Here is a 227016-nt window from a genome sequence, read left to right as displayed (position 1 = left end):
CCGGGGATCTCCCGGGCGAGCCGGTCGGAGACGTTGTAGTAGGAGCGCGGGTCCTCCGGCGCCACGGCGGTCGGGCAGACCACCACCTCGGCGCCGTACGCCCGCAGCACGTCCTGCTTGTCCTGGCTGACCTTGTCGGGGCAGACGAAGACGCACTTGTAGCCCTTGAGCTGGGCGACGAGGGCCAGCCCGACGCCGGTGTTGCCGCTGGTCGGCTCGACGATCGTGCCGCCGGGCTGGAGCAGGCCCGCCTTCTCGGCGTCCTCGACCATCCGCAGCGCGATCCGGTCCTTGACCGAACCGCCCGGGTTGACGTACTCCACCTTCGCCAGCACCGTCGCCTGGATGCCCTCGGTGACGTTGCGCAGGCGTACCAGCGGGGTGTTGCCGATCAGCTCGACCACGTTGTCGTAGTAGTGCACCTCGTTGTGCCCTTCGTCGCGCCGCCGTCGTGGGGCGGCCGGTAAGTCGTCGGTTCGTCGCCCAGGGTACGTGCCGTCAGGGCACCACATGCCCCGGGATGACGGACCTGCGACGTGCCTCCCACTCCAGGAAGCGGTCGGTCTCGGCGAGCACGCTGCCGGCCAGCCAGGCGACCATCACCGCGTCGTCGGCCAGGCCGAAGATCGCCAGCGGGATCTCCGGCAGCAGGTCGATCGGCGAGACGATGTACGCCGTGGCGCCGGCCATCAGGGCCAGCCGCAGGCCGCCGTCGTACTCGCCCCGGGCGGTGGCCCGGATCATCCGGGGCAGCGCCGCCAGCCGGACGCCCAGCGACGGGCCACCCCGCGTCCCGGCCGCCAGCGCCCGGGCCAGCGCGGTGAAGGCCGCGCTCCGCTTCAATGTCTTCCCCATCTCCTCGCCCCTTTCCGCTCGGCCAGGGTGCCGTCCCGGCGCAAGTCCGCCCCCTTGCCCGTACCGGTACCCGGAACCGTCCCGTCCCAGCCATGACGATCACGCGGAGAGCGGGTGTCGTGGCGGCGCGATAATGTCGGTGCATGGGGGACGCTGGTTCCGTCGCGCCGGGCGGCTGGCAGCGCGCCCGGCGGATCGCCCGCCTGACGGCGATCGGCACGGGCGCCACGGTGGCGGCCACCGTCGCCACGGGCGGAGTGCTGCTCGGTCAGGCCCGCCAGGCCCGGCGCACCATCCCGATGGCCGAGGCGCCCCCGCCACGCTGCGACGGCGTCTACGGCGCGAAGCTCCCCGGCCCGCCGGTCACCATGGTGATCCTCGGTGACTCCTCGGCCGCCGGCTACGGCGTGCACCGCCGCCGCGAGACCCCGGGCGCGCTACTGGCCACCGGGCTGTCCCGCCGGCTGCACCGACCGGTCCGGCTGCACCGGTTCGCCGTGGTGGGCGCCCTGTCGGCCGGGCTGAAGCCGCAGGTCGAGTCGGCCCTGGAGGTCGAACCGGACATCGCGGTCGTCCTGGTCGGCGGCAACGACGTCACCAACCGCACCCCGCTCTCGCTGGCCGTGCGCTACCTGGTCGACGCGGTCCGCACGCTGCGGGCCGCCGGCTGCGAGGTGGTCGTCGGCACCTGCCCCGACCTGGGCGCGATCCGGCCGATCCAGCCGCCGCTGCGCTGGCTGGCCCGCCGCTGGAGCCGCCAGCTCGCCGCCGCCCAGACGGTGGCGGTGGTCGAGGCGGGCGGCTGGACGGTTTCCCTCGGCGACCTGCTCGGGCCGCGGTTCGCCGCCGAGCCGACGCGGATGTTCGCCTGGGACCGGTTCCACCCCTCCGCGGAGGGGTACGCGGTCGCCGCGGCCGCGCTGCTGCCCACCGCGCTCTCGGCGTTGGGCGCCGGCCAGGAACGCCGGCCTCCGCTCGTCGGCGCGGAAGGCGTACGGTCGCTCCCGGATGCGGCCCAGGAGGCGGCCCGGCACGCGGGCACCGAGGTCAGCGGCACCCAGGTCCGGGGTCGCGAGCGCGGACCCGCTGGGCGCTGGGCGCAACTTCGGCGGCGGGCCTTCTTCGGCGTCGGCGCGGTGCCGCAGCCGAGTGCCTCCGCCGACTCCGCGCAGGTGGAGGGGCTGGCATGAGCCGGGCAGCGGAGGCATCATCAGCAGGCACAACGTGTGCCATGCTCATGTCGACGCCGTTCGCCACGAGCAGACCGACCCGCGGGTCGTGGGAGCTGGGGAGGTGTCGTCATGACCGAGCGTAACGAGCTCGCGGTCCGACTCGGTCGGGCCGCCGCGCTCTCCCTGCTCGCCGGCACGATGGGCGGGGCGGCGGTCCTCGCCGGCCAGGCCATCGCCGCCCGCAGCCGGAAGTACGCCCAGCCCGAGCTGGGCCTCGCGCTGCGCGCGACGGTCGGCCGGGCTGGCGCCCCGCCGCTGCGGCTGGTGCTGCTCGGCGACTCGTCGGCCCTCGGGGTGGGCGTCGAACGCTTCGAGGAGACCATCGGCGGCCAGCTCGCCCAACTGCTGGCCGAGGGGCCCACCGGCCGGCGGGTGCACCTGTCCAGCGTCGGGGTCTCCGGGTCCCGCTCCACCGACCTGGCCACCCAGGTGGCCCGGGCGCTACTCGGCGAGCGGCCCGACGTGGCGGTGATCCTGATCGGGGCGAACGACGCCACCGCGCTGGCCCGCCCGGCCGACGCGGCGGCCTATCTCGGCTCGGCGGTGCGCCGGCTGCGCGAGGCGCACGTCGAGGTGGTCGTGGGCACCTGCCCCGACCTCGGCGCCGTCCGCGCCGTCGCCTCCCCGCTGCGGCAGGTGCTCGGCTGGTCGGGGCGGCGGATGGCGCGCGCCCAGACGGCCTCGGTGCTCGACGCCGGGGGCAGCGTCGTCGACCTGGGCACCGAGACCGGCCCGGTCTTCCGGGCGGACGCGGGCACCCTCTGCCACGACGGCTACCACCCCTCCGCCGACGGTTACCGGGTCTGGGCGCACGCCCTGCTCCCGGCGGTCGAGGCGGCCGCCGCGGTCGCCTACCGGCACCACCACTGAGCGCCGGCGGGGTGACATTTCCCGCCCGCTGCGCAGCTTCCGCGACAAGTTACTCGCGGGTTAACGTTGGTTCATGCCGATTGAGTCGCCCCGCGACGCCGTCATCGTCGCCACCGCCCGGTCCCCCATCGGCCGCGCGTTCAAGGGTTCCCTGCGGGAGGTCCGCCCGGACGACCTCGCCGCCACGATCGTCCAGGCCGCCCTCGACAAGGTCCCGGCGCTCGATCCCACCACCATCGACGACCTCTACCTGGGCTGCGGCCTGCCCGGCGGCGAACAGGGCTTCAACATGGCCCGGGTGGTCGCCACCCTGCTGGGCCTGGACGGCCTGCCCGGCGCCACGCTCACCCGCTACTGCGCCTCCTCGCTCCAGACCACCCGGATGGCGATGCACGCGATCCGGGCGGGCGAGGGCGACGTCTTCATCTCCGCCGGCGTCGAGACCGTCTCCCGGTACGCGCGCGGCAACTCGGACGCCCTCCCGCCGGAGGCGCAGGCGCTGGTCGGCGGCGGATGGGAGAACCCCCGCTTCGCGGCGGCGCGCGAGCGCTCCGCGGCCCGGGCCCGGGGCGGCGCCGAGGTGTGGACCGACCCGCGCGAGGCCGGCCAGCTCCCCGACATCTACCTGACCATGGGGCAGACCGCGGAGAACCTGGCCGAGGTCCACGACGTCACCCGCGAGGACATGGACGCGTTCGGCGTCCGCAGCCAGAACCTCGCCGAAACGGCGATCGCGGACGGCTTCTGGGCCCGCGAGATCACCCCGGTCACCACGCCGGACGGCACCGTGGTGAGCACCGACGACGGCCCGCGCCCCGGGGTGACCCTGGAGGCCGTGGCCGGCCTGAAGCCGGTCTTCCGCCCGGACGGCCGGATCACCGCCGGCAACTGCTGCCCGCTCAACGACGGCGCGGCCGCCGTGGTGATCATGAGCGCCCAGCGGGCGCAGGAGCTCGGGCTCTCCCCGCTGGCCCGGATCGTCTCCACCGGCGTCACCGCGCTCTCGCCGGAGATCATGGGCCTGGGCCCGGTCGAGGCGTCCAAGCAGGCGCTGAAGCGTGCCGGCATGACCATCGACGACGTCGACCTCGTCGAGATCAACGAGGCGTTCGCCGCCCAGGTGATCCCGTCGTACCGGCAGCTCGGCATCCCGGAGGAGAAGCTGAACGTGATGGGCGGGGCGATCGCCGTCGGCCACCCGTTCGGCATGACCGGCGCCCGGATCACCGGCACCCTGCTCAACGCGCTGGAGTGGCACGACAAGACCATCGGTCTGGAGACCATGTGCGTGGGCGGCGGCCAGGGCATGGCCATGGTGCTCGAACGCCTGAACTGAGGTCGATTCACCGGAGCAGCAGCCGGGTACGGGAGGCGCCATGGCGACCGTCGTGGAACGCGAACGCAAGTACTCCGGCGACGCGGGATTTCGGCTGCCCGATCTGACGGGGTGCGGTGGCGTCGCGACGACGTCCGACGCCACCGCCCTCGACCTGGACGCGGTCTACTGGGACACCGCCGACCTCCGGCTGGCCCGCAGCGGCTACGCGCTGCGGCGGCGGACCGGCGGGCACGACGCGGGCTGGCACCTCAAGGTGGGCGCGGTCGGCGGCGCGCGCACCGAGCATCAGTTCCCGGCCGGGCCGGAGGACGCCGAACCGCCGGCCGAGCTGGTCGCGCTCTTCCGGGGCGCGTCCCGGGGGCGGCCGGTCGCCCCGGCCGCGCGGATCCGCACCCGCCGCCGGGAACGCCGTCTGCTCGACGCGGCGGGCCGCCCGCTGGCCGAGGTGGCCGAGGACGACGTGCACGCCGAGGACCTGGTCAGCGGGGAGCGGCAGGCGTGGCACGAGCTCGAGGTCGAGCTGGTCGACGGTGATGAGGCGCTGCTCGACGCGGTGGACGAGCGGCTGCGCGCGGCCGGCGCCCGGACCGTCCCGGTGTCGAAGTCGCACCGTGCCCTGGGCGGCCGCCTGGCCGCCACCCGTCCGGCGCCCGCCGATCCGGCGGCCGCGCCCGTGGTCGACTACCTCACCGCCCAGCGCGACACGCTGATCGGCCACCACGCCGGTGCCCTCGGCGGCGACGAGGACGCGGTGCACGACATGCGGGTGGCCGTCCGCCGGCTCCGCTCCACGCTGCGGACCTTCCGGGGACTGTGGGACCGCGCCGAGAGCGAGGCGGTGCGGGCGGAACTGCGCTGGCTGGGCGGCCGGCTCGGGCCGGTCCGGGACGTCCAGGTGTTGGGCGCCCGGCTGGCCGACGCGGTCCACGCGGAGCCGGACGAGCTGGTGCTCGGCCCGGTCCCGGCCCGGTTCGCGGAGCGGTTCGCCGCCGACCTGGCCACCGCCCTCGACGGGCTGCGCGCCGCGCTCGGCTCCGACCGCTACACCGACCTGCTGCGCCGGCTGGACGCGCTGGTGGAGGGTCCGACGACACGCGTACGGCCCCGTTGGGTGAACCGGCGGGTGCGGCGCGCGGTGACCCGCTTCGACGACCGGCTGGACCGGGCGCTGGCCGGCGGGGACGACACCGCGCTGCACGAGGCACGCAAGGCGGGCAAGCGGGCCCGGTACGCCGTCGAGGTACGTCGGCCCGCCGCGAAGCTGGTGGACCGGTTCAAGGACCTTCAGGACGCGCTCGGCGCGCACCAGGACTCGGTGGTGACCCGGGAGGTGCTGCGCGAGCAGGCGCTGCGGGCGTACGCCGCCGGCGAGAACACCTTCACCTACGGCCTGCTGCACGCCCGGCAGGCCGCGGTGGCCGACCGGGCCGGGCCGGCGCTGGTCAGGGCGCGGGACCGGGCCCGCCGCCGGAAGGTGCGGCGCTGGCTGACGGGCTGACGGCTACAGCGCGGAACGGGTCCGGGCGACCGCGGCGGCCGCCCCGGCCAGCACGGGCTCCGGCGCGCCGGCCGCCAGCAGGTCGGCGGTGACCACCCGGAGCTGGTCGGGCAGGGCCAGGTCGCTGGGGAGCCGGGGCACGTCGCGGCGCGGCTCCCCCTCGGCGTCGGCCGCCAGGTTGGCGATCTCCTGGACCAGCTTGTGCACCAGGTCGGCGCGGGACACGTTGCCGCTCTCGGCCGCCGCCGACCAGCGCGGCTGCTCCCAGTGCCCGACCTGTCTGACCAGCAGGGCCACCGCCCGGTCCAGTTCCGCTGCGCTCATCGCGGCCGAGTCTACGGTCAGCGGCGGACGTAGCTGAGCAGGCGGAGGATCTGCCAGTACAGGAAGATCAGCCCGACCAGCAGGCCGAAGGCGCAGAACCAGGCGTACCGGCGGGGCAGGCCGTTGCGGGCGGAACGCTCGACCAGGTCGAAGTCGAGCACGAAGCTGAGCGCGCCGGCGATGATCGCCACCACCGAGAAGAGGTACGGCAGCCAGCCGACCCGACCGCTGAGGCTGTAGACCGCCACGCCCTGCCGCCCGGTGAACAGGTAGGCGACCAGGTTGACCAGGCCGATGGCCACGATGCCGATGAGCGTGCCGAGGACCAGCCGGGCCAGCCGCGGGGTGGCCCGGATCAGCCGCGCCCGGTAGAGCAGCCCCATGCCGAGAAAGACCCCGAAGGTCCCGACCACGGCCTGCGCCACGATGCCCGGGTAGACCAGTTCGAAGGCGCGGCTCGCCACCCCGAGCAGCAGGCCCTGGAGCACCGCGTACCCGGCGATGAGCGGCGGGTTGGTGAGCTGCTTCAGGGAGATGACCAGCACCAGCGCGAGGCTGGCCAGGGCGCTGCCGGCCAGCGCCGCGGAGATCCACGCCGCCTGCGGCACGACCACCCAGGCCACCGCCGCGGTGACGCCGGTGAGCAGCAGCAGCCCGACCGTCCGGCTGACCACGTCGGCCACCGTCATCGCGTCCGCGGCCCCCACGCCGAGCACCTGACGCTCGGTCCGGCCGACGTCGTCCAGCCGGTCCAGCACCGGGTTGGCACTGCGCACCGCGACCTCCTCGCGCCGACGTACCCCGGCTCCCACTCTGCCCCGGGCCGGCCGGCGGCGACGGAGAAACGACGACGCCCGCCGCCGCGGGCGCGGCAGGCGGGCGTCGCAGATGGGACGGGCTGCGGTCAGTCGTCGCCCTGGAAGTAGCTGAGCAGCCGGAGGATCTCCAGGTAGAGCCAGACCAGGCCGACCACGATGCCGAACGCGGCCGTCCAGGAGTAGCGCTGCGGGAGCCCCATCCGGACGCCCTCCTCGATCTCCGCGAAGTTGAGCACGAAGCTCAGCGCGGCGACCACGATGCAGACCAGGCTGAACCCGATGGCCAGCGGGCTGCCGTCGCGGAGGTGGGTGTTGACGCCGAAGAGCGCGAGCACCAGGTTGATCAGCATGACGCCGAAGAGACCCGCGATGATCGCCACCATGATCCGGGCGAACTTCGGGGTGGCCCGGATGATCCGCGCCTTGTAGATCACCGCCATCAGGAAGAAGACGCCGAAGGTCGCCACCACGGCCTGGAGCACGATGCCGTCGTAGAACGTGTCGAACGTCTTGCTGACCATGCCGACGAAGACGCCCTCGACGATCGAGTACGCCACCACGAGCGCCGGGTTGGCCATCCGGGAGAACGAGATGATCAGGCCGAGGACGAGACCCACCACCGCGGCGCCGATCCAGGCGACGCCGGTCAGGGCGTCCGGCACGAGCACCCAGGCCGCGGCGGCCGAGGCGCCGAGGATGCCGAGCATCAGCACCGTCTTGACGACCACGTCGTCGAGGGTCATCGCGGTCACGGTGGGCGGGGCCGCCGGGAAGCCGTGGCCGGTCGGGTACGGCTGCTGCTGCGGGTGCGGCTGGTACTGCTGGGGATATCCGGGCTGACCGTACGGCCCGGGCTGGGCGTACCCGGCCGCCCGCTCCCGCTCAGCCGCCTGGCCGAGCCGGGCGAGCACCGGGTTCGAGGTCTTCACTTCTCAGGCCTCCCTCAGGGGGTCGATGCACGTGAACGTGCCTCTCCAGGGTAAACGGGGGGGCAACGCCGTGCGCCGCGCGAAGCTGTGGGAAAGCTGAGAGTGTGGTGCCCGGGGCGGGGGTCGAACCCGCACGCCTTGCGGCAGCCGCTTTTAAGGCGGCCGTGTCTGCCGTTCCACCACCCGGGCGGGTGACACCGGCGCGCCGACACGCGGCGGTGCAGGTTTCACCGTAGCGGCTGCGCCGCGGCCCGGCGTACCCCGCGGGGGCCGGCCGATATGGTCGAGGCCGTGACCAGCGCCGCCCGCACGGCCCCCGGGCCCGACCCTGACCAGGCAGTCCGCCTCGACCCGGCGCTTTGCCCGGGCCGCACGGCCCGGCTGCTGGCCGCCGGCCACCGGCACCGCTTGGACCTGCTGGCCGGGCTGCTCTTCGCCGTGCTCGCCGGCTGGCTCACCCACGGGCTGTGGCCGGCGCCCGGGCAGCGGGTGCTCGCGCTCAACCCGGCCGACCAGGCCCTCTACGAATGGTTCCTGGCCGTCGACTCGCGCGCCCTGCTCGGCGACTTCGGCCTGCTCACCGACCGGCTGAACGCGCCGGACGGGGTCAACCTGATGGCGAACACCACGGTCATCGCGGTCGGCGTGCTGCTCGCGCCGGTCACGCTCGCCCTCGGGGCGCCGGTCACCTTCGCCCTGCTGGCCGCCGCCAACCTGGCCGGCACGGCGCTGGCCTGGTACCTGCTGTTCACCCGGACGCTGCGGGCCCGCCGGCTCGCCGGCGGGCTCGGCGCGGCGCTCTGCGGCTTCGGCCCGGGCATGATCTCGCAGAGCAACGGCCACCTGCACATGACCGCCCAGTGGCTGGTCCCGGTGATCGTCTGGCTGGTGGTCCGGCTCCTCCGGGCCGCCGACCCGGCCGGCCGCCGGGACGGCCCGGACCGGCGCCGGCTGGCCACCTCGGCCCTCGGGCTGGCCTCGGCCGTCATCCTCCAGGTCTTCGTCGGCGAGGAGGTGCTCTTCCTCACCGCGCTCACCCTGCTGGTCATGGCCGTCGCCTACGGGATGGCCGACCCGGCGCTGCTGCGCCGGGCGCTGCCCGGCTTCGCCGGGGGGCTGATGTGCGCCGCCGGGCTGGCGCTGTTCGTGCTGGCGTACCCGCTGTGGCACCAGTTCGCCGGGCCGCAGGGCGTCTCGGACGGGATGTTCAGCCCGCACTACTTCTCCGCCGACCTGACCGGCTGGACCCGGCTCTCCGCGCACTCCGTGCTGGGCGGCACCGACGCGGCCCGGCTGACCACCGGCCCGGCCGAGTTCAACACCTTCCTGGGCTGGCCGTTGCTGCTGGTCGCCGTCGGCTGCGCGTTCTGGCTCGGCCGGCGCGCCCTGGTGATCGCCTGCCTGGCGGGGGCGCTGGTCATGGCGGCGCTCTCGCTCGGCCCCGAGGTGGTGATCGGCGGGGAGCGGACCGGGGTTCCCGGCCCGTACGCCCTGCTGGCCGGGTTGCCGGTGGTGGACGGCGCGCTGCCCACCCGGTTCGGCCTGGCGGTGCTGCCGCTGGTCGGGACGGTGCTCACCCTGGCCGTGCACCGGGCGCTGGGCGAGCGGGGGCGGGCCCGCCGGCTGGTCCCCCTCGCGGTCGGCGCGGCCCTGCTCAGCGTCTTTCCCGCGCCACTGCCCACCACCGACCGGCCGCCGCTGCCCGAGTTCGTCACGGGCGGGCACTGGCGGGAGTGCGTACGCCCCGGCGGGGTGCTGGTGCCGGTGCCCACGGCCACCCCGAAGGACCCCTGGCCGATGCGCTGGGGCAGCGCCGCCGACGCCGCCTTCGGCATGCCGGAGGGCTTCTTCATCGGCCCGTACGGCCGCAACGGCTCGGCCACCATGGGCACCTACCAGCGGCCGACCTCCGCCCTGCTGGCCGAGGTCGCCAGGCGGGGCGTGGCGCCGGCGGTCGGCGACCGGCAGCGCCGGCAGGCCGCCCGGGACGTCGAGTTCTGGGGCGCCTCCTGCGTGGCGCTGACCGACGACGCGCCGCACGCGGAGACCCTGCGCCGGACCCTGGAACAGCTCTTCGGGCCGGGCACCCGGATCGCCGACGCCTGGACCTGGCGGTTCTGACCCCGGACACGGCGAAGGGCCCTTCCCGTACGGGAAGGGCCCTTTCCGGTTTGTCTCAGACGCGCGCGCCGACCGGCGGCGCGGACGCCTCGGCGAACTCCTCGCGCGGGTCGTGCAGCTGACCCAGGGCGACCACCTCGCGCTTGAGGAAGAACGCCAGCGTCCAGTCGACCACGACCCGGATCTTGCGGTTGAACGACGGGATCCGCGACATGTGGTAGGTCCGGTGCATGAACCAGGCCGGCCAGCCGGTCATCTTCACGCCGTAGACCTGCGCCACACCCTTGTGCAGACCGAGGCTGGCCACGCTGCCCGCGTGCTTGTGCTTGTAGTTGACCGGCTCGCGCCCGCGGATCACGTTCGCGATGTTGTCGGCCATCCGGGCGGCCTGCCGGACCGCGTGCTGCGCGCTGGGCGAGCAGAAGTTGCCCGGCTCCTTGGTCAGGTCCGGCACCGCGGCGCAGTCGCCGGCGCTCCACGCGCCCTCGACGACCCGGTCGCCGTCCACGATCTGGAGGGTGGGCAGGCAGGTGACCCGGCGGCGATCGTCGCGCGGGAAGTCGGTCGCGTCCAGCATCGGGGACGGCTTGACGCCGGCCGTCCAGACGATGGTGTCGGACGGGAAGCTCGACCCGTCGGAGAGCTTCGCGACCCCGTCGACGCAGGACTCCAGCCGGGTGTCCAGGCGGATGTCCATGTTCCGCTTGAGCAGCTCCTGCACCGTGTAGGCGCCCATGTCCCGATCGACCTCGGGCAGCACCCGCTGGGTGGCCTCGACCAGCACCCAGCGCATGTCCTCCGGCTTCAGCTCGGGGTAGTAGCGCAGCGCGTCCCGGGCCATGTCCTCCATCTCGGCGAGCGCCTCGATGCCGGCGTAACCGCCGCCGACGAACACGAAGGTCAGCGCGCGGCTGCGGACCTCGGGGTCGGTGGTGGCCGCCGCCACGTCGAGCCGGTCCAGCACGTGGTTGCGCAGGAAGATGGCCTCACCGATGGTCTTGAACCCGATGCCGTGTTCGTGCAGGCCCGGGATCGGCAGGGTGCGGGAGACCGAGCCGGGGGCGACCACCACGTGGTCGTACTGGATCTCCCGGGTCGGGCCGCTGATCGGCTGTACCACGGCGGTCTTACGGTCGTGGTCGATCCGGGTGACCGTGCCGGCCACGACCTTGCACTTGCGCAACTCCCGCCGCAGCGGCACCACAGCGTGCCGCGGGGAGATGTTGCCCGCCGAAGCCTCCGGGAGGAACGGCTGGTAGGTCATGTGCGGCTGCGGGTCGACGACGATGACCTCGGCCTCACGGGAGCTCAGCTTCTTGGACAGGCGCAGAGCGGCGTACAGGCCCACGTGCCCGGCACCCACGACAAGGATCCGCTTCGGATTCACGTCATCTATCTTTCCCCGGGCGGCTCGGGTAATCCCGATCGAGACCCTGTTCTGTGACGGAGCACAACCCCTGTGACCTGCGCAACTGTGTGCGGCGTCCCGTTATCTGCGACGTAGGAGCCAGGCCAGGAGCCCGCTGATCCCCACCGCGACCAGCAGGCCGGCGACGGTCGCGGCCTGCGAGCCGGCGTCCCCGCCGACCCCACCGAGCCAGGCCAGCACGATGCCGAGCACGGCGCCGGCCAGCACCACCCCGCCGGCCCGGGCCAGCCAGCGCAGCACCAGGTCGGGGTCGACCACCGCGTCGTAGGGCAGCAGCGCGGCCAGCGCGCAGAGGGTGTGCGCCAGGTAGAGCAGCGTGGCGACGGCGAGCAACCGCCACAGCGCCGGCGGCCGGTCGAAGCCGAGCGTGGCGAGCAGCCAGCCGCCGACGGTCACCAGCGCGGCGAAGGTTGGCCAGACCCGGCGCGGGCCGACCGCCGGCAGCACCGCCGCCACGGTGAGGGCCAGCAGCGACCGCCGGGTGAAGGCCTGCCCGGGGTACGCGACCAGGAAGCCGACCAGCACGGTGAAGAAGATCCCGGCCCGCACCAGCAGCGGCGTCGGGCTGATCCGCCCCGCCGCGTACCGGACCGCCCGGACCCGCTCGGTCATCCCTTCGACGAGGTCAGTCATCGCATTCCCGCCTTGGGTGCGGTGGCCAGGCGGGACACGTCGCGCAGCACCTGGTCGAGGCTGCCGGCGCCGGCCCAGCGCACCACCGGCACGCCGTGCTCGCGGAGCTGGCCGATCATCGTGTCCCGGTCCAGGCGCCACAGCCGGTACGCCACCTCGGCCCAGCCCCGGTCCTTCGGCACCAGCAGCTCGGCGGGCAGGGTGTCCACGGCGACCACGAACCGCCCGCCCCGGGCCATCCGGGCCAGCATCTGCGCCGAACGCTCGTCGAGCAGCGGGGTGAGCACCACCACCAGCGCGTCCGAGGAGAGCAGCTGCGGGCCGAACACCTGGTCGTACGGCTCGTGCGGCGAGGACTCGGCCTTGACGTCGAGCAGCCACTCCAGCACGGTCAGGTACTGCCGGCGGCCGGTGGCCGGGCGCAGCCGGCGGGCGGCCGGACCGTACTCCAGCAGCGCCACCCGGTCACCGCGGTGCAGGTAGTGCTCGGCGATCGCGGCGGCCGCGCGGACGGTGGTGTCCAGTACGGACGCGGCGCCGCCTACGCCGCCGGAGCGGCCCGCCTCGGCCAGCACGTCGAGCAGCACCACCACCTCGGCGTCCCGGTCCGAGAGGGTGGCCGCCACGTGCAGTTGGCGGGCCCGCAGCGAGACCCGCCAGTCGATCCGGCGCAGCCGGTCCCCGGGGGCGAAGACGCGGACCCCGGCCAGCTCGCCGCCCTCCCCGGGCCGGCGGGAGTGGTGCGCGCCGACCAGCCCCGCGGCCCGGGGCATCGCCTCGACCGCCTCGAACGGCTCGGTCATCGGGTAGACCCGCGTCCGGACCGGGTCGGTGACCACGGCCCGTGACACCAGCAGCCCGTCCGCGGCGGCGACCCGGGCGCCGGCCGGGCCGATCGGGTGCCGCCCCCAGCGCAGGGCCGTTCCGGTCAGCTCCAGGTCGACGGCGGAGCCGGACGGCACCGAGGTGACGAAGGGCCGGTTGGCGCCGCCGGAGCGGCTCACGTCCACCCCGGTCCCGCCGAAGCCGACCTTCTCCACCCGCAGCCAGGGCGACATCCGGGTCCGCACCACCGCCACGTCGTAGGAGACGGCGTCCGGGTTGGCCACGGCGATCGTGGCGGCCATCGGCGCGCCCTCGACCAGGTGCGCGTCCTCGGCGCCGATCTCCAGCTCAGGCAGCGCGGTGGGCCGGCGGCGCAGCGCGTACGCGGTGCCCAGCGCGAACGGGGTGGCCAGCACCACCAGGTCGATCCGGCCGAGCAGCACCGCCGCGACCAGCAGCAGGCCGGTGAGCAGCACGGCTCGGCCGAGCGCCCAGGTGGGCGCCCAGCCGCTCGCCGGTTCCTGACGGTCCGTCATCAGCGCCCGGCGGGTCCGGCCGCGTAGCTGGGCAGCGCGCCGCTGGCCGGGGCGGGCGTGGACTCCAGCACCTCACCGACCACGAAGGACGGATCGACCCGGCGCAGCCACATCTCCGGCCGCAGGGTGATCCGGTGCGCCAGCGCGGGCACCGCCACCGCCTTGACGTCCTCCGGCACCACGTAGTCGCGGTTGGCCAGCACCGCGCGGACCCGGGACAGCAGCAGCAGCGCCAGCGACCCGCGGGGCGAGGCGCCGACCAGCGCGGACGGGTGCTCCCGGGTGGCCGCGGTCAGCGCCACGATGTAGCGGCCGATCGAGTCCTCGACGACCACCTCCTCCAGCGCGGCCTGCATGGCGCGCAGGGTGCCGGCGTCCACCACCGGCTTGATCTCGGCCTCCTCGCGGCGGCGGGCGATCCGCCGTTGCAGCACCTCCCACTCCTCGTCGTGGTTCGGGTAGCCGAACGAGACCCGGAGCAGGAACCGGTCGAGCTGCGCCTCGGGCAGTGGGTAGGTGCCCTCGTACTCGATCGGGTTGGCGGTGGCGAGCACGTGGAACGGCTCGTCCAGCCGGTAGGTGACGCCTTCGACCGAGACCTGCTTCTCCTGCATCGCCTCCAGCAGCGCGGACTGCGTCTTCGGCGGGGTCCGGTTGATCTCGTCGGCGAGCAGCAGGTTGGTGAAGACCGGTCCGGCCCGGAACGAGAAGTCGCCGCTGCGCTGGTCGTAGAGGAAGGAGCCGGTGACGTCGGCGGGGAGCAGGTCCGGCGTGAACTGGAGGCGGCGGAAGTCCAGCCCGAGGGCCTGCGCGAACGAGCGCGCGGTGAGCGTCTTGCCCAGGCCGGGCAGGTCCTCCAGCAGCACGTGGCCGCCGGCCAGGATGCCGGCCAGCACCAGCTCAAGCGCCTCCCGCTTGCCGACCACGACGGTGCCGACCGCGTCCAGCACCGCCCGGGCCAGCCGGCCGACCTCGGCGGGGGGCATGCTCCGGTCCACGTCGTTCATCACAACTTCTCCAGTTCGGCGACGATCGCCGCGAGGTCGCGCGGCGTCGGGGGGCGGCGGGCAGGGGTGCCGAGGAACGTCCACAGCGGCTCGCCCAGCAGGGCGCGGGCGCGGGCCGGATCGGACTCACGGGTGACGCCGTGCTTCTGGCGCAGCCGCTCGTCGGCCAGCTCGCCGAGGCGGGGCAGCACCCGCTCGGTGAACCGCTCCCGGTTGCCGGAGCACCAGTCCAGCGGGCGTTCCCACCCGTTGATCGCGGCGCGCAGCGCGTCCCGGGCGGACCAGTTCCAGGTGCCGGGCTCCTCACCGGCCGGGGCGCGCCCGCCGGCCCGGGGCGGCGGCGGGGGCGACAGTTCGGCGGTGACCCGGCGGACGGCGAGCACGGCGAGCACGCCCGCCACGATGATCCAGAGCGACACCTGGAGGCCGACCGCGCGCAGCCCGACGACGACCACCACCACGATCGCGGCGGTGACCGCGAGGGTCCGGAGCACCCAGCGCGCCCGCCCGCCGGTCCGCCGCGCCTCGCCGGCGGGCTCCTCGGCGAATGAGAGCAGGTCGTCGATGCTCGTGCTCATGCCGTCGCCTCGGGAACCTGGGTCATGGCGGTCAGCTCGGCGCGCAGCCGGCGCAGGGCGGCCCGGGCCTGATCGCGCATCCGCTCGTCGACGGTGTGGGTGGCGTACCGGGCCTCGCGGTAGACGTGCGCGAAGCCGTCCAGCACGTCGGCGCTGGCGATCGCCGGGACGCCGGCCGCCGGGTCGCCGCGCAGCAGCCGGCTGACCAGGTCGGTGGGGGTGTCCCCGGCGCGTCGGGGCACGCCGGCCTCCTCGGCGGCCTCCTCCAGCCGGACCCAGCAGGCGATCACCGCGGTGCGCGGGTCGGTCGACCGGTCGTCCAACTCCTCCAGGCCGGCGTCCAGCGCGGCCACCACCTCGCGGGCGGTGCCCTCGGCGGTAGGCCGGGCCCGCTGGGCGGGCACCGCGCGGGTGGTCCGGCGCAGCGCCCCGCCGACCACGGTCCAGAGCACGTACCCGACGGCGGCCAGCACGGCAGCGCCGAGCAGCACGATGGCGACGGTGACCAGCCAGCCCGGGATGCCGCCCGACGTGGGCGGGCCGAACTCCCGCGGCTCGACCGTGATCGAGGGTGCGGCCTCGGCGGAGGGATAGTCCGGCACGTACGGGATGTTGTCGGCGGCGGGCGGGATGCGGCTCGCCCCGATCGCGGAGTGCCCGGCGGCGAGCGCGCCGACGGCGAGCAGCACGATCACCGCCGCGACCGGCCACCATCTGCGCAGCACGCCGAGCTCCATCCCACCGCCCCACGCATTCGTCAGTCCACCCCGGCCAGGTCCTTCGCCCGGGCGAACACGTCGTCCAACATCGCTGGTGTCAGCCGCCCGGTGAAGGTGTTCTGCTGGCTGACGTGGTAGCAGCCGAGCAGCGCCGGTGCGGACGTGCCGGACCAGTGTGCCCCATGGCCGAAGGCCGGGCGCGGCGTGGGCGGGCGCTGTCCGTACACGTGGCGGAGCACCGGCCACCACGCGGCCCAGGCGAACGCCCCCAGGGCGACCACGACGCGCAGGGTGGGCCGGATCAGCGCGACCTCGCGGTGCAGCCACGGCGCGCAGGTGTCCCGCTCGGCCGGGGTGGGCTTGTTGTCCGGCGGCGCGCAGCGCACGGCGGCGAAGATGCGGGTGTGCCGCAGGGCGAGGCCGTCGTCGGCGGACACGCTGGTCGGCTGGTTGGCCAGCCCGGCCCGGTGCAGCGCGGCGAAGAGCACGTCACCGGAGCGGTCCCCGGTGAAGATCCGGCCGGTGCGGTTGCCGCCGTGCGCGGCGGGTGCCAGGCCGAGGATGCCGATCCGCGCGTCGGGCGGGCCGAAGCCGGGGACCGGCCGTCCCCAGTAGTCCTGGTCGCGGAAGGCCGCCCGCTTGACCCGGGCCACCTCCTCACGCCAGACGACCAGCCGCGGGCAGGCGAAGCAGTTGCTCACGGCGCCGTCGAGGTCGGCCAGGTCGGTCGCCCGCGCGGCGCGGGCGACCACCTCGGCGGGCGTACGCGGCTCAGCCAAGCTTGGCCCGGAACAGTTCCAGCGTGCGGGCCCAGGCGGTGGCGGCGGCGCGCTGGTCGAAGTGCTCCGGCCGGTCCTCGTTGAAGAACGCGTGCGCGGTGCCCGGGTAGTCGTAGGTCTGGCAGGTGCCGCCGGCCGTCTCGATGGCCCGGCGTACGCCCTGCACCCCGTCGGCGGCGGAGAGGCCGTCCGCCTCGGAGCAGTGGATGAGCGCCGCCTTGCCCGCGTAGTCGGCCCAGTCGGTGCGCATGCCATCCCAGGGCAGCCGCGGGTAGAAGCCGGCGGTGGCGACGATCCGCTCGGAGAACGTGCCGGACCAGAGCGCCAGGCTGGCACCGGCGCAGAACCCGGCGCAGCCCACCTTGCCGGCGACCTCGGGCCGGCTGGCGAGGTATTCGGCGGCGGCCGCGATGTCGCTCGCCGCCTCGTCCATCTGGGTGCTGTTCAACATCTGCCGGGGCTCACTCGGCTTGCTCGCCGGGCCGCCGTGCCGGAAGTCGGGCGCCAGGGCGACGAAGCCGGCCTCCGCGAAGCGGTCCACCACCGCCCGGACGTGGGGCACCAGGCCCCACCAGTCCTGGATGACGATGACCGCCGGGCTGGCCGCACCGCCGGAGGGTATCGCGAGATACCCCTCGCTCGTCCCCCCGTTGCCGGTGAAGCTCACCATCTCGCCCATGGTCCCGTCCTCCTAGCGGTCAGTCATCGTTGGCTGGTCGCACAGTGGGTGTTACGTGCGGGTAGCGTGCCACGCGCTCACCGGCCCGGGGAAGACGAAAGAACAGTGGCCTTCACCTCCCGTTCGCCCCCCGGACCGGACGGCGCAGGTAGCCGGCGGACGCGGTGCCCTCCGGGCCTGGTCCTCCACTCTGGACATGGCGAGGGGCGCCCACCGGTCGGCGGGCGCCCCTCGGGGGTCGGCTTCAGCGGGTCGGGGTCGGCGCCGGCGTGCCCGTGCCGGGCTCGGCCGACGGAGTCAGGGTCGGTGCGGGGCCGGCGCTCCCGGTCGGCTCGGGGGTGGCGCTCGCGCCGGGCACGGGCGGGGCAGTCAGCGTCGGCGCGGCCGGGGCCGGCGGCCCGAAGGGCGCCCGGTCGGGGCAGTACGGGTAGGCGTTGCGCGGCGCGGGCATGTTGCCGCTCGCGTCCAGGCAGGTCGGCCAGCCCAGCCGGATCGGCACGCCGTTCTGGTCGAAGAGCTGGGCGTTGCGGACCAGCCGCCCCTCCTGGTCGTAGACGAAGACGTCCTCGATCCGGTCGTACCGGTCGCCGACCGAGACCTCCTGGTAGCTGCCGAACTGGTCGGAGCTGGCGTGCTGGTCGACGTTGACCAGCAGCGCGAAGGAGAAGATCAGGAACGCCGCGGTGCCCAGGCGCAGCATCCGCCGCGGCCAGCCCCGGAGGCCGGGTGCGCGCCGGCCCAGCCAGACCGAGGCGAGGACCGTGCCGGCCAGCAGGAACAGGCCGGCCAGCACGCTGCCGTCGAGCCGCGGGAGCAACCCGGACGGTTCCTGGAGCACGACGGAGATCACCAGCGCCGCGAGCCAGCCGCGCAGCAGCCACCAAGCCGGGCGCAGCGGGCGGAGGAACTCGCTCACCGAGGACTGCCCGAGCAGCGGGCCCAGCTGGGTGTCGAGGGCGCGCAACTGGGCGCCGGCGCGCGCCTGGGCGGCGGCCAGTCGCCGAACCCGGCGCCCCGAGCCGGTTCCCGCCCCGGCGCCGGCGGCGGCCCGCAGCTCGGCCGCGTACGCCTCGGGCGCGCCGAGCCGGTCGACCAGCGCGCCGTCGGCCTCGGCGGCCACCTCGGCGAGGTGTTCCGGCAGGTCCTCGGTCAACTCGTCGCGGACGGTGGGCGGCAGGTCGGCCAGGGCCGCCCGCACCCGCTCGACGTAGTCCGCGATCTCCTGCCCAGTGACGGTCATGCCGCCATCCCCCGATCGTCGAGCAGTGCGTCCATGGTGGTGGCGAAGGAGCGCCAGGTCTTGCCGGAGCGGGTGAGCTGGTCCCGGCCGGCGACGTTGAGTGAGTAGTACTTGCGGTGCGGGCCGGACTCGCTCGGCACCACGTAGGTGGTCAGCAGGCCGGCGGCGAAGAGCCGGCGCAGCGTGCCGTAGACCGAGGCGTCGCCGACCTCCTCCAGGCCGGCCTCGCGCAGCCGGCGGAGAATGTCGTAACCGTAGCCGTCCTCGTCCTTGAGCACGGCGAGAACGGCGAGGTCGAGCACGCCCTTGAGGAGCTGCGTCGTATCCACGCTCCGCACACTAGTGCGGATTGCGTAGTACCGTCAAGCGCATGGTAGCTGCGTAGGCTCGGGGCATGTCGTGGAGCAGCTACGCGTCGTTCCTGGTCTTCGCCACCGTGCTGATCCTCATCCCGGGGCCCGACTTCGCCGTGGTCACCCGCAACACGCTGGCCGCCGGCCGGCGCCGGCAGGTGGAGCGCGATCGGCGTGACCGCCTCGAACGCGGTGCAGGGGGTGACCGCCGCCGCCGGGCTCGGCGCGCTCATCGTCCGCTCCCAGCCGCTGTTCGAGGCGATCCGCTGGGCCGGTGTGGCGTACCTGGCGTACCTCGGGGTGCAGGCCTGGCGGTCGGCCTGGCGTGGGGACTACCCGCCGCTGGCCGGCGACGCCGCCGCCGCCGCGCCCGGGCAGGCCGTGGCCGGGTTCCGGCAGGGCTTCCTGTCCAACGTCACCAACCCGAAGGTGCTGGCGTTCTACCTGGCCGTGCTGCCGCAGTTCGTCGGCGGTGCGGCGCCGATCGGGGTGCTGCTCGCCTTCGCGCTGAGCCACGCCGTGCTCGGCCTCGCGTACCTGCTGGTGCTGGTCGCGGGGCTGGACCGGGCCCGGGACCTGCTGTCCCGGCGGCGGGTGCGGCGCTGGCTGGACGGGCTGACCGGGGTGGCGCTGCTCGGCTTCGGCGCCCGCCTCGCCACCGAACGCACCTGACCCGCCCGTTACTCGTGGTGCTGCGTCACGTTGACGACCGTGCCGCTCGGGTCGCGGACGAAGAACCGGCGCAGCCCCCACGGCTCGTCGGTCAGCGGGTAGACGATCTCAGCACCGGCGGCGACGCACCGGGCGTGCACGTCGTCGACGTCGTCCACCTCGATCGACACGTCGGGGTGCACGCCCGCCTTGACGTCCAGCTTCATCACGGAGAGCTGGACCTCACGGACGTCGCCGCCGAAGAACAGGATCCAGTCGAGCCCGTGACCGCCGTCGAGCCCGATCAGGTCCCGGTAGAAACGGCTGCTGGCCTCGAAGTCGTCGGAGAGGATGTTCGGCTTGATCCGCCTGACCGCCACCCACCGACCCTAAGCGCCCGACTACGCCGAGACGAGACCCGGGCCGGCGCGCCGCACCTAGGTCGTCGAGGCGGACAAGCAGGAGTTCCTCGCCGAGGTCATCGGCCATCGGCTCGCTGAGGTACGCCGCGCCCGTGGGCTGACCCAGCAGCAGGTGGCGGACCGGATGGGCGTCACGAAGGGGCGGGTCTCCCAGATCGAACAGGGCAAGATCTCTGGCCAGGAGGTGGTGGCCCGCTTCGCCGCCGCTCTGGGCGGCCGGCTCCACCAGGCCATCTACTTCGACGACGGGGACATGGCGGCCATCGCCTGAGCTGCCAGTGAGGTTCGGTCTCCGACAGTCAGGAGCGCGGAAGGCCCCGATACGCGTCCAGCCAGGCCCAGTCACCTGGGCAGCTGACCAACTCGGCGAGGCAGCGGTCGAGGGCGTCCGGCAAGGTTCTCGTGTCGACGCGGATCACGTGCCGACCACCGAGTCCCGGTCCGGAGAGCAGCATCGTCCACGGTCGGCCGTTGAACTGCGCCATCCGTTCCCGGTCGACGCGAATCATGACGTCGATCTGCCGCCGCCCCAACTCGTCCATGAGCAGCTCGACATCGATCACGCCACGCCGCCTCAGGCCAGCGACCAGGCGATGCCGTCCAGAATGTCGTGTTCGGAGGCGACCACCGAGGGCATCCCGGCGCGCTCCATGATGACCCGGAGCACCAGCGCGCCCGCGCCGATCACGTCGGCCCGGCCGGGGTGCATCACCGGAATGGCCAGCCGCTGCTCGCGCGTCTTGCCCAGCAGGTCGGCGGTGACCTCGGCGACCTGGTCGTACGACACCCGGGCGTGGTGGATGCGTGCCGGGTCGTACTCCTGGAGCCCCTGGGCGATGGCGACCACGGTGGTGACCGACCCGGCGAGCCCGACCAGGGTGGCGGCCTCGCGGCCGGGCACCGCCGTGAGCGCCCGGTCCACGGCGACCGCGATGTCGGCCTGCGCGGCGGCGATCTCGTCCAGGCCGGGCGGGTCGCCGTGCAGGTGGCGCTCCGTCATCCGGACGCAGCCGATGTCCATCGAGATGGCCGCCTGGACGCCGCCCTCGCGGGTGCCGACCACGAACTCGGTCGAACCGCCGCCGATGTCGACCACGAGGTACGGCGGTTCGGCGTCGGCGGGCAGGCCGCGGACCGCGCCGGTGAAGGAGAGCCGGGCCTCCTCGTCGCCGGTGACCACCTCCGGCGCCACGCCGAGGGTCTGCTCGACCATGGCCCGGAAATCGGCGGCGTTCGAGGCGTCGCGGGAGGCGGAGGTGGCGCACATCCGGACCCGCTCGGCGCCCAGCTTCTCGATCTCCGCGGCGTAGTCGGCGAGCGCGACGCGGGTGCGCTCGATCGCCTCGGGCGCCAGCCGGCCGGTCTTGTCGACGCCCTGGCCCAGCCGGACGATCTCCATCCGGCGGCTCCGGTCGACCAGCGGCGCCTGCGGCCCGGCGGACGGGTCGGGCAGGTCGGCGACCAGCAGTCGGATCGAGTTGGTCCCGCAGTCGATGGCGGCCACGCGAGTCGTCACGGCTGCCACCCTACGGCAGCCCGGCTGGCCATTCGGCGATGTGGCGGTGTCCCGCCGGTTGATCCACTCCACCTCGCGGGAGGTGGGGGCATCAAGGGCGGCCGGATACCGCCAGATCGGCGACCTCGAGTCGATCAACGGAGCCGGCTCAGTCGTCGGCCGCAGGGCGGCCGACGAGGTGGGCGCCGAGCGGGTTCAGGCGGTGGCGGACGGCGCCGCCGTCGCGCTCGGTGGTGACCAGGCCGGCGGCGCGCAGCGCGGTGGCGTGCTCGGAGGCCGAGGAGAGGCTGATCGCGACGCCCCGGGCGAGCGCCATGGTGGTGTGCGGGCCCGGCCCGGACCGGTGTGGAGCCTCCCCGAGATGGGTCACTCCTGGCTGGGCGCCCCGAACGCCGGCCTCATGGCCACCGACCTGATCCTGGAGTTCTTCCCGGCCCACCCGCGACGCACGTGAGGCGGATCAGAGGCGCAGCAGCATCCGGCTGTTGCCGAGGGTGTTGGGCTTGACCCGCTCCAGGTCGAGGAACTCCGCGACGCCCTCGTCGTAGGAGCGGAGCAGCTGCTCGTAGACCGGCTGCGGCACCGGCGCGCCGTCGATCTCGCGGAACCCGAACGAGCCGAAGAACCCGGTCTCGAAGGTGAGCACGAAGATCCGGGCGACGCCCAGCTCGCGGGCCGCGTCGATCAGCTCGCCGACGATCCGGTGCCCGATCTTGTGCCCCCGGCAGGAGGGGTCGACCGCCACCGTGCGGATCTCGGCGAGGTCCTCCCACATCACGTGCAGCGCGCCGCAGCCGACCACCGTGCCGTCGGGCGTCACCGCCACCCGGAACTCCTGCACGTCCTCGTAGAGGGTGACGGTGGCCTTGCTGAGCAGCCGCCGGTCGTCGGTGTAGGTGTCCACCAGCCGTCGGATGCCGCGCACGTCACCGGTGCGGGCGCGGCGGACCACGATCTCGTCGGCGGCACTCATCTCATTCCGCCGCGGGCACGTCCACGCAGGGGCCGGTGGCCCACCACTTCTCCACCAGGGCGAGGGTCTCGTCGCCGAACGGGTTGACCCCCGGCCCGGCGCCCAGCGCGTGCCCCAGGTGCACGTGCAGGCACTTGACCCGCCCGGGCATGCCGCCGGCCGAGATGCCGGCGATCTCCGGCACCTGGCCGATCGCCTCCCGGCGGGCCAGGTAGTCCTCGTGGGCGGCCCGGTAGCGGTCGGCCAGCTCCGGGTCCTCGGCGAGCCGTTCGGCCATCTCCTTCATCAGCCCGGCGGACTCCAGCCGGCTGCACGCCGCGGTGGCCCGCGGGCAGGTCAGGTAGAACAGCGTCGGGAAGGGCGTGCCGTCGGCCAGCCGGGGCGTCGTCTCCACCACGTCGGGCAGGCCGCACGGGCACCGGTGGGCCACCGCCCGGGTGCCGCGGGGCGGGCGTCCGAGCTGCGCGGCCACCGCGGCCAGGTCGGCCTCGGTGGCCGGCTGGCGCTCCGGCGGGGGTACGGATTCCGCCGCCGGATGCTGCGGTGGTACGACGCTCACGGTGCCTCTCTCGCTCTGGTGCTCACTTGTCGGGGCGCTCGGCGTTGGCCGCCTGCACGCTCGACCACAGGGTGTCGTACCAGGGGTCGGGTGGTTTCGGCGCCCCCGGCTTGGCGCCCTTGCCGGCGTCCTCGGCGGCCCCTTCCGGGTCGTAGAGCACCACCAGCGGGGTCTCGCCCGGCCGGCCCATGAAGAACCGCTCCCGGGCCTGCGTCTCGATGTACGCCGGGTCGTGCCACTTCTCCGCCTCGGCGGTCAGGTCTTCGATCAGCTTGCGCTGGTCGGCCTGGGACGCCTCCATCCGCTCGATGTCGGCCTGCTGGTCGAGGTAGACCCGGACCGGATAGGTGTAGGCCAGGGCGAGCGCGATCAGCACCGCGAAGAGCACGGTGGCGCGCCCGGTGAAGCGCCGGGGTTGGGGTGCGGTGAGCCGCTTGACCGTGCCACCGGCCGCGGTACGCCGGGCCGCCGCGGGACGGCTCGCGGAGCGTACCCCCTCGCTGGCGCGGGTGGCGCCGGGCGACCGGCCGGCGGCGCGCGGCTCGGCGCGGACGCCGGCGTCGCGGACCGACGATCGAACCCGGCCCGCGCCCGGCCGGCCGGCCTGACCCGGCCGACGGGCGGGCCGCTGGCCACCCGGTGTGCGGCGCTGCTGCATCGTCACACCCCTCCCCCGGAGCTCACGGCTCAGGCCGAACGGTAGCGCGGGAAGGCGCCGGCACCGGCGTACCGCGCCGCGTCGGCCAGCTCCTCCTCGATCCGCAGGAGCTGGTTGTACTTCGCGACCCGGTCGGAGCGGGCCGGGGCGCCGGTCTTGATCTGGCCGCAGCCGGTGGCGACCGCCAGGTCGGCGATGGTGGTGTCCTCGGTCTCGCCGGAGCGGTGGCTCATCATGCACTTGAAGCCGGCCCGGTGGGCCAGGTCCACCGCGTCCAGGGTCTCGGTGAGCGAGCCGATCTGGTTGACCTTCACCAGCACCGCGTTGGCGGCCTTCTCGGTGATGCCCCGGGCGATGCGCTGCGGGTTGGTGACGAACAGGTCGTCGCCGACGATCTGGATCCGGTCGCCGAGCGCCGCGGTGAGGGTGGCCCAGCCGCTCCAGTCGTCCTCGGAGAGCGGGTCCTCGATGGAGACGATCGGGTAGTCGCCGACGAGCTTGGTGTAGTAGTTGCTCATCTCCTCGGCGCTCTTCGCGCTGCCCTCGAAGGTGTAGCTGCCGTTGTCGAAGAACTCGGTGGCGGCCACGTCGAGGGCGAAGACGATGTCGGTGCCGAGCCGGTAGCCGGCCTTCTCCACGGCCTCGGCGATCAGGTCGAGCGCCGCGGCGTTGGTCGGCAGGTTCGGGGCGAAGCCGCCCTCGTCGCCGAGCCCGGTCGACAGGTCCTTCTTCTTCAGCACCGACTTGAGCGCGTGGTAGACCTCGGCGCCGGAGCGGACCGCGTCCCGGAAGGTGGGCGCGCCGATCGGCGCGATCATGAACTCCTGGATGTCGACGTTCGAGTCGGCGTGCGCGCCGCCGTTGAGGATGTTCATCATCGGCACCGGGAGCAGGTGCGCGTTCGGCCCGCCCAGGTAGCGGAAGAGGCTCAGCTCGGCGCTGCCCGCGGCGGCCTTGGCCACGGCCAGCGAGACGCCGAGGATGGCGTTGGCGCCCAGCTCGGCCTTGTTGTCCGTGCCGTCGATGTCAATCATCTTCTGGTCGATCAGCCGCTGCTCGCTCGCCTCGTACCCGATGAGCTGGTCGACGATCTTGTCCTCGATGTTGGCGACGGCCTTCTCGACACCCTTGCCCAGGTAGCGGTCCTTGTCACCGTCGCGCAGCTCGATCGCCTCGAAGGCGCCGGTGGAGGCGCCGGACGGCACCGCGGCGCGGGCGATCGTGCCGTCGTCGAGCCCGACCTCGACCTCGACCGTCGGGTTGCCCCGCGAATCCAGGATCTCCCGGGCGACGATTCCCTCGATGGTTGCCACTGAGTCGCTCCTCGTTTGTGTGTTCCGGTCCGATATGGGCCGCGACGGTGCGGCTGAGGCAGGTGTTGCACGCAGCGTATCGGTCCCCGCTTGCTCGCACGCGGGGTGGCTGCGTGCGAGGAGCCGCGCCCCCACGCGGACCGCGACCCGAATCCCGCACACGACGACGGGTGACACGGACATTCCCGGATTTCCCGGCCTCAACCGACAACGGGTTTGCGAGAGCTTGCGTCGATCGACAAGGCTGGGCACCATGCCCGCCGCCTCGACGACTCTCCGCGTGCTCGCCGCCTCGGCCATCGCGTCGCTCACGGTCACCGGCTGCCAGGCCTTCGACGACACCGGGGTCGCCCTCGCGCGGGCCGACCTGGTCAACGACCTCGCCGCCCGCATGGACCGGGCGCTGGAGCAGACCTGGGCCGCCGAATACCAGCTCGCCGGGGGGCGGACCGCCTCGATCGCGCAGACCGAGGATCCGTTGCGCTCCTCGTACACCTGGCCGGACGGCAAGATCACGGTGACCCAGGAGGCGGTGACCCGGTGCGCGAACGCGGCCGGGCGCACCTCCTGCACGGTGTCGCCGCCGGTGCTGACCGCCGGCAAGCCCTCGGTGATCGTCTACGACGAGGCGCGCAAGCACGGCCTGGTCACCCCGCCGGCGGTGATCCGGCTGCTCACCGAAGCCGCGCTGGACCCCCAGGCGAGCATCGAGCAGAGCGACACCACGCTGGCCGGGCACCACGCCACCTGCATCGACGTCATCCGGGCCGGCGACCGTTTCGACGCCTGCGTGACCACCGAGGGAGTGCTGGGCAGCTTCACCGGCGCCCTCGACGGCAAGCCGGCGGAGGTCACCCTGAACCGCTACACCGACACGGTCGAGTCGGCCGCCTTCGACGTGCCGGCCGGGGCGGGCGTGGTCGACCGCCGCTCCGCGACCTCGTGACCGGCGCGACTGACGGCTTCCTTCCCGCCGCCGACCACGGCCGGCCGCCGAACCCGGACGACCTCGCCCTGGCGGTGGCCGGGCGCAAGCTGCTGACCGGCGCCGACGGACGGCTCCCCCGGGTAGGCGACCTGCCCGCCGGGCTCGACTGGGTGCCGGTCGGCACGCTGGACGGGGTGCCGGCCTGGGCGGCCGAGACCGCCGACCCGGAGGCGCTGCCGGGCCGCTGGCGCGGCTGGCGGGGCCTCGCCGCCGCACTGCCCGCACCGCAGGCCACCCTGGCCGGGCGGGCGCTCGCGGTGGTCACCTGGCGGCGTACCCACCGGTGGTGCGGGGCGTGCCGGACGGAACTGGTCGACGTGCCGGGCGAGACCGCGCGGCGCTGCCCGGCCTGCGGGTTGACCGGGTTCCTGCCGCTCTCCGTCGCGGTGCTGGTGGCGATCACCCGCCCCGGCCGGGCCGGTGGGCCCGACGAGCTGCTGCTGGTGCGGCACGCGTACGGGCCGACCGAGCTGTGGGCGCTGGTCGCCGGGTTCGTCGAGGCGGGCGAGTCGCTGGAGGCGGCCGCCCACCGGGAGATCGCCGAGGAGGTCGGGCTGGCCATCGGGCGACCCACCTACGTGGACAGCCAGCCCTGGGCCATGTCCGGCCCGGGCACCCTGCTCGCCGGCTTCACCGCCACGGTGACCGACCCGGCGGCCGAGCCGGTGGTCGACCCGAAGGAGCTGACCGAGGCGCGCTGGTTCCCGGTGGACGCGCTGCCGGCGGAGCTGCCGCCGGCGTACTCCATCTCACGCTGGTTGATCGACGCGGCGGCCGCCGGGCCGCGCTGAGGTCAGACGCCCAGCAGGGTCCGCAGGTGGCGGGGCGGCGGGCAGTCGTGGGCCAGCATGGCGTCGTGCCAGTCGCGCGGCGACACCCCGTCCGGCCGGGCGCGGGCGATGTCGGCCATCTCGCTGTAGCCGACGAAGTAGGTGGAGAGCTGGGTGGAGGTGAGCAACGCCCGCCGCCACTTGCCGGCCGCCTCGCCCTCCTCCTGGAAGCCGCGCCCGGTCATCAGCGCCATGGCCTCGGACTCGGGCAGGTCCTCGCAGTGCACGAGCTGGTCGAGCAGCGCGTTGATGGTCATCCGGAGCTGCATCTTGAGCTGCTGGAGCCGGACCGGCAGCCCGCCGAAGCCGAGCCCGGCCATCAGCTCCTCGGTGTAGACCGCCCAGCCCTCGATGAACACCCCGGACTCGGTGAGCGCGCGGACCCGGGTCGGGCCGGCGTAGCGGCGGGCGTGCGCGAGCTGGAGGAAGTGGCCGGGCATCGCCTCGTGCACGGTCAGGTTGCGGATCATGTGGTCGTTGTATTCGCGGTAGAACGACTCGACCCGCTGCGCCGGCCAGTCCGCCGGGGTGGGCGCGATGCAGTAGAAGGTCGGCACGTCGGCCGTCTCCAGCGGGCCGGGCGAGTCGCAGTAGGCCACCGCCACGCCCCGGGCGAACTCCGGCATCTCCTGGATCACGCACGGGTCGTCGACCAGGCTGACGAGGTCGTGGGCCCGGACGAAGTCGCTCGCCTCGTCGAGCGTGACCGAGGCGAGGTCGACGATGGTGGCGTCGTCCGGGTGCTCGGCGGCGAGCAGGTCCAGCGCCCGGCGGACCGTCCCGTCGTCGGCCGGGCCGCCGACCAGCTCGACGGCCGCCGCGCGGATCTCCGCGGTGAGCCGGTCGAGGTTCGCCCAGGCGCGGCGCTGGACCTCGGCGGCGCTCAGCTCGGTGTCGAGGGTGTGCCAGAGCCGCGCCTCCCAGCGGCGCTTGCCCAGCCGGGGGTCGCGCCCCGGGCCGGCGTCGGCGGCCAGGCCGATGCGCAGCCAGGCCACGAACTCCTCCAGCGCGGCGATCGCCGCGGTGGCCGCCGGCTCGACCCGGTCGTGCATCGCGGGCGCCTCGGCGAGCAGCCCGGGCACCTCGTCGCGGATCAGCGCCGCCGTGCCGGTGAACTGCCCGACCGCCGTCTCGGCGTGGATCCGCGGCATGTCGCGCAGCGTCGCGCGCGCGGTCGCCAGGGCGTCGGGTACGGCCGCCAGCCGCCCGGCGAGGTGGGTCAGCCGCTCCTCGACCGGCGCGTACGGCCGGGCCATGAGGGCGTGCAGCAACGGACCGGGGTTGTGCCGCAGCGGGTCCCACTCGTGGCTGCGGATCTCGGTCGCCTCGAACAGCCCGCGGTCGACCAGGCTGCTGAGCAGCGCGTGGTCGACCCGTTCCTCGACGTCGAGCGAGTCGGGGTCGATCTCGGAGAGCGCGTCGGCCGCGTCCTTCAGCATCGCCTGGTCGGCGGCGAGGGCGTCGGCCGAGAGGTCGGTCAGCCGGTCGTCGTACCGGTGGTCCCCGGCCGAGGTGGCCAGCCCGGGCCGGCTCTCCAGCAACGCCTCCACGATCCGCTCGGCGAGCGGTACGAACGACTCCATGCCGTCGACCTTACCGATCTCCGCCGACGTTCCCGGTGCCGCCGACCCGGGCACCGGCCGTCCGGTCAGCCGGCGGCGCGTTCGGCGGCGCGGACGGCGTCGGCGTAGGCGAGGGTGGCGCGGCGGAGGGCGGCCTCCGGGTCGATGCCGGCCTGCCGGGCCGCGGCGACCGTGGCGAGCAGGCCCGCGCCGAGCCGCGCCTCGGGATCGACCTGGGATTCCGCCAGGGGCGGGGGGACCGCCAGGCCGATGCGGCCGGCCCGGTCCAGGATCTTCGCCGCCAGGGCGAGCGCCGGCTGGCTCAACGCGATGCCGTCCAGCACCGACTCGCGGGTCTTCTCGGCCCGCTTGATCCGCTCCCAGTTCGCCTCGATCTCCTCGATCGACCCGGCCTGCTCACCGGAGAAGACGTGCGGGTTGCGGCGGACCATCTTGTCGACCAGGCCGCCGGCCACGTCGTCGACCGTCCAGCGCTTCCCCTCCGGCAGGTCCTCGGCCAGCCGGGCGTGCAGCAGCACCTGGAGCAGAACGTCGCCCAGCTCCTCGCGGAGCGCGTCGGTGTCGTCGGCGCTGATCGCGTCGTACGCCTCGTAGCACTCCTCGAGCAGGAAGCCGGCCAGGCTGCGGTGGGTCTGCGCCCGCTTCCACGGATCGCCGCCCGGCGAGGCCAGCCGGTCCATCACCTCGACCGCGTCGAGCAGCCGGGCCCCCGGCGGGTCCCAGGAGCCGTACATCAGCTCCAGCTCGGCGAGGCCGGGCTGGCGGGCCAGCCGCAGCCCCAGCTCGCGGGCGAGCGCCTCGTCGCCGGCCGGGCCGGCCAGCCAGACCGCGCTGCCGTGCGCGGCCGCCGCGTCGAGCAACGCCTGCGTGGCGCCATCGGTCACCACCGTGACCTCGGCGCCCGTCGACCGGACCGCGGTGGCCAGCTCGCACTCCGCGCCGGCCAGCACCGGCGCGGTGCGTACGACGTCCCAGGCGGGCGCGGTCAGCAGGCCGGCCGGCAGCCGGGGCGAGGTGACCAGCAGGACAATGCGCGCGGTCATGCTCAGGGCGCCACCGACGCGCTGGGCTCGGCCGGCCCCGGCTCGGTCGACTCCGGCTCCGGGGTGGAGATCTCGGTGACCGCGGAGCCCGACTCGCCCAGCGGCACGGAGACCGCCGGCACGTCACCCTTGAAGCTGAGCAGCGGGAAGAGCAGCGGGCGGTAGCGCGGGTTCACCGTGACGTCGTATCCGCCGATCGCGTCGGCGAGCACCTTGCGGGTGGCCAGCGCGGACCGGAGCTGGTCGCCGTCGAGCTGGCCGGCGGCGTCCTTGTCGCTGACGTCCGGCGGAATGGCGCCGGCGGACCGGCCCGCCGCGATCACGGTCGCCAGCTCCTCCTGGGTCGGCGCGGCCTGCTCGCCGGCCGGCACCCCGGACATGCAGGTGTAGAACTCGGCCACCCGCTGCGGGTAGACGGCGTCGGCCGGCAGGCCCGTCTGCTGGGCCACCTGCGCCGGGCTGACCTGGCCCTGCGGCTGGTAGCCCTTCTCGGTGGAGAGTTCCTTGCACACGTCCAGCAGCACCAGGGTGGCCACCACCTGGTCCCGGCCCGGCAGCAGCGCGGGGGCCTGCTCCGCGGTGGCCGGCGAGGCGGAGAGACCGCCCCGCATCTCGTCGAGGATCGAGGTGACCTGGTCCTCGGTGACCCGGTGGTCACCGACGTAGGCGGCGACCCCGGGCTCGGTACGGCAACCGGTGAGGGCGACGAGGCCGACCGCCACGCTGGCGACGGCGACAAGACGGCGAGCACGCATGCCGGTCACTCTCTCACGGCCGGTACGCGGCTGTGACGCCGCCCACCTCACCGCGCCCCCGCCCCGGCCGGCTGCGCCGCGACCGGCTCGCTGTGTCACCTTCCGCTCGCCACTGCGGGGCTGGCAGAACCGGCCAGCTCCGCGGGCTCGCCGAGCACGTCCTTGAGGAGCTGCGCGCACCACTCCAGCAGCGCCTGGTCGCGCAGCGGCTCGCCGCCGACCCGGCGGGTGCTCGGCCGGGGCACGCTGACCTGGTCGAGCGCCTGCTTGTAGACCGAGTCCGGGTGGTAGCGCTTGAGGCGGAGCTGCTTCGAGTCGGGCAGCGGCAGCGGGCCGAACCGGATGTGCTTGCCCTGCATCGACACATCGGTGAGGCCGTACCGCCGGGCCAGCAGCCGGAACCGGGCCACCGCGACCAGGTTCTGCACCGGCGCGGGCGGCTCCCCGTAGCGGTCGGTCATCTCGGCGACCACCTCGCGCAGCCGCTCCTCGTCGCGGGCCTCGGCCAGCTTGCGGTACATCTCCAGGCGCAGCCGCTCCACGCCGACGTAGTCGTGCGGCAGGTGCGCGTCGATCGGGAGATCCACCTTGACCTCGGTCTCCTCCTCCGCGTGCTCACCCTTGAACGCGGAGACCGCCTCGCCGACCATCCGGACGTAGAGGTCGAAGCCGACGCCCTCGATGTGCCCGGACTGCTCGCCGCCGAGCAGGTTGCCGGCACCCCGGATCTCCAGGTCCTTCATGGCCACGTACATGCCGGCGCCCAGCTCGGTGTGCTGGGCGATGGTGGCCAGCCGCTCGTGCGCGTTCTCGGTGAGCGGCTTGTCGGTCGGGTAGAGGAAGTAGGCGTACGCCCGCTCCCGGCCCCGGCCCACCCGGCCGCGGATCTGGTGCAGCTGGGCCAGGCCCAGCAGGTCGGCCCGCTCCACGATGAGGGTGTTGGCGTTCGGGATGTCGATGCCGGACTCCACGATCGTGGTGCAGACCAGGACGTCGAACTCCTTCTCCCAGAAGCCGACCATCACCTTCTCGAGCGCTTCCTCACCCATCTGGCCGTGCGCCACCGCGACCCGGGCCTCGGGCACCAGCTCGCGGATCCGGCGGGCCGCCTTGTCGATCGACTCGACCCGGTTGTGCAGGTAGAAGACCTGCCCGTCGCGGAGCAGCTCGCGGTGGATCGAGGCGGCCACCTGCCGGTCGTCGTACGCCCCGACGAAGGTGAGCACCGGGTGCCGCTCCTCCGGCGGGGTGGCGATGGTGGACATCTCCCGGATGCCGGTGATCGCCATCTCCAGGGTGCGCGGGATCGGGGTGGCCGACATGGCCAGCACGTCGACCGAGGCGCGCAGCGTCTTCAGGTGCTCCTTGTGCTCGACGCCGAAGCGCTGCTCCTCGTCGATGATGACCAGCCCGAGCTGCTTGAACCGGGTGGCCGACTGGAGCAGCCGGTGGGTGCCGATGACGACGTCCACGGTGCCGTCCGCGACCATCTCCAGGGTCCGCTCGGTCTCCTTCGGCGTCTGGAACCGGGAAAGCTGCCGAATGGTGATCGGGAACTGGCTCATCCGCTCGGCGAAGGTGTTGTAGTGCTGCTGCACCAGCAGCGTGGTGGGCACCAGCACGGCCACCTGCTTGCCGTCCTGCACCGCCTTGAACGCCGCCCGGACCGCGATCTCGGTCTTGCCGTAGCCGACGTCGCCGCAGATCAGCCGGTCCATCGGGACGGTCTGCTCCATGTCCCGCTTGACCTCTTCGATGGCGGCGAGCTGGTCCGGTGTCTCCTGCCAGGGGAAGGCGTCCTCCAGCTCCCGCTGCCACGGGGTGTCCGGGCCGAACGAGTGCCCCTTGGACGCCTTGCGGGCGGCGTAGAGCTGGATCAGCTGTGCGGCGATCTCGCGGACCGCCTTGCGGGCCCGGGCCTTGGACTTCTGCCAGTCCGAGCCGCCCATCTTGTGCAGGGTGGGCTGCTCGCCGCCGACGTAGCGGGAGAGCTGGTCGAGCTGGTCGGTAGGGACGAAGAGGCGGTCGCCGGGCTGGCCGCGCTTGCTCGGCGCGTACTCGATGACCAGGTACTCCCGGCTGGCGCCGTTGACCGTGCGCTGCACCAGCTCGACGTACCGGCCGATGCCGTGCTGCTCGTGCACCACGTGGTCGCCGGCCTTCAGCTCCAGCGGGTCGATGGTGTTGCGCCGCCGGCTGGGCATCTTGCGCATGTCGCGGGTGGAGGTGCCCCGGCCGCCGGTGACGTCGTTGCCGGTGAGCAGCACGAACCGGGACGCCTCGTCGACGAAGCCGGCGGTCAGGCAGCCGCAGGAGACCAGCAGGTCGCCGGGGGTGGGCGCGGCCGGCACCTCCTCGGTGAGCCGGGCGCCGAGGCCGGCGTCGCGGAGCACCTCGACGGCGCGCTGGGCGGGGCCGTGCCCCTCGAAGACCAGCGCGATCGTCCAGCCCTCGCCGGCCCAGCGCTTGAGGTCGTCGACCACCCGGGCGGTCTCGCCGTGGTAGAGCGGGGCGGGCTGGGCGGCCAGGGTCACCGCGATGGCGTCATCCGGGGTGACGTCCACCTCGGTGGGCTCGTCCTCCCAGGGCTGGCGCTCCGGCGCGGCCTCCGCCTCGGTCAGGCCGAACGGCGACAGCGTCCACCAGGGCTGGCGGAGGGTACGGGCGGCCGCGCGTACGTCGGCCAGGGTCTTGAAGGCGGCGGCGCCGAGGTCGACCGGGGCCTGGCCTCCGACGGCGGCCGCGGCCCAGCTGGCCTGGAGGAACTCGTCGGAGGTACGCACCAGGTCGTGCGCCCGGGTGCGGATCCGCTCCGGGTCGCACAGCAGCACGTGGGTGCCGGCAGGCATGCAGTCGATCAGCAGCTCCATCGAGTCGGCGCCGATCAGCGCCGGGGCGAGGGACTCCATCCCCTCGACCGGGATGCCCTCGGCCAGCTTGTCGAGGATCTCGGCCAGCTCGGGGTGCTCCTGCGCGAGCGCGGCGGCCCGCTTGCGCACCCCGGGGGTGAGCAGCAGCTCGCGGCACGGCGGCGCCCAGAGCTGCGGGACGCCCTCGATGGTGCGCTGGTCGGCGACGGCGAAGGTGCGGATCTCCTCCACCTCGTCGCCCCAGAACTCGACCCGGGACGGGTGCTCGTCGGTGGGCGGGAAGACGTCCAGGATGCCGCCGCGCACGGCGAACTCGCCGCGCTTGGTGACCAGGTCGACCCGGGCGTACGCCATGTCGGTGAGCCGGCGGGCGACCTCCTCCAGGTCCGCCTCGTCGCCGGCGGCGAGCTGCACCGGCTCCAGGTCGCCGAGGCCCTTGAGCTGCGGCTGGAGCAGCGAGCGGACGGGCGCCACGACGACCCGCAGCGGGCCGGTGCGCCCGTGCGCGTCGGCCGAGCCGGGGTGGGCCAGCCGGCGCAGCACGGCCAGCCGCCGCCCGACGGTGTCGGAGCGGGGCGAGAGCCGCTCGTGCGGCAGCGTCTCCCAGGACGGGAAGACCGCCACCTGCTCCGGGGGCAGCAGGCTGCCCAGGGCGGTGGCGAGGTCGTCGGCCTCGCGGGAGGTGGCCGTCACGGCGAGCACGGGACGGCCCGCGCCGCCGGCCGGCTCGTCGGCGGCCACCGCGGCGACGGCGAACGGGCGCAGCGCGGCGGGGGCGGTGAGGTCGAGGCCGTCGACCTGGGCGGCACCGGAGCGCGCCAGGTCACGCGCCCGGGCCAGCCCGGGGTCGGCCAGGGCGGCGGAGAAGAGGCCGGTGAGCATCTGTGATCACTTCCAGGAGGTCGGCGCACGGCGACGACCCCGCGTCCGGAGCGGACGGGGGGTGGCACCGTTCGAGACTATCCCGCTGCGCGGACATTCCGGGCCGCAGCCGGGGTGCGGGGCGGGGACCCTGGGATGGATCTTGACGGGCCCGGGTGGGCGTGGTGCGGTGGGGCGCATGACGGCTGAGTATCGGGCGGTGTTCGACGCCGAGGTGATCTTCGCGAACGGCGGCGGGCTGCGGACCGACGGCTTCCGGCTGGACGTCCCGGGGCCGGAGATCACCGACGACGAGCTGGCCGCGCTCCTAGTCCGGCACCTCGGGCTGCTGATGGTGGGCGAGGTGCGGATCACCAACCGGACGGTCGTCGAGGAGCCGCACAAGGGCGGTCGCGGGGTGGCCGCCCCGGCGGCCGGCGGGCGGCGGCTGGTCGAGCTCAGCCACGTGATCACCGAAGGCATGGTCACCCTGCCCGGCTGGCAGCCGCCCCGGATCACCGACTGGCTGACCCGCGAGGCGTCCCGGGAGCGGTACGCCCCGGGCGTCGAGTTCCACGTCGCCCAGATCGACATGATCGCCAACACCGGCACCTACGTGGACGCGCCGGCGCACCGCTGGGCGGACGGCGCCGACCTGACCGGCGTCCCGCTGGACCGCCTCGCCGACCTGCCCGGGGTGGTGGTCCGGGTGCCGGCCGGCACCCGGGCGGTGGACCGGCTGCTGCTCGCCCCGTACGAGGTGGCCGGCCGGGCGGTGCTGCTGCACACCGGCTGGGACGCGCACTTCGGCACCGACCGCTACGCCGGGCCCGAGGCGCCCCACCTGACCGCCGACGGCGCGGACTGGCTGGTCGAGGCGGGGGCGACGCTCGTCGGCATCGACTCGATCAACATCGACGACATGACCCCGGCGGCGGCCGGACAGCGCCCCGCGCACAGCACCCTGCTCGCCGCCGGGGTGCCGATCGTCGAGCACCTGACCAACCTGGGCGCCCTGCCCCCGGAGGGGTTCCGGTTCACCGCCGCCCCGCCCCGGGTGGCCGGCATGGGCACCTTCCCGGTCCGCGCCTTCGCCGTCGTCGCCGGCTGACCTCAGCCGGTCACGGTCCCCGGCGCGGGACCGCTCCCGGCGGTCAGGCCGGCTCGGCGGGCGGGGGTGGGGGCGCCGACCAGGTGAGTCGGCCGCTACGCAGGTCCTCGACGACCGAGCGCAACCACAGTTCCTCGGCGGCGGCGACGGCGTCCAGGTGCTCATCCTCCAGGTTGAAGACCCGGGGCAGGTCGGCGTGCGCGGCGAGCGCGGCGGCCCGCTCCTGCCGGGCTCGCCCGATGCGGTCGGCACGCCGTTCCAGCAGCTCCGCCGCCTCCGCCGGGCTGATCATCGCGAGGTGTGACAGGGCCGCTGGGAACTGTGGGAACTCCTGCTTCGGCTCGACCAGCATCGCCCTCAGCCACGTGCGGGCGACCCGCCGGCCGGCGTCGGTCAACTCGTAGACGGTGCGTTCCGGGTAGGCCTGATCCCGGCCGGTCTCCCGCACCGCGATCAGGCCGTCGGCGTGCAGCCGCTCGATGGTCCGGTAGAGGCTCGCCCGCTGCCCCACGTTGACCACCTGGTCCTTGCCCCACTGCTTGATGAGCCGCTGCACCCCGTACGGGTGCAGGGGCTCGTGGTGCAGCAGGGCCAGCACGGTGAGGGCGAGCGGGGAGCTCCGGGCAGCGGTGTCCATGCCAGTAATCCTAACCATCGAAACTAGTTGACACGGACTAGTCTCAGTGAAACTATTCTCGTTGTTACGCGACCGAAGGGAGTTGGCAGATGGGCACGGTACGGACGGCAACGGTGATCGGCGGCGGCATCGGCGGCACGGTCGCCGCGATGGCGCTGGCCCGAGCGGGCATCGAGGCGACGGTGCACGAGGCGTACCCGGGCGGGGCGGACGGCGTCGGAGCGTCGCTGAGCCTCGCCCCGAACGGCCTGACGGCGCTGCGGATCGTCGGGGCCGAGGAGGCGGTCCGGGCGGCCGGCCACGCGGTCCCCGGCGTGGTCATGGCCGACGGCGCGGGAAACCGGCTGACCGAGTTTTACGGCTTCCCCGGACTGCCCGCCACCCACGCGATGGCCCGCGCCGACCTGCACCAGGCGCTGACCGCACAGGCGCTCGCCCAGGGCGTGAAGATCGAACACGGCAGGCGCCTCGTCGGGGCCGAGGAGGACCGTGACGGGGTCACCGCCGTCTTCGCCGACGGCAGCACCGCCCGCGCGGACGTGCTGATCGGCGCCGACGGCATCCGCTCCACCGTCCGGACCTTGATCGACCCGAACGCGCCCGGGCCCGAGTACGCCGGCGTGCTCGGCTTCGGCGGGCTGGTCGCGGAGGACGTGGCACCCGCCGAGCCCGGCACCATGTACTTCGCCTTCGGCAGTTCGTTCATCGGCTGGTGGCGACTGCCCGACGGGCAGCTCTGCTGGTTCGCCAGCCTCCCCCGTACCGAGCCGCTCACCTGGGCGGAGGTCCAGCGGATCCCGGCGGAGCAGTGGCTGACGCGGCTGCGCGAGCGCTACACGGGCCACGTTCCAGGGGAACGGCTGCTGGCCCACACCGCGCCGGACACGCTGATGGCCACCGGGCCGATGGAGCGGATGCCATCCGTACCGCACTGGCACCGGGGTCGCCTGGTCCTCGTCGGCGACGCGGTCCACGCACCTTCGTCCAGCTCCGGCCAGGGCGCCTCGCTCGCTATCGAGAGCGCCATCGAGCTGGCCCGCTGCCTGCGCGACCTACCCGACCACACCGCCGCGTTCGAGGCGTACGAGCGGCTGCGCCGGAGCCGGGTGGAGCTGATCGGTGGCAACGCGGCCGCCACCAACCGGGCCAAGGCCGGCCAGGCTGGCGGGCGGCCCGCCATGCCCACCCCGGAGCAGATGTTCGGCCCCGTCCACCGCCACCACATCGACTGGCATGCCACCGTGCCGCGGGAGGTTCAGTAGCGCACCGAGATCCGGCGCTCGACCGCGTCGACCCGGATCTCCCCGCCATACGGGATGACCAACTGCGGGTCGGTGTGGCCCAGGTCGACGTCGAAGACCACCACCGGGTCGTCCGTGTAGTCCGCCAGCGCCCGGAGGATCGCCTCGCGTTGCGCCTCGCCCCAGGCCCGCCGCTCGTTCAGGGTGTGCGGCTTGTCGAAGTCCCACGCCTTGGGCCGGCCGACCACGATCGCCGGGAAAGCGGCGAGCAGCCCCCGCTCACCCAGGTTGCGCACGATCCGGAAGACCTCCCGCGCGCCGGGCAGCTCGTTGGAGGTCTCGAAGATCAGCACCGACCCGGCCAGCTCGGCCGCCGACGGCACCCGGTCGGCGGCCGTCAGCCATCCGATGATCTCCAGGCAGCCGCCCCAGGTCCGCCCCTGCACCACCCGGGCCGGCCCGTGCCAGCGCCAGCCCTCGCCGGGGAACATCACCGGCTCGTCGGCGAGGGTCGCCGGGTCCCGCCAGTCGCGCGGCTCGTCGCCCCACTCCGGCGCCGGGGCCAGCTCGTACCAGCCGGAGGTGAAGAGGGCGGCGCGCAGCGAGTCGAAGGTGAGCGGGTGCGGTGCGCCGGACCGACCGAGGTGCACCAGCACCGATCCGCCGTGGTAGGCGACGATCCCCAGCCGGTAGAGGTGGTTGAGGACGTTGGTGTTGTCGGAGTAGCCGTAGTAGGGCTTCGGGTTGGCGCGCAGCACCGCGTCGTCGAGGAACGGGGTGACCGTGATCAGGTCGTCGCCGCCGACCGTGGCGAGCACCGCGGTGACGCTCGGGTCGGCGAAGGCGGCGGTCAGGTCCCGCGCCCGGTCCCGCGGGTCGGCCCCCATCTGCCGGGTGGTCGGATACTCCACCGGCTCCAGCCCGAACTCCTCCCGGAGCCGGCGCAGGCCCAGCTCGTGGACGTGCGGGAAGAGGCCCGGCAGGCCGGCGGAGGGCGAGACGACCGCGACCCGGTCGCCCGGCTTCGGCTTCGGGGGGTAGCTGGGCAGCGTCATGATCCGAAGCTATCGGGCCGCGCCAGCGAATTCCCCCGGGGGAAAACCGCCCGGATCCGGCATATCCGGGCAATATTCTGAGCGGGTGGATGAGGCGCAGCGGGACCTCACGGTACGCGACTGGCTGCCCCGCACCGCGGCGCTGCTGCTCGGCACGCTCGCCCTGGCCACCGCGTTCATCGCCGCGTACGTCGGCGCGCTGCACCAACCTCGGCCCCACGACGTGCCCGTCGGGGTGGTCCTCGGCGACCAGCGCGCCCAGGCGGTGCTGGCCGCCGTCCGCCAGCGCACCGACAAGATCGAACCCATCGAGTACGACGACCCGGCCGCCGCCGAGGACGGCCTGATCGGCCGCGAGGTGTACGCGGTGCTCACCTCCGGCCCGGACAACGGCCTGCGCCTGGCCACCGCGAGCGCCTCCGCCCCGGCCGCCACCGACCTGGTGATCCAGGTGCTCGGCCAGGCCGCCCGACAGGCCAACCTGCCAATCCAGGTCACCGACGAGGTGCCGGTGCAGTCGACCGACCCGCGCGGCCTGGTGCCCTTCTACCTGGCGATCGGCTACGTGCTCGGCGGCTACCTGGCCTCCACCGCCCTGGGCCTGCGGGTCGGCACCGCTCCGGTCACCCTGCCCCGGGCCGGGCTGCGGATCGGCGCCCTGGCGGTCTACTCGGCCGTGCTGGGGATCGTCGGCGCCACCGTCGTCGGCCCGGTGCTCGACGTCTGGCACCACGACATCCCGGCGGTCGCGGCGGTCGGCGCGCTGGCCGTCTTCGCCGCCGCCATGGTGGCCGCCGCCGTGCAGGCCTGGCTCGGGCTGCTCGGCACCGGCCTCGTGATCCTGCTGCTGGTGGTGCTCGGCAACCCCGGCTCGGGCGGCATCTACGCCCCGGAGTTCCTGCCGGCCTGGCTGCGCGGCATGCACCTGTGGAACGTGCCCGGCCTGACCACCGACCTGATCAAGTCGGCGGTCTACTTCGACCGCAGTTCGATGGGCTGGACGCTGACCGGGCTCACCCTCTGGGCGCTGCTCGGGCTCCTCGGGCTGGTCACCGCGACGATCTTCCGGGCGCACCGGCGCGCGGCCCGCGCCCGCCCGGTCGCGCCGACCGCCGATGACTGAGCCGCCCGGTACGTCCCAGAGTGCAGATCATCACGCGGTCCCCCTCCTGCCGCCGGGGCCCGCGCGGATACCATCCAGGGAGTCGGACAGCGCTGTCCTTCGTACTCGCGTAAGGAGCGCACCGTGACCGACCAGCACGACCACGACGGCCCCGACGCCGCTCTCCGGGCCGACATCCGCCGCCTCGGCACGCTGCTCGGGCAGACCCTCGCCCGGCAGGAGGGCCGGCCGCTGCTCGACCTGGTCGAGGAGATCCGCGCCCAGGTCCGCTCCGACCCGCCGGCCGCCGCCCAGCGCCTCGGCGGGCTCGACGTCACCACCGGCACCAAGCTGGCCCGGGCCTTCTCCACCTACTTCCACCTGGCCAACATCACCGAGCAGGTGCACCGGGCCCGCGACCTGCGCCGGCGGCGGGCCATGCACGGCGGCTGGCTGGACCAGGCGGCCAAGATGATCGCCGAGCGCGGGGTGCCGGCCGAGGAGATCGCCGCCGCGGCCCGTCGGCTCGCGGTACGCCCGGTCTTCACCGCCCACCCCACCGAGGCGGCCCGCCGGTCCATCCTGTCGAAGCTGCGCGCCGTCGCCGACGAGCTGGACGCCGAGACCGCCAACGCGATCCTCTACGGCGCCAGCGACGAGGGGCCGGCCAACCGGCGCCTGGCCGAGCTGCTCGACCTGATGTGGCAGACCGACGAGCTGCGGCTGGACCGGCCGGACCCGACCGACGAGGCCCGCAACGCCATCTACTACCTGCGCGACCTGCACGCCGAGGCCGCCCCGCAGGTCCTCGACGACCTCGCCGACACGCTGCGCACCCTCGGCGTGGAGACCTCGCCGACCGCCCGCCCGCTGACCTTCGGCACCTGGATCGGCGGCGACCGGGACGGCAACCCGTTCGTCACCCCGGCGGTCACCCGCGAGGTGCTGCGCATCCAGCACGAGCACGGCATCGAGGCCACCGAGAAGGCCATGGACCAGCTAATCAACGAGGTCAGCGTGTCCCGCCGGCTGCGCGCGGTGTCCCTCGACCTCTCCGCCAGCCTCGCCACCGACCTGGACGCGCTGCCCGAGGTGGCGCCCCGGTTCCGGCGGGTCAACGCCGAGGAGCCCTACCGGCTCAAGGCCCGGTGCGTGAAGGCCAAGCTGGCCAACACCCGGGAGCGGCTGCGCGCCGGCACCCCGCACGTGCCGGGGCGGGACTACCGCGGCTCGGCCGAGCTGATCGCCGACCTGGAGCTGCTGCGCGCCTCGCTGGCCCGCAACTCGGGGCAGCTCACCGCCGTGGGTCGGCTCGCCTCGACCATCCGTACGGTCTCCGCGTTCGGGCTGCACCTGGCGACCATGGACGTCCGCGAGCACGCCGAGGCGCACCACGCGGTGCTCGCCCAGCTCTACACGGCGGTCGGCGAGGTGTCCGACTACCCGTCACTGACCCGGCTGGAGCGCACCAAGCTGCTCGCCGACGAGCTGGCCGGCCGCCGGCCGCTCTCCACCCTGGACAGCCCGCTCACCGAGGCGGCGCAGAAAACGTTCGACGTGTTCGGGGCGATCCGCGAGGCGCAGGACCGGTTCGGCGCCGAGGTGATCGAGTCGTACATCATCTCGATGACCCTCGGCGTGGACGACGTGCTCGCCGCGGTCGTGCTGGCCCGCGAGGCCGGCCTGGTCGACGCGCACAGCGGCCGGGCCCGGATCGGCTTCGTGCCGCTGCTGGAGACCCCGGCCGAGCTGAACGCCGGCGGCGAACTGCTCGACGAGCTGCTGTCCCTGCCGGCCTACCGGGCGCTGGTGGCGGCCCGCGGCGACGTGCAGGAGGTGATGCTGGGTTACTCCGACTCCAACAAGGAGGCCGGCATCACCACCAGCCAGTGGTCCATCCACCGGGCCCAGCGCGCGCTGCGGGACGTGGCCGCCCGGCACGGCGTACACCTGCGGCTCTTCCACGGCCGGGGCGGCACGGTCGGCCGGGGCGGCGGCCCCACCCACGACGCCATCCTGGCCCAGCCGTACGGCACGCTCGACGGCGCGATCAAGGTGACCGAGCAGGGCGAGGTCATCTCCGACAAGTACACGCTGCCCGCGCTGGCCCGGGAGAACCTGGAGCTGACCGTGGCGGCGGTGCTCCAGGCGACGCTGCTGCACACCGGGCCCCGGCAGCCGGCCGAGATGCTGGAGCGCTGGGACGCGACCATGGACGTCGTCTCCGAGTCGGCGTTCCGGTCCTACCGGTCGCTGGTCGAGGACCCGGACCTGCCGGCCTACTTCTGGGCCTCCACCCCCACCGAACTGCTCGGGGCGCTGAACATCGGCTCCCGGCCGGCGAAGCGGCCGAACACCGGCGCCGGGCTGTCCGGCCTGCGGGCCATCCCCTGGGTGTTCGGCTGGACGCAGACCCGGCAGATCGTGCCCGGCTGGTTCGGCGTGGGCTCCGGGCTGGCCGCCGCGCGGGCGGCCGGGCTCGAGGACGTGCTCGCCGAGATGAACCGGAACTGGCACTTCTTCCGCACGTTCCTGTCGAACGTCGAAATGATGCTGACCAAGACCGACCTGTCCATCGCCCGGCGCTATGTCGAGACGCTGGTTCCGAGGAAGCTGCACCCGATCTTCGAGAAGATCGAGCAGGAGTACGAGCTGACCAAGCAGGAGGTGCTGGCGATCACCGCCTCACCCGCCCTGCTGGACAACTCGCCCGTGCTCCAGCGCACCCTCGCCGTGCGGGACACCTACCTGGAGCCGCTGCACCACCTCCAGGTGGCGCTGCTGCGCCAGTACCGGGAGTCCGGCGCCGCGGGCCGCGCGGTGGCCACCGCGCCGGGCGGCCGCCGCGCCCCCAACGACGGTACGGCGCTGGAGCGGGCGCTGTTGACCACGGTCAACGGCATCGCCGCCGGCATGCGCAACACCGGCTGACCCCGGTCGACGAGGAAGGCCCCGGTCGCACCGACCGGGGCCTTCGTCATCCGTGCGCTGGGCTACCAGTCGCCGCCGCCACCGAAGTCGCCGCCACCGAAGTCCCCACCGCCGAAGTCGCCGCCACCGAAGTCGCCGCCGAAGTCCCCGCCACCGTAGTCACCCTGGCTGGCGGCGTAGTCGCCCTGGCCGGCGAGATCCTGACCCTGGTCGCCGTAGTCCTGACCCTGGTCGCCCTGGTCCTGGCCTTGGTCGCCGTAGTCCCCGCCCTGGTCCTGGCCGTCGTTGGAGCCCTCCTGGTAGCCGGCCTCGGAGCCGTAGCCCGGGTCGGCGAACGCGGGCGAGAAGAGCGCGTCGGCGATCAGGATGCCGCCGAGCACGCCGGCCCCGGTGCCGAGCGCGGTCTTCCACCACGGCGTCGAGTACCAGCCGGCCGGCACCGGGCGGCCCTGCCAGTTTCCGCCCGGATAGTAGTAGGGAGTCTGGTTCCCCGGCTGAGGGCCGGCCCGGTAGGTCTGCCCCTGCACGTTGACCTCGCGCTCCTTGGTGAGCATGCCCGCGCCGCGGGCCGCGGCCAGCGGGGGCAGGTCCGGGCCCGGGTCGATGCCCAGCGCGGTCCGCGCCGCCCGGATGTACGCCAGCCCCTCCAGCGCCGTCTCCCGGGCCAGCGCGAACTGGTGCGGCGTGCTCGCCTGCTCCAGCTGGGAACCGGCGGCGTTGTAGCGCTCGCCCGCGTCGGCGAGCGCCTGGCGGACCGCCGGGGCGTCCCCGTGCAGGTTCATCAGCTGCCCGCCGAGCCGCTCGTACCAGCGCTGCGCCTCAGCGCGGGCGTCGGCCAGCTCGGTGGCCCGCCGGGACCTGCTCCCCCACCGCCAGAACACCAGTGCACCTCCGAGCATCAGGATCAGGACCACCCACAGGGCAACCTCCATGACCTCGAACGTACCCAGCGGGCGCACGTCGTACCCGTTTGGCAAGCTCTTCGGCATGAGCTTCTCGACGCTGGCCGTGGTGGTGCTCTGCCTCGCCGCGGGCGGCGCGGTGGGCTGGCTGGCCGCCCGGTCCCGCTCGGCGACCGAGATCGCCCGGCTGGAGGCGACCCTGGCCGCCACCCGGGAGGGTGAGGGGCGGCTGGAGCAGTCGATGCGGGCGCTCAGCTACGAGGCGACCGCGCAGTCCCAGGAGGCGGTGGCCCGGGCGGTGGCGCCGCTGCACGACACCCTCCGCCGCTACGAGCAGCGGGTCGCCGAGCTGGAGCGGGACCGGGTCGACGCCTACGCCGAGCTGCGGGAACAGGTGCGGTCGATGAGCGCGGTCTCCGGCGAGCTGCGCACCGAGACCAAGCAGCTCGTCGCGGCGCTGCGCGCCCCGCAGGTGCGCGGCCGCTGGGGTGAGCACCAGCTCCGCCGGATCGTCGAGGCGGCCGGCATGCTGGAGCACTGCGACTTCAGCGAACAGGTCACCGCGGCCACCGAGCACCAGGGGGTCCGCCCCGACCTGGTGGTCCGGTTGCACGGCGGCCGGACGGTGGTGGTCGACGCCAAGGCGCCGTTCGAGGCCTACCTGACCGCCATGGAGGCGCGCGACGAGCGGGGGCGGGACACCCACCTCGACGCGCACGCGCGGCACCTGCGGGCGCACGTCGACGGGCTGGCCGCCAAGACCTACTGGGCGGCGTTCGACCAGACCCCGGACTTCGTGGTGCTGTTCGTGCCGGCCGACCCGTTCCTCGACGTGGCGTTGCAGCGCGATCCGTCCCTGCTGGAGCACGCCTTCGCCCGCAACGTGGTGCTGGCCACGCCCGCCACCCTGGTGGCGCTGTTGCGCACGGTGGCCTACTCCTGGCGGCAGGAGGCGCTGGCCCGCAACGCGGCCACCGTCCACTCGCTGGCCCGCGAGCTCTACGGGCGGCTGTCCACCCTGGGCGACCACGTCGGCAAGCTCGGCGGCGCGCTGAGCGGGGCGGTCACCGCCTACAACCGGGCGGTCGGCTCGCTGGAGGCGCGGGTGCTGGTCAGCGCCCGCAAGCTGGCCGAGCTGGGCGTGTCGGACCAGGAGCTGGTCGCCCCGGCGCAGGTCGAGCTGGCCCCCCGCCAGCCGCAGGCCCCGGAGCTGGTCGAGGGCATGTCCACATCGGCCGAACGGCCGGCGGGCATCGACGGTTGACACACGGCACGTGACGATGACGACCGATCCTAGTCACGGACTGGTCACAACCTACTTCGGAGTAGTGACACCGACAGGGCCAGGCCGAAGGATCACGGTCACGTGTGCCCTGTTTCTGTAGGGCCCTGTTCTCTGGAGGAAGAGAACGTGAGTCAACCCCGCAACCGGAGCAGGCGTACCTCCGCCGCGCTCTTCGCATCGGTCCTGGCGGCCGGCGCCATGACCGTCGGGGGTGGCGCCGCGACCGCGAGCGCAGCCCCCGCCGCCGCCCCCGACGCCTCGCAGCCGACCGCGGCCGAGACGCTGGGCGCCCACGACGCCAAGCTGCTGGACGAGGCGGAGGCGAAGCACGCTCCGACCGTCACCCTGATCATCGCCGCCAAGAAGGGCTCGGCCAAGAAGGTCGCCGACGGGCTGGCCGGCCTGGGCGCCTCGGTGAGCCAGCGCTACGACCAGGTCGGCTACGTGCTGGCCAAGGTCCCGACCGCGAAGGTCCTCAAGGCCGCGACGCTCCCCGGCGTCTCCGCCGTCGACCTCGACGAGACCATCAAGCTCCCCGACCCGGCCCCCGAGGCCGCACCGGCCGGCGCGAAGACCGCCGAGCAGGGCGAGACCCTGGCCGGCCCCGGCGCCGACACCGGCGCGGTCAACCCGTACATGCCGACCAACGAGACCGGCGCGGAGGCCTTCAAGGCCGCGCACCCGGAGTGGGACGGCCGCGGCGTCACCATCGGCATCATGGACTCCGGGGTGGACCTGGACCAGCCGGCGCTGCAGAAGACCACCACCGGCGAGCGCAAGATCGTCGACTGGGTCACGGCGACGGACCCGCTGGAGGACGCCTCCTGGCGCGCGATGGCCAGCGACGTGGCGGGCCCCTCGTTCACCAACACGCTGGGCACCTGGACCGCGCCGGCCGGCGCCTACAAGTTCAACGTCTTCCGCGAGAACATCACCGCGCTGGACGACGCGCGGGGCGACGTCAACCGCGACGGTGACACCACCGACTTCTGGGGCATCCTCTACAACCCGGTGAACGGCGACATCCGGGTCGACGCCAACCAGAACAACGACTTCACCGACGACGAGTCGATGCGGCCGTACAAGGAGAAGTTCCAGGTCGGCCACTTCGGCACGGACAACCCGGCCACCGCGGTGCGCGAGCAGATCCCGTTCGTGGTCGAGTACCGCCGGAACGTGGACATCGCGCCGGCTGACGGCCAGGCCGGCCCGTACTACGACTACGTCAACATCGGCATCATCGAGGCGACCCACGGCACCCACGTCGCCGGCATCACCGCCGCCAACGACATGCTGGGCAACAGCGCCCTCGACGGCGCCGCCCCGGGCGCCAAGCTGGTCTCCGCCCGGGCCTGCTCGTGGGGCGGCGGCTGCACCGCCGCGGCGCTCACCACCGGCATGGTCGACCTGGTGGTCAACCGCAAGGTCGACGTGGTCAACATGTCGATCGGCGGCCTGCCGGCGCTGAACGACGGCGCCAACGCCCGCGCCAACCTCTACGACGAGCTGATCACCACCTACGGCGTGCAGATGTTCATCTCGGCCGGCAACTCCGGCCCGGGCCTGAACACCGTCGGCGACCCGTCGGTCGCCAGCAACGTGGTGAGCGTGGCCGCGAACGTCAGCAAGGACACCTGGCTGGCCAACTACGGCTCGGTGGTCCGCAAGCAGAACGCGCTGTTCAACTTCTCCTCGCGCGGCCCGCGTGAGGACGGCGGCTTCAAGCCCAACGTCACCGCCCCCGGCTCGGCCATCTCCACCGCGCCGACCTGGCAGCCCGGCAACCCGGTCCCCGAGGCCGGCTACCCGCTGCCCCCGGGCTACCAGATGCTGAACGGCACCTCGATGGCCTCGCCGCAGGCCACCGGCGCCGCCGCGCTGCTGCTGTCGGCGGCCAAGGCGACCGACAAGGGGGTCACCCCGGCCGCGCTGCGCCGCGCCATCTACACCTCCGCCAAGCCGATCGCGGGCGTTCCGACGTACGCACAGGGCTACGGCATGTTCAACGTGCCGGGCGCGTGGAACCTGCTGGCCGCGGGCGTGCAGACCCGGACCTACACCTCCGCGGCCCCGGTCTGCACCGAGCTGTCGGGGAACCTGACGAAGTACAACAAGGACTCCGGCGTGTTCGAGCCGAACCCGAACGTGGGCACCGGCATCTACAACCGCTGCGCGGCCGGTGAGGGCGGGCAGAAGGTCAAGGAGAGCCGCTACTACGAGGTCAAGCTGACCCGCACCAGCGGCCCGAACAAGGGTCTCAAGCACACCGTCGCCTTCCGCGGCAACGACGGCACCTTCTCGGCCCCGGCGGTCGTGTGGCTGCCGCTCAACAAGACCGTCACCGTCAAGGTGAAGGCCAAGCCGCTGACCGCCGGCGCGCACGGCGCAATCATGACCGTCGACGACCCGGCCACCTCGGTGGTCGACTTCGAGGTCGCCACCGTCGTCGTCGCCCCGACGGCGGTCTCCGCCCCGGCCTACTCGTTCTCCGCGGAGGGCTCGGTCGAGCGCAACGGCTTCACGTCGTACTTCGTGACGGTTCCGGAGGGCGCGGGCGCGCTCCAGGTCAACCTCTCCGGCATCGCCACCGGCTCGCAGACCCGGTTCCTCGCCTTCAACCCGTACGGCGTGCCGGTCGAGAGCACCGCGAGCACCGCCTGCTACACCAACTTCTCCGACGCCGCCGCCTGCAAGCCGCAGGAGCGGGACTACCAGAACCCGATCCCGGGCGTCTGGGAGATCGAGGTCGAGGCCCGGCGTACCTCGCCGGCGCTGGACAACCCGTTCCAGCTCCAGGCGCGGGTGCAGGGCATCACGGTCGAGCCGGCCGTGGTCGAGCTGCCGTCGGTGACCGCCGGCACCCCGACCGAGGTGAGCTGGGGCCTGACCAACACCTTCGGCCCGGTCCAGGTGACCGGCGTCGGCGGCCCGCTGGCCAGCGTGCACGCCGAGCGGCCGAGCATCGCCCAGGGCGGTCGCCAGGAATACACGGTCGACGTCCCGGCGGGGGCCGCCTCGTTCACCGCCCGGATCGGCAACCCGTCCGACCTGAGCGCCGACCTGGACCTGTCGGTCTTCCTCGGCGCGACCCGGGTGGGCCAGTCGGCCGACGGTGACTCGGAGGAGGCGGTCACCCTGTCCAACCCGGCCGCCGGCACCTACCGGGTGGTCGTGGACGGCTACGCGATGAGCGACCCGACCACCGCGTACGACTACCGCGACTCGTTCGCCGCCCCGGCGCTGGGTTCGCTCTCCGCCCCCAGCACCCCGCTGGCCCTGGCCAACGGCGCCACCGCCACCCTGACCGGTACGGTGACCGCCAAGTCCAGCCCGGCCGCCGGCCGGGAGCTCTACGGTGACCTGGCCGTCACCACCATCGAGGGCGCGGTCGTCGGCCGCGGCTCGGTGGAGATCGGTGCGGTCAACTGACCCGCTGACGCCAGGAGCCCCGCCCCCACCCGGGAGCGGGGCTCCTCCGTTTCCGGCCCGGGTTCCCCGGTGCGGGTCAGGCGCGGCGGGCGGATTCGACGACGAAGGGGGTGCCCTGCTGGCAGGTGGTCATCATGCCCGGCTCCGCGCGGCCGGTGACCTCGACCCGGGTGCCGGGCTTGAGCAGGTCGCGCGGGCCGCCGATCAGCAGGTTGTCGTCGATCAGCAGGCAGTTCGGCTCGACGCCGGCGCGGATCGTCCCGGTGAGGGTGGTGGCGCCGGGGCCGGGCGGCTTCGACGGGCCGCCCTTCCAGGTGGGATTCGGGCGGCTCGGGCCGATGCTGGGGCCGGGGTCGGGCTGGCTGGTCACCGGGGCGGCTCCTGTCGGGCTGAGGCCTGGATCGGGCTGGCTGGTCACCGGGGTGGGCCCCGTCGGGCTGGGGTCGCCGGGCTCGCTGCCGGGGCCGGCGCAGGCGGTCAGCGCCGCGCCGGCGAGCAGGGCGACGAGCACCGTCCGAGGAGTCTTCATGACCGGTTGGACGTGGTCGGCGGCGGTTTCGTTCCGGCCGGTCAGCCGCGGGCCGCCGCGGCCTTCAGGTCGCGCTTGAGCTCCTGCGGCAGCGAGAAGGTCAGCCGCTCGTTGGCGGTGGTGATCTCCTCGACGTCGGCGAAGCCGCGCTCGGCCAGGTGCGCGAGCACCTGCTGGACCAGCTCGTCCGGCACGCTGGCGCCCGAGGTCAGCCCCACGGTGCGGGCCCCCGCCAGCCAGGCGTCGTCGATCTCGTGGGCGAAGTCGACCAGGTAGCCGGCCCGGGCGCCGGCGTCCAGCGCCACCTCGACCAGGCGGACCGAGTTGGACGAGTTCCGCGAGCCCACCACGATCACCACGTCGCAGTCCGGGGCGATCTCCTTCACCACGTGCTGCCGGTTGGAGGTGGCGTAGCAGATGTCGTCACTGGGCGGCGACTGGAGCAGCGGCAGCCGCTGCTTGAGCCGAGCCACCGTCTCCAGGGTCTCGTCGACCGAGAGGGTGGTCTGGGAGAGCCAGACGACCTTCTCCGGGTCGCGCACGGTGATCTTGTCGGCGCCGTCCGGGCCGTCCACCAGCTGGATGTGCGCGGGCGCCTCACCGGCGGTGCCGACGACCTCTTCGTGCCCCTCGTGGCCGATGAGCAGGATGTCGTAGTCCTCGGCGGCGAACCGCCGGGCCTCGTGGTGCACCTTGGTGACCAGCGGGCAGGTCGCGTCGATCGCCTTGAGGGAGCGCGCCCTGGCCTGCTCGTAGACCTCGGGGGCCACGCCGTGCGCGGAGAAGATGACGGTGGCGCCCTCCGGCACCTCCTCGTTCTCCTCCACGAAGATCGCGCCCTTGGCCTCCAGCGTCTGCACCACGTGCTTGTTGTGCACGATCTGCTTGCGGACGTAGATCGGCGCGCCGTAGAGCTTCAGCGCCTCCTCGACGGTCTGCACCGCCCGGTCCACGCCCGCGCAGTAGCCGCGGGGCTTGGCCAGGAGCACGCGCTTGCCGGTCCGGGGAGTCGTCTCAGCATCAGTCACCCGACCATCGTACGTGCCCGTTCTGCACCGGCAGCGCGCTCGTCGCCGCCGCCCGAGCTGTCGATCATGAGGTTTGCGGCGGCTCCGGAGATCGACATCGCCGTCAACCTCATGATCGACGCGGGCCTCGTCGGGGGTGGGCCTTAGGGTGGGCGGGTGAGCGAAGCGGATCGGAGCACGTCCGAGGAGCCGTGGCCGGTCCGGGTGGTCAGCCAGAAGATCGGGGCCTGGATCGCCCGGCTGGGGTGGGTGTGGGTCGACGGTCAGATCGCGCAGATCAGCCGGCGGCCGGGGGCGAGCACCGTGTTCCTCACCCTGCGTGACCCGTCGGCTGATCTCAGCCTGACCGTCACCACCAACCGCGACGTGCTCGACGCGGGCGCGCCGGAGCTGAGCGAGGGCGCCCGGGTGGTGCTGCACGCCAAACCCGAGTTCTACGCCGCCCGGGGCACGCTCAGCCTGCGCGCCGACGAGATCCGCCAGGTCGGGCTGGGCGAGCTGCTGGCCCGGCTGGAGAAGCTCAAGAAGCTGCTGGCCGCCGAGGGCCTCTTCGACCGGTCCCGCAAGCGCCGGCCGCCGTTCCTGCCGGGCCGGATCGGGTTGATCACCGGCCGCGCCTCGGCCGCCGAGCGGGACGTGCTGACCAACGCGCGCCGCCGCTGGCCGGCCGTGGAGTTCCGGACAATCAACGTGGCGGTGCAGGGGCCGAGCGCGGTGCCCGACATCGTCGGCGCGCTCAAGGTGCTCGACGCCGACCCGACGATCGACGTGATCATCATCGCCCGGGGCGGCGGCGGCATCGAGGACCTGCTGCCCTTCTCCGACGAGGCGCTCTGCCGGGCGGTCTTCGCCTGCCGCACGCCGGTGGTCAGCGCGATCGGCCACGAGACCGACACGCCGCTGCTCGACTACGTCGCCGACGTACGCGCGTCGACGCCGACCGACGCGGCCAAGCGGATCGTGCCCGACCTCGCCGAGGAGGTACGCCTCATCGGCCAGGCCCGGTCCCGGCTGGAGCGGGCGGTGCGCAACCTGGTCGACCGGGAGCAGCACCGGTTGGACCTGCTGCGCTCCCGGCCGGTGCTGGCCCGCCCGCAGGTGATGGTCGACCAGCGCGGCACCGATGTGGCCGCGCTGCGCGACCGGGCCGGCCGCTGCCTGGACCACCGGCTCGGCGCCGCCGGCGACGATCTGCGGCACACCCTGGCGCGGCTGCGCGCCCTCTCCCCCGCGGCCACCCTCGACCGGGGCTACGCCATCGTCCAGCGCGCGGACGGCCACGTGGTCCGCGCCGCGTCCGAGGTGGCCAAGGGCGACCCGCTGCGGATCCGCCTCGCCGAGGGCGAGCTGACCGCCACCGTGGACGGCTGATGGAATGGGACCCGATGACTGACACGAAGAAGGACGAGCAGCTCAGCTACGAGCAGGCCCGGGCCGAGCTGGCCTCGGTGGTCGAGCGGCTGGAGGCGGGCGGCACCTCGCTGGAGGAGTCGCTGGCGCTCTGGGAGCGCGGCGAGCAGCTCGCCGGGATCTGCCAGCGCTGGCTAGACGGCGCCCGGGCCCGGATCGACGCCGCCCGGCAGCGCGCCGAGGACTGAGCGGCGGGACGGCCGGAGCCGTCCCGCCGGCACGCTCAGTTGAACAGGTTGTAGAACTCGGCCGGCGCCTCGACGACCTGGTCGGCCGGGGGCTTCTGCGCGGCGGCGGCGTTGCCGTAGTCGGAGTAGCTGATCTTCACGTCCTGCGCGGCGCTGTTCCCGGCGGCCGGGATCTGGAGCACCAGCTCGCTGAGCCGGCCCTGCGGGTCGACCTTGGCGGTGAACGGCACCGACTGGGCCTGCGCGCCGAGCGCGGTGATCACGGCCGGGTCGAGGGAGCCCGCCTCGGCCGCCTTCGACACGTCGACGGTGCCCGCGTACGCGCCGTCGCCCGTCTGCCGCACCTCGGTGACGCCCTTGGTCAGCACCGCGCTGCCGGCCGGGTCGACCTGGTCGAAGTCGAAGCCGAGCGCCCGGTTGCCCTGGATCCGGGTCTGGTCCAGGTGCTGGTACTTGCCGAGGTTGAGGTTCTTCAGCCCGGGCACGCTGGCCGCGGCCTTGCCGCCCAGCTCCAGCTTGACCCAGCTGTCGGGCTTGTAGTGGATCAGGTCCAGCTTCATCATCAGGTCCGACGACGGGTCGCCGATGGTCATCCGCATCTCGGCGCTCTGGCTGGGCTCGTGCACCTGCCCCTCGGCGGTGGAGCCCGCGCCGGACATGGTGAACCGGAAGTTCCCGTCGCGGATCGCGTTGGTGGAGTCGAGCAGGGCCTGCTTGGCGTCGCCGGCGGGCGTGCCGCTCGGTGCGATGCTGCCCGAGGCGGCCGGGGTCGCGGAGGCACCGGCCCCGGCGGTCCCGTTGTCGTTGCACGCGGCCAGGCCGGGGATGAGCAGCGCCGCGGCGAACGCGGCGGCGCTGAAGCGTCGAATGTTCACGTCAACCTCTCCAGGTGGGTCGTCCGGCCCACGGAGGTGCCGGAGTCGGGGCGCCGCAGCCCGGACGGCGGCTCCGGCGCACGAACCCGGTCCGGCCGGTGTGGTCGGCCCCGGCGGGCTCGTGCCCCCTTCTGTTCCCTGAAGCGGTGTTCCGCAATCCCTGTCCGGTCCACGGAGGGTGACCTCCGGTGCCGGCGGGCGGCGGTCGGGGACGCCCTGAGCCGTCCCCGACCGCTCCCGGATCAGCCCTTGAACATCTCGTAGAGGCTGGCGGGCGCCTCGACGACCTGGGCGGCCGGCGGGGCCTGCACCGCCGTGGCGGTGCCGTAGTCGGCGTAGGTGACGGTCACGGCCTGCGCCTCGGCGGCGCCGGCGGCCGGCACCTGCACGGCGAACTCGCTCAGCCGACCCTGCGCGTCGAGCTTGGCGGTGAACGGCACGGCGCTGGCCTTGGTGCCGAGGGCCTTGAGGGTCTCGGCGTCGAGCAGGTCCGAGTCGGCGGCCTTGGTGGCGTCGATGGTGCCCTCGTAGGTGCCCTCGCCGGTCTTCTTGACGTCGGTGATCGCCTTGATCATCTTGTCGCTGCCGGCCGGGTCCACGTCGCTGAAGTCGAAGTTCAGCTCGTCCGCGTCCTTGACCTTGGTGCGGTCCAGGTGCTGGTACTTGCCCTTGGTCGCCTTGAAGCCCGGGATGGCGTCGGCCATCGCGCCGTCCAGGTCGAGCTTGAGCCAGCTGTCGGTGTCGATGAACACCATGTGCATGGTCATCGAGATGTCGTCGCCGGCGGTCGCGCCGCTGGACATCTTCATCTCGGCGCTCTTGGACGGCATGTGCACCTTGCCCTCGCCGTTGAACTCGCCCCCCTTGATGGCGAAGCTGAAGTTGCCCTGCTGGATCTCCTTGGTGGAGGCGGCCAGCGCCTCCTTCGGGTCCGCGGGCACCGCCGGGGCGGTGGACTTGCTGTCGGCGGTCGGCGAGTCGGCCTCGGTCTTGCAGGCGGCCAGACCGGGGACGAACAGGGCGGCGGCGAGGACGCCGACGCTCCACCGTCGAATGTTCACGTCGATCTCTTTCCGGTTGTGTCCGGGACGCGTCACGCGTACCGGTTTGTCGGGCCCGGGCAGCCTAGCGGACCGGCAACGACCCCGGGGGGGCACCGGCGACGGGAGCGGTTCAGCGCAGCGCCGTGGCCAGCTCGCGCAGCTCCGCCTCTCCGGCGTCACCGACCACCAGCACCGTGCGGTTCGACTCCAGCAGGACGAGGGCCTGCTCGTTGCCCCGGGCGGTGTACCGCTGCCAGCTCGCGCCGCCGGGCAGGTCGGCCGGGCCCTGCGGCTGACCTTCGCTCAGCTCGGCCGGCAGCAGCTTCTCCGCCGGCACGTTGCTCTCCACCAGCTGGGCGCCCCGGCCCTCCGGGGTCAGGTAGCCGATGCGCAGCGTCCCGCCGCCGGATTCGGCCTGGTAGCGGGCACTGACCGTACGCCAGTCCGAGCCCAGCCCCTGCGGCTCGGCGACCGGGAAGGCGTTGGCCGAGCGGGCCTGCTCGAAGGCGGGCGCCGGGTCGACGGTGACCGGCGCGTCCCCGCCGAGGAAGCCCCGGTAGAAGGCGAGCAGCAGGGCGATCGGGACCAGCAGCACCAGCAGCGACAACGCCATGTCCTTCGGCGACCGCTCGGACCGGGCCTTCTCCTTCCGCGCGGGCGGCGCGGGGTGCTCCCCGGCGTCGGCCGGCGGCGCGGGCGCGCTCGACTCGACCAGGGCCGGTTCGCCGGCCGGCGGGGTCGCCCCGGCGGTCGGCCGCACCGGCGGCTGGCCGTCCGGCGGGGTGGCGTCGGTCGGTACGCGGTCGACAGGCTGTGCGGGTTCCACCCGACCATTCTCGCAGCCGTCCGGGTGACGTGATCCTGGCCTCCTCCGCCCCGCTCCCGCATCGAACCTGCGATCGTGTGAGGATCAGCGACAAAGCCGGCGGCGGCGACGGCCGCATCCCGCCGGTCCACCCCGCAACGTCGCGAGGAGGAAGCCGTCATGACAACCACCAGGACGCGGACCCCGCAGGATCTCGACCGTAACCTCGCCCTCGATCTGGTCCGGGTCACCGAGGCCGCGGCCATGGCCGCCGGCCGCTGGGTCGGCCGGGGCGACAAGGAGGGCGGCGACGGAGCCGCCGTCGACGCCATGCGCAAGCTCATCAACTCGATCCCGATGCGCGGTGTCGTGGTGATCGGCGAGGGCGAGAAGGACAACGCCCCGATGCTCTTCAACGGCGAGGAGGTCGGCGACGGGACCGGTCCCGAGGTGGACGTGGCGGTCGACCCGATCGACGGCACCACGCTGATGAGCAAGGGCATGCCGAACGCGCTCGCCGTGCTCGCGGTGGCCGAGCGGGGCGCGATGTTCGACCCGAGCGCCGTCTTCTACATGGAGAAGCTGGCCGTCGGCCCGATGTACGCCGACGTGGTCGACATCAACGCCGGGGTGGCCGAGAACATCCGCCGGATCGCCAAGGTCAAGGGCACCGACGCCGCCGAGGTGACGGTCTGCGTGCTGGACCGGTCGCGCCACGACGACCTGGTGAAGCAGATCCGGCGGACCGGGGCAGGCATCCGGTTCATCTCCGACGGCGACATCGCCGGGGCCATCGCGGCGGCCCGGGGCGAGTCGGACGTCGACGTGCTGATGGGCATCGGCGGCACCCCGGAGGGCATCACCGCGGCCTGCGCGCTGAAGTGCATGGGCGGCATGATGCAGGCCAAGCTCTGGCCCAAGGACGCCGAGGAGCGGGAGAAGGCGCTGGCCGCCGGGCACGACCTGGACCGGGTGCTCTTCACCGACGACCTGGTCACCGGCGACAACTGCTTCTTCGTGGCCACCGGGGTGACCTCGGGCGACCTGCTGCGCGGCGTGCGCTACCGGGCGGGCGGGGCGTACACCCAGTCGATCGTGATGCGCTCCAAGAGCGGCACGATCCGGGTGATCGACTCCTACCACCGGCTGGAGAAGCTCGCGCTCTACTCGGCCGTCGACTTCGACGGGCGTCCCCTGGCCGAGCAGGAGTGATCGCGACCGGGACGGCGGCGCCCCCGACGCTGCCGGCCGCGCGGCGGATCGCCGGCACCGGGCTGGCCACCGCCTCGGGGCTCGCGGTGGCCGTCCAGTCCCGGATCAACGGAGAACTCGGCGTACGGCTGGCCGACGGGATCGCCGCCGCGGTGGTCTCGTTCGGCCTGGGCCTGCTGGTGCTGCTGGTGCTGGTCCCCGCCACCCCCGGTGGCCGGCGGGGACTGGCCGCCCTGCGGGCCGCGCTCCGGGACGGCTCGCTGCGGCCGTGGCAGTGCCTCGGCGGGGTCTGCGGCGCCTTCCTGGTCGCCACCCAGGGGCTGACCATCGGCACCCTCGGCGTGGCCGTGTTCACGGTCGCCGTGGTGGCCGGGCAGTCCGGCAGCAGCCTGCTGGTCGACCGGGCCGGCATCGGCCCGACCGGGCGGCAGTCGGTCACCCCGAACCGGCTGGTCGGCGCGGTGCTCACCGTGCTGGCCGTGCTGCTGGCGGTGGGCGACCGGCTCGGCGACCCGGGCGCCCTGGCGCTGGCCCTGCTCCCGATGGCGGCCGGGGTGGGCATCGCCTGGCAGCAGGCGGTGAACGGCCGGGTCCGGGGGGCCGCCGGCAGCGCCCTGACCGCCACGCTGGTCAACTTCACCGTCGGCACGGTGGCGTTGCTCGTCACCTTCGCGGTGGAGGTGGCGGTCCGCGGCCGCCCGGCCGGCGGTTTCCCGGCCGAGCCGTGGCTCTACCTGGGCGGTCCCATCGGCATCGTGTTCATCGCGCTGGCCGCCGCCATCGTCCGGTTCACCGGCGTGCTGCTGCTCGGCCTGGCCACCATCGCCGGGCAGATCGTCGGCGCCGTCCTGCTGGACGCGCTGCTGCCCACCGCCGCCTCGCACCCCACGCCGACCACCCTGCTGGGGGCGGCGCTGACCCTGGTCGCGGTGCTGGTCGCCGCGGTCGGGCCAACCCCGCGGCCGGTCAACCGCGCAGCGCCGCCACCGTCTCCTTGACCGCCCGGTCGAGCGGGGTCGGCTCGACGCCGAGCGTGGCGGTGGCGGCGGTCGAGTCCATCACGTACGGCCGGGCGAACTGGTACGCGGTCTCCCGCAGTTCCCGCACGAACGGGTTGGTCAGCCCGCCGAGCCAGAGCACCGGGTACCGCATCCGGGTCAGGCGCGGCGCAGGCGCCCCGACCAGGGCCGCCGCCCGACCGGCCAGGTCCCGCATCGACACCGCGGGCGCGCTGGGCACGTGCCAGGCCCGCCCCCAGGCCCGCTCGTCGGTAGCGGCGACGACCAGGGTGCGGGCGACGTCGGGAATGTACGTCCAGGTGTGCGGGGCGTCCCAGTCGACCGGCAGGAACGCCCGCTGCCCGGCGAGCACCCGGGGCAGCACCATCATGGCCAGCGAGGTCCCCTCCGCGCCCAGGTAGTCGGAGCCGCGTACCTCGGTGATCCGGGCCCGGCCGGCCCGGTGCGCGGCCAGCGCCTCGGCCCACATCCGGTTGCGGACCCGCCCCTTGGTGCCGGTCGCGGCGAGCGGGGTCGCCTCGGTCATCGGGGTGTCGACGGGGCCGTACCCGTAGAGGTTGCCGACGGTGGCGAGCACCGCGCCGGTCCGCTCGGCGGCGGTGAGCAGCGCGGCGGCCAGCGGCGGCCAGTCCAGCGGCCACCGGTGGTACGCCGGGTTGGCGCAGTTGTGCAGCGCCACCGCGCCCTCGGTCAGCGCCGTCAGCCGGTCCGCGTCGGCGGCGTCGGCGGCGATCCGTTCGATCGCCGGGTGCGCGGGTCCGGTGCCGCGGCGGGTCACTACCCGCACCCGGTCGCCGCGCTCGGCGAGGAGGCGGGCGGTGGCGGTGCCGACGGGTCCGGCGCCGACGATCACGTGCAGGGCCATGAGGGTCATCCTTCGAAGCAGGAATCCAATTCGAGAGCAGCGCTCTCTCGCAACAGAGCATGACTGGTCCCGGCCCGTTCGTCAAGAGCAGTGCTCTCGGTTTTGATTGCCGCTCTCATCCGTGGCAGAGTGGAGGCATGGTCGCTCCCTCGCTCCGCGCCCGGGTCCGGGCCGGCATGATCGACGAGATCAAGGCGGTTGCCCGCCGCCACCTGGCCACCGACGGCGCGAACCTCTCGCTCCGCGCGGTCGCCCGGGACATGGGCATGGTCTCCTCGGCGATCTACCGCTACTTCCCCAGCCGCGACGACCTGCTCACCGCGCTGATCCTCGACGCGTACGAGGCGCTCGGCGACGCGGTCGAGGCGGCCGACGCCGGCACCGACCGGACCGACCTGCGCGGGCGCTGGCACGCCGCCTGCCGCGCCGCCCGGGCCTGGGCGCTGGCCCACCCCGCCGAGTACGCCCTGCTCTACGGCAGCCCCGTCCCCGGCTACGCGGCCCCGGACGACACCGTGGCGCCGGCCCAGCGCCCCCCGGTGACGCTGGTCGGCATCCTCCGCGACGGGGTGGCAGCCGGCCGGCTCGACCCGTCCGGCGAGGAGCTGCCCGAACCGCTGCGGTCGGACGTGGCCGAGCTGGCCGCCCTGCTCGCCGTGGAGGTGCCGCCCGCGCTGCTGGCCCGGGGCATGTCCGGCTGGACCCAGCTCTTCGGCTTGATCAGCTTCGAGCTGTTCGGCCGGATCAACCGGACCCTGCCGCACCGCGACGAGTACTTCGACCACCAGACCGGGCTGATGGCCGACCTGATCGGCCTGCCCGCCGCCTGAGCCCCGGTGGTGCCGCCGGTCAGGTGCCGTCGGAGGAGTGGCCCGGGAAGAGGTGGGCGCTCGGGTCGATGACGACCGCCGCGTTGTTGATCGCGGTGGCCGCCTCGCCGAAGCCGGTGGCGATCAGCCGGACCTTGCCCGGGTACTCGGTGATGTCCCCGGCCGCGAAGACCCGGGGCAGGTTGGTGGCCATCGCTCTGTCGACCACGATGTGCCGCCGGTCCAGGTTCAGCCCCCACTCGGCGAGCGGACCGAGGTCGGCGGTGAACCCGAGCGCGGCCACCACGGTGTCCACCGGCAGGGTCTCCACGGCGCCGCCGCGTACGGTCAGCTCGGCGCCGGTGACCCGGTCCTCCCCGTGCAGCCGGCTCACCTCGCCGTTGACCACGATCCGCACCGGCAGCGCGCGCACCCGGTCGACGGTCGAGGCGTGCGCGCGGAACCGGTCCCGCCGGTGCACCAGGGTCACCGAGCGGGCGATCGGGGCCAGCGTCACGGCCCAGTCGAACGCGGAGTCGCCGCCGCCCACGATCAGCACGTCCCGGCCGGTCAGCTCGGTCGGCTGCGGTACGAAGTAGACGATCCCGGCGCCCACGAAGCTGTCCGCGACCGGCAGCGGCCGGGGCGTGAAGCTGCCCAGCCCCCCGGTGACCAGCACCGCGCCGCAGTGCAGCTGGTCACCGCCGGCCAGCCCGAGCACCGGCCGCCCGTCCAGGTACGACAGCTTCTCCGCGCGCACCCCGAGCAGGTACTCCGGGCGGAAGGGGGCGGCCTGGGCGACCAGGTTGGCCACCAGCTCCCGCCCCTTGATGGCCGGGAACCCGGCGACGTCGAGGATCAGCTTCTCCGGGTACATGGCGGTGACCTGGCCACCCGGCTCGGGCAGCGCGTCGATCACGGCCACGGAGAGCCCGCGGAACCCGGCGTAGTAGGCGGCGAACAGCCCGGCGGGGCCGGCCCCGATCACGGCGACATCGACCTCGCGCATGGCGTACCGTCCCGTCACTTCGCCAGGGGATCAACGCGTGCTGATCTCGACGGTAGGCGGGCCGGTGGCCGCGGGCAAGCACGTCCCGCCGGCGGGTGGACGTGCCGTCAGGGCATGGTGACCGGGGGTGACCCGAGCCGGTCGGGCCCCGCAGTCTCCGCCGGTCGGCGGCGGAACAGGATCGCGGCGACGGCCCCGCCGAGCAGCCCGAACAGGTGCCCCTGCCAGGAGATGCGCTCGTCGGTGGGGAGGATGCCGAGCAACTGCCAGCCGTAGAGCAGGCCGACCAGGAGCACCACGGCGAAGTTCCACCAGCTGCGCTCGACGATGCCGCGGGTGAGCAGGATGCCGAGGTAGCCGAAGATCACGCCGCTCGCGCCGACCACCACCGAGTTGGGGGAGCCGGTGAACCACACCCCCAGGCCGCTGACCAGGATGATCACCAGCGTGGACCAGAGGAACCGGCGGGTGCCGGCGGCCAGCACGAAGGTGCCGAGCAGGATCAGCGGGATGCTGTTGCTGTAGAGGTGGTTCCAGCCGGCGTGCAGGAACGGCGAGAAGAAGATGCCGTCCAGCCCCTGGATGTGGTGCGGGATGATGCCGGCGGTGACGTCGAGGTCGGCGCCCAGGCCGACGTCGACGGCCTCGATGAGGAACAGCACCGGCACGACGGCGCACATGGCGACGAAGGCGCGGCCGAGCGAGGCGTAGAACGCGTCGGTGCCGAACCGGTGGGGGTCGCCGCCCGTCGGGCCGTCATGCCAGGTCATCCGTCAAGAGCTATCAGCAATCGGGGCGCACCGCCACCCGAGCGGGGACACGACGACGGCGGGGCGTGCGAATCTCCGCACCCCCCGCCGTCGGTGTCCGATCAGTACCAGCCGGAGCTCTGCGAGTGCTGCCAGGCGCCGCACGGGTCGTCGTACCGGCCCTCGATGTAGCCGAGGCCCCACTTGATCTGGGTGGCCGGGTTGGTCTTCCAGTCGTCGGCCACCGAGCCCATCTTGCTGCCCGGCAGGGCCTGCGGGATGCCGTACGCGCCGGACCCCTCGTTGTAGGCCTTGTGGTTCCAGCCGCTCTCCTTGGTCCAGAGCTTGTCCAGACAGGGGAACTGGTCCATGGCGAAGCCCTCGTCGAGCATGATCGCGCAACCGATCTTGCGGTTGCCGCTGAACTCCTCGCAGGAGGACGGGATCGGGCCGTCGTACGGCTTGGCCTCGGCCTTCGCCGCGGCCTCGCGCTCCTTCTTGCGCGACGCGGCCGCCGCCTCGGCCTGCTTGGCGCGCTCGGCGGCCTCCTTGGCCGCCGCCGCGGCCCGCAGCTTCGCCTGGTACTCGGCGGCCCGCTGCTTGGCCGACTCCAGGCGGTGGTCGGCCTGAAGGTCGCGCTGGTACGCGTACTCCGTCCGGTCGACCTCCAGGCCGACCTGCGCGGTCAGGCCCTGTTGCTGGGTCTGTCGGTCTTCGCCCAGATAGAAGCCGCCGGCGACGCCCACGGAGAGCAGCGTGACAGCGGCCGTACGGGCACCGAACCGGCTCCACAGCCGACTCACGAAGTGTCCCTTCGTCGGGGGCAAGGACACGGCGCGACGCGTGGCCCTGGAGCGGCCGCGCCGGCGCCGTGAGCGCCCCGACCCTCGCGGTCGCAGCCGACGCACCGGTGTTCGCGGCTCTCCGCCATGCCGTGGCGAACGATGCTCGACGATCTTCCTGGTGCGTGGGCGCTCGTTGGACACCATTGCGCACGGTGAGGCCGATGGGAAACCAAGGACGCGGAATGTGATCTGCGCCACAGGGAAAACAGGGCCAAACTCGGGCAAACCTCAGGCTCAGAGCGGGATGTCCTCCAGCAGATCGGTGACCATCGCGGCGATCGGAGAACGCTCCGAACGGCTGAGGGTGACGTGGGCGAAGAGGTGATGACCCTTCAGCGCCTCGATCACCGCGGTCACCCCGTCGTGCCGCCCGACACGGAGGTTGTCCCGCTGGGCCACGTCATGGGTGAGCACCACCCGCGAGCCCTGACCGATCCGGGACAGCACGGTGAGCAGGACGCCGCGCTCCAGCGACTGGGCCTCGTCGACGATGACGAAGGCGTCGTGCAGGCTCCGGCCGCGGATGTGGGTCAGCGGCAGGATCTCCAGCAGGCCCCGCGAGGTGACCTCCTCCAGCACGTTCTCGTGCACCACCGCGCCCAGGGTGTCGAAGACCGCCTGGGCCCACGGCGACATCTTCTCCGACTCCGAGCCGGGCAGGTAGCCCAGCTCCTGGCCGCCGACCGCGTACAACGGGCGGAACACGACGACCTTCTTGTGCCGGCGGCGCTCCATCACCGCCTCCAGGCCGGCGCAGAGCGCCAGCGCGGACTTGCCGGTGCCGGCCCGCCCACCGAGCGAGACGATGCCGATCGACTCGTCCAGCAGCAGGTCGAGCGCGACCCGCTGCTCCGCCGAGCGGCCGTGCACGCCGAACGCCTCCCGGTCGCCCCGGACCAGCCGGACGGTCTTGTCCGGCAGCACCCGGCCGAGGGCCGAGCCCCGCGCCGAGTGCAGCACCAGGCCGGTGTGGCAGGGCAGGCCGGCGGCGGCGTCGAGGTCGAGGGTCTCCCCCGCGTACAGCCGGCCGATCTCCTCCTCGGCCAGCTCCAGCTCGGCCATCCCGGTCCAGGTCGGGTCGCTGGCCTGGCCGTGCCGGTACTCGTCCGCCCGCAGGCCGACCGAGGCCGCCTTCACCCGCAGCGGCATGTCCTTGCTGACCAGGGTCACCTCGCGCCCCTCGGCGGCGAGGTTGAGCGCCACGGAGAGGATGCGCGCGTCGTTCGACTCGTTCCGGAACCCGGGCGGCAGCACCCCGTCGTCGGTGTGGTTCAGCTCGACCCGGAGGGTGCCGCCCTGGTCGTTGGCGGGCACCGGCCGGTCCAGCCGGCCGTGCCGCACCCGCAGCTCGTCCAGCATGCGCAGCGACTGCCGGGCGAACCAGCCCAGCTCGGGGTGGTGGCGCTTGCCCTCCAGCTCGGAGATGACCACCAGCGGCAGCACCACCTCGTGCTCGGCGAAGCGGTGGAACGCCGCGGGATCGGAGAGGAGGACCGAGGTGTCCAGGACGAAGGCCGGTCCGGCTGGTCGGGGCTCCTCGGTGCCGGCGGACGCGGCGGCCGCGCGGCGGCTGCGGGTGGTCCGGCGGGTCGGGGCGGTCGCGGCCGGGGTCTGGTCGGCACCGGCGGGGGTACGGCGAGTGGTCACAGGCCTGCTCCGCGGATGGGCACCCGGCCACCCGAGTTCCGCCTCTTCCGGTGCCCGGTGGACACGGGGTCGGATGCGGGCCCCGTGCGCGAGGTCGCAGGTCCGGGCTGTCCGGCTGGCCCGGGAAAACCCCGTGCCATGCCTAGACGCTAATCGCCGCAACGCCAGTCGGCTAGTGGTCGGCGTTGATCTCGGACCCTTCTTCGTTCGCGCGACTGCGGGCTCGCAACACCGGCTCACTCCTCGCGCTCACGCCTTGCCGGGAGATGAACAGGCGCGGCGAACCGGCCGGGATGCATGCCCCCTGCGCGCATCCCGGCCGGCGGAGCCCCGTCACCGGTCTGACGGCGGCTCCGACGGTGCGCGTCCGCCGCGGACGGCACACCGTGTCTGGGCGGACCTCAGCCCTGCCGCCGGACCAGGGTCCCGGTCCGCGACCCCCCGCCGGCCGCGCCGAACGAGGAGCCGGTGTACGTGGTGCCCTGCCGGGTGGCCAGCCCGCCGAGCTGGGTGGTCGTGGTGGCCCGCGGGGCCGGGCCGGACGTGGCCCGGGCGGTGACCGCGGCGGGGACGGCGGTGCCGGCGAACGGCGCGGTGCGCCCGGCGGGCCCGGTCATCACGGCCGGGGCCGGGCCGGCCAGCGCGGAGGCGATGGCCGCCTGGGCGTCCCTGCGGCGCCGGTTCCAGGCGCCCCGGTCGCCGTCGAAGTAGCCCTGGCGGTAGCCGAACCGGTAGCCGATGCGGTAGCTGAGCTGGCCGTGCAGCCGGCCCGCCGCGTAGCAGGTCGAGCCGAGCACGAGGACCAGCACGACGGCGAGAAAGGGGCTCATCGCTCGTCCGCCCCGGGCAGGGGGTCGACGACCAGCAGCCGCTCCAGGTCGGCGGTGCTGACCTCCTCGACCAGTTCGACGCTGATCCGGCAGCCGTCGACGATCACCTCGGCCACCGAGGCCCGGCGGATCTCGCCGCCGGCGTCGTAGACCCGGACGCTCAGCTCGGGGCAGCCGAGGTGGGTACGCCAAGCGTCCCACTCGTCGCGGTCGCCGACGCTGAGGGAGAGGTAGCGGCAGCCCCGGGCGAGGTAGAGCCGCCACGGGGCGCTCAGCCCGGCGGTCACCCCTTCCGCGATCAGGCCGAAGGCCTGCGCACGGGTCGCGAGCTCGGTCACGAGACCCCCTCGACACCCGCGGAGTGACGCATATGAGCACTCGTCGTCTCATGCACGTGACACACCGTAAGTTGTCTCATGAGCGTGACAGTATCAGCTTTTCGTCTGTTTACCGCCGTACTGGCGTCCATCTATTCTGCCCGGGTGACACCCCTCAGGAACAGCGCTGGATCGTTTACCGAGAATCGTGGATCACCGTCACGTCGGCGTGACAGCAGCGTGCCGGGACGCGACGCGGAGACCGACTGGTCGTACCGTCACGGGGTGACCGAGACCGCGAACGCACGGAAGATCGCCTTCGCCACCTTCGTCCGGCGCGCGCTGGAGGACGCCCGCGCCATGCGGGCCTGGAGCGGCACCGAGGTCTCCCGGCGCACCGGCGTCTCCCGCCAGACCATCAACCGCTGGGTACGCGGCGACTGGGCCAGCGACCCCGAGGCCGAGCGGGTGGTCGCCTTCTGCGAGGGGCTGGGGCTCAACCCGGCTGCCGCGTTCGCCGCCCTGGGCTGGGACCGGGCGGCCACCCCCCGCGCCACACCCACCCCGCCGCCGATGGACCCGGACGTCGAGGCGCTGCTGCGCCGGCTGGTCGACCCGAACGTCTCCGACGCGGAGAAGTTCCACATCCGGGAAACCATTCGTTATCTCGCTTATCGCCCAACCCTTCCGGTCGATGTCCGAAATAGAGGAAAACAAGTCGGCTAGTTCCTCAGATGGCGAAAGAACGGAGGGCCAGACCCGATCGTTTCGCCTCGGGGCCGGATCGGACACGCTAGCGTCCACGTTTGTACTGCTAAGGGCTCGTCATCGGCGGGGGGACGGGACACAGCCGAACCCAGCCCTGCGGGACAGAAGGAGGGGTCTGTCCATGACCCTGAAATGGTTGGCAGTCGTGGTCGCGGTGGTGTCGGTGACATCGTGCGTGACCGGCAACGTGGTGGTCGGCGTGCTGGACGGCGGGCAGCTTCCCCTGGTCGTCAATCTCTTCGCGCTCATCACGGCCGGCACCGCGGTGGTCCTCGCCGTCGTCGCCGAGCTGCACGACCGGCTCAACGACCGGGTCAGCGCACTCACCGAGTTCCTGGTGGCGCGGCTCAACGAGATCGAGGCGCACACCGGCGACCGGAACACCGGCTTCGTGGAGGGCTACCTGCTGAGCCACGGGCAGGAAGCGGCCGTGGTGCCGTTCGGGCGCCGGGGACGGGGAGCCGCCGAACGCTGACCTTCCGCGTCGTCCCGGCGTCACATCTCGGCCACGAATACGCCGCAGTGACCGGGGTACGCTGACGCGCGTGCCGCCGTTGAATCTGGGCAACCACCAGCCGAAGACTCCGTTGGACGCCGAGCACGCGTGGCGCGCCACCGCCGCCCGCGCCGGCGACACGGTGCTCTTCTTCGACTTCGACGGCACCCTCGCGCCGGTCGACGACGACCCGACCGCGGTCCAGCCCGCGCCGAAGGTGCTCGCCGCGCTGGAGGCGCTCGCCCCGCGGGTACGTCGGATCGCCATCGTCTCCGCGCGCCCGGTGGAGTTCCTCCGCGACCACCTCGGCGGCCTCGCCGGCATCGACCTCTACGGCCTCTACGGCCTGGAGCACAGCCACTCCGGCGGCGAGACCGTCACCGAGCCGGCCGCCCTGCCCTGGGTGCCCACCATGGCCGAGCTGGCCGAGCAGGCCCGCGCCGAGTTGCCGCCCGGCGCCCTGGTGGAGTTCAAGCGGCTCTCCGTCGCCCTGCACTGGCGCACCGCGCCCCAGCTCGGCGACCTCGTGCAGGAGTGGGGCCGGGCCCGAGCCGAGCGGCTGGGCCTGCGCTGCCAGGCCGGGCGCATGGTGCTGGAGCTGAAGCCCCCCGTCGACCGGGACAAGGGCATGGTCATCGGCGAGGTCGTCCGGGACGCCGGCGGCGCCTGGTACTTCGGCGACGACGTCTCCGACATCAAGGCGTTCGCGGCGCTGCGCGCCCGGGCCGCCGGCGACCCGCAGTTCCTCGGCGTCTGTGTCGCGGTGGCGAACCCGGAGACCGGTCACGAGGTGGCCGACGCCGCCGACCTCACCCTCGACTCCCCCGCCGCCCTCGGCGACTTCCTCACCGAGGCGCTTCCCCACCTGGGCTGAGGCCGCGCCTCAGGCCCCGTAGCGGCGTTGCCGGTTGGCGTAGGAGCGCAGGGCGCGGAGGAAGTCCACTCGGCGGAAGTCGGGCCAGTTGAGTTCGCAGAAGTAGAACTCCGAGTGCGCGCTCTGCCAGAGCATGAAGCCGGAGAGACGCTGCTCGCCGCTGGTCCGGATGATCAGATCCGGGTCGGGCAGGCCCTTGGTGTAGAGATGCTCGGAGATGTGGTCGACGTCGATCGAGTTGGCCAGCTCCTCGACCGTGCCGCCGGTCGCGGCGTGCTCCAGCAGCAGCGAGCGGACCGCGTCGGCGATCTCGCGCCGGCCGCCGTACCCGACGGCGATGTTGACCTGGGCCCCGCCGCCGCGCTGCCGGGTGCGCTCCTCGGCCGCCTTGAGCGCGGCGGCGTGGTGCGCGGGCAGCACGTCGAGCGCGCCGACCATCCGCAGCCGCCAGGGGTTGCCCTCCTCGGCCAGCTCCGTGGTGAGGTCCTCGATGATCTGGAGCAGCGGGTCCAGCTCGGCGGCCGGCCGGGAGAGATTGTCGGTGGAGAGCAGCCAGAGCGTGACGTGCCCGACACCGGCGGCGTCGCACCAGCGCAGCAGCTCCTTGATCCGCTCGGCGCCCATCCGGTGGCCGTCGTTCGGGTCGACGAAGCCCATCTCCCGGGCCCATCTGCGGTTGCCGTCGCACATCACGCCGACGTGCCGGGGCACCGGCTTGCCCGCGAGCTTGGCCGTGAGCCGGCGCTCGTACACGGAGTAGAGGAGTTTCCGCAGAGTCATCACCTTGCAGGGTAGCGACCCGCGCGGAAGATCAGTGTCTCGGTGGCCCATCGCGCCGGGCGAGGCCGAAGCCGATCATGCCCAGGGTGCGGGCGTCGAGACGCCCGTCACCCAGTCCCAGCTCCACCACGGTCCGGTAGACCCGGTCGTCGCGGCGAGCGGCGCGAACCGCGCCGTCCACCACCCACCGGCGCCGGGCCAGCCAGGCCGCCACCGAGCTGTGCCGCAGGTGGGTGCCGAGCCGGCGGCGCAGGGCGTCGGCGTACCGGCGGGCCGCCCGGTGCGGGGTGCCGGCCGCCGCGGCGCCGGCCAGGGCCCCGGAGCGCAGCGCGTAGAAGATGCCCTCGCCGGTGAACGGATTGATCAGCGAGAGAGCGTCGCCGGCCAGCACCACCCGGCCCTGCCCCGGCGCCGGCCGGTGGGTGGAGAGCGGCAGGTGGTGGGCGCGCAGGCCGGTCACCGCCGCCGGGTCGGTGCCGGGGAGCAGGGCGGCCAGCCGGTCCAGCAGATGGGCGCGGGTCAGCGGCTCGCCGCGCAGCACCTCCCCGTACCCGACGTTCGCCCGTCCGTCACCGATCGGGAAGGACCAGGCGTACGCCGGCCAGCGCGGCGACGAGGTGACGATGAGCTGCTCGGGTGGACCCGGGCGGGCCGGGGCGTAGCCCCGGATGGCGAGCGCCAGGTGCCGGTCCGGGTTCACCGGGTGGCCGAGCGTGCGGCGCAGCACCGAGCCCGCGCCGTCCGCCCCGACCACCGCCCGGGCGGAAAGTTCCCCGTCGAGCACCACCCGGTCCTCACGCACCTCCACCTCGCGGACGGTGTGCCGGCGCAGCTCAGCGCCGGCCGCGGTCGCCGCCGCCACCAGCCGCGCGTCGAACACCTGCCGGGGCACCGTGTACGCGGGCCGGGGCAGCGCCCGGGCCACCGTGCCGCCACCGGGGCCGATCAGGCGCAGCGCGGGCAGCGGCGCGTACCCGTCGACCGCCCCGGTCACCCCCAGCTCGGCGAGGACGTCCAGCGCGTGCGCGGCGATGCCGTCCCCGCACGCCTTGTCCCGCGGAAAGTCGTACCGGTCCAGCAGCAGCACCCGCTCGGCCCCCGCACGCCGCGCGCCGAGCGCGGCAGCCGCCCCGGCAGGCCCCGCCCCGACAACGATGACGTCCCACACACCCCCATCCTCCCCGCTGACCTCCCCACCCCGCCCCCGCCGCGCCCCACCCGATCCCGTTGATCATGAGGTTGGGGGCAGTAAAGAAGATCGACACCGCGGCCAACCTCATGATCACCCGGCGAGATGGCCGCCCCCGGGGCCCGGTGGGGTTGATCAAGGAGTTTGGGTCGGGATTCGGCCGTTGCCTGACGCGAACCTCTTGATCAACGCAGCGAGGACGGCGGGGTGCTGCGGCGGAGGGAGTAGAGGGTCACCAGGGCGGCCGTCAGGAGGGGGGCGCCGTCGCGGATGAGGCCGTCCAGGCCGAGGAGCCACCAGCAGAGCGGGAGGTGGACGGCGAGGGTGGCGATGGTGATGACGATCAGCAGCCTGCGGGCCCAGGGGCGGTCGCGCATCAGGAACGCGGTGCAGAACAGCACGGCGTAGCTGACCGCGATGCCGGCGGCGAACCAGAACAGCACCGCGGGCACCGCACTGATCCGCCCGTCCAGGATCGACCCGGTCGCGACCAGGGCCGGCACCAGCATCAGCGGGCTGTAGGTGAAGGCGGCGACCCGGGCGGTGAGCAGCCAGCCGGTGACCGGCGGGCGCTTCGGGACGACCTCCCGCCAGGAGATCACCCCGCCCTCGACGACCAGGCCCTTGCGGTGCCGGACCAGGTGCCCGCCGACCGCGTCGGAGCGGTAGAGCAGCGCCACCACCGCGACGCAGAGCGCGGTGAGCACCCCGAAGCCGAGCAGCCCGGGCAGGGGCGGCACGCCCGCCCGGGGCACGACCAGCCGCCCGACCGCGAAGACCGTGGTCACCGCGAGGATCAGCCCGAACGGTTTCGCCACCGCACGGCCCCGCTTGACGTGCCCGATCAGCACCAGGAAGCCCAGCGAGCGCAGCATCGCCCAGCCGGTGCGGACCGCGAGCCCGAACTCCTGCTCCGGGGCGTACCAGTAGTTGAGCAGCTCGACCGCGACGGTGGCCCCCGCCGTGACGGCGAGCAGGGTGGTCAGCGCCCGGACGGCGGACGGCCGCCGGACCTCGACAGGTTCGGCGGCCGTCCTCATGGCATCCGGTGTTGCCCGGTGCGGGCTTCCGTCACACCTCTACTTCTGCGGCTCCGCGTCGAGCCGGGCGCGCAGCGCGTCCAGCTCGGCCCAGAGGACGCCGGGGAGCTTGTCGCCGAACTTCTCGAACCACTCGGTGACCAGCGGCAGCTCGTTGCGCCACTCCTCCGGGTCGACCTTGAGCGCGATCCGGACGTCCTCCGGGGTCATGTCGAGGCCCTCGACGTCCAGCGCGTCCTGGGCCGGGACCATGCCGATCGGGGTCTCGACCGCCTCGGCCCGACCCTCCAGGCGCTCGATGACCCACTTGAGCACCCGGGCGTTCTCGCCGAAGCCCGGCCAGAGGAAGTTGCCCTCGGCGTCCTTGCGGAACCAGTTGACGTAGTAGATCTTGGGCAGCTTGGCCTCGTCGCCGTCGGCGCCCTTGCCCATCTCGATCCAGTGCCGGAAGTAGTCGCCGGCGTGGTAGCCGATGAACGGCAGCATGGCCATCGGGTCGCGGCGCACCACCCCGACCGCGCCGGAGGCGGCGGCGGTGGTCTCCGAGGAGAGCGTCGCGCCCATGTAGACGCCGTGCACCCAGTCGCGGGCTTCGGTGACCAGCGGGACGGTGTCCCGGCGCCGGCCGCCGAACAGGATCGCGTCGATCGGCACGCCGTTCGGGTCGTAGTAGTCGTCGGCCAGGATCGGGCACTGCGTGATCGGGGTGCAGAACCGGCTGTTCGCGTGCGAGGAGAGGCTGTCGCTCTCCGGCGTCCAGTCGTTGCCCTTCCAGTCGATCAGGTGCGCCGGCGGCTCACCCATGCCCTCCCACCAGATGTCGCCGTCGTCGGTGAGGGCCACGTTGGTGAAGACGGAGTTGCCGCGGTCCAGCGTCCGCATGGCGTTGGCGTTGGTCTTCCAGTCGGTGCCCGGTGCGACGCCGAAGAGGCCGTACTCCGGGTTGATCGCGTAGAGGCGGCCGTCCGGGCCGAACCGCATCCAGGCGATGTCGTCACCGATGGTCTCGACCTTCCAGCCTGGGATGGTCGGCTCCAGCATCGCCAGGTTGGTCTTGCCGCAGGCGGACGGGAAGGCGCCCGCGATGTGGTAGACCTTGCCCTCCGGCGAGGTGATCTTGAGGATCAGCATGTGCTCGGCGAGCCAGCCCTCGTCGCGCCCCATCACACTGGCGATCCGCAGCGAGTAGCACTTCTTGCCGAGCAGCGAGTTGCCGCCGTAGCCGGAGCCGAAGGACCAGATCTCCCGGGTCTCCGGGAAGTGCGAGATGTACTTGGTGTCGTTGCACGGCCAGGCGATGTCCTGCTGGCCCGGCTCGAGCGGGGCGCCGATCGAGTGCAGCGCGTGCACGAAGTCGGCGTCGTTCCCCATCGCCTCCAGGATCTTCTCGCCCATCCGGGTCATGATGCGCATCGAGGCGACCACGTACGGGCTGTCGGTGATCTCGACGCCGAACATGGGGCTCTCGGCCTCGACCGGACCCATGCAGAACGGGATGACGTACATGGTGCGCCCGCGCATGCACCCGCGGTACAGCTCCGTCATCGTCCGCTTCATCTCGGCCGGCGCCATCCAGTTGTTGGTGGGGCCGGCGTCCGCCTCGTCGACGGAGCAGATGAAGGTGCGCTCCTCGACCCGGGCGACGTCCGTCGGGTCCGTCCGCGCGTAGAACGAGTTGGGCTTCTTCTCGGGGTTCAGCCGGATCAGGGTGCCCTTTTCGACGAGCTCGTCGGTGAGGCGGCGCCACTCCTCGTCGGACCCGTCCACCCAGACCACCCGGTCGGGAGTGGTCAGTTCCGCGACCTCACGTACCCAGGCGAGCAGTTTGGGGTGGGACGTCGGGGCCTGATCGATACCCCGAACAGTAGCCGGAGCAACCATGTCACATCTCCTTGTGGTCGACGCTGACCGATGTATGGGATGCACGAGTTCTGGCGAGCCGGTGCGCCGCCTTCGTGGAAACCTGGGATTGGGCTCAGCGTAAACCGGGCTGCCTCCCCAGTCAGTGGGACTGGTTGTGAAGAACTGCACAAGGTACGGCCACGCTGCGGCATCGCGATCTCTTACCCGCTTTCGCGCGCAGTTTCACGCAAATCTTGCGAAGAACCTTCGGCGGGCCGGTACGCCGCCAACCCCGGGGAGGCGTCCGACGGGCGGAATCTGACCGCCGTTCCGGTCCACAATTCCGCCACGGCCGGTTACGCTCCGCTCACGGATACGGGAAACGGACGGCGGTCAACTGAGGGGGCGCGGCGCGCGTACCCGACCCGGTCCGGCCCTCCACGGGCGGCGCGCCGGGGCGGCGGACCGCCGACTCGCCGTTGCGGCCGCTCCCCGCTGCGCGCACCCGGTACTCTCGGCGGGTGGCCGCGACGATGACCGGGGACCAACCGGGGGCTCCGCAGACCCGTCGAGGTCTGATCGGCGCCCTGCTCGACCGTTTCGGTCATCTCATCCGCGAGATGAGCAAGTTCGCCACGGTCGGCGGCTTCGCCTTCCTCGTCGACTTCGCCCTCTTCAACTACCTGGCGAGCGTGCGCCACATGCCGCCGGTGGCGGCCAAGACCGTCTCCACCGTCATCGCGGCCACCCTGGCGTTCATCGGCAACCGGTTCTGGACCTGGCGGCACCGCCAGCGCTCCCACCCCGCCCGCGAGTACGCGCTGTTCTTCTTCTTCAACGGGGTGGGCCTCGGCATCGCGGTCGCCTGTCTCGCGATCAGCCGCTACGGCCTCGGCGCCATCTGGCCCGAGGTGTTCCAGACCCCGCTGGCCGACAACATCGCCAGCTTCATCGTCGGCACCGGCCTCGGGACGCTGTTCCGGTTCTGGTCGTACCGACGGTTCGTCTTCGTCGAGGCGGGAACTCCCCCCGTTCCGGCGACGAGCCGCGACCGAGAGTCCGGGGCGTGACCCACCGCCCATCCCGTCCTGCCGGGCCCAGTCGGCCCTGCCCACTGACCTAAGGTGTTCCGCATGCCTCTTGTCCGTCTGCTGCCCGAGCGCTGGCAGAAGTTCATCCACGAGGCGCTCAAATTCGGCATCGTCGGTGGCATCAACACCGTCATCAATTACGCGGTGTTCAATGCGCTGGCGCTCACGGTTTTCCGCGACGGCCAGCTCAAGGCGACCGTCGTCGCGACCATCGTCGCGACGATCACGTCGTATCTGATGAATCGGCACTGGACGTACCGGGATCGACCGAAATCGGCGCTTCGCCGCGAATACGTCCTGTTCTTCGTTTTCAACGGCGCCGGCCTGTTCATCGAACTCGGCGTCCTGGCGCTGGCCAAGTACGGCCTCGGCGTGAACAGCCTGCTCGCGTTGAACGTGGCGAAGACCGGCGGCGTGCTGCTGGCCACCCTGTTCCGCTTCTGGTCCTACCGGACGTTCGTGTTCCAGCCGGTGCCGAAGCACGCCGAGGAGACCTGGCACACCATCCCGCGTGACGAGTGGGACACCATGGCGGAGATGGACCCGGTGGCCGAGCTGGCCGAGTCGGTCAGCGAGCTGGAGGAGAACGAGCCACCGCTCGGCGAGCGCCGCGTGGGCGACTACGCGCCACCACAGGGCCGCCCCGCACCGGCGGACGCCGGCCTCGGCCGCGCCCTGGGCGCCGACCTCGACGCCGAGCTGGCCGCCGAACTCCAGCCCACCCCGCGCCGCGCTCCGCGCCGCTGACTCCGGCCGGCTCTCCGGCGCCCGCAGTGCGGGCGCCGGAGGCGCAGGGTCAGGCGGAGGGGTCGCGGAGGGGCTTGCCCTCGGTCATGTCGGCCAGGATCTCGCGCATCTCGCCGTCACCCAGGCTGTGCCGGTCGTGGTGGGCCTCGACCAGCTCGTAGAGCTTGGTCTGGACCTGGTCGACGTGCGGCACGTCGGTGAGCACCGACTGGCCGCGCTCACCGGCGGACTCGATGGTCAGCGTGCCGCAGCCGAGCAGCCGCTCCAGGAACTTCTGGTGCATGGCGTGGTCGTTGATCCGGGTCAGCGGCAGGTCCCGCCGGTTGCGGGAGAACACCCCCTCCTGGAGCAGCACCCGCTCGTTGGTGAAGAGGTAGTGGGTGGTGCGCCAGACCAGGAACGGCCACAGCCCCAGCCAGAACACCAGCACCAAGCCGAGCGCGGCGATCACGTAGAGCGCGATCGTGCCGCCGTCGCCCTCGGGCAGCAGGACCCAGCCCGCGACCACCGCCGCGACGGCGAGCACCAGCACCAGGATCGGCCGGATCAGGGCCTTCCAGTGCGGGTGCAGATGCAGCACGACGTGCTCGTCTTCGGTGAGCACGTCTTCGGGGAACGCCACGGAAACCTCCACTCGCAGAACAGGACGCGCTGACCGTAACCGGTCGGCGCATCCTCCGGGATCGGCCGCGCGGTGGGTGCTCAGCGCAGGTGCAGCACGTCGCCCGCGGCGAGGCGCAGCTCCCCCTCCGGGCCCTCGACCAGCAACTGCCCGTCCGGGTCCACGCCGGTCGCGGTGCCGCGGACTTCGCGGCCGTCCGGGAGCAGCACCCGAACCTGCCGGCCGACCGTGGCGCAGCCGGCCAGATAGGCCTCCCGCAGGCCGCTGGCGACCGCGTCGCCCCCGGCGTCGCGCCAGCGCTCGTACCAGTCGGCGAGCGAGCGGAGCAGGGCGCGCAGCAACGGGTCCCGGTCGGTGGCGGCGGCCCCGGCGAGCTGGAGCGAGGTGGCCGGCAGCCCGGTCGGGTTCTCCGGCAGCTCGTCGGCGCGCAGGGTCACGTTGAGGCCGATGCCGACCACGATCGCCGGCGGCCGGTCCGGCGCGGCACCGTGCACCGCCTCGGCGAGCACGCCCGCGCACTTCGCGCCGTCCAGCAGCAGGTCGTTCGGCCACTTGAGCCGGGCGTCGAGCTCGGCCAGCCGGGCCACCGCCTCGACCAGCGCGACGCCGGCCAGCAGCGGCAGCCAGCCGTACCCCGGCGGTGGCACGGGCGACCAGCCGCGCTCCGCGACGGCGTCACCCGGCCGGAACAGGACGCTGGTCGCGATGCCGGCTCGCGGCGGTGACTGCCAGACCCGGCCGCGCCGGCCCCGGCCGGCGGTCTGCCGCTCGGCGACCACCACCAGCCCCTCCGGCTCGCCCGCTCGCGCGGCCTCCACGACGTCGGCGTTGGTCGAGCCGGTCTCGGCGCGCAGTTCCAGCCGGCGCCAGGGCCCGTGCGGCGCGACCAGCGCGCGCTGCAGCCGGGCCGCGGACAGTGGCGGGCGGTCCAGATCGGTGTACGGCGAGCCGGGCATCCCGCCAGCCTACGGCCCGCGCGTCGGCCGGTGGCCGGGAAGCGGTGAGGCGCACTGCACAGCGGCACCCACCTGAACCATCGTTATATTCCCTGGGTGACTACCGAGACCGGGATCAACATCCACACGACCGCCGGCAAGCTGGCGGACCTGGAGCGACGGCTCGACGAGGCGGTGCACGCCGGGTCGGCCCGCGCGGTCGAGAAGCAGCACGCGCGGGGCAAGAAGACCGCTCGGGAGCGGATCGAGATGCTCCTCGACGAGGGTTCCTTCGTCGAGATGGACGAATTCGCCCGGCACCGCTCGACCAACTTCGGGCTGGAGAAGACCCGCCCGTACGGGGACGGCGTGGTGACCGGCTACGGCACGGTGGACGGCCGGCAGGTCTGCGTCTTCGCGCAGGACTTCACCGTCTTCGGCGGCTCCCTCGGCGAGGTCTTCGGCGAGAAGATCGTCAAGTTGATGGACCTGGCCATGAAGATCGGCTGCCCGGTCGTCGGCATCAACGACTCGGGCGGCGCGCGGATCCAGGAGGGCGTCGCCTCGCTCGGCCTCTACGGGGAGATCTTCTTCCGCAACGTCCGGGCCAGCGGCGTCATCCCGCAGATCTCGCTGATCATGGGCCCGTGCGCGGGCGGCGCGGTCTACTCCCCGGCGGTCACCGACTTCACCGTGATGGTCGACCAGACCTCGCACATGTTCATCACCGGCCCCGACGTGATCAAGACGGTCACCGGCGAGGACGTGGGCATGGAGGAGCTGGGCGGCGCCCGCACCCACAACTCGCGCAGCGGCAACGCGCACTACCTCGGCACCGACGAGGAGGACGCGATCGAGTACGTCAAGGCGCTGCTGTCGTACCTGCCGTCGAACAACCTGGACGAGCCGCCGGTCTTCGATGCGCCGGCGATCCTCGACGTCACCGACGAGGACCGGGAGCTGGACACGCTCATCCCGGACTCGGCCAACCAGCCGTACGACATCCACCGGCTCATCGAGCACGTGCTCGACGACGGCGAGTTCCTGGAGGTCCAGCCGCTCTACGCGCAGAACCTCGTGGTCGGCTTCGGCCGGGTCGAGGGGCGTCCGGTGGGCGTCGTCGCCAACCAGCCGATGCACTTCGCCGGCACCCTGGACATCGCCGCCTCGGAGAAGGCGGCCCGGTTCGTGCGCACCTGCGACGCGTTCAACGTCCCGGTGCTGACCTTCGTGGACGTTCCCGGCTTCCTCCCCGGCACCGGGCAGGAGTGGGACGGCATCATCCGCCGCGGCGCGAAGCTCATCTACGCGTACGCCGAGGCCACCGTCCCGAAGGTCACCGTCATCACCCGCAAGGCGTACGGCGGGGCGTACGACGTGATGGGCTCCAAGCACCTCGGCGCCGACCTGAACTTCGCCTGGCCGACCGCGCAGATCGCGGTCATGGGGGCGCAGGGCGCGGTGAACATCCTCTACCGCTCCGAGCTGGCGAACGCCGAGGACCCGGCCGCCGTACGGGCCGAGAAGATCGCCGAGTACGAGGACACCCTGGCCAACCCGTACATCGCCGCCGAGCGCGGCTACGTCGACGGGGTGATCCCGCCGCACGAGACGCGCACCCAGATCGTGCGGGCGCTGCGCGTGCTGCGCACCAAGCGCGAGACCCTGCCGCCGAAGAAGCACGGCAACATCCCGCTGTAGCGCTCCCCGTCGAGGCCCCCGCCGGACGTCCGGTGGGGGCCTCGACGCCTCAGCAGCCGGGGTTGGCGGCGACACACATCCGGCGGGCCGCGGTGCGCGCCACGTCGAGCAGTTGCGCCTCGTTCACCCTGCTACCCGGCACTCCAGGCTGCAGGGGCTCCTCCGGCACCAGGACCGTGACCAGGTCGCCGACCCGGACGACCAGCCGGTCCTCGGGCCGGGGCGGGATACCAACCGGTTCGCCGGTCGCCGGATCCACCTGCACGGACATGCTGTGCCGGAGCAGGATCGCCTGGTCGCCGGCGAAGCCGCTCGCAGCAACCGTCCAGTGGTGCACGACGGTGGCGGTGGTCATCCCCTCCTCGCTCTGGACCTGGCTGACCGCCTGCCACGCCGGGCAGGCCGCTACGAGCCGATCCAGATCCGCGAAGAACGGTCCCGCCGCCTTGGCCTCCAGCCGGTAGACGTCCTGGCTGATGATCGGCCTCTTGTCCGGGGCGAAGCCGTCCACCGAGATCGCGCCGATCAGCGTCTGCGAACGGGAGTAACGCGAAGCGGTGTCATCCGCCGGCAGCCCACGCTCCTGCCCGCAGGCGCGGAGGATGTCGTCCACCCGTATCCGCTCACCGAGGCCCGTGTCGCCGAGCCGCTCGTCACTCTTCGCCGGCACATCGTCCGGCGTCAGCATCGCCTCCACAGGAATCTCGGCCCGGCCGGTGGCCGGCTCGGGAACGGCGGCAACCTGAGGTGGCACCGGCGTACCGGCCCGACCGACGACGATGGCGGAGACCGAGGCGACCACCAGCAACGCCGCAGCCGCCGCCACCGCCGTGCGCCGGCTGCGGCGGCGGGCCAGCGCCCGAATTTCGGTCGGCTCAGCCCAGCGGACGTCGCGCAGCTCTCGCTGCACCAGTTCGACGAATTCGTCACGCATCTGCGGCCTCCTCCTCCAGATCCACGACCGCGAGCAGCCCGGCGAGCGCCGCACGCCCCCGGGAGAGCCGCGCCTTGACCGTGCCGACCGGCGCCTCGGTCTCCCGGGCCACCTCGGCGACCGGCATGCCGAGCAGGTAGTAGAGCGCGATGGCGGTGCGCTGTTCCTCGGGGAGCCGGCGCAGCGCGGCCACCACCTCGACGGTGTCGGTGTTCGGCGCGGGGATGCTCTCCTCCGCCCCGTGCCGCAGATACGCCCGGGCCCGGCTGCGGAGGCTGCGCCAGCGGCTCACCGCGATCCGGCTGGCCACCACGCGCACCCACGCCTCCGGGTCGTCGTAACCGCGCACCGTCGACCAGCGCTGCCAGGCCCGGATGTACGCCTCCTGCACGGCGTCCTGGGCCTCGGCCAGGTTGCCGGTGAGCACGTAGACGAAACCGAGCAGCCGTTGCCGGCTGCCCCGGTAGAACTCGTCGAACCCGTCGCTGTCGGGCACCTGCCACCTCCCCGTGTTCGCAGGAGACACGCCTGGCGGAGGCGGTGCGGTTGCCGGTCAGCCGACCATTTTCTCCAGCTCCGTGCGGGGGAAGTCGCCGGCCGCAATGCGCTCGCGGACCGCCCGGCGGACGGCCGCCTGGACCGCCGCGTTGGCCGGGGTGGGCACCCCGTGCAGCCGGCCGAGCAGCACGATCTCGCCGTTGAGGTGGTCCGCCTCCGCGGAGCGGGCGCCCCGGGCCAGGCTCTGCCAGGTGGAGCCGCCGGCCCGCTCCTCGCCGTCGACCGGCCGGTGCCGCACCCGGTCGCCCCGCTCGGCGGCCTCCTCGGCGGGCGTGGTGTGCGGGATGCCGGCGGCGGCGAGCGCGGCCTCCCCCTCGGCGCGTACGCGGGCGGCCAGCGGCTCGGGCACATCCGGGCCGAGCAGCGCCTGGAGGCCGTTGCCGAGGTTGCCGAGGAGCTTGCCGTACTTCCAGCGCATCACGTCGTCGCGGACCGGGGCGACGAACCCGGCGGCGGTCAGGTCGGCGGCGACCGCGCGGCTGGTGTCGTCCGCGCCGGACGGGTAGCGGCCGAGGTGCAGCATGCCCGGGTGCGGGTACCCGTTCGCCACCACCACGCCGGGTTCCAGGTGGGTGGCGGGCAGCCAGACGCAGACCGGGTGCACGCGGGCGAACAGCCGCAGCGCGGCCGACTCGTTGGCGACCCCGTTCTGGGCCAGCACGATCGGCAGCCGCTCGCCCGCCGTCCCGCCGCCCTCGACCGGGGTGTCCACCCAGGTCGCCAGGGCCGCCGCGGTGTCCTGCGACTTGACCGTGAGCACCAGCACGGTGTCCGCCGGCAGTGCGCGGTCCTCCGGCCCGGCCACCGCGGGCAGCCGGCTGGTGATCGTGCCGTCCGGCGTCCGCAGGGTCAGGCCCCGCTCCCGGAGCGCGTCCAGGTGCGCGCCGCGGGCCACCAGCGTCACGTCCCGGCCGGCCTCCCCCAGCCGTACGCCGATGGTGCCGCCGACCGCGCCCGCCCCGATGATCACGTATCGCACGGATCCGATTCTGCCCCGCCCCGGCCCGGCCCGCCGGGTGATCCACTGCACGCCGGGGTTGTCCGTGTCCTTCGGACCCCGACGCAGGAGCCGGTCAGGTCACCGTGGCGAGGTGGCAGAGCCAGCGCTGGCCGAGGCCGGCGACGTCCCGCAGCAGCCGCAGCGGGGTGAACCCGGCCCGGCGGAGCAGTTCCGCGCTCTCCTCGGCCCCGTACCAGGCGAAGAAACGGTCGGCGCTCTCCCCGGGCCAGCGCTCCCAGCTCTCCCCCTCGCCCTCCTTGACGCTGAGCAGCAGCGGCGCGCCCGGCCGGAGCACCCGCCGGACGCCGGCCAGCGCGGCCGGCGCCCCGGCCTTCGGCAGGTGCAGCAGGGCGGCCGAGCACCACGCCCCGCCGAAGGCGCCGGCGCGGAACGGCAGCCGGAGCAGATCGGCCTGGACCAGTGGTACGCCCACCCGCCGCCGGGCCTCGTCCAGCATGGCGGCGGAGAGGTCCAGCCCGACCGGCGTGGCGCCCCGGTCCGCCCAGAAGGCGAGGTCCCGCCCCGGGCCGCAGCCGAGGTCCAGCAGCGGCCCGTCGAGCCGGCGCTGGAACTCCTCCGCCAGCTCGCGGTAGGTGCCGGGCACCTCCGGGTTCCGGGCGGCGAAGTCGGCAGCGATCCGGTCGTACGCGGCCCGGTTCCGGGTGGTCACCTCGTCCATGCGGGCGCAGCCTAGCGGCGCTCAGGAGCGGACGAGACCCCGCTCAGACGGTGAGGCCGGCGTCGGTGAGGATCGGGCCGGCGAGCAGCAGCGCGCCGGCGCCCAGCGCGGCCAGGCTGACCAGCAGGAACACCGTCACCCAGAACAGCGGCGGGAAGGGGGTGAGCCGGGCGAGCTGATCCGCGTCGGACTCGGGCATCCGCCCCCGGCTGCGCAGCCGCTGCAGCTCGATCACCGGGCGGACGCCGCCGAAGAGCAGGAACCAGACCGACGTCCAGGCGAACGCCGCCTGCACCTGCGGCGAGGCGTACCAGGAGACGGCGAGCACCACGCCGCCGGTGACCAGCAGGGACAACACGCCGAAGACGTTGCGGATCATCAGCAGCATGGCCAGCAGCAGCGCCACCGCGACCCAGAGCAACAGGGTGATCCGGTTGCCAGCGAGCAGCCACGCGCCGGCGAGACCGATCAGGGACGGCGCGACGTACCCGGCGAGCAGGGTGAGGATCATCCCCGGGCCGGTGGGGCGGCCGGCGGAGAGGGTTAGCCCGGAGGTGTCCGAGTGCAGCCGGATGCCACGCAGCCGCCGGCCGGTGAGCAGGGCCGCGAGGGCGTGGCCGCCCTCGTGCGCGATGGTCACGGCGTTGCGGGCGATCCGCCACGGCAACCGGGTGGCGACCACCGCCACCGCGACGACGGCGGTGAGCAGCACCAGCAGCGGCGGCGGGTCCGGCTGGGCGCCGAGCAGCTTGTCCCAGAGGGTGGTGAGGCCGTCGATCAGGGGCATGGGCGGGGAGCCTACCGGCCTGAGCTGTGTCGTTCGAGAGCCGACGACCCGTATCGTGTGAGAGTGATCGGGTGGCGAGTCGGAGCAGAGGTGAACGCCGATGAGCGCGGCACCACTTGAGCCCTTCGGACCGCACGTCGGCCTCTGGACCGAGGCCGACTACCTCGCCCTGGGTGAGAGCCGCGACCGGATCGAACTGCTCGACGGGAGCCTGATCGTGAGCCCTGCTCCGAGCAAGAGACACCAGACCATCTCGCGCCGCCTCGCGAACTCGGTGGAAGCAGCCGCCGAGCAGCACGGGCTGCTGGTGTTCGAGGCGGTCAACGTCCGACTCGGATTGAACCGGATCGTCATTCCGGACCTGGTCGTGGCCGACACGGACGACGAGGGCACCGTGATGGAGGCCAGCGAGGTCCGGCTCGTCGGAGAGATCGTCTCGCCGGGGAATGCCGCGGCTGACCGGCTGGTCAAGATGCAGCCCTACGCCATCGCCCGGATTCCCTGGTACCTGCTGGTGGAGCAGGACGGGGACAGCCACTCGCTGCGGCTGCACCGGCTGGACGGGGAACACTACGTCGAGGACCGGGTCGCCAAGGCCGGCGAGACCCTGACGGTCACCGAGCCCTTCCGTTGGGTGATCGACCCCAGCACCCTCCGCTGAGTTGACCCGCGGGTCACCGAGGCGACGACGGTCGTCAATGAAAAATTCTTTAAGCCCTCTTGTGATCTAGGGCACTTACCTCCAAAGATGGGCGTCAATCATTGGACGTCCCTGGAGGCATCAATGGCTCGTACCAGACTCTCCGTGCGCCGGTTGCTCGCCGCCGGCCTGACCGTCGCCGCCACCGCGGCGGCGGCCCTCGTCGCGACCGCCGGACCGGCAGCCGCGGCGACCACCCCCGGCATCGACGTCTCTCGCTACCAGGGCACCATCAACTGGACCAGCGTGCGCAACGCCGGCATCCAGTTCGCCTTCATCAAGGCCACCGAGGGCACGAGCTACAAGGACCCCAACTTCAACGCGAACTACGTCAACGCCTACAACGCCGGCGTGATCCGCGGGGCCTACCACTTCGCCCGGCCGAACATCTCCTCCGGCGCGATCCAGGCCAACTACCTGGCCAGCAACGGCGGCGCCTGGTCCGCCGACAGCCGTACGCTGCCCGCCGCACTCGACCTCGAGGGCAACCCGTACGCCGGTGGCTACTGCTACGGCCTCACCACCACCGGCATGCGCAACTGGGTGCAGGACTTCCTCAGCACCTACCGGTCCCGCACCGGCCGGTACGCGGTCATCTACACCACCACCAGCTGGTGGAACCAGTGCACCGGCAGCTGGACCGCCCCGTGGGCCAACCACCCGCTGTGGGTCGCCCGGTGGTCCAGCACGGTGGGCACCCTGCCGGCCGGCGCCCCGTTCTGGAGCTTCTGGCAGTACACCAGCAGCGGCAGCGTCTCCGGGATCAGCGGCAACGTCGACCGCAACTACTGGAACGGTGACCGGACCCGGCTGATCGCCCTGGCCAACAACACCTGACCATCCCCCACGGTCGCCAGTCGGCGGCAGCGGGATCGGCTACGACCGAGGTCGTCAGCCGGTCCGGCTGCCGCCACTGCCGTTCGTACCGCCCGGGTCATGCCCTGCGTCGCGAGGCGACCGGCACAGGGACCGCGCCCCGCCCGGCCAGGGTGGTCCGGCGGGCCAGCCGCCACGTCGCCACCCCCGCGACGGTGAGGGCGACGACACCGAGCACCGCGACCGGCGCGGAAAGGCCGGCGCTGACCAGCAGCAGGACCACGTCTCCGAGCGCGACCAGCATCCACAGTGCCAGCCGGGGGCCGGTGTCCTTGTGTCGGTAACCCATGTCGTACCTCCTTCCGTCGTCGCGGTCTCAATACCCCCGAGGACGGAAGGCCATGCGAGTCAGTTTCGCAATGGCGGGATTCCCTGGATCAGTTCACCCGGTCGGGCTTGAAGCCCTTCGTGATGATCTCCCAGTTGGCCAGGTTGGCCTGCCAGGCGTCCGCCGGGACCTCCCAGCGCAGGGCGAAGCCCCGGTTGCTGGCCGTGGCCACGCCCCGGTTGCGCACGTGGAAGCGGGTTCCGCCATTCCGCGTCTCCAGCCAGTCCCAGTCGGCGCAGGTGCGGTAGTAACCGTCACAGCGGGTGATCCCGACCAGCTTGTAGTTGTCGACGTAGTTCCGGCGGCTCGACTCCTGCGCCTGCCAGTCGGCGTACGCGTCCTTCTTCGGCGAGGAGGTCCACTGGATGAACAGCACCCGCCGCGCGCCGCCGGCCTCGTAGAGCACGACCTGGTTGTCGCCGGGCCGGGCCTGCCAACCGTTGGGGATCGGCACCTGGAAGCCGTTCGGGCCCTTGTAGTAGTGCCAACCGGTGGGCAGGGTGCCGGCAGCCGCCGAGGGGGTCATCGACGGGGTCACCGACGGGGTCTGGCTGGGCGCGGCGCTGCTCGGCGCGGCCGAGGTCGGCCCGGCGCCGTTCCCCGGTGCGGGCGGGGCCGCGGCCGACGTGGTGGTGGCTGCCTGCTGGCCGCCGCCCTTGCTGTCGTCATCGCGGTTGAGCAGCGGCACGGCCACCGCCAGGCCGGCCAGCAGCACCAAAACCAGCGCGCCGATCAGCAGGTTGCGCTTGTTGCGTTCCGGCTTCGTACCCGGGATCACCGCCGCCCGGCCGGTCGACGGCGCCGGGCTGACCGGCTCGGCCAGCACCGAGGTCGGGTTCCTCGGCGGGGCCGGCGGCTCCACCACCGGCTCGCCGTCCAGCCGCGTCTCGTCCAGGGCCGGGTCGGCGCCGTTTACCCGGGTGTCGGCGACCGCCGGCTCGGCGTCGAGCTTCGTGGTCGGTTCGGCGACCGGCGGGGCCACCTTCGCGGTGGGCGCGGCGTCCGAACCGGCCGGTGCCTTGACGGTGGCGTCGGCGGCCGCCGCGGCACCGGCGACGGCGGCCGCGGACGTGCCCCCGTCGGGCTTGCGCGGCGCCGGAGTCACCGGCCGCTCGGCCTGGTCGTCGGCCGGACGCGGCGCCGGCACCAGCGGCGGGCGCGGAACGCGCGGACCGTTCGGCCCGGGCCGGCGTACGCCGTCCAGCAGTGAGATGCCCTTGGCCCGCCGCCCCGCGGCCTTGCGCAGCATGCGCTCCGCGACCTCGGCGGTGATCCGCTCCTCCGGGTCCTTGCGCAGCAGGCCCTGGAGCACCGGCTTCAGCGGCCCGGCGTTCTTCGGCGGCGGCAGCGGCTCGGTGGCGAGCGCCGCCAGGGTGGCGATCGCCGACGGCCGCGCGTACGGCGACTTCCCCTCGACGGCGGCGTAGAGCGTGGCGCCCAGCGACCAGAGGTCGGCCTCCGGCCCCGCCGTGCCGTCCTTTGCCCGTTCCGGCGCGATGTACGCGGGCGAGCCGAGCACCATGCCGGTGCGGGTGACGTTGGGGTCGCCCGGGATGGTGGCCAGACCGAAGTCGGTGAGCACCACGCGCCCGTCGCTGCCGAGCAGCACGTTGCCCGGCTTCACATCGCGGTGCATGATGCCGGCCTTGTGCGCGGCCTTCAGCGCGCCCAGCACCCCGAGACCGATCTCGACGGCCTTCGCCGACGAGACCGGGCCGTCCTCGGCGATGGTGTCCTGCAAGGACTTCGACGGCACGTATTCCATGACGATCCACGGATCGCCGTCGGTGCGCAGCACGTCGAAGATGCGGACCACGTTGACGTTGTTGAGCCGGGCGATCGCCCGGGCCTCCCGCAACGAGCGTTCCCGCATCTCGCGGCGCTCCTCCGGGGTGAGGCTGGGCGGCGGAACGAGTTCCTTGATCGCCACGTCGCGGTGCAGCACCTCGTCGCGCGCCTTCCACACCCGACCCATGCCGCCCTGGCCGAGCGGCGAGATGAGCCGGTACCGGTCGGCGACGAGTTGGGGAAGCGGGTTAGACATCGCTGAAACCGTACCCGGGAGCCGCTACCGGTACACCGGCGGCACGCCACTGTCCGGTGAAGGTCAAGTTCTGGACGCGTACCCTGTCGGCATGTCTGCCGAAGAGCCGCTGTTCCGGATCGTCCGCGGCGTGCCCACCGCCGACGAACTGGCCGCCCTGGTCGGGGCCCTCGTGGTGCGGACCCGACCGGTCGCGGCCACCGCGCCGGCCGCCGTGTCGCAGTGGGCACGCAGCGCCCGTCCGGCCGGCGCCGCGCCGGTCGCGGGCCCCGGCGCGTGGCGCGCCTCCGGCCTCCCCCGCTGACCCATCCCGGGTACGCCGACCCCGCATCAGGACTGCCGGGATCCACGGCGAGCCATTAACCTCACTCAGGGAAACCGTGCGGTGACGGGCAGGGAGGGTCGATGATCCCGGAGGACAACCAGCCGGCCGGCTGGCTGCGTGACTACGGCGGCATCGAGGCCGACATCCGACAGATGCGCGACTTCGCCGACCGGCTCCAGGACGAGGTCAGCCGCAACTACACACCGCACCTGTCGTACATCGCCGACGACATGAAAGCCCCGGTCCCCAACCCGGCCGACGCGTTCATCGAACTGGTCCAGTTCCTCCAGGCCCACCACGAGACCCAGCAGGCCACGGTCAGCATGGTCTGGGACCTGGCCCCCGCCACCGGCCGGCTGGCCGGCGCCGCCGGCCACATCGCGGCCACGTACGCCGACTCCGACGCCTTCTCCTCCGCCCGGGTCGTCGACGTCGAACGGGCCCTGGCCGCGCCGTCCACCGCGGCCGCCCGCCCGGTGCCGCCGCTGGCGGATCCGACCGCGCCTGAGCAGGGGCGGGTGGTCCTGCCGTGATCGAACGGGGCAGCGGACGCACCTCCGGGCTCACCGAGTGGCGCCTGATGGACGTGCTCAGCATGTGGGCGTGCCTCCAGGACCAGGACACCAGCGGCCAGTGGAAGCAGGTCGCTGGCTGGCGCAAGGTCTGCGACCTCGCCCTGGCCCACCTGAGCCGGCTGCGCGAGTACCGCCGCGGGCTCGCCGAGGCGTGGCCGCCGGAGACGAATGCCGCCGCGCGGGCGTACCTCGGGGACCTCGACCAACTCATCGACCAGGTGCAGCGCACCCACGACGCCGCCGCCGCGAACTACGACGCGCTCGCCGCCGCCACCCGCGCCATCGGCAGCACCCGCGCCGAACTCAAGCCGCTCCACGAGGAGTACGCGGAGAAGGTGCGACAGAAGCGGGCGTACGAGGCGATCGTCGCCGACCCTAAGGCGGTGGCGGGGAGCCGGCTGCCGGAGAAGCCGCCGGTGACGGACGCGGAGCTGGAGCAGTTGAACGTGCGGGCGCGAGGGTTGATGACGGGGCTGAGCGGCGAACTCCAACAAGCCCAAGTCATGCTCCAACGCCCGCCAGCAGTCCGTCCCCGGCTAGGCCCACGAGTAGACCAAGAACCAACAGACCCTTACTCCGGGGCCGGCTCAGTCCCGATTATCCCGCCGGTCGTCGCAGTGCCCGTTGCATCTCCAGCACAGACGCAGGCCACTCGCCCTGCCTCCTCGACCAGACCTGCGGCCACTGTAGCGCCCAAAACGGGATCGGTTATCGCCCAAGGACCAGTGCTGGGCGGAGCAGGGACAGGCGTCGCTCCGATGCCCACCGCACCCCCTGCGCATACGACGTCCCCCGCCTTGCCCACTCCCCATGTTGGCGGTACGGGCTTCCCCCTCCCGCCGACCCCGGCGGCACCAATCCGTGGACTCCCTATTGATCGCCTGCCTAAGAGCCAAGGCGGCGGCCGCGAGATTTCTAATAGATCGACACCTTCCAACGCCCCGCGCTCGATGCCGCCCGGTGGCTTGATCGGCAGTTCTCCGTCCGTCGGCCAGCCAGGTGCGGCACCTTCGCCTCGTCGAGTAAATCCAATTGGCGGGGTTATAGGCGGGGGCGGCGCCGGCACGGCTCCGAGCGGAGCGGCTGGTTCTCGGCCCGGGGTCGGCAAAGGACCACACTTTGGGGCATACGGCCCTACGCCGCTAGGAGGTGGCCCTGCAACCGCTGGCGGCGCCAGGAAAGGACCACAGCGTCCCGACGGCGACCAAGGCGGCCGGCGGTGGGATCCGGACAACCCATGGGAGGTGGACCGCGGAGTGGATCCGGTGGTTCGACCTCCGGAAGAGAGTGGTCCGAGCGATCCAGGGCCGGCAATCGGCTTCGACCGGTGACATCCCGCCATCCTGGCTCGTCCCGCATCCTCGCAATCGCTGCTGCCGCCAGTTTGCTAGTACCCACGAATACCAGCAACGCCGCCGCAGGAAGCAACGATGGCGTGGAGCGGATCAGAAGTGATCAGTGGCATCTCCAGTATCTCAACGTCTATCAGGCCCACAGGGTTAGCCAAGGCAAGGGAATAGTCGTCGCCCTGCCTGATACCGGCGTCGACCCCCATCCGGACATAGAACGAAACCTGCTCGCAGGCGCCGACATAATTCCTGGCGGCAGCGGAAACGGAAAGCTTGACCAGAACAGCCATGGCACTGCAATGGCCGGCCTTATCGCTGCGCATGGACGAGATGCCAAGAGTGGCGCTCTAGGAATAGCTCCCAGAGCGAAAATACTTCCTCTTTACGACACGCCTGTCAACGGTCTCGGTGACCCCGATGACCTAGCAGCAAGCATCGAGTACGCGACTAAGCACCATGTCGGCATCATTAGCATCTCGGCGGCGAGCACCCCAACTACTCGCCTCCGAGCAGCCGTGGACGCCGCTGTGGATGCAAATATTGTCGTTGTAGCAGCTGCGGGAAACGCTCCGCGCGAAAGCGGAGTCAGCTACCCCGCCTCCGAGCCCACCGTAATAGCCGTGGGCGGCGTAGACCGGCGCGGCAATCATGCAACCTTGTCAGTATCCGGTCCAGAGATAGATGTCGTCGGCCCGGCAGTTGATATCTATAGCACCGGCATCGGCGGCCGATACCGGAAAAGCAGCGGCACCTCCGATGCAACTGCCATCGTGGCTGGGGCCGCCGCCCTGGTCCGTTCCAAGTACCCCGACCTCCCCGCCCAGGAGGTCGCCCACCGCCTGACCGCCACCGCGATCGACAAGGGCCCACCCGGCCGCGACGACGAATACGGCTACGGCGTCATCGACCTGGTCGCCGCCCTCACCGCTGACGTCCCCCCACTCGGCTTCGAAACGCCGTCGGTCACCGCACCACCCACCTCGCGGGCTCACGACAGAGGCGACGACAACTCGACCGTGCGCGGCTTGGCGACACTGGGTGTGCTGCTCGCTGCGGGCGGCGGTTACCTGGTCTGGCGCCGGCGTCGACGTGCCGACGACCCGCCGCCGCGGATCAGCCGGTAGCGTCGGTGGGGTGTTGACCTCCGTGCCGCTGCGCCTCGTGCTCGCCTCGCAGAGTCCCGCCCGCCGCAAGCTGCTCCAGGCCGCCGGGATCGAACCTGACGTGCTGGTCAGCGGTGTCGACGAATCGCAGGTGGTCAGCGACCGGGCCGAGGAGCTGTGCCTGGAGCTGGCCCGGCTGAAGGCGCAGGCGGTGCTGGGCCGGCTGCGCCCCAACCCGGACGAGCGGACGTTGGTGCTCGGTTGCGACTCGGTGCTGGCGTTCGACGGCGAGATCCTGGGCAAGCCGGCCGACGCGCCGGACGCCACCCGGCGGTGGCAGCGGATGCGCGGGCGCAGTGGGGTGCTGCACACCGGTCATTGTCTGCTCGACGTGGTGCACGAGTCCCGTGCGGAGGCGGTCGCATCGACCACTGTGCACTTCGCCGACATCAGCGATGCGGAGATCGCCGCGTACGTGGCGACGGGTGAACCGCTGGCGGTGGCCGGGGCGTTCACCATCGACGGGCTGGGCGGGGCTTTCCTGACCGGCATCGAGGGTGACCCGGGCACGGTGGTGGGGCTCTCCCTGCCGCTGCTGCGCAATCTCCTCGCCGAGTTGGAGCTGAACATCACCGACCTGTGGACGAAGGTTGCGCCGGGGGGCCAGGAGGTCGAACATCTCGGCTAACGTCCGATCATGAGCACGAAGCCGTTGCCGCTGACCCCGGAACTGCACGCGTACCTCGTGGCGCACGGGTCCGCCCCGGACGAGATCGTCCGGGAGCTGGCCGAGGAGACCCGCGCCGCCCTTCCCGCCCAGGCGGACATGCAGGTCGCGCCCGAACAGGCCGCGTTCCTGACCTTCCTGACCCGGCTGCTCGGCGTCCGGCAGGCGGTGGAGGTGGGCACGTTCACCGGTCTCTCCTCGCTGGCCATCGCCCGGGGCCTCGCCGAGGGCGGCCGCCTGACCTGCTTCGACATCTCGGAGGAGTACACCGGCGTGGCCCGGCGGTACTGGACCCGGGCGGGTGTGCAGGACCGGATCGAGCTGCGTATCGGTCCGGCCGCGGACACGCTGCGCCAACTGCCGCAGGAGCGCTACCTGGACTTCGCGTTCATCGACGCCGACAAGGTCGGCTATCCGATCTACTGGGACGAGCTGGTGCCCCGGATGCGCCCGGGCGCGGTGATCGCGGTCGACAACACGCTGCGCGGCGGCCGGGTGCTCGCACCGCAGAACGCCGACGACCGTGCGATCGCCGCCTTCAACGACGAGATCCTCGCCGACGTCCGCGTCGAGGTCGTCATGCTCCCCATCGCCGACGGCGTGACCCTCGCCCGGGTGCTCTGAACCAGCACGCCGAGGCACCGGACCCACGCCAGCTCGGCGTGGTGGCGCCATCCCGTCCGCCCGGATACCGCCACCACGCCGAGCTGGAGTCGATCAGACGGGCGAGCGCAGGCGCAGGCGATCAAGCGAACGCACGGAGGCGGGCCGGGCGAGGAAGCGGGCCGGTCACGCGGCGGCGGAGACCGGGGTGCGGTCGTCGGTGGGCGAGGGCAGGCGCAGGGCGCGGCCGAGGCGCACGGTGAGCAGCAGGGCCGCGGCGATGAAGGCGGGCAGGAGCAGGAAGGCCAGGTGGGGGCCGACGCCGTCGGCCACCCAGCCGAGCGCGACCGGCGCGATCCCGAAACCCACTCCCACCGAGTACGACGACCAGCCGGCCGCCTTGTCCGCGGCCCGACCTGCCACGGTGAGGGCGATGGAGATCGCCAGGGGGTAGTGCAGGGCATTGCCCAGCCCGAGCACGACCAGGCCGGTGACGGCCAGCCAACCGACCGAGGCGGACCAGAACAGGGCGAACCCGGCCAGGGAGACGGTCAGCGCGGCGAGCAGCAGCGGCACCGGCGGCCAGCGCAGCGCGAGCCGGCCACCGGCCAGCCGGCCGGCGAACATGCCGCAGACGATCGCCGCGACGGCCGCCGACGCTCCGCCGGCGCTGAGCCCCGCGTGGGTCCGGAGCACGTCGGCGGTCCAGAGCGACAGGCACACCTCGATCGACCCGGTCACCGCCATCAGGACCCAGGCGATCCAGTACGCCCGCGGCAGCACCGTCCGGCGCCCGAGATCTTGGACAGTTTCCGTTCGAGAGGAACGGTAGGTGTCCAAGATCGGGCGAACGGCAGCGGCAGCCGCGGTAGCGGGGGCGGCCCTCGGCAGGCGTACCCGGAAGGTCACGGCGGCGAGGGCGACCAGGGTGATCAGCCCGACCTCGACGGCCATCATCGGCCGCCAGCCGAGGCCGGCGTCCACGGTCGCGCCGATGACCAGCGGCGCGAGGATGCCCATGCCGGCGCAGGCCGCGTTGGCCTCGCTCAGCGCGGCGGGCGCGGCGCGCCCGTGGTGGGCGGTGAGCACGACGTTGACCCCGCTGATCACCATCATGCCGAAGGTGGCGACGACCGCGACGGCGGCGATGGTGGCGGGCAGCGGGCGGAGCAGGCCGAGCGCGGCGACGCCGGCGGCCAGGCCGGCGAGCCCGAGCCAGATGGCGGGGCCGCGGCCGAGGCGGCGGGCGGCCGGCGCGAAGAGCGCGCCGCCGGCCAGCGCGCCGACCGCGATGCCGGTGCTGTGCAGACCGGCGACGGCGGCGCTGGTGCCCTGTTCGTCGCGGAGCAGCGGCACGACGGGACCGAACCCGTAGAGGAAGAAGCCCCACAGGCCGAGCTGAGCGTAGGTCAGCCAGGTCGTCCGGTCACGGGTGAGGCGGGGCACCGGCCTTACGCTACGCGCGCTCGGCCGGCACCCCGCTTCGGATGAGAGGCAGCTCTCGTCCTGCTCAGCGGACGCTGCGGGCGAACTGCCGGGCGGCCCAGACCACCCCGGCGACGGCGAGCACCGCGATGATCGTCAGGCCCTGCCAGACCTTGTCGTTGGCCAGGTCACCGGCGAAGAGCGCCCGGGTGCCGTCGACCGCCCAGGAGAACGGGTTCCAGTCGGCGACGCCCTGGAGCCAGCCGGGGGCGTACATGAGCGGCAGCAGGATGCCGGAGAGCAGCAGCACCGGCTGGGCCACGGTGTTCATCAGCGGGGCCAGCGCGTCCTCGCTCTTGACCTTGAGCGCGACGCCGTAGGAGACGGCCGAGGTCATGAGCGCGATGAGGGCCAGCATGAGGTACGCGAGCAGCAGGTAACCGATGAAGACGCGCAGGTCGAACAGGAGCGCCAGCAGGGTGATGATGACCGCCTGCGCGATCAGCGAGACCACGTCCCGCAGCGAGCGACCGAGCAGCAGGGCGAGCCGGCTGACCGGGGTGACCCGGGACCGCTCGATCACCCCGGCGCGCAGCTCGGCGATCAGGCCGAAGCCCTGGAACAGGCCACCGAAGATGGCCAGCAGCACCAGCAGGCCGGGCACGAAGATCTTGTACGCCTCGGCCTGGGTCGACACCCGCAGCGCGGGCTTGAGCAGCGGGGCGAAGAGCAGCAGGTACATCACCGGCTGGAAGACGCCGACGAAGACCCAGACGGGGTTGCGCAGCAGCAGCTGGATCTGGCGCTGGAAGATCAGCCAGGTGTCGCGGGCGAGTTTCATGACAGTTCTCCCGATGCTCAGGACTCGCGCAGCGAGCGGCCGGTCTTGGTGAGGAAGACGTCGTCGAGGCTGGGGCGGTGCAGCTCGATCGAGCGCAGCTCCAGCCCGGCGTGGTCGAGGCGGCGCAGCACCTGCGGGATGGCGGTGGCGCCCTCGTCGACGTAGAGGCGCAGGCCACCCTCGTCGATCGTCTCCAGCTTGCTGACGTACGCCTCGGTGTCGAGCACTTCGGCGGCCTGCGGGGTGGTGGCCGCGTCGAGGCCGACCAGCACCACCTCGCCGGAGATCTCGCGCTTCAGCTCCGCCGGGGTGCCCTCCGCGACCACCTCGCCGTGATCCATGATCGCGATCCGGTCGCAGAGCGCGTCCGCCTCGTCGAGGTAGTGCGTGGTGATGAAGACGGTCATCCCCTCGGTGCGCAGCCGGCGGATCTCGTCCCACATGTGCGCCCGGCTCTGCGGGTCGAGGCCGGTGGTCGGCTCGTCCAGGAAGACGATCTTCGGTTCGTGGATGATGCCGAGCGCGATCTCGACCCGGCGGCGCTGGCCACCGGAGTAGGTCTTGCACTTGCGGTCGGCGTACTCGCTGAGCTGGAAGGCGTCCAGGGCGCGGGTGGCGCGGCGGTGCGCCTCGGCCTTGGCGATGCCGTAGAGCCGGGCGTGCAGCACCAGTTCCTCGCGGGCGGTGGACTCGTCCCAGGTGCTGCCGCCCTGGGCCACGTAGCCGATCCGCCGGCGCACCTCGGCCGGGTCCTTGCGCAGGTCGGCCCCGGCGATGGTGGCCTCGCCGCCGTCCGGCTCGATGAGGGTGGCGAGCATCCGCAGGGTGGTGGTCTTGCCGGCGCCGTTGGGGCCGAGGAAGCCGAAGATCTCCCCCTCGGCCACCTCGAGGTTGACGCCACGGACCGCGTCCACGGTCTTCGTCTCGCGACCCGCGCGGGAGCGGAACGACTTCCGCAGCCCCCTGGTCTCGATCATGTCTGCTCCTGGTCCTCCGGGCCGGACGCGACCGGCCGCCGATGGTCCGCGAGGACGCACGGCTCCCTCACGGCTCGCGCAGAGACTAACGCGATATAGCTCTTGTGGTCAACGTTGATTATTCCGCGTTGGGTCGGCCGTCCGTCCACCCCGACCACCCATCGGCCTGCTCCAGCCCAGCAGGCAGGTACGACACTCCGGACTCGATCCGCTCGGCGATCCGCTCGCACCAGGCCATGTCCGCCTCGGCCCGACCCAGCCAGAGCTCGAACATCCAGCCGACGTGCACGGGCTTGCGGTTGCGCACCCAGTCCGAGTCCAGCGAGGCACGCATCGACTCGACCCCGGCCCGGATCAGGTTCGCCCGGTTGCGCAGCGCCGCCGCGGCTTCGTCGCGGGGCATCGCGGGCAGGAACGAGAAGGCCGCCGCGAACGGGTCCGCGGGCTCGTTGAGCTGCCACCACTGCGCCCGCAGCAGGGTCTCGAACTCCTCCTCGCCCTTCGCCGTCACCTCGTAGGTGGTGCGGGCGGGGCGGGCGCCGACCTGCTCGACCGAGACTGTCCGGAGCAGGCCCTCGTCGGTGAGCTTGCGCAGCGCGTGGTAGATCGAACCGGGCTGCACGTTGGCCCACTTGTCCGCGCTCCAACTCAGCAGCTCACGGCGTACGTCGTAGCCGTGCACCGGCTGCATCCACCTGACCAGGCCCAGAATCATCATCCGCGTTGCCGACACCGGACAAGCGTAATAGCCAAATTTGACTACAGTGCGGCATCCCACACTGAGCGATCGTTAGGGCCGAATCCTCGGCCGATACACTCCCGGCAACGACCTCCCGGGAGGAGCCACAAGGTGCGCAAGGTACTCATCGCCAACCGCGGCGAGATCGCCGTCCGCGTCATCCGCGCCTGCCGCGACGCCGGCCTGGCGAGCGTCGCCGTCTACGCGGACTCCGACCGGGACGCCCTGCACGCCACCCTCGCCGACGAGGCGTACGCCCTGGGCGGCGACACCGCCACCGACAGCTACCTGCGGATCGACAAGCTGATCGACGTGGCCGCCAAGGCCGGCGCCGACGCCGTGCACCCGGGCTACGGCTTCCTCTCGGAGAACGCGGACTTCGCCCAGGCCGTCATCGACGCCGGGCTGACCTGGATCGGCCCCACCCCGCAGGCGATCCGCGACCTCGGCGACAAGGTGACCGCCCGGCACATCGCCCAGCGGGCCGGCGCGCCCCTGGTTCCCGGCACCCCGGACCCGGTCGGCAACGCCGACGAGGTGATGGCCTTCGCCGTCGACCACGGCCTGCCGGTCGCCATCAAGGCGGCCTTCGGCGGCGGCGGGCGCGGCCTCAAGGTGGCCCGCACCATGGAGGAGATCCCGCACCTGTTCGAGTCGGCCACCCGCGAGGCGGTCGCCGCGTTCGGCCGGGGCGAGTGCTTCGTCGAGCGCTACCTGGACCAGCCCCGCCACGTGGAGGCGCAGGTCCTGGCCGACCAGCACGGCAACGTGATCGTGGTGGGCACCCGGGACTGCTCGCTCCAGCGCCGGCACCAGAAGCTGGTCGAGGAGGCCCCGGCGCCGTTCCTCACCGAGGCCCAGCGCCGGCAGATCCACGACAGCGCCAAGGCGATCTGCCGGGAGGCCGGTTACCACGGCGCCGGCACGGTGGAATACCTGGTCGGCGCGGATGGCACCATCTCCTTCCTGGAGGTCAACACCCGCCTGCAGGTGGAGCACCCGGTGACCGAGGAGACCTCCGGCATCGACCTGGTCCGCGAGCAGTTCCGCATCGCCGACGGCGAAAAGCTGCGGTTCACCGAGGACCCGACCCCGCGCGGGCACTCGATCGAGTTCCGGATCAACGGCGAGGACCCGGGCCGCAACTTCCTGCCCGCGCCGGGCACCATCACCGCGCTGCGGCTGCCCAGCGGCCCGGGCGTCCGGGTGGACACCGGCATCTCGGCCGGCGACGTGATCGGCGGCAACTTCGACTCGCTGCTGGCCAAGGTGATCATCAGCGGCGAGACCCGGACCGAGGCGCTGGAGCGGGCCCGACGCGCGCTGGACGAGATGGTGGTCGAGGGCATGGCCACCGCCCTGCCGTTCCACCGCCTGGTGGTCCGCGACGAGGCCTTCACCGCGGAGCCGTTCACCGTGCACACCCGGTGGATCGAGACCGGGTGGAACAACACCGTTCCGGCCTTCACCGCCCCGGCCGGCGCCGTCGAGGGCCCGGCCGAGCGCGAGACCGTCGTGGTCGAGGTGGGCGGCAAGCGGCTGGAGGTCACCCTCCCGGCCGGCCTCGGCGCGGGTACGGCGGCCGCCGCGCCCGCAGCGAAGAAGCCGGCCCGCCGGGGCGGCGGCGCCAAGGCCGGCGCAGCGATCGGCGGCGACGCGCTCACCTCGCCGATGCAGGGCACCATCGTCAAGATCGCCGTGGCCGACGGGGACACCGTCGCCGAGGGGGACCTGGTGGTGGTGCTGGAGGCGATGAAGATGGAGCAGCCGCTGCACGCCCACAAGGCCGGCACGGTCAGCGGCCTGTCGGCCGAGGTCGGCGCGGTGATCACCGCCGGCGCGGCGATCTGCACCATCTCCTGACCGTCGGCGGTCCCGCCGGCCGGGGGTGGTTTGGGCCACCAGCGGCGGCGGGACCGGCCGCGAGCAGGAATGATGGCCGAGTGCGGTTCCTTCATGGCGCGGTTCCCGCGCACGACCTGACCTACAACGACGTCTTCATGGCGCCCAACCGCTCCGAGGTGGGCTCCCGGCTCGACGTCGACCTGGCCTCGGCCGACGGCACCGGCACCACCATCCCGCTGGTGGTGTCGAACATGACCGCGGTCGCCGGCCGGCGGATGGCCGAGACGGTGGCCCGGCGCGGCGCCATCGCGGTGATCCCGCAGGACATCCCGATCGAGGTGGTGGCCAACGTCGTCGCCTGGGTCAAGCAGCGGCACCTGGTGCACGACACCGCGATCACGCTCGGCCCGACGGACACCGTGGGTGACGCCATCCACCTGCTGCCGAAGCGGTCGCACGGCGCGGTGATCGTGGTGGACGACGAGGGCCGCCCGCTCGGGGTGGTCACCGAGGCGGACACCGTCGGGGTGGACCGGTTCGCCCAGCTCCGGCATGTGATGTCGACCGAACTGCACACCGTGCCGGCGGACGCGGATCCGCGTACCGGCTTCGACCGGCTCTCGGCGGGGCGGCGCCGGCTCGCACCGGTGGTGGACGCCGAGGGTCGCCTGGTCGGGGTGCTGACCCGGTCGGGCGCGCTGCGCGCCACGCTCTACAAGCCGGCCGTGGACGACCGGGGCCGGCTGCGCGTCGCCGCCGCGGTGGGCATCAACGGCGACGTGACCGGCAAGGCGGCCGCCCTGCTGGAGGCCGGGGTGGACACCCTGGTGGTGGACACCGCGCACGGGCACCAGGAGCGGATGATCTCCGCGCTGCGGATGGTCCGCAAGCTCGACCCCGGGGTGCCCGTGGCGGCCGGCAACGTGGTCACCGCGGACGGCGTACGTGACCTGGTCGAGGCGGGGGCCGACATCATCAAGGTCGGCGTCGGGCCGGGCGCCATGTGCACCACCCGGATGATGACCGGCGTGGGGCGCCCGCAGTTCTCCGCGGTGCTCGACTGCGCGGCGGCGGCCCGCTCGCTCGGCCGGCACGTCTGGGCCGACGGCGGCGTACGCCACCCGCGGGACGTGGCGCTGGCGCTCGCGGCCGGCGCCTCGAACGTCATGATCGGCTCCTGGTTCGCCGGCACCTACGAGTCCCCCGGCGACCTCTACACCGATGCCGACGGCCGGCGTTACAAGGAGAGTTTCGGGATGGCCTCGGCCCGCGCGGTGAGCGCCCGGACCGCCGAGGACAGCGCGTTCGACCGGGCCCGGAAGGCCATCTTCGAGGAGGGCATCTCGTCGGCCCGGATGTATCTGGACCCGGCCCGGCCGGGCGTCGAGGACCTGATCGACGAGATCATCTCCGGGGTGCGCAGCGCCTTCACCTACGCGGGCGCGCGGAGCCTGGAGGAGTTCCACGAACGGGCCCTGGTCGGCGTGCAGAGCACCGCCGGCTACACCGAGGGCATGCCGTTGCCGACGAGCTGGTGACCCCGCGGTCGGGCCCCTCGTCGAGGGGCCCGGCCGTCAGGGAAAGAGCCGGCTGATCACGCTGCGGGCGGCGGCCTCCGGGTCGGGGCCGACCCGGGGCGGCAGGGCGCCGGAGAGCCAGAGCGTCGCGAAGCCGTGCACGATCGACCAGGCCGCCAGGGAGTCGACGTCCGGTCCCCGCCCGGTGCGCCGGGCCACGCCGGTGCGCAGCAGCTCGCCGGCCCGGTCCCGGGCGGCCACCACCGCCGGGTCGTCGGCGCGGTAGAGGTCGGGCCGGAACATCACCTCGAAGTGGGCCCGGTGCCGGACCGCGAACCCCACGTACGCCACCCCGGCGCCGATCAGGTCGTCGCCGGCGTCGCGCAGCGCCTCGGCCAGCAGCTCGAAGCCCTCGGCGGCGAGCGCGGTGAGCAGCCCCGCCTTGTCGCCGAAGTGGTGGGCGGGGGCGGCGTGCGAGACGCCGGCCCGACGGGCCAGGTCGCGGAGGCTCAGCGCGGCCGGGCCGGACTCCGCCATCACCTCCACCGCCGCGTCGAGCAGTGCGCGGCGCAGGTCGCCGTGGTGGTACGCGCGGGACTGGGTCATGCGCCCACTCTAACTTGTCATTGACAAGATGGCCCACAGGGCGCAATCTTGTCGGCGACAAGTTCCCTCTTCGGGAGGCGTACACCCATGGCACCCCTGATCGCTCTCGTCGCCGGCACCGCGGCGGCCCGGCTCGCCGGCCTGCTCGGCGTCGCCGCTCTCGACGGCTGGCACCCCGCCCTGCGGGTCGGCCTGGCCCTGATGTTCCTGCTGACCGCCTCGGCCCATTTCCTGTCCCGCCGCGCGGACCTGATCGCCATGGTGCCGCCGAGGCTGCCCCGGCCCGGCCTGCTGGTCACCCTGACCGGGGTGCTCGAACTGCTCGGGGCGCTCGGACTCCTCCTGCCGGCCACGGCCCGCCCGGCCGCCGCGGGCCTGGCGCTGCTGATGCTGGCCATGTTCCCGGCCAACGTCTCGGCCGCGCGCCGCGAACTCACCCTGGCCGGCCGCCCGGTCACGCCGATCGGCGCCCGGACCGCCCTCCAGGTGGTCTTCGTCGCCGCCGCCCTGGCGGTGGTGTTCGGCTGACCGAGAAAATACTTTGGGCCCTGACCGTTCGGGGGCTAACCTAGCGCCCGTGAACATGGGACCGCTCGTCCGCTTCCCCGACGCGCTCCAGCAGGCGCCGCTCGGCCGGCTCATCTCGATCGCCGGGCACGTCGTCGAACAGCACTGGGGGCGCTACCTGGCCGAACACCACGGGCTCACCTCCGCCGGCATGCGGGTGCTGCTGATCCTGTTGCGGGCCGGCGACAGCACCCACCGGGAGATGGCGGAGCGGTGCTTCGTCCGGCCCGCCACCCTCACCGGCATCGTCGACACCCTCGAGCGCGACGGCTTCGTGGCCCGGCGCCGGGACCCCGCCGACCGGCGCACCGTCCAGCTCAGCCTCACCGACAAGGGCCGGGAGCACGCCCTCGCCATCATCGACCTGATCCACAGCAACCGGCCGCTCACCTCGGTCGACGCGGACCCGGCGAAGCAGGCGGTGATCCGCGAGTTCCTCACCGAAATCATCACGAGCATGTCCGACGGGGACCTTCGCCGGTTGAACCGGGACAGCGAGCCCAACACCGAGAACCCATCGGGGAGCCGTCCGTGCTGATCCGCCTGCTCCGTACCCACCTGCGCCCGTACCGGCGGTTATTGGCCGCGGTGGTCGCCTTCCAGTTCGTCGGCACGATGGCCTCGCTATACCTGCCGAGCCTCAACGCCGACATCATCGACCGGGGCGTCGCCCTCGGCGACACCGACCAGATCATGCGTACGGGCGGCTGGATGCTGCTGGTCAGCCTGCTCCAGATCGCCTGCTCGATCGTCGCCGTCTACCTCGGCGCGAAGACCGCGATGGGCTTCGGGCGCGACGTGCGGGCCGGCATCTTCGAGCACGTCAACCGCTTCTCCGCCCGTGAGGTGACCCGGTTCGGTGCGCCCTCGCTGATCACCCGGAACACCAACGACGTGCAACAGGTGCAGATGCTCGTGCTGATGAGCTGCACCATGCTGGTCGCCGCGCCGATCATGAGCGTCGGCGGCGTGGTCATGGCGCTCCAGGAGGACGTGGGCCTCTCCTGGCTGATGCTGGTCTGCGTACCGGTCCTGGCGGTCGCGCTGGGCCTGATCACCCGGCGGATGGTTCCGGGCTTCCGGCTCATGCAGACCCGGATCGACACGGTCAACCGGGTGCTGCGCGAGCAGATCACCGGCATCCGGGTGGTGCGGGCCTTCGTCCGCGAGCCGTACGAGACGGAGCGCTTCCGGGTGGCGAACACCGACCTGACCGCGACCGCCCTACGGATCGGCCGGCTCCAGGCGTTGATCTTCCCGGTGGTGATGCTGGTGCTCAACGTCTCCAGCGTCGCCGTGCTCTGGTTCGGCGCGGAGCGGGTCGACTCCGGTCAGATCCAGGTCGGCGCACTCACCGCCTTCCTGCAGTACCTGATGCAGATCCTGATGGCGGTCATGATGGCGACCTTCATGCTCATGATGGTGCCGCGGGCGGCGGTGTGCGCCGAGCGGATCGTCGAGGTGCTGGACACCGACTCGTCCGTGGTGCCGCCGAGCGAGCCGATGATCGCGATGACCCGGCGCGCGGAGCTGGAGTTCCGCCGGGTCGCCTTCCAGTACCCGGGGGCGAGCGCGCCGGTGCTGCACGACATCTCGTTCCGGGCCAGCCCCGGCCGGACCACGGCCATCATCGGGTCCACCGGCGCCGGCAAGACCACCCTGCTCACCCTGATCCCCCGGCTGGTCGACCCGACCGCCGGCGCCGTGCTGGTCGACGGGGTGGACGTCCGGCTGCTGGAACCCGACGAGGTGTGGCGCCGGATCGGGCTGGTGCCGCAACGGCCGTACCTGTTCAGCGGCACCGTCGCCAGCAACCTCCGGTACGGCAACCCGGACGCGACCGACGCCGAACTCTGGGCGGCGCTGGAGATCGCCCAGGCCCGGGACTTCGTGGCGGAGATGCCGGGCGGCCTGGACGCGCCGATCGCGCAGGGCGGCACGAACGTCTCCGGCGGCCAGCGCCAACGGCTCGCGATCGCCCGCGCGCTGGTCCGCGAGCCGGAGATCTACCTCTTCGACGACTCCTTCTCCGCGCTCGACCTCGGCACCGACGCCCGGCTGCGGGCCGCGCTCAAGCCGGTCACCGCGGACGCGGTGGTGGTGATCGTGGCCCAGCGGGTCTCCACGATCATCGACGCCGATCAGATCATCGTGCTCGAGGACGGGGGCGTCGTCGGGATGGGACGACATGAGGACCTGCTGGTGACCTGCCCGACGTACGCCGAGATCGTGGCGTCCCAGCAGACGGCGGAGGTGCCGGCATGACGGCCGTACCCGGGCAGAAGCCGGGCCCCGGCCCGAAGGCCGCCGCCGACGGGCGGGCGCCGCAGCGGCTGCCCGCGGCCGGACGCCGCGGCGGCGGGGGGCCGCCGTGGATGGGCGCCGCCATGCCGGCGGAGAAGTCGATGAACTTCGGGCCGTCCGCCCGCCGGCTGCTGGGCCGGCTGCGGCCGCACCGGTTCTCCCTGACCGCGATCGTCGCCCTGGCGGTGGCCAGCGTCGCGGCGACCGTGACCGGTCCGAAGATCCTCGGGCACGCCACCGACATCATCTTCGCCGGGGTGGTCGGCCGGCAGATCGCCCCCGGCACCACCCAGGAGCAGGCGGTGGCCGGGGCCCGGGCCGCGGGCAACGACAACTTCGCCGACATGCTGGCCCGGATGCACGTGGTGCCCGGGGCGGGCATCGACTTCACCGCGCTGGGTCGCACGCTCACCCTGGCGCTCGCGCTCTACCTGGGCGCCAGCCTGCTGATGTGGTGGCAGGGCTGGCTGCTCAACGGGGTGGTGCAGCGCACCGTGCTGCGGCTGCGCGCCGAGGTGGAGGAGAAGCTCAACCGGCTGCCGCTGCCGTACTTCGACAAGCAGCCCCGGGGTGAGCTGCTCAGCCGGGTCACCAACGACATCGACAACATCTCGCAGACCCTGTCGCAGACGCTCAGCCAACTGCTCAGCGCGCTGCTCACCGTCGTCGGCGTGCTGGCCATGATGGTCTGGATCTCGCCGCTGCTGGCCCTGGTCGCCCTGGTGGCGGTGCCGCTGTCGGTGGTCGTCACGCAGCAGATCGCCAAGCGGTCGCAGCGCCGGTTCATCGCCCAGTGGCGGCACACCGGTGAGCTGAACGGCCTGATCGAGGAGACGTACACCGGCCACGAGCTGGTCAAGGTCTTCGGCCGGCAGCGCGAGGCGCAGGCCGCCTTCGCGGCCAAGAACGAGGAGCTGTACCGGGCCAGCTTCGGCGCCCAGTTCATCTCCGGGATCATCATGCCGGCGATGATGTTCGTCGGGAACCTCAGCTACGTCGCGATCGCCGTGGTCGGCGGGCTGCGGGTGGCCTCCGGGACGATGAGCCTCGGCGACGTGCAGGCGTTCATCCAGTACTCGCGGCAGTTCACCCAGCCGCTGACCCAGATCGCCTCGATGGCGAACCTGCTCCAGTCCGGGGTGGCCTCGGCCGAGCGGGTCTTCGAGGTGCTCGACGCCGAGGAGCAGACCCCGGACCGGCCCGCGCCGCCCCGGGTCACCGGCCGGGTCGAGTTCGAGCACGTCTCCTTCCGGTACGACCCGGACAAGCCCCTGATCGACGACCTCTCGCTGGTGGCCGAGCCCGGGCACACGGTGGCCATCGTCGGCCCGACCGGCGCCGGCAAGACCACCCTGGTCAACCTCGTCATGCGGTTCTACGAGCTGGACGCCGGCCGGATCACCCTGGACGGGGTGGACATCAGCTCCATGCGCCGGGACGAGCTGCGCGGCCGGATCGGCATGGTGCTCCAGGACACCTGGCTCTTCGGCGGCACCATCCGGGACAACATCGCCTACGGCCGGCCGATGGCCACCGAGGAGGAGATCCTGGCCGCGGCCCGGGCCACCTTCGTGGACCGGTTCGTGCGCAGCCTCCCCGACGGCTACGACACCGTGATCGACGAGGAGGGTAGCAACGTGAGCGCCGGCGAGAAGCAGCTCATCACCATCGCCCGGGCGTTCCTCGCCGAACCGTCGCTGCTCATCCTCGACGAGGCGACCAGCTCGGTCGACACCCGCACCGAGGTGCTGCTCCAGCGGGCCATGGCGGCGCTGCGCACCGACCGGACCAGCTTCGTCATCGCGCACCGCCTCTCCACCATCCGCGACGCCGACCTGATCCTCATGATGGAGCAGGGCCGGATCGTCGAGCAGGGCACGCACGACGAACTGGTCGCCGCCGACGGCGCGTACGCCCGGCTCTACCGGTCGCAGTTCGCCGGCGCGGTGATCACCGACGAGGTGCCCGCGCCCGTCCCGGGGGCCGCGCCGGCCGGTGCGCCGGCCGCGACGCCGGCGGGGAACTGACGTGGACCCGGCGACAGGCCCGGCACCGGCCACCCACCCCGCGCGGCGGGAGCCGGTGCCGGACGGCCGCTCACTCCGCCGGCAGCAGCTCGGCGGAGCGGGCGGCGACCACCCGTCCGATCAGCCCGAGCGCGTCGGCCGCCGGCATCGGGTCGAGCCCGCGACCGTCGCGCAGTCGCAGCGAGACCGCGCCGTCGGCCGCCTCCCGAGGGCCGACCACCCCGACGTACGGGACCCGGCGGCGGGCCGCATCGCGGATCCGGGCGCCCAGCGAGCCGGCCAGGTCGACCTCGGCCCGCAGCCCGGCCGCCTCGGCCCGGCGGGCCAGCGCCACGGCCGCGTCGGCCTGGCCGTCGTCGACCGGGAGCAGCACCAGCTGCACCGGGGCGTACCAGGCCGGGAAGGCGCCCGCGTGCACCTCGATGAGGTACGCGAAGAGCCGCTCCATGCTGCCGACCAGACTGCGGTGCACCATGACCGGCCGCTTCCGGCGCCCGTCCGCGTCGATGTACGACAGGTCGAACCGCTCCGGCTTGTCGAAGTCGAGCTGGATGGTGGAGATGGTCGACTCCCGGCCGGCCGCGTCCACGATCTGGATGTCGATCTTCGGGCCGTAGAAGGCGGCCTCGCCCGGGCCCTCGTGGTAGTCCACCCCGTCGAGCGCCGCGCGGAGCAGCTCCTCGGCCCGCGCCCAGTCGGCGTCGTCGCCGACGTACTTCTCCCCCGGCCCGCGCAGCGACAGCCGGAACCCGGCCGGCCGGACGCCGAGCGCGGCGTGCGCCTCGCCGATCAGCCGGAGGATCTCCCGTACCTCGTCGCCGACCTGCTCCAGCGCGCAGAAGTTGTGCGCGTCGTTGAGCGAGATGGCGCGGACCCGGGACAGCCCGCCGAGCACCCCGGAGCGCTCCGCCCGGTACATCCCGCCGATCTCGGCTACCCGCAGCGGCAGCTCCCGGTAGGAGCGGCCCCGGGCGCGGAAGACCAGCGCGTGGTGCGGGCAGAGCGCGGGGCGCAGCACGAACTCGTCGTCGGCGCTCAGCCGCATCGGCGGGAACATGTCGTCGGCGAAGTAGCCGAGGTGGCCCGACAGCTCGAACAGCTCCCGCTTGCCCAGCGGCGGCGAGTAGACGTGCCGGTAGCCGGCTCGGCGTTCCAGCTCCCGCACGTACTCCTCGACGGCGTGCCGGGCCGCGGCGCCGGCCGGCAGCCAGATGGGCAGGCCGGCGCCGGCCAGCGGGTCCGAGACGAACAGCTCCAGGTCCCGGCCGAGCCTGCGGTGGTCGATCATGTCGCTCTCCTTGATCGGGTACGACCCGGAGGCGAGCTGACCCGGAACGCGACGCGGCCCCGGAGCGGATCGCCCCGGGGCCTCGTCGACGAAAACGTCAGTGCGGCGCGCCGGGGATACCCGGCGTCGTGGTCACCACCGCGCTGCGCATGCGGCGACGGTACGCGCGGCGGCGCGGCGGGTGCACCTGGATTTCGCAACGCACCTCGATGCGGTGCGGTGGGGGCGGGTCGCCGGCACGGGACCTGCCGGCGACCCGCGGCGGCCCGTCCGTCGGGAACGGGGGACCCGACGTCTCCGGAGCCGCGCGCCGACAACGGTACGCCGCGGATCGGCGATCCGCCGCCCGCTCCGGCGGTCGGCGACGCCTCGGCGGCTCGTCACATTCGGCGGCGCTGCCTCGTTGAACACCGGTGGCCTGCTGGTGTCGGCGGTCACCGCCGGGCAGGGCCGCTCGCGGTGACGCGGGACACGCCGTCAAGCTCGGTGCGGTCGAACGGGGAACTCCGGCGAGGTGGCGGTCGTGGCCGAACTCATCTCTGACATCGCGTCGCCCACCTGGGCGTACGCGGTGCTGCTCACCCTGCTGGTCGCCGACGCCTTCGTGCCGGTGGTGCCCACTCAGGTAGTCATGATCACCAGCGGGGCGCTGACCGTCTACGGCGGGCTCAACCTGCCGCTGACCATCGCGGTGGGGGCGCTCGGCGTATTCGCCGGTGACCTCGCCTGCTACGTGCTGGGTCGTACCGCGCCGGCCCGCCGCGAACCGCGACACGCGACGCCGGGCCGGGCCCGCCGGGCCGCCGCCCGGGTCACCCGTGGCCTGCGCGAACCGGGGCCGCTGGTGATCCTGCTCTGCCGGTTCGTGCCCGGGGGCCGGATGGCCGCCTGCTTCTCGGCCGGGCGCAGTCGCTACCCGTACCGCCTCTTCATCCTCTACGAGGCGGCGGCGGCCACGGCCTGGGCCGCGTACGGGACGCTCGTCGGCCACCTCGGCGGCGCCGCGCTGACCGAGTCGGCGTGGCGGCTGCTGCTGATCGGCGGGGCGGCGGCGGCCGGGTTCGCGGGGGCGGGCTGGGCCATGACGGTGATCAGCGCCCGCCACGCCCGCCCCGAAGCCAAGGCAACGGTCGACTGACCCGCACTTCTCCGCTCTCCCAGTGTGTCCGACCGGCAGGCAATATAAGCTGCCCTTATATTGACGACATGTGGGAGATCAGACTGCATCCGGAGGTCGAAGCGTGGTTCCTAGACCTGTGCAGGACCGATTCCCTCACGGCTGACCTCGTCAGCGAAGCGATCGACCTGATCGGGGAGCACGGCCCCGCACTGGGGCGACCCTTGGTCGACCGCCTGAAAGGCAGCACGTTCCATCACATGAAGGAGCTACGACCCGGTTCGGCCGGACCGACGGAGGTACGCATGATCTTTGCCTTCGATCCGTTGCGGGAAGCCGTGTTCCTGGTGGCCGGGGACAAGTCGGGACAGTGGCAGAGTTGGTACCGGACGGCCATCCCCCTGGCGGACGCACGATTCCAGGAGCACCTCATCAGCCTGAAGGAAGCTCAGCAATGACCGATGGAGCCAACTGGCGAGACGTCAAGGCCAAGGCCAGGAAGATCGACCCGGCCTGGGACGAGCCTGACCGCACGGCTCGGCGTGGACAGTTCCGGGAGCAGATGCTCGCCTCGGTCAGCGGTGCGCAACTCGCCGAGATCCGCAAACAGCTGGGCATGACGCAGATCCAGTTGGCTGAGGCCGCGGGGCTGTCCCAGGCGAGGATCAGCCAGATCGAGAATGGGGAGAACACCAGTCTCGAGACGCTGAGGGCCTACGTGACCGGTCTCGGCGGGCATCTCGACGTGGTCGCCCGGATCGGGAACATCCAGCTCAACGTGGCCTGATTCCCTTCCACCCCGAGCGGCCGGTAGGGGGCGACCCCGGGATCGAAGTGGGTGGTGGTCCCCGATCCGTTTCGGGCGGTTCCGGCGACAGGCTGAGGCATGCCTGGAACCCGGAACAGCGGCCTGCTGGCGCTCGGCGGGATCGCCCTGGCGGCGGTGCTCGCCGTCCTCGGTCACCTCGAGGTGAGCGACGACCTGAGTCCCTGGTCGCTGACCGTCAGCGACTTCGCCGTCTCCGACCGGGGCGGCGTCATCGACACGGCCATGGCCGTACTGGCGGCGGCCACCGTCGTACTCCTGCCGGCGCTGCGCCGGGCCGGCGCGGGCCGGCTCGGCCGGGCGCTGCTGGTGGCCTGGTCGGCCGGTCTGGTGGCCGCCGCGGTGGTGCCCACCAACGAGCCGGGGCTGCCCATGGACACCGCCGCCTACCTGCACCGGTACGCCTCGGTCGTGGCCTTCCTGGCCCTGCCGGTCGCCGGCTGGCTGCTCGCCCGGCGGCTCGGCGGGCGGGCCGCCGGCTGGCTGCGCGGGCTCACGCTGACCAGCCTGCTGCTGGCCGCGGCGATGATCTGGTCCGCCTACCCCGGTGACCGGGTGCTGATCGGCCTCGCCGAACGCCTGCTCATCCTCGCCGAGGTCGCCCTGCTCGCGGTGGTCGCCGGCACCCTGCTCCGCCGCGAGATCGGCGAGGTGGCGGTGCCCCGAGGCTGGGAACACCGCCACCTCGTCGAGGTGGCGGTGCCGGCCCGGGAGCGGGAGGTTACTCCAGCTCGTGGAGCATGAGCTGGCGGGCGGCCTCGGTGATCGAGCCCGACAGGCTCGGGTAGATCGTGATGGTCTGGGCCAGCTCGTTGACGGTGAGGTTGTTCTCCACCGCCATGGTGATCGGCAGGATCAGCTCGCTGGCCTTCGGCGCCACCACCACGCCGCCGATCACCTGGCCGCTGGCGGGCCGGCAGAAGAGCTTGACGAAGCCGTCGGCCAGGTCGGCCATCTTCGCCCGGGCGTTGCCGGAGAGCGGCAGCATCACCTGGCGGGCCGGCACCTTGCCGGCGTCCACCTCGTCCTGCGAGACGCCGACGGTGGCCAGCTCCGGGTCGGTGAAGACGTTGGCCGCGACGGTACGCAGCCGCAGCGGCCGGACCGCCTCGCCGAGCGCGTGCCACATCGCGATCCGGCCCTGCATGGCGGCGACGCTGGCCAGCAGCAGCACCCCGGTGCAGTCGCCGGCCGCGTAGATGCCGGGGACGTTGGTCCGGGAGACGCGGTCCACCGTGACGTAGCCGCCCCGGGCCAGCTCGACGCCGTACTCGGCGAGGCCAAGGTCGGCGGTGTTGGGGATCGAGCCGACCGCGATCAGCGCGTGCGAGCCGGCCACCACCCGGCCGTCGGCGAGCACCACCTCGACGCCGTCGCCGATCCGCCGGACCGCCTCGGCGCGGGAGTTGTTGAGGATGGTCATGCCCCGGTTGCGGAACACCCGCTCGATCGCCGAGGCAGCGTCGGCGTCCTCGTGCGGCATGACCCGGTCCCGGCTGGAGACGAGGGTGACCTCGACACCCATGGCCAGGTAGGCGCTGGCGAACTCGGCGCCGGTCACGCCGGAGCCGACGACGATCAGGTGCTCGGGCAGCTCCGGCAGGTCGTACACCTGGCGCCAGGTCAGGATGCGCTCGCCGTCGGGTACGGCGGTGGGGAGCTGGCGCGGGGTGGAGCCGGTGGCGATCAGCACGGTGGTGGCGGCGATCGAGTACTCCTCGCCGCCGTCGGCCGGGGTGACGATCACCCGGTGGGTGTGGCCGAGGGTGTCCTCGCCGAGCCGGGCGGTGCCGGCGACGAACTCGACCCCCGCCTTGATCAGCTTGGCGTGGATGTCGGCGGACTGGGCCAGGGCGAGCCGCTTGACCCTTTGGTGCACCGCCGGAGCGTCGACGGTGACCGCCTCCAGCCCGTCGGAGTGCACGCCGAACTCCTCGGTGTCCCGGTAGCCGGTGACCACCTCCGAGCTGGCGATGAAGGTCTTGGACGGCACGCAGTCGGAGAGCACGCAGGCGCCGCCGGCCCCCTCCGCCTCGACCACGGTGACATCAGCGTCCAGCTGGGCGGCCACCAGCGCCGCCTCGTACCCGGCCGGACCCCCGCCGATGATCACGATCTGGCTCACAGAGCCATCCTTTCGTTCGCGACTGCGGGGCTCCGCTCCGCTGCACTCCTCGCGCTCACCGCGCTCGCCCCCGATCAATGATCACAGTGACTTTCTTCTCCCCGTCGTGCTCGACACGCACCGTCGTATTCTCCCCCACCCGCCCGCCGGGCTATCGTCATCGCCGTGCGTCTTTACGCCGCTTACGGCTCAAACCTGGATCCCGCCCGCATGCGTGCCTACTGTCCGCATTCGCCGATGGTGGACACCGGCTGGCTGGAGGGGTGGCGGCTCACCTTCGCGGGCGAGGACGTCATCGGCTGGGAGGGCTCGGTCAGCACGGTCGTCGAGTCGCCGGGCGACCGGGTCTTCGTGGCGCTCTACGACATCCACCCGTACGACGCGGCCCAGCTCGACGAGATCGAGGGCGTGACCTCCGCGACGTACCGGAAGCTGACCGTGCGCGTCTCGACCCTGGACGGGGACGTGACCGCCTGGGTCTACGTCTTCGACGGCTACGAGGGCGGCCTGCCGACGTCGTGGTACCTGTCGGAGATCGCGAACGCGGCGGAGAAGGCGGGCGCGCCGGACGACTACGTCACCGAGCTGCGGTCCCGCCCCACCGGCACCGCGTCCGCGTAGCGCGTATCCCACTGCTCCAGTCTGCTCCGGCCGGATCCGCGGCCGGGCGGCGACCCCGCGGCGGGTCGCCTATCACACACCCGCGGCGGGGACGCTCCGCTGGTACATGTCGGTCCAGCGCGCCTCGGTCAGCCCGACGGAGCGGTAGAGGGTGACCGGGGTGGTCGGGTTGGCCAGGTCCACGCCGAGCCCGGCCCCGGCCCGGCCCTTCGCGGCGTAGACGGCGAAGGCCCGGCGCAGCAGCGCCGCCCCCACCCCGCGCCGCCGGTACGCGGGCAGCACCGACAGCGTCCGGACCCAGCCCATGTCCTGGTCGAGCGTCTGGTCGGAGGACTGCAGGGCGCCGGCCGGCTCCCCGTCGACCTCGGCCACGAACCACTCGTCCCACGTCTTGTCGTGCGACGAGAGCTGCTCCCGCCACCGGTCGAAGTCGACCGGCTCGTAGTCGGGGGTGTCCCGGAACGCGGTGTCGAAGATCCGGTGGAACAGCCGTAGGTCGGCCTCGTCGTCGGCTCGCAGCGGCCGGACGGTGACCCCGGCCGGGGGCGTCGGCTCGGCGGGCAGGTCGGCCAGCGAGCGGGTCATCCGGATGTACCGCTTGAGCCGGGTGAAGCCCGCCGCGGCCAGCTCCTCGGCCCAGCGGGTCTCCGGCGCGAAGACGCCGGTCCGGGCGGTGAGCGCGGGAAGGCCGCGTTCGGCGGCCCGCTCGGCCACCCGGTCGAGCAGCCGTGCCAGCAGCGGGGCGCGCAGGTCGGCACCCCGGTCGGGGTCGACGTAGACCTCGACCCACTCCCGGCCCACCCCGGTCGGGTTGCTCAGGATCGTCCAGCCGACGGCGACGCCCTCCGGGTCGGTGACCAGCCAGGAGTCGCGGGCCGGGTCGACGAAGGGCGCGGTCAGGGCGTCCCGGACGTCCTCGGCGTCGAAGTCGGGGTAGCCGACGGCGAAGGTGTCGGCGGCGTGCACCACCGCCAGGATCGCGGGCACGTCGTCGAGGGTGGGGCGGCGGACCGTCCAGCCGGCGGGAAGCGTCACGCGGCAGATCCTGGCAGCCGCCCCGGCGACCGCGCTCCCCATTTATCCGCCACGGACGTGCGACCGGGCGGCGGTGAGCAGGTTGAGCAGTTCCGCGCCCTCGCCGGGGCCGAGCGCCCGGAACGCCGGGGAGACCAGCCGGTCGGTCACCGCCTCGGCCCAGAGCCGCCGCCGCACCAGTGGCCCGACCGGCGGGTACGGCGGTGACCAGCCGCAGGCGGCGGCCCCGGCGTCCCCCTCCGGCCCGGCCAGCACCGCCTCCAGCGGGGTCATCCCGGCGGCCCGCACCGCCAGCAGGTAAGCCCCGGCGAAGTGCTCGCGGAGCAGCAGCAGCGCGACGGCGGCCCGGGCGCCCGGCGCGGGGTCGTCGACGGGCATGGCCCGCCAGGCGGCGAAGAGCGGCATCCCGCTGCCGTCCGCCGCGTCGACCGCCCGGCCCAGCAGCCCGGCGAGGCGTGCGGTCTCCAGAGCGTCGCCGAGGTGGGTGGCGCCCCACCGGCAGCACTCGGCCAGGTTCGCGCCCGCCACCTCCAGCGGAGGTACGGTCCGCACGGCGGCGTCCCAGCCGTCGGCGACCGCCTCCGGGGCGATGAACCCGAGCGCGGCGGCGACCGTCTCGGCGCGGACGTCGCCGAGCGCGCCGGCCCGGCCGGTGATGTAGAAGGCCCAGCCGGAGATGCCGAGCAGCCGAGCCCGGCGCAGCGTCGACGGGCAGCGGGAGAACGCCTCCCCGAGCTCCAGCACCAGCGGCTTGCTGGCGGCGGCGACCTGCTCCGGGGTCATCGGCGGCCCCCCACCGTCCGTCCACCGTGGTCATCCATCACGGTCAGTCTGCCTCGTCGCCACCCTCCGCGGCATCCCCCTCTTCGGCGTCCAGCGCCTCCAGCGCGGCCTCCACCTCACCGGTGCGCCGGCGGGCGGCGGTGAGCGACCGTTCCGCGCCCCGGCGGGCCAGCTTGGCCCGGCTCAGCTCCTGCTCGGCGACGGCGCGGCGGCGTTCCAGCTCGGCCAGCTCCGTCTCGATCCGGTCCAGCGTCGCCACGCCGTCCCGTTCCGCGCCAGTGGCCTCGGTCAGCTCCGCCTCGGCCCGGTCCTGCTCGTCGCGGGCCTTCGCCAGCTCGCGTTCCACGGCCCGGCGGCGCTTCGCCCGCTCGGCCCGCGCCGCCCGCTCGGCGGCCCGCTCGTCGCGCGTCCGCCGGGCCTCGGCCCGCTCGGCCGCCCGTTCCGGTACGGCGGGCTCCTCCTCCCCGCCTCCGGTGACCAGCCGCAACTGTGGCCGGGGCACCTCGCCGAACCCGGCGTAGTGGCTGGGACGCAGCAGCCGGCCGGCGCGTACCTGCTCGGCCACCTCGGTGTCGGAAAGCGCCGCGTTCAGCGTCGCCTCGACCTCACCGAGCGGCAGCTTCCCGACCGGCGGGGCGCCCGGTTCGGCGGCGGCCAGCTTGCGTACCTCGGCGACCAGGGCGCCCACCACGGCCCGGCGCTGCGCGGAGAGCTCGCGGAGCCGGCCGCCGCGCAGCTCGCGCTGGGCGGAGCGGAGCGACTCGGCGAGCTGGGCCAGGTCGGCGACCAGCTCCGGGCGGCGGATGGCGAGCAGGTTGACCAGCCAGGCCGCCACGGTGGGCCGGCGCAGCTTGCCGATCTCCCGGGCGGCCTTCGGATCGCCGGCGCGGCGCGCCTCGGCAACCGCGGCGTCCCGGGCCGTGACGAAGCGGTCCGGCGGCGTCGCGTAGAGCCGCTGGACCAGGTCGGGGGGTGGTCCGGCCATGTCCGCTCAGGCGTCGATCCGGGTGCCCGGTTCCAGTCGCCGGTACTCGGTCTTCGACAGCGCGGAGTACTGCCGGTCGAGCACAGCGAAGCCGTTGTCGTTGAGCAGCGCGTCGTGCAGCGCGAACGCCCGCCGCGGCGCGACCGCCCGGATGAAGTCGACCACCTCGGAGAACTTCGACCAGGCCGCGTGGATCGGGGCGAAGAGGGTGTCCACCTGAACGTCGTCGGGGACGACGAGCGCGTCGCCCGGGTGGTAGACGACGTCGTTGAACAGGTAGCCGACGTTCGGGACCACGGGGATGTCCGGGTGGATGACGGCGTGCTGGCCGCCGTACGTGCGGACCGCCACCCCGGCCGGGGTGAACGACTCGCCCGGGGTGACCACGGTCAGCGCCTCGGCCGCGTCGCCGAGCACCGCGGCGAGCGAGGCCGGGCCGTACACCGGGACGGGCCGGCGGTCCAGCGCCCGGGTCAGCACCTCGACGTTCACGTGGTCCGGGTGCTCGTGGGTGATCAGCACCGCGTCCACCCCGTCCAGCGCCTCGGGTCCGCTGAAGACTCCGGGGTCCACGACCAGCACTCCCCCGTCGTGCTCCAGCCGGACGCAGGAGTGGGCGTACTTGGTGACCTGCATCGTGACTCCTCGATTATCGAATCGTGACGTCCTCAGCGCAGTCTGCCGGAACCGGCGCGGTGTCGCGTCGCGTCCGACGTATCGGTCCCGCAGCGGGGGCCGCCGAAGGATCGGAGCGGGGACATGAGGATACGGGACAGCCGCCGCCGGGGCCGGGCGCTCGCCGCGGCCGGGCTGCTGGTGGTGTTGGGCGCCGGGGCCTGCAGCGCGGGTGACGGCGGGAGCGACAACGCGGGTACGGCCGGACAGCCGCAGGCGGCGGCGGGCGGGGAGGCGGCCCGGGACCAGGCCGCGCCGGAGCAGGCGAAGTCCGGCGCGGGCGGCGCGGACCTGCGGATCGACCAGCGGGCGATCATCTACACCGGAACGCTCCAGGTGCGGGTGGACGACGTGGAGCGGGCGGCCCGCGAGGCGAGCACGGTGGTGACCGGGGCCGGCGGCTTCGTCGGCGGCGACCAGCGCCACAGCGACTCGGCGGACGCCCGGGCCGAGCTGATCCTGCGGGTGCCCGCGGATCGATTCACGAAGGTGCTGGAGGCACTCGTCGACCTCGGTGAGCAGGAGCGGCGCGAGGTGCGGACCGAGGACGTCACCGAGGAGACCGTGGACCTGGACGCCCGGATCGCCACCCAGCGCGCCCGGGTGGACAGCGCCCGGCGGCTCCTGGCCCGGGCCACCTCGATCAGCGACCTGGTCACGTTGGAGAACGAGGTGGGCCGCCGGGAAGCGGATCTCGCCTCGCTGGAGGCGAAGAAGCGCCGGCTCGCCGACCTCACCGCGCTCTCCACGATCACGGTGACCTTCGTCGGCCCGGAGGCCGTGGCCGCCGAGGAGGAGACGGATCTCGGCTTCCTGGCCGGTCTGCGCGGCGGCTGGTCGGCGTTCCTGGGCGCGGTGCGGGTGGCGCTCACGGTGCTGGGCGCGGTGCTGCCGTTCGCGGTGGCGATCGGGGTGCCGGTGGCGCTGCTGGTGGCCCTGGCCCGCCGGCGCGCACGCCGTACGCCGCCGGCCGGCCCGGCGCTGCCGGAACCGGCCGGTCCGGTGCCTAGCGGACCGCCGCCAGTGCCCGCAGCGCGGTCTGGACCATGAGGCGTACGCCGACCGGGATGGCGCGCTCGTCCACGTCGAACGAGGCCCGGTGCAGGTCCACGTTGGGCCCGTTGCGGCCGACGCCGAGGCGGGCGAGCGCGCCGGGCACGTGCTCCAGGTACCAGGAGAAGTCCTCGCCGCCCATGCTCTGCGGGGTCTCCGCGATGCCCTCCGGCCCGAGCGCGGCCGCGGTGGCGGCGGTGAGCACGCCGATGGCCCGGGCGTCGTTGGTGACCGGCGGCCGGCCGCGCAGGTATTCCAGGTCGACGGTGGCGCCGGTGGGGGCGAGCACGTCCCGCACCACCTGAGCCACGATCTTCGGGGCCTGGTCCCAGGTCTCCCGGTCCATCACCCGCAGGGTGCCGGCGGCGCAGGCCTCGGAGGGGATGACGTTGTAGCGGGTGCCGGCCGAGGCGTGGCCGAACACCAGCAGCAGCCCGCTGTTGGCCGGCACCCGGCGGCTGACCAGGGTCGGCACCTCGGTGACCAGCCGGCCGAGGGCGTCGACCAGGTCGACCGTCAGGTGCGGGCGGGCGGTGTGCCCGCCGGGGCCGGTGAGCCGGACGGTGACGTTGTCGGCGGCGGCGGTGATCGGGCCGACCCGCAGGCCGACCTTGCCGACCGGCAGGTTCGGGTCGCAGTGCAGGGCGAAGATCTGCACGACGTCGTCCAGGCCGCCGGCCTCGATGACCTCCAGCGAGCCGCAGGGCAGGATCTCCTCGGCGGGCTGGAAGATGAGCCGCACCCGGCCGTCGAGCTGGCCGAGGTCGGCGAGCTGGGCGAGCAGCATGCCGACGCCGAGCATGACGGTGGTGTGCACGTCGTGGCCGCAGGCGTGGCAGACCCCGTCCACCGTGGACCGGTACGGCACGTCCTTCGGGTCGCTGAGCGGCAGCGCGTCGATGTCGGCGCGGAGCGCGATCACCGGGCCGTCCGGGCGCCCGTCGATGTCGCAGATGACGCCGTTACCCTTGGGCAGCAGGCGCGGCTTCAGCCCGGCGAGGGAGAGCTCGCGGTGGACCAGTGCGGCGGTCTCGAACTCCTCGCCCGACAGCTCGGGGTGGGAGTGGATGTGACGGCGGGTCGCGATGAGGCCGGGTACCCGAAGGGCGAGCAGATGGTCGAGCTCGAGGGGCAGGGGCTGGGACCCGGTCGGCGCCTCCGGCCAGGACGACGCCAGCGGGCCGCCCGGGGGCAGCGTCAACGCACTCGTCACGTCGAATTCTCGATCACTAGAGATGGATGGATCATCGGGGAGAACAGCAGACAGCCTAGACCTCCGGCGGTGACGCTGCGCAACATCTTTCGCGTAGCGGTCGGACCGCGTAGCGTCACGAATGCCCTGGTGAGAGGGCTCGAATATCTGCGGGACAGCAGGTAGATCGCGGTCGAACGCCGTCATCTGCCCCACACCTCCTACAACGCGTAACCGATTCAACGGTCACCAAATCCCGGGCCGTCGTTCCGAATTGTCGCATTAGTCGCGGCAATTAACTGCCGCTCGGACAATTGCGCGACAACGGTCGGCTGTCGGACGACTCCCCACGGTGACATGCGGGCCCGAAGTGCGACCGCACAGGCTGTCCGTCCCGTTCACCCGAGCGGGTTACCCGCATTCCGGAACCGCACACGCGCGCCGGCCCCGGCCACGCTGCCGATCGACCCGGGGAGCGGCGCCCGGGCGGCGTCGCCCGGGGAGGATCCGCGCCGAGCCGTCACCGCCCCCGCCACCTGCGGGGAGACCATCGACTGTACGCCGCCGCGAGGCGTACGCCCAGGTCAGCGCGGGGGCCGGGAACGCGACGGCGGCCCGGGCCGGACACCGCGAGGTGCCGACGGGGCCGCCGTCGGGTCGACTCAGAACCGGTCGCTCGGCCGGTGGATCCCCCACACGTCGCGCAGCGTTCCGCACACCTCGCCGACCGTGGCCCGGGCGCGCAGCGCCTCCTTCATCGGGTAGAGCACGTTGGCGTTGCCCTCGGCCGCGGCCCGCAGTTCGGCCAGGGCGCGCTCGACCGCACCGGAGTCCCGCTGGGCGCGCAGCTTGGCCAGCCGCTCCGCCTGGCCGACCTCGATCGACGGGTCCACCCGCAGCGGCTCGTACGGCTCCTCCTCGTCGATCTGGAACCGGTTGAGCCCGACCACCACCCGCTCACCCGAGTCGATCTCCTGGGCGATCCGGTACGCGGACTGCTCGATCTCCCGCTTCTGGAAGCCGGCCTCGATGGCGTCCACCGCCGAACCGTGGTCGAAGACCCGCTGCATCAGCTCGTCGGCGGCCGTCTCCAGCTCGGCGGTCATCGCCTCCACCACGTACGAGCCGGCGAACGGGTCGACGGTGGCGGTCAGGTCCGTCTCGTACGCCAGCACCTGCTGGGTGCGCAGGGCCAGCCGGGCCGCCTTCTCGGTGGGCAGCGCGATCGCCTCGTCGAAGCTGTTGGTGTGCAGCGACTGGGTGCCGCCGAGCACCGCGCCGAGACCCTGCACCGCCACCCGGACCAGGTTGACCTCCGGCTGCTGGGCGGTGAGCTGCACGCCCGCGGTCTGGGTGTGGAACCGCAGCATCATCGACTTCGGGTCCTTCGCCCCGAACTCGTCGCGCATCAGCCGGGCCCAGATGCGCCGGGCCGCCCGGAACTTGGCGACCTCCTCCAGCAGCGTGGTGCGGGCCACGAAGAAGAACGACAGCCGGGGCGCGAAGTCGTCCACGGCCAGCCCGGCGGCGAGCGCCGCCCGGACGTACTCCACGCCGTTGGCCAGGGTGAACGCGATCTCCTGCGCGGGCGACGCCCCGGCCTCGGCCATGTGGTAGCCGGAGATGGAGATGGTGTTCCACTTCGGCACCTCGGCCCGGCAGTAGGCGAAGGTGTCGGCGACCAGGCGCAGCGAGGGCTTCGGCGGGAAGATGTACGTCCCTCGGGCGATGTACTCCTTGAGGATGTCGTTCTGGATGGTGCCGTTGAGCGCCAACCCCGGCACCCCGGACTCCTCCGCCACGAGCTGGTAGAGCAGGAGCAGCACCGAGCCGGGCGCGTTGATGGTCATCGAGGTGGAGACCTTGTCCAGCGGGATGCCGTCGAAGAGCGTCCGCATGTCCTCGATGGAGTCGATGGCGACCCCGACCTTGCCCACCTCGCCGTGCGCGATCGGGTCGTCGGAGTCGTACCCCATCTGGGTGGGCAGGTCGAAGGCGACGGAGAGGCCCATGGTGCCGGCGCGCAGCAGCTGGTGGTAGCGCGCGTTGCTCTCCGTGGCGGTGCCGAAGCCGGCGTACTGCCGCATGGTCCACGGGCGGGAGGTGTACATCGTGGGGTAGACCCCGCGGGTGTACGGGTATTCGCCCGGGCCGGCCAGCCGGGAGTCCAGGTCCTCCGGAAGGTCGGCCGCCGTGTAGACGCCCTTGATCGGGAAACCCGACTCGCTTGACCGCGCTTCGCTCATTACCGGATGGTAGGACGCGGTCGCCGTTCGTTGGGTGAGGGATACGGCACACCGCGCGGGCGGCCATCGACCGGAGGTGAGTACCTGGACACATACCGTCGAGTAGTTAAACGCCCGCCGCGTCGGGTTTCGCATCGGGCGTCGGAACCAGCAAGATAGGGGGGTTGTGTCCCAGCCCCCTCGATATCCCCCGGTGGCTTTTCTGTGACTCAGATCCCGACGTGGAGCGGCGGACCGGCCAGTCCCCCCACTGGACGCGCAGCACCCGGCACCACCATCGGTGACCGCTACTCGCTGCGCTCGCCGGTGGGCAACGGCGGCATGGGCACGGTCTGGCGTGCGACAGACACCCTGCTGCGCCGCGACGTGGCGGTGAAGGAGGTCGTCCTCCCGCCAGGGCTCGCCCCCAGCGACCGCGACGCGATGTACGAACGGACCCTCCGCGAGGCGCGCGCCGCCGCGGCGATCCAGCACCCCGCCGTGGTCCAGGTCTACGACGTGGTCACCGAGGGTGGCCGCCCGTGGATCGTGATGGAGCTGCTGGACGCCCGCAGCCTGGCCGACATGGTGATCGAGGACGGGCCGGTCGCGCCCCGCGCCGTCGCCAAGATCGGCATCGCCCTGCTCGGCGCGCTGGAGGTGGCGCACGCGATCGGCGTGCTGCACCGCGACGTGAAGCCGGCCAACGTGCTCATCTGCTCCGACGGCCGGTGCGTGCTGACCGACTTCGGCGTGGCCCGGATGCCCACCGACGTGCAGCTCACCACCCCCGGCATGGTGCTCGGCTCGCCGCACTTCATCTCCCCCGAGCGGGCCATGGGCCAGGAGTTCGGCCCGCCCAGCGACCTCTTCTCGCTCGGCGTGACGCTCTACACCGCGGTGGAGGGGCGTCCCCCGTTCGACAAGGGCGACCCGATCGAGACCATGCACGCGGTGGTCGAGGACCCGCCGGCCACCCCGCAGCGCAGCGGCCCGCTGACCCGGGTGCTGATGGGCCTGCTGGAGAAGGACCCGGCCCGCCGGCTGGACGTGCACACCGCCCGGGGCATGCTCCGCGAGCTGCTCGCCGGCCCGCTGACCAGCACCGCCACCGCGGTCAACTCGGTCACCGACCCGTACGCCGTGGTGCCCGTGCAGCGGCCGTCGACGCCGCCGCCCGCCATCGAGCCGAAGCCGAGCGGCCAGATCGGCGGCCCGGCGATGATCGCCCCCGGCGAGTCGCTGACCGACCGGCTCGCCGCCCTGCGCCGCGGCGAGCGTCCCGGCTCCACGGCGGCGGGTGGCGCCGCGCTCGACGAGACCAGCGCCGACGCGCTGGCCGGCCCGCTGCACACCCCCACCGGGGCGATGTCCGGCCCGGGTGGGCCGCCGGAGGCCACCCAGCGCATCTCGCCGGACGCCACCCAGCGGGTGCCCGCCGGCCACCCCGACGCCACCCAGCCCGTCTACGGGCGCGGCGCCGAGGCCACCCAACCGGTCTACGGCGGCAACCAGTGGTCGGTGCCGGGCACCGGCCAGCCCTGGACGACCACCCCGGCCGCCCCGCCAGCCGGCGACGGCGCGCTCGGCCGGGCCAAGGGTGTCGGCGGCCAACTCGTCGACCGGGTGAAGGGCTGGCCGCGCAAGGTCCAGCTCGCCGCCGCCGGTGGCGTGGCCGTGCTGCTCCTGGTCGGCGTGATCGCGCTGACCAGCGGCGGCGACGACGCGCCCCCGCCGATCGTGGGCACGCTGCCCTCGTCGTCCGCCGAGGCGCCGCCGGTGGAGATGCAGGAGCAGTCCGTCAAGGGCGTCACCCTCCAGGTGCCGAAGGGCTGGGATCGCAAGACCGGCGGGGTCTTCGTCGACTTCGTCGACCCGCAGACCGAGGGCCGCAAGGTGCGCGTCCTCGCCGAGGAGTGGAACGGGACCTCGATCAGCTGGGCCGAGTTCGCCTCCCGCAACCTGCGCGACAAGAGCAAGTCCTGCGCCAAGCCCTATCAGCAGCTGGCGATGACCGAGCCGACGCTGGCCGGCAAGCCGGCCGCGGAGTTCGAATACACCTGCGGCGACAGCGATGCGAAGCGGCACGGTATGTGGCGCGGCGTGGTGCAGGACGGCAAGGTCTACTCGTTCTACCTGACCGCGAACGAGGCCGACTTCGCCGCGAGCAAGCCGATCTTCGAGGCGATGGCTCGCTCGTTCCAGCTCACCGGGGCCAACTGAAGTCGAGGCCGACGGGCAGTGGTGATCCGCCGCCGTGCTTTCATGAGGCAATGGCGGCGGAAACCACTGACCTTGACGACCTTCGCGCCCGGGCCGAGCGCTGGCTCGACGACGACCCCGACCCGGCCGACCGGGACGAGCTGCGCGCCGTCCTCGCCGCGCTGCCGGGCACCGCGGCGGAGCTGGCCGACCGGTTCGCCGGCCCGCTGGCCTTCGGCACCGCCGGGCTGCGCGGCCCGCTGCGGGCCGGCCCGAACGGGATGAACCTCGCGGTGGTGACCCAGGCCGCCGCCGGGCTGGTCGGCTGGCTCGCCGCCCAGGGCGGCGAGGGCCCGCTGGTGATCGGGTACGACGCCCGGCGCGGCTCGCTGGCCTTCGCCGAGCGCACCGCCCAGGTGGCCACCGGCGCGGGTCGCCAGGCGCTGCTGCTGCCCCGCCCGCTGCCCACTCCGGTGCTGGCCTTCGCGGTGCGCCACCTGGGCGCCGTGGCCGGGGTGATGGTCACGGCCAGCCACAACCCGCCGCAGGACAACGGCTACAAGGTCTACCTGGGTGCGCAGCTCGGCGGGGTGCTGGGCGCGGGCGCGCAGATCGTGCCGCCGGCCGACGCCGGCATCGAGGCGGCCATCCGGGCGGTCGGCCCGCTGGCCGAGGTGCCGCTCGGCCCGCCCGGCCAGGTGCTCGGCGACGACCTGATCACCGGGTACGTCGAGCGGGCCGCCGCGGTGGTCGACCCGGCCGGGCCGCGGGACCTGAAGGTGGCGTACACGCCGCTGCACGGGGTGGGCGCCGCGGTGCTGACCGCCGCGTTCGCCCGGGCCGGTTTCGCGACGCCCGGCGTGGTGCCCGAGCAGGCCGAGCCGGACCCGGCCTTCCCGACGGTCAGCTTTCCCAACCCGGAGGAGCCGGGCGCGGTCGACAAGCTGGTCGCGCTGGCCGGCAGCACCGGCGCGGACATCGCCATCGCCAACGACCCGGACGCGGACCGGTGCGCGGTGGCCGTGCCGGCGGACGGGGGCTGGCGGATGCTGCGCGGCGACGAGGTGGGCGCGCTGCTCGCCGACCACCTCATGCGGCGCGGGGTGACCGGCCTCTACGCCACCACGATCGTCTCCTCGACCCTGCTCCGGGCCATGGCCGCGGCCCGGGGGCTGCCCTATGACGAGACGCTGACCGGGTTCAAGTGGATCGTTCGAGCCGGTGGTGGCCGGGAGCCGCTGGTCTTCGGCTACGAGGAGGCGCTCGGCTACTGCGTCGCGCCGGAGCACGTCCGGGACAAGGACGGCATCACGGCCGCGCTGACCGTCGCCGAGCTGGCCGCCGGCCTGAAGGCGGAGGGCCGGACGCTGAGCGACCGGCTGGACGAGCTGGCCGCCGAGTTCGGCGTGCACCACACCGACCAGCTCTCGGTCCGGGTGGAGGACCTGCGGGTGATCGCGGATGCCATGGCCCGGATCCGGGCGGCCACCCCGATCGCTCTGCTGGGGCACCCGGTCACCGGGACGCTCGACCTGCTCCCCGAGGCCGACGTGGTGATCCTGCGGACCGACGCCGCCCGGGTGGTGATCCGCCCCTCCGGCACCGAGCCGAAGCTGAAGGCGTACCTGGAGGTGGTGGAGCCGGTGACGGACGGCGACGTCCCCGCTGCCCGCCGCCGCGCCCACGCCGCAGTGACGGAACTCCGCAACGAGATCGCCAAAGCCCTCGGCCTCTGACCCGCGCCCGTCCCCGCGTTGATCATGAAGTTAGCGGCAGAGAAGCGGTTTCCGCCGCCGCTAACTTCATGATCACCGGGGCGTGGGCGGGTGGGACGGGGGACGGTCAGGGGCGTTTGCCCAGGGCGGCGTCCACCGCCTGGGCCAGGGCGGCGATGACCAGGCTCACCGAGGGGCGGACGACGCTGTCGTCGAGGCTCACCGTGCCGGAGAAGCCGGCGCCGCTGGCGATCTCCGCCAGGCGCTTGCCGGCGTCGTCGGCGGCGGTGCCGGTCAGGCGGAGCGCCGGCTCCATCCGCAGCACCGCGACCAGGGTGGCGAGCGCGGCGGTCCGCTCGTCGGGGATCTGCCCGACGGTCAGCGCGTCGGCCAGCCGCTGCCGGATGTCGGCCTCCACCGAGGCGTCCGCGACGGGGTAGCGGTGCACGTGGATGAAGCCCAGCTCGGTCTCGTCGACGTCCCGCACCACGCCCCGGCCGCAGAGGTCGCCGAGGATCCGGTCGCGCAGGCCGTGCCGCAGCCGCTGCACCCACGAGGACGGGGTGTGCGGGGTGTCGGCGGCGATCCGGCCGAGGACCTCGTCGGCGATGGGCTCGCCGGTCGGCGCCGGGTCGAGCACCGACAGGTTGCCGTCGGCGTACGCGATCCGGCCGGCCAGGGCCAGCTCGACCAGCACGGCGGCGGCCATCCCCAGGTCCAGGCTGATCCGCGGCATGGTCGCCTTGCCGGTTTCGTCGTCATAGGCGAGCAGCAGCAGCTCTTCGGCGAGCGCAACACCAGTCATGGCCCGAGACGCTAGCGGCTGGACGCACCCCGCGCACGGACTCGCCGTGTCCGTAGCCCGGCGGCCCGCCGGCGCTGCCGACGGGCCGGTCCGGGGATCAGAAGCGGGGCATGCCGCCGAACTGGCGGTCCCCGGCGTCGCCGAGGCCCGGGACGATGAACATCCGGTCGTTGAGGCCCTCGTCGATCGCGGCGGTGACCAGGCGCAACGGCAGCCCGGAGCGCTCCAGCCGCTCGATGCCGACCGGCGCGGCGAGGACGCAGAGCACCGTGATGTCGGTGCAGCCGCGGTCGGCGAGCAGCCGGCAGCCGTGCTCCAGCGAGCCGCCGGTGGCCAGCATCGGGTCGAGCACCAGCACCGGCAGGCCGCTCAGGTCGCGGGGCAGCGACTCCATGTACGGCCGCGGCTCGTACGTCTCCTCGTCGCGGGCCAGGCCGACGAAGCCCATCGACGACTCGGGCAGCAGGCCGAGCGCGGCGTCGGCCATGCCGAGACCGGCCCGCAGCACCGGCACCAGCAGCGGCGGGTTCGCCAGCCGGGTGCCCTCGGTGGCGGTGACCGGGGTCTGCACCGGGTACTTCTCGACGGGGAACGAGCGCGCGGCCTCGTACACCAGCATGGTGGTGAGTTCGTGCAGCGCGGCCCGGAACGACGCGGAGTCGGTCCGGGCGTCCCGCATGGCGGTCAGCCGCGCCTGGGCGAGCGGGTGGTCAATGACGTGTACGTCCACGATCGCTCAACCTACCGGTCCGGGGGCGGGCGCATCACGGCTGCGGGCGGACCAGCGACGCCGCTCACGTGTGGGCCGCCGGACGGGCCGGCGTGACCAAGATCACGGCACTCGCGAGTGCGTAGTATTCGGGGCATGACGGCGACAGCGACGTCGGCCCGGTCGGAGCTCTCCGAGCTGGGACGATCCGAGACCGCTCTGCGGACCTTCCTGCACGGCCTGCCCGGCGTGGACCAGGTCGGCGCGGAGCAGCGGGCGGCACAGCTCGGCACCCGCTCCATCAAGACCACCGCCAAGGCGCAGGCCATCGACCTGGCGATCCGGATGGTCGACCTCACCACCCTCGAAGGGGCCGACACCCCCGGCAAGGTGCGGGCGCTCGCCGCCAAGGCGCTGCGTCCCGACCCGGCCGACCCGTCCTGCCCGCACGTCGGCGCCGTCTGCGTCTACCCGGCGATGGTCCCGTACGTGGCCGAGGTGCTGCGCGGCTCGGGCGTGCACCTGGCCAGCGTGGCGACCGCCTTCCCGTCCGGCCAGGCCCCCCTGGAGATCAAGCTCGCCGACACCCGGGCGGCTGTCGAGGCCGGCGCGGACGAGATCGACATGGTGATCAACCGGGGCGCTTTCCTGGCCGGCCGCTACAAGGAGGTCTACGACGAGATCGTGGCCACCAAGGAGGCCTGCGGCGACGCCCACCTCAAGGTGATCCTGGAAACCGGCGAGCTGGCGACCTACGACAACGTGCGCCGCGCCTCCTGGCTGGCCATGCTGGCCGGCGGCGATTTCATCAAGACCTCCACCGGCAAGGTCCCGGTCGCGGCCACCCTGCCGGTGACTTTGGTGATGCTGGAGGCGGTCCGCGACTTCCGCGCCGCCACCGGGCGGCAGGTCGGCGTGAAGCCGGCCGGCGGCATCAAGACCACCAAGGACGCGATCAAGTACCTGGTCATGGTCAACGAGACCGTCGGCCCCGACTGGCTGGACCCGGACTGGTTCCGGTTCGGCGCGTCCAGCCTGCTCAACGACCTGCTGATGCAGCGCACCAAGCTGACGACCGGCGTCTACGCCGGCCCCGACTACTTCACCCTGGACTGAGCGCGATGTTCGAATACGCACCCGCCCCCGAGTCGCGCTCGGTGGTGGACATCAAGCCCTCGTACGGGCTCTTCGTCGACGGCAAGTTCGTCGACCCGACCGACGGCGGCAGCTTCAAGTCGATCAACCCGGCCTCCGAGGAGGTGCTGGCCGAGATCGCCGAGGCCGGCAGCCAGGACGTGGACCGCGCCGTCCGCGCCGCCCGCGAGGCGTACCAGAAGGTCTGGGGTCCGATGCCGGGCCGGGACCGGGCCAAGTACCTGTTCCGGATCGCCCGGATCATCCAGGAGCGTTCCCGCGAGCTGGCCGTGCTGGAGTCGCTGGACAACGGCAAGCCGATCAAGGAGTCCCGGGACGTCGACCTGCCCCTGGTCGCCGCGCACTTCTTCTACTACGCCGGCTGGGCCGACAAGCTGGAGCACGCCGGCTTCGGCGCGAACCCACGGCCGCTCGGCGTGGCCGCGCAGGTCATCCCGTGGAACTTCCCGCTGCTCATGCTGGCCTGGAAGATCGCCCCGGCGCTCGCGGCCGGCAACACCGTGGTGCTCAAGCCGGCCGAGACCACCCCGCTGACCGCGCTGCTCTTCGCCGAGATCTGCCAGCAGGCCGACCTGCCGGCCGGCGTGGTCAACATCGTCACCGGCGCCGGCGAGACCGGCCGGGCGCTGGTCGAGCACCCTGGCGTGGACAAGGTCGCCTTCACCGGCTCCACCGAGGTCGGCAAGGCCATCGCCCGCGCGGTCGCCGGCACCCGCAAGAAGCTCACCCTGGAGCTGGGCGGCAAGGCCGCCAACATCGTCTTCGACGACGCCCCGGTCGACCAGGCCGTCGAGGGCATCGTCAACGGCATCTTCTTCAACCAGGGGCACGTCTGCTGCGCCGGCTCCCGGCTGCTGGTCCAGGAGTCGGTCGCCGACCGGGTGCTGGAGTCGCTGAAGCGGCGGATGGCCCAGCTCCGGGTGGGCGACCCGCTGGACAAGAACACCGACATCGGCGCGATCAACTCGGCCGCCCAGCTGGCCCGGATCCGCGAGCTGTCGGAGGCCGGCGCCGCCGAGGGCGCCGAGCGCTGGTCGCCGCCGTGCGAGCTGCCCGACCGCGGCTTCTGGTTCGCGCCGACCATCTTCACCGGTGTCACCCAGGCGCACCGGATCGCCCGCGAGGAGATCTTCGGCCCGGTGCTGTCCGTGCTGACCTTCCGCACCCCGGCCGAGGCCGTGGAGAAGGCCAACAACACCCCGTACGGGCTGTCGGCCGGGATCTGGACCGACAAGGGCTCCCGGATCCTGTGGACGGCCGACCGGCTGCGCGCCGGCGTGGTCTGGGCCAACACGTTCAACAAGTTCGACCCCACCTCGCCGTTCGGCGGCTACAAGGAGTCGGGCTACGGCCGCGAGGGCGGCCGGCACGGGCTGGAGGCGTACCTCAATGTCTGAGCGGGTCGCGGTACGCAAGACGTACAAGCTCTTCATCGGCGGGAAGTTCCCGCGCAGCGAGTCGGGACGGTCGTATCTCGTGCAGGACTCCAACGTGTCGCTGGCCTCCCGCAAGGACGCGCGGGACGCGGTGGTCGCCGCCCGGGCCGCCGTGAAGGGCTGGGCCGGGGCGACCGCGTACAACCGCGGTCAGATCCTCTACCGGGTCGCCGAGATGCTGGAGGGCCGGCGCGACCAGTTCGTCGCCCTCGGCGCGCCCGCCGACGAGGTCGACGCGGCCATCGACCGCTGGGTCTGGTACGCCGGCTGGTCCGACAAGCTCCCCCAGGTCTACGGCGGCGCGAACCCGGTGGCCGGGCCGTACTTCAACCTGTCCGCGCCGGAGCCGACCGGCGTGGTGGCCGTGGTGGCCCCGGAGTCCCCGGCGCTGCTCGGCCTGGTCAGCGTGATCGCCCCGGCGATCGTCACCGGCAACACCGTGGTGGTGGCCGCCTCCCCGTCGGCGCCGCTGGCCGCGGTGACCCTGGCCGAGGTGCTGGCCACCTCCGACCTGCCGGGCGGGGTGGTGAACATCCTCACCGGCCGGCTGTCGGAGACCGTGCCGACGCTGGCCGCGCACATGGACGTCAACGCCATCGACCTGACCGGGGTCGCCGACGCCGAACTGGCCGCCGAGCTGGAGGTCAAGGCCGCGGAGAACCTCAAGCGGGTGCTCCGGCCGGCCCCGGCCGACCACGACTGGTTCGCCGACCCGGGCATCGCCCGGATGACCACGCTCCTGGAGACCAAGACCGTCTGGCACCCCAAGGGCGTGTGAGTCCGTTCTACTACGCGAGGTAGGATTAGCGGGTGACTCGGCTCGGTGATCTGGAACGTGCGGTGATGGACGTGCTGTGGGACTCGGTCCCCGCCACGTCGGACGGCGTGACCGTACGCGAGGTCGCCGACGCCCTCGACGGGCGTGAGCTGGCCTACACGACGGTGATGACCGTGCTGGACCGGCTCGCCGGCAAGGGCATGGTGCAGCGCGAGCGGGAGGGGCGGGCCTGGCGTTACCGGCCCGCCGCCACCCGCGAGGCGCACATCGCCCAGCTCATGCTCGACGCCCTCGACCTCGGCGGCAGCCGGGACGCCGCGCTGGTGCGCTTCGCCCGCTCAGTGACCGGCACCGAGGCCGAGGTGCTGCGCGCGGCGCTCAGCGCCGAGGCGGGCCTGGCCGGCTCCGGGCCGGCCGAGTCCGGGCTGACCGACCGGGTCGAGGACCCGCGGGCCGGCGGCCCGGCGCTCGACGAGGCGACGGACCGGTAGGGCGGCCGCCGTGGCGTACGCCGTGCACTTCGCCGCGACCACCCTGGCCTGCTGGCTGACCGCGCAGGTCCTGGCCGCCGCGCGGTGGACCTGGCAGGCCCCGCGGGTGGCGATCGTCTGCTGGCAGGCGGTCGGACTGGCGCTCGGCCTCTCCGCCATGGGCCTGCCCATGGCCCTCGGCCTGGCCGCGTACGAGCTGCCGACCGGGAGCGCGCTGCTCACCCTCGCCGACGACCTGGCCCACGGCACCCTGCCGGCCGGGCTCGGCGCGCTGCACCTCGGTCTGGTCGGGGTCGGCTTCGGCATCGGCGCGGTGCTGCTCACCACGACCGTGCGCAGCATCCACGGCACGGTACGCGCCCAGCGCCGGCACCGGGAGCTGCTCAGCCTGGTCGCCCGGCGCGACCCGACGGTGCCCGGCGCGCTGGTGCTCGACCACCCGAGCGCGGCCGCGTACTGCCTGCCCGGGGTGAAGCCCCGGGTGGTGGTCAGCGCCGGCACGCTCAGCCTGCTCGACCGGGCCGAACTGGCGGCGGTGCTCACCCACGAGCGGGCGCACGCCCAGGAGCGGCACGACCTCGTGCTGCTGCCGTTCACCGCGCTCTGCCGGGCGCTGCCCTGGTTCCGCTGGGTGCGGGACGCCCACGAGCGGGTGGCCCTGCTGGTCGAGATGCGCGCCGACGACAAGGCCCGCGAGCTGCACGCGGAGGAGCCGCTGGCGGGCGCGCTGCGCCGGTTCGCCGCCGCCGGGCACCGGGTCACCCCGGCCGGCACCCTCGGCCTCGGCGACCGCGACCTCGACGTACGGGTGCAGCGGCTCCTGGTGGCCGACCGGCCGCCCCGGGTGCTCGGCGCCACCGCGCTGTCCGTCGCGGCCCTGCTCGTCGCCCTGCCGATCTCCCTCTTCCTGAGCTGACCGGTGCGCAGCCCGCCCGGAGTCGCCACCGGTCCGCATAGGTAGCGACGCTACGTGTAGGCTCGCTATGACAAGTGAGTCAACTCGTGGGAGAACGGCCATGGATCCCCTGCTCCTCGCCCGCCTGCAGTTCGCCACGACCACCTCGATCCACTTCCTCTTCGTGGTGGTCACCCTCGGCCTGGTCACCCTGCTGGTCGGCCTGCAGACCGCCGGCTTCGTCACCGGCAAGCCGGTGTACGAGCGACTCACCCGCTTCTGGGGCCAGCTCTACGTGATCAACTACGTGCTCGGCATCGCCACCGGGATCGTGATGGAGTTCCAGTTCGGGCTGAACTGGAGCGGCCTGTCGCGCTACGTGGGCAACGTGTTCGGCGCACCGCTGGCCATCGAGACGCTGGTCGCCTTCTTCCTGGAGTCCACGTTCCTCGGTATGTGGATCTTCGGCTGGCACCGGCTGCGGCGCGGCGTCCACCTGGCGTTGCTCTGGGGCGTCGCGCTCACCGCGTACGCCTCGGCGTTCTGGATCATGGTGGCCAACGCCTGGCTCCAGCACCCGGTCGGCTACGAGGTCCGCGACGGCGTCGCCCACCTCACCGACTTCGGCGCGCTGCTCACCAACCCCACCCTCGGCTTCGCCTTCGGCCACGTGGTCTCGGCCGGGCTGGTCACCGGCGGGATGCTGATGGCCGCGGTCAGCGCCTGGCACCTGATCCGGCGTACCCCGGACTTCCTGCTCTTCCGCAAGTCGCTGCGGCTCGGCCTGATCACCGCGGCGCTCGCGGTGACCACGCTCCAGGGCTTCGGCTTCGCGCAGTTCGGCCCGGTCGGTGAACTCCAGCCGACCAAGTTCGGCGGCGGCGCCGACCGCGACGCGCTTGTCGCCGAGTGGACGGCGAGGTTCGGCCCGGGCGACTACACGCCGCCGGTGCTGTCCAACGTCGGCCTGGGCTTCATGATCCTGATCGGCTTCACCCTGGGTTGCGCCTGGTTGCTGCTGCCGCTGCTCTGGCGGGACTGGATCATCCGGTTGAAGTTCCCGCTCTGGCTGGTGCTGCTCGCCGTGCCGCTGCCCTTCGTCGCCGTGATCCTCGGCTGGATCGCCCGCGAGGTGGGACGCCAGCCCTGGGTCGCGTACGGGCTGCTGCCGACCGGGCAGGCCGTCTCGCCGGTGAGCGCCGGACTGATGCTCACCTCGCTGATCGGCTTCACCCTGCTGCTCGGCACCCTCGCCGTCACCAACTGGGTGCTGCTGGCCCGGCACGCCGCCCGGGGCGCCCATGATCCCGCGCTCGGCCGGCCACCCGCGCCGGACACCGACCACCACCCCCACCCCGTGTTCGCCTGAGGGAGGCCCGCCGTGGAACTCGCCTGGTACGCCCTGCTCGGCCTCTTCTTCGCCACCTACCTCGTGCTCGGCGGCTACGACTACGGCGTCGGGCTGCTGCTGGCCCGGGGCGCCACGCCGGAGGCCCGGCGCGCCGCGCTGAACGCGGTCGGGCCGTTCTTCCTCGGCAACGAGGTCTGGCTGGTGGCCGCGGTCGGCATCCTGTTCGGCGCCTTCCCCACCCTGGAGGGCGAGCTGCTCTCCGGCTGCTATCCGGCCGTGCTCGCCGCGCTCGCCGGAGTGGTGCTGGTGACGGCCGGGGTGCAGCTGCGCAGCCGGCCGCGGGGCGGGGCGGCCCGGGCCGGCTGGGACCGGGTGGTGGTGGCCGGCAGCGTGCTGGCGGCGCTCGGCTGGGGCGCGCTGCTCGGCGGGCTGCTCCAGGGCGTGCCGCCGGGCGGCGACGGGCACGTGGCCGGCGTCGGCCACCTGCTCACCCCGTTCGTGGCCGCCGCCGCGCTGGCGCTGCTCGCGCTGGTCGCCGTGCAGGGTGCGACCTTCCTCACGCTGCGGCTGCCGGCCTCCGACGTGCCGTCGGCCGCCCGGCTGGCCCGCGGCCTGGTGCCGGCGGCGCTCACCGCGGTCGCCACCGCCGCCGTCCTGGGCCTGCTCTCCGACCGGGTACGCGCCGCCGTGGGACGCCCGGCGGTCGCCGTACTCCTGCCGTTGGCGCTGGTGGCGGCGCTGCTGGTGGCCCGCGCGGCGCTGCGGCGGGGCCGGGCCGGGGTGGCCTTCGCGGCGACCAGCGCGGCACTGGCCCTGCCGGCGCCGCTGATCGGCGCCGCGCTCTGGCCCCGGGTACTGGTCTCCACCGCCGACCCGGCGACCGCACTGACCGTCGCGGACGCCGCCGCGAGCGGGCCGACACTCGCGCTGCTGGGCTGGCTGGCGCTGCCGCTCGTGCCGGCCCTACTAGGCTTTCAGGCGATGTGCTGGTGGGTGTTCCGGGGACGGACCGACGGCAGGGCACCGGTGTACTGGTGAACCGCCGTCCGTTCGACCCGCGGCTGCTGCGCCGGGTCCCCGCGGCCCGGCGCGACCTCGCCGTGCTCGCGGTGCTGGGCGGGCTGACCGCGCTGCTGGTGGTCGCGCAGGCCACCGCGCTGGCCACCCTGCTGGCCACCGCGATCGACGGGCGGCTGCACCGGGCGGCACTGGCCGGTCTCGTGGCGGCGGTCGCCGCCCGGGCGCTGGTGAGCTGGGCGCAGGGCACGGTGGCGGCCCGGGCGGCGGCGACGGTCAAGGCGGCGCTCCGGGCCGACCTGCTGCGCGCCGTCGGCCGGCACGGTCCTACCTGGGTCGCGGGCCGGCGCGCCGGGCAGCTCGCCACCCTCGCCGGGCGCGGCCTGGACGCGCTCGACCCCTACTTCACCGGCTACCTGCCGCAGCTCGTGCTGAGCGTGACCGTTCCACTGGCCGTGCTGGCCCGCATCGTGCTCGCCGACTGGAGCTCGGCGCTGATCATCGCGCTGACCATCCCGCTCATCCCGGTCTTCGGGGCGCTGCTCGGCTGGCAGGCGCAGGCCGCCACCGAGCGGCAGTGGCGGCGGCTGTCGCTGCTCGGCGGGCACTTCCTCGACATGGTCGCCGGGCTGCCCACGCTGCGCGCCTTCGGCCGGGCCCGGGCCCAGGTGGACGTGGTACGCCGGATGGCCGACGGTCACCGCCAGGCCACCATGAAGACGCTGCGGATCGCCTTCCTGTCGGCGCTGGTCCTCGAACTGGTCGCCACCCTCTCGGTGGCGCTGGTCGCCGTGCCGGTCGGCATCCGGCTGCTCGGCGGCGGCATCACCCTCTCCACCGCGCTGCTGGTGCTGCTGCTCACCCCGGAGGCGTACCTGCCGCTGAGGGCGGCGGGCAGCCGGTTCCACGCCAGCATGGAGGGGCTGACCGCGCTCGACGAGGCGCTCACCCTCTCCGCGCCGCCCGAGGCGGCCGTCCCCGGCGGCACCCGGCCGGCGCCGGGCGGCCGGGGCGAGATCCGCTTCGAGGGTGTGACCGTCGCGTACGAGCGGACCACCGCCCTGCGGGACGTCACGCTCACCATCCGCCCCGGCGAGCGGATCGCCGTCATCGGCCCCAGCGGGGCGGGCAAGACCACCCTCCTCGGCCTGCTGCTCGGCTTCGTCACCCCGACCGCCGGCCGGGTCACCGTCGACGGGGTGGACCTCGCGCACGTCGACCTCGACGCCTGGCGGCGCGAGCTGGCCTGGGTGCCGCAGCGGGCCCACCTCTTCGCCGGCTCGCTGGCCGACAACATCCGCCTCGGCGCCCCCGCCACACCGGACGCCGCGCTGGCCGGCGCGGTCACCGACGCCGCGCTGGACGAGGTGGTCGCCGCCCTGCCCGACGGGCTCGGCACCACCCTCGGCGAGCGCGGGCACGGCCTGTCCAGCGGGCAGCGGCAGCGGGTCGCGCTGGCCAGGGCGTTCCTCCGGGACGCCCCCCTGGTGCTCCTCGACGAACCGACCGCCCGGCTGGACAGCGCCAGCGAGGCGATCGTGCTGGCGGCCACCCGGCGGCTGGTCGCCGGGCGTACCGCGCTGCTGGTCGCGCACCGGCCCGCGCTGCTGGAGGACGCCGACCGGATCCTCCGCGTCGAGGACGGCCGGGTCACCGAGCTGAGCGCGGTACCGGCCGGGAAGGTGACGCCATGACCGACGGACCGGTCGTACCCGAGCGTCCCGAACGGCCGGACGACACCGGCCGACGCGACCGGGTGCCCGGCGCGGCCGCGGACGGCGTGCTGCCGGACCGGCCGGACCAGCCGGTGCGGGCCGTACCGGGCGGGGTCGCCCGGGACGGGGTGACCCCGGCCGGTCGCGACCCGGGCGTGCCGACCGCCGCCGAGACGAGCCCTCCCGAGCTGCTGCCGGGCGGCCCGGCGCCGACCGTCGCCGCCGCGGCGGCCTCCGGGGTCCGGGGCGGCGCGAGCGCCGAGCGGACGGTGCTGCGGCTGGCCCGGCCCTACCTGGGCCGCCTGCTGGGCGCCGGGTTGCTCGCCGCGGCCACCGAGTTCGCCGGGCTGGCCCTGATGGCCACCGCCACCTGGTTGCTGATGAGCGCCGCCGGCCGGCCGCCGCTGGACCGGCTGACCGTGGCGATCGTCGCGGTGCGCGCGCTCGCGGTCAGCCGGGGCGTGCTCCGCTACACCGAACGGCTGGCCGGGCACGACGCGGTGCTTCGCATGATCACCGACGTCCGGGCCCGGGTCTTCGCCACCCTGACCGTCCGGCGGGAGACCGCCACCCAGCGCAGCGGTGACGCGCTGAGCCGGCTGGTGTCGGACGTGGAAGCGGTGCAGGACCTGCTGCTGCGGGTGCTGGTGCCGGGGGCGGCGGCGGCCCTGGTGAGCCTGCTCGCCGTCGGCAGCGCCGCGCTGATCTCGCCGCCGGCCGCGGGCGTGCTCGCCGTCGGGCTGCTGGTCGCCGGGGTGGCGCTGCCCGCGCTGGCCGCCGGGCTGACCCGACGGGCCGCCGACGAGGTGGCCCCGCTGCGGGGCGCGCTCGCGGTGGACGCGGTCGACCTGACCCACGGGGCCGCCGACCTGGCCGCCTTCGGAGCGACCGGCACGGCGCTCGCCGCGGCCGAGACCCGGACCGGCCGCCTGGCCCGGCTGGAACGCCGGCTCGCCGCGACCGGCTTCGCGGTGGACGCGGCCGGGGTGCTGGTGGGCGGGCTCACCGCCGCCGCCGTGGTGGTCGTGGCGCTGCGCGCGGGCGTCGGCGGGGTGCTGGTCGGCGTCCTGGCGGTGGGCACGCTGGCCGCCGTCGAGGTCGCCCTCGCGCTGGTCGGGGCGGCCCGGCAGCGCACCCAGCTCCGCGCCGGCCTGGCCCGGGTGGCCGACCTGCTCACCGAGGCCGGGGAGCCGGCGCCCACCGCCCCCGCCGGGCCGGCGGCGGGCGGGCACGACGTCCGGTTCGAGAGCGTGACCGTCCGCTACCGGGAGGGGGCGGCGCCCGCCCTGTCCGGGGTCGACCTGGACCTGCCGGCCGGCCGCCGGGTGGCCGTGGTGGGGCCGAGCGGCGCCGGCAAGAGCACCCTGGCCGCCGTGCTCACCGGGGCGGTACGCCCCGACGCCGGCCAGGTCACCGTGGACGGCGTGGCAGTGGCGGCCCACCCGGCCGAGGAGCTGCCCCGGATGGTCGGCGGCCTGCTCGCCGAGGCGTACGTCTTCCACGCCACGGTCCGCGAGAACCTGCTGCTCGGGCGGCCCCGCGCCGACGAGGCGGAGCTGACCGCCGCCACCCGGGCGGCCGGCCTGCTGGACTGGGTACGCGCCCAGCCGGAGGGCTGGGACACCGTGGTCGGCGAGCAGGGCGGGCAGCTCTCCGGCGGGCAGCGGCAGCGCCTCGCGCTGGCCCGGGCGCTGCTGGCCGCCCCGCCCGTGCTGGTGCTCGACGAGCCGACCGAGGGGCTCGACCCGGCGGCCGCGGACGCGGTGCTCGCCTCGGCGCTGGCCGCCACCCCGGCCGGGCACTCGGTGCTGCTGATCAGCCACCGGCTCAGCGGCCTCGCCGGGCTGGACGAGGTCGTGGTGCTCGACGCGGGCCGGGTGGTGCAGCGCGGCCGGCACGAGGAGCTGGTGGCCCGGCCGGGCTGGTACCGGGAACAGTGGCTGCTCCAGGAGGCGGCCGAGCGCGGCTACCTGGCACTGGCCCCCTGAGCGGCTTTCCGGGGTTTTCCCCGACGCGGTCGGCGGCCCGCGGTGGCAGGGTGGTCCCATGCGGGGGTACGAGGAGATCCGCGTCGACGAGCGGCTGCGCGAGTTGGCCGGGCAGCTGCACGGGCCGGCCCGGCTCAAGGCCGACCTGCTGACCGAGGCGCGGCACGCGCTGGAGGACGCCGTCGAGGCGTACCGGGAGGTGGGCCTGCCGGTGGCGGAGGCCGAGCGGCGGGCGGTGGCCGAGTTCGGCACGCCGGCCCAGCTCGCGCCCGGCTACCAGGCCGAGCTGGCCGCGGGCGCGCTGCGCGGGCTGGCGCTGCGGGCGCTGGCGGTGGCCGCGGTGCTGATGGCCGCCGGCGACCTGACCTGGCGGGGGTCGAGCTGGAGCGACGGGCCCCGACCACCGGCGGGTTACCTGCTCCTCTCCGCCTCGGTCAACGGCATCTGGGGCGTGATCGCCGGGTTGGCGGTGGCCGGGCTGCTGCTCGGCCTGCTGGCCGCCCGGTACGGCTCACCCCGGCTGCCACGGCTGGCCCGCGCGGTGGGGTTCGGGCTGACCGGCGGGCTGGCGGTCGGCGCGGCGGCCGGCGGGGCCCTGTTCGGCTGGTCGGTCCACCTCTGGGACGCGGCGCTGACCTGGCCTCCGATGATCATCGGTGCGGTGCTGGTGGGCGCCGGCTGGTTCGCCCTGGCCCGGGCCGCCCGCTACTGGTTGATCACCACGCGGGGGCCGCGCGTCGCCGGCTGACCCCGGCTCAGGCGGGGGCGGCGGGCGGCTCGTCGGTGCCGAGGAAGCGTCCCACGGTGGCGCTGAACTCGCGCCACCCCGCGCGCTCCCCGGCGAGCGCCCGACCGCCGGCCTCGGTGAGCTGGTAGGTGCGCCGTTCCCGGCCGTTGACGGTGCTCCAGGCGCTGGCCACGTAGCCGGCCCGTTCCAGGCGGCGCAGTGCCGGATAGATGGTGCCGGTGGGCAGGTCGAGGGTGCCGCCGCTGCGGGCCCGGAGCGCCTCGATGATCGCGTAGCCGTGCAGGGCGCCCTGCTCCAGCACCGCGAGCAGCAACGCGTCCAGGTGTCCGTGCAGCGCCTGGGCCTTCATGTGTAGCAAGACTACTTGTCCGCGGGCCGGGACGCCACCGGGGTGCGGCTCCCCGCCGCGACGGGACGCCCACTAGGGTATGTGCGCAGAGTCACTCGGCGGTCGAGCGCCGCCGGGTGGGCAACCCGAAAGCACACGGAGGTCAGCGTGGCCCGCCAGTCGCCCCAACGGCCCGACGCCGACGAGCCCGAGCTCGACGACACCACCGCGTCGGCCGCAGAAGACGAGGCCGAGGTCGACCGCCCGGCGGCGGACCGCGCGCTCTGGGACGAGCTGCGGATCGACCCGGTGGAGATCGCCCTGCCCGCCGGCACCGGCTTCACCCTGCGGGCGTACCGGCCGGCGCGGGAGCTGACCCCCACCGACGTCGCCGAGCGCGACCAGGACGACCCCTTCCTGGCCCGTCGCCAGGTCGTCGAGACCGAGGACGACGAGGAGGTGGTGATCCTCGACGAGGAGTTCGCCGCCCTCTCCGCCGAGGAGGACGAGGACGACGAGGAGCGGGCCGGGCGCCGCAAGCACGGCAAGGCCGAGGCGGCCGCGGACGAGGACGCCGCCGACGAGGACACCGCCGACGAGGCCGAGGAAGCCGACGAGGACGAGGACGAGGCGGACGCCGCGGGCGACGAGGAGGTGCCCGCCTTCCTCACCCACCGCGGCAAGCTGCTGCTGTTCAAGACCCCGGAGTCGCTGGTCAGTTTCATCCGTTCCGGTGCGCCCAACGACCTGTCTCAACTGGACAGCTGGAATGAACTGTCCGAACGGGTGGAACCGGCCGACATCGCCCCGCTGGACGAGGACACCTACGAGCTCGACCTGGTGGTGGAGAACCTCCGCGGCGGCCACGACGCGTGGGACCCCACGCTGTTGATCGAAGCCGGCGAGATCGCCCGTGACCTGGCGTACGCGCTGCGGCTACCGGCCGTGCTCGACATGCTCTCCGCCGGCTCCAGCCTGGACGATCTGGACGAGGCGCTACGCGCTTCTGTCAATGGCGGAATCGGTGGATTCATGGGCCGGCGCCGACTGAAGAAAATCGGGGCACAAACCGCAAGTTTGGGTTGGCGCACCATTGTCGGCAAGATCTCTGCTGTTGTGGACTGGCGCGACTGACCCGGAGCGGGGAGCATCAGTCTCTGGCAGAGCAAGACCTGAGTCCCGGGAGGAGGACGATGCCGTGGCGCTCGTGCGCGTGTACTGCGGTCTGGCCTCGGCGGATTCGGCCGACCGGTCGGCTTCGGCCGGATCGGCGCTGACGTCCGCTGTGGTCGACGACGCAGGCCGTCTGCTGCATGTCTGCGAGATCGGCGACGACCCGGCGGGCTACGCCCAGCTGGTCGCGCTGCTCGTGGAGCGGTCGGGCGGGCCGAGCGGTGCGGCCATCGCTGCCGACAGCGACGACCACACGGTCACCTCGCTGCTCAGCGCGGCGGGTCGGCCGCTGGCGATCGCAGACGACGACTCGGTCGACGACTTCGCCGAGCGCTTCGCCGACGACGACTCCCTTGAGGAGATGCAGTCCCCGCCGGCCGAGCGCCGGGCGGTCGGGCTGGCCCGGGCGCTCCAGGCCGGCGCGCTTTCCGCGGTGACCCTCCCGGCGCCGCGCGACCTCGCCAACTACAAGCAGGTCCTCGCGGCGCACGCCGCACTGGCCAGCGGCCGGCACTCCGCCGCGGTGGCGCTGCGCGAGGTGCTCCGCGAGCTCTACCCGGCCGCGCTGCGCGCGTACCCCGACCCGGCCGAGCCGGTCTCCCTGGCCGTCCTCGACGCGCTGCCCGAGCCGGGCATGCTCGTCGGCACGGTGGCCCGGGGCCGCGAGGTCTCGGTCGCGGCGGACGCCGTCGCCGCGCATTTGGCCGCCGAGGGCGTGGCCGACGCCGACACCATCGACGACGCGGTGACCGCGCTGCGGGTCGCCATCTCCGAGACGCCTCGGCGGGCCACCGTCAACCGGGCGCTCACCGCCGCCGTCGCCGAGACCGTACGACAGGCGGTCGCCTCCGTCCGGGCCTGCGACGCCGGCTGCGACGCGCTGGTCGGCGCGCTCAACGCCCGGGTCACCACGCCCGCCCCGGCGCCCGGCCGCCGGGCCGCCGCCCGCCGCGGCGAGCAGGTCGAGGAGCTGGCCTCCAACGGGCTGCGCCCGGTGCGCCCCACCGAGCCCGAGCCGATCTCCGAACAGACCGCCCGGCGCGGCCGCCCCGAGCCGGTCTCCGCCGGCTTGGAAGAGGCCGCCCGACGCAGCCACCCCGAGCCGGTCTCCGCGGGGTTGGAGGAGCCGGCCCGACGTGGCCGCCCCGAGCCCGCCTCCGGCGGGTTGGTGGGGCGGCGCAGCCGTCCCGAGCCGGTCTCCGGTCCGGCCGGCCCGGCCGCGCCCCGGCCGCTCGGCCCGCCGCCGGTGGCCCCGCCGCCGGTTACGCCGCCGCCCGTCGCCCCGGCCCCGGTCACTCCGGCCGCCATGGGCCGGCCGGCCTCGGCGCCGCCCGCCCGCCCCGAGCCGACCGGCGCGCCGCGACCGTCGCGGGTGGACGGGCCGACCAACCGGCCGATCTCCGCGCCGCCCCCGCCGCCGCCCGGGATCACCCCGATCGCCCCGGCGCAGCGCGGGGCCGTGCCGCCGGCCGAGGCCGGAGAGCCGTTCCGCCCGACGCTGACCACCGCCGCGATCAACAAGGCGCGGGCCGAGCGGCAGCGCACGATCATTCCGCCGCGGCCCAAGACCAACCAGACCAACCAGGAGCCGCCGACCGGCGGGTTCAGCGCCACCGACCTGACCATCCCGGTGCCGACGCCCCGCCCCGGCCAGGAGTCCGCTCCCCCGGGATCCCGGGCCAACTGGCCGCTGGTCAACAACGGCGACGACCAGGACGACCGGGCCAAGGAGGCGAGGGCCTACCCGTACGGGCGGGGCGTGGACGCGCCGAGCGACCCGGGCCGGGTCACCCCGCCCTGGCTCGCCGACGACCTGCCGCAGGAGCCGCCGATGCTGCGGCTGGTGGAGCCACCGCCGCTGGCCGACCGGGCCCTGCGTGACGAGCTGAACCCGCCGACCGACCCCGGGCTGGACACGCCGTCGCTCCGGCTGGTCGAGCGGGCGGAGGCCAACCGGCTGAACGGCCCGGCGCCCCGCGCCGAGCTGCCGTCCCGCGCCGAGCTGCCGCCGCACGCCGAGCTGCCGCCCCCGCTGGAGCGGCGGCCCGCGCCGAAGGAGCACCGGCCGCCGCCGGTCTCCGACGAGGGCGACGGCGACCTGCTGATCTTCGCGCAGGCGAAGTCGGCCTGGTTCGTCGGGCACGGCGACGAGGCCGACCTGGAGTGGTCGACCACCGCGGACACCGGCTGGCAGGCGGCCGAGCAGGCGGCCCGTCCGGCGGTCGGCTCGGAAACCAAGGCCGGCCTGCCCAAGCGGGTCCCGCAGGCCAACCTGGTGCCGGGCTCGCCGCTGCGCGAGGAGCGTCCACTGCGGATCGTCCGGAACGCGGCCAGCCTCGCCGAGAACACCACCGGCTACTTCCGGGGTTGGCGTCGCGGTCAGGAGATCGGTGGCTTCGCCGTCGGCGGTCGCCCGGGTCGGGAGGCGGCCGGCGGCTGGGACTTCAGCCGGGACACCGGCGACCGCGACGACGACCGGGAGTACGAGTACCGCTCCGCCGGCTACCGGTCCTGATCAGAGTCGCGTCCCGCCCCACCTGCGTGTTCCTGCCCACCCGGATGACTTGACGCCGGGTGGGCTCGCCGCGCGCACCTGCAGCTACAAGCTCCCCTGGACGCCGCCCACGTGGCCGGCCGGCTGGCGGGAGTGGTCGGGCCGCAGCGGGTACGGCGGGTCGCCCCGCTGGCCGCCGACGGGCTGCACGGCGACTCCGGGGTGCGGGCGGTGCGCAGTGCACTGCGTAGCATCGCCGGGCCGTCCCCTGCGGCACCGCCCCGGACTCCGGCACGGCGGCATGGAACCCGACTCGCTCGCCGCCTACGTGGTCGCCCCGGGGCACCCGGCGGTTGTCCGCCTGATCGTCCGACCCCGACCATCCCGCCGGGACGGTCACCGGCCGGCTGCGCAGCGTACCGAACCGCGGACAGCGAGAAGCGCCCGGTGGCCGATGGCCGCCGGGCGCTTCGTCACCTGGTCAGGCGGGGGTGACAGCCCGCGAGCGCCGCATGGTGAGCACGTACTCGACCAGCGAGATCAGCACGTGTTTCGTCGACTCCCGGTTCCGGGCGTCGCAGGCCACCACCGGCACGTCCGAGGAGATCGCCAGCGCGTCCCGGACATCCTGCGGGTCGTGGTACTGCATCCCGTCGAAGCAGTTGATGGCCACCAGGTACGGCAGCCGCCGGTGCTCGAAGAAGTCGATGGCCGCGAAGCAGTCGGCCAGTCGACGGGTGTCGACCAGCACGACGGCGCCGATCGCGCCCCGGACCAGTTCATCCCACATGAACCAGAACCGAGTCTGACCCGGCGTACCGAACAGGTACAGGATCAGATCGCGATCGATCGAGATACGACCGAAGTCCATGGCCACCGTGGTCGTCGTCTTGCCCGGCACCTGCCGGGTGTCGTCGACGCCCACGCCGGCGGAAGTCATGATCGCCTCGGTGGTCAGCGGCGTGATCTCCGAGACCGAGCCGACCAGCGTCGTCTTGCCGACGCCGAATCCACCGGCGATAACGATCTTCGCCGACGTCACGCGCCCGCTCGGGGCCGGCGGCCGGTGCGACATGTCAGAGCCTGCGAAGTCCACTCAGCACCCTCTCCAGCAGTTCAGTGCCCACCGCGTCGTCGGAGTCGTCCAAAATGGTCGGCTCGTGGACCGCGACCAGGCCGTCCGTCGCCATGTCGGCGATGAGCACCCGGGCCACGCCGAGCGGAAGCTGCAGCCGCGCCGCGATCTCGGCGAGCGACTGCACGCGTCCGTCACACAGCGCGGCGATGTACTGGTGCTCACGGCCCTGGCCACCGTTGCCTGTGGCAACTGACCGGCCGCGCACCGTCGTCTCGACGAGCGCCTCCAGGGCGATATCGAGCCGGGGACGGGTACGACCGCGGGTCACGGCGTATGGACGGACCAACGCTCCGGTCGGTTCGTCACGATCGACCATGTCGCCGCTCACCTCCTTCGTACCCGGCACCGGCTCGCCCCGGTGGCATTCGTCCTTGTCGTAGTTGTTGCCGCTCCTGACCCACCGGTCAGCGCGTCGTTCAGCCCATCATCCCGACAGCCGTACGCGGCTGCGGGGTCAGAGCGTCGCCCACCCGGTCGACGAGCAGGGCCATCTCGTAACCGACCTGCCCGACGTCGCAGCTGCGCGCGGCGAGCACGGCGAAGGACGAGCCGTCCGAGATGGACATCAGGAACAGGAAGCCGTTGTCCATCTCGACGACGGTCTGCAGCACCGCCCCGCCCTCGAAGCAGCGAGCCGCGCCCTGGGTCAGGCTGACCAGGCCGGACGCGATCGCCGCGAGCTGGTCCGCGCGGTCCCGCGGAAGGTCACGGGACGAAGCGAGGAGCAGGCCGTCGGCCGAGACCGCGACCGCGTGCGCCACACCGGGCACCCGGTCGGCGAAGTTGGCGAGCAGCCATCCGAGATCCTGCGTAGTTGTCATCCTTGTTGCTCCTTCTGCCCGCTCCCGGCCACTGGGCCTGAGTCAGACTGCGAGGACTGCTGCCCGCCCGGAGTCCCCTCCGGGCCGGTGGAGTTGCTGTCAGCCGGGTTCGTACGCCCCCGCTGCACGCCCCGATGGTAGGCCGAAAGCAGACCCCGCACGCCCTCCGGCGTGCGGCGCTGCACCGACGTGGACGGCTTCTCGATGCCACCGGGCACGAGCTGCGCCATCGGCTTCCGCTTCGGCAGGCCCTTCTGAGTGGTCTCCGCGACCGGGACCTCGGTGGCCGCGGAGGCGGCCTTCCATCCGTCGTCGGCCGCGGTCTGCCAACCGGGCTGCGGCGGGGCGGCGGGCTGCCGGGTGGGCAGCGCACCGGCGTTACCGGGACGGGCGCCCCCGTTCGCCGAGCCGTTGTCGTGCGGCGCGCCGCCGGCCGTCGCAGTGTGTGCCATCGGCGTGTTACCTGTCGTCCCGGGTGGTGTCTGCTGGACGGCCCGACCGGCGGCGTCGACCTTGGCGAACTGCTGGGTCGCGGCGCCGTTGGTCGCCGCGGCCTGCGCTGCGGCCGCCTCCTCGTTGGGCCCCGGCCGGCGGGTACGGAACCAGGCCGACTCGAGCTCCCGGAAGATCGGCAGCTCCATCGTCTCGTCCGCGTACCGCTGGCGGTTGCCCGGCTGCTGCGGGGTGGCCGGCCGCTGCGCGGGGGCCGGCGCCGGCGTCGGCCGATTGACGGCCGGGGGCGCCTCCTGGCGGGTGACCCGGGGCAGCTCGGTGGTCATGTCCAGGCCGGCGGCGAGCCGCTCCGGCACGGCCGGAGCCGCTGCCTGGTCGGGTGTGGCGACCGGCGGCCAGACCGGTGGGGCGCCGACGTGCGACGCGGGCGTCGGCGGGGCGGGCCGCGGCGGCACCTGGTTCACCGGGGGCACCGAGACCGGGTGACCCGCGGCCGGCGCGGCCGACACCGGCTGACCGGAGACCGGCGCACCCGACACGGGGTAACCGGAGGCCGGCGAGCCGGAGACGGGGTAGCCGGAGGCCGGCGAGCTCGACACGGGGTAGCCGGAGGCCGGCGAGCCCGACACGGGGTAACCGGAGGCCGGGTGGCCGGAGACCGGGACACCGGAGACCGGCGGCAGCGGCGGCGCCGACACCGGCGGGACCGGCGGGGCGGAGACCGGCGGCGGGTTGTACGGCCGCGCCTCCGGGCTGCTCGGCAGCTGCCGCGGGATGGCCGGCTGCTGGCCGGTGGAGGCGGGGTCGGCCTCGGCCGGGTTGCGCCGCTGCGGCAGCGGGTCGATCGGCTGGCCGTTCGAGCTCCGCGGCGTGAAGCCGTCGCCGCCGGCGAGCGGGCCGGCGCCGGTCAGGTCGGACCAGGCCGGCATCGCGCGGCCCGAACCCGCGTTGGCCGGGGTGCCGGAGCCGTTGCGCGACGCCGGGTCGAAGGAGCGCCCGCCGAGGGTGACCTGGTTGCCGGAGGCACCGGGGTGCGGGCCCGGCGGCGGGGTGTGCGGGCCGTTGCCCAGCGCGGCCAGGGCGCCGAACGCCGGGGTGGGACCGCCCTGCTGCGGGCCGGCGGCCGGCAGCGCCGGCGCGGACTGGCCGCGGCCGGAGAGCGCGCGCGGCACCAGGACCGAGGGGGGCAGCGTGACGTCGGCGACCGTGCCCCGGTCGGCACCGGGCCGCAGCTCAACCTTGACGCCGTGCCGGGAGGCCAGCCGGGCGACCACGACCAGGCCCATCATCCGGGAGACCGCCACGTCCACCTGCGGCGGCGTGGCCAGCCGCTCGTTCAGCTCACGGAGCTGCTCGTAGCTGATGCCGATGCCCCGGTCCTCGACGTAGAGGGAGGCGCGGTCGCCCACCCGCCGGGCCTCCACCATGACGTGCGAGTCCGGCGGAGAGAAGGCGGTGGCGTTGTCGAACAGCTCGGCGACCAGGTGCACCAGGTCGTTGACCGCGTGCGCGGCGACCTCGATGTCCCGGTCGATCACGCCGAACTCGATCCGGGTGTAGTGCTCGACCTCGGACTGGGCGGCGCGGAGCACGTCGATCAGGGCGGCCGGCTCGCGCTGCACGCGGGTGGAGTCCGCGCCGGCGAGGACCAGCAGGTTCTCGTCGTTGCGGCGCATCCGGGTGGCCAGGTGGTCGAGCTGGAACAGCTCGGCCAGCCGGTCCGGGTCCTCCTCGCCGCGCTCCAGCCGGTCGAGGTGGCCGATCAGCCGGTCGACCAGGATCTGCGACCGGCGGGCCAGGTTGACGAACATGGTCGCGACGGAGGCCCGCAGGGCGGCCTGCTCGGCCGCGGTCCGGACGGCCTCCAGGTGGACGGCGTTGAACGCCTCGGTCACCTGACCGAACTCGTCCTTGCTGCGTACCGGCAGCGGCTCGGCGATCTGGTTGGCCAGCTGCACCGGGGAGAGCTGCCCGGTGACCTGCGGGTCGCGCAGCCGGGCCACCGCCTGCGGCAGGCCGTACTGGGCCACCGACAGGGCGCCCTGGCGCAGGTCGCGCAGCGAGCGGGCCATCGAGCGGGCGACCAGGTAGGCGAAGAGGATCGCCAGCAGCAGCATGCTCAGCAGCAGGCCCGCCTGCAGGAAGACCTGGCGCTGCACGTCCGAACGGAGTTGGTCGGCCTGCTTGACCACGTCGCCGTCGAGCCGCGACTCGACGGTACGGACCAACTTGGCGTTGCCGACCATCGCGGTGTCCCACTGGTCCGCACCGAAGGAGACGCCCGTCAGTGTCCCGGACTCGTTGCCGGCGATCTGGCCCTGGTAGGAGGACACCTCGCGCAGGTCGCCCCCGGCGACGGTCTGCTGGTAGAGCTCCTTCTCGGACCCGTTGGCGACGGCGGTGAAGGACTCGATCGCCTGCTGCTCGGCGGTGACGGTTTTGATGTAGTCCGTGCGCAGGGACTGGTCGAGCCGGCCGCGGTCCAGCGCGAGGTGCACGACCACCCGGCGCTCGGAGAGGAACTCCTTGCTGCGGGCGACGGCGGCGGCGGCGCGCATCCGGTCGCTCAGGTCGCTGTCGCCGGCGAGCTGGGTGCTCGAGTCACGGACCGCGAGCAGCTCGCTGATCAGGCCGTCGTACCCCTTGACCGCGAAGCTGGTCGACATCTTGCCGTTGAAGACCTGACTGCGGGAGCCGGACAGGTCTTCAAGGTCCTGGTCGATCCCGTCGAGGGTCTTCTCCAGCGCGGGGGGCAGCTCCTCCAGCACGACGCGCTGCTGCGAGTACTTCCCCTGCGCCTTGTCGACCTCCTGGCCCGCATGGGTGTAGACGTCGTTGTACCGGGCCTTGACCTTCGGGTCTTCGGCACTCAGCAGCAGCACGGCGGCGGTCCGCTCGTCCTGCAGCTTGTCGACCAGATCACCTGAGTAGCCGATCAGCGTGGCCAGGTTGCCGGCCCGGTTGGCATTGTTGAGCGTCTCCAGCTGGTCGACCAGACCGCTGGTGCCGACCACGACCGTGGCGATGGTCGGCACGATCATGATCAGGCCGAGCTTGGACCAGATCGGCATGTCGCGGAGCCGGCTGGCCGGCCGGCTCAGACGCGACAGGAAGGAGCCCGCCGTCGATGGCCGTTTGCTCACGTCACCGCCCTCGCATTACCGCGTCCGGCGTGGCCCGTGGGCAACGCCGAGCGACCGACCCGGCGGGTCGGACCTCCGAGATTCCATCACGCCGCCCCGCAAGAAGAAAGCCCAGGTTGTTCCTCGCCGGAGGTGTGATGAGATGTTGATGCAATTTGATAGCAATCCGTCTGGCCGGAGTTACTCAAAGTAATGGAACACCCGCACCGCGTCGTCCTGCTCGCCGGGCCCTCCGGCTCCGGAAAGTCGTATATTGCCCAACGAACCGGACTTCCCGTCCTCTGCCTCGATGACTTCTACAAGGACGGCGATGACCCTACGTTGCCGCGTCGGAACGGCGCGGTGGACTGGGAGTCCCCGCTGTCCTGGGATGCGGAAACAGCGGTGGAAACAATCGCCCGACTGGCCCGGGAGGGCAAGGCCGAAGTGCCGGTTTATGCGATCGGCGCGGACCGGCGGGTGGCCACCCGGCCATTCGACGTCGACGGATCGCCACTTTTCGTCGCCGAAGGGATCTTCGCCGCCGAGATCGTCGCGGAGTGCCGCCGCCGGGGGCTGCTCGCCGGGGCGTACGCGCTGCGCCGCCCGCGTGGCGCGACCTTCGTCCGACGGCTCGCCCGCGACCTGGCCGAGCAGCGCAAGGCGCCCCGGGTGCTGATCCGGCGCGGGGTGGCGCTGCTGCGGGCCGAGCCGGCGGTGCTGCGCCGGCAGACCGGGCTGGGCGCCGAGGCGGCCCGGGCCGGGCAGGTGCTGCGCCGGGTGGCCGCCCTGCTGGCCGACCACCCGCGGCAGCCGTGATCAGCCGATCAGCTTGGCGTACGCCGGCTTGATCACCTCGTCGATGATCTTCAGCCGCTCGTCGAACGGGATGAAGGCGCTCTTCATGGCGTTGATGGTGAACCACTGGAGTTCCTTCCAGCCGTAGCCGAAGGCGTCCACCAGCAGGGCCATCTCCCGGGACATCGAGGTGCCGCTCATCAGCCGGTTGTCGGTGTTCACCGTCACCCGGAAGCGCAGGTCGCGCAGCAGCCCGATCGGGTGGTCGGCGATCGACGCGGCCGCCCCGGTCTGCACGTTCGAGGAGGGGCACAGCTCCAGCGGGATCCGCTTGTCCCGGACGTACGCGGCCAGCCGGCCCAGCATCGGCGGGTTCCCCGGCGTGATGTCGTCGACGATCCGGACGCCGTGCCCCAGCCGGTCCGCGCCGCACCACTGGATCGCCTGCCAGATCGACGGCAGCCCGAACGCCTCGCCGGCGTGGATGGTGAAGTGGAAGTTCTCCCGCTGGAGGTACTCGAAGGCGTCCAGGTGCCGGGTGGGCGGGAAGCCCGCCTCCGCTCCGGCGATGTCGAAGCCGACCGCCCCGGTGTCCCGGTGGCGGACGGCCAGCTCGGCGATCTCCTGCGAGCGGGCCGCGTGCCGCATCGCGGTGAGCAGCGTGCCGACCCGGATCGGGGTGCCCGCCTCGGCCGCCAGGGCGCTGCCCTCCCGGAAGCCGGTGACCACCGCGTCGACCACCTCGTCCAGGGTCAGGTTCTGCTCCAGGTGCTGCTCAGGAGCGAACCGGACCTCGGCGTAGACCACCCCGTCGGCGGCCAGGTCGAGCGCGCACTCGCGGGCCACCCGACGCAGCGCGGGCCCGGTCTGCATGACCGCCACGGTGTGCGCGAACGTCTCCAGGTAGCGCTCCAGCGAACCGGAGTTCGCCGCCTCGGCGAACCAGCGGCCCAGCGCCTCGGGGTCGGTGGTGGGCAGCTCGTGGCCGGCCTCGGCAGCCAGCTCGACGATCGTCGCGGGCCGCAGACCGCCGTCGAGGTGGTCGTGCAGCAGCGCCTTCGGGACCTTGACGATGTCCTCGTACGAGATTGCCATGCACCGACCCTAGTCACCGAGGGCCGCGGCACGGCACCGGACCGGGCCGGCTCACGGCCGCCAGCCGTACACCCGCTCGACCGTGAGGCGGAGCACCAGCCGGCCGTCGGCCACCATGGCCGCCCGGTAGTCCGCCCAGTCCGGGTGCTCGCCCCGGATCCGCCGGTAGACCTCGACGAGTTCCTCGACCGTGGCGTCGTCGGCCGCCGCGGCCGGCGGGGTGACGGCCACCCGCCCCTCGGCCACCGCGTACGCCCCGCCGTCAGGTGTGCTGACGTGGAAGCTGGCCCGCGGGTCGCGCAGCAGGTTGCGCACCTTCGCCCGGTCGCCGGTGGTGGAGCAGCGGATCAGCCCCGGCTCGGCCAGGTAGTCGACGTTGGAGAGCTGCGGCCGGCCGTCCCGGCGCAGGGTGACCAGCACCCCGCGCCCCCGCTCGCCGAAGAGCTCCCAGAGCCGGGCGGTCACGCCGCCACCGCCCGCAGCGGGGCGAGCGCCACGGCCAGCCGGGCGAGCTGGTCGAGCATCAGGTCCGCCGCCTCGTCCCGCCCGGGATCGGGCCGCAGTTCGCCCGCGTCGTCCAGCGCCTGCCGCAGGAAGATCGTCACCGCCTCGTTGACCGGCACCATGTTCAACGTGGTCACCACCTGCTTGATCATCTGCACCGCCCGCAGGCCCCCGGATGTCATGCCGTAGCTGACGAAGCCCACCGGCTTGTGCCGCCACTCGTCGTAGAGGTAGTCGATCGCGTTCTTCAGCGGCGCGCTGAAGCCGTAGTTGTACTCCGGCATCACCAGCACGAAGGCGTCCGCGGCCGCGGTGGTCGCGCTCCATGACCGGGTGTGCTCGTGCAGGTAGATCCCCTCGGACGGGTGGTGCGGCTCGTCGTGGAACGGCAACCCGACCTCGGCGAGGTCGACCAGGCGTACTTCGTCGAAGGCGCCGTGGCGGACGGCGGCCGCGGTGAACCAGTCACCGATCCGGCGGCCCACCCGGCCGGGTCGGGTGCTGGCGACGATCACGTTCAGGCGGGGCATGGCGGGGTCACTCCTGTCGGGGCGGGCCGGCCGGGGACCGGCACGGCGAGTCGGGGGATGAGGAACTGGGCGAGCGGCCCGATGGCCAACGCGTACAGCAGGGTGCCGGGACCGACCGTGCCCCCGAGCAGCCAGCCGACGGCGAGCACCGCCAGCTCGATCAGGGTGCGGACCCGGCCGATGGGCAGACCGCGCGCGGCGAGGCCGGTCATCAGGCCGTCCCGAGGCCCGGGCCCGAGGCGGGCGCCGAGGTAGAGGCCGGTGGCAACCCCGTTGAGCAGCACGCCGAGGAGCAGCAGGCCGATCCGGGCGGGAAGCGCGGACAGCGGCGGCAGTACGGCCAGCACCGCGTCGAGCGCCAGGCCGACCAGCGCGACGTTGGCCACCGTCCCGACGCCGGGCCGCTGGCGCAGCGGAAACCAGAGCAGCAGGACCAGCAGCGCCACGCCGTTGACGACCCACCCGAGCGGCAGACCGGTTCGGGCGGCAAGGCCCTGGTGCAGCACGTCCCAGGAGGACAGGCCGAGATCCGCACGGACCATCAGCGCCACGCTGGCGCCGAAGAGGGCCAGGCCGGCGAGGAGCCGCACGAGCCGCGTCGGCAATGTGGTTGACATGTCATCGACCGTAGAGCGGGTTTGGTGACATGTCAACAAGTCGGTTAGGCTCGGCACATGGACGCCCCACGCTGGCTGGATGCGCGCGAGAACAGGGCCTGGCGCGGCTACCGCCGGATGCGCCGCCTGCTCGACCTGGAGCTGGCCCGGGAGCTGATGCAGGACGCCGGCCTCTCCGAGCCGGACTACGACGTCCTCTCCGACCTCTCCGAGACGCCCGACCAGCGGCTGCGGCTCAGCGAGCTGGCCGACCGGATGCTCTGGTCGCGCAGCCGGCTGTCCCACCATCTGGCCCGGATGCAGCAGCGCGGCCTGGTCGGCCGGGAAGAATGTCCCTCGGACGGCCGCGGCTCGGTCGTCGTGCTCACCCCGGCCGGCCGGGCTGCCATCGAGGCCGCCGCCCCGGGCCACGTCGCCGCGGTCCGGCGACACCTCATCGACCTGTTGACCCCGGAGGAGATCGACGCGCTCGGCGCGCTGACCCAGCGGGTGGTCGACCGCCTGTCCGGCCGCCGGACCACACCGGAGGGCTGACGTGGACCACCGCATCCTCGACCGGCTGCGCTGCCCGGTCTGCGCCGAGCCGCTGGCCGAGACCACCGCCGGCACCGCCCAAGCGCTGCGCTGCCCGCGCCGGCACAGCTTCGACGTCGCCCGCCAGGGTTACGTCAACCTGCTCGCCGGCGGCGCCCCGCACACCGGGGACACCGCCGAGATGGTCGCCGCCCGCGCCGACTTCCTGGCCGCCGGCCACTACGAACCCGTCGCCGCCGCGCTCGCCGCGACCGCCCGCCAGATCGTGTCCGGCTCCTGTCGCGACGCGTACCCCCTGGTGGTGGACGCCGGCGCCGGGACCGGGTGGTACCTCGCGGCGGTGCTGGCGGCGCTGCCGGACGCCGTCGGCCTGGCCCTGGACGTGGCCAAGCCGGCGCTGCGCCGCGCGGCCCGCGCCCACCCGCGCGCCGCCGCGGCGCTCGCCGACACCTGGCAGCGGCTGCCGCTGGCCGACCGGTCCGCGGCCGTGCTGCTCAACGTCTTCGCGCCCCGCAACGGCCCCGAGTTCCACCGGGTGCTCCACCCGACCGGCGCGCTGCTGGTGGTCACCCCGGCCGCCGACCACCTCACCGAACTGGTCGAGGCGCTCGACCTGCTGCGGGTCGACCCGGCCAAGGCGGACCGGGTCGCCGGCAGCCTGAGCGGGCAGTTCACCGAGGAGTCGGCGGCCGAGCACCGGGTCCGGCTGGAACTCAGCCGGACCGAGGTGGCCACCCTGGTCGGGATGGGCCCCAGCGCCTGGCACGCCGACCCGGCCCACCTCGCCGAGCGGATCGCCGCGCTGCCCGAGCCGGTGCCGGTGACCCTCGCCGTGCGGCTCGGCGTGCACCGGCCCCGCTGACCACCCCAGCGGTCAGGTGGAGAGGTCGACCTCTTCCCAGCCCGGCGGGTCGTCGTGGTACGGCCCGCGCAGCACCACCGCCCACTCCAGCGCCCACCGGCGCTGCCCGATGGCGTTCGCGTCCACCAGCCCGGGCAGCGCCAGCCCGGCCTCCTCCGACTCCAGGTACGCCCAGTCCAGGCAGTAGTGCAGGTCGAGCAGGGCGGCCGCGTCGGCCGGATGCTGCGGGGCGGCCAGGATCCGGGCCCGCCACTGGCCGAAGGTCTCCCCGGTCACCAGGTTCGGCATCCGCTCGACCAGCCGCTCGTCCACCGGCACCGTCGGGTCCAGCTCCTTGGCCAGCCCGAGCACCCAGGCCAGCGAGAAGAGCGCGTCGTGGTGCAGCACGAACGACCGGTGGTCGCCCTTGCCGCCCATCACGAACTGCCACTCCGGCGGGGTCACCATCTCGACCAGGTGCGACTCCAGCAGCCAGCTCATCGCGGCCCGCGCGGGCATCCCGAAGCAGCGGGCCAGGATCACGTGCAGCACCGCGATCCGGGCCTCGATGTCCGGGGTGGGACGCAGCTCGATCTCGTCCCCCGGCTCCCAGACCAGCGGAAACTGCGGGGGCGGCAACGGGAGACCCAGCCGGGACAGCTCGTCGAGGCTCGCCTCACGAACGGCCCGGGGGTCGGGGGCGGGTACGCGCACGGCTCAGGTCCCTGTCTGCTCGCAACGGCTCATCGCCGGTCGGTCCCCCTTGGCCTGCGAGAATAGCGGCTCGGTCGGCACCGCACCATGACCGGGAAAGCTCAGCCGATCCGCTCGATCACCAGCGGCTTCGCGGCGGGGGCGGCCGGCGCGATCCGCACCGCCCGCTCCGCCTCGGCCAGCGCGGCCGGGATCCGCTCGGCGTGCTCGGCGCGCAACTCGTACAGCGGCTCGCCGGCGCGCACCGGGTCGCCGGGGCGCTTGTGCAGCACCACGCCGGCCGGGATGCTCACCGGGTCCTCCTTGCGCGCCCGGCCGGCGCCCAGCCGCCAGGCGGCCACGCCCATGGCGTACGCGTCGATCTCGGCGACGTAGCCGTCCTCGGTCGCGGTGACCACCTCGACCTCGCCGGCCGTCGGCATCGGGGCGTCCGGGTCGCCGCCCTGCGCCCGGATCATCGCGCGCCAGGCGTCCATGGCCCGGCCGTCCCGCAGCGCCGCCTCGGGGTCGGCGTCCGGCAGGCCGGCCACGGCCAGCATCTCCCGGGCCAGCGCCAGGGTCAGCTCCACCACGTCGGCCGGGCCGCCGCCGGCCAGCACCTCGACCGACTCGGTCACCTCGACCGCGTTGCCGATGGCCAGGCCGAGCGGAGTGGACATGTCGGTGAGCAGGGCGACCGTGCGCACCCCGTGCGCCCCGCCCAGCTCGACCATGGTCCGGGCCAGCTCGCGGGCGTCGTCGACGTTCTTCATGAAGGCGCCGGAGCCGACCTTCACGTCGAGCACCAGCGCCCCGGTCCCCTCGGCGATCTTCTTGCTCATGATCGAGCTGGCGATCAGCGGGATGGCCTCGACGGTGCCGGTCACGTCGCGCAGCGCGTACAGCTTGCGGTCGGCCGGGGCCAGCCCGTCGCCGGCCGCGCAGATCACCGCGCCGACGTCGCGAAGCTGGGCGATGAACTCGTCGTTGCCGAGCGCGGCCCGCCAGCCGGGGATCGACTCCAGCTTGTCCAGGGTGCCGCCGGTGTGGCCGAGGCCCCGGCCGCTGAGCTGCGGCACGGCCGCGCCGCAGGCCGCGACCAGCGGCGTCAGCGGCAGGGTGATCTTGTCGCCGACGCCGCCGGTGGAGTGCTTGTCCACGGTCGGCCGGGCCACCGGCGAGAGGTCCAGCCGCTCACCGCTGGCGATCATCGCGGCGGTCCACCGGGCGATCTCCGGGGCGGTCATGCCGCGCAGCAGGATCGCCATGGCCAGCGCCGACATCTGCTCGTCGGCCACCAACCCCCTGGTGTACGCGTCGACCACCCAGTCGATCTGGCCGTCGCTCAGCACGCCCCCGTCCCGCTTGGCCCGGATGACGTCAACCGCCGTGAATGCACTCATTGAATGATCTTTCCTCGTCGTTGGGGAACCGAGCCACGAACCGCGATCCCCAAGCTCACGCACCGGACCAGCGGATCGGGATCTCCAGGGGCGGGTCACCCTCACCGGCCCAGAAGATGGTGCCCGACGCGTCCACCACGACGACACGCGGCGTCCGGGCCAGCCCCCAGGTGATCGCCTCGGCCGGGTCGTCCCAGGTCGGGCCCTCCTCCAGCACGCCGGTCTCGGCGTCCTCGGTGTCCCCGGCCGACCGCTCCCAGTACGCCGTCCAGACCTGCTGCCCGGCGGAGAGGTCGGGGTGCACGAAGACGGTGCCCCGGCCCCGCCAGGCGGCCAGCCGCTCCGGCACCACCGGCAGCGGGGTCTCGCCGACCACGGCCTCGAGGTCCTCCACGCCGAACGCGTGCGGCAGCAACTCGGCCATCCGCAGCGGCCGGCCCTTCGTCTCGACCAGGCACTCCGGGCCGCCGTTCTCCCAGAGCAGCTGTCGGCAGCGCCCGCAGGGCATGAGCGGCTCGCCGGTGGCGTCGACGCAGGACAGCGCGACGATCCGGCCGCCGCCGGTGGCGTGCAGGGAGGAGACCACCCCGCACTCGGCGCAGAGGACCACGCCGTACGCGGCGTTCTCCACGTTGCAGCCGACCACCACCCGGCCGTCGTCGACCAGGGCGGCCGCCCCGACCGGGAACTTCGAGTAGGGCGCGTACGCGTGCCGCATGACCTCGGTGGCGGCGGCCCGCAGCCGCTCCCAGTCGATCTCCATCACGCCTCCCATTCTGCCCAATTCACGCTGATCGGTCGCGGTGGCGGCCGGAGACGGGCGTGCCCGGCGAGATCTCCCCCGCCGGGCACGCTGCGTCGCGGGCGGTCAGCCCTTGATGTACGGCTTGCCGTCGGCGGCCGGCGCCCGGACCCTGCCGACGAGCCCGGCCACCGCCAGGATCGTCGCCAGGTAGGGCAGCATCGCCAGGAACTGGCTCGGGATGCTGCTGCCGATCGCCCCCAGGTAGGTGGCGAGCTGGTCGGCGAAGCCGAAGAAGAGCGCCGCGAGCAGCGCACCGGTCGGGCTCCACCGGCCGAAGATCAGCGCGGCCAGGGCGATGAAGCCCTTACCGCCGATCATGTTCTTGGTGAACGAGTAGAGCGCCAGCGTGTAGGAGGCGCCGCCCACGCCGGCCACCAGGCCGGCCATGATCACGTTGCGGTAGCGCAGCCGCAGCACCTTCACACCGAGCGTGTCGGCGGCCGTCGGGTGCTCACCCACCGACCGGGTCCGCAGGCCCCACCGGGTACGGAACAGCGCGAGGTGGATGACCAGCACCAGCAGCAGGCCGAGGTAGAGGAAGATGTTGCCCCGGAACAGCGCCGGGCCGATCAGCGGGATGTCCTTGAGCAGCGGGATCTCCCAGTTGCCGAACCGAGGCGCGCTGTTGTACTTCGTCGCGTCGGTCTGCATCAGCCGCTCGTAGAGGAAGCCGGTGACCCCGAGCGCCAACAGGTTGAGCACGGTGCCCATGACCACCTGGTCGACCAGGTAGCGGATCGCGAAGACGGCGAGCAGCAGCGAGATGATCGCGCCGCCGACCGCCGCGGCCAGCAGGCCCACCCAGACGTTCTGGTAGATGCTGCCGAAGAGCGCCCCGCTGAACGCCCCCATCAGCAGCTGACCCTCGATCGCCACGTTGACCACGCCGGTCCGCTCGCAGAGCACACCGGACAGCGCGCCGAAGATCAGCGGCAGGGCCAGGATGAACGTGCCCCGGACAATGTTGACCAGCGGCATGAAGTTGCGCCCCTCGGGGGCGGCGGAGACCTGCCAGCACAGGAAGCTGAGCACGAAGGCGACCAGCCCGACACCGAGCAGCACGGTGAGCCAGCGCTTCGGCACGCCGGCGAGCAGCGCGCCCCCGGCCGCCGCGGCCACGACGCCGAAGAGGATCGCACCGACGGTTCCGGTGATCTCCAGGGCGGCGCCGCCCTCGGTCTCGCTGAGGGTGAACCGGGCCTGTTGGCCGGTCGCGAGCGCGCCGAACAGCACGGCGGAGAGCACGCCCAGCGCCAGCAGGACGACACCGACCTTGCGGGTACGCGTCCAGAAGCCCTCGTCGACGGTGACGGCGACGTCGGGGACAGCCATGGTCGACATTGCCTTACCAGCCCTTCGCCAGGCTCGTCTGCAACCGGGCCGCGCGAGCGGCCCGCAGCTGGAAGATCGCCTTTACCAGGGCCGGCGCGGCCACGAAGATGACGATCAGCGCCTGGAGCACGGTGACCAGCTCCAGCGAGATCCCGGAGTACGACTGCATCCGGTTGCCGCCGGCCTGCAGCGCGCCGAAGAGCAGCGCGGCGAGCAGCACGCCCCATGGCTTCAGCCGCCCGAGCAGCGCGACCAGGATGCCGTCGAAGCCGATCTGTGCGATCACCAGCGGGGTGAGCGCGTTCGCGGTCGAGCCGAGCACCATGTTCGACCCGCCGAGGCCGGCCAGCAGACCCGCGATCGCCATGACCAGCACGTACGTCTTGGTGACGCTGATGCCGGCGGTCCGGGCGGCGTCCGGGTTCTCGCCGACCGCGCGCAGCTCGAAGCCGAGCGTCGAGCGGTTCAGCAGCCAGGCGATGAACCAGGTGATCAGCACCGCGACCAGGATGCCGGCGTGCACCCGCAGGTTGTCGCCGAGCAGCCGGGGCAGCTGGGCGGAGGACTCGACCGGCTTGCTGATCGCGTCCGACCGGTTCGGGTTCTGCACCCCGTTCTGGACGATGATCCAGGACAGGAAGTAGACCGCGACGTAGTTGAGCATGATCGTGGTGATCACCTCGTGGGCGCCGGTGCGCGCCTTGAGGATGCCCGGGATGAAGCCCCAGAGCGCGCCGCCGGCCGCACCGGCGATCAGCGCGACCAGCAGGTGCACCCCGGGCGGCAGCGGAAGCGCGAAGCCGACGACGGCGGCGAGGATGACGCCGATGGTCGCCTGACCCTGGGCGCCGATGTTGAACAGGCCGCCCCGGAAGGCGAGCGCCACCGACAGGCCGGTGAAGACCAGCGGCGCGGTGTACGTCAGCGTCTCCGAGATCGGGCCGAGCGCGGCGGTGAAGCCGGACGCGTCCGGGTCGAAGATGGCGCCCTTGAACAGGTTCGCGTACGCCTCGCTGACCACGGTCCAGCTGGCGTTGAGCGCGTCCGCCGGGCGGGCGGTGATGTAGCCGTAGGTGGCCAGCACCTCCGGGTCGGAGACGATGATCAGCACCGCGCCGACCAGCATGGCCAGCAGCACCGCGAGCACGGTCACGGTGACCGTGTTGGCCGCCCAGAGGTTGTCCAGGAAGAGCCGGCCCAGCGAGGGGCGGGACTCCGGGGCCGCGGGCTGCTTCGTCGCGGTGGCGGGCGCCGCCCGCTCGGTGTCGCCGGGGGGCGCGACCGGTGTCGCCCGGGCCTCGCTCCGCGCCTCCTGCGCCTCGGTCGCCGGCTCCTTGTCCGGGGAGCCCGAGACCGGGTTGGGGTTACTCATGCCTCGTCCTCGTTGCCAGCGCCGTCGGTGGTCGTGGTGGCGGTGTCCGGCGTGATGCCGGCCATCAGCAGGCCGATCTCCTCGCGCGGGGTGTCCGGGCCGACCACGCCGATGATCCGGCCGCGGTACATCACCGCGATCCGGTCGGCCAGGCCGATCACCTCGTCCAGCTCGCTGGAGACGACCATGACGGCGGTGCCGATGTCCCGCTCGCGGATGACCCGGCTGTGGATGAACTCGATCGAGCCGACGTCCACGCCCCGGGTGGGCTGGGCGGCGATGAAGAGCTTCAGCGGCCGGGACAGCTCCCGGGCCACGATCACCTTCTGCTGGTTGCCGCCGGACAGGGTGCCGACCGCCGCGTCGGCCGAGGAGGTGCGGACGTCGAACTGCTCGATCCGCTCCTTCGCCGACTTCGCGATGGCGTCCGGCTTGAGCGAGAGGCCCTTGCCGAAGGGCGGCCGGTCGTAGATGTCCAGCACCAGGTTCTCCGCGACGGAGAACTCCTTGACCAGGCCGTCGACGCTGCGGTCCTCCGGGACGTACCCGACGCCGGCGCGGAGCACCTTCTTGGTGGTCCAGCCGTGCACGGCCTGGCCGTCCAGGGTGATCGAGCCGGCGAGCACCGGGCGCAGGCCCATGATCGCCTCGATCAGCTCGGTCTGCCCGTTGCCCTGCACACCCGCGATGCCGAGCACCTCACCGGCGTGCACGGTCAGGTCGATGCCGTCGACCGCGCGGACCTGCCGGTCGTCGTCGACGACCAGGCCGGCCACCTCGAGGATCGGCTTGCCCGGCTGGGCCGGCTTCTTGTCCACGGTCAGCCGGACGCTGCGGCCCACCATCAGCGCGGCCAGCTCGTCCCGGCTGGCGCTCGGCTCGGCGGTGCCGACCGTCTTCCCGCGCCGGATCACCGTGATCCGGTCGGCGACCGCCTTGACCTCGCCCAGCTTGTGGGTGATGAAGACGATCGACTTGCCGGCCTCCTTGAGCGACCGCATGACCGTGAGCAGTTCCTCGGTCTCCTGCGGGGTCAGCACGGCGGTCGGCTCGTCGAGGATGAGCAGGTCGACGTCGCGGGTGAGCGCCTTGACGATCTCCACCCGCTGCTGGATGCCGACCGGCAGGTCCTCGATCACCGCGTCCGGGTCGACCCGGAGGTTGTACCGCTCGGAGACCTCGGCGACCTCGCGCCGGGCCCGCCGACGGTCCAGGAAGCCGGTGAAGGCCCCCTTGACCTGCTCCGCGCCGAGCATCACGTTCTCGGCCACGGTGAAGACCGGCACCAGCATGAAGTGCTGGTGCACCATGCCGATCCCGGCGGCGATCGCGTCGGACGGACCCCTCAGCTTCAGCGGCTTGCCGTCGACCAGGATCTCGCCCTCGTCGGGCTGGTAGAGCCCGTAGAGCACGTTCATCAGGGTCGACTTGCCGGCGCCGTTCTCGCCGAGCAGGGCGTGGATCTCTCCAGGCTCCACCGTCAGGTCGATGTGGTCGTTGGCGACCAGATCACCGAACCGCTTGGTGATGCCGCGCAGTTCGAGTCTCAGCGCAACCTCCTGGAGTGCGAGCGATGGTGCAGCGTAGCGACTGCCGCGCCGCCACCGCGCCGGGTGGGGGTCAGTGGGGGATCAAGGTGACCGGCCGCCCCGACGTCGCGCGGGGTCTTCCCCACGCAGGTCGAGGCGGCCGGATCGTCAAACCTGGTGCCCGCCGGCCCCCGCGGCCGATGATCTCACCGCGGCGGTCGGCGGAGCGGTCACTTGGTCGGCTGGGCCTTCGAGGTGACGGTGATGGTGCCGGCGGCGATGTCCGCCTTGATCTTGTCGACCTCGGCCTTCAGGTCCGCCGGGACCTTGCTGTCGAAGTCGTGGTACGGCGCGATCGAGACGCCGTTGTTGGCCAGGGTGCCGACGAAGCCCGGCTTGGCCTGGAGCTTCTCGCCGTTGGCGGCCTTCAGCACGGCGTCCTTGACGGCGTCCGGGATGTTCTTGACGACCGTGGTGACCAGCGCCGGGCAGTTCGGGGTGCTCTCGCAGCCGTCGACGTCCACCCAAACGACCGAGTACTTGCCGTTGGAGGCCTGCGCGGCGGCGGTGGTGCCGAGGCCCGCGCCACCGGCGACCGGCATGATGATGTCGGCGCCCTGGGCGACCAGCGCGTCGGAGACCTTCTTGCCTTCGTCCTGCTTGACGAAGTCGTTGGTGAAGGAGCCCTTCTGGGCGGCCTTGTCCCAGCCGATGACCTGGACGTTCTTGCTCTTGGCCTTGTTGTAGTACGCCACGCCGTCGGCGAAGCCGTCCATGAAGATGGTGACCGGCGGGATCGGCAGACCGCCGTAGGTGCCGACCTTGCCGGTCTTGCTCAGCCCGGCGGCCAGGTAACCGGCCTGGAAGGCGGCCTGCGCGGTGTCGAACTGCATCGGGTAGATGTTGTCGACACCCGGGTTCGCGTCCACGATGGCGAACTGCTGGTTCTTGTTCGCCTCGGCGGCCTTCTTGGTGGCGTCCGACATCAGGCCACCGACGGCCAGGATGAAGTCGCACTTCTGGTTGACGAACCCGGTCAGGTTGACCTCGTAGTCCGCCTCGGCCTTCGACTGGACGTTCTTGATGTCGATGTTGTCGTTCTCCTTCTTCGCCTCCTGCAGGCCCTTCCAGGCCGAGGTGTTGAAGGACTTGTCATCGATGCCACCGACGTCGGTCACCATGCAGGCGGTGAACTTCTTGCCGCCGTTGCCGCCGGCGTTGTTGTCGTCCTTGGGAGCCTCACCACATGCGGCGGCGCCCAGCACGAGGCCACCCGCCACGATGGCGGAGGCGATCCGCATCCCACGCACAGAGCGCAAGACGTCTCCTTCCCATTGCACACCGCGTCGTGCGCGGTGGCAGCCCTTGCGCCGGCCTGCGGTGTGCCGCCGGCGTCCCACGTTACGGACGGGAGCGTACGCCCGCGCCCACCCACCGGCCGACAATCGTGCACGACTGTTGAGCGGTCGTTACCCCTACGTAACCCACGCGTGGGGCACATCACCTTTCGTGCCGGCGACCCTCCGGAGAGGTGTCGCGAACGTCCGTTTCCGCTGGTCTCCCGCTGCGCCGCGGGGCTACCGCCAGAAGACCGCCACCGCCGCGTTGACCAGCGTCAACCCGATGATCGCAAGGAAATGCCCGCGGTTCACGGACTCCCGCTTACGGGAGAAGAAGACCATGACAAAGATCAGCAGCGCGAGCACCAACTTGGTAACAAGCTTGGCCGGTGCCGGCTCGTCGCCGTCGCGCAACGGGGCGGAGAGACCGATTCCGGTCAGCAGCCCGATCACCGAGCCCCAGAGCATGGCCGCGTTGATCCGCAGCCGGCCGCTGACGTACTGGGCGATCGCACCGCCGAGCAGCATCGCGAACCCGATCAGATGGACGTAGAGAAGGATCAGTCGAAGAGCTTCCACACCGATCATCCTCCCCCATCAACGACGTCCTGTAGTAGCCGGCCCGGCGAGGTGCCGTCATACCGTGACCTCGGCCGGCCGCGCGTCCGGCGCCGGGCTGCCCACGCCGGTCCCGACGGTCCGACGGCCGACAAGCACCAGGGCGAGGCCGACCAGCGCGTAGCCGGCCAGCACGGTCAGCGGCCGGCCGGCGCCCGCGCCGTCGAAGAACGCGGCCGAGCGCAGCAGCGTGCCGCCCGCGCCGACCGGCAGGAACTGCCCGACCGTGCCCCAGGGCTGCGGCAGCAGCTCGGGCGCCGCGCCGACCGCGGAGAGCGGGTTGCCGACCAGGAAGACCAGCAGCGCGCCGAGCCCGAGCCCGGCACCGCCGAGCAGCGCACCGAGGCCCGCCACGGTGCCCGCCGCGGCGAGCGCGAACAGCCCCATCACGGCCGCCTCGAGCCATACGTCGCCGTCGAGGACGCCGAGCCAGCCGTGCAGGACCGCGGCCCCGACCAGGCCGGCCAGGACGGCGTAGCCGAGCAGGCCGGCCAGCCGCGCGCCGCGCCGGGCGACCAGCACGGTGAGCAGCGCTCCGGCCAGCATGCTGGTCAGCGCCAACGGCAGGAACCCGGCGGCGAAGCCGGCCCCGCGCGGGTCGTCCGGGTCGGCCGGCACGAGCTGCACCACCGGCACCGGCCGGCCGGCGGAGAGCTGCGCGGCGGCCTCGGTGAGCAGCGCGGCCACGGTCGGGCTCGCGGCCGGGGCGGTGTGCAGGGCCACGCCGTCCGGGCCGACCACGAAGGCGGCGTAGACCTCGCGGTCGCGCAGCGCCCGGTCGGCCGCGGCCCCGTCCGGCAGCGTGGTCACGGCGAAGCCGCCGGGCCGGGCGGCGGCGAGCCGGTCGGCCAGTTCGGCGGTTGCGGGCGGCGGCCCGGCGACGGCGACCGGCAGGTCGCGCGGCGCCAGGTGGGCGGCCGGCGCCGCGAAGAGGGGTACGAGCAGCGCCTGCACCACCACCGCCAGGCTGGCGAGCAGCGCGGCGAGCAGCCAGGGCGAGCGGATCCGAGACAGCCGAGCGGGCATCTCCGCCTCCTTAAAACGAACGTTCGTTCTCTTGAACTGAGCGTGCGATACCGCACGGTCCGCCGTCAAGAACGAACGTTCGCTTTACACTGTGGGTCGTGCCACGCGTATCGGACGAACACCTCGCGGCCCGCCGCCAGCAGATCCTCGACGCGGCCCGGCGCTGCTTCCGGCGCGACGGCTTCCACAACACCTCGATGCAGGACGTGATCAGGGAGGCCGGCCTCTCGGTCGGCGCGGTCTACCGCTACTTCCCGAGCAAGAACGACCTGATCACCGCGATCGCGCAGTCGGTGGTCGGCGGGGCCGAGGGGATCTTCGCCGAACTGGCGGCGGCCGACCCGCCGCTGCCGCTGGTCGACGCGCTGGACCGCGCACTCACCTACGTCGACACGCAGACCGGCCCGGACGGCGTACTGCCACTGGCCATCCAGGTGTGGGGCGAGGCGCAGCGGGATCCGGCGCTCGCCGAGTTCGTCGGCCGGACGTACACCGGTTTCCGCAACCACTTCACCACGCTGGCCCGGCGCGCCCACGCGGCCGGCGAACTACCCGCGGACGCCGACCCGGAGGCGGTCGGCGCGGCCCTGTTCGCCCTGGTCCCCGGCTACGTCCTGCAACGCGTCCTGACCGGCACCCCCGACCGCGCCACCTACCTGTCAGGCGTCCGCGCCCTGCTCCCCCGCCCCTGACTCCCCCGCGATCTTGCAGTTGGCGCCCCTACAGGAGGGGCAAAAGCCGCAGAACGCGGGCCCAAACTGCAAGATCGCGGAGACGGTGGGGTCAGGTAAGGCGCCAGACCTGGAAGGTGGGGCCGTCTGCGGGGAGAGTCACCGTGCCGGTGGTGTCGGGGCGTAGGGCGGGGGCGCCACCGTACACGTTGTCGCCGGTCGGCAGGCCGGTCAGGCGGACCGGGGTGCCGGGCGCGCGGCGGGCCAGCACCAGCACCGCGCCGGTCGGCGCCTCGCGGAGGAAGACCAGCGTGTCGGCGTCGGCGTGCACCCAGCGCAGGCCGCCGTGCCGCAGCGCCGGCTCGGTGCGCCGCAGCGCCAGCAGCGACCGGTACGCGTCGAAGGTGGGCGTGTCCCAGCTCTCCGGCCGGTGCCACGGCATCGGGGTACGCGAGCCCTCCCCGTTGTCGCCGGTCAGGCCCAACTCGTCGCCCGCGAAGATCACCGGCGTGCCCGGCATGGTGGCGAGCAGGCCGGCGGCCACCTCCTGCCGGGCCGCGCCGCCGACCACGGTCCGGATCCGGGCCGAGTCGTGCGAGCCGAGCAACTGCCACGAGTGCGTGTACGACCGCCACGAGATCAGCGACCGGTAGGTGTTCATGGTGGCCAGCACGGCGCCCGCGTCCCGCCGCCGCACCCCGCCGGGCGTCCCGAGGAAGTTCGGCACCGGGTCGTCACCGAGACGCAGCCAGGACCAGACCGGGTCGGTGAAGCCGACGTAGTTCATGGTGCCGTGCCAGCCGTCCCGGTCCAGGTCACCGGTGTGGTCGTGGCCGTGTTCGGCGAGCAGCAGTCCGTCGGCCCGGGTGTCGGCGACCACCTCCCGCAGCAGCCGGGCCACCTCGTGGGTGTACGCGTCCGCGCCCCGCCGGCCGGTCATGTTCGCCACGTCCACCCGCCAGCCGTCCAGCGCGTACGGCGGGCGCAGCCAACGGCGCAGCAGCGAGTCCTCGGCGGTGGCGAAGCGCCGGCGCAGCTCGGCGCTGCCCCAGTTGAGCTTCGGCAGCGACTTGACCCCGTTCCAGGATTCGTAGTCCCCTCCGGCCAGGTCGAAGTAGTACAGCTCCCGCTCGGGCGCGTGCACGTCCGAGACGGCGGCGGTGAACCACTGGTGGGCGTCGCCGGTGTGGTTGCTGGTGATGTCACCGAGCAGCCGCCAGCCCCGGGCGTGCACCGCGTCGGCCAGCCGAGCCAGGGCCGCGTTCCCGCCGAGCAGCGGGTCGACCGTGTCGAAGCTCGCCGCGTCGTACCGGTGGTTGGAGCGCGCCGGGAAGATCGGCGTGAGGTAGACGGTGTTCACCCCGAGCCGGTCCAGGTGGTCCAGGCGCTCGGTGATCCCGTCGAGGTCGCCGCCGTAGAACTGCCGCGGCGTCTCCGGGCCGCGCCCGATCACCGGGGTGTCCCAGTCGCACGGGATCGCCCAGTCCGGCGCCGTCCGGCCGTCGGCGGCGGCCGAGCGGGCGAACCGGTCCGGGAAGACCTGGTAGATCACCGCGTCCCGGGCCCAGGCCGGCGGGGGCGCGTAGCTGACCAGTTTGAAGTCGCCGTTGTCCGGCACGTCGTGGTCGACCAGGCCGGCCGCGTTCAGCCAGCGGGCGCCCGCCGCGCCGTCGAGCAGGAAGCGGTAGTTGCTGACCGGGTTGCGGACCTCGACGTCGGCCCGCCACCACACGTCACCGCCCTCGGTGCGGTCGACCACCGCCTCGGCGAAGCGCGGCTCGCCGTCGCCGGTGGTCCGGACGTGCACCTGGCGGACGCCGGCGCCGGCCGGCACCCGGACGAAGACCGGGACGACCTGCCCGAGCGCGGGCTCCTGCTCGGGCAGGTAGGTGGCGGATCCGTCGTGGTGCGGCTGGAGAGACATGGGCATGCCTTTCGCGTCGTTCGAGACAGGGAGTGGGGCGGGCACCCGCCGCGGTCGGTCACCCGACCGCGACGGTCCGCCCGGAAACCGCTCCGGTGTACGTCGACACGACGCCCTTGCCGCAGCGTGAGCCGAGGAGGCTCAGCCTTTGACTGCTCCGGCGGTCAGGCCGGAGACGATGTAGCGCTGGAGCAACTGGAACACCAGCACCGTCGGGACGGCGGTGAGCAGGGTGCCCGCCGCGAACATCCCGAAGTTGTTGTTGCGCTCGCCCGCCACCAGGCCGAACATGCCGACCGCGAGGGTCTTCGACTCGGTGTTGGTGAGGAACACGTTGGCGATCATGAACTCGTTGATCGTGCCGATGAACGACAGCAGCGCGGTCACCGCCAGGATCGGCGCCACCAGCGGCAGCATGATCCGGAAGAAGACCTGGGCGTGCGAGGCGCCGTCCATGGTCGCCGACTCGTCCAGCTCCCGCGGCAGGGTGTCGAAGAAGCCCTTCATCAGCCAGGTGTTCACGCCCAGCGCGCCACCCATGTAGAGCAGGAACAGGCCCCACGGGGTGTTGAAGCCGATCACCGGCCACAGGTCGGTGACCGTGGTGAAGATCAGGAAGATCGCCACGATGGCCAGGAACTGCGGAAACATCTGGATCAGCAGCAGCGCGAGCAGGCCGACCCGGCGCCCGGCGAAACGCATCCGGGAGAACGCGTACGCCGCGAGCGCGGACAGGAAGATCGACAGGAAGCTGGCCGCACCGGCGATCAGCAGCGAGTTGAGGAACCAGTGGCCGAAGGCGGTCTTCCGGAACAGGTTGCTGAAGTTCTCGGCCGACGCCCCGGTCGGCAGCAGCTCGGTCGAGGAGAGTGTGCCGAGCGGGTTGAGCGCCGCGGAGAGCACGAACAGGATCGGGAAGAGGCTGAAGACCACGGCCAGCACCCCGACGAGGTGCCGCCAGCCCACCCGGGCGAACCAGCGATTCCTGGACCGGCCCTTCGCGTTGCGGTTGGCGACGGCGGCGTTCGCGTGGGTCGTCACGAGTACACCTCCTCCTGCTTGCGGGTCCGCCGGAAGCTGATCGCCGACACCGTGGCCACGATCGCGAAGATGAAGAGCGAGACCGCGGCGGCCATGCCGAACTCGGCGCCCTGGGCGCCGAAGGCCAGCCGGTAGGTGTAGGTGATGAGCAGGTCGGTGGCGCCGTTGGTCGGGTTGTCCGCCGGGAACGGCCCGCCCTCGGTGGTCAGCCAGATCGCGTTGATGTTGTTGAAGTTGTACGCGAACGACGCGATCAGCAGCGGCGAGAGCGCGACCAGCAGCAGCGGCAGGGTGACCGACCGGAACGACTGCCACGGGCTGGCCCCGTCGACCGAGCTGGCCTCGGTCAGCTCCCGCGGGATCGCCTGGAGCGCGCCGGTGGCCACCAGGAACATGTACGGGTAGCCCAGCCAGAGCTGCACCAGCAGCACCGCGAGCCGGGCCGTCCACGCACCGCCGAACCAGTCGACCCCCAGCCCGAACAGGTTGTTGACCAGGCCGAAGTCGGTGTTGAACATGTCCCGCCAGACCAGCAGCATCGCGAACGACGGCATGGCGTACGGCAGGATCAGCAGCACCCGGTAGAAGTTGGTGCCGCGCATCCGGGGCGAGTGCAGCGCGAGCGCGATGGCCATGCCGAGCAGGAAGGTGAGCCCGGTCGAGCCGATCGCGAAGGCGAAGTTCCACAGCAGCGTGCCGAAGAACGGCCCGGAGATGTTCGGGTCGGTGAGCACCCGGCTGAAGTTCTTCAGCCCGACGTTGACCTTCCAGCCCTGGGTGAGCCGCTCGCCGTCGTCGGCCACGAAGGATCCGGTCGCCGGGTCGGCGGTCCAGGTCTTGCCGGTCTCGCTGTCCTTGACGCAGTCGCAGCCCGCGTCGTACGCCCGGACGGCCTTGCCCTCGTAGGCGCGGGACAGGCCGTTGGAGCGGACCGCGCCGCCGGCGGTCGGCACCACCAGGTCGGTGATGTCCTTGCTGCGGCCGCTGGCCTGACCGAAGTTGAGCACGGTGAAGCCGGCCGCGTCGGTGATCTTGCCGGTCGGACTGACCGTGACGTCGCCGGCGTCGAGCTTGCGCAGGCCCTCCGCGTCACCCGCGAAGACCTCCCTGGTCTTCGGGTCGCTGAGCAGGAAGACCAGCGCGCCGGTGGCCGGGTCGCCCTTGGTGGCGATGGAGAGGGAGTACTCGGTGGAGCCGGGGACCTGCTGCACCGAGGAGGTCTGGATGGCGACGATCGCGTCGTCCTTGCTGCCGCGGTGGCCGTCACCGAAGTTCGTGAACGCGGTGCTCGCGGTGTAGAGCACCGGGAAGACCTGGAAGGCGATCAGGAAGAGCGTGCCGGGGACCAGGTACTTGGCCGGGATGTGCCGGCGGGTCAGGTAGAGGTAGAACAGGCCGGCGGTCGTGGCGGCGAGGATCCCCAGCCCGACCCAGTGCTCGGCCTCGACGAGCGGGAACGCCGCCCAGATCGCGATCCCGGCCACCAGGCCGAGCAGGACCACCTTGACGACGAGGCCGGTCGCGGTGATCGGCGCGTGGTTCCGCGCGGTACGGGATGTGCGCGGGAGCCCGCGGCGACCGGGCTCCCGGCCCGGGGCCTGCTCAGCAGACCCCGGGCCGGACAGCGACGTGCTCATTACTTGATCTGACCCGCGATGGTCTTGCCCGCGGCGGTGATCGTCTTGGCCGGGTCGGCGCCGCCGATGATGGCGGCCTCCGCCTTGCCGAACGGGTCCCAGATCGCGGCCATGGCCGGGATCGCCGGGAGCACCTGGCCGTTCCTGCCGGCCTCCTGGAACTTGGCCAGGTCGGCGTCCTCACCCTTGACCTGGTCGAAGGCGGCGGTCAGCGCCGGCGGGCGCGGCTCGGCCTTGTACAGCGCGACGGCCAGCTCCGGCTTGGTCACGTAGTTGGTGACGAACTCCTGCGCCAGGGCCTTGTTCTTGCCCTTGGCGGCGACGTAGAACGCCTGGACGCCCACGAACGGCTGGGCCTCCTTGCCACCGGCGAAGCCGGGGACCGGGGAGATGTCGTACTTGATGTTCGCCTTCTTGGCGTCAGCGATGGCCCACGGGCCGGAGACCAGGAAGGCGCACTTCTTGCCGGTGAAGGTGGCGATGGAGTTCTCGCCCGTGATGGAGCGCTTCAGCGCGCCGTCGCCCTTCTCACCGAGCTTCGCGATCTTCTGGAAGGCGGCGATCGACTCCGGCTTGCCCACGCCCAGGTCCTTCGGGTCGTAGTCGCCGTTGGCGGTGGTGCCGAACAGGTAGCCGCCGCCCGAGGTGTACAGCGGGTACACGTGGTACGCGTCGCCGTTCTGGCCGGACTGGAGGCAGAGGATCTCGCTGGCCTTCTTCTCAGCCTTGAGCTTCTTGCCGGCGGCGACCAGGTCCTCGATCGTCTTCGGCGCCTCGGGGGCCAGCTCGGTGTTGCGGATCAGCGCGATGTTCTCGGTGGCGTAGGGGACGCCGTAGAGCTGGCCGTTGAAGGTGACGGCCTTGATCGCGGTCTCGTTGAACGCGCTCTTCTGCTCGGCGGCGAGCTGCACCGGGTCGATGGCGCCATTCTGGACCATGTTGCCGATCCAGTCGTGCGCGCCGACCACGACATCCGGGCCGCTGCCCTGCTGCGAGGCGGTGACGAAGTTGGTCTGCAGGTCCTTGGAGACGGCCTGGACCTCGACGGTCACGCCGTTCTCCTTGCCGAACTCCTCGGCGAACGGCTTCAGGGCCGCGGTCCGCTTGTCGTCGGCCCAGATGACCAGCTTGCCGCCGGTGGCCTTGGCGGACTCCTTGGCGGCCGGCTTGTCGCCGTCACTGCCGCCGCAGCCGGACGCGGCGAGCGCCAGGCCGAGGACAGCGACCACACCCGCGGTACGGATGCGCATCGGTACTCCTGTCGTCATGGCGGCCCGCCGGGGGAAGGGCGGCCCGCCAGTGGAAAGCTCGAAAGTTTCTTGCTGACCGGCGCGGGGTGCTGCGCCGCTGCTCTCGCATGTTGCGGGGACGTTAGCAAGAGGTTGCAGATAATGGAAGGGCTTGCAGGAGCGTACGCAAGAAGTTGCCGGTGAGCTAAAGTGCCGCCATGCGCGCTCGACTGTCCGACATCGCCCAACAGGCCGAAGTCAGCGAGGCCACGGTGTCGCGGGTGCTCAACGACCGCCCCGGAGTGGCCCCGGAGACCCGGCAGGCTGTCCTCACCGCCCTCGACGTGCTCGGCTACGAGCGCCCCGCCCGGCTGCGCAAGCGCAGCGCCGGGCTGGTCGGCCTGGTCGTGCCCGAGCTGGACAACCCGATCTTCCCGGCCTTCGCCCAGGTCATCGAGTCGACGCTGGCGCAGAGCGGGTTCACCCCGGTGCTCTGCACCCAGACGCCCGGCGGGGTCACCGAGGACGAGTACGTCGAGATGCTGCTCGACCGGCAGGTCTCCGGGATCGTCTTCGTCTCCGGGCTGCACGCCGACACCGCCGCCAACCACGACCGGTACCGCGCGCTGATCGCCCGCCCGCTGCCGATCGTCATGATCAACGGGTACGCGCCCGGCATCGCGGCGCCCTTCGTCTCCTGCGACGACGGCGAGGCGACCGAGCTGGCCGTCGCACACCTGGTCGCCCTCGGCCACCGGCGGATCGGCCTGATCACCGGCCCGGACCGGTTCGTGCCGGTGCAGCGCCGGGTGACCGGCTTCCGCGCCGCGATGGCCCGGCTGGTCGGCACCACCGAGGCGGAGGTCGGCGAGCTGGCCGAGCTCTCCCTGTTCGGCGTCGAGGGCGGCGAGGCCGCCGCCGGCCGGCTCATCGAGCGGGGCGTCACCGGCCTGGTCTGCGGCTCCGACCTGATGGCGCTCGGCGCGATCCGGGCCGCCCGGCAGCGCGGCCTCGCCGTCCCCGACGACGTCTCGGTGGTCGGCTACGACGACTCTCCGCTGATGGCCTTCACCGACCCACCGCTGACCACCATGCGCCAGCCGGTCGCCGCCATGGCGGTGGCCGCCGTCCGGGCCCTGGTCGACGAGATCAACGGGCACGCGGCCCCGAACTCCGAGTACGTGTTCCGCCCCGAGCTGGTGGTGCGTGGCTCGACCGCGGTGGCCCGCGCGGCCGACACGGGCGGCGGCGCGAAGCGCCAGCGCTCCACCCTCGCCGTCCCCGCCTGACACCGCGCCGATCCGGCGGACCGGCCCCGCCCGCCGTCATTCCTTGCGCAAGGAATGCTTGACTCTTGCAGCGCAAGAGCGGCATTCTGCTCAGACACCCTGCGCCCACCACCAGCCCGCACCGGGCACCGCCGTCCCGCGCCACAGAACGGGGATCCTCACCGATGACCTCCGCCCCCCAGCCCACGCCGCTGACCGCCGACAACGACTGGTGGCGGTCCGCGGTCGTCTACCAGGTCTACGTCCGCAGCTTCGCCGACGCGAACGGGGACGGCGTCGGGGATCTCCAGGGCATCCGGCAGCGCCTGCCCCACCTGCGCGACCTCGGGGTGGACGCGCTCTGGCTGACCCCCTTCTACACCTCGCCGCAGGTCGACGCCGGCTACGACGTTGCCGACTACCGGGACGTGGACCCGCTCTTCGGCACCCTCACCGACTTCGACGCGATGATCACCGACGCGCACGCCCTGGGCCTGCGGATCATCGTGGACCTGGTGCCCAACCACACCTCCAGCGCCCACCCGTGGTTCACCGCGGCCCTCGCCGCCGGCCCCGGCTCCCCGGAACGCGAGCGCTACCTCTTCGCCGACGGCAAGGGCGAGCGGGGCGAACTGCCGCCCAACGACTGGGAGAGCATCTTCGGCGGCCCCGCCTGGACCCGGGTCGCCGACGGGCAGTGGTACCTGCACCTGTTCGACCCGGCCCAGCCCGACCTGAACTGGCGCCACCCGGAGGTACGCGCCGAGTTCGAGGACATCCTGCGGTTCTGGCTCGACCGGGGCGTGGACGGCTTCCGGATCGACGTGGCGCACGGGATGATCAAGGCCGAAGGGCTGCCGGACGTCGGCTTCAACTCGATGACCACCGGCCAGCGCCAGTCCGAACTGCTGGGCAAGGGCCGGCTGCCGTACTTCGACCAGGACGAGGTGCACGACATCTACCGCGCCTGGCGGCCGATCCTGGACAGCTACCCGGGCGGCCGGATGGCGGTGGCCGAGGCCTGGGCGGAGACCCCGCAGCGGCTGGCCCGCTACATCGGCCCGGACGAGCTGCACCAGGCGTTCAGCTTCGACTTCCTCGACGCCACCTGGTCGGCCGACTCGTTCCGCAAGGTGATCGACACCGCGCTCGCCGAGTCGACCATCGTCGGGGCGCCGACCACCTGGGTGCTCTCCAACCACGACCGGCAGCGGCACGTCACCCGGTACGGCGACGGCGAGGTCGGCCTGCGCCGCGCCCGGGCCGCCGCCCTGCTGATGTTCTCCCTGCCCGGCTGCGCCTACGTCTACCAGGGCGAGGAGCTGGGCCTGCCCGAGGTGCTGGACCTCCCCGACGAGCTGCGCCAGGACCCGGCGTTCCTGCGCACCGGGGAGAGCCGGGACGGCTGCCGGGTGCCGATCCCGTGGAGCGGCGAGCTGGCCCCGTACGGCTTCGGCCCGGAGGGCAGCGAGCTGAGCTGGCTGCCGGCCCCGGCGACCTGGCGTGCCCTCTCGGTGGCCGCCCAGGCCGGCATGGCCGGCTCGACGCTGGAGCTCTACCGGACCGCGCTGCGGATCCGGCACGAGCACCCGGCGCTGAGCGGCACCGGCGGCATCACCTGGCTGGAGACCGAGCCCGGGGTGCTGGCGTTCCGCCGCGCCGCCGGGGACGCCGAGCTGACCTGCGTGGTCAACCTCAGCGGCGCGGAGGTGACGATCACCGGCCACGGCCGGCCGGTCGTCGCCAGCGCCGACCTCACCGAGCGGGGCGACGGGCACGTCCTGCCGGTGGACGCGGCTGCGTGGTTCGAACGGCGCTGAGCCGGGTAACCCGCCATTGACCTGGTCGTCCGTTGTGCCCCGCGCCGACGGGCGGCTGGGCTACCGACCCCTTGTGGTGGGGGGTGAGGTGGCACCGGCCCCTCGGGGACTTCCGTTCCCGGGGGGTCGGTGTCCATCTGGGACCGTGGGGGTACCACGGGGTGATGACCGCACACGTGGCGCAGTACACCCTCGACGTCAGCGACCTCGATCGCATGGTCCGGTTCTGGTCGGCCGCCCTCGACTACACCGTCCGCCGGGGCGACGACGGCAGCGCCAGGCTCTATCCGCCGCCCGGCCGGCCCGGCCCCACCTTCTGGTTGCAGGGCAGCGGCACCCCGAAGCAGGGCAAGAACCGGCTCCACCTGGACCTGGTCTCCGACGGCGACCCGGCGGCCGAGGTCGACCGGCTGCTGGGGCTCGGCGCCCGGCACGCCGACGTCGGACAGACCGGCACGGAGGGCTTCGTGGTGCTGGCCGACCCGGAGGACAACGAGTTCTGCGTGCTCGAGAGGCCGCCGAGCTGAGCCTCAGGCGCCCCTGGCGGTGAGCAGCTGGGCGATCCGGGCGAGCCCGGCCCGCACCTCGTCCCGGCTGGGCGGCGCCACCGGCTCGGGCTCCCGCTCGGCGGCCAGCTCCAGCTCCTCGTCGATGACGTCCTCGAAGTCGCCGTAGAGGTCCGCCTGGTCGATCCGGGCCGCCTCGTCGTCGGCGGCGATCTGCGCGGCGGCGATCTCGCTGCGGATCTCCTCGGGCGTGAGCGCCGGCAGCAGCGGCTCCACCACCGCCATCAGCTGCTCCTCGGCCACCACCGCCTCGGCCAGGGCGAGCGCGTGGGGCCGCTCGTACGGGCCGCAGACCACCGGCTCCCACTCGTCGTCGTCGCCGAGCGGGCCGAAGGTGATGATCCACGGCAGGCCCAACATCGGCGAGTCGTCCGGCAGGTCCAGTGTCACAAGTGCGCCCACCGGCCCATCATGGTCGGTCGCGGCGCGGACGTGGGCCTCATTCACGCCAACTCCCCCCTCTCCGGCGGTCGCTCTCACCCGTGCGTACCGGCGTCCAGAGCCGCACGGACCAGGGCGACGGCGCGGTCCGGCGGGACGCCCAGGCGGAGCGCCTCGGCGGCGTACTCCGCGGCGGCGCGGTGCAGACGGTCGGTGGCGTCGTCGCGCCCCGGGGCCACCACGGTGCCGTGCCGACCACGGGTCTCCACCAGCCCGGCGGATTCCAGCTCCCGGTACGCCCGGGCCACGGTGTTGACCGCGAGGCCCAGGTCGGCGGCGAGCTGCCGGACCGCGGGCAGCCGGGTGCCGACCGCCAGCCGACCGTCGCCGATCATGCCGGCGAGCTGCCCGCGCACCTGCTCGTACGGGGGCACCGCCGAGTCCTGGTCGATCCGGATCCTGGTGCTCATCCCGCCCCTCCCGGCGTACCCGGGTCGGTCTCCTCGTCGATCTCCACGTCCACGTCCCGCCCGCCGCCGCCCTCGGCCAGGTCCACCACCCGGCCGTAGCGGCTGGTGGCGGCCAGCGCGGCGCCGAAGAGCACCATCTGGTTGAGCAGGTAGAGGTAGAGCAGCAGCCCCACCGCCGTGGCCACCACCGTGTAGGCGGGGTTCCGCTCGGTGCGCACCACGTAGTAGCGCCCGACGGTGTTGAGCAGCGTGATGCCGATGGCGACCGTCAGCACGGCGGGGCGCAGCCGGCGGCGGCTCATCCGCAGCCGCGGCACCGCCACCAGCATCGCGGTGGCCAGCACCGCGTTGACCAGCACGCTGAGCACCGCGCTGACCGTGGTCAGCCCGACCGATCCGGTGCTGCGCAGCAGGAAGCGCAGCAGCGATTCCAGCGCGTCCACGGCAGCCACCGAGACGCCGAGCAGCACGAAGACCGCGACCAGCACCCCCAGGTCGACCAGGCGGCGGACCACCAGGTTGCCGGGCTGCTGATTGAAGCCGTACATCAGCCGCTGCGAGGAACGGATCGCCTCGACCCAGCCGATCCCGGTGAAGACCAGGATGACCAGACCGACCACGCCGACGGTGTTGCTGCTCTCGGCGATCTGCTGGGGGTCGAGGAACGGCAGGTTCACCTCCAGGAAGTCGGCCGCCGCCCGGCTGACCTCACGGTTGTCCTGGAGGATCGTGCCGAAGATCCAGTAGCCGACCAGAGCCAACGCGAACACCGCGAAGAAGCCGTAGTAGGCGATCGCGGCGGCCAGCCGGCCGGCGAGCAGGTCGGCGTAGAGCGTGCCGGCGCGCCACACGTGGTCGAAGGCCGACGACCGGACGCGGACCGCGTCGATGCGGCGGCCCAGCGCGGCCTCGATCCGGCCGATGACGTTCACCCCGCCATCCTCGCCGATCTCCGGGCCCGGCGGTGGCCGGCCCGCCGCCTGCTCAGCTCAGCCGCCGAGGCGGAAGTCGCGGCGGGGCTGCCAGCGGGTCGCCCCGCTGTGCGAGAAGAGGGTGAACGCCTCCACCTCGAAGAGCGCGGAGAAGTCGGCCAGGTCCTCGTACGCCTTGTCGAGCACCTCGGGCGGCACGTCCTGGGCCACCGTGACGTGCGGGTGGTAGGGGAAGCGCGCCTCGCGGTGCAGCTCGGGGGCCGCGTTGATGGCGGCGGCGAGCAGTTCGCACTCGCTGATCCCGGCGGCCACCGCCACGAACACCACCTGGGTCACCGGCCGGAACGTGCCGGTGCCCCGCAGATGCAGGGTGAACGGCAGGTGGGTGGCGGCCACCCGGGCCAGGTGCTCCTCGACGGCGGGCAGCGCGCGCACCGGGATCTCGGTGGGCCCGAGCAGGGTGACGTGCGCCGGAACGGCCTGCGGGTCGCCGGCCTCGATCCGCCGGCGGGTGAGCATCCCGCCCCACGGCTCGGGGATGTCGACCGCGATCCCGATCTGGATGGTGTCACCGGCGTCCGGCGCCCCGTCCCTGCCATCCACGCTGCGCGCCACCCCTCCGGCCACCGACTGCGTCACCCGTTCCCGCCGTGCCCGGGCCGCTACTCGAACCGGACCGGCGGGAAGAAGCCGATCCGCTCGTACGCGGTGCACAGCGTCGCGTCGGCGACCGCGCGGGCCTTCTCCGCGCCGTGCGCGAGCAGCTTGTCGAGCTGCGCCGGGTCGTCCAGGTAGGCGCGGGTGCGCTCCTGGATCGGGGTGACGAACTCCCGGACCACCTCGGCGAGGTCCTTCTTCAGGTCGCCGTAGCCCTTGCCGTCGTACGCGGCGACGAGGTCGTCGATGCTCCGGCCGGAGAGCGCCGAGTAGATGGTGAGCAGGTTCGAGATGCCCGGCTTGCCCTCGGCGTCGAAGACGATCTCGCGGCCGGTGTCGGTGACCGCCGAGCGGATCTTCTTGGCCGAGCGGGCGGGCTCCTCCAGCAGGTCGATGATGCCGGCCGGGGAGGAGGACGACTTCGACATCTTGGCCGTCGGGTCCTGCAGGTCGGTGATCTTCGCGGTGTCCTTGACGATGTGCGGGGCGGGCACCGTGAAGGTCGGGCCGAACAGCGAGTTGAACCGCTGGGCCAGGTCGCGGGAGAGCTCCAGGTGCTGCCGCTGGTCCTCGCCGACCGGCACCGCGTGGGCCTGGTAGAGCAGGATGTCGGCGGCCTGGAGGATCGGGTAGGTGAACAGGCCGACGCTGGCCCGCTCGCTGCCCTGCTTCTGCGACTTGTCCTTGAACTGGGTCATCCGGCTGGCCTCGCCGAAGCCGGTGATGCAGCCGAGCACCCAGGCCAGCTGCGGGTGCTCGGGCACCTGCGACTGGACGAAGAGGGTGCTGCGCTCCGGGTCGAGGCCGACCGCGAAGAGCTGCGCGGCGGCGATCCGGGTGCGCTGCTTGAGCACCTTCGGGTCGTGCCCGGCCGTGATGGCGTGCAGGTCGACCACGCAGTAGAAGGCGTCGTGGCTCTCCTGCAGGGCCACCCAGTGCCGTACCGCGCCCAGGTAGTTGCCGAGGTGGAACGAGTCGGCCGTCGGCTGGATGCCGGAGAAGACGCGCGGGCGGGCGGGTACGTCGGACATGCCGGCAATTCTGTCAGCAAGCCCCGGCGTCCGTCATGACGGGCCGGTGGGTCGGGTGGGCACGGGCGGGAGCGGGGCGGTGACCTCGCGCCGCGGCTCGGGCAGGCGCGCCGGGGAGACCGCGAGGCGGGACACCCGCCGCCCGTCGAGCGCCACCACCCGCAGCAGCCAGCCGCCGGGCGGGTCGTCCGGGTCGGGTCCGCCGGCGTCCTCCGGGTCGACGGCCACCGGCACCTCGTCGCCGGCGACCGGCAGCCGGCCGAGGGCGGCCATCACGAAGCCGCCGACCGTCTCGTACGGCCCGGCCGGCAGCGGCACCCCGGTGCGCTCGGCGAAGTCGGCCAGGTTGAGCCGGCCGTCGACCACGGCGGGCAGGCCGGCGTGGGCCGGGTCGGGCGGGGCGTCGTCCTCGTCGTGGATCTCCCCGACCAGCTCCTCGACCAGGTCCTCGCAGGTGACGATGCCGGCGGTGCCGCCGTACTCGTCGACCACCACGGCCAGGTGGTGACCCTCCCGGCGCATCTCGGTGAGCGCGGCCAGCACCCGCTTGCTGCCGGGGAGCCGCTTCACCTCGCGGGTCAGCTCGCCGACCGTGGCGCGCGGGTCCCGTTCCGGGCGCAGCAGCACGTCGCGCAGGTGGACGAAGCCGGCCACGTCGTCGTGGGTGCCGTCGACCACCGGGTAGCGGGTGTGCGGCTCGGCCCAGACCAGCCGCTCGGCCTCTGCCAGAGTGAGCCCGGTGGCCAGGAAGACCACCTCGGTGCGCGGCACCATCACCTCGCGGACCAGCCGCGCGCCGGCCACCAGCACCTCGTCGATGATCCGCCGTTCGTCCGGGTCGAGCAGCGTGTTGGCCGCGACCAGGTCGCGCAGCTCGGCCTCGCTGATCCGTTCCCGGCCGGCGGTCGGGCTGGCCCCGAGCAGGTCGGTGACCAGGCGGGTGGCGCCGTCGGCGGCCCGTACGACGAGCCGGGCCACGGTCCGGGCCACGGGTCCCGGTTCGCGTCTGGGCCGCCCCGACGAGCGCCGCCGGGGCCCGGGACCACCTCCCTCCCGCATGAGAAGGATGGTAGACAGCGGACGCCGCACGCCTCGGGCGATGTGCGGATCTGTTCAATCATGAAGGATTGTGATGGAATGGCAGGCGGCCCCACTCGCAGCCGCGGCACCGCGCGCGGCCGTAGGGTGATCACGGACGGCCGCCGCGGCACGCGGCCAGGCAGAGGAGGACCGACGTGAAACTGCTCGTCACCGGCGGCGCCGGCTACATCGGCAGCGTGGTGACCCGGATGCTGCTGGACCACGGTCACCAGGTGACCGTCCTGGACGACCTGCGCACCGGCCACCGGGAGGCGCTGGCCCCCGAGGCGACCCACGTCGACCTGCCGATCCACGAGGCCGCCCGGGTGCTCACCCCCGACGCCGGCTTCGACGGCGTGCTGCACTTCGCCGCCCTCATCGCCGCCGGCGAGTCGATGGTCAAGCCGGAGCTCTACTGGCAGACCAACACCGTCGGCTCGCTCGCCCTGATCGACGCGGTCCGCGCCGCGCGGGTGCCCCGACTGGTGTTCTCCTCCACCGCCGCCGTCTACGGCAACCCCACCGAGCTGCCCATCCCGGAGACCGCCGTCAAGGCCCCCACCAACACCTACGGGGCCACCAAGCTGGCCGTCGACATGGCGCTGACCTCCGAGGCGGTCGCACACGACCTGGCCGCCGTCTCGCTGCGCTACTTCAACGTGGCCGGGGCCTACCGGCACGACGGGCGGGCACTCGGCGAACGGCACGACCCCGAGACCCACCTCATCCCGCTGGCCCTCGAGGTGGCCGCCGGCCGGCGCGACAAGCTCCAGCTCTTCGGCGACGACTACCCCACCGTCGACGGCACCTGCGTCCGCGACTACATCCACGTCGCGGACCTGGCCCGCGCCCACCTACTGGCCCTCGACGCCGCCACGGCCGGCCGGCACCGGATCTACAACCTGGGCAACGGCAACGGCTTCACCAACCGGCAGGTGATCGAGGTGGTCCGCGAGATCACCGGGCACCCGGTGCCGGTCGAGGTGGCCCCGCGCCGCGAGGGCGACCCGGCCGAGCTGGTCGCCTCCTCGACGCTGGCCCGCGCCCAGCTCGGCTGGGTGCCGGAGAAGCCCACCCTCCAGGACATGGTCGGCGACGCCTGGGAGTTCTACCGCACGCACATCCTGGGGCAGCAGTGAGCGCGAGGAGTGAGCCGGTTTTGCGAGCCCCGCAGTCGCGAACGAAGGAGGACCGGTGAGCGACGTCGCGGCCCGGGCCACCGCCGGGTTCCGGCAGCGGTACGGCGCGGAGCCCGCGGGCCGCTGGGCGGCGCCCGGCCGGGTCAACCTGATCGGCGAGCACACCGACTACAACGACGGCTTCGTGCTGCCCTTCGCGCTGCCGCTGCGTACCGTCGTCGCCGCGGCGGTCCGGGACGACGGGCGCTGGAGCGTCTGGTCGGAGCTGGACGACGAGCCGGTGGAGTTCGGGCCGGCCGAGGCCGACGAGCCCGGCCGGGTCGACGGCTGGGCCGCCTACGTGGCCGGGGTGGTCTGGGCGCTGCGCGCCGCCGGTCACGCCGTCCCCGGCGCCCGGCTGGCCATCGCCTCCGACGTGCCGGTCGGCTCCGGGCTCTCCTCGTCGGCGGCCATCGAGGCGGCGGTGCTCGCCGCCCTGCTCGACCTGGGCGGGCTGGACCTGCCGGCCGGCCGCTGGCCGCGGCTCGCCCAGCGGGCCGAGAACGACTACGTCGGCGCGCCCACCGGGATCATGGACCAGTCCGCGGTGATCCGCGGCCGGTCCGGGCACGCGCTCTTCCTGGACTGCCGCACCGAGGCGATCGAGCAGATCCCGTTCGACCTGGACGCCGCCGGGCTGGCCGTGCTGGTGATCGACAGCCGCGCACCGCACCGGCACGCCGACGGCGAGTACGCCGCGCGCCGCAAGTCCTGCGAGCGGGCCGCGAAGGCGCTCGGGGTCGCCGCGCTGCGCGACGTCGCCGCCGCCGACCTCGACGCGGCGCTGGCCCGCCTCGACGACTCCGAGACCCGCCGCCGGGTCCGGCACGTGGTCACCGAGGACCAGCGGGTGCTCGACACCGTCGAACTGCTGCGCGCCGGCCGGGTCCGCGACATCGGCCCGCTGCTGACCGCCTCGCACGCCTCGATGCGGGACGACTTCGAGATCACCGTGCCGGAGATCGACACCGCGGTCGAGGCGGCGCTGGCCGCCGGGGCGTACGGGGCACGGATGACCGGCGGCGGCTTCGGCGGCTGCGTGCTCGCCCTGGTCGACGCGGACGCCGCCGACGCCGTGGCGGCCGCCGTGGCCGCCGCGTACGCCGACCGCGGTTTCACCGCGCCCGGCACCCTGACCGTCCGCCCGGCCGGCGGCGTGGCCCGCCTGGACTGAGTGCGACGAAAGGGCCCCTCGTCCGAGGACGAGGGGCCCTTTCGTGAGGCGCGGGCCGGGTCAGCCGGCCTCGACGATCATGCCGGCGCCGACCGTGCGATTGGTGGTCTCGTCGATGATGACGAAACCGCCCGTGGTCCGGTTGCGGCGGTACTCGTCGGCCAGCAGCGGGACCGTGGTGCGCAGCCGCACCCGGCCGATCTCGTTGAGCTTCAGCTCGCCGGCCGTCTCGTCGCGGTGCAGCGAGTTGATGTCCAGCCGGTAGTGCAGGCCGCGCACGATCGCCCGGGCCGAGCGGGTGGTGTGCTTGATGGCGTACTTGCCGCCGACCTGCAGCGGGCGGGTCTCGTCCATCCAGCAGATCATCGCCTCGATGTCCTGCGCGACGGTCGGGGCATTGTTCGGGCGGCAGATCATGTCGCCCCGTGAGATGTCGATCTCGTCAGCCAGCCGGACGGTCACCGCCATCGGCGGGAACGCCTCGTCCACCGGGCCGTCCGCGGTCTCCACCGCGGCGATCCGGCTGGTGAAGCCCGACGGCAGCACCATCACCTCGTCGCCGGCCTTGAGCACGCCCGAGGCCACCTGGCCCGCGTAGCCCCGGTAGTCGGTGACCGTGGTGGACTGCGGCCGGATCACGTACTGCACCGGGAAGCGGACGTCGACCAGGTTGCGGTCCGAGGCGATGTGCACCCGCTCCAGGTGGTGCAGCAGCGACGGGCCCTCGTACCAGGGCATGTTCTCCGAGCGGGTGACGATGTTGTCGCCCTGCAGCGCGGAGATCGGCACCACGGTCAGGTCCGGCGCGTCGAGCTTCGCGGCGAACGCGGTGAACTCGTCGGCGATCTGCTCGAACACCTCCTGCGACCAGTCGACCAGGTCCATCTTGTTGACGCAGAGGACCAGGTGCGGCACCCGCAGCAGCGAGCAGAGGAACGCGTGCCGGCGGGACTGCTCCACCAGGCCCTTGCGCGCGTCCACCAGGATCAGCGCCAGGTCGGCGGTGGAGGCCCCGGTGACCATGTTCCGGGTGTACTGGATGTGCCCCGGGGTGTCGGCGATGATGAACTTCCGCCGCGGCGTGGCGAAGTAGCGGTACGCCACATCGATGGTGATGCCCTGCTCCCGCTCGGCGCGCAGGCCGTCGGTGAGCAGCGCCAGGTTGGTGTACTCGTCGCCCCGGGCCGCGCTGACCGCCTCGACCGCGGCGAGCTGGTCGGTGAAGAGCGACTTCGTGTCGTACAGCAGCCGGCCGATCAGGGTCGACTTGCCGTCGTCGACGCTGCCCGCGGTGGCGAACCGCAGCAGGTCCATCGGCCGGGCCGACGCGTCGGCCTCGGCCGGCGCAACAGTCTCGACGCTCATCAGAAGTAGCCCTCCCGCTTGCGGTCCTCCATGGCGGCCTCACTGACCCGGTCGTCGCCGCGGGTCGCGCCGCGCTCGGTGATCCGCGTGGCGGCCACCTCCTCAATCACCTTCTCCACCGTGTCGGCGTCCGAGCGGACCGCCGCGGTGCAGGAGGCGTCACCCACGGTGCGGTACCGCACCTGGGCCTTGAACGGCTGCTCACCGGCGCGCCCCCGGAAGAACTCGTTGACCGCGTAGAGCATGCCGTCGCGCTCGATCACCTCGCGCTCGTGCGCGTAGTAGATCGACGGCAGCGGGATCCGCTCCCGGGCGATGTAGTGCCAGACGTCCAGCTCGGTCCAGTTGGAGAGCGGGAACACCCGGATCGACTCGCCCGGGTGGTGCCGACCGTTGTAGAGCGCCCACAGCTCGGGGCGCTGGTTCTTCGGGTCCCACTGGCCGAACTCGTCGCGGAAGCTGAACACCCGCTCCTTGGCCCGGGCCTTCTCCTCGTCCCGGCGGGCGCCGCCGAACAGCGCGTCGAAGCGGTGCTTCTCCACCGCGTCGAGCAGCACCGGGGTCTGGATCCGGTTGCGCATGCCGTCGGCCGACTCGCGCACCATCCCCTTGGCCAGGGCCTCCGGCACGCTGGCCACGATGAGCTGCAGACCCAGCTCGGCGACGCGCTGGTCCCGGTATTCGAGAACCTCGGGGAAGTTGTGCCCGGTGTCGACGTGCATCACCGGGAAGGGGATGTTGGCCGGGGCGAACGCCTTCTGGGCCAACCGGAGCATCACGATCGAGTCCTTGCCGCCGGAGAAGAGCAGCACGGGGCGCTCCATCTCGGCGACGACCTCGCGCATCACGAAGATGCTCTCCGCTTCGAGCGCGTCCAGGTGGGACACCTGGTACGCCGCGGGGGCCGTCATGACACGAACTCGATTCGCTCGGATCCGCACATCGGGATTCCAGACCTTTCCGGTCGGACTCGTGAAGAAGAACGCTCAGGCTACCCGGAATGCCTCTGCAGCGCTGCAAGCAACCGGCTGGCGAGATCCTTGCGGCAGACCAGCAGATCGGGCAGGCGTGGGTCGGCCTCGTTGTATTTCAGCGCAGATCCGTCGATCCGGGAAGCGTGCAGTCCGGTGGCCGTCGCCACAGCGACCGGAGCGGCCGAATCCCACTCGTACTGACCGCCCGCGTGGATGTACGCGTCGACCTCGCCGGTGACCACAGCGGCGATCTTCGCGCCCGCCGAGCCCATCGGAACCAGATGCGCGCCGATGTCCTCTGCCAGATCGGTCAGGAAAACCGGCGGACGGCTACGACTGGCCGCCAACCGGATGGTCCTGGCGCCGCCCGCCGTGGCGGCCTCGAGGGTCATCGGCGGGTACGCCGGCGGGTAGTCCGTGCCCAGCACCCGGTGCTGGGCCGGCAGGCCCACCGCGCCCGCGACCAGACCGTGCGGCGTCGGCGCGCTGCGCGCCCAGAGCGCCACGTGCACCGCCCAGTCCGAGCGGCCCTCCTCGGCGAACTCGCGGGTGCCGTCCAGCGGGTCGACGATCCACACCCGGTCCGCGTTCAGCCGGGACACCGCGTCGCTGCTCACCTCGGCCGTCCAGGCCAGACGGGAACCCTCGTCCTCCTCCGACAGCACCGCGTCCGCCGGCCGCCACTTCGCCAGCTCGGTACGGATCAGCTCGTGCGAGACCTTGTCCCCGGCCGACTTCAGCGCCCCCGCGTCGGCGAAGCCCAGCTCCGCGCGCAGGCCCATCAGCGCCTGCCCGGCCCGCGCCGCCAGCCACCGGGCGAACGCGCCATCGATCATCGGAGGACTGCCCATGGTGTTCCCGCTCCCGTCGCCCGCCTTCGCACCCTCGGAAAGGCGCAGACTACCGGCCCGGACCTGCCCGGACCGGCATGCCCCGCCCGGCGCCTCAGGCCCCGTGGTAGAGGTTCTGTGTCGGCTCCACGCCCTTGACCACCACCGACTCCACCACGTCCGCCGCCCGGTCCACCAGGAACTCCAGCTCCTTGCGCTCGGCGGCGGAGAAGTCCGACAGCACGTAGTCCGCCGGGTCCTGCCGCCCCGGCGGCCGGCCGATGCCGAACCGCACCCGCACGTAGTCCTTGGTGCCCAGCGACTTCGACATCGACCGCAGCCCGTTGTGGCCGCCCTCGCCGCCGCCGCACTTCACCCGCAGCTGGCCGTACGGAATGTCCAGCTCGTCGTGCACCGCGATCACCCGCGCCGGCGGGATCTTGTGGAACTGGGCCAGCGCGACCACCGGGCCGCCGGAGAGGTTCATGTAGGTCAGCGGCTTCACCAGCACCAGCTTCGGCCCGCCGAAACCCAGCCGGCCCTCGGCCACCTCGGCCACCGCCCGCTTGTGCCGGCCGAACCTACCGCCCAACCGACCGGCCAGCAGCTCGGCCACCATGAAGCCGACGTTGTGCCGGTTGCCCGCGTACTCCCGACCGGGGTTGCCCAGGCCGACCACCAGCCACGGCCCCGCCTCGTCCGTCACGCCACGTCCCTTCCGCTCTGCCCCACGACCCGTCCCCCATACGCCGACAGGCGCCCCCGGGAACCGGGGACGCCTGTCGCACAGCCTGCGGGCCGATCAGGCCTCGGTCTTCGGCTCCTCGGCAGCCGGCTCGCCCTCGGCCGGAGCGCCCTCCGGAGCCTCGGCGGTCTCCTCGCCGACCTCGGCCTCGGCCTCCTCCTCGGCAACCTCGACCTCGGGGAGGGTGGCCTCGAGCTGCTCGGCGGTCGGGGCGGCGGTCACCGAGGCGACCGGCATCTCGCCGTCCGCGGCCAGCTCGACGCCGGCCGGCAGCGTCACGTCGGCGGCGGTGATCTGGGTGCCGGCCTCGGCGCCCTCGATCGACGCCTCCAGGTGGTCCGGCACCTTGGTGGCGTCGGCGGTCACCGAGAGGGTGTCGTGGTCGTGCACGATCAGGGTGTCCTTCGCGGCCTCACCGGTCAGCTGGATCGGGACCTCGACGGTGACCTTCTCGCCCCGGCGGACCAGCAGCAGGTCCACGTGCTCGAAGGTGTCCTTGATCGGGTCACGCTGGATCGCCTTCGGCAGCGCCAGCACCTGGGTGCCGTCGCTGACCTCGATCGCGAAGAGCTGGTTCGCACCACCCTTGCGGATCGCCGCGGCGAACTCACGCGCCGGGAGCGCGATGTGCTTGGGCTTCTCGCCGTGGCCGTACAGCACGGCGGGCACCTTGCCGGCCCGGCGGGTACGACGGGCACCACCCTTGCCGAACTCGGTACGGGGCTCGGCGCTGATCTTTACCTCGGACACGGGGAAACTCCTGATGCTTCGCTGCGGCGGCTTGTCGTCTGGCGGTGCTGGGCGAGGGGCTCGCTGGGGCTCAAGGTCATGAACGACCGCCCGGAGCACCGCGTCGATGACGGCGCCTCCGTGCGGTGCTTTTCAGCAGCCCGCCGGGCACCCTCGCCGTGGCAACCGCACCAGTCTACCCGAGCGATTTCGAAGCCAGCCGGCAGTCCCCATATCACCGCCGGCCACACCTCGGGGCCGACTTTCCCACCGGCGGCAACCGTCCCGGACGGCCGCCGCCGGCGGGCGCCGGAACTCAGCTCAGGCCACCGAAGAGGGTGGTCACCGAGCCGTCGTCGAAGACCTCCCGGATCGCCCGGGCCAGCAGCGGGGCGATCGACAGCACGGTGAGCTTGTCGAGCTGCTTCTCCGGCGGCAACGGCAGCGTGTTGGTCACCACGACCTCGCTGATCGGGCTGTTCTTCAGCCGCTCGGTCGCCGGGTCGGACAGCAGCGCGTGAGTGGAGGCCACCACGATCTCCGCCGCACCCGACTCCTTCAGGATGTCGGCCGCCTTGGTGATCGTGCCACCGGTGTCGATCATGTCGTCGACGATCAGGCAGACCCGGTCCTCGACCTCGCCGACCACCCGGTTCGCCACCACCTGGTTCGGCTTCAGCGGATCCCGCGTCTTGTGGATGAAGGCCAGCGGGCAGCCACCCAGCCGGTCCGTCCACCGCTCGGCCACCCGCACCCGGCCCGAGTCCGGCGCCACCACCGTCATCGGCCGGCCCGCGTACCGGCGCTCCACGTACTCGGCCAGCACGTCCATGGCGAACAGGTGGTCCACCGGGCCGTCGAAGAAGCCCTGGATCTGCGCGGTGTGCAGGTCCACGGTCAGGATCCGGTTCGCGCCCGCGGTCTTCAACAGGTCGGCCACCAGCCGGGCCGAGATCGGCTCCCGGCCGCGGTGCTTCTTGTCCTGCCGCGAGTAGGGGTAGAACGGCAGGACCACGGTGATCCGCTTGGCCGAACCGCGCTTCAGCGCGTCGACCATGATCAGGGTCTCCATGACCCAGGTGTTGACCCCGTGCGTCACGGACTGCACCACGAAGGCGTCCGAACCGCGTACCGAGTCCTTGAAGCGTACGAAGATCTCACCGTTGGCGAAGTCGTACGAGTCGGAGGGCGTCGGCGCGACGCCGAGCACCTCACCGATCTCCTTGGCCAGCTCCGGAAAACCCCGTCCGGAGAAGAGCATCAGGCTCTTGCGGTTTTCGGCGACGATGCTGCCCATGGGCCCGTCTGCTCCCGTATGTCGGTGGTTCCCGGCGGCGGTGAGCCGGGGACTATTCGGTTGCAGTATCCCCCGCGTTCACCGGTCCTCCCACCGTCTCCGGCCCCTCGTGGATTCAGTCACCTTCGCTTGCGGCGCCCGCCGGGTCCGACGCACCCTCGCGGGCCCGCTGCGCCGCCTCCGCGGCCGCCGTGCCGGACCGCTTGCGCAGCACCCAGCCCTCGACGTTGCGCTGCTGGCCCCGGGCCACCGCCATGGCGCCCGGCGGCACATCCGCAATGATCACCGAGCCGGCCGCCGTGTACGCCCCGTCGCCCACCCGCACCGGCGCCACGAACATGTTGTCCGCCCCGGTACGCGCGTGACTGCCGATCGTGGTGTGGTGCTTCTTCACCCCGTCGTAGTTGACGAACACCGTCGCCGCGCCGATGTTGCTGTGCTCGCCGATCGTCGCGTCCCCCACGTACGACAGGTGCGGCACCTTCGAACCCTCGCCGATCGCGGCCTTCTTCGTCTCCACGAACGTGCCGACCTTCGCCTTGCGGCCCAGCCGCGACTCCGGCCGCAGGTACGCGTACGGCCCCACACTGGCCTCCGGGCCCACCTCGGCACCCACCGCGTGGCTGCGAACCACGCTGGCGCCCGCGCCGACCGTGGTGTCCACCAGCGTGGTGTCCGGGCCGACCAGCGCGCCCGCGCCGACCACCGTCGCGCCCTGGAGCTGGGTGTTCTGGTCGATCACCGCGTCCCGCTCGACGGTCACCGTCACGTCGATCCAGGTGGTGTGCGGGTCCAGGATGCTCACCCCGGTGCGCATCCAGCCCTCGTTCACCCGGTCCCGCAGCAGCCGGCGCAGCGCGGCCAGCTCAACCCGGTCGTTGCACCCCAGCGTCTCGACGTGGTCGGCGGCGCAGTGCACCGCCACCGGCTCCCCCGCGTCCCGGAGCAGACCGAAGACGTCGGTCAGGTACTCCTCGCCCTGGTCGTTGTTCGTCGAGAGCTTGCCCAGCGCGTCGCGCAGCCGGGCCACGTCGAACGCGTAGATGCCCGCGTTGATCTCCCGCAGCGCGCGCTGCTCGGAGGTGGCGTCACGCTCCTCGACGATCTGCGCCAGCCGCCCCTCGGCGTCCCGCACGATCCGGCCCAGGCCCGTCGGGTCGGGCACCTCGGCGGCCAGCACGGTCGCCGCCGCGCCCGCGCCCTCGTGCGCCTCGACCAGCGCCGCCACCGTCTCCGGCCGCAGCAGCGGCACGTCCCCGTTGATCACCACGACGGTGCCGGCGGCCTCCGGAACCGCGTCCAGCGCGATCCGGACCGCGTGCCCGGTGCCGAGCTGCCGCTCCTGGAGCACCGGGGCGGCCGCCGGGGCGATCTCGGCGAGGTGCGCGCCCACCTGGTCGGCGCCGTGGCCGACCACGACCACCGTGCGGTCCGCGCCGAGCGGCGCGGCCGCGGCCAGCACGTGACCGAGCAGGGTACGACCGAGCAGCGGGTGCAGCACCTTGGGCAGGGCCGACTTCATCCGCTTGCCCTCACCGGCGGCGAGCACGACAACGGTGCGGAGGTGGGGCTGGGGCACGACGTGGCTCCCGTCGGGACGGCGACAGTCTCGCGGCCATGCTAACCACGCGACCGGCTGCAATTCGCATCCGCCCACACAAATGCCGCCATCACGCGCGATCGGACGGGCGAGCTGGGGTGCCTGGATTCGAACCAGGAGCTCAAGGCTCCAAAGGCCTGCGGGTTGCCATTACCCCACACCCCATTGCCGTGTCAAGACCTACGGCCCGTCATTTTGGGTCCGCGTATCGTCCGCGATCCGGAACAGCTCGGCGATCATACCCTCGATCCGCCAGTAGAGCGCACGGCTGCGGGGCACCGTGATCACCAGACAGCCGTGGTAGTCGTCGCCGGTGTTCCGGCGCACCGTGGTCGGGTTGTGTCGCTTGAGCACCGACCGCCGGAACCGGTCCGGGGGCAGCCGGAGCCGTTCCGCCCACCATTGGACCGCGGCCTCCGCGTCGGCCGACTCGTGGATGCTCACCCGATAGGTCGGCACCGTCGGGCCGATGCCGCACACCTCGAGGAAGCGGAGGAACAGCGCCAGCAGGCCCGGGTCGCTGTTGACGAACTGGACCGTCACCGGCCGGCGCCACGGCTTCGACTTCGCACCCTCGCACCAGTAGATCGCCGCGCCCAGCAACAGGAGGTCGCGTTCGTCGAGCGCGCCGACCGCACCGGCGGCCCGTTCGTGTTCGGCCGCCTGGGCCGCGTCCCGCGCCTCCCGGTAGGCACCCCACCGGGCGTCCGTCATCGCCTTCGAATGCGCTCGCCGCCGCTGGGCCGTCGCCTCGTCCGGGTTCAATGGCAGGTGCCGCACCCACTGGTAAGCGGTCGACTTCGCGACGCCGAGCTGCTCTGCGATCTCGTTGACCGACCGCCCGGCCGCCCTCAGCCGCTCCGCCTCGGCGCGCGCCGCGTCGCGGGCCCGGGGCCGCCGGGTCCACTCGGGTGGTGGGATGCCGCGCAGCAGCGCGTACGCCCGGTCTCGGCCGATGCCCAGGCGGGCCCGGATCTGCTGGACGGAGAGCTGTTCCTCGACGCGCAGGCGGCGCGCCTCGGCGGCGAGCGGGTCGGTCACAGGGGCAGGTTAGGACGGGCGTACGACAGGTCGGCCATCGACGGAGCGACGTGTCCGCTGCGATCTAGCCCGCTCCTGGTTACGGTGACGTAGGCGTAGCCCGTACCACTGGGAGGTGCCATGTCGACCACCCTTACCGGCCCGGACAGCGGGCCGAAGCCGCTGACCCAGGGCCACCAGTCCCGGGGCATCCTGATCGCCCTGTGGGCGTTCGTGGTCATTCCGTTCCTCGCCCTGTTGGCCGCCGTGCCGGTGGCCTGGGGTGGCTGGCTGGGCTGGACAGACCTGCTGGTAGCCGGGTTCTGGTACGTGCTGTCCGGCCTGGGTATCACCGTCGGCTACCACCGCTACTTCACGCACGGCTCGTTCAAGGCGAAACCCTGGTTGCGGGCCGCCCTGGCGGTGGCGGGTTCGTTCGCCGTGCAGGGCGAGATCATCCAGTGGGTGGCCGATCACCGGCGGCACCACGCCTTCTCGGACCAGGAGGGCGACCCGCACTCGCCGTGGCGGTTCGGGGAGAGCATCGGCGGGCTGACCAAGGGGCTGTTCCACGCGCACGTCGGCTGGCTGTTCAACCGGGAGTTGTCGAACCGGAAGCGGTTCGCCCCGGACCTGCTGGCCGATCCGATCACCCGCCGCGTCGACCGGCTCTTCCCGCTGCTGGTGGTGGTCTCGGTGCTCGGGCCGGCGGCGATGGGCGGGCTGCTGACGGGGTCGTGGCAGGGCGCGCTGACCGCGTTCTTCTGGGGCGGGCTGGTCCGGATCGCGCTGCTGCACCACGTCACCTGGTCGATCAACTCGGTCTGTCACGTCTACGGCGAGCGCCCGTTCGCGGTGCGGCAGGGCGACCGGGCGTCGAACTTCTGGCCGTTGGCGTTGCTGTCGTTCGGGGAGAGCTGGCACAACCTGCACCATGCCGAGCCGACCAGCGCGCGGCACGGGGTGCTGCGCGGGCAGGTCGATCCGTCGGCGCGGGTGATCTGGCTGCTTGAGAAGGCGGGCGCGGCCTGGTCGGTGCGGTGGCCGAAACCGGAGCGGATCACGGCGAAGCTGGTGGAGCCGGGGCGGGTGCGCGGCCGGCCGGCGCAGTAACCGGTCGATGGGCGGGGGTCGGGTTTGGCAGGATGGGCCGGGTGACCGACGTTCCCGGCAGCGACGCCAGCCCCGCCCATCGGCGGGCCGTCCCGGCGGCGAAGCCTTCCCGGGTACGGATGTCCGCGACCCAACGACGCGAGCAGTTGATCTCGATCGCCCGGCAGATCTTCGCCGAGCGCGGCTTCGACGCCACCTCGATCGAGGAGGTGGCGGCTCGGGCGAAGGTCTCCAAGCCGGTGGTCTACGAGCACTTCGGCGGCAAGGAGGGGCTCTACGCGGTGGTGGTGGACCGGGAGGTCCGCTCGCTGCTGGAGCGGATCACCACGGCGTTGACGGCGGGGCATCCGCGGGAGTTGCTGGAGCAGGCGGCGTTGACCCTGCTGACGTACATCGAGGAGGAGACCAGCGGGTTCCGGGTGCTGGTCCGGGAGTCGCCGCTGATGTCGGCGACGGGCAACTTCAGCAGCGTGATGAACGACGTGGCGCACCAGGTGGAGCACATCCTGGGCGCGGAGTTCTCCAGCCGGGGCTACGACCCGAAGCTGGCGGAGCTCTACTCGCAGGCGTTGGTGGGCATGGTGGCGTTGACCGGGCGCTGGTGGTTGGAGGTGCGCAAGCCGCGGAAGGAGACGGTGGCGGCGCACCTGGTGAACCTGGCCTGGAACGGCCTGTCGCACCTGGAGGCGAAGCCGGGTCTGATCACCGTCCGCAAGCGGGGCTGAGTCTCACCGGTTGGCCTCGGCGACGGGGTGCTTGCGGCGGCGCCGTTCCTCGGCGGCGTGCTCGTCCGTGCCGACCTTGTCGTAGAGGCCGGTGGCGAGCAGGACCAGCCCGAAGACCAGCGAGACCAGCACGGTGGACATCGAGAAGTTGAGGAAGTTCGCCGAGGTCTGCAGCACGGCCATCATGAGGATGCCGGTGACCAGGAAGACCGCCCCGGCGGTCAGGTTCATGTAGTGGCCGAGGTTGCCGCGGCGGGAGGCGCCGATCAGCAGGAAGGCGCCGAAGACCACGGAGACCAGGGAGAACGCCAGGTTGGTGCGGAGGCCGAGGGCGGTGGTGCTCTCCCGGCTGAAGAGGCTGTCGCCCCAGGTCTGGAAGACCCCCCAGACGCCGAAGACCAGGATGTAGAGGCCGATGAGGCCGGACAGCACCCGGTAGAGCGGCCGTGCGGGGTGGTTCACCGGGAAGTGCGCCATGGGAGCCTCCGGTCAGCTGACTGGTTTGGCGCAATTGTCCCCCGAGCCGCCCGCTCCCGTCCCCGGAAAACGCCGAAGGCCCGGCGGGCGCCGGGCCTTCGAGGATGACTGGGGGTCAGAGCACCAGCCGGGCCTTCTGCCAGGCCTCGTGCTCCTCGTCGCTGCCGACCTTGCCGTACATGCCGACCATCAGGAGCACCAGCGAGAGGGTGAGCACCACGATGTCGGTCATGATCGAGAAGTTGAAGATGTTGGCGTCGGTCTGGAGGAACGCCAGCTCCGCCAGGCCGAGGGCCATCAGGATGTAGGCCAGCCACTGGTTGATCGCCACGTCGAGGTTGCGGCCGATCACGGTGCCGACCAGGATCACGGCGCCGAGCAGGATGGCGAGCATCGAGAAGCCGAGGTTGGTGCCCTGGCCGAGGATCTTGGTGTCGTCCTGGGCGAGGACGTCGTTGCCGGCGCTGGCGATGAGGCCGAGCACGCCGAAGACGACGAAGTACAGACCAACGAGCCCGCCGATCGCCCGGTAGACAGGCCGCGCGGGGTGGTTGACGGGGGTGTGCGCCATCTGTGCGTCTCCAAGACCGAACGGAAGAGGGGTCGCCTGCGATTGTCCCGTACGCCCGTCAGTGACGCCGCACACCCCCCACCCCGGGCGAGGTCAGCCGGCCGGCAGCTCCTCGGCGAGGGCCAGCCAGGCCTCCTCGGTGCGGTCCCGCTCGGCCCGGACCTCCTTGAGCTGGCCGTCCAGCTCGGCGACCCTGGCGTAGTCGGTGGCGTTCGCGGCGAGCTGCTCGTGCAGCGTCGCCTCCTTCTGCTCGAGCTTGGCGATCTGCCGCTCCAGCCGGCTGAGTTCCTTCTTCGCGGTGCGTACCTCGGCGGCGGACAGGCCCTCGCGGGCCGGGGCGGCCGTGGCCGGGGTGAGGTCGGCGGGCGCCGGGCCGCCCCGCGCGGCGGCGCGGGCCAGGTATTCGTCGACTCCGCCGGGCAGGTGCACCAGCCGGCCGTCGCCGAACATCCCGTACGCGACGTCGGTGACCCGCTCGATCAGGTAGCGGTCGTGGCTGGCCACCACGATCGTGCCGGGCCAGGAGTCGAGCAGGTCCTCCAGTGCCGCGAGGGTGTCGGTGTCCAAATCGTTGGTGGGCTCGTCGAGGAGGAGCACGTTGGGCTCGCCGGCGAGCAGCCGCAGCATCTGGAGCCGGCGGCGCTCGCCGCCGGAGAGGTCGCTGACCGGGGTCCAGAGCCGCCGGTCGTCGAACCCGAAGACCTCGGCGAGCTGGGCGGCGCTGATCTCCCGGTCGCCGAACTGCACCCGCCGGGCCACCTCCTCGACGGCTTCGAGGACGCGCAGGTGGCCGGGGAGTTCGGCGAGTTCCTGGGAGAGGAAGGCGGGGCGGACGGTCTGCCCGGCGGCGAAGCGCCCGCCGTCGGGGCGGGTCACCCCGGCGAGCATCCGCAGCAGGGTGGTCTTGCCGGCGCCGTTGCGGCCCAGGATGGCGACCCGGTCGCCGGGGCCGACCTGCCAGGTGACGTCGTGCAGGATCTCCTTCGGCCCGGCGTGCAGGGTGACCTGGTCGAGGTCGTACACCTGCTTGCCGAGCCGGGCGGTGGCGAGCCGTTGCAGCGACGTGGTGTCGCGAGGCTCCGGCACGTCGGCGATCAGCGCGTTGGCGGCGTCGATCCGGAACTTCGGCTTGGAGGTACGGGCCGGGGCGCCCCGGCGCAGCCAGGCGATCTCCTTGCGGAGCAGGTTCTGCCGGCGGGCCTCGGTGGCGGCCGCGACCCGCTGCCGCTCGACCCGGGCCAGGGTCCAGGCGGCGAAGCCGCCCTCGTAGGCCCGGACGGTCTGGTCGGCGACCTCCCAGGTGGTGGTGCAGACGGCGTCGAGGAACCAGCGGTCGTGGGTGACCACGACGAGCGCGCCCTTGCGGGTGACGAGGTGCCGGGCCAGCCAGTCGACGCCGCCGACGTCGAGGTGGTTGGTGGGCTCGTCGAGGATGAGCAGGTCGGCTTCGCGGACCAGCAGCGCGGCGAGCGCGACGCGGCGGCGTTCGCCACCGGACATCGTCCCGACCGGCGCGTCGAGGCCGAGGTGGGGCATGCCGAGGCCGTCGAGGATGGCCCGGACGCCCGCGTCGCCGGCCCACTCGTGCTCGGCGCCCATGCTCTCGCCGAGCCAGGCGGTGCCGAGCACCACGTCCCGGACGGTGGCCTCGGGGGCGAGGTCCAGGGTCTGCGGCAGCGAGGAGACCCGCAGGTCGCGGCGGTGGGTGACCCGGCCGTCGTCGGGCTCCTCCTGCTTGGTGAGCAGGCGGAGCAGGGTGGACTTGCCGGCGCCGTTGAGGCCGACCACACCGACCCGGTCGGCGTCGTCGAGGCCGAGCGAGACGTCGGTGAGCAGCTGCCCGGCGGCGCCGTACCCCTTGGACACCCGGTCCAGGTTGACGATGTTGGCCACTTACCCACCTTTCATGATCAAGGCGCCCCGGTGCCCGGGACGCCCGCCGTCAAGGGTACGCGGCCCGCCCCGCCCGCCACCCGCCCAGCATGATCGACATGCCCGGCGGGACCGGCCGGGCTCAGACGATGCGGGCGCCGGCGACCGGGCCGTGCGCGACCCGGGCCTCCCGGCAGACGCCGGCGGCCTCCAGGTCGGCGGCGATCCGCCCGGCGTGCGCCTCGTCGGTGGCGAGGAAGACGCAGGTCGGGCCGGAGCCGGAGACGAGGCCGGCGAGCGCCCCGGCCGCCTCCCCGGCCTTGAGCGTCTCGGCCAGCGACGGGCGCATGGTCAGCGCGGCGTCCTGGAGGTCGTTGCCGAGCGCGGCGGCGAGCACCCGCGGGTCGCGCTGGCGCAGCGCGCCCAGCAGCCCGTCGGTGCTGCCCAGCGGTTCCCCCGCGGTGCCGGCGTCACGGAGCCGGTCCAGCTCCCGGTAGGCGGCCGGGGTGGAGAGGCCGCCGTCGGCGACGGCCACCACCCAGTGCCAGGAGGTGGGGCGGGCCAGCACCGGGCTGACCGCCTCGCCCCGACCGGTGCCGAGCGCGGTGCCGCCGTGGATCAGGAACGGCACGTCGGAGCCGAGGTCGGCGGCGATCCCGGCCAGCTCGTCGCGGGACAGCCCGGTGCCCCAGAGCGCGTCGCAGGCGACCAGCGCGGCGGCCGCGTCGGCGCTGCCGCCGGCCAGCCCGCCGGCGAGCGGGATCTGCTTGCGCAGGTGCAGCCGGGCGTGCGGCAGCACGCCCGCGTAGCCGGCGAGGGCCTGGGCGGCCCGGATCACCAGGTTGGAGTCGTCCAGGGCCAGCTCGCCGGCGCCCTCGCCCTCCATGGTGAGGGTCAGCGTGTCGCCCCGGCGGGCGGTCAGCTCGTCGTAGATGGAGATCGCGTGGTAGACGGTGTTCAGCTCGTGGTAGCCGTCCCGGCGCAGCGGCCCCACCCCGAGGTGCAGGTTGACCTTGGCCGGCACCCGCACCTTCACCGGGCCGCTGGCCCCGCGCCGCTGCCCGTCCTCGTCGTCCGGTCGCCACGCCTCGGTCACGGGACGATGTCCCGCGGGCGCAGGCGGATGTCGAACGGCTTCTGCACGGTCAGCTCCTCGGCAGGGTCGGCAACGGCGCCAGCCTACTGGGCGGCGGCGGGGGCGGCCGGGGCCGACGCGGCGATGGCGGCGAACTGCTCCACGGTGAGTGACTCGCCGCGCGCGCCGGGGTCCACGCCGGCGGCGGTGAGCGCCGCGGCGGCCCGGTCCGCGCCGCCGGCCCAGCCCGCGAGGGCGGCGCGCAGCGTCTTGCGGCGCTGCGCGAACGCCGCGTCGACGACCGCGAAGACGGCTTCCCGGGGTACGTCGGAGCGGGGCGGCTCGCGCCGGGTGAAGGCGACCAGGCCGGAGTCGACGTTCGGCACCGGCCAGAACACGTTCGGCGGGACCTTGCCGGCGGCCCGGGACCGGGCGTACCAGGCGAGCTTGACCGACGGGATGCCGTACACCTTGGAGCCGGGACCGGCCACGAGCCGGTCGGCGACCTCCTTCTGCACCATCACCAGGCCGTGGCGCAGGGTGGGCAGCTCGGCGAGCAGGTGCAGCACCACGGGCACGGCCACGTTGTAGGGCAGGTTCGCCACCAGCGCGGTCGGCGCCGGGTCGGCCAGCTCGGCGGCGGTGATCCGCAGCGCGTCGGCGGGGTGCACGGTGAGCCGGGCGGCGTCCGGGCCGGCGAACCGCGTGGCGGTCGCCGGCAGGGCGGCGGCCAGGGCCGGGTCGAGCTCCACGGCGTGCACGTGCGCGGCCACCGGGAGCAGGGCCAGGGTGAGCGAGCCGAGCCCGGGGCCGACCTCCAGCGCCACGTCGTCCGGGGCGAGCCCGGCGGTGGTGACGATCCGGCGCACCGTGTTCGGGTCGTGCACGAAGTTCTGGCCGAGCTTCTTGGTCGGCGTCACGCCGAGCCGCGCGGCGAGCTCCCGGATCTCCGCCGGGCCGAGGAGACCGGTCACGCCGGGCATCCTTTCACCACGGCCCGAAGGCGCGTTCGCCGGTCGCGGAGATCGCCGCGCAGAGCTCGTCGAGGTCGGCTCCGGTGGTCTCGGCCAGGAACCGCACGGTCAGCGGGATCAGATACGAGGCGTTGGGCCGCCCCCGGTGCGGCATCGGAGTTAGGTACGGCGCGTCGGTCTCCACCAGCATCTGCTCGGGCGGGGTGACCGCGGCGGCCTCCCGGAGCGCCGTCGCGCTGCCGAAGGTGACCGTGCCGGCGAAGCTGAGCAGGTAGCCGCGGCGGACGCACTCGCGGGCGAAGTCGGCGTCGCCGGAGAAGCAGTGCAGCACCACGGTGTCCGGGGCGCCCTCGTCGTCGAGGACGCGCAGCACGTCGGCGTGCGCGTCCCGGTCGTGGATGACCAGCGCCTTGCCGTGCCGCTTGGCGATGGCAATGTGCGCCCGGAAGCTCTCCTCCTGCGCGGCCCGCCCCTCGTCGCCGGTGCGGAAGAAGTCCATCCCGGTCTCGCCGATGCCGCGGACCCGGCTCCGGCCGGCGAGCGCCTCGATCTCGCGCAGCGCCTCGTCCAGGTCGGCCAGGCGGGGGGCCTCGTTGGGGTGCAGCGCCACGGTGGCCAGCACGGCGCCGTAGCGCTCGGCGACGTCGGCGCCCCACCGGGACGAGTCGACGTCGACGCCGACCTGCACCAGCCGGTCCACGCCGACGCCGGCGGCCACCGCAACGGCCGCCGCCACCGGGTCGTCGGCGGGCCCGCCCGGCACCCCGGCCTCGCTGACGGTGATGTCCAGGTGGGTGTGGCTGTCCAGCACGGGCACCGCCAGCGCCTCCGGGGCGGGCGGGAACTCACCGGCCCGGCGGGCGGCACGCTGCTTGCGGGTTTCGGTCTGCTCGCTCATCGCGGCCAGCATCACACACCCCCACCGGCCGGTGTTTCCGGACCGCCATCGACTGTTCACTCGCGCAACATCTGCCGCGCCTACGGTCCGGGGCGTGACCGTCACTCCCCAGGCCAGCGGAGCCGCCCCCGGGCGGACCGGGCTGCGCGTGACGTACGACGGCCGCGTCCACCCGGCGGAGGAGATCGCCCGGGGCGCGGCGTACGAGCTGTTCAGCGCCGAGGAGGCGCCCGGCTTCGAGTGGACGCCCCGGCCCGGGGTGGCCCACCCGTGGCGGAAGTTCGTGCACGTCACCGAGGTCAGCGCGGTGCACGGGGCGGCCGAGCCGAACGAGGACCTGGACCCGCCGCTGCTGATGCCGCTGCACCGGGAGCACGGCTGGGCGTACCTGCACCAGCTCAGCCAGCAGCCGGGGGCGGCCGGGGACCCGACCCTCGCGGCGGTGCGCGGTTCGGCGCTGATCCGGCCGGGCACCCGGATGGTGAAGGTGCTCTCCGCCCGCCAGCTCGCCGGCTACGTGCGGGGCCGGCTGCCGCACGGCTTCTGCCACCGGGAGCACGACGTGGCGCACCTGCGTACCCCGGCCGGGATGGCGGTGCTGCGCGGCGACTCCGAGGGCGGCGACGTGGCGTACGCGCTGCGCTGGCGCGCCACCGACCCGGCCGACTACGACGTTCCGGTCGGCCCGGCGCACCGGGGGCTGACCGCGCTGCCGCCGCGGGACCGGCTCGGGCCGCCGGTGCTGGGCACCGGTTTCGTGCCGAGCAACACCCAGCTGATCCCGGAGTTCGTCACCCGCGACTTCGCCGACCTGCCGATGCCGGCGAACGCCACCCTGCTCGCCTACCCGGCGGAGGGGGTGGAGGTGGTGCTCTACACCTACCAGGCGGAACAGCGGGGCTGGCTGCGCATGGTCGGCCCGCAGTGGCGCCACCTGCTCGCCGCGGTGCCCGGCCTCTCCCCCGACCAGGAGTACGTGCCGACCGGCGACGCGCCCCGCTCCACCCAGCTCGTCGGTGGCTACGGCGGCGCCGAGTACGAGGCGGTGGCCGAGCCGCCCGGCGGGTTCCGGCTGCTGGCGATGACCCGCGCGGCCCGCTACCCGGTGGAGTCGGCGGCCCGCCGGCTGCGCTACGCCGCCTGGCGCGGGGTGCCCTGCCTGGTGCTCCGGGAGGAGGCGGGCTGGCTGCGGCTGCGGCTGTGCCGGCCGGATTCGGACGCGGTGGCCACGACCGGGGCGCAGTGCCACGAGCGGGGCGTCTACGAGACCTGGGCGCCGGGCGCCGAGCTGACCGACGACCGGGTGGTGGACCTGCCGTACCGGACCGCATAACCGGGGCCGGATCGGGAAAGCGCGGGCGTCCACACGCAGGCGAGGAGAGACCCGACATGCCTTTCGTCACCGTCGGTACGGAGAATTCCGCACCCATCGACCTCTACTACGAGGATCACGGCTCCGGCCAGCCGATCGTCCTGATCCACGGCTTCCCGTTCAACGGGGCGACCTGGGAGAAGATGGCCAACCCGCTGCTGGCGGCCGGCTACCGGGTGATCACCTACGACCGGCGGGGATTCGGCAACTCCGCCCAGCCGGCGTTCGGCTACGACTACAACACCTTCGCGGCCGACCTCGACGTGCTGATGACGGAGCTGGACCTGCGCAACGCGATCCTGATCGGGCACTCGATGGGCACCGGCGAGGTGACCCGCTATCTCGGCGCGTACGGGTCGGACCGGGTGGACCGGGCGGTGCTGATGGCCCCGTTGGCGCCGTTCCTGCTGAAGACTGGCGACAATCCGGAAGGGGTCGACAAGAGCCTGTTCGACGGGTTCCAGGCAGCGATCATCCAGGACCGGTTCGCCTACCTGACCCAGTTCTGCGACGCGTTCTTCAACTACAGCGAGAACAAGGGCAAGTGGGTGAGCGAGGAGGCGTACCGGGCGCACTGGCAGATCGGCGCGCACGCGTCGGCGAAGGCGACCCACGACAGCGTCGACGCGTGGCTGACGGACTTCCGGGGCGACCTGCCGAACATCACCGTGCCGGTGCTGATCATCCAGGGCGACAAGGACAACGTGCTGCCGTTCCCGGCGACGGGCCAGCGGTTGCAGAACATGCTGTCCGACTGCCGGCTGATCACGCTGAAGGGAGCGCCGCACGGCACGCCGTGGACGCACCCCACCGAGGTCAACCAGGCGATCATGGAGTTCATCGGCGCACCGAAGATGGCCCGCGCCTGACCGCCGACGGCGGCGGCCCCGGGGACGACATCCCCGGGGCCGCGTCGCGCGTAGGTCGGCTCAGCCGGCCAGCCGGGCCAGCTCCTCGTCGACGATGGACGGGTCGAGCTTGCGGAACACCGGCTTCGGCGCCGCGAGCGGCCGGCCCGCCTCCAGGGGTACGGACTCCCAGCGCGCCCCGACCGTGTAGTCGCCGGTCAGCACCGGGTACGCCGGACCGCCGTCGAGGTCCTCGACCTCCTCGATCACCGGCATCGGCGCGTGCACCCCGGTGCCGCCGAGCAGCTCGTGGATCTTCTGCGCGGCGTGCGGCAGGAACGGGGTGAGCAGCGTGTTGGCGTCGCTGACCACCTGGAGGGCGACGTGCAGGATGGTGCCCATCCGGGGCTTGTCGTCCTCGCCCTTGAGCTTCCAGGGCGCCTGGTCGGACAGGTACTTGTTGGCCTCGGCGACGACCTTCATGGCCTCGCCGATGGCCTGCTTCTGGCGGTGCCGGGCGATCAGGTCGCCGACGGTGGCGAAGCCCGCCTTCGCGGTGTCCAGCAGGGCCCGGTCGGCCTCGGTGAGCCCGGCCGGGTCGACCGGCGGGATCGCGCCGAAGTTCTTCGCCGCCATCGAGATGGACCGGTTGACCAGGTTGCCCCAGCCGGCGACCAGCTCGTCGTTGTTGCGGCGGAGGAACTCGGCCCAGGTGAAGTCGGTGTCGTTGCTCTCCGGGCCGGCCACCGCGATGAAGTAGCGCAGCGCGTCGGCGTCGTACCGCTCCAGGAAGTCCCGCACGTAGATGACGACCTTGCGGGAGGAGGAGAACTTGCGCCCCTCCATGGTCAGGTACTCGCTGGAGACCACCTCGGTGGGGAGGTTGAGCCGGCCGAGCCGGCCCGGCTCGCCGTCGCGGGAGCCCTCGCCGGAGTAGCCGCCGAGCAGCGCCGGCCAGATCACCGAGTGGAAGACGATGTTGTCCTTGCCCATGAAGTAGTAGCCGCGGGCGTCCTTGCCCTCGCCGTCGGCGGACCACCACTTCCGCCAGGCGTCCGGGTCGCCGGTGCGGCGGGCCCACTCGATGGAGGCGGACAGGTAGCCGATGACCGCGTCGAACCAGACGTAGATCCGCTTGTCGGGCCGGTCGCGCCAGCCGTCGAGCGGGATCGGCACGCCCCACTCCAGGTCCCGGGTGATGGCCCGGGGCTGGAGGTCGTCGAGCAGGTTGCGCGAGAACCGGAGCACGTTGGGGCGCCAGCCCTCCCGGCTGTCCAGCCACTGCCGCAGCGCGTCGGCCAGGGCGGGCAGGTCGAGGAAGAAGTGCTCGGTCTCCACGAACTCCGGCGTCTCGCCGTTGATCTTCGACTTGGGATTGATCAGGTCGATCGGGTCGAGCTGGTTGCCGCAGTTGTCGCACTGGTCGCCGCGGGCGCTGTCGTAGCCGCAGATCGGGCAGGTGCCCTCGATGTAGCGGTCGGGCAGGGTGCGGCCGGTGGACGGGGAGATCGCCCCGGTGGTGATCTTGGGGACGATGTAGCCGTTGCGGTACAACCCCTCGAACAGCTCCTGCACCACCGCGTAGTGGTTGCGGGTGGTGGTCCGGGTGAACAGGTCGTACGACAGGCCCAGCGCCCGCAGGTCCTCGGCGATCACCCGGTTGTACCGGTCGGCCAGCTCGCGCGGGGTGACCCCCTCGGCGTCGGCCTGCACCTGGATCGGGGTGCCGTGCTCGTCGGTGCCGGAGACCATGAGCACGTCGTGACCGGCCATCCGCATGTACCGGGCGAAGACGTCGGAGGGAACGCCGAATCCGGATACGTGGCCGATGTGGCGCGGGCCGTTGGCGTAGGGCCAGGCGACCGCGGCGAGAACGTGACTCATGAGCGCCAAGCCTAGTGATTGCCGTCGGTCACCCGCGAACCAATAGGGCGGGTCCCACGAACCGGCCCCGGCCGTGCGCCCGATTTGTCGCCGACACGCGGCCTGAGCTGCCCGGCAAGCCCGTCCTGCCGGGGTGAAATGTACGGCGTGACCAGCAGACCAGCGGCGCCCGGGCAGGGCGGACCCTCCTCCGCGCCGGCGGCCGAGGAGCCCACGCGGCGGATCCCGGCGCGGGCGTCGGTCGCTCCCCAGCCCCGGCTGGACCCGGCGGACCCGCCGGTCGAGGTGGAACCGACCACCGGGGCGCCGGTGGACGCCGTCCCGCGCCGGGTGCCGGTCCGGCAGCCGCGCTGGCACCGGCGGTCCGCCCCGGCGGAGGGCGCCGCCTGGGCGCCGATCGAGGAGGTGCACTGGGACGGCACCCCGCTGCGGGAGGAGCCGCCCCGCCGGGTCGCCCGCTGGCCGGGTCGCCGGTCGGCGTCCCGGCGCGACCGGGCCCGCCCGGTCCACCCCCCGGACCCGGTCACCGGCCTGTCCGCGCTGGTGTCGTTGAGCCTGCTGGCGGCGTTCTTCGCCTGGGTGAGCGCCGGGCCGTTGTGGCTGGCCGTGGGGCATTCCACGAGCGGCACGGCGGTGATCACCGACTGCACCGGCGGCGGGCTGACCCAGCGCTGCCGGGGGATCTTCCTGGCCGACGGCGAGCGCTTCCTGGTCCACGGGGTCCGGGTCAGCGGGGTGCCGGCCGAGCGCAGCGCCACCGGCTCGGCGCTGCCCGCCCGGATGACCGGGCCGACCGGTCGCACCGCCTACGCGGACGTCGGCGCCGGTCGGCACCTGCGCTGGCTGCTCGGGTTGCTGCTGGTGGCGGGCTGCGCGACCGGGATCGCCCGCTGGACCGGCGCGACCCGGCTGCCGGACCTCCGGCACCGCCGCTGGGCGGTGGGCGTGGCGCTGGCCGGCCCGCTGCTGATCACCGCCGGGTTCCTGGCCTCGGCCTGGTAGCCGCGGTCAGCTGTGCACGACCGTGTAGACCTCGCGGCGGCGCAGCCCGTACTCGGTGGCGACCTCGGTGATGGCGTCGCGCCGGGACAGCCCGGCCGCCTCCCGCGCGGCCACCGCGGCGCGCAGCGTGTCGTCGTCGGGCCGGACGGCCGCGGCCGGCGGCGCTCCGGCCACGACCAGGGTGATCTCGCCGCGCGGCTCGCCCGCCGCCGCCCACTCGGCCAACTCGCCGAGCGGCCGGCGGACCACCTCCTCGTACGTCTTGGTCAGCTCACGGCAGACCGCGGCGGGCCGGTCCGGGCCGAACGCCTCGGCCAGGTCGGCCAGCGCCGCGGCGATCCGGTGCGGCGCCTCGAAGAGCACCAGGGTGCGTTCCTCGCCGGCCAGCGCGCGCAGCCGGGAACGGCGGGCGCCGGGCGTGCGGGGCAGGAAGCCCTCGAAGCAGAACCGGTCGCAGGGCAGGCCGGACAGCGCCAGCGCGGTGGTCACCGCGCTGGGCCCGGGGGCCGCGGTGACCGGGACCCCGGCGTCGAGGGCGGCCCGGACCAGCCGGTAGCCGGGGTCGGAGACGCTGGGCATGCCGCCGTCGGTGACCAGCGCGACGGTGTAGCCGGCGGCGAGCACGTCGACCAGTTCGGGGGTGCGCCGCTCCTCGTTGCCCTCGAAGTAGGAGACGATCCGGCCGGGCACGCTGACCGCCAGGTCGCGGGCCAGCCGGGTGAGCCGGCGGGTGTCCTCGGCGGCGACCACGTCGGCGGTGGCGAGCACCTCGCGGAACCGGGCGGACGCGTCGGCCGGGTTGCCCAGCGGCGCGCCGAGCAGCACCAGGCGGCCAACCTCGGACATTTCACCCACGACGTGCGCTCCTTCATCGACGGCCGTACCAATCTCGGAGACGACGGGCGCCACCGGGCACCTTCGCAGCCTACGATCGCCGGGTGACGAGTGCGTCGACAGCACAGAGCGCGAACGCGGGCGGGTCCGCCGTCGAGCCGACCCCCGCCGACCGGGATGCCGAGTCCGCGACGAGCGGCGGCGCCGGGCGGATCCCGGCGATCGTCCGGCGACGGCTCGACACCGTCGACGCCCGCCTCGACCGGGGGCAGGCCTGGCTGGCCACCGCGGTCGTCGTGGCGATCGCGGCCATCCTGCGCTTCGTCGGGCTGAGCGGCCCCAACGGGAAGATCTTCGACGAGATCTACTACGCCCGCGACGCGTACGGGCTGATCGACCGCGGCGTCGAGTGGAACTACAAGGACAACGGCCCGTCGTACGTGGTGCACCCGCCGCTGGGCAAGTGGCTCATCGGCCTCGGCGAGTGGGCCTTCGGCTACCAGGACGCGGAGACCAAGATCTCCGTGCCGGGGCACCTCATGACCACCGCCCCCGAGTTCGGCTGGCGGTTCGCCGCGGCGATCGCCGGCACCCTGTCGGTACTGCTGCTGGTGCGGATCGGCCGGCGGATGTTCCGCTCCACCACGCTGGGCTGCGCGGCCGGTCTGCTGCTCGCCCTGGACGGCTTCCACTTCGTGCTCTCCCGCACCGCGCTGCTCGACATCTTCCTGCTGCTGTTCGTGCTGGCCGCGTTCGGCGCGCTGGTGCTCGACCGGGACGCGCGGCGGCGGCGCTGGGCCCGGGCGCTGGCGGCGGGGCTCGACCCGACGCAGCCGGGGCGGGCGGGCCGGCCGCCGTCGACCTGGCGGGACTGGCCGTGGTGGCGGCTGGCCGCCGGGGTGCTGCTCGGCTGCGCGTGCGCGGTGAAGTGGAGCGGCCTCTACTTCGTCCCGGCCTTCGCGCTGCTGGTGCTCCTCTGGGAGGTCGGGGTCCGGCGCTCGGCCGGGGTCCGCCGCCCGTGGCGGGACGCCCTGCTCGACGAGCTGCCCTGGCTGCTGGCGGCCGGCGTGCTGATGGTCGTCACCTACGTGGTCACCTGGTCCGGCTGGCTGCTCAGCGACGACGGCTACTACCGTCTGGCCAGCCGCTACCCGAACACCCCGGGGCTGAGCGACACCCCGGTCATCGGGCCGCTGATCAACCTGTGGGAATACCACAAGGCCGCGTACGGCTTCCACACCCAGCTCGACGACCCGCACAAGTACCAGTCCTGGCCGTGGCAGTGGCTGCTGCTCGGCCGGCCGGTCGCCTTCTACTGGTCCGGCGACGGCAACTGCGGCGCGCCGAGCTGCGCCTCAGAGATCCTGCTGCTGGGCACCCCGCTGCTCTGGTGGTCGTTCCTGCCGGCGCTGGCGGCGACGGTCTGGCTCGGTCTGGCCCGCCGGGACTGGCGGGCCGGGGCGATCCTGCTCAGCGTGGCCGCCGGCCTGCTGCCCTGGTTCTGGTTCGCCCTCGACGGCCGGACGATGTTCTCCTTCTACGCCGCGCCGGCGGTGCCGTTCCTGGTGCTGGCGGTGGTCTACGTGCTGGGCGCGATCGTCACGCCCGCCCCGGCCGCCGGCTCGGCGCCACCGAGCGCCGAGGCCGCCTCCGACCGCCGCCTGGTCGGCGGGATCATCGCGGGCGCGTACCTGCTGCTGGTCGCCCTCTGCTTCGGCTACTTCTACCCGATCTTCGTGGGCCGGCTGATGGCCTACGCGGACTGGTCCGCCCGCATGTGGCTGGACGGTCGCTGGATCTGACCGGCACGGCCCGGCGCGGGCGGAAAACCGGTTGCGATCACGGGCCGGTCGCTGCCCGGCGCCCAAGGCACGAAAAAGCGCGCCCCGATCGCCTGCCACGGGGGAAGCGGGCGATTGGGGCGCGCAAGACAGAGCTTAACCACAGTGCGGCAGTGGCACAACGGGTCGACCCCGGTCAGATTCCCGACGAATGCGCCACCCCACAAAAGGTTTACATCGGGCACCTATACGGTGGGTCACCCTGCGGAAACATCAAGAATTCCTTACCATTCGCCGACGTGGCCGCAGGCCGCCACGCAACTCCTGATCATGCCGCCGATCGCATCGATCGCTCTTGATCGGTCGACCCCGATGATCTTCCTAAGTGGACGTCACTACACTTTCGCCCCGTGATCAACAAGAGACGGTCGACGGTCGTCCTTCTCGGACTTCTGGCGACGACCGCGCTGATCGGTCCGCCGCCCGCTGCGGCCGGCGACGAGACCGCCGAACCCCCCGCCGAGCCGCCCAAGGTCGAGCTGGTCCTGGACGTCAGCGGCTCGATGCGGGCCCGGGACATCGACGGGCGCAGCCGGATCTCCGTCGCTCAGCAGGCGTTCAACGAGGTGGTCGACGCGCTGCCGGACGAGACCCAGCTCGGCATCCGGGTGCTCGGCGCCACCTACCGGGGCAAGGACAAGAAGCAGGGCTGTCTGGACACCCAGCAGATCGTGCCGGTCGGCCCGGTGGACCGTACGCAGGCCAAAGCCGCCGTCGCCACGCTGCGCCCGACCGGTTTCACCCCGGTGGGGCTGGCGCTGCGCTCCGCCGCGCAGGACCTGGGCACCGGCAGCACCGTCCGCCGGATCGTGCTGATCACCGACGGCGAGGACACCTGCGCCCCGCCGGACCCGTGCGAGGTGGCCCGTGAGCTGGCCGCCCAGGGCACCCGGCTGGTCGTCGACACGCTCGGCCTGGCCCCGGACGAGAAGGTCCGCCGGCAGTTGCTCTGCATCGCCGGGGCGACCGGCGGCACCTACACGGCGGCGCAGAGCGCCGACGAGCTGACCGGGCGGATCAAGCAGTTGGTGGACCGGGCCCGGGACACGTACACCGCCACGCCGACCGTGGTGGGCGGGTCCGCCGGGTGCGACGACGCGCCGCTGCTCGCCCCCGGCGTCTACACCGACCGGGAGACGTTCGCCGAGCACCGCTGGTACCGGGTGCCGGTCCGCCCCGGGCAGGAGCTGCGCGCCTCGGTGAGCGTCGCGCTGGACCGGCCGGTGAACCCGGACTACGGCGTGCTGCTGCGGGCCACCGCACCGGACGGGCGGGAACTCGTCCGGGGCGTCGACGCCGGCAGCGGGCGTACCGACGTGGTCTCGGCCGGGCTGCGCTGGTCGGCCGCCGAGGAGGCGAGCCCGGCCCCCAGCCCCAGCGGGGTGCAGCCGGCCCGGACCGTGTGCCTGCTGGTCAGCAACTCGTTCGCCCCGCGCCCCGGCACCCAGGTCACCCCGGGCATGCCGGTGGAGCTGACCGTGGACGTGGTCGCGGCGTCCCCCGCCCCGGCCGGGCCGGACCTGGGCCGCGGCTGGGCGCTGCTGCTCCTGCTCACCCTGGCCGGGCTGGTCACCGGGCTGGTCGCCGGGCTGCTCACCCGCTGGTGGGTGGCCACCTGGAGGGAGAACTGAGGATGCGTACGCTGATCCGCTCCGCTGCGGCGCTGGCCGCCGTCGGACTGACCCTCACCCCGGCGGCCGCCGCCGCGGCGCCGACCCCGTCCCCCGGGGCGACCACCGTCACCAAGGCCGGCACGTCGTTCCTGACCGCCACCACCATCACCCCCGGCCAGCCGGTCCGGGTGGGCGCCTCGACCGGCGACCACCTCTACTGGTCGTTCCGCGCCGAGGCCGGCCAGGTCCACGAGGTCACCGCCACGGTCTCCTTCGCCAAGGCCCGCTCCGGCGCGTCCACCTGGACCGTCGACGTCTTCGACGGGCTGCGCCGCCGCCAGGCGTGCACGGCCGGCGCGCAGACCCCGACCGTGGCGGCGGCCACCACCAGCGTCGCCCTCGGCTGCACGCTGCGCCGGGTCCGGCCCTGGGCGGAGCCGTGGTCGGGCGACCCGCTGCCCGGCACCTACTACCTCCGGCTCTCGGTGACCGACCTGCCCGAGGCCGACCTCGGCCTGCCGGTCGAGGTGGACCTGCTGGTCGGCGCGGACGCCGAGGGCAGCGGATCCGGCGACGACGGGGAGCTGAAGGCGCCGCTCGTGCCGAACACCACGGCCGGCACCGTGCTCACCGCCGAGCCGGCACCCGAGCCGGTCGCCGAGGAGGAGGCCCGCCTCACCGCCTGGCTCCCGGAACCCGGCTCGCGCTGGGTGTGGACCAGCGTGGGCGGCGTGCTCGCCGCCGTGGCGGGCGTGGTGGGCTTCGCGCTCACCCGACGGCCCCGCCGCCCCTGAGCCAGCGCCCGGTGGCCGCCCGCGAACCCGACGCGGCGGCCACCGGGCGCGCGGGTCAGAAGGTACGCGGGCCGCGCGGCACCCAGCCGATGAACCGGTCCTGGAGCGAGGAGACCGGGGCGGCGTGCAGGTCCTGGCTGGCGGCGGCCAGGCAGGAGCCGAGATAGACGCTCAACGAGGCACGGTCCACCTGGTACTCGTCCAGCAGTTGCCGACGTTTGGTGGCGCAGGGCCAGTCGTCACCGCAGGAACCACAGGTCCAGTCGGGGGTCACGGGGGCGTGCTCGCCCGATCGTGATTCCGACGCCTTCGCACCAGGCGTCATCGGCCGTTCCTCTCATCGGTGGACTTGTGCTTGTGGACAGTGCCGCCCCCGCAACGACCCAACAGCGTTCGGGAACGCTCCGGCGTTACATGACTGCGGTACGTTTCCCCCTCATGCGTGAGCTTCTGCCGCCCGAGGTCGCCGTGGCGGTGGCCGGCGCCGCGGACTGGACCGGCGCTCTGCTCCCGGCGGAGCGGTCCTGCCTGGGCGAACGCGCGCTGCCCAGCCGCCGCCGGGACTTCACCGCCGGCCGGGTGTGCGCCCGCCGGGCGCTGGCCGGGCTCGGGCTGCCGGCCACGCCGGTGCCCACCGCCCCCGACCGCGCCCCGGTCTGGCCGGCCGGCGTGGTCGACGCCATCACCCACACCCGGGACTACTGCGCGGCCGCCGCCGCCCGCGCCGTCGAGATCCGCTCGGTGGGCATCGACGCCGAGCGCCACCGGGAACTGACCCCAGGGGTACGCCGGATGCCTGCCCGAGGAGGAGGCGGACCTGGCCCGGCTGCCCGGCGGGGTGGCCTGGCCGATCGTGCTGTTCAGCGCCAAGGAGACCGTCTACAAGGTCTGGCGCCCGCTCGTCGGGACCTGGCTGGACTTCTCCGACGCCCGGGGCACGCTCGACCCCGACGCCGGCACGTTCACCGCCCGGATCGCGCCGGCCCGGCTCGCCGCCGCCCCGGTGCCCGATCCGCCGCCGTCGATAGCCGGTCGGTTCGCAGTGGACGCCGATCTGGTGCGCACCGCCGCCGTTCTGCCAGCCCGATGAGGGCCTGACGGCGCGTTGCCACCGGCTTGTACCGTCGTGCCGACCGACGATCCCGAAGGTGCCCAAGGAGTACGGTGAGCCACCCTCAGCCTCCGTTCGGACCGCAGGACCCGAACCAGCAGCCGCCGGAACCGCCGACCCAGGCGTTCCCCACCGCGCCGATGCCGCCGGTGTCCGGCAGCCCGTACGCGCCGCAGCCGCCGGTCTCGGGGGCGCCGCAGCCGCCGACCTCGGGTGCCCCGTACCCGCCGCCGCCCGTCCCAGGTGGGGGTTACCCGCCGGCCCCGGAGTCGCCGTACGCGCCGCCGCCCACCTCGGGAGCGCCGTACCCGCCGCAGCCGCCGTACCCGCCGACGGGGGCGGCGTTCCCCCCGCCGGCCGGGCAGTACCCGCCGCCGCCGGGTGGGGCGTACCCGCAGACCGGGCCGTACCCGCCCGCGCCCGGGCAGTTCGGGCCGCCGGCCAAGAAGTCCAACAAGAACGTCTGGATCACGGTCGGCATCGTGGTGGCGGTGATGCTGCTGCTCTGCTGCGGCGGCGGCATTTTCGCCATCTACCGCGGGGCGGAGAAGACCAAGGACGCGATCGACAACCTGCCCACTCCGGGGGTCACCTACAGCAACCCGGTCGACGACACCCCGACCGGCGGCACCTCGGCGACGCCGGAGCCGGGCCGCACCGACGGCGAGACCTTCAACATGCCGTCCGGCGACAAGCTCATCGTCAACGACGACGACGGCACCGTCGAGATCACGGTCGGCAACTTCCGGACCAAGGACAAGGCCTGCCAGGAGTTCATGCCGGATCCGAAGAACGGCACGTACCTGATCGCCGACGTGACCGCCGAGGTCACCAAGGGCACCGGCTCGATCAACCCGTTCTTCTTCAAGTGGGTGGGCTCCGACGGCAGCGAGGAGAGCGGCGTCGGCGGCGCCTTCTCCGGCTGCGGCAAGCTGATGGGCTCCGGCAACAACCTGCCCACCGGCAGCAAGCGCAGCGGCCAGCTCATCTTCGACGTGAAGAACAAGAACGGCACGCTGGAGTACCAGCACCACCTGCGTACCGCGGGCTCCTGGAAGCCCTGACCCGCGACGCCCTCGCACGGGGGCCGGTCCCGCCCGGGGCCGGCCCCCGTCGGCTTTCGCCAGCCGTGGACCAGCTCGGGTTTCAGTCCTCGACGGCCGGGGACGCCGCTGCCGGAGGGGCGCGACGGCGCCACGACGACACGGGAGGCGGCATGAGCGTCGAACGGGCGAAGGACGACCTCGAGGATCTGGCCGGCCCGGCCCGGGCGCGGTTGGGCGACATGAACCGGGACGAACGATCCGAGGCGGATGAGGTGCGGCGCCAGGACGAGATCCGGGGCAAGCGGCCCGGTGAGCACGTCCAGCAGGACGCCCGGGACGCGCGGGACGACTTCACCGGCTGAGGTGCCCCGGTCCCGGCCGGTGCCGGTGGCGGAATCGCATCGGGCCACCACCTTCGAGATCTTCTTCGACCTCGTCCTGGTCTTCGCGCTGACCCGGATCATCGGCTTCATGGCGGAGGCCGCGACCGCGCTGGGCCTGTTCCAGGGCCTGCTGCTCCTGCTCTGGTTCTGGTACGCCTGGAGCTGCTACACCTGGCTGGGCAACCTGGTCCGGGCCGACGTGGGTGTGGTGCGGGCCGGGACGACCGTGGCGATGGCCGCCATCTTCGTGGCCGCACTGGTGATCCCCGACGCGTGGCAGCACCCGGGCGGGTCCCTGGACGCACCGCTGGCCCTGGCCGTCGCCTACGCCACCGTACGGGCGCTGCACCTCGCCCTGTTCTTCCACGCGGCGGCCGGCGAGCCACGGATCCGCCGCCAGGCGCCCGCTTCGCCGTCTCGACCGCGCTCGCCTGGTTGCCCCTCATCCTCGGCGCGGTGGACGGCGGAACCGCGCAGATCGTCCTCTGGACCCTGGCGTTCGTGGTCGACTACGGCGGTGGCCGGATCGTCACCGCCGCCAGCCTCGGCGAGGTACGCAGCGCGGCCCACTTCGCCGAACGGCACAACCTGGTGCTGATCATCGCGCTCGGCGAGTCGCTGCTGTCCGTGGGCGCCAGTACCGGAGCCGCCGTCACCCGCACGCCCGTGCTGGCGACGGCCCTGCTCGGCTTCGCCGCGACAGTGTGCCTGTGGTGGCTCTACTTCCAGCGCACCGCGCCGGCCGTCGGACGGGCCCTCGCCGCCGCCCCGCGTCACACCCGCCGCCAGCAGTTGGCCTCGGACTCCTACACCCTGGCCCACCTGCCGCTGATCGCCGGGATCAGCTACTTCGCGCTCGGCATCCACCTGGTGCTCGCCGAGCTCACGGGCGACGACCGGCCCGTGTCACTCGGCTGGATCCCGACCAGCGTGCTCTATGGCGGCGCGGCCCTCTACCTGGCCGGCCGGCTGCTGTTCGGATGGCCGGCCGCCGGCACCCCGCCCGAGCAGATCGCCGCCGTCGGCCTGGTGCTCCTGTTGGTGCCGGTCGCTCGGGCACTGCCCGCTCTGGTGGCGTTCGGCCTGCTCACCGCGGTGCTGATCGCGCTGGTCGGCTACGAGCGGCTGACGTACCGCGACCGGTCGCCGCTCGGACCGCAACCCGACTGACCAGACGTTCCGGCGAGCCGGGCAGCAACCGCCGGGCCGTGCGGGACGGCAGCTCACCGGGCCGGCGCGGGACCTGCACGCGATCGCCCGACGGCACAGGTGAGTCGGCCGGTTCCGTTTCAGCCGCTGGCTTCGACGACCGCGCTAGGGCGGCGGCGAGGGTGCCTCGTCGGGGTACCTCCGCTCGCGGATCCCGTCCCACACGGCCACCCCGAACAGGATGACCGTGGCGGCCGCGGCGGCGAACATCGGCGCCCGGTGCAGCAGGGCCGGCGTCACGGCGGCGAGCGCGACCAGTCCGATCACCCGGGACGGCGAGATCCGGGCGAACACCTCGTACTCCAGGCGGGACCGCCCGGCGAGGAAGAGCGCGGGCCCGCCGAGGATGACCGCGAGCCAGAGCGGATCCTGATGCCCGCGCGGTTCCCGGATGACCAGCGCGTAGCCGACGCCGGCGGCCAGAATGCCCGTCACCATGGCCAGCTGGGTGTAGTACCCGGACTTGCCGAGCCGGTCCGGACGGGGTGCGACCTCGATGGCGACGGCAAACACCGCCCCCGCCCGGTGGAAGTAGATCCGCCACATCAGCACCGCGGTGGCGAAGGACAACACGGCCGGCGCCACCCGGTCGGGCGTGAAGTCGTCGGCGAACGTCGCTCCGGTGAGCAGGATCGTCTCGCCGATCGTGATGACGATGAGCTGCTGGTAGCGCTCCGCGAGGTGCTCGCCCGCCAGTCGCCAGTCCTCCGATCCGGTCCGGCCGAGCCTCGGCACGGGCCAGCCGAACACGAGTCCCGCATAGTCCAGGGCGACCGCCACCGTCCAGAGCGCCCCACGCGCCGGACTCTGCGGGAACAGCGCGGCTCCGGCGATCCACGGCACGGCCGAGAGCGCGGTCCACCACAGGTGTCGCGCGGGGCTGTGCCGCTCACGGTCCCTTCGCGCGATCAGGAGGATGATCGGCTTGCCGGTCTGGATGGCGACGTACGTGACCGCGAAGAGCAGCCCTCGCGCGCCGAACGCGTGCGGCAACGTGACCGCGATGATCATGCTGCCGAACATGGTCCAGACGATCAACAACTGGGTCACCGGTTGTTCCGGTTCCACCCGGCTGGTGACCCACGCCGCGTGGACCCAGATCATCCAGAGCGCCAGCAGCAGGAGCACCGTCTGACCGACTTCGGGCAGGACGACCTGACGGTCCGTGGTGAAATCCTCGATCAGGCGCTGCGAGAACCGGGTCAGCACGAAGACGTAGACCAGGTCGAGGAGGAGTTCCCCCTCTCGGCCCTGCAACAGTCCGCGCCAGCCACCGATCGTCATCTGTCGCCGTGCCCCTGTCCGCTTCGCACCGGTTTCACGCAGTCCTACCACGGCCCTCGGCTGCCACCCCCCGAAACGGCGGTCGGCCGAGAGGCTCACGCCGCGCCTATGGTGAGCGGATGATCCTCGCCGATTTCGCCGGATCCTGGGCGGGCACCAACGGCTTCCGGTTGATGCCCGCCGACCCGCTCGCCGAGTCGCCGGCCGCGCTCACCGTGACGACGGCTGCCGGTGGTCATCTGACCTCGGTTGCCTACTCCTGGACGCATCCTGACGACGGGCCGCAGGACGGCCTGCTCGTCATCGGGGCCGGCGACCAGGAGGGCTCGCTGGTCGCCGTGTGGGGCGACTCGTGGCACCGGCAGCCGACGCCGATGTCGTTGACCGGAGGCCCAGGAACGGACGGGGCGTTCGAGCTGAAGGGCGAGTACGCGGCGGCTGGGCGTGGCGGATCGTGTTCGACGCCGCCGATGCCCAGCACCTGCGGATGCGGATGCGGATGCGGATGGACAACGTGATCCCCGCCGACCAGACCACGGCCGAGACGCCCGCCGGACCGTATCCGTCATGGTCGCCGAGGTACGCCGCGTCTGACCAGCCAGCCGTAAGGCTCCCGCGGCCCGGTCAGGCCACCCGGGCCGCGAACATCAGGCTGCCGGCCGTCAACTCGGCTGGAACCGGCTCACTCAGGTGCCTGCAGTTCTCACAGCACGGTGGGCGGTGCTCCACAGTCCAGTCTCTATGGGTAAAACCTTGCGGATTGTCCTATTTCTACCATGTGGCGCAGTCTGTGATGGTTTGGTAGTCATCGCGCCTCATTGCGCCCTATGCACTGCTTCGGGCAGGACGGGCCTTTGCGAGACGCCTCCTGCAAGTAGTACCCACGGAGGGTGTTCTGTGAAAGTTAAACCCATTCATCGCCTCAAGCGGGTGGTCCCGCCAGCGCTCGCGTTTTCCGCGGCTACCGCCGTGGTCGTCACCATGCTGATCTTCAACTCGACTGCGGCCAACGCGCAGGAGGCGCCGGTGGGCCTCGGCACAGCCGGCAACTTCTCGGTGCTGGCCGGGGCCGAGCCCACCAACACCGGCCCAAGCTTCCTGGAGCAGAGCCTCGGAAGGTACCCGGGGAACACTGCGTCGGGCTTCGAGACGGCAACCATCGGCGGTGAGATCCACCTCGGCGACGCGGTCGCCCTGAAGGCCCAGAACGACCTGACCACGGCCTTCAACGACGCCGCCGGCCGGACCCCGTTCACCAACCTGCCCGCAGAACTCGGCGGGAACACCCTCAACCCCGGCGTCTACCGGATCGGGGCAGCGCAGCTGACCGGGGCACTGACGCTCAACGCCCATGGCAACCCCCAGGCCGTGTTCATCCTCCAGGTTGACTCCGCGCTGACGACGGCGTCGAACAGCAGCGTCGTCCTGATCAACGGCGCTTCGCCCTGCAACGTGTTCTGGAAGATCGGCAGCTCGGCGACGATCGGCACTGGCACCACCTTCGTGGGCACCATCATGGCTCAGGCGTCGATCACGATGGCCACGGGCGCGACTCTCCAGGGCCGCGCGCTGGCTCGAACCGCCGCCGTCACCCTCGACAACAACGTCATCACCGCCCCGCTGTGCGCCGGCCCGACGGGCCCGCCCGGCCCGACCGGTCCGCCCGGCCCGACCGGCGCCCCAGGCCCGACCGGCGCCCCAGGCCCGACCGGCGCCCCCGGCAGCCCTGGCGCACCCGGCAGTCCTGGTGCCCCAGGCGCTCCCGGCGCCCCAGGCGCTCCCGGCGCCCCAGGCGCTCCCGGCGCCCCAGGCGCTCCCGGCGCCCCAGGCGCTCCTGGTGCGCCCGGCAGCCCTGGCGCACCCGGCAGTCCTGGTGCCCCAGGCGCTCCCGGTAGCTCCGGTGGGCCCGGCGCTCCCGGTAGGCCCGGCAGTCCTGGTGGGCCAGGCGGTCGGGGCAACGACTCCGGAATGCTGCCGGTAACCGGTAGCGGCCTGGTCCCGGCCCTGACGGGAACGGGAAGTGCGATGGTCGCCCTGGGCGGAGTCATGTTCCTCCTCGCCCGGCGTCGCCGAACACACCAGTCCTGATCGGAGGCCCGGCCGGCGACCTGCCGGCCGGGCCTTCAAGCGGCTACGGCGATGTCCGCCCGGATCCTCGGTGCCGAGGCGGCGTCGTCAGTCGGTCGCCCGACCAATGACCAGAGGGCACATCCGTTGATCGGATGTGCCCTCTGGGCTCCGTCGGGACGGCCGGATGTGAACCGGCGACCCGTTGAACCCAGGCAACCAACGCGGCCCGCTAGATCGCCGTGACCATGAACATCTACGCCCAGGGCGCCTCCGGGGCGACCGAGACGGCCTGCACCCGGCTCAGCGAGCAGTTCCTGTGAGCTGATGCACGCCGATGCGGTACAAGATCGAAAAAGGGGGTCTCCCACCACGGGAAACGGCCTTTGAGCTGGGTGGAGCTGAGGGGATTTGAACCCCTGACCCCCTCGATGCGAACTGGCTGCATCGTGGTCTGGTCGGGCCGCTCCCGAGGTCACCGGCTCTGCTGACGCTCGACTCGGCCCGGTTCGGCTGGCACGGTTGCTGTACTTCGCTGCTGTACTGCTGGCATCAGACGAGGCGCTGGATGCGCACCTTGGGGCGCTGGTTCTTGAGGTGGCCGTGCTTGTGCTGGCGGACCTGCTCGTCCCAGACCTCCTGGTCGTAGTCCGGGTTCGGCGGGATCCAGCGGTGGGAGCCGTCGCTGTAGTGGAACTTTCCGTCTCCGGCTCGGAGGATGCTCATCGGGTCCAACCCAGGAAGCGGTGGTGCAGGTGGCCGGCGGGGACGTGGGGCAGGTCCTGGGTGGCGTCGACGAGTTGGGCGGCGAGGTAGAGGGCCAGCGACACCGGTGCGCGGTCGTACTCGGCTAGCAGTTCCAACCGCCGGCTCTGGCAGGGCCACTCCCCCGCACAGCCGCCGCACGTCCAGGCCGGCTTGATTGGGTGGTGAGTGGTCATCGCAGACCGTCCTGGCTGGGCCAGTGGCCGCGGTTGATCGGGATGCGGTGACGGCTGCGACACGGCAGGGTCGCGCCGCAGCGGCAGATGCGCCGCCAGTGCCGCCATGACCAGACCGGCCGGTGCCGGCGGGCCAAGGTCAGGGCGACAGCGAACAGGTACTCCTCGTACGAGACGCGCGGCACTGGACCCCCTGGAGCATGAAGTCGATGGCAGGCGTTCGGCCCGGAGCTGGCAGCCGGACGCCAGAGGTAACCGTAACGACGTAGGACTGTAGATACAATAAGATGTAGAGCTGTTGGACACGTAGCGTCACAGCCGTGATCGACCCGAGCGCAGACCGCGCCGTGTTCCGGCAGCTCGCGGACCTTCTGCGAGACCGGATCACGTCTGGCGACCTTGCGCCCGGCGCGTCGCTGCCGAGTGAGCTGCGGCTAGCTCAGGAGTACGGGCTGAGCCGCACGAGCGTCCGACAGGCGATAGCGCTACTTCGGTCGGAAGGGCTCGTGATCGTGGAACCACCGCGCGGCACCTTCGTCCGCGCCAACGAGCCAACCGAGACAGTCACCCTCCTCAAGGGCGACACCGCGTCTGCCCGGATGCCCACCCCCGCAGAGCGACGCGAACTCGAGATCGGCGAGGGCGTCCCAGTCATCGTGATCTTCCGCGCTGGCGGCTCCCGGGAGACGTACGCCGCCGATCGCATTCGCGTCGGCCGCTGACCGACGCATTACGAGTCGGCTCCTCGACGCTGGTCCATCGTTTGACTCTCGTGCCGGACATGGCGTCCCCGTCCGCGATCGTCCGTTCATGCTCGCTGGTTTGGCTGCTCGACGGGAGCCGGCTCCTGCTCTGATCGCGCGATGCGCCCGGCTATCTTGCGAGGGTGGATCAAGGGAGTAGCGAGGGGCTGGTTGCCCAGTACGTCGTACCGTTCTACCTCGACATGATGGGAACCAACGCCCTCAGGTACGGACTTCCCTTGCTCGCGGCCGTGGCCGAGGCGAACCGAGCCATAACCGCAACCGATGTAATCGCACTCCTGAGAGACGGCTGGCGCACTCGCGTCATGGGCGCCTGGTACTCAGTAGGGGTCGGGGGTGCGGACGTGACTGCCGCGGTTCTCCATGCTCTAGCCACATCGCGGGGTTCCCTCGATGCGCCGCCGCTCGCGACGGCCGCCGTTTTTCTGGCCGGCCCCGATGCCACCGAAGCCCTACAGCAGTCTTTACGGCGGATCAGGCCCATGGCTGGGGGGCAAGTGGAGTGATCGCCGCTGCGGCGGACTACCTCCGTCGTCACCACCAGGTCGCCACGCCGCTTCCACGTCCAACCGACGAAGACCGAGACACCTTCAACGCTCTCATCGATGTCGCGCGACGCCTGCAAACGGCCTGACCGGCCCCGTCGCCGACTTCTCGCTTACAAGAGGAACATGCCGCTGGCGCGGCACCCCGGCTGCCTGGAAATAGCCCAGACTGGTCCATCTCAGTCACGCCTGGGGCTACTTCCGTCTGAGCTCTGTGCACCTCGTCCGGCGGCGTCCGTCCGCGTGTGCGACCTCGAGCAACCGTCCGCCGTGCGCTGTCGGCGGCTGTCCACATCCGGGCCGGTTGCTGTCAGCGTTGCTGCAATCCTCAGCTCTAACGGCATCAGCACGTCGGGAGCGCAATGCCAGTCCATCGGGGAAGGGGAAGGGGACGGCTGCGGCAACCTCTACAGCCCGCGGGAGTGGCGGGAGTGGATGGCCAGCGACAGGGTCGGCACGCTGCTGCCCGGCGGCCGCCTGGGGGATCGCCGCCGCGGCCGGTAGACACCAGCACTACGAAAGCCACCCGAGCATCCGTGCTGGATGACTTTTCGTATGCGTCTGCATCCCAATCTTAGACACCGCTCCATTGCCTTAATGATACCAATTGCTGTAAGCCGCAGCGCCATAAAGCAACAGAAGCACTACCCCTAATTTGATGACCACGGCACGGACGGCCACTCCTACTTGCGAGCCGTAGGAGCCGATTTCAACGGCCACCTTGGCATCTTTCAGGTATTCACTCACTGCGTCCTTGTCCAAGACGGGGGCACGATCAGTCAAGACTTGGATCTGTAGTTCCTGCCCTTGACGAATCAGGTACGGACCGATAAGTAAGTCTTGATCGTCTACGGCCACAGCTTCAGGTGGAGAACCGAGAAGCGCAACCGGCACGCGGAAATTGATCCTAATAGGCCGACCCCGATAGAATTGATCGTCATCGACTGCGTGCCTGCCCGTGTTCCTCACGATTACCGTCACGACGTAAGGATCCTCAAGCACCCGACCCCGACGCCAAATGTCTAGATCCTCGACGCGATCCCCCGCGTGGCCGAGGATGCGAGCCGGCGTCAGCAGATGGATGCTGAGACGCCTCCTTGGCGGGAAGACCGCCTCGCGTGCGAAGTAAAGGGCCGGGGCAGCAAACAGGAGGGCAAATACGGCCACGGCGAGTGTCACGGCACTGAAGCCCTTGCCCTCGAGCAGGTTGAGCGCCATAACCGCCAACCGACACCTCCACCGCCAGAGCCGATTACCGGCAGACTACGCAGCACTCCCGCGCTGAGGATCCTCCGAAGAGGCCCACCTATCAGTCACCTTGGGCGCAGCCGGATCGTGATCCACGCCGACGGGTACCGCGAGTGCGCCGGGGAGCTAGGCTGCGGCAAGCTCTACAGCCCGCGGGAGTGGCGGGAGGGGATGGCCAGCGACAGGGTCGGCAAGTTGCTGCCCGGCGGCCGCCCGGGGGATCCCCGCAGGGGCCGGTAGGCACCATCATCGAGACATGACACGGTCCCGACGTGGCTGGCGTTCGCGTCGCCGGCAGTGGCGCTCGCTGCACTGATGGTGGGAGTCGTCTCGCTGCTGACGGCACGGTCGTCGCTGAGGGTCGCTCGGGAAACGTTCAAGCGTGCTGGGCCGACGGTGGCGGGTGAGGCGGACTGCCTCCCTCCGGGCCTTTACCCGCTGACGATCTTTCTCACTCTGCACAACGCGGGGCTTGCGCCCGTCGATGTTGATCGCCTGACGCTCGTCCGCAGGAACCCCCTCTATGACACGGATGCGACCTCACCATTTTCGGCACCGATGGAACCTCAACCTGAAAGTGAGCACGAGCGGTCGTTGACCCGCGAGGCCTTCAAGGGGCCGCAGCTTCCACACCGGCTAGAGCCGGGATCGTCGGCGATGTGGCGGTTGCCCATCAAGGACTTCGCGGGTACGGGCTCCACCGCCACCGAAGACTGGGAGTTCGTCGCCCGAAGCGCGATGTGGCTGCGCACGAGCGTCAAGGTGTATCTCGGGAACGGATCGCAGGTGGAGATACCTCTGCTGGCGAGGTTGGCGGAGCTGTATTTCGTCGCCAAACACCGCCACGCCCAGGCAGAGGCCAAGGACGCATGACGTACAACCCGCCCGGACGCCGAGCTCCGTCGGCCGCCGTCTCGTCGGCGGAGCTTGAACTCCCGCACAGGCTCGCAGATCCAGCGAGCTGGGAGTACCCTGACGGCCCCAGCTGGAACGGCGCGCTGACACTCGTTCGTACCGATTCCGGCCTGGCAGTCAGCCGCCTCTCCCCTGAAGAGGCTGCGGAGCGAGACAAGGCTTGAGCTTTCGCCCAGTGGATGGAAGCAGCTGAGGCGAGTCGTGCCAGGGCCGGCGCGCGCAGCGCTCCAGGCACGCTTTCCAAGTCTGCTCGGCCCCGCACTCGATTGATCGGGCCGGTTCGCCATCTAGGCCAACCCGAACGGCCGGTCGCCTACGGTCACCCGCGCACGCCCATGAACGAGACGACAAGTGAGACGAAGCAGGACGCCCGACCGACCATCCTGATCTAGAAGCCTGACCGGTGCCGAGCCGTAAGTCCACGTCGGGCTGGCCCGTGAGACCGACATAGAAACGCCGACGGCGGCGCGGGGCCACCCGTGCCGCCGTCGCTCGTCGCGGAGGTCAGGCCTTCTTGGTCAGGCAGAGCAGGTAGTACTTGTCCCCGGTGCGCTCGTTGCCCCAGAACACGTAGCCGTCCTCGCCCTCCTTGATGTACTGGTCGCAGGCCTCGCCGGCCTGCGCCTGGGCCTCAGTCTGGCCGTCAACCCGACCCACGACGTTGTACACCGCCTCGGTGGAGGTGCACTCCACCACCTTGGCGTCGTTGGCCTCCGTTTCCTTGCCGTCGGCCAACTCGGGCAGCTTCGCGATGCAGTCGCCGGCCTTCGCCTGCACGGTGTCATCGCGCTGCTCCCACAGGTGGAGGCCGCCCTTGACGAGGCCAATCGCCACGACGGCGAGAAGGAGGCCGACGATGCTGAGGATCTTCCGACCCCGGGACTTCTTCGCCTCCGCCGACGGCTGCGCCGGGAAGGCCGGCTCGGGCTGGCCGGGCTGCGGGGGGAAAGGCGGTGCGACCTGCTCTGACACTGGTGTTCCTTCCAAGGGGTGATACAGCAGGCGACACCATAACCAGCACGCCCAACCGGGCCGTTCATCCTTTCAGCCAGTTTCCAGACTCCAGCGCCACCAGCCAAACCACGCCACTCTGCGATCTCTATGCTCTGGGACGGCGTGCGGTACGGAGGGGTCGTCGCGTGGTTCGACGGCGAGCGCCCCTGTGGCCAGCCCGACGGCGGTCAACGGCACTGGCGGACGTGCTGGCGGGCGCCGGACTCAGGGGTTCCGCAGGACGAGCCGCCCAACGTCCACTGACGGGTTTTCGGAGCTACGACCCCTCGCTTGTAAGTTCTGGGCAGCCTTCCAGTTGCGTCCACCGTCGACCGGCCTGCCTTCGTCGGGCCTACCGAGAACGGTTGGTCGTCCGCCGTCGTTCGTCATCGTTGCTACAGGCGTTGCTACACCTGCTGGTCCTAGATTCCGCACTCTGCAAGTCAGCTGCCCGCCGCTTTTTGCCCCAGTGCCTAGCAAATACGGCACTATGGGCAATAAAGGACGAGTGGGCTGAGGAGAAGTAGTTGCGGCAGCGGATCGGTTGGTGGCCGGCGTCGTGCTCGGGCGTTATTGGTCTGTCAGGGGTACTGCTGGGCGGCTCGTCAACGGCAGCGTCTGCCCACGGTGTGCACGGGACGGGTACCGAGACGGTCGGGGGATTTGTCTCGCTGGGCTTTACCCACATGCTGCTCGGTTGGGATCACTTGCTGTTCGTCGCGGGAGTGGTGCTGCTGGCATCGCGCGCAAGGCCGGCTTTGACGCTGGTCTCGTTGTTCGCGTTGGGGCACAGCCTCACGTTGATTACCGCCACGGTGGCTGGTTGGAAGTTCAATGCCGACGTGGTCGACATCGTGATCGCGCTGAGCCTGGTGTTCGTCGGCGTGGTCGGCCTGTTCCGCCGGCCAAAGAAGTACCGGTGGGTCGGCGCGGCGGTGCTGGCCTTCGGGCTGATCCACGGGCTCGGCCTGTCCACCCGGCTGCAAGCGATCGGGATGCCCGAAGACGGACTGCTGATTCGCGTGGTGGCCTTCAACCTCGGGGTGGAGCTGGGGCAACTGCTGGCCGTTTACGTCATCTACGTGCTGGCTGACCTGCTGCGGCAGAACTTCGCCCCCGCCAAAGCCAGACGTGTCGGGTTCGGCTCCCTGCTCGTGGTCGGGCTCGTGGCCAGCGCGGCGCTGTCCTACGTCTCGGCAACTCGCACGCCGATCAGCAGCTATCGGATGACGACGCAGGCGCTGGGTACCTGCCTGCTGGGCGAGCATGCTCCACCGCCGCATGTCGGTGGGAGCCGGCCCGCCAAGAACTTCTATGAGCCCACCGAGCCTGCCCCCGCAGCGGACTTGGACAGAGCCGTCGGCAACGGATACCTCGTCGTCGGATACCGTCCCGACTTGCCCACCTCCCAGGTGGCGCAGCTACGCGCGTTCGTCACCAGCCCCGAGGGTGCTTCGGTCGTCGGCGCCGCGATGCCACAGCAACGCGACCCCGTGCTCGCTCGGACCGCCTACCAGACCATGACGTGCCCGCGCTTCAACCTGGCCGCGTTGAAGAGCCTCGCCAGGAGTTGGTCGAGTGATCCTCGCTCACGTACTGCGGGGCCATGACGGCTCCCCCGGCGTGCCCAGCTAGATTCGGCTGCCGTTCCTAACATCGGGTTCGGCGGGACCCACCCGATGGTCGTCGTTCGTCACCGCCGCCGTGGTTGGCGTCATCGCCAATCTCGGCCTGTACTTTGCCGCGCACACCCTGTTCGCCCGACAGCAACTCGTGACCACCAGCCCCCTGCACCTGAAGCTGCCCGACCTGGCAGTTAGCGACCGGTGCCGCTGGTAATCGCCGTCGTCGCGGCGTTGTTGGTCTTCGGTCTCCGCTGGTCGGTTCTGCGCGTCCTGGCGGTCAGTGCCGCCCTGGATCTCGCCGCTGGCCTGCTGGGGCTTCCCGTGTCCTGACCGGTCCAGCCATCGCGGCGCCCGGGGCTGCGATTCGTGGTTGCCTGGGTCACGGCGGGAACTGGACGGCTCGGCGGAGCGACTAGTAGACGACCCGGCACGCTCAGGGCTTGCGGGCGGCTACGGAGGAAAGGGCGGGGCGATGCTCGCTGGGGTGCGACGGGGCGCGGTGGTTGCTGGTGTGGTGGCGTTCATCGTGCTGGCCGTGCCGGGTGCAGCCTTGGCTCACGGTGTGGGCGGATCAAGCGACACGGTCGGCGGGTTCGTGTGGCTGGGGACCAAGCACATGCTCGCCGGCTGGGATCACCTGGCGTTCGTCGGTGGCATTCTGCTCCTGGCCGGTGAGATCCGGCGGGCGGCGAAGCTGATCTCGCTGTTCGCGCTCGGGCACAGCATCACTCTGTTCACCGCCACGGTGGCGGACTGGCACGTCAACCCCGCCTTGGTCGACATCGTCGTCGCGCTGAGCCTGGTCTTCGTCGGCGTGGTCGGACCGCGCGGCCGGCCGAAGAACTGGACGTGGTTCGCCGCCGCCGTCCTCGGCTTCGGCCTGGTCCACGGCCTCGGGCTGTCGACCCGGTTGCAGGATCTCGGCCTACCCTCGGACGGGATGATCCCCCGGGTGCTGGCCTTCAACGTCGGCGTAGAGATCGGGCAGCTCATCGCTGTTGGGGCCATGTTCATGCTCGGTGACGTGCTCAGCCACTTCTTGCCGAAGCTGAAAGAGCCCCGCCTGTCCCACGGCGTTCTCGTCGCCGCGGGGGTCGTGGCCGCGTCGATCCTGGCCCTCACCTCCGGCGGCGAGGCGCTGCGTCCGGTCCAGGCCGATCCCGCCGTGGGCGCCTGCACGGTCCGGGACCGCACCGAAACCTTCCCCGCCGGCGGCGGCCACCCGGCCAAGGATTTCTTCGAGCCCGGGGAGACGGTGCCAGCAACCTCGTTCGGGCACGTCATCGGCGACGGCTATGTGATCGTCAACTACCGCCCCGACCTGGCCGCCGAGCAGCTCGCCCAGGTGCGCGCCTACGTCACCGACCCCGCAGCCGGCCGGGTCGTCGGCGGCCCCGCCCCCGGCCAGACCGAGGCGGTCAAGGCCGTGCACGCCTACAACACCGCCGCCTGCGACGCCGTCGACATCGAGGCGGTACGCCAGTTCACCCGCGACTGGTTCGCCGATCCCCGCTCCAAGCCGATCGAATAGGGGGCCGCGGCTCAATCGTGCTCCGGCGCGCCAGTTACCCGATGCGACGCCGCATGCAACACCTCGGTCACCAACCGGCGCACATGCCCGCCCCTGGCCCGATAGAGAGCCCGGCGGCCCTCCCGCCGCACGCTGACCAACCCGGCCAACCGAAGCTTGCCCAGGTGCTGCGACACCGCCGGCCGCGCCATCCCCACCGCTGCCACCAGCGCCGTCACGTCGTACTCGCCCTCGCAGAGCAACGCCATCAGCCGCAGCCGTGTGGGATCGGCCAGCATCCGCAACATGTCCGTCGCCGCAGCGACCTGCGGCCATTCAGGCAGACGTTGTTGCAGCTCCTTGGCATCTGCAACGTTGTCGCGTGCGTACATGAGCACATATTATCGCCGCCGTCAGGGGTAGCAACCGCCTGTGCGACCGGGCGACCTAGGGGAAGCAGTGAACGACCACGACCACGGTCATGACCACCCGCACAACCACGACCACGGGCATGCCCACGGCGGCCGGCTCGCTGCCTGGTGGCACCGGCTGACGCACGCGGTCGTCCCGCACTCCCACGACTCCCGCGCGAAGATCGACCCCGCGTTGGAGTCCTCCCGTGACGGGCTACGCGCGCTGTGGATCTCGCTGGTCGGCCTCGGGGTCACCGCGCTGGCCCAGGCGGTCATCGTGGTGCTCTCGGGCTCGGTCGCCCTGCTCGGCGACACCCTGCACAACGTCGCCGACGCCCTGACCGCCGTACCTCTCGGCATCGCCTTCCTCCTCGGCCGCCGCGCCGCCACCCGCGCCTACACCTACGGCTACGGCCGCGCCGAAGACCTCGCCGGCATCGTCATCGTCCTCGTCATCGCCGGCTCCGCCGTCGCCGCCGCCTGGACCGCCATCACCCGGCTACTGCACCCCGCCGCGATGACCCACGTGCCCTGGGTCGCCGCCGCCGGCCTCGTCGGGTTCATCGGCAACGAGCTGGTCGCCCGCTACCGCATCCGCGTCGGCCGCCGCATCGGCTCCGCCGCCCTCATCGCCGACGGCCTGCACGCCCGCACCGATGGCTACACCTCCCTCGCCGTCCTCGCCGCCGCCGGCGGCGCCGCACTCAGCTGGCGGTGGGCCGACCCCGTCGTCGGCCTGGCCATCGCCGTCGCCATCACCTTCGTCCTCAAAGACGCCGCCCGAGAGGTCTACCGACGCCTCATGGACGCCGTCGACCCCGCCATCGTCGACCAGGCCGAAACCACCCTGCGGGCCGTCGACGGCGTCCAGGACGTGGCCGCGGTGCGACTCCGCTGGATCGGTCACCGCCTCCACGCCGAAGCCGAGCTGGTCGTCGATGCGAACCTCAGCCTCGTTGCCGCGCACGAGATCGCCGCCGACGCCGAACACCAACTCACCCACGCCGTGCCCCGCCTGACCACCGCCACCGTGCACACCGACCCCGACAGCCACCCCGGCGGCCACCACCACACCGACCTGTCGCACCAACGCCGCCAAACTCGCTCCTGACTCCCGGCCTCGGGAAGCCAACACTGGAATGGGAGTCGAACGAATCGGCCCTCGGTGAGGCGAGAATGTAGCCACGGTTACCCATGACGGCGTCATCGGGGGAAGCATGCTGACCTGGTCGACAATGCTCTACGGCGCTGCCCTGTCCGCGCTGCTCGCCGCCCTCCTCGCCGCCGCCGCCGGACCCCGACGCCCCGCCGTGATCGCCACCGTTGCCGTCGCAGCACTGGCCGGCCCCCTCGCCTGGAACGCGATCCTGCACGCCACGCACGGCACACAGTTCTTCACCGACGCTCCCATCGCCGCTCTCCCCGCTTCCTGGCAGGACACAGGCAGCGGAGTCTTCACCATCGCCGCAACCGCACTCGCCCTCGGCCTCGGCCCGCTAGCCGCCGGCACTGGCCGCCGCATCGCCACCTTGGCCACCCTCGCCGGCCTCGCTGCCTTCGTAATCGACGTCTACCTCTACTGAGGGCTTCACGTCGAGTCGAAGCGGAACATAGAGCCGCTGTCCCGCCACCAGCGTCAACGGCCGGCGACACCTGCTCACACGGCGACTCGGGGCTGTGGGTAACCAAGCCCGATGGCAAGCGCACCCGCAAGTACGTTTACGGACAGACCCGTGAAGCCGTCCACGAAAAGTGGATCAGGCTGCACCAGCAGGCCAAGGCCGGGCCGGTTGTCACCCGTCTGCCCACCCTCGCCGGCTACCTCGACTCGTGGCTCCGCGATGTCGTCGAGCCGAACCTGGCCCCCGCCACGGCGGCCAACTACGACATGTTCGTCCGCCTCTACATCACGCCGGAGCTGGGCTCCCGCCGCCTCGACAAGCTGAGCGTGCGCGACGTGCAGACCTGGCTCAACCAGCCGCGGTCCGCCTGCCAGTGCTGCCTACAGGGCAAGGACGCCGCCCGGCCTGAGGGCAAGCGGAAGTGTTGTGCCGCCGGCCGCTGCTGCCGGCGGACCGTCTCCGAACGGACCGCCCGCGACGCCTGGACGACGCTCCGCGCCGCGTTGAACAACGGCGTCCGTGACGAGCTGCTGACCCGCAACCCGGCAGCGTTGCTCCGGGTGGCCAAGCCCCGCCCGCGCAAGGACAAGCCGTGGTCCGTCGACGAGGTTCGCCAGTTCCTGGAGTCGGCCCGCGCCGACGGCGACCCGCTCTACGCCGCGTACGTGCTGATCCTCGTGCTCGGGCTGCGCCGGGGTGAGGTGCTGGGCCTTCGGTGGGAGGACGTCGACCTGGCCGCCAACGAGCTGTCGGTGGCCTACCAGCTCCAGCGCATCCGCCGGCAGCTCCTGCACCGGGAGACCAAGACCGAGGCGTCGGACGCCACCCTGCCCCTGCCGGCCATCTGCACCACGGCCCTGCGTTCCCGCCGGGAAGATCAGCAGCGGCACCAGGAACACGCCGGCCGGGCCTGGCAGGACAGCGGCCTGGTCTTCGCCACCCGCCTCGGGACGCCGATCGAGCCGAGGAACTTCCACCGGGAGTTCAAGACCCGCTGCCGCAAGGCTGGCGTCCGGGAGATCTCCGTGCACACCACCCGACGCACCTGCGCCACCCTGCTGGTGGCCCTCGACGTCCACCCCCGGGTCATGATGCGGATCCTGCGGCACAGCCAGATCGCCGTGACCATGAACATCTACGCCCAGGTCGCCTCGGAGGCGACCGAGACGGCTCTCACCCGGCTCGGCGACCAGTTCCTGTGAGCTGTTGTACTGTCGCTCGGCCTCGATCAACTGAAGGAGTGTCAGGGTGGAGTCGTTGGGGATCTCGCATGACGCCTTCGGTCGGCTTCGCCTCGCCCACTTCGTAGCGGCGGAGCACCTTGAGCAGCTTCGCGGCTGGGAGTACCTGGAACGTTGCTGGGTTGGGGAGGCGTCGGGCTTCACGGAGTGGCTTCGTCTTGAGTCAGCCCCCGAGGTAACGCGTTCGGTAGCGATCGACCTCGTCGCCCTGCCCGAGCCAACGACTCAGAGCATGATCGACGCGCTCCGGCTCCCCCTGCGGGCAGGGCTGGACCAGCAAGAGATCACCGGCGTCTTCGGCGAGCCCACCGGCTCAGAGAGATTCGTGCAGGATCGCGTCACCCTCGTCTTCCGCATCGGCGCTGCCGAGCCCTACGAACTGAGCTGCACGGTTCACGAGGAGCAGGGGCTGATCTACCTCACGATGCACCCCACACCGCTGCCGGATTAGCTCGCGGCAGCCCCCATCGCCCCTGCGGTCGACGACTGCTGTACTTCGCTGCTGTATACGATCGAAAAGGCCGTCTCCCACACCGGGAAACGGCCTTTGAACTGGGTGGAGCTGAGGGGATTTGAACCCCTGACCCCCTCGATGCGAACGAGGTGCGCTACCGGTCTGCGCCACAGCCCCTCCGCTGGCGTACCAGCGTCGGTCCCACCCGGCTTGCACCGGGCGGGCCGGCGCCAAGGCTAACAGGTTCGGCACCGCCGACGCGAACCACCCCGCCGCCCGAGCAGATCTTGGAGGGAAAAGGCCCCCCAGGGGGGCCCAAACCCTCCAAGATCGCGGAGCGGACCTCAGGCGGGGGCGTACGTCAGGTTCAGGACGCCGCTCTTGAGAGTCGAGCTGTTCAGCAGCCGTAGGGGGTAGGTCGGCGTGTCCTCGAAGAGCCGCTGGCCGTGTCCCACGGCGATCGGGTGGACCAGCAGCCGCAACTCGTCCAGCAGCCCGTTGGCCAGCAGCCACCGCACCGTGGTGGCGCCGCCCGACATGCTGATGTCCCCCTCGGCCTGCTCCTTGATCTCCCGCAGCCGCGCCGCGACCCGGTCGGAGTCCCCGGAGATCAGGTGCGAGTTCTGCCAGGTCGTCTCGGTGAGGGTGTTGGAGAGCACGTACTTCGGCACCGAGTTGATGAACGACGCGAACTCGATGTCGTCCCCGGTCTGGTTCGGCCAGAACTCCGACCACTCCTGGTACTGCGTGCGCCCCATCAGAAACGCCGTGGTCGCCTCCACCCCGCGGCCGACCACGGCGCCCATCTCGTCGTCGAAGTAGGGGAAGTGCCACTGGTCGGGCCGCTCCACGACACCGTCCAGCGAGATGAAGAAGTTCGACACGATCTTGGCCATCAGAAGCTCCCCTGTCGGCGGCCGGCTCCGCACCGGCCTTCACCAACCCGTCGAACGACCCTGGCCGGATTCGACATCACCGGCCAGAAAATTTCAGGCGCCCCGCCCGCTCTGGTACGGCCGGCCCCGCAGGCCGCCCGCCCGGCGGTAGGAGACCGAACCGCCGCTCGCCGCGGGCGGCAGGTCCGCGGGCCGGTCCAGCCCCATCGCGGTACGCCGGACCGCCTCCCGCTGGGCGGCCAGCCGGCGCTGCGCCTCCCGCCGGGCCGCGGCGCGCCTGGCCTGCTCGCGGCGCACCTCGGCCTGGCGGGCGGCCAGCCACGCCGCCTCCCGGGCCTCCGCGCGCCGCCGCCGGCGCTCGGCCAGCGCCCGCTGCCGCAGGTGTACGACGTACGCCACGAGCAGGGCGCCGGTGACCGAGACGCTGATCCAGAACCCGGGGCTGACCAGCACCACGCCGATCAGTTCGACGAAGTTGAGCAGCAGCAGCGCGGCGAGCACCCGGCGCCGGCGGTAGATCGCCGGGGTGTGCTGCCGCCGCTTCGGCGGGTGCCGTCGGCGGGACTTGGCCGGGGCGGGTGGCACCGACCGGAGCCGGCCCGAGCGGCGTCGGGCCGGCGGCGCCGACACCGGCCGGGCAAGACTGCCCGTATCGGCGTCTTCACTGAGAGTGATGACGAGGGAGCGCGGCGGGTGCACCGGCCGCCGTCCGGGCACGGTGCGACGCCGACGGCGACGCTGGAGCACCCGCGCCGTCGACTGCGCCCGCTCCGCCACCAGCCGCTCGGTGGCGTCGTACCGGCGGACCAGCGCCGGCGCGAAGGCGAGCAGACCGGCGGCGGCGAGGACGGCGAGGAGCACCGAGGTCGGCACCCTCACCCCTCCCGTCACCAAAGTTCGGGGCGAGCGCCACACGACCGCAACTTCTTCCGTCGCCCGTCGTTTACGGCGCAGATCGTGCGGGCAGGCAGCGCTTGCCACAGCTTGCAGTTACTTGAGGTTACGGGCCACCGACCGACTTCACCGTGCGCCGCGCCGGGCGTGGCGGGTGGGAGGCTTCACCCACGGTTGTCACGTACGCGGTGCCACCGGGCCAGCAGCCCGCCCTCGGCGGCCACTTCCTCACTGGTCATCGCGTATCCGATGTGGTCCCGCCAGGCGCCGTCGATGTGCATGTAGCGCACGTGGTAGGCCTCCTCACGGAAGCCGAGCTTCTCCACCACCCGGCGGGACGGCTGGTTCTCGGGCCGGATGTTGACCTCGATCCGATGCAGGCCGCCGGGGCCGAACGCGTGGTCCACGGCCAGGGCCACCGCGGTGGGGATGACGCCGCGACCGGCCACTCGGGAGTCCACCCAGTAGCCCACGTATCCGGAGCAGAACGCCCGCCGCACGATGCTGCCCACGTTGATGTGGCCGACCAGCCGCTCCGCGCCGTTCTCGCGCAGGCAGACCGCGAACGGCAGGCCGTCGCCGGTCCGCGCGGACTTCCGCTGGTCGGCGTGGACGAAGCGAAACGCGGACGGCGAGTTCATCTCGTCCCAGCTGCCCGGCAGGTGGGACTCCCAGGGTGCCAGCCAGGCCCGGTTGGCCCGCCGGATCTCCGACCAGGCCATCGCGTCGGAACGCCGGTAGGGCCGCAGCACCACCGGACCGTCCATCAGCACCGCCGGCCAACCTGGCGGCCGTCGGAACCAACTCACCGAGTCAGCCTTCCGTTCGCGACTGCGGGGCTCGCAAGCTCACTCCTCGCGCTCACCGGCGCCGGTCCAGCAGCAACACGTCCACCGTGGAACCCGCCGCCGCGGTGGTGACCCGCTCGCCGAGCACCAGCAGGCCGTTCGCCTCGGCCAGGCCGGAGAGGGTGAACGGCCCACCGACAAGTGGCTGCACGGTGTAGCCGCCGCCGCGCCGCTCGGCGACGTGGGCCGGGCGGAACTCGCGCAGCCCCACCGGCGACGAGACCGTCTCCAGCAGGTGCGCCCGGACGCTGGGCCGGAACACCGGCTCGGCGCCGGCCAGCAGCTGGATGGCCGGACGGGCCAGCACCTCGAAGCCGATCAGCGCCGCACCGGGCTCACCGGGTAGACACACCACCGGCACCTCCTCGGCGCCGACCGTACCGAATCCGAGGGCCGTTCCGGGAAAGAGAGCGACCTCGGTGAAGGTGACCGGCCCGGCCCGGCCACCCTCCCGGCGGGACAGGATCCGGCGGACCATGTCGCCGGGGCCGGTGCCGGTGCCGCCGGTGGTGATGATCAGGTCGGCCCGCAGGGTCTGGTCCTCCAGCAGGCCGCGCAGCGCCTCGGGGTCGTCGTCGCAAATCCCGACCCGGTACGCCAGCGCGCCCGCCTCGGCCGCTGCGGCGGTCAGCGCGTGCGAGTTGGTGTCCACCACCTGCCCGGGCTGGCTGCCCCGGCCGACGTCGACCAGTTCGTCGCCGGTGGCCACGATGACCACCCGCGGGCTGGGCCGCACCACCACGTGCCCGATGCCGGTGGCGGCGAAGACCGCGACCAGGGCGGGCGAGACGTAGGTGCCGGCGCGGGCGAGCAGGGTGCCGGCGGGCAGTTCCTCCCCGGCGCGGCGGACGCCGTAGCCCCGTTTGGGGGCGCGGAAGATCTCCACGGCGGCCATGCCCTGGTCGGTCCACTCCACCGGGACCACCACGTCGGCGCCGATGGGCAGCGGCGCGCCGGCGGCCACCGAGAAGCAGGAGCCGGGGGTGAGCCGGACCGGCCGCCAGCTCGCCGCACCGAGGTCACCGACCACGTTCAGCCGGATGCTGCGGCCACCGGGAATACCGGAGGGGGCCGGGACGTAGCCCGGCCCCCGGCTCCCTCCGGAGATGTCCTCCCAGCGCGCGGCGTACCCGTCCACCGCCGCCTGGTCGAAGGCGGGGTACGAGTGCGGCGCGACCACGTCCTCGGCGAGGACGTTGCCGTACGCCTGGGTGAGGTCGAGGTCGAGCGGAGGCAGCGCGCGTAACCTGCGCAGCACGCTGCCCAGGTAGTCGGCGAGCGGCGTCAACTCGTTCGCGGCCGCCTCGGCGTCGGCCGTCGCGGTCATGTACCGGCACCGCCGGACGCGTTGCGCATCCCGTTCAGAATCGCGGCGCTGACCGTCTCGTCGCCGTTGTTGACGAACTCGGTGAGCCACTTGCGGAACTCGGCGCCGAGGTCCTCCCGCTCGACGGCGATCTGCACCACGGTCTGGAGGTAGCCGAGCGGCATGCCGGTGTCGTAGCGGGTGCCCCGGTAGACGATGGCGTGCACCGGCACCCCCTCGTTACGCAGGAGCTCCATGGCGTCGGTCAGCTGGATCTCCCCGCCGCTGCCCGGCTCGGTGCGCCGGATCGCGTCGAAGATCTTCCCCGGGAGCACGTAGCGGCCGAGGACGGCGAGGTTGCTCGGGGCGTCCTCCGGCTTCGGCTTCTCGACCATGCCGGTGACCTTGACGACCTCGGCGAGGTCGCTGAACTCCGACCCGGCCGGCTCGACGGAGGCGATCCCGTAGCGCGAGGTGTCGGCCGGGTCGACCTCGAAGAAGGCCAGCACGACGCCGCCGGTGCGGGCCTGGAGGTCCAGCATGGCCGGCAGCAGCGGCTCGTCCATCTTGACGAACTCGTCGCCGAGCAGCACCGCAAAGGGCGCGTCGCCGACGTGGGACTCGGCGTAGCCGACGGCGTGGCCGAGGCCGAGCTGCTCGGGCTGGCGGCAGGTGTAGATTTCGGCCAGCTCCTCGGGGCGGCGTACGGCCTCCAGCACGTCGGGCTTGCTCTCCAGCCGCGCCTCCAGGTCGGGCCGGCGGTCGAAGTGGTCCACCATCGACGTCTTGCCGCGTCCGGTGATCAGCAGCACGTCGGTCAGGCCGGCCTGGGCGGCCTCCTCGACGATGTACTGGAGCACCGGCCGGTCGACGACCGGCAGCAGCTCCTTGGGCACCGCCTTGGTGGCCGGCAGGAACCGGGTGGCCAGGCCGGCGGCCGGGATGACGGCCTTGACCGCACGGGAGCGACCGGTCGCGGCGGTCGCTGAGGGGTTCGCTGAGTGCTCCGACATGTCGCGAGACTATCGGCCACGGCTCTGCCGCGGCGGGTGAGGACCGGAAGACGCGCCGCCCTGTGCCACCGTCGCGGCGTCCCCGGCGCCGGCCCGGGGCAGTCCGTCGGGCGGGCTGACCGTGGTGACGACCACGGGGATCTCCTGGGTGGGGACCGGGTCGGGGGCCTGGGCCAGCCGGTAGCCGTCCCGGCCGGCCGCCTTCGCCGCGTAGAGCGCGTCGTCGGCGGCGTCGAGCACCTGCTGGCCACCGGCCGCGTGGTCCGGGTAGACGGCGATGCCGATGGAGACGGTCACCCGTACCCGGATCGGCTCCCCGGCGTGCCCGTCCACGGGCACCGGGTGGTCCCGGACCACCGCGCCGAGCCGCTCGGCGACGATCGTGGCGCCCCGGGCGTCGGTCTCCGGCAGCAGCACCACGAACTCCTCGCCGCCCTGCCGGAACGCCAGGTCGACCTCGCGGATCTCGCCGCGTACCCGGCGGGCGAACTCGACCAGCACCGCGTCCCCGGCGGCGTGCCCCCAGGTGTCGTTGACGTCCTTGAACCGGTCCAGGTCGAGGGCGAGCACGCTGAGCATCCGGCCGAAGCGGTTGGCCCGCTCCACCTCGCGCCGGATCGACTCGCGCAGGTAGCGGTAGTTCCACAGCCCGGTGAGCGGGTCGGTCAGGGAGAGCCGCTGCGCCTCCTCGTGCACCCGGACGTTCTCCACCGCCACCGCCGCGTGCCCGGCGAAGGTCCGCAGGGTGACGAGGTCGTCGTCGTCGAACTCGTCCGCGCCGAGCCGGTCGTACAGGGCCAGCACGCCGAGCGCCGCGGAGTCGGACGCCTCGGCCGGGGGATGGCCGGGCCGGTCCGGGTCGCCGCGCGGTTCCGCGCCGCGGGGGGCCGCGAAGGGCACCGCCACGTACGTCTCGCAGGACGGCTCGCCGGTCGGCGCGTCCGCCGGCTCCCACCGCCCGCGCAGCGGCTCCCCGGTGGCGGCCACCGTGCCGACCACCCCGGCGCCGACCGGCACCCGCAGCGTCGCCGGATCGGCCCGGTCCTCGGTCGGCCAGCGCCCGTCCAGCCCCTCGACGCACTGGCCGACCAGCACGTCCTCGCCGTCCAGCAGCAGCACCGCGCCGGCCCGGGCCCCGGTGGCGGCGATCGCGCTGTGCAGGATCACCCGCAGGATGCGTTGCAGGTCGTGGGTGCTGGCCAGGGTGTCGCCGAGCACGGTCAGGTGACCGCGGAGCTGGTCCCGGCTGCTGGTCAGCGCCGCCACGTAGCTGCCGGTCTCCCGGGTCATCCGGTTGAACGCGCCGGCCAGCCGCCCGATCTCGTCCCGGCTGCGGACCGGCACGCGCGCGGTCAGGTCGCCATGCGCCACCCGGTCCACCGCGCCGGCCAGCTCCACCAGGGGCCGGGTGGTCACCCGGGCCAGTCGCCAGGCGGCCAGCACGGCCAGCAGGGCGGCCAGCACCACCGCGCCGACCAGGGCGGCGTAGAGGCCGGGCGGGCGCTCCCCCGGCACCGAGAGCACCAGCGGCAGCGGCTGCCCGGGGGACGGGCCGACCCGGCGCACGTACCGGCCGTCGGCGGTCCCGGTCACCCGTTCCCCGTCCGCCTCGCGGGCAGCGGCCAGCACCGCTGCGCGTACCTCCCGTTTTTCGGTCGTGTGGGTGATCCGGCCCGGGTCGTCGAGGAGGGTGACCCCGACGCCGGTCACCGCGGCGAGCCGCGCCACGAAGGCCGGGTCGACGGGCAGCGCGGCGGCAACGGTGCCCAGGTCGGCGCCGGCCGGGTCGCGGAGCCGGACCCGGGCGGCGAGCGCGCGGACCGGGCCGGCGGGCGCGTCGGCGGCGCAGTCCTGCCAGGGGCCGGCCGGGCCGCCGAGGGTGGCGTAGCTGGTCCGGCCGGCGGCGTCGGCGATCTGCACGCCGGCGGCCACGCCCCGGCCGACCATCTGGTCGGCCGCGCGGGACCGGGCGGCCGGGTCGGCGACCAGCGCGACCGCGTCGGCTGCCGCGCGGAGCTGTTGACAGAGGGCGTCGACGGAGGTGCGCACCCCGGCCGCCGCCACGCCCAGCCGCTCGACGGCGCGACCGCGGTCGACGGCGCTCAGGGTGGACCCGACGAAGACCGCGCCGAGCAGGACGGGGCCGAGCACCACCGTGAGGAACGCCGCCGTCAACCGCCCCCGTAGCGTCAAGCTTCCCCCCGGAAGTTCTGCGCCCCTCCCTGCGATGCTGACACAGAGCGACGGTGAGGCAAGCGTTGCGTCAGGAGTGTTGCGTGCCGGAATTTTCTGATGGAGCGGATGTGGCCAAGCGGGACCAGCGGATCGCCCTGCTCGCCCACCGCCGGTCGCTGCCCGCGCCACGCCGGGCGGAGGCGGCGGCGTCCGTCCAGGCCGAGCTGGTCGCTCTGGTACGCCGGCTGCGCCCGGCCCGGATGACCGCGTACGTGCCGGTCGGCTCGGAGCCGGGCGGCAGCGACCTGCCCGCGGCGCTCCGGGCGGCGCTCCCCCCGGAGGCCGAGCTGCTGCTGCCGGTGCTCCTCCACGACCTCGACCTGGACTGGGCCGCCTACACCGGCCCGGAGTCGCTGCGGGCCGCCGGCCGGGGCCTGCGCGAGCCGACCGGCCCGCCGCTGGGCAGCGCGGCGGTGGCCGGGGCCGACCTGGTGGTGGTGCCGGCGCTGGCGGTGGACCGGCGCGGTTTCCGGCTCGGCCGGGGCGGCGGCTCGTACGACCGGGCGCTGGCCCGGGTGCCCGCCACGGTCCCCACGGTGGCGCTGCTGCACGACGGGGAGCTGGTCGGGGCGGTTCCGGCCCAGCCGCACGACCGGCCGGTACGCTTCGTGATCACGCCGGGAGGCGGGCTGGTGGCGGTGCCGGATGTGGCCCGGGGCGCTTCCGCTGGACGAACCCGGGTTCCATGACGCACCATTGGCACTCGAATCCGTCGAGTGCCAACCGGCCGTGCCAAGATCCGGAGGAGAACGTGCCCACGTACCAGTACGCCTGCACCGCGTGCGGCCACCAGCTCGAGGCGGTGCAGTCCTTCTCCGACGCGCCGCTGACCGAGTGCCCGGCGTGTGAGGGGCGGCTGCGCAAGGTCTTCAACTCGGTCGGCGTCGTGTTCAAGGGCTCCGGCTTCTACCGCACGGACTCCCGTTCGTCCGGTTCCGAGAGCGCCACGAGCACCGCGAGCAAGCCGGCGAAGTCCGAGTCGTCGACCAGCAGCTCGTCCGGCGGCTCCTCGACCGGGTCGAGCAACGGCTCGTCCGGCTCGTCCTCGAGTTCGTCGGCCGGCAAGTCGCCGGCCGCCAGCAGTTCCTCCTGACCTCGTCAGGCTCCCGGAAAGTGGTCATCCCGCGCGGATGGCCACTTTTCGCGTTTCCCGGTCGTTTTCCCCGCCGCTTGTCCACGGTGAGATGCTTCGTCCCGCCCGGTCGGCCATGATCGTCGTGCTCCCGGCGCTGGTCTGACTCTTTGTCCACCTGGCGCCTCGGCTG

The 227016-nt window shown here is 72.9% G+C and carries 218 protein-coding genes, 3 tRNA genes and 4 pseudogenes (1 of these 225 only partly in view); 94 read left to right on the top strand and 131 right to left on the bottom strand.

Going from position 1 to position 227016, the window contains the following annotated elements; genetic code table 11:
- Both AB0F68_RS11410 and AB0F68_RS11405 read right to left on the bottom strand, forming a co-directional pair.
- Positions 1-422: the beginning of a cystathionine beta-synthase gene (locus tag AB0F68_RS11410; protein WP_357335305.1), read on the bottom strand. 949 nt of this gene lie to the left of the window's left edge; the window shows 422 of its 1371 coding nt (coding positions 1-422); the start codon lies at positions 420-422; the stop codon falls past the left edge of the window.
- 76 nt (positions 423-498) lie between these two features.
- Complete coding sequence (locus AB0F68_RS11405; protein WP_357335302.1) at positions 499-855, bottom strand: YkvA family protein; 357 nt, start codon at positions 853-855, stop codon at positions 499-501.
- Positions 856-998: 143 nt separating this feature from the next.
- Here AB0F68_RS11405 and AB0F68_RS11400 point away from each other — a divergent pair, with 143 nt between their 5' ends.
- The 4 genes from AB0F68_RS11400 to AB0F68_RS11385 all read left to right on the top strand — a co-directional run bounded on the left by AB0F68_RS11400 (position 999) and on the right by AB0F68_RS11385 (position 5794).
- Entirely contained in the window at positions 999-2045 is a 1047-nt protein-coding gene (locus AB0F68_RS11400; protein ID WP_357335300.1) for an SGNH/GDSL hydrolase family protein, read from the top strand.
- A 111-nt stretch (positions 2046-2156) separates the two neighbouring features.
- Positions 2157-2957, top strand: a complete 801-nt coding sequence (locus AB0F68_RS11395; RefSeq protein ID WP_357335298.1) for an SGNH/GDSL hydrolase family protein — start codon at positions 2157-2159, stop codon at positions 2955-2957.
- A gap of 73 nt (positions 2958-3030) precedes the next feature.
- Positions 3031-4293, top strand: coding sequence for an acetyl-CoA C-acetyltransferase (locus tag AB0F68_RS11390; RefSeq protein WP_357335296.1), 1263 nt, complete (start codon positions 3031-3033; stop codon positions 4291-4293).
- Between the two features lie 40 nt (positions 4294-4333).
- Positions 4334-5794 carry a CYTH and CHAD domain-containing protein gene (locus AB0F68_RS11385; protein WP_357335293.1) on the top strand — a complete coding sequence of 487 codons (1461 nt, stop codon included), beginning with the start codon at positions 4334-4336 and terminating at the stop codon, positions 5792-5794.
- A gap of 3 nt (positions 5795-5797) precedes the next feature.
- On the opposite strand, the gene AB0F68_RS11380 is transcribed toward AB0F68_RS11385, so the two are convergent.
- The 4 genes from AB0F68_RS11380 to AB0F68_RS11365 all read right to left on the bottom strand — a co-directional run bounded on the left by AB0F68_RS11380 (position 5798) and on the right by AB0F68_RS11365 (position 8054).
- A complete protein-coding gene (locus AB0F68_RS11380) occupies positions 5798-6118 on the bottom strand; it encodes a hypothetical protein (protein WP_357335291.1) in 321 nt (106 codons plus the stop codon).
- 17 nt (positions 6119-6135) lie between these two features.
- Entirely contained in the window at positions 6136-6894 is a 759-nt protein-coding gene (locus AB0F68_RS11375; protein ID WP_357335288.1) for a Bax inhibitor-1/YccA family protein, read from the bottom strand.
- Positions 6895-7022: 128 nt separating this feature from the next.
- On the bottom strand, positions 7023-7865 hold the full coding sequence (locus AB0F68_RS11370) for a Bax inhibitor-1/YccA family protein (RefSeq protein WP_357335286.1): 843 nt from the start codon (positions 7863-7865) through the stop codon (positions 7023-7025).
- Positions 7866-7970: 105 nt separating this feature from the next.
- Positions 7971-8054, bottom strand: a tRNA-Leu gene (locus AB0F68_RS11365).
- Between the two features lie 90 nt (positions 8055-8144).
- On the opposite strand from AB0F68_RS11365, the gene AB0F68_RS11360 reads away from it, so the two are divergent.
- Positions 8145-9986, top strand: coding sequence for a hypothetical protein (locus AB0F68_RS11360; RefSeq protein ID WP_357335284.1), 1842 nt, complete (start codon positions 8145-8147; stop codon positions 9984-9986).
- A 55-nt stretch (positions 9987-10041) separates the two neighbouring features.
- On the opposite strand, the gene AB0F68_RS11355 is transcribed toward AB0F68_RS11360, so the two are convergent.
- From AB0F68_RS11355 to AB0F68_RS11310, 10 genes are all read right to left on the bottom strand, one after another.
- Entirely contained in the window at positions 10042-11373 is a 1332-nt protein-coding gene (locus AB0F68_RS11355) for an NAD(P)/FAD-dependent oxidoreductase (RefSeq protein WP_357335282.1), read from the bottom strand.
- A gap of 102 nt (positions 11374-11475) precedes the next feature.
- Positions 11476-12048: a hypothetical protein gene (locus AB0F68_RS11350; RefSeq protein WP_357335280.1), complete on the bottom strand. Its 573-nt coding sequence runs from the start codon at positions 12046-12048 to the stop codon at positions 11476-11478.
- Complete coding sequence (locus AB0F68_RS11345; protein ID WP_357335277.1) at positions 12045-13409, bottom strand: DUF58 domain-containing protein; 1365 nt, start codon at positions 13407-13409, stop codon at positions 12045-12047. The genes AB0F68_RS11350 and AB0F68_RS11345 overlap by 4 nt, the downstream gene beginning before the upstream one ends.
- Complete coding sequence (locus AB0F68_RS11340; RefSeq protein WP_357335275.1) at positions 13409-14416, bottom strand: MoxR family ATPase; 1008 nt, start codon at positions 14414-14416, stop codon at positions 13409-13411. Before AB0F68_RS11340 ends, AB0F68_RS11345 begins: the two co-directional genes overlap by 1 nt.
- Entirely contained in the window at positions 14416-14994 is a 579-nt protein-coding gene (locus tag AB0F68_RS11335; RefSeq protein ID WP_357335272.1) for a hypothetical protein, read from the bottom strand. The genes AB0F68_RS11340 and AB0F68_RS11335 overlap by 1 nt, the downstream gene beginning before the upstream one ends.
- Positions 14991-15731 carry a DUF4129 domain-containing protein gene (locus AB0F68_RS11330; RefSeq protein WP_357335270.1) on the bottom strand — a complete coding sequence of 247 codons (741 nt, stop codon included), beginning with the start codon at positions 15729-15731 and terminating at the stop codon, positions 14991-14993. The genes AB0F68_RS11335 and AB0F68_RS11330 overlap by 4 nt, the downstream gene beginning before the upstream one ends.
- Before the next feature lie 20 nt (positions 15732-15751).
- Entirely contained in the window at positions 15752-16465 is a 714-nt protein-coding gene (locus tag AB0F68_RS11325; protein WP_357335395.1) for a uracil-DNA glycosylase, read from the bottom strand.
- Between the two features lie 19 nt (positions 16466-16484).
- Positions 16485-17171 carry a dienelactone hydrolase family protein gene (locus AB0F68_RS11320; protein WP_357335268.1) on the bottom strand — a complete coding sequence of 229 codons (687 nt, stop codon included), beginning with the start codon at positions 17169-17171 and terminating at the stop codon, positions 16485-16487.
- A gap of 244 nt (positions 17172-17415) precedes the next feature.
- Positions 17416-18411: a hypothetical protein gene (locus AB0F68_RS11315; RefSeq protein WP_357335265.1), complete on the bottom strand. Its 996-nt coding sequence runs from the start codon at positions 18409-18411 to the stop codon at positions 17416-17418.
- Positions 18408-18740 (bottom strand): PadR family transcriptional regulator, encoded by a 333-nt coding sequence (locus AB0F68_RS11310; protein WP_357335263.1) that lies wholly within the window; start codon positions 18738-18740, stop codon positions 18408-18410. Before AB0F68_RS11310 ends, AB0F68_RS11315 begins: the two co-directional genes overlap by 4 nt.
- A gap of 198 nt (positions 18741-18938) precedes the next feature.
- Here AB0F68_RS11310 and AB0F68_RS11305 point away from each other — a divergent pair, with 198 nt between their 5' ends.
- A complete protein-coding gene (locus AB0F68_RS11305; protein ID WP_357335261.1) occupies positions 18939-19436 on the top strand; it encodes a LysE family translocator in 498 nt (165 codons plus the stop codon).
- 8 nt (positions 19437-19444) lie between these two features.
- Here the strand turns inward: AB0F68_RS11305 and AB0F68_RS11300 are convergent, their stop codons facing one another.
- Positions 19445-19795 carry a VOC family protein gene (locus AB0F68_RS11300; protein WP_357335258.1) on the bottom strand — a complete coding sequence of 117 codons (351 nt, stop codon included), beginning with the start codon at positions 19793-19795 and terminating at the stop codon, positions 19445-19447.
- 76 nt (positions 19796-19871) lie between these two features.
- Between AB0F68_RS11300 and AB0F68_RS11295 the strand changes: the two are divergent.
- Positions 19872-20108 (top strand): annotated as a pseudogene (locus AB0F68_RS11295) (helix-turn-helix transcriptional regulator); the annotation flags it as partial.
- A 28-nt stretch (positions 20109-20136) separates the two neighbouring features.
- Here the strand turns inward: AB0F68_RS11295 and AB0F68_RS11290 are convergent.
- The 7 genes from AB0F68_RS11290 to eno all read right to left on the bottom strand — a co-directional run bounded on the left by AB0F68_RS11290 (position 20137) and on the right by eno (position 24856).
- Positions 20137-20400 (bottom strand): hypothetical protein, encoded by a 264-nt coding sequence (locus AB0F68_RS11290; RefSeq protein WP_357335255.1) that lies wholly within the window; start codon positions 20398-20400, stop codon positions 20137-20139.
- A gap of 11 nt (positions 20401-20411) precedes the next feature.
- Entirely contained in the window at positions 20412-21341 is a 930-nt protein-coding gene (locus AB0F68_RS11285; RefSeq protein WP_357335393.1) for a Ppx/GppA phosphatase family protein, read from the bottom strand.
- Between the two features lie 160 nt (positions 21342-21501).
- Entirely contained in the window at positions 21502-21669 is a 168-nt protein-coding gene (locus tag AB0F68_RS11280) for a helix-turn-helix domain-containing protein (protein ID WP_357335252.1), read from the bottom strand.
- Positions 21670-21813: 144 nt separating this feature from the next.
- On the bottom strand, positions 21814-22326 hold the full coding sequence (locus AB0F68_RS11275) for an amino-acid N-acetyltransferase (RefSeq protein WP_357335250.1): 513 nt from the start codon (positions 22324-22326) through the stop codon (positions 21814-21816).
- A 1-nt stretch (position 22327) separates the two neighbouring features.
- On the bottom strand, positions 22328-22885 hold the full coding sequence (locus AB0F68_RS11270) for a DUF501 domain-containing protein (protein ID WP_357335248.1): 558 nt from the start codon (positions 22883-22885) through the stop codon (positions 22328-22330).
- Between the two features lie 22 nt (positions 22886-22907).
- Positions 22908-23543: a septum formation initiator family protein gene (locus AB0F68_RS11265; RefSeq protein WP_357335391.1), complete on the bottom strand. Its 636-nt coding sequence runs from the start codon at positions 23541-23543 to the stop codon at positions 22908-22910.
- Positions 23544-23572: 29 nt separating this feature from the next.
- Positions 23573-24856, bottom strand: coding sequence for a phosphopyruvate hydratase (gene eno / locus AB0F68_RS11260; RefSeq protein WP_357335246.1), 1284 nt, complete (start codon positions 24854-24856; stop codon positions 23573-23575).
- A gap of 253 nt (positions 24857-25109) precedes the next feature.
- On the opposite strand from eno, the gene AB0F68_RS11255 reads away from it, so the two are divergent.
- Together AB0F68_RS11255 and AB0F68_RS11250 are read left to right on the top strand one after the other, a co-directional pair.
- Positions 25110-25802, top strand: a complete 693-nt coding sequence (locus AB0F68_RS11255) for a hypothetical protein (protein WP_357335244.1) — start codon at positions 25110-25112, stop codon at positions 25800-25802.
- Entirely contained in the window at positions 25799-26635 is an 837-nt protein-coding gene (locus tag AB0F68_RS11250) for an NUDIX domain-containing protein (protein WP_357335242.1), read from the top strand. The genes AB0F68_RS11255 and AB0F68_RS11250 overlap by 4 nt, the downstream gene beginning before the upstream one ends.
- Positions 26636-26637: 2 nt before the next feature.
- On the opposite strand, the gene AB0F68_RS11245 is transcribed toward AB0F68_RS11250, so the two are convergent.
- The 4 genes from AB0F68_RS11245 to mfd all read right to left on the bottom strand — a co-directional run bounded on the left by AB0F68_RS11245 (position 26638) and on the right by mfd (position 33807).
- Positions 26638-28257, bottom strand: coding sequence for a DUF885 domain-containing protein (locus AB0F68_RS11245; protein ID WP_357335240.1), 1620 nt, complete (start codon positions 28255-28257; stop codon positions 26638-26640).
- Between the two features lie 65 nt (positions 28258-28322).
- Positions 28323-29300 (bottom strand): nucleoside triphosphate pyrophosphohydrolase, encoded by a 978-nt coding sequence (locus AB0F68_RS11240; RefSeq protein WP_357335237.1) that lies wholly within the window; start codon positions 29298-29300, stop codon positions 28323-28325.
- Positions 29301-29302: 2 nt separating this feature from the next.
- Positions 29303-30055 carry a hypothetical protein gene (locus AB0F68_RS11235; protein WP_357335236.1) on the bottom strand — a complete coding sequence of 251 codons (753 nt, stop codon included), beginning with the start codon at positions 30053-30055 and terminating at the stop codon, positions 29303-29305.
- A gap of 95 nt (positions 30056-30150) precedes the next feature.
- The gene (gene mfd / locus AB0F68_RS11230) at positions 30151-33807 is read right to left on the bottom strand and encodes a transcription-repair coupling factor (protein ID WP_357335233.1); all 3657 of its coding nucleotides are present in this window, start codon (positions 33805-33807) and stop codon (positions 30151-30153) included.
- Positions 33808-33985: 178 nt separating this feature from the next.
- Between mfd and AB0F68_RS11225 the strand changes: the two genes are divergently transcribed.
- Positions 33986-34897 carry a cyclase family protein gene (locus tag AB0F68_RS11225; protein ID WP_357335231.1) on the top strand — a complete coding sequence of 304 codons (912 nt, stop codon included), beginning with the start codon at positions 33986-33988 and terminating at the stop codon, positions 34895-34897.
- 43 nt (positions 34898-34940) lie between these two features.
- Here the strand turns inward: AB0F68_RS11225 and AB0F68_RS11220 are convergent, their stop codons facing one another.
- Positions 34941-35534 (bottom strand): PadR family transcriptional regulator, encoded by a 594-nt coding sequence (locus tag AB0F68_RS11220; protein WP_357335228.1) that lies wholly within the window; start codon positions 35532-35534, stop codon positions 34941-34943.
- A gap of 89 nt (positions 35535-35623) precedes the next feature.
- Between AB0F68_RS11220 and AB0F68_RS11215 the strand changes: the two genes are divergently transcribed.
- Entirely contained in the window at positions 35624-36796 is a 1173-nt protein-coding gene (locus AB0F68_RS11215; RefSeq protein WP_357335226.1) for an FAD-dependent monooxygenase, read from the top strand.
- Here AB0F68_RS11215 and AB0F68_RS11210 read toward each other — a convergent pair.
- A complete protein-coding gene (locus tag AB0F68_RS11210; protein WP_357335223.1) occupies positions 36790-37830 on the bottom strand; it encodes a S66 peptidase family protein in 1041 nt (346 codons plus the stop codon). The two genes, AB0F68_RS11215 and AB0F68_RS11210, sit on opposite strands and share 7 nt — an antisense overlap.
- Positions 37831-37915: 85 nt before the next feature.
- Between AB0F68_RS11210 and AB0F68_RS11205 the strand changes: the two genes are divergently transcribed.
- Together AB0F68_RS11205 and ppc are read left to right on the top strand one after the other, a co-directional pair.
- Entirely contained in the window at positions 37916-38953 is a 1038-nt protein-coding gene (locus tag AB0F68_RS11205; RefSeq protein WP_357335220.1) for a hypothetical protein, read from the top strand.
- A 123-nt stretch (positions 38954-39076) separates the two neighbouring features.
- Positions 39077-41863, top strand: coding sequence for a phosphoenolpyruvate carboxylase (ppc, locus tag AB0F68_RS11200; protein WP_357335217.1), 2787 nt, complete (start codon positions 39077-39079; stop codon positions 41861-41863).
- A gap of 62 nt (positions 41864-41925) precedes the next feature.
- On the opposite strand, the gene AB0F68_RS11195 is transcribed toward ppc, so the two are convergent.
- Positions 41926-42795 carry a hypothetical protein gene (locus AB0F68_RS11195; RefSeq protein WP_357335215.1) on the bottom strand — a complete coding sequence of 290 codons (870 nt, stop codon included), beginning with the start codon at positions 42793-42795 and terminating at the stop codon, positions 41926-41928.
- A gap of 55 nt (positions 42796-42850) precedes the next feature.
- On the opposite strand from AB0F68_RS11195, the gene AB0F68_RS11190 reads away from it, so the two are divergent.
- Positions 42851-44029: a DNA recombination protein RmuC gene (locus tag AB0F68_RS11190; protein ID WP_357335389.1), complete on the top strand. Its 1179-nt coding sequence runs from the start codon at positions 42851-42853 to the stop codon at positions 44027-44029.
- Positions 44030-44176: 147 nt separating this feature from the next.
- On the top strand, positions 44177-47479 hold the full coding sequence (locus tag AB0F68_RS11185) for a S8 family serine peptidase (RefSeq protein WP_357335213.1): 3303 nt from the start codon (positions 44177-44179) through the stop codon (positions 47477-47479).
- A gap of 76 nt (positions 47480-47555) precedes the next feature.
- Here the strand turns inward: AB0F68_RS11185 and AB0F68_RS11180 are convergent, their stop codons facing one another.
- Both AB0F68_RS11180 and AB0F68_RS11175 read right to left on the bottom strand, forming a co-directional pair.
- Positions 47556-48008, bottom strand: a complete 453-nt coding sequence (locus AB0F68_RS11180) for a hypothetical protein (protein ID WP_357335211.1) — start codon at positions 48006-48008, stop codon at positions 47556-47558.
- A gap of 41 nt (positions 48009-48049) precedes the next feature.
- The gene (locus AB0F68_RS11175) at positions 48050-49036 is read right to left on the bottom strand and encodes a 4-hydroxy-3-methylbut-2-enyl diphosphate reductase (RefSeq protein ID WP_357335209.1); all 987 of its coding nucleotides are present in this window, start codon (positions 49034-49036) and stop codon (positions 48050-48052) included.
- A gap of 156 nt (positions 49037-49192) precedes the next feature.
- Between AB0F68_RS11175 and xseA the strand changes: the two genes are divergently transcribed.
- A complete protein-coding gene (xseA, locus tag AB0F68_RS11170; RefSeq protein ID WP_357335207.1) occupies positions 49193-50407 on the top strand; it encodes an exodeoxyribonuclease VII large subunit in 1215 nt (404 codons plus the stop codon).
- Positions 50408-50421: 14 nt separating this feature from the next.
- Positions 50422-50634 (top strand): exodeoxyribonuclease VII small subunit, encoded by a 213-nt coding sequence (locus tag AB0F68_RS11165; protein WP_357335205.1) that lies wholly within the window; start codon positions 50422-50424, stop codon positions 50632-50634.
- Between the two features lie 35 nt (positions 50635-50669).
- On the opposite strand, the gene AB0F68_RS11160 is transcribed toward AB0F68_RS11165, so the two are convergent.
- The 3 genes from AB0F68_RS11160 to AB0F68_RS11150 all read right to left on the bottom strand — a co-directional run bounded on the left by AB0F68_RS11160 (position 50670) and on the right by AB0F68_RS11150 (position 53378).
- Positions 50670-51509, bottom strand: coding sequence for a hypothetical protein (locus AB0F68_RS11160; protein WP_357335202.1), 840 nt, complete (start codon positions 51507-51509; stop codon positions 50670-50672).
- A 242-nt stretch (positions 51510-51751) separates the two neighbouring features.
- The gene (locus AB0F68_RS11155) at positions 51752-52570 is read right to left on the bottom strand and encodes a hypothetical protein (RefSeq protein ID WP_357335200.1); all 819 of its coding nucleotides are present in this window, start codon (positions 52568-52570) and stop codon (positions 51752-51754) included.
- A 112-nt stretch (positions 52571-52682) separates the two neighbouring features.
- Positions 52683-53378, bottom strand: a complete 696-nt coding sequence (locus tag AB0F68_RS11150) for a DUF4245 family protein (RefSeq protein WP_357335199.1) — start codon at positions 53376-53378, stop codon at positions 52683-52685.
- Positions 53379-53537: 159 nt separating this feature from the next.
- Here AB0F68_RS11150 and glpX point away from each other — a divergent pair, with 159 nt between their 5' ends.
- Positions 53538-54569, top strand: a complete 1032-nt coding sequence (glpX, locus tag AB0F68_RS11145) for a class II fructose-bisphosphatase (RefSeq protein ID WP_357335198.1) — start codon at positions 53538-53540, stop codon at positions 54567-54569.
- 29 nt (positions 54570-54598) lie between these two features.
- Entirely contained in the window at positions 54599-55567 is a 969-nt protein-coding gene (locus AB0F68_RS11140) for a DMT family transporter (RefSeq protein WP_357335387.1), read from the top strand.
- On the opposite strand, the gene AB0F68_RS11135 is transcribed toward AB0F68_RS11140, so the two are convergent.
- On the bottom strand, positions 55536-56453 hold the full coding sequence (locus AB0F68_RS11135; RefSeq protein ID WP_357335196.1) for an NAD-dependent epimerase/dehydratase family protein: 918 nt from the start codon (positions 56451-56453) through the stop codon (positions 55536-55538). The genes AB0F68_RS11140 and AB0F68_RS11135 overlap by 32 nt on opposite strands.
- A gap of 137 nt (positions 56454-56590) precedes the next feature.
- Between AB0F68_RS11135 and AB0F68_RS11130 the strand changes: the two genes are divergently transcribed.
- Positions 56591-57283, top strand: a complete 693-nt coding sequence (locus AB0F68_RS11130) for a TetR/AcrR family transcriptional regulator (protein WP_357335193.1) — start codon at positions 56591-56593, stop codon at positions 57281-57283.
- Positions 57284-57302: 19 nt separating this feature from the next.
- Here the strand turns inward: AB0F68_RS11130 and AB0F68_RS11125 are convergent, their stop codons facing one another.
- The 6 genes from AB0F68_RS11125 to AB0F68_RS11100 form a co-directional block, all read right to left on the bottom strand.
- Positions 57303-58271 (bottom strand): NAD(P)/FAD-dependent oxidoreductase, encoded by a 969-nt coding sequence (locus AB0F68_RS11125; RefSeq protein ID WP_357335384.1) that lies wholly within the window; start codon positions 58269-58271, stop codon positions 57303-57305.
- A gap of 107 nt (positions 58272-58378) precedes the next feature.
- Entirely contained in the window at positions 58379-59041 is a 663-nt protein-coding gene (locus AB0F68_RS11120; protein ID WP_357335191.1) for a rhomboid family intramembrane serine protease, read from the bottom strand.
- A 101-nt stretch (positions 59042-59142) separates the two neighbouring features.
- Entirely contained in the window at positions 59143-59823 is a 681-nt protein-coding gene (locus AB0F68_RS11115; RefSeq protein ID WP_357335187.1) for a lytic transglycosylase domain-containing protein, read from the bottom strand.
- A gap of 276 nt (positions 59824-60099) precedes the next feature.
- The gene (locus tag AB0F68_RS11110) at positions 60100-61512 is read right to left on the bottom strand and encodes a PhoH family protein (protein ID WP_357335184.1); all 1413 of its coding nucleotides are present in this window, start codon (positions 61510-61512) and stop codon (positions 60100-60102) included.
- 401 nt (positions 61513-61913) lie between these two features.
- Entirely contained in the window at positions 61914-62342 is a 429-nt protein-coding gene (locus AB0F68_RS11105) for a hypothetical protein (protein ID WP_357335182.1), read from the bottom strand.
- Positions 62339-62680, bottom strand: a complete 342-nt coding sequence (locus AB0F68_RS11100) for a hypothetical protein (protein ID WP_107078638.1) — start codon at positions 62678-62680, stop codon at positions 62339-62341. The genes AB0F68_RS11105 and AB0F68_RS11100 overlap by 4 nt, the downstream gene beginning before the upstream one ends.
- Positions 62681-62944: 264 nt before the next feature.
- On the opposite strand from AB0F68_RS11100, the gene AB0F68_RS11095 reads away from it, so the two are divergent.
- The 3 genes from AB0F68_RS11095 (at position 62945) to otsB (ending at position 64797) form a co-directional block, all read left to right on the top strand.
- Positions 62945-63385, top strand: a complete 441-nt coding sequence (locus AB0F68_RS11095; protein ID WP_357335179.1) for a helix-turn-helix transcriptional regulator — start codon at positions 62945-62947, stop codon at positions 63383-63385.
- 163 nt (positions 63386-63548) lie between these two features.
- On the top strand, positions 63549-63902 hold the full coding sequence (locus tag AB0F68_RS11090; RefSeq protein ID WP_091314007.1) for a hypothetical protein: 354 nt from the start codon (positions 63549-63551) through the stop codon (positions 63900-63902).
- A 70-nt stretch (positions 63903-63972) separates the two neighbouring features.
- Positions 63973-64797 (top strand): trehalose-phosphatase, encoded by an 825-nt coding sequence (gene otsB / locus AB0F68_RS11085; RefSeq protein ID WP_357335176.1) that lies wholly within the window; start codon positions 63973-63975, stop codon positions 64795-64797.
- Positions 64798-64806: 9 nt separating this feature from the next.
- Here the strand turns inward: otsB and AB0F68_RS11080 are convergent, their stop codons facing one another.
- The 4 genes from AB0F68_RS11080 to AB0F68_RS11065 all read right to left on the bottom strand — a co-directional run bounded on the left by AB0F68_RS11080 (position 64807) and on the right by AB0F68_RS11065 (position 69687).
- A complete protein-coding gene (locus AB0F68_RS11080; RefSeq protein ID WP_357335173.1) occupies positions 64807-65577 on the bottom strand; it encodes an isoprenyl transferase in 771 nt (256 codons plus the stop codon).
- A gap of 31 nt (positions 65578-65608) precedes the next feature.
- Positions 65609-66745, bottom strand: a complete 1137-nt coding sequence (locus AB0F68_RS11075; protein ID WP_357335171.1) for a geranylgeranyl reductase family protein — start codon at positions 66743-66745, stop codon at positions 65609-65611.
- 206 nt (positions 66746-66951) lie between these two features.
- Entirely contained in the window at positions 66952-67806 is an 855-nt protein-coding gene (locus AB0F68_RS11070; protein ID WP_357335168.1) for a hypothetical protein, read from the bottom strand.
- 39 nt (positions 67807-67845) lie between these two features.
- A complete protein-coding gene (locus AB0F68_RS11065; RefSeq protein WP_357335165.1) occupies positions 67846-69687 on the bottom strand; it encodes a phosphoenolpyruvate carboxykinase (GTP) in 1842 nt (613 codons plus the stop codon).
- 494 nt (positions 69688-70181) lie between these two features.
- Between AB0F68_RS11065 and AB0F68_RS11060 the strand changes: the two genes are divergently transcribed.
- On the top strand, positions 70182-70718 hold the full coding sequence (locus AB0F68_RS11060) for a GtrA family protein (RefSeq protein WP_357335382.1): 537 nt from the start codon (positions 70182-70184) through the stop codon (positions 70716-70718).
- A gap of 63 nt (positions 70719-70781) precedes the next feature.
- Positions 70782-71486: a GtrA family protein gene (locus AB0F68_RS11055; RefSeq protein ID WP_357335162.1), complete on the top strand. Its 705-nt coding sequence runs from the start codon at positions 70782-70784 to the stop codon at positions 71484-71486.
- A gap of 49 nt (positions 71487-71535) precedes the next feature.
- Here AB0F68_RS11055 and AB0F68_RS11050 read toward each other — a convergent pair whose 3' ends face one another.
- Positions 71536-72108 carry a PH domain-containing protein gene (locus AB0F68_RS11050; RefSeq protein WP_357335160.1) on the bottom strand — a complete coding sequence of 191 codons (573 nt, stop codon included), beginning with the start codon at positions 72106-72108 and terminating at the stop codon, positions 71536-71538.
- An 80-nt stretch (positions 72109-72188) separates the two neighbouring features.
- Entirely contained in the window at positions 72189-73064 is an 876-nt protein-coding gene (locus AB0F68_RS11045; protein WP_357335158.1) for a biotin--[acetyl-CoA-carboxylase] ligase, read from the bottom strand.
- Between the two features lie 96 nt (positions 73065-73160).
- On the opposite strand from AB0F68_RS11045, the gene AB0F68_RS11040 reads away from it, so the two are divergent.
- Entirely contained in the window at positions 73161-74744 is a 1584-nt protein-coding gene (locus AB0F68_RS11040; protein ID WP_357335155.1) for an acyl-CoA carboxylase subunit beta, read from the top strand.
- A 49-nt stretch (positions 74745-74793) separates the two neighbouring features.
- On the opposite strand, the gene AB0F68_RS11035 is transcribed toward AB0F68_RS11040, so the two are convergent.
- From AB0F68_RS11035 to AB0F68_RS11015, 5 genes are all read right to left on the bottom strand, one after another.
- On the bottom strand, positions 74794-75678 hold the full coding sequence (locus tag AB0F68_RS11035) for a hypothetical protein (protein WP_357335153.1): 885 nt from the start codon (positions 75676-75678) through the stop codon (positions 74794-74796).
- Positions 75671-76174, bottom strand: coding sequence for a SigE family RNA polymerase sigma factor (locus tag AB0F68_RS11030; RefSeq protein ID WP_357335150.1), 504 nt, complete (start codon positions 76172-76174; stop codon positions 75671-75673). Before AB0F68_RS11030 ends, AB0F68_RS11035 begins: the two co-directional genes overlap by 8 nt.
- Before the next feature lie 57 nt (positions 76175-76231).
- Positions 76232-77215, bottom strand: coding sequence for a 2-dehydropantoate 2-reductase N-terminal domain-containing protein (locus AB0F68_RS11025; protein ID WP_357335147.1), 984 nt, complete (start codon positions 77213-77215; stop codon positions 76232-76234).
- A 94-nt stretch (positions 77216-77309) separates the two neighbouring features.
- Positions 77310-77915, bottom strand: coding sequence for a class I SAM-dependent methyltransferase (locus AB0F68_RS11020; protein WP_357335144.1), 606 nt, complete (start codon positions 77913-77915; stop codon positions 77310-77312).
- A 43-nt stretch (positions 77916-77958) separates the two neighbouring features.
- A complete protein-coding gene (locus AB0F68_RS11015; RefSeq protein ID WP_357335141.1) occupies positions 77959-78702 on the bottom strand; it encodes a M50 family metallopeptidase in 744 nt (247 codons plus the stop codon).
- Positions 78703-78802: 100 nt separating this feature from the next.
- Between AB0F68_RS11015 and AB0F68_RS11010 the strand changes: the two genes are divergently transcribed.
- Entirely contained in the window at positions 78803-79363 is a 561-nt protein-coding gene (locus AB0F68_RS11010) for a Uma2 family endonuclease (protein ID WP_357335138.1), read from the top strand.
- Positions 79364-79486: 123 nt separating this feature from the next.
- Positions 79487-80239 carry a GH25 family lysozyme gene (locus tag AB0F68_RS11005; RefSeq protein WP_357335135.1) on the top strand — a complete coding sequence of 251 codons (753 nt, stop codon included), beginning with the start codon at positions 79487-79489 and terminating at the stop codon, positions 80237-80239.
- 97 nt (positions 80240-80336) lie between these two features.
- Here the strand turns inward: AB0F68_RS11005 and AB0F68_RS11000 are convergent, their stop codons facing one another.
- Together AB0F68_RS11000 and AB0F68_RS10995 are read right to left on the bottom strand one after the other, a co-directional pair.
- Complete coding sequence (locus AB0F68_RS11000; protein WP_091314056.1) at positions 80337-80567, bottom strand: hypothetical protein; 231 nt, start codon at positions 80565-80567, stop codon at positions 80337-80339.
- An 88-nt stretch (positions 80568-80655) separates the two neighbouring features.
- The gene (locus AB0F68_RS10995) at positions 80656-82650 is read right to left on the bottom strand and encodes a serine/threonine-protein kinase (protein ID WP_357335131.1); all 1995 of its coding nucleotides are present in this window, start codon (positions 82648-82650) and stop codon (positions 80656-80658) included.
- 91 nt (positions 82651-82741) lie between these two features.
- Here AB0F68_RS10995 and AB0F68_RS10990 point away from each other — a divergent pair, with 91 nt between their 5' ends.
- Positions 82742-82954, top strand: coding sequence for an acyl-CoA carboxylase subunit epsilon (locus tag AB0F68_RS10990; RefSeq protein ID WP_357335128.1), 213 nt, complete (start codon positions 82742-82744; stop codon positions 82952-82954).
- Between the two features lie 101 nt (positions 82955-83055).
- Positions 83056-83508 carry a hypothetical protein gene (locus AB0F68_RS10985; RefSeq protein WP_357335126.1) on the top strand — a complete coding sequence of 151 codons (453 nt, stop codon included), beginning with the start codon at positions 83056-83058 and terminating at the stop codon, positions 83506-83508.
- 292 nt (positions 83509-83800) lie between these two features.
- Here the strand turns inward: AB0F68_RS10985 and AB0F68_RS10980 are convergent, their stop codons facing one another.
- Positions 83801-84055, bottom strand: a complete 255-nt coding sequence (locus AB0F68_RS10980) for a hypothetical protein (RefSeq protein WP_357335124.1) — start codon at positions 84053-84055, stop codon at positions 83801-83803.
- A 930-nt stretch (positions 84056-84985) separates the two neighbouring features.
- Here AB0F68_RS10980 and AB0F68_RS10975 point away from each other — a divergent pair.
- The 3 genes from AB0F68_RS10975 to AB0F68_RS10965 are packed head-to-tail and all read left to right on the top strand — an operon-like array spanning position 84986 to position 87353.
- A complete protein-coding gene (locus tag AB0F68_RS10975; protein ID WP_357335121.1) occupies positions 84986-86023 on the top strand; it encodes a S8 family serine peptidase in 1038 nt (345 codons plus the stop codon).
- A gap of 10 nt (positions 86024-86033) precedes the next feature.
- Positions 86034-86690 carry a Maf family protein gene (locus AB0F68_RS10970; protein ID WP_357335119.1) on the top strand — a complete coding sequence of 219 codons (657 nt, stop codon included), beginning with the start codon at positions 86034-86036 and terminating at the stop codon, positions 86688-86690.
- A gap of 9 nt (positions 86691-86699) precedes the next feature.
- Complete coding sequence (locus AB0F68_RS10965; RefSeq protein WP_357335117.1) at positions 86700-87353, top strand: O-methyltransferase; 654 nt, start codon at positions 86700-86702, stop codon at positions 87351-87353.
- A 165-nt stretch (positions 87354-87518) separates the two neighbouring features.
- Here AB0F68_RS10965 and AB0F68_RS10960 read toward each other — a convergent pair whose 3' ends face one another.
- The 4 genes from AB0F68_RS10960 to AB0F68_RS10945 form a co-directional block, all read right to left on the bottom strand.
- Entirely contained in the window at positions 87519-88778 is a 1260-nt protein-coding gene (locus AB0F68_RS10960) for an MFS transporter (RefSeq protein WP_357335115.1), read from the bottom strand.
- Between the two features lie 64 nt (positions 88779-88842).
- Entirely contained in the window at positions 88843-89598 is a 756-nt protein-coding gene (locus AB0F68_RS10955) for an ABC transporter permease (RefSeq protein WP_313723100.1), read from the bottom strand.
- A gap of 17 nt (positions 89599-89615) precedes the next feature.
- Positions 89616-90575, bottom strand: a complete 960-nt coding sequence (locus AB0F68_RS10950) for an ATP-binding cassette domain-containing protein (RefSeq protein ID WP_357335111.1) — start codon at positions 90573-90575, stop codon at positions 89616-89618.
- Between the two features lie 118 nt (positions 90576-90693).
- Positions 90694-91293: a PadR family transcriptional regulator gene (locus AB0F68_RS10945; RefSeq protein ID WP_357335380.1), complete on the bottom strand. Its 600-nt coding sequence runs from the start codon at positions 91291-91293 to the stop codon at positions 90694-90696.
- A gap of 132 nt (positions 91294-91425) precedes the next feature.
- Here AB0F68_RS10945 and AB0F68_RS10940 point away from each other — a divergent pair, with 132 nt between their 5' ends.
- A complete protein-coding gene (locus AB0F68_RS10940) occupies positions 91426-93177 on the top strand; it encodes a biotin carboxylase N-terminal domain-containing protein (protein WP_357335108.1) in 1752 nt (583 codons plus the stop codon).
- Between the two features lie 80 nt (positions 93178-93257).
- Positions 93258-94697: a GuaB1 family IMP dehydrogenase-related protein gene (locus AB0F68_RS10935; protein ID WP_357335105.1), complete on the top strand. Its 1440-nt coding sequence runs from the start codon at positions 93258-93260 to the stop codon at positions 94695-94697.
- Between the two features lie 36 nt (positions 94698-94733).
- On the opposite strand, the gene AB0F68_RS10930 is transcribed toward AB0F68_RS10935, so the two are convergent.
- Positions 94734-95282, bottom strand: coding sequence for a TetR/AcrR family transcriptional regulator (locus AB0F68_RS10930; protein WP_357335103.1), 549 nt, complete (start codon positions 95280-95282; stop codon positions 94734-94736).
- Positions 95283-95369: 87 nt separating this feature from the next.
- Between AB0F68_RS10930 and AB0F68_RS10925 the strand changes: the two genes are divergently transcribed.
- Genes AB0F68_RS10925 through AB0F68_RS10910 form a run of 4 tightly spaced genes read left to right on the top strand, consistent with a single transcriptional unit; the run spans position 95370 to position 100180 of the window.
- On the top strand, positions 95370-95810 hold the full coding sequence (locus AB0F68_RS10925) for a DoxX family membrane protein (RefSeq protein WP_357335101.1): 441 nt from the start codon (positions 95370-95372) through the stop codon (positions 95808-95810).
- Positions 95811-95865: 55 nt separating this feature from the next.
- Positions 95866-96387, top strand: a complete 522-nt coding sequence (locus tag AB0F68_RS10920; RefSeq protein ID WP_357335377.1) for a MarR family winged helix-turn-helix transcriptional regulator — start codon at positions 95866-95868, stop codon at positions 96385-96387.
- Positions 96381-98114, top strand: a complete 1734-nt coding sequence (locus tag AB0F68_RS10915) for an ABC transporter ATP-binding protein (RefSeq protein WP_357335099.1) — start codon at positions 96381-96383, stop codon at positions 98112-98114. Before AB0F68_RS10920 ends, AB0F68_RS10915 begins: the two co-directional genes overlap by 7 nt.
- Positions 98111-100180, top strand: a complete 2070-nt coding sequence (locus AB0F68_RS10910; protein ID WP_357335097.1) for an ABC transporter ATP-binding protein — start codon at positions 98111-98113, stop codon at positions 100178-100180. Before AB0F68_RS10915 ends, AB0F68_RS10910 begins: the two co-directional genes overlap by 4 nt.
- A gap of 70 nt (positions 100181-100250) precedes the next feature.
- Here the strand turns inward: AB0F68_RS10910 and thrS are convergent, their stop codons facing one another.
- Complete coding sequence (gene thrS / locus AB0F68_RS10905; protein WP_357335375.1) at positions 100251-101483, bottom strand: threonine--tRNA ligase; 1233 nt, start codon at positions 101481-101483, stop codon at positions 100251-100253.
- Positions 101484-101991: 508 nt separating this feature from the next.
- Here thrS and AB0F68_RS10900 point away from each other — a divergent pair.
- From AB0F68_RS10900 to AB0F68_RS10885, 4 genes are all read left to right on the top strand, one after another.
- On the top strand, positions 101992-102606 hold the full coding sequence (locus AB0F68_RS10900) for a VTT domain-containing protein (RefSeq protein WP_357335095.1): 615 nt from the start codon (positions 101992-101994) through the stop codon (positions 102604-102606).
- Positions 102607-102674: 68 nt separating this feature from the next.
- Entirely contained in the window at positions 102675-103043 is a 369-nt protein-coding gene (locus tag AB0F68_RS10895; protein WP_357335093.1) for a type II toxin-antitoxin system RelE/ParE family toxin, read from the top strand.
- Entirely contained in the window at positions 103040-103372 is a 333-nt protein-coding gene (locus AB0F68_RS10890; protein WP_357335091.1) for a helix-turn-helix transcriptional regulator, read from the top strand. The genes AB0F68_RS10895 and AB0F68_RS10890 overlap by 4 nt, the downstream gene beginning before the upstream one ends.
- Positions 103373-103471: 99 nt before the next feature.
- Positions 103472-104155 (top strand): DUF998 domain-containing protein, encoded by a 684-nt coding sequence (locus tag AB0F68_RS10885; protein WP_357335089.1) that lies wholly within the window; start codon positions 103472-103474, stop codon positions 104153-104155.
- Here the strand turns inward: AB0F68_RS10885 and AB0F68_RS10880 are convergent.
- Positions 104133-105536, bottom strand: coding sequence for an NAD(P)H-quinone dehydrogenase (locus AB0F68_RS10880; RefSeq protein WP_357335087.1), 1404 nt, complete (start codon positions 105534-105536; stop codon positions 104133-104135). The two genes, AB0F68_RS10885 and AB0F68_RS10880, sit on opposite strands and share 23 nt — an antisense overlap.
- Positions 105537-105701: 165 nt before the next feature.
- Between AB0F68_RS10880 and AB0F68_RS10875 the strand changes: the two genes are divergently transcribed.
- Positions 105702-106157, top strand: a complete 456-nt coding sequence (locus tag AB0F68_RS10875) for a gamma-glutamylcyclotransferase (protein ID WP_357335085.1) — start codon at positions 105702-105704, stop codon at positions 106155-106157.
- A 72-nt stretch (positions 106158-106229) separates the two neighbouring features.
- On the opposite strand, the gene AB0F68_RS10870 is transcribed toward AB0F68_RS10875, so the two are convergent.
- Genes AB0F68_RS10870 through AB0F68_RS10855 form a run of 4 tightly spaced genes read right to left on the bottom strand, consistent with a single transcriptional unit; the run spans position 106230 to position 109596 of the window.
- On the bottom strand, positions 106230-107192 hold the full coding sequence (locus AB0F68_RS10870; RefSeq protein ID WP_357335082.1) for a GNAT family N-acetyltransferase: 963 nt from the start codon (positions 107190-107192) through the stop codon (positions 106230-106232).
- Positions 107193-107234: 42 nt separating this feature from the next.
- A complete protein-coding gene (locus tag AB0F68_RS10865; protein ID WP_357335080.1) occupies positions 107235-107975 on the bottom strand; it encodes a hypothetical protein in 741 nt (246 codons plus the stop codon).
- Positions 107976-108018: 43 nt separating this feature from the next.
- Positions 108019-108960 (bottom strand): hypothetical protein, encoded by a 942-nt coding sequence (locus AB0F68_RS10860; RefSeq protein WP_357335078.1) that lies wholly within the window; start codon positions 108958-108960, stop codon positions 108019-108021.
- A gap of 6 nt (positions 108961-108966) precedes the next feature.
- Entirely contained in the window at positions 108967-109596 is a 630-nt protein-coding gene (locus AB0F68_RS10855) for an MBL fold metallo-hydrolase (RefSeq protein WP_357335075.1), read from the bottom strand.
- Positions 109597-109719: 123 nt separating this feature from the next.
- Between AB0F68_RS10855 and AB0F68_RS10850 the strand changes: the two genes are divergently transcribed.
- Positions 109720-110685, top strand: a complete 966-nt coding sequence (locus AB0F68_RS10850; protein ID WP_357335073.1) for a DUF4349 domain-containing protein — start codon at positions 109720-109722, stop codon at positions 110683-110685.
- On the opposite strand, the gene AB0F68_RS10845 is transcribed toward AB0F68_RS10850, so the two are convergent.
- Both AB0F68_RS10845 and AB0F68_RS10840 read right to left on the bottom strand, forming a co-directional pair.
- A complete protein-coding gene (locus AB0F68_RS10845) occupies positions 110642-111901 on the bottom strand; it encodes an amidohydrolase (protein WP_357335070.1) in 1260 nt (419 codons plus the stop codon). The genes AB0F68_RS10850 and AB0F68_RS10845 overlap by 44 nt on opposite strands.
- A gap of 641 nt (positions 111902-112542) precedes the next feature.
- Complete coding sequence (locus AB0F68_RS10840; RefSeq protein ID WP_357335067.1) at positions 112543-114126, bottom strand: methylmalonyl-CoA mutase family protein; 1584 nt, start codon at positions 114124-114126, stop codon at positions 112543-112545.
- A 204-nt stretch (positions 114127-114330) separates the two neighbouring features.
- Here AB0F68_RS10840 and AB0F68_RS10835 point away from each other — a divergent pair, with 204 nt between their 5' ends.
- On the top strand, positions 114331-116328 hold the full coding sequence (locus AB0F68_RS10835) for a protein kinase (RefSeq protein ID WP_357335063.1): 1998 nt from the start codon (positions 114331-114333) through the stop codon (positions 116326-116328).
- A 50-nt stretch (positions 116329-116378) separates the two neighbouring features.
- On the top strand, positions 116379-118043 hold the full coding sequence (locus AB0F68_RS10830; protein WP_357335061.1) for a phospho-sugar mutase: 1665 nt from the start codon (positions 116379-116381) through the stop codon (positions 118041-118043).
- A 106-nt stretch (positions 118044-118149) separates the two neighbouring features.
- On the opposite strand, the gene AB0F68_RS10825 is transcribed toward AB0F68_RS10830, so the two are convergent.
- Both AB0F68_RS10825 and upp read right to left on the bottom strand, forming a co-directional pair.
- Positions 118150-118827, bottom strand: coding sequence for a GPP34 family phosphoprotein (locus AB0F68_RS10825; protein ID WP_357335059.1), 678 nt, complete (start codon positions 118825-118827; stop codon positions 118150-118152).
- Between the two features lie 97 nt (positions 118828-118924).
- Positions 118925-119557: a uracil phosphoribosyltransferase gene (upp, locus tag AB0F68_RS10820; protein WP_357335056.1), complete on the bottom strand. Its 633-nt coding sequence runs from the start codon at positions 119555-119557 to the stop codon at positions 118925-118927.
- Positions 119558-119692: 135 nt separating this feature from the next.
- Here upp and deoC point away from each other — a divergent pair, with 135 nt between their 5' ends.
- From deoC to AB0F68_RS10770, 10 genes are all read left to right on the top strand, one after another.
- Entirely contained in the window at positions 119693-120652 is a 960-nt protein-coding gene (gene deoC, locus AB0F68_RS10815; protein ID WP_357335054.1) for a deoxyribose-phosphate aldolase, read from the top strand.
- A 5-nt stretch (positions 120653-120657) separates the two neighbouring features.
- Complete coding sequence (locus AB0F68_RS10810; RefSeq protein WP_357335051.1) at positions 120658-122088, top strand: aldehyde dehydrogenase family protein; 1431 nt, start codon at positions 120658-120660, stop codon at positions 122086-122088.
- Positions 122081-122905, top strand: a complete 825-nt coding sequence (locus tag AB0F68_RS10805; protein ID WP_357335049.1) for an aldehyde dehydrogenase family protein — start codon at positions 122081-122083, stop codon at positions 122903-122905. Before AB0F68_RS10810 ends, AB0F68_RS10805 begins: the two co-directional genes overlap by 8 nt.
- Positions 122906-122937: 32 nt before the next feature.
- On the top strand, positions 122938-123396 hold the full coding sequence (locus tag AB0F68_RS10800) for a BlaI/MecI/CopY family transcriptional regulator (protein WP_107078685.1): 459 nt from the start codon (positions 122938-122940) through the stop codon (positions 123394-123396).
- Positions 123397-123406: 10 nt separating this feature from the next.
- The gene (locus tag AB0F68_RS10795; RefSeq protein WP_357335047.1) at positions 123407-124312 is read left to right on the top strand and encodes a M56 family metallopeptidase; all 906 of its coding nucleotides are present in this window, start codon (positions 123407-123409) and stop codon (positions 124310-124312) included.
- Positions 124313-124412: 100 nt separating this feature from the next.
- Positions 124413-125660: a cytochrome ubiquinol oxidase subunit I gene (locus tag AB0F68_RS10790; RefSeq protein ID WP_357335045.1), complete on the top strand. Its 1248-nt coding sequence runs from the start codon at positions 124413-124415 to the stop codon at positions 125658-125660.
- Positions 125661-125672: 12 nt separating this feature from the next.
- On the top strand, positions 125673-126680 hold the full coding sequence (locus AB0F68_RS10785; protein ID WP_357335043.1) for a cytochrome d ubiquinol oxidase subunit II: 1008 nt from the start codon (positions 125673-125675) through the stop codon (positions 126678-126680).
- Complete coding sequence (gene cydD / locus AB0F68_RS10780; protein ID WP_357335041.1) at positions 126677-128353, top strand: thiol reductant ABC exporter subunit CydD; 1677 nt, start codon at positions 126677-126679, stop codon at positions 128351-128353. The genes AB0F68_RS10785 and cydD overlap by 4 nt, the downstream gene beginning before the upstream one ends.
- Positions 128350-130362 (top strand): thiol reductant ABC exporter subunit CydC, encoded by a 2013-nt coding sequence (cydC, locus tag AB0F68_RS10775; RefSeq protein WP_357335039.1) that lies wholly within the window; start codon positions 128350-128352, stop codon positions 130360-130362. Before cydD ends, cydC begins: the two co-directional genes overlap by 4 nt.
- Before the next feature lie 58 nt (positions 130363-130420).
- Positions 130421-131110, top strand: coding sequence for a permease prefix domain 1-containing protein (locus AB0F68_RS10770; protein WP_357335036.1), 690 nt, complete (start codon positions 130421-130423; stop codon positions 131108-131110).
- Between the two features lie 7 nt (positions 131111-131117).
- On the opposite strand, the gene AB0F68_RS10765 is transcribed toward AB0F68_RS10770, so the two are convergent.
- On the bottom strand, positions 131118-131459 hold the full coding sequence (locus AB0F68_RS10765) for a helix-turn-helix transcriptional regulator (RefSeq protein WP_357335034.1): 342 nt from the start codon (positions 131457-131459) through the stop codon (positions 131118-131120).
- Positions 131460-131606: 147 nt separating this feature from the next.
- On the opposite strand from AB0F68_RS10765, the gene AB0F68_RS10760 reads away from it, so the two are divergent.
- The gene (locus AB0F68_RS10760) at positions 131607-132572 is read left to right on the top strand and encodes a DNA primase (protein WP_357335032.1); all 966 of its coding nucleotides are present in this window, start codon (positions 131607-131609) and stop codon (positions 132570-132572) included.
- A 64-nt stretch (positions 132573-132636) separates the two neighbouring features.
- Positions 132637-135126 carry a transposase gene (locus tag AB0F68_RS10755; RefSeq protein WP_357335030.1) on the top strand — a complete coding sequence of 830 codons (2490 nt, stop codon included), beginning with the start codon at positions 132637-132639 and terminating at the stop codon, positions 135124-135126.
- A 460-nt stretch (positions 135127-135586) separates the two neighbouring features.
- Here AB0F68_RS10755 and AB0F68_RS10750 read toward each other — a convergent pair whose 3' ends face one another.
- The 4 genes from AB0F68_RS10750 to AB0F68_RS10735 form a co-directional block, all read right to left on the bottom strand.
- Complete coding sequence (locus AB0F68_RS10750; protein ID WP_357335027.1) at positions 135587-136180, bottom strand: ATP/GTP-binding protein; 594 nt, start codon at positions 136178-136180, stop codon at positions 135587-135589.
- A gap of 1 nt (position 136181) precedes the next feature.
- Complete coding sequence (locus tag AB0F68_RS10745) at positions 136182-136559, bottom strand: DUF742 domain-containing protein (RefSeq protein ID WP_357335373.1); 378 nt, start codon at positions 136557-136559, stop codon at positions 136182-136184.
- A gap of 100 nt (positions 136560-136659) precedes the next feature.
- Positions 136660-137064 carry a roadblock/LC7 domain-containing protein gene (locus tag AB0F68_RS10740; RefSeq protein WP_013283992.1) on the bottom strand — a complete coding sequence of 135 codons (405 nt, stop codon included), beginning with the start codon at positions 137062-137064 and terminating at the stop codon, positions 136660-136662.
- Positions 137061-140660, bottom strand: a complete 3600-nt coding sequence (locus AB0F68_RS10735) for a nitrate- and nitrite sensing domain-containing protein (RefSeq protein WP_357335025.1) — start codon at positions 140658-140660, stop codon at positions 137061-137063. The genes AB0F68_RS10740 and AB0F68_RS10735 overlap by 4 nt, the downstream gene beginning before the upstream one ends.
- A 384-nt stretch (positions 140661-141044) precedes the next feature.
- Between AB0F68_RS10735 and AB0F68_RS10730 the strand changes: the two genes are divergently transcribed.
- Positions 141045-141458, top strand: coding sequence for a hypothetical protein (locus AB0F68_RS10730; protein WP_357335022.1), 414 nt, complete (start codon positions 141045-141047; stop codon positions 141456-141458).
- On the opposite strand, the gene AB0F68_RS10725 is transcribed toward AB0F68_RS10730, so the two are convergent.
- The 4 genes from AB0F68_RS10725 to AB0F68_RS10710 are packed head-to-tail and all read right to left on the bottom strand — an operon-like array spanning position 141459 to position 144183.
- Positions 141459-142532, bottom strand: a complete 1074-nt coding sequence (locus tag AB0F68_RS10725) for an adenosine deaminase (RefSeq protein ID WP_357335020.1) — start codon at positions 142530-142532, stop codon at positions 141459-141461.
- A 51-nt stretch (positions 142533-142583) separates the two neighbouring features.
- The gene (locus tag AB0F68_RS10720; protein ID WP_357335014.1) at positions 142584-142997 is read right to left on the bottom strand and encodes a PPOX class F420-dependent oxidoreductase; all 414 of its coding nucleotides are present in this window, start codon (positions 142995-142997) and stop codon (positions 142584-142586) included.
- The gene (locus AB0F68_RS10715) at positions 142994-143566 is read right to left on the bottom strand and encodes an NAD(P)H-dependent oxidoreductase (RefSeq protein WP_357335012.1); all 573 of its coding nucleotides are present in this window, start codon (positions 143564-143566) and stop codon (positions 142994-142996) included. Before AB0F68_RS10715 ends, AB0F68_RS10720 begins: the two co-directional genes overlap by 4 nt.
- Positions 143554-144183: a hypothetical protein gene (locus AB0F68_RS10710; RefSeq protein WP_357335010.1), complete on the bottom strand. Its 630-nt coding sequence runs from the start codon at positions 144181-144183 to the stop codon at positions 143554-143556. Before AB0F68_RS10710 ends, AB0F68_RS10715 begins: the two co-directional genes overlap by 13 nt.
- Before the next feature lie 57 nt (positions 144184-144240).
- On the opposite strand from AB0F68_RS10710, the gene AB0F68_RS10705 reads away from it, so the two are divergent.
- Together AB0F68_RS10705 and AB0F68_RS10700 are read left to right on the top strand one after the other, a co-directional pair.
- The gene (locus AB0F68_RS10705; RefSeq protein ID WP_357335008.1) at positions 144241-144717 is read left to right on the top strand and encodes a MarR family transcriptional regulator; all 477 of its coding nucleotides are present in this window, start codon (positions 144241-144243) and stop codon (positions 144715-144717) included.
- Between the two features lies 1 nt (position 144718).
- A complete protein-coding gene (locus tag AB0F68_RS10700) occupies positions 144719-145579 on the top strand; it encodes a putative RNA methyltransferase (RefSeq protein WP_357335006.1) in 861 nt (286 codons plus the stop codon).
- Positions 145580-145591: 12 nt separating this feature from the next.
- On the opposite strand, the gene AB0F68_RS10695 is transcribed toward AB0F68_RS10700, so the two are convergent.
- The 9 genes from AB0F68_RS10695 to AB0F68_RS10655 all read right to left on the bottom strand — a co-directional run bounded on the left by AB0F68_RS10695 (position 145592) and on the right by AB0F68_RS10655 (position 155676).
- Complete coding sequence (locus AB0F68_RS10695) at positions 145592-146272, bottom strand: DUF4272 domain-containing protein (protein WP_357335004.1); 681 nt, start codon at positions 146270-146272, stop codon at positions 145592-145594.
- A 101-nt stretch (positions 146273-146373) separates the two neighbouring features.
- Positions 146374-147654, bottom strand: coding sequence for a thymidine phosphorylase (locus AB0F68_RS10690; protein ID WP_357335001.1), 1281 nt, complete (start codon positions 147652-147654; stop codon positions 146374-146376).
- A 55-nt stretch (positions 147655-147709) separates the two neighbouring features.
- Positions 147710-148429, bottom strand: a complete 720-nt coding sequence (locus tag AB0F68_RS10685) for a cytidine deaminase (protein ID WP_357334998.1) — start codon at positions 148427-148429, stop codon at positions 147710-147712.
- A gap of 93 nt (positions 148430-148522) precedes the next feature.
- Complete coding sequence (locus AB0F68_RS10680) at positions 148523-149800, bottom strand: ABC transporter permease (RefSeq protein ID WP_357334995.1); 1278 nt, start codon at positions 149798-149800, stop codon at positions 148523-148525.
- 4 nt (positions 149801-149804) lie between these two features.
- Entirely contained in the window at positions 149805-151163 is a 1359-nt protein-coding gene (locus tag AB0F68_RS10675) for an ABC transporter permease (RefSeq protein ID WP_357334992.1), read from the bottom strand.
- Positions 151160-152653 carry an ABC transporter ATP-binding protein gene (locus AB0F68_RS10670; RefSeq protein ID WP_357335371.1) on the bottom strand — a complete coding sequence of 498 codons (1494 nt, stop codon included), beginning with the start codon at positions 152651-152653 and terminating at the stop codon, positions 151160-151162. Before AB0F68_RS10670 ends, AB0F68_RS10675 begins: the two co-directional genes overlap by 4 nt.
- 269 nt (positions 152654-152922) lie before the next feature.
- A complete protein-coding gene (locus AB0F68_RS10665) occupies positions 152923-153993 on the bottom strand; it encodes a BMP family ABC transporter substrate-binding protein (RefSeq protein ID WP_357335369.1) in 1071 nt (356 codons plus the stop codon).
- Positions 153994-154269: 276 nt separating this feature from the next.
- Positions 154270-154611, bottom strand: coding sequence for a hypothetical protein (locus AB0F68_RS10660; RefSeq protein ID WP_091261434.1), 342 nt, complete (start codon positions 154609-154611; stop codon positions 154270-154272).
- Between the two features lie 57 nt (positions 154612-154668).
- On the bottom strand, positions 154669-155676 hold the full coding sequence (locus AB0F68_RS10655; RefSeq protein ID WP_357334986.1) for a hypothetical protein: 1008 nt from the start codon (positions 155674-155676) through the stop codon (positions 154669-154671).
- 98 nt (positions 155677-155774) lie between these two features.
- Here AB0F68_RS10655 and AB0F68_RS10650 point away from each other — a divergent pair, with 98 nt between their 5' ends.
- Positions 155775-156368, top strand: coding sequence for a TetR/AcrR family transcriptional regulator (locus tag AB0F68_RS10650; protein ID WP_357334984.1), 594 nt, complete (start codon positions 155775-155777; stop codon positions 156366-156368).
- Between the two features lie 91 nt (positions 156369-156459).
- On the opposite strand, the gene AB0F68_RS10645 is transcribed toward AB0F68_RS10650, so the two are convergent.
- The 4 genes from AB0F68_RS10645 to AB0F68_RS10630 form a co-directional block, all read right to left on the bottom strand.
- Positions 156460-158271 carry a glycoside hydrolase family 13 protein gene (locus AB0F68_RS10645; protein WP_357334980.1) on the bottom strand — a complete coding sequence of 604 codons (1812 nt, stop codon included), beginning with the start codon at positions 158269-158271 and terminating at the stop codon, positions 156460-156462.
- 141 nt (positions 158272-158412) lie between these two features.
- Positions 158413-159312 (bottom strand): sugar ABC transporter permease, encoded by a 900-nt coding sequence (locus AB0F68_RS10640; protein WP_357334977.1) that lies wholly within the window; start codon positions 159310-159312, stop codon positions 158413-158415.
- A complete protein-coding gene (locus AB0F68_RS10635; RefSeq protein WP_357334974.1) occupies positions 159309-160949 on the bottom strand; it encodes an ABC transporter permease subunit in 1641 nt (546 codons plus the stop codon). The genes AB0F68_RS10640 and AB0F68_RS10635 overlap by 4 nt, the downstream gene beginning before the upstream one ends.
- A complete protein-coding gene (locus AB0F68_RS10630; protein ID WP_357334972.1) occupies positions 160949-162199 on the bottom strand; it encodes a maltose ABC transporter substrate-binding protein in 1251 nt (416 codons plus the stop codon). Before AB0F68_RS10630 ends, AB0F68_RS10635 begins: the two co-directional genes overlap by 1 nt.
- Before the next feature lie 197 nt (positions 162200-162396).
- Between AB0F68_RS10630 and AB0F68_RS10625 the strand changes: the two genes are divergently transcribed.
- From AB0F68_RS10625 to AB0F68_RS10615, 3 genes are all read left to right on the top strand, one after another.
- On the top strand, positions 162397-163467 hold the full coding sequence (locus tag AB0F68_RS10625) for a LacI family DNA-binding transcriptional regulator (RefSeq protein WP_357334969.1): 1071 nt from the start codon (positions 162397-162399) through the stop codon (positions 163465-163467).
- Positions 163468-163631: 164 nt separating this feature from the next.
- Positions 163632-165266 (top strand): glycoside hydrolase family 13 protein, encoded by a 1635-nt coding sequence (locus tag AB0F68_RS10620; RefSeq protein ID WP_357334966.1) that lies wholly within the window; start codon positions 163632-163634, stop codon positions 165264-165266.
- A gap of 164 nt (positions 165267-165430) precedes the next feature.
- Positions 165431-165793 carry a VOC family protein gene (locus AB0F68_RS10615; protein WP_357334963.1) on the top strand — a complete coding sequence of 121 codons (363 nt, stop codon included), beginning with the start codon at positions 165431-165433 and terminating at the stop codon, positions 165791-165793.
- A gap of 3 nt (positions 165794-165796) precedes the next feature.
- Here the strand turns inward: AB0F68_RS10615 and AB0F68_RS10610 are convergent, their stop codons facing one another.
- From AB0F68_RS10610 to AB0F68_RS10585, 6 genes are all read right to left on the bottom strand, one after another.
- Entirely contained in the window at positions 165797-166234 is a 438-nt protein-coding gene (locus AB0F68_RS10610) for a hypothetical protein (RefSeq protein ID WP_357334960.1), read from the bottom strand.
- 74 nt (positions 166235-166308) lie between these two features.
- Entirely contained in the window at positions 166309-166683 is a 375-nt protein-coding gene (locus AB0F68_RS10605) for a GntR family transcriptional regulator (protein WP_357334958.1), read from the bottom strand.
- Positions 166680-167615: a YhjD/YihY/BrkB family envelope integrity protein gene (locus AB0F68_RS10600; RefSeq protein ID WP_357334954.1), complete on the bottom strand. Its 936-nt coding sequence runs from the start codon at positions 167613-167615 to the stop codon at positions 166680-166682. The genes AB0F68_RS10605 and AB0F68_RS10600 overlap by 4 nt, the downstream gene beginning before the upstream one ends.
- A gap of 57 nt (positions 167616-167672) precedes the next feature.
- Positions 167673-168254, bottom strand: a complete 582-nt coding sequence (locus tag AB0F68_RS10595) for a 2'-5' RNA ligase family protein (RefSeq protein WP_357334951.1) — start codon at positions 168252-168254, stop codon at positions 167673-167675.
- 23 nt (positions 168255-168277) lie between these two features.
- Positions 168278-169303, bottom strand: a complete 1026-nt coding sequence (gene trpS, locus AB0F68_RS10590; RefSeq protein ID WP_357334948.1) for a tryptophan--tRNA ligase — start codon at positions 169301-169303, stop codon at positions 168278-168280.
- Between the two features lie 33 nt (positions 169304-169336).
- The gene (locus tag AB0F68_RS10585) at positions 169337-170362 is read right to left on the bottom strand and encodes a hemolysin family protein (RefSeq protein ID WP_357334946.1); all 1026 of its coding nucleotides are present in this window, start codon (positions 170360-170362) and stop codon (positions 169337-169339) included.
- 176 nt (positions 170363-170538) lie between these two features.
- Between AB0F68_RS10585 and galE the strand changes: the two genes are divergently transcribed.
- On the top strand, positions 170539-171522 hold the full coding sequence (gene galE / locus AB0F68_RS10580) for a UDP-glucose 4-epimerase GalE (RefSeq protein ID WP_357334943.1): 984 nt from the start codon (positions 170539-170541) through the stop codon (positions 171520-171522).
- Positions 171523-171577: 55 nt separating this feature from the next.
- The gene (gene galK / locus AB0F68_RS10575; protein WP_357334941.1) at positions 171578-172735 is read left to right on the top strand and encodes a galactokinase; all 1158 of its coding nucleotides are present in this window, start codon (positions 171578-171580) and stop codon (positions 172733-172735) included.
- A gap of 60 nt (positions 172736-172795) precedes the next feature.
- Here galK and cysN read toward each other — a convergent pair whose 3' ends face one another.
- The 9 genes and pseudogenes from cysN to AB0F68_RS10530 form a co-directional block, all read right to left on the bottom strand.
- Positions 172796-174100 (bottom strand): sulfate adenylyltransferase subunit CysN, encoded by a 1305-nt coding sequence (cysN, locus tag AB0F68_RS10570; RefSeq protein ID WP_357334938.1) that lies wholly within the window; start codon positions 174098-174100, stop codon positions 172796-172798.
- The gene (gene cysD, locus AB0F68_RS10565) at positions 174100-175011 is read right to left on the bottom strand and encodes a sulfate adenylyltransferase subunit CysD (RefSeq protein WP_357334936.1); all 912 of its coding nucleotides are present in this window, start codon (positions 175009-175011) and stop codon (positions 174100-174102) included. The genes cysN and cysD overlap by 1 nt, the downstream gene beginning before the upstream one ends.
- A gap of 80 nt (positions 175012-175091) precedes the next feature.
- A complete protein-coding gene (locus tag AB0F68_RS10560) occupies positions 175092-175925 on the bottom strand; it encodes an inositol monophosphatase family protein (protein ID WP_357334932.1) in 834 nt (277 codons plus the stop codon).
- Positions 175926-176019: 94 nt separating this feature from the next.
- Positions 176020-176610: an aminoacyl-tRNA hydrolase gene (pth, locus tag AB0F68_RS10555; protein WP_357334928.1), complete on the bottom strand. Its 591-nt coding sequence runs from the start codon at positions 176608-176610 to the stop codon at positions 176020-176022.
- Between the two features lie 96 nt (positions 176611-176706).
- On the bottom strand, positions 176707-177399 hold the full coding sequence (locus tag AB0F68_RS10550) for a 50S ribosomal protein L25/general stress protein Ctc (protein ID WP_357334925.1): 693 nt from the start codon (positions 177397-177399) through the stop codon (positions 176707-176709).
- 295 nt (positions 177400-177694) lie between these two features.
- Complete coding sequence (locus AB0F68_RS10545) at positions 177695-178675, bottom strand: ribose-phosphate diphosphokinase (RefSeq protein WP_357334922.1); 981 nt, start codon at positions 178673-178675, stop codon at positions 177695-177697.
- Between the two features lie 52 nt (positions 178676-178727).
- Positions 178728-180254: pseudogene (glmU, locus tag AB0F68_RS10540) on the bottom strand (bifunctional UDP-N-acetylglucosamine diphosphorylase/glucosamine-1-phosphate N-acetyltransferase GlmU).
- Positions 180255-180368: 114 nt separating this feature from the next.
- Positions 180369-180440, bottom strand: a tRNA-Gln gene (locus AB0F68_RS10535).
- Between the two features lie 15 nt (positions 180441-180455).
- Positions 180456-181316: a helix-turn-helix domain-containing protein gene (locus tag AB0F68_RS10530; RefSeq protein WP_357334919.1), complete on the bottom strand. Its 861-nt coding sequence runs from the start codon at positions 181314-181316 to the stop codon at positions 180456-180458.
- Positions 181317-181436: 120 nt separating this feature from the next.
- Between AB0F68_RS10530 and AB0F68_RS10525 the strand changes: the two genes are divergently transcribed.
- A complete protein-coding gene (locus AB0F68_RS10525) occupies positions 181437-182408 on the top strand; it encodes an acyl-CoA desaturase (protein WP_357334917.1) in 972 nt (323 codons plus the stop codon).
- Between the two features lie 41 nt (positions 182409-182449).
- Complete coding sequence (locus AB0F68_RS10520; RefSeq protein WP_357334915.1) at positions 182450-183133, top strand: TetR/AcrR family transcriptional regulator; 684 nt, start codon at positions 182450-182452, stop codon at positions 183131-183133.
- A 3-nt stretch (positions 183134-183136) separates the two neighbouring features.
- Here the strand turns inward: AB0F68_RS10520 and AB0F68_RS10515 are convergent, their stop codons facing one another.
- The 6 genes from AB0F68_RS10515 to AB0F68_RS10490 form a co-directional block, all read right to left on the bottom strand.
- Positions 183137-183610 carry a DUF4383 domain-containing protein gene (locus AB0F68_RS10515; RefSeq protein ID WP_357334913.1) on the bottom strand — a complete coding sequence of 158 codons (474 nt, stop codon included), beginning with the start codon at positions 183608-183610 and terminating at the stop codon, positions 183137-183139.
- Positions 183611-183725: 115 nt separating this feature from the next.
- Positions 183726-184181: a DUF4383 domain-containing protein gene (locus tag AB0F68_RS10510; RefSeq protein WP_357334911.1), complete on the bottom strand. Its 456-nt coding sequence runs from the start codon at positions 184179-184181 to the stop codon at positions 183726-183728.
- Positions 184182-184274: 93 nt separating this feature from the next.
- Positions 184275-186074 carry an ABC-F family ATP-binding cassette domain-containing protein gene (locus tag AB0F68_RS10505; RefSeq protein ID WP_357334909.1) on the bottom strand — a complete coding sequence of 600 codons (1800 nt, stop codon included), beginning with the start codon at positions 186072-186074 and terminating at the stop codon, positions 184275-184277.
- A 121-nt stretch (positions 186075-186195) separates the two neighbouring features.
- A complete protein-coding gene (locus AB0F68_RS10500) occupies positions 186196-187149 on the bottom strand; it encodes a 4-(cytidine 5'-diphospho)-2-C-methyl-D-erythritol kinase (protein ID WP_357334907.1) in 954 nt (317 codons plus the stop codon).
- An 83-nt stretch (positions 187150-187232) separates the two neighbouring features.
- Positions 187233-188102: a 16S rRNA (adenine(1518)-N(6)/adenine(1519)-N(6))-dimethyltransferase RsmA gene (gene rsmA, locus AB0F68_RS10495; protein ID WP_357334904.1), complete on the bottom strand. Its 870-nt coding sequence runs from the start codon at positions 188100-188102 to the stop codon at positions 187233-187235.
- Positions 188103-188115: 13 nt separating this feature from the next.
- On the bottom strand, positions 188116-189012 hold the full coding sequence (locus AB0F68_RS10490; RefSeq protein WP_357334901.1) for a TatD family hydrolase: 897 nt from the start codon (positions 189010-189012) through the stop codon (positions 188116-188118).
- A gap of 82 nt (positions 189013-189094) precedes the next feature.
- Between AB0F68_RS10490 and AB0F68_RS10485 the strand changes: the two genes are divergently transcribed.
- On the top strand, positions 189095-190333 hold the full coding sequence (locus AB0F68_RS10485) for a hypothetical protein (RefSeq protein ID WP_357334899.1): 1239 nt from the start codon (positions 189095-189097) through the stop codon (positions 190331-190333).
- Between the two features lie 56 nt (positions 190334-190389).
- Positions 190390-191241, top strand: coding sequence for an alpha/beta hydrolase (locus AB0F68_RS10480; RefSeq protein ID WP_357334897.1), 852 nt, complete (start codon positions 190390-190392; stop codon positions 191239-191241).
- A 60-nt stretch (positions 191242-191301) separates the two neighbouring features.
- On the opposite strand, the gene metG is transcribed toward AB0F68_RS10480, so the two are convergent.
- Positions 191302-193104 (bottom strand): methionine--tRNA ligase, encoded by a 1803-nt coding sequence (metG, locus tag AB0F68_RS10475; protein ID WP_357334896.1) that lies wholly within the window; start codon positions 193102-193104, stop codon positions 191302-191304.
- A gap of 138 nt (positions 193105-193242) precedes the next feature.
- On the opposite strand from metG, the gene AB0F68_RS10470 reads away from it, so the two are divergent.
- On the top strand, positions 193243-194106 hold the full coding sequence (locus tag AB0F68_RS10470) for a hypothetical protein (protein ID WP_357334893.1): 864 nt from the start codon (positions 193243-193245) through the stop codon (positions 194104-194106).
- 6 nt (positions 194107-194112) lie between these two features.
- On the opposite strand, the gene rsmI is transcribed toward AB0F68_RS10470, so the two are convergent.
- Complete coding sequence (gene rsmI / locus AB0F68_RS10465; RefSeq protein WP_357334891.1) at positions 194113-194961, bottom strand: 16S rRNA (cytidine(1402)-2'-O)-methyltransferase; 849 nt, start codon at positions 194959-194961, stop codon at positions 194113-194115.
- A gap of 83 nt (positions 194962-195044) precedes the next feature.
- Here rsmI and AB0F68_RS10460 point away from each other — a divergent pair, with 83 nt between their 5' ends.
- From AB0F68_RS10460 to AB0F68_RS10450, 3 genes are all read left to right on the top strand, one after another.
- On the top strand, positions 195045-196742 hold the full coding sequence (locus AB0F68_RS10460; protein WP_357334889.1) for a phospholipid carrier-dependent glycosyltransferase: 1698 nt from the start codon (positions 195045-195047) through the stop codon (positions 196740-196742).
- Between the two features lie 389 nt (positions 196743-197131).
- On the top strand, positions 197132-198412 hold the full coding sequence (locus AB0F68_RS10455; protein ID WP_357334886.1) for a VWA domain-containing protein: 1281 nt from the start codon (positions 197132-197134) through the stop codon (positions 198410-198412).
- A 2-nt stretch (positions 198413-198414) separates the two neighbouring features.
- Complete coding sequence (locus AB0F68_RS10450; RefSeq protein ID WP_357334884.1) at positions 198415-199188, top strand: peptidase; 774 nt, start codon at positions 198415-198417, stop codon at positions 199186-199188.
- Positions 199189-199243: 55 nt separating this feature from the next.
- Here the strand turns inward: AB0F68_RS10450 and AB0F68_RS10445 are convergent, their stop codons facing one another.
- The gene (locus AB0F68_RS10445; RefSeq protein ID WP_357334882.1) at positions 199244-199462 is read right to left on the bottom strand and encodes a hypothetical protein; all 219 of its coding nucleotides are present in this window, start codon (positions 199460-199462) and stop codon (positions 199244-199246) included.
- Positions 199463-199626: 164 nt separating this feature from the next.
- Between AB0F68_RS10445 and AB0F68_RS10440 the strand changes: the two are divergent.
- The 5 genes and pseudogenes from AB0F68_RS10440 (at position 199627) to AB0F68_RS10420 (ending at position 202898) form a co-directional block, all read left to right on the top strand.
- Positions 199627-200278 (top strand): annotated as a pseudogene (locus AB0F68_RS10440) (4'-phosphopantetheinyl transferase superfamily protein).
- A gap of 74 nt (positions 200279-200352) precedes the next feature.
- Positions 200353-201363, top strand: a complete 1011-nt coding sequence (locus AB0F68_RS10435; protein ID WP_357334880.1) for a DUF4352 domain-containing protein — start codon at positions 200353-200355, stop codon at positions 201361-201363.
- Between the two features lie 152 nt (positions 201364-201515).
- Entirely contained in the window at positions 201516-201707 is a 192-nt protein-coding gene (locus AB0F68_RS10430) for a general stress protein CsbD (RefSeq protein ID WP_357334878.1), read from the top strand.
- Positions 201655-202116 (top strand): annotated as a pseudogene (locus tag AB0F68_RS10425) (low temperature requirement protein A); the annotation flags it as partial. The gene AB0F68_RS10430 and the pseudogene AB0F68_RS10425, both read left to right, overlap by 53 nt.
- A gap of 47 nt (positions 202117-202163) precedes the next feature.
- Positions 202164-202898, top strand: coding sequence for a low temperature requirement protein A (locus AB0F68_RS10420; RefSeq protein ID WP_357334876.1), 735 nt, complete (start codon positions 202164-202166; stop codon positions 202896-202898).
- Positions 202899-203042: 144 nt separating this feature from the next.
- Here AB0F68_RS10420 and AB0F68_RS10415 read toward each other — a convergent pair whose 3' ends face one another.
- On the bottom strand, positions 203043-204221 hold the full coding sequence (locus AB0F68_RS10415) for a low temperature requirement protein A (RefSeq protein WP_357334873.1): 1179 nt from the start codon (positions 204219-204221) through the stop codon (positions 203043-203045).
- A gap of 119 nt (positions 204222-204340) precedes the next feature.
- Between AB0F68_RS10415 and AB0F68_RS10410 the strand changes: the two genes are divergently transcribed.
- On the top strand, positions 204341-204739 hold the full coding sequence (locus AB0F68_RS10410) for a hypothetical protein (protein ID WP_357334871.1): 399 nt from the start codon (positions 204341-204343) through the stop codon (positions 204737-204739).
- Between the two features lie 451 nt (positions 204740-205190).
- Entirely contained in the window at positions 205191-206309 is a 1119-nt protein-coding gene (locus AB0F68_RS10405; RefSeq protein WP_357334869.1) for an ice-binding family protein, read from the top strand.
- 531 nt (positions 206310-206840) lie between these two features.
- On the opposite strand, the gene AB0F68_RS10400 is transcribed toward AB0F68_RS10405, so the two are convergent.
- Together AB0F68_RS10400 and AB0F68_RS10395 are read right to left on the bottom strand one after the other, a co-directional pair.
- Positions 206841-207014 carry a hypothetical protein gene (locus tag AB0F68_RS10400; RefSeq protein WP_357334867.1) on the bottom strand — a complete coding sequence of 58 codons (174 nt, stop codon included), beginning with the start codon at positions 207012-207014 and terminating at the stop codon, positions 206841-206843.
- On the bottom strand, positions 207011-207229 hold the full coding sequence (locus AB0F68_RS10395; protein ID WP_357334865.1) for a flavin reductase: 219 nt from the start codon (positions 207227-207229) through the stop codon (positions 207011-207013). The genes AB0F68_RS10400 and AB0F68_RS10395 overlap by 4 nt, the downstream gene beginning before the upstream one ends.
- 320 nt (positions 207230-207549) lie before the next feature.
- On the opposite strand from AB0F68_RS10395, the gene AB0F68_RS10390 reads away from it, so the two are divergent.
- Entirely contained in the window at positions 207550-207951 is a 402-nt protein-coding gene (locus AB0F68_RS10390; protein ID WP_357334863.1) for a winged helix-turn-helix domain-containing protein, read from the top strand.
- A 164-nt stretch (positions 207952-208115) separates the two neighbouring features.
- Positions 208116-208499: a DUF6000 family protein gene (locus tag AB0F68_RS10385; protein WP_357334860.1), complete on the top strand. Its 384-nt coding sequence runs from the start codon at positions 208116-208118 to the stop codon at positions 208497-208499.
- Between the two features lie 633 nt (positions 208500-209132).
- On the opposite strand, the gene AB0F68_RS10380 is transcribed toward AB0F68_RS10385, so the two are convergent.
- Entirely contained in the window at positions 209133-209756 is a 624-nt protein-coding gene (locus AB0F68_RS10380; RefSeq protein ID WP_357334858.1) for a hypothetical protein, read from the bottom strand.
- A gap of 327 nt (positions 209757-210083) precedes the next feature.
- On the opposite strand from AB0F68_RS10380, the gene AB0F68_RS10375 reads away from it, so the two are divergent.
- Complete coding sequence (locus AB0F68_RS10375) at positions 210084-210659, top strand: hypothetical protein (protein WP_357334856.1); 576 nt, start codon at positions 210084-210086, stop codon at positions 210657-210659.
- 546 nt (positions 210660-211205) lie between these two features.
- On the opposite strand, the gene AB0F68_RS10370 is transcribed toward AB0F68_RS10375, so the two are convergent.
- Positions 211206-211673 carry a hypothetical protein gene (locus tag AB0F68_RS10370; RefSeq protein ID WP_357334853.1) on the bottom strand — a complete coding sequence of 156 codons (468 nt, stop codon included), beginning with the start codon at positions 211671-211673 and terminating at the stop codon, positions 211206-211208.
- Between the two features lie 548 nt (positions 211674-212221).
- Between AB0F68_RS10370 and AB0F68_RS10365 the strand changes: the two genes are divergently transcribed.
- Together AB0F68_RS10365 and AB0F68_RS10360 are read left to right on the top strand one after the other, a co-directional pair.
- The gene (locus tag AB0F68_RS10365) at positions 212222-213304 is read left to right on the top strand and encodes a HupE/UreJ family protein (RefSeq protein WP_357334851.1); all 1083 of its coding nucleotides are present in this window, start codon (positions 212222-212224) and stop codon (positions 213302-213304) included.
- A 487-nt stretch (positions 213305-213791) separates the two neighbouring features.
- The gene (locus AB0F68_RS10360; protein ID WP_357334849.1) at positions 213792-214850 is read left to right on the top strand and encodes a HupE/UreJ family protein; all 1059 of its coding nucleotides are present in this window, start codon (positions 213792-213794) and stop codon (positions 214848-214850) included.
- Positions 214851-214861: 11 nt separating this feature from the next.
- On the opposite strand, the gene AB0F68_RS10355 is transcribed toward AB0F68_RS10360, so the two are convergent.
- A complete protein-coding gene (locus AB0F68_RS10355) occupies positions 214862-215221 on the bottom strand; it encodes a metalloregulator ArsR/SmtB family transcription factor (protein ID WP_357334847.1) in 360 nt (119 codons plus the stop codon).
- A 67-nt stretch (positions 215222-215288) separates the two neighbouring features.
- Here AB0F68_RS10355 and AB0F68_RS10350 point away from each other — a divergent pair, with 67 nt between their 5' ends.
- The 4 genes from AB0F68_RS10350 to AB0F68_RS10335 all read left to right on the top strand — a co-directional run bounded on the left by AB0F68_RS10350 (position 215289) and on the right by AB0F68_RS10335 (position 218556).
- Complete coding sequence (locus tag AB0F68_RS10350) at positions 215289-216353, top strand: cation diffusion facilitator family transporter (RefSeq protein ID WP_357334845.1); 1065 nt, start codon at positions 215289-215291, stop codon at positions 216351-216353.
- A 106-nt stretch (positions 216354-216459) separates the two neighbouring features.
- Positions 216460-216825 carry a hypothetical protein gene (locus AB0F68_RS10345; protein ID WP_357334842.1) on the top strand — a complete coding sequence of 122 codons (366 nt, stop codon included), beginning with the start codon at positions 216460-216462 and terminating at the stop codon, positions 216823-216825.
- A complete protein-coding gene (locus AB0F68_RS10340) occupies positions 216822-218066 on the top strand; it encodes a tyrosine-type recombinase/integrase (protein WP_357335366.1) in 1245 nt (414 codons plus the stop codon). Before AB0F68_RS10345 ends, AB0F68_RS10340 begins: the two co-directional genes overlap by 4 nt.
- A 46-nt stretch (positions 218067-218112) precedes the next feature.
- Complete coding sequence (locus tag AB0F68_RS10335) at positions 218113-218556, top strand: hypothetical protein (protein WP_357334840.1); 444 nt, start codon at positions 218113-218115, stop codon at positions 218554-218556.
- A 106-nt stretch (positions 218557-218662) separates the two neighbouring features.
- Here the strand turns inward: AB0F68_RS10335 and AB0F68_RS10330 are convergent.
- The 7 genes from AB0F68_RS10330 to AB0F68_RS10300 all read right to left on the bottom strand — a co-directional run bounded on the left by AB0F68_RS10330 (position 218663) and on the right by AB0F68_RS10300 (position 225709).
- Positions 218663-218736, bottom strand: a tRNA-Ala gene (locus AB0F68_RS10330).
- A 167-nt stretch (positions 218737-218903) separates the two neighbouring features.
- Positions 218904-219455, bottom strand: coding sequence for a dihydrofolate reductase family protein (locus AB0F68_RS10325; protein ID WP_357334838.1), 552 nt, complete (start codon positions 219453-219455; stop codon positions 218904-218906).
- A gap of 93 nt (positions 219456-219548) precedes the next feature.
- Entirely contained in the window at positions 219549-220334 is a 786-nt protein-coding gene (locus AB0F68_RS10320) for a hypothetical protein (protein WP_357334835.1), read from the bottom strand.
- A 179-nt stretch (positions 220335-220513) separates the two neighbouring features.
- Positions 220514-221116, bottom strand: coding sequence for a GNAT family protein (locus AB0F68_RS10315; RefSeq protein WP_357335363.1), 603 nt, complete (start codon positions 221114-221116; stop codon positions 220514-220516).
- 94 nt (positions 221117-221210) lie between these two features.
- Positions 221211-222524 (bottom strand): gephyrin-like molybdotransferase Glp, encoded by a 1314-nt coding sequence (gene glp, locus AB0F68_RS10310; protein WP_357334833.1) that lies wholly within the window; start codon positions 222522-222524, stop codon positions 221211-221213.
- Positions 222521-223516 carry a UTP--glucose-1-phosphate uridylyltransferase gene (locus AB0F68_RS10305; RefSeq protein ID WP_357334831.1) on the bottom strand — a complete coding sequence of 332 codons (996 nt, stop codon included), beginning with the start codon at positions 223514-223516 and terminating at the stop codon, positions 222521-222523. The genes glp and AB0F68_RS10305 overlap by 4 nt, the downstream gene beginning before the upstream one ends.
- A 9-nt stretch (positions 223517-223525) precedes the next feature.
- Positions 223526-225709, bottom strand: a complete 2184-nt coding sequence (locus tag AB0F68_RS10300) for a diguanylate cyclase (protein ID WP_357334829.1) — start codon at positions 225707-225709, stop codon at positions 223526-223528.
- A gap of 83 nt (positions 225710-225792) precedes the next feature.
- Between AB0F68_RS10300 and AB0F68_RS10295 the strand changes: the two genes are divergently transcribed.
- Both AB0F68_RS10295 and AB0F68_RS10290 read left to right on the top strand, forming a co-directional pair.
- Positions 225793-226440, top strand: a complete 648-nt coding sequence (locus AB0F68_RS10295; protein ID WP_357334826.1) for a 5-formyltetrahydrofolate cyclo-ligase — start codon at positions 225793-225795, stop codon at positions 226438-226440.
- A 62-nt stretch (positions 226441-226502) separates the two neighbouring features.
- Positions 226503-226844, top strand: coding sequence for an FmdB family zinc ribbon protein (locus tag AB0F68_RS10290; RefSeq protein ID WP_357334823.1), 342 nt, complete (start codon positions 226503-226505; stop codon positions 226842-226844).
- The last annotated feature ends 172 nt before the right edge of the window (positions 226845-227016 follow it).

The sequence above is a fragment of the Micromonospora sp. NPDC023966 genome, assembly GCF_040639095.1.
Taxonomy (GTDB): Bacteria; Actinomycetota; Actinomycetes; order Mycobacteriales; family Micromonosporaceae; genus Micromonospora.
This window is presented reverse-complemented; position numbering and strand designations above follow the sequence as displayed.

Excerpts from the sequence above, each read along its gene's own strand:
- AB0F68_RS11105 (WP_357335182.1), bottom strand. The coding sequence starts at position 62,342 with ATGAGCCCCTTTCTCGCCGTCGTGCTGGTCCTCGTGCTCGGCTCGACC.
- AB0F68_RS11405 (WP_357335302.1), bottom strand. The coding sequence starts at position 855 with ATGGGGAAGACATTGAAGCGGAGCGCGGCCTTCACCGCGCTGGCCCGG.
- AB0F68_RS11210 (WP_357335223.1), bottom strand. The coding sequence starts at position 37,830 with ATGACGCTGCCCAGCTACCCCCCGAAGCCGAAGCCGGGCGACCGGGTC.
- AB0F68_RS11065 (WP_357335165.1), bottom strand. The coding sequence starts at position 69,687 with ATGGTTGCTCCGGCTACTGTTCGGGGTATCGATCAGGCCCCGACGTCC.
- AB0F68_RS10470 (WP_357334893.1), top strand. The coding sequence starts at position 193,243 with ATGTACGGCGTGACCAGCAGACCAGCGGCGCCCGGGCAGGGCGGACCC.
- AB0F68_RS11055 (WP_357335162.1), top strand. The coding sequence starts at position 70,782 with ATGCCTCTTGTCCGTCTGCTGCCCGAGCGCTGGCAGAAGTTCATCCAC.
- AB0F68_RS10715 (WP_357335012.1), bottom strand. The coding sequence starts at position 143,566 with ATGCCCCGCCTGAACGTGATCGTCGCCAGCACCCGACCCGGCCGGGTG.
- AB0F68_RS10725 (WP_357335020.1), bottom strand. The coding sequence starts at position 142,532 with ATGGCAATCTCGTACGAGGACATCGTCAAGGTCCCGAAGGCGCTGCTG.
- AB0F68_RS10380 (WP_357334858.1), bottom strand. The coding sequence starts at position 209,756 with ATGGCGCTCAACCTGCTCGAGGGCAAGGGCTTCAGTGCCGTGACACTC.
- AB0F68_RS11255 (WP_357335244.1), top strand. The coding sequence starts at position 25,110 with ATGCCCGCCGCCTCGACGACTCTCCGCGTGCTCGCCGCCTCGGCCATC.
- AB0F68_RS10685 (WP_357334998.1), bottom strand. The coding sequence starts at position 148,429 with ATGGGAGGCGTGATGGAGATCGACTGGGAGCGGCTGCGGGCCGCCGCC.
- AB0F68_RS10860 (WP_357335078.1), bottom strand. The coding sequence starts at position 108,960 with ATGGCCGGACCACCCCCCGACCTGGTCCAGCGGCTCTACGCGACGCCG.
- AB0F68_RS11045 (WP_357335158.1), bottom strand. The coding sequence starts at position 73,064 with ATGCCCGGCTCGCCGTACACCGATCTGGACCGCCCGCCACTGTCCGCG.
- metG (WP_357334896.1), bottom strand. The coding sequence starts at position 193,104 with ATGAGTCACGTTCTCGCCGCGGTCGCCTGGCCCTACGCCAACGGCCCG.
- AB0F68_RS11120 (WP_357335191.1), bottom strand. The coding sequence starts at position 59,041 with ATGACCTGGCATGACGGCCCGACGGGCGGCGACCCCCACCGGTTCGGC.
- AB0F68_RS10740 (WP_013283992.1), bottom strand. The coding sequence starts at position 137,064 with ATGACAACTACGCAGGATCTCGGATGGCTGCTCGCCAACTTCGCCGAC.
- AB0F68_RS11240 (WP_357335237.1), bottom strand. The coding sequence starts at position 29,300 with ATGACCGCGCGCATTGTCCTGCTGGTCACCTCGCCCCGGCTGCCGGCC.
- AB0F68_RS10490 (WP_357334901.1), bottom strand. The coding sequence starts at position 189,012 with ATGCTGGCCGCGATGAGCGAGCAGACCGAAACCCGCAAGCAGCGTGCC.
- AB0F68_RS11275 (WP_357335250.1), bottom strand. The coding sequence starts at position 22,326 with ATGAGTGCCGCCGACGAGATCGTGGTCCGCCGCGCCCGCACCGGTGAC.
- AB0F68_RS10830 (WP_357335061.1), top strand. The coding sequence starts at position 116,379 with ATGGCGGCGGAAACCACTGACCTTGACGACCTTCGCGCCCGGGCCGAG.
- AB0F68_RS11380 (WP_357335291.1), bottom strand. The coding sequence starts at position 6,118 with ATGAGCGCAGCGGAACTGGACCGGGCGGTGGCCCTGCTGGTCAGACAG.
- AB0F68_RS10990 (WP_357335128.1), top strand. The coding sequence starts at position 82,742 with ATGTCTGCCGAAGAGCCGCTGTTCCGGATCGTCCGCGGCGTGCCCACC.
- AB0F68_RS10710 (WP_357335010.1), bottom strand. The coding sequence starts at position 144,183 with ATGTCAACCACATTGCCGACGCGGCTCGTGCGGCTCCTCGCCGGCCTG.
- cydC (WP_357335039.1), top strand. The coding sequence starts at position 128,350 with ATGACCGACGGACCGGTCGTACCCGAGCGTCCCGAACGGCCGGACGAC.
- AB0F68_RS11280 (WP_357335252.1), bottom strand. The coding sequence starts at position 21,669 with ATGGCGCTCGCCCGGGGCGTCGCGATCAGCCTCTCCTCGGCCTCCGAG.
- AB0F68_RS10745 (WP_357335373.1), bottom strand. The coding sequence starts at position 136,559 with ATGGTCGATCGTGACGAACCGACCGGAGCGTTGGTCCGTCCATACGCC.
- AB0F68_RS10450 (WP_357334884.1), top strand. The coding sequence starts at position 198,415 with ATGCGTACGCTGATCCGCTCCGCTGCGGCGCTGGCCGCCGTCGGACTG.
- AB0F68_RS10400 (WP_357334867.1), bottom strand. The coding sequence starts at position 207,014 with ATGAGCATCCTCCGAGCCGGAGACGGAAAGTTCCACTACAGCGACGGC.
- AB0F68_RS10750 (WP_357335027.1), bottom strand. The coding sequence starts at position 136,180 with ATGTCGCACCGGCCGCCGGCCCCGAGCGGGCGCGTGACGTCGGCGAAG.
- AB0F68_RS10560 (WP_357334932.1), bottom strand. The coding sequence starts at position 175,925 with ATGGGCAGTCCTCCGATGATCGATGGCGCGTTCGCCCGGTGGCTGGCG.
- AB0F68_RS10950 (WP_357335111.1), bottom strand. The coding sequence starts at position 90,575 with ATGATCGAGACCAGGGGGCTGCGGAAGTCGTTCCGCTCCCGCGCGGGT.
- AB0F68_RS10995 (WP_357335131.1), bottom strand. The coding sequence starts at position 82,650 with ATGTCTAACCCGCTTCCCCAACTCGTCGCCGACCGGTACCGGCTCATC.
- AB0F68_RS10395 (WP_357334865.1), bottom strand. The coding sequence starts at position 207,229 with ATGACCACTCACCACCCAATCAAGCCGGCCTGGACGTGCGGCGGCTGT.
- AB0F68_RS10965 (WP_357335117.1), top strand. The coding sequence starts at position 86,700 with ATGAGCACGAAGCCGTTGCCGCTGACCCCGGAACTGCACGCGTACCTC.
- AB0F68_RS11135 (WP_357335196.1), bottom strand. The coding sequence starts at position 56,453 with ATGGCCCTGCACGTGATCGTCGGCGCCGGACCCGTCGGCACCGCCACC.
- AB0F68_RS10920 (WP_357335377.1), top strand. The coding sequence starts at position 95,866 with ATGGGACCGCTCGTCCGCTTCCCCGACGCGCTCCAGCAGGCGCCGCTC.
- AB0F68_RS10805 (WP_357335049.1), top strand. The coding sequence starts at position 122,081 with ATGTCTGAGCGGGTCGCGGTACGCAAGACGTACAAGCTCTTCATCGGC.
- AB0F68_RS10925 (WP_357335101.1), top strand. The coding sequence starts at position 95,370 with ATGGCACCCCTGATCGCTCTCGTCGCCGGCACCGCGGCGGCCCGGCTC.
- AB0F68_RS10410 (WP_357334871.1), top strand. The coding sequence starts at position 204,341 with ATGATCCTCGCCGATTTCGCCGGATCCTGGGCGGGCACCAACGGCTTC.
- deoC (WP_357335054.1), top strand. The coding sequence starts at position 119,693 with ATGACGGCGACAGCGACGTCGGCCCGGTCGGAGCTCTCCGAGCTGGGA.
- AB0F68_RS10305 (WP_357334831.1), bottom strand. The coding sequence starts at position 223,516 with ATGTCGGAGCACTCAGCGAACCCCTCAGCGACCGCCGCGACCGGTCGC.
- cysD (WP_357334936.1), bottom strand. The coding sequence starts at position 175,011 with ATGACGGCCCCCGCGGCGTACCAGGTGTCCCACCTGGACGCGCTCGAA.
- AB0F68_RS11060 (WP_357335382.1), top strand. The coding sequence starts at position 70,182 with ATGACCGGGGACCAACCGGGGGCTCCGCAGACCCGTCGAGGTCTGATC.
- AB0F68_RS10895 (WP_357335093.1), top strand. The coding sequence starts at position 102,675 with ATGTGGGAGATCAGACTGCATCCGGAGGTCGAAGCGTGGTTCCTAGAC.
- AB0F68_RS10765 (WP_357335034.1), bottom strand. The coding sequence starts at position 131,459 with ATGAAGGCCCAGGCGCTGCACGGACACCTGGACGCGTTGCTGCTCGCG.
- AB0F68_RS10630 (WP_357334972.1), bottom strand. The coding sequence starts at position 162,199 with ATGCGCATCCGTACCGCGGGTGTGGTCGCTGTCCTCGGCCTGGCGCTC.
- AB0F68_RS11070 (WP_357335168.1), bottom strand. The coding sequence starts at position 67,806 with ATGAGGACGGCCGCCGAACCTGTCGAGGTCCGGCGGCCGTCCGCCGTC.
- AB0F68_RS10510 (WP_357334911.1), bottom strand. The coding sequence starts at position 184,181 with ATGGCGCACACCCCCGTCAACCACCCCGCGCGGCCTGTCTACCGGGCG.
- AB0F68_RS10635 (WP_357334974.1), bottom strand. The coding sequence starts at position 160,949 with ATGAGCACGTCGCTGTCCGGCCCGGGGTCTGCTGAGCAGGCCCCGGGC.
- AB0F68_RS10840 (WP_357335067.1), bottom strand. The coding sequence starts at position 114,126 with ATGAGCGAAGCGCGGTCAAGCGAGTCGGGTTTCCCGATCAAGGGCGTC.
- trpS (WP_357334948.1), bottom strand. The coding sequence starts at position 169,303 with ATGTCCGACGTACCCGCCCGCCCGCGCGTCTTCTCCGGCATCCAGCCG.
- mfd (WP_357335233.1), bottom strand. The coding sequence starts at position 33,807 with ATGCTCACCGGCCTCTTCTCCGCCGCCCTGGCCGACCCCGGGCTGGCC.
- AB0F68_RS10865 (WP_357335080.1), bottom strand. The coding sequence starts at position 107,975 with ATGACCCCGGAGCAGGTCGCCGCCGCCAGCAAGCCGCTGGTGCTGGAG.
- AB0F68_RS10850 (WP_357335073.1), top strand. The coding sequence starts at position 109,720 with ATGAGGATACGGGACAGCCGCCGCCGGGGCCGGGCGCTCGCCGCGGCC.
- AB0F68_RS11245 (WP_357335240.1), bottom strand. The coding sequence starts at position 28,257 with ATGGAGTCGTTCGTACCGCTCGCCGAGCGGATCGTGGAGGCGTTGCTG.
- AB0F68_RS10345 (WP_357334842.1), top strand. The coding sequence starts at position 216,460 with ATGCTGACCTGGTCGACAATGCTCTACGGCGCTGCCCTGTCCGCGCTG.
- AB0F68_RS11345 (WP_357335277.1), bottom strand. The coding sequence starts at position 13,409 with ATGACGGACCGTCAGGAACCGGCGAGCGGCTGGGCGCCCACCTGGGCG.
- AB0F68_RS10890 (WP_357335091.1), top strand. The coding sequence starts at position 103,040 with ATGACCGATGGAGCCAACTGGCGAGACGTCAAGGCCAAGGCCAGGAAG.
- AB0F68_RS11220 (WP_357335228.1), bottom strand. The coding sequence starts at position 35,534 with ATGGACACCGCTGCCCGGAGCTCCCCGCTCGCCCTCACCGTGCTGGCC.
- AB0F68_RS11335 (WP_357335272.1), bottom strand. The coding sequence starts at position 14,994 with ATGAGCACGAGCATCGACGACCTGCTCTCATTCGCCGAGGAGCCCGCC.
- AB0F68_RS11020 (WP_357335144.1), bottom strand. The coding sequence starts at position 77,915 with ATGGACGAGGTGACCACCCGGAACCGGGCCGCGTACGACCGGATCGCT.
- AB0F68_RS10985 (WP_357335126.1), top strand. The coding sequence starts at position 83,056 with ATGATCCCGGAGGACAACCAGCCGGCCGGCTGGCTGCGTGACTACGGC.
- AB0F68_RS11000 (WP_091314056.1), bottom strand. The coding sequence starts at position 80,567 with ATGGGTTACCGACACAAGGACACCGGCCCCCGGCTGGCACTGTGGATG.
- AB0F68_RS10585 (WP_357334946.1), bottom strand. The coding sequence starts at position 170,362 with ATGCGGGAGGGAGGTGGTCCCGGGCCCCGGCGGCGCTCGTCGGGGCGG.
- AB0F68_RS10525 (WP_357334917.1), top strand. The coding sequence starts at position 181,437 with ATGTCGACCACCCTTACCGGCCCGGACAGCGGGCCGAAGCCGCTGACC.
- AB0F68_RS10955 (WP_313723100.1), bottom strand. The coding sequence starts at position 89,598 with ATGAAACTCGCCCGCGACACCTGGCTGATCTTCCAGCGCCAGATCCAG.
- AB0F68_RS10325 (WP_357334838.1), bottom strand. The coding sequence starts at position 219,455 with ATGGCCAAGATCGTGTCGAACTTCTTCATCTCGCTGGACGGTGTCGTG.
- AB0F68_RS11395 (WP_357335298.1), top strand. The coding sequence starts at position 2,157 with ATGACCGAGCGTAACGAGCTCGCGGTCCGACTCGGTCGGGCCGCCGCG.
- AB0F68_RS10980 (WP_357335124.1), bottom strand. The coding sequence starts at position 84,055 with ATGACTTGGGCTTGTTGGAGTTCGCCGCTCAGCCCCGTCATCAACCCT.
- AB0F68_RS11190 (WP_357335389.1), top strand. The coding sequence starts at position 42,851 with ATGAGCTTCTCGACGCTGGCCGTGGTGGTGCTCTGCCTCGCCGCGGGC.
- AB0F68_RS11360 (WP_357335284.1), top strand. The coding sequence starts at position 8,145 with ATGGTCGAGGCCGTGACCAGCGCCGCCCGCACGGCCCCCGGGCCCGAC.
- AB0F68_RS11180 (WP_357335211.1), bottom strand. The coding sequence starts at position 48,008 with ATGAAGACTCCTCGGACGGTGCTCGTCGCCCTGCTCGCCGGCGCGGCG.
- AB0F68_RS10430 (WP_357334878.1), top strand. The coding sequence starts at position 201,516 with ATGAGCGTCGAACGGGCGAAGGACGACCTCGAGGATCTGGCCGGCCCG.
- AB0F68_RS10770 (WP_357335036.1), top strand. The coding sequence starts at position 130,421 with ATGCGGGGGTACGAGGAGATCCGCGTCGACGAGCGGCTGCGCGAGTTG.
- AB0F68_RS10675 (WP_357334992.1), bottom strand. The coding sequence starts at position 151,163 with ATGAGTAACCCCAACCCGGTCTCGGGCTCCCCGGACAAGGAGCCGGCG.
- AB0F68_RS11340 (WP_357335275.1), bottom strand. The coding sequence starts at position 14,416 with ATGAACGACGTGGACCGGAGCATGCCCCCCGCCGAGGTCGGCCGGCTG.
- AB0F68_RS10615 (WP_357334963.1), top strand. The coding sequence starts at position 165,431 with ATGACCGCACACGTGGCGCAGTACACCCTCGACGTCAGCGACCTCGAT.
- glp (WP_357334833.1), bottom strand. The coding sequence starts at position 222,524 with ATGACCGCGACGGCCGACGCCGAGGCGGCCGCGAACGAGTTGACGCCG.
- AB0F68_RS10415 (WP_357334873.1), bottom strand. The coding sequence starts at position 204,221 with ATGACGATCGGTGGCTGGCGCGGACTGTTGCAGGGCCGAGAGGGGGAA.
- AB0F68_RS11015 (WP_357335141.1), bottom strand. The coding sequence starts at position 78,702 with ATGCCCCTGATCGACGGCCTCACCACCCTCTGGGACAAGCTGCTCGGC.
- AB0F68_RS10545 (WP_357334922.1), bottom strand. The coding sequence starts at position 178,675 with ATGGGCAGCATCGTCGCCGAAAACCGCAAGAGCCTGATGCTCTTCTCC.
- AB0F68_RS10360 (WP_357334849.1), top strand. The coding sequence starts at position 213,792 with ATGCTCGCTGGGGTGCGACGGGGCGCGGTGGTTGCTGGTGTGGTGGCG.
- AB0F68_RS11330 (WP_357335270.1), bottom strand. The coding sequence starts at position 15,731 with ATGGAGCTCGGCGTGCTGCGCAGATGGTGGCCGGTCGCGGCGGTGATC.
- AB0F68_RS11400 (WP_357335300.1), top strand. The coding sequence starts at position 999 with ATGGGGGACGCTGGTTCCGTCGCGCCGGGCGGCTGGCAGCGCGCCCGG.
- AB0F68_RS10480 (WP_357334897.1), top strand. The coding sequence starts at position 190,390 with ATGCCTTTCGTCACCGTCGGTACGGAGAATTCCGCACCCATCGACCTC.
- AB0F68_RS10315 (WP_357335363.1), bottom strand. The coding sequence starts at position 221,116 with ATGGACGGTCCGGTGGTGCTGCGGCCCTACCGGCGTTCCGACGCGATG.
- AB0F68_RS11320 (WP_357335268.1), bottom strand. The coding sequence starts at position 17,171 with ATGGGCGAGATGGTGAGCTTCACCGGCAACGGGGGGACGAGCGAGGGG.
- AB0F68_RS11385 (WP_357335293.1), top strand. The coding sequence starts at position 4,334 with ATGGCGACCGTCGTGGAACGCGAACGCAAGTACTCCGGCGACGCGGGA.
- AB0F68_RS11195 (WP_357335215.1), bottom strand. The coding sequence starts at position 42,795 with ATGGAGGTTGCCCTGTGGGTGGTCCTGATCCTGATGCTCGGAGGTGCA.
- AB0F68_RS10855 (WP_357335075.1), bottom strand. The coding sequence starts at position 109,596 with ATGCAGGTCACCAAGTACGCCCACTCCTGCGTCCGGCTGGAGCACGAC.
- AB0F68_RS11215 (WP_357335226.1), top strand. The coding sequence starts at position 35,624 with ATGGGCACGGTACGGACGGCAACGGTGATCGGCGGCGGCATCGGCGGC.
- AB0F68_RS10645 (WP_357334980.1), bottom strand. The coding sequence starts at position 158,271 with ATGTCTCTCCAGCCGCACCACGACGGATCCGCCACCTACCTGCCCGAG.
- AB0F68_RS10825 (WP_357335059.1), bottom strand. The coding sequence starts at position 118,827 with ATGACTGGTGTTGCGCTCGCCGAAGAGCTGCTGCTGCTCGCCTATGAC.
- AB0F68_RS11350 (WP_357335280.1), bottom strand. The coding sequence starts at position 12,048 with ATGACTGACCTCGTCGAAGGGATGACCGAGCGGGTCCGGGCGGTCCGG.
- AB0F68_RS10605 (WP_357334958.1), bottom strand. The coding sequence starts at position 166,683 with ATGAGCACCAGGATCCGGATCGACCAGGACTCGGCGGTGCCCCCGTAC.
- AB0F68_RS10790 (WP_357335045.1), top strand. The coding sequence starts at position 124,413 with ATGGATCCCCTGCTCCTCGCCCGCCTGCAGTTCGCCACGACCACCTCG.
- AB0F68_RS11165 (WP_357335205.1), top strand. The coding sequence starts at position 50,422 with ATGACTGACACGAAGAAGGACGAGCAGCTCAGCTACGAGCAGGCCCGG.
- AB0F68_RS11035 (WP_357335153.1), bottom strand. The coding sequence starts at position 75,678 with ATGCGTGACGAATTCGTCGAACTGGTGCAGCGAGAGCTGCGCGACGTC.
- AB0F68_RS11010 (WP_357335138.1), top strand. The coding sequence starts at position 78,803 with ATGAGCGCGGCACCACTTGAGCCCTTCGGACCGCACGTCGGCCTCTGG.
- AB0F68_RS11005 (WP_357335135.1), top strand. The coding sequence starts at position 79,487 with ATGGCTCGTACCAGACTCTCCGTGCGCCGGTTGCTCGCCGCCGGCCTG.
- glpX (WP_357335198.1), top strand. The coding sequence starts at position 53,538 with ATGACAACCACCAGGACGCGGACCCCGCAGGATCTCGACCGTAACCTC.
- AB0F68_RS10910 (WP_357335097.1), top strand. The coding sequence starts at position 98,111 with ATGACGGCCGTACCCGGGCAGAAGCCGGGCCCCGGCCCGAAGGCCGCC.
- AB0F68_RS10625 (WP_357334969.1), top strand. The coding sequence starts at position 162,397 with ATGCGCGCTCGACTGTCCGACATCGCCCAACAGGCCGAAGTCAGCGAG.
- AB0F68_RS10680 (WP_357334995.1), bottom strand. The coding sequence starts at position 149,800 with ATGTCGACCATGGCTGTCCCCGACGTCGCCGTCACCGTCGACGAGGGC.
- AB0F68_RS10705 (WP_357335008.1), top strand. The coding sequence starts at position 144,241 with ATGGACGCCCCACGCTGGCTGGATGCGCGCGAGAACAGGGCCTGGCGC.
- AB0F68_RS10930 (WP_357335103.1), bottom strand. The coding sequence starts at position 95,282 with ATGACCCAGTCCCGCGCGTACCACCACGGCGACCTGCGCCGCGCACTG.
- AB0F68_RS11390 (WP_357335296.1), top strand. The coding sequence starts at position 3,031 with ATGCCGATTGAGTCGCCCCGCGACGCCGTCATCGTCGCCACCGCCCGG.
- AB0F68_RS10810 (WP_357335051.1), top strand. The coding sequence starts at position 120,658 with ATGTTCGAATACGCACCCGCCCCCGAGTCGCGCTCGGTGGTGGACATC.
- AB0F68_RS11225 (WP_357335231.1), top strand. The coding sequence starts at position 33,986 with ATGACGGCTGAGTATCGGGCGGTGTTCGACGCCGAGGTGATCTTCGCG.
- AB0F68_RS11125 (WP_357335384.1), bottom strand. The coding sequence starts at position 58,271 with ATGCGCGAGGTCGATGTCGCCGTGATCGGGGCCGGCCCCGCCGGGCTG.
- AB0F68_RS10690 (WP_357335001.1), bottom strand. The coding sequence starts at position 147,654 with ATGAGTGCATTCACGGCGGTTGACGTCATCCGGGCCAAGCGGGACGGG.
- AB0F68_RS11315 (WP_357335265.1), bottom strand. The coding sequence starts at position 18,411 with ATGACCGTCACTGGGCAGGAGATCGCGGACTACGTCGAGCGGGTGCGG.
- AB0F68_RS10665 (WP_357335369.1), bottom strand. The coding sequence starts at position 153,993 with ATGCGGATCGCCTCCGCCATCGTGGCGGGTGGCCTCGTGCTGGGCGCC.
- AB0F68_RS10355 (WP_357334847.1), bottom strand. The coding sequence starts at position 215,221 with ATGTACGCACGCGACAACGTTGCAGATGCCAAGGAGCTGCAACAACGT.
- AB0F68_RS11235 (WP_357335236.1), bottom strand. The coding sequence starts at position 30,055 with ATGCGTGCTCGCCGTCTTGTCGCCGTCGCCAGCGTGGCGGTCGGCCTC.
- AB0F68_RS11130 (WP_357335193.1), top strand. The coding sequence starts at position 56,591 with ATGGTCGCTCCCTCGCTCCGCGCCCGGGTCCGGGCCGGCATGATCGAC.
- AB0F68_RS10620 (WP_357334966.1), top strand. The coding sequence starts at position 163,632 with ATGACCTCCGCCCCCCAGCCCACGCCGCTGACCGCCGACAACGACTGG.
- AB0F68_RS10945 (WP_357335380.1), bottom strand. The coding sequence starts at position 91,293 with ATGATGATTCTGGGCCTGGTCAGGTGGATGCAGCCGGTGCACGGCTAC.
- AB0F68_RS11265 (WP_357335391.1), bottom strand. The coding sequence starts at position 23,543 with ATGCAGCAGCGCCGCACACCGGGTGGCCAGCGGCCCGCCCGTCGGCCG.
- AB0F68_RS11090 (WP_091314007.1), top strand. The coding sequence starts at position 63,549 with ATGACCCTGAAATGGTTGGCAGTCGTGGTCGCGGTGGTGTCGGTGACA.
- cysN (WP_357334938.1), bottom strand. The coding sequence starts at position 174,100 with ATGAGCGTCGAGACTGTTGCGCCGGCCGAGGCCGACGCGTCGGCCCGG.
- AB0F68_RS11080 (WP_357335173.1), bottom strand. The coding sequence starts at position 65,577 with ATGACTCTGCGGAAACTCCTCTACTCCGTGTACGAGCGCCGGCTCACG.
- AB0F68_RS10515 (WP_357334913.1), bottom strand. The coding sequence starts at position 183,610 with ATGGCGCACTTCCCGGTGAACCACCCCGCACGGCCGCTCTACCGGGTG.
- AB0F68_RS10885 (WP_357335089.1), top strand. The coding sequence starts at position 103,472 with ATGCCTGGAACCCGGAACAGCGGCCTGCTGGCGCTCGGCGGGATCGCC.
- AB0F68_RS10655 (WP_357334986.1), bottom strand. The coding sequence starts at position 155,676 with ATGCCCGCTCGGCTGTCTCGGATCCGCTCGCCCTGGCTGCTCGCCGCG.